The 229249-nt window shown below is 72.0% G+C and carries 200 protein-coding genes, 2 tRNA genes and 1 pseudogene (2 of these 203 running past the window's edge); 102 read left to right on the top strand and 101 right to left on the bottom strand.

Features of this window, described 5'->3' with window-relative positions:
• The 6 genes in view from OG866_RS05480 to OG866_RS05505 are tightly spaced (at most 59 nt apart) and all read right to left on the bottom strand, a layout consistent with a single transcriptional unit that may run on beyond the window.
• Positions 1-849, bottom strand: partial view of a DegT/DnrJ/EryC1/StrS family aminotransferase gene (locus OG866_RS05480; protein ID WP_329332284.1) — the 5' portion only. The gene continues 273 nt to the left of window position 1, outside the view; 849 of the gene's 1122 nt are visible here — the first part of the coding sequence; it begins with the start codon at positions 847-849; the stop codon falls past the left edge of the window.
• Positions 846-1535 carry an acetyltransferase gene (locus tag OG866_RS05485; protein WP_329332285.1) on the bottom strand — a complete coding sequence of 230 codons (690 nt, stop codon included), beginning with the start codon at positions 1533-1535 and terminating at the stop codon, positions 846-848. Before OG866_RS05485 ends, OG866_RS05480 begins: the two co-directional genes overlap by 4 nt.
• Entirely contained in the window at positions 1532-2671 is a 1140-nt protein-coding gene (locus OG866_RS05490; protein WP_329332286.1) for a DegT/DnrJ/EryC1/StrS family aminotransferase, read from the bottom strand. Before OG866_RS05490 ends, OG866_RS05485 begins: the two co-directional genes overlap by 4 nt.
• Positions 2668-3654 (bottom strand): SDR family NAD(P)-dependent oxidoreductase, encoded by a 987-nt coding sequence (locus OG866_RS05495; protein ID WP_329332287.1) that lies wholly within the window; start codon positions 3652-3654, stop codon positions 2668-2670. Before OG866_RS05495 ends, OG866_RS05490 begins: the two co-directional genes overlap by 4 nt.
• Before the next feature lie 32 nt (positions 3655-3686).
• Positions 3687-4736, bottom strand: coding sequence for a Gfo/Idh/MocA family protein (locus OG866_RS05500; protein WP_329332288.1), 1050 nt, complete (start codon positions 4734-4736; stop codon positions 3687-3689).
• 59 nt (positions 4737-4795) lie between these two features.
• Positions 4796-6235, bottom strand: coding sequence for a sugar transferase (locus OG866_RS05505; RefSeq protein WP_329332289.1), 1440 nt, complete (start codon positions 6233-6235; stop codon positions 4796-4798).
• A gap of 366 nt (positions 6236-6601) precedes the next feature.
• On the opposite strand from OG866_RS05505, the gene OG866_RS05510 reads away from it, so the two are divergent.
• The 3 genes from OG866_RS05510 to OG866_RS05520 are packed head-to-tail and all read left to right on the top strand — an operon-like array spanning position 6602 to position 9841.
• Positions 6602-7450, top strand: a complete 849-nt coding sequence (locus OG866_RS05510) for a glycosyltransferase (protein WP_329332290.1) — start codon at positions 6602-6604, stop codon at positions 7448-7450.
• Positions 7451-7499: 49 nt separating this feature from the next.
• Positions 7500-8765, top strand: a complete 1266-nt coding sequence (locus OG866_RS05515) for an MFS transporter (protein ID WP_329332291.1) — start codon at positions 7500-7502, stop codon at positions 8763-8765.
• Between the two features lie 53 nt (positions 8766-8818).
• The gene (locus OG866_RS05520; RefSeq protein WP_329332292.1) at positions 8819-9841 is read left to right on the top strand and encodes a TolB-like translocation protein; all 1023 of its coding nucleotides are present in this window, start codon (positions 8819-8821) and stop codon (positions 9839-9841) included.
• A 6-nt stretch (positions 9842-9847) separates the two neighbouring features.
• On the opposite strand, the gene OG866_RS05525 is transcribed toward OG866_RS05520, so the two are convergent.
• A complete protein-coding gene (locus OG866_RS05525) occupies positions 9848-10792 on the bottom strand; it encodes an LLM class F420-dependent oxidoreductase (RefSeq protein WP_329332293.1) in 945 nt (314 codons plus the stop codon).
• Positions 10792-11574 (bottom strand): ABC transporter ATP-binding protein, encoded by a 783-nt coding sequence (locus OG866_RS05530; protein ID WP_329332294.1) that lies wholly within the window; start codon positions 11572-11574, stop codon positions 10792-10794. Before OG866_RS05530 ends, OG866_RS05525 begins: the two co-directional genes overlap by 1 nt.
• Before the next feature lie 115 nt (positions 11575-11689).
• Between OG866_RS05530 and OG866_RS05535 the strand changes: the two genes are divergently transcribed.
• The 3 genes from OG866_RS05535 to OG866_RS05545 all read left to right on the top strand — a co-directional run bounded on the left by OG866_RS05535 (position 11690) and on the right by OG866_RS05545 (position 15044).
• Positions 11690-12724: an ABC transporter substrate-binding protein gene (locus OG866_RS05535; RefSeq protein ID WP_329332295.1), complete on the top strand. Its 1035-nt coding sequence runs from the start codon at positions 11690-11692 to the stop codon at positions 12722-12724.
• Positions 12725-12755: 31 nt separating this feature from the next.
• The gene (locus OG866_RS05540; protein WP_329332296.1) at positions 12756-13505 is read left to right on the top strand and encodes an ABC transporter permease; all 750 of its coding nucleotides are present in this window, start codon (positions 12756-12758) and stop codon (positions 13503-13505) included.
• Between the two features lie 144 nt (positions 13506-13649).
• Entirely contained in the window at positions 13650-15044 is a 1395-nt protein-coding gene (locus OG866_RS05545) for an MFS transporter (protein ID WP_329332297.1), read from the top strand.
• A 43-nt stretch (positions 15045-15087) separates the two neighbouring features.
• On the opposite strand, the gene OG866_RS05550 is transcribed toward OG866_RS05545, so the two are convergent.
• From OG866_RS05550 to lnt, 4 genes are all read right to left on the bottom strand, one after another.
• Positions 15088-17013 (bottom strand): helix-turn-helix domain-containing protein, encoded by a 1926-nt coding sequence (locus tag OG866_RS05550; protein WP_329332298.1) that lies wholly within the window; start codon positions 17011-17013, stop codon positions 15088-15090.
• Positions 17014-17080: 67 nt separating this feature from the next.
• Positions 17081-17881 carry a 3-hydroxybutyrate dehydrogenase gene (locus tag OG866_RS05555; RefSeq protein ID WP_329332299.1) on the bottom strand — a complete coding sequence of 267 codons (801 nt, stop codon included), beginning with the start codon at positions 17879-17881 and terminating at the stop codon, positions 17081-17083.
• Positions 17882-17935: 54 nt separating this feature from the next.
• Positions 17936-18415, bottom strand: a complete 480-nt coding sequence (locus tag OG866_RS05560) for an NUDIX hydrolase (RefSeq protein ID WP_329332300.1) — start codon at positions 18413-18415, stop codon at positions 17936-17938.
• Positions 18416-18424: 9 nt separating this feature from the next.
• On the bottom strand, positions 18425-20047 hold the full coding sequence (lnt, locus tag OG866_RS05565) for an apolipoprotein N-acyltransferase (protein ID WP_329332301.1): 1623 nt from the start codon (positions 20045-20047) through the stop codon (positions 18425-18427).
• Positions 20048-20386: 339 nt separating this feature from the next.
• Here lnt and OG866_RS05570 point away from each other — a divergent pair, with 339 nt between their 5' ends.
• Entirely contained in the window at positions 20387-21391 is a 1005-nt protein-coding gene (locus OG866_RS05570; RefSeq protein ID WP_329332302.1) for an O-antigen ligase family protein, read from the top strand.
• A 7-nt stretch (positions 21392-21398) separates the two neighbouring features.
• Here OG866_RS05570 and OG866_RS05575 read toward each other — a convergent pair whose 3' ends face one another.
• On the bottom strand, positions 21399-21941 hold the full coding sequence (locus OG866_RS05575; protein WP_329332303.1) for a hypothetical protein: 543 nt from the start codon (positions 21939-21941) through the stop codon (positions 21399-21401).
• Positions 21942-22025: 84 nt separating this feature from the next.
• Positions 22026-22811, bottom strand: coding sequence for a glutamate racemase (locus OG866_RS05580; protein WP_329332304.1), 786 nt, complete (start codon positions 22809-22811; stop codon positions 22026-22028).
• A 39-nt stretch (positions 22812-22850) separates the two neighbouring features.
• Here OG866_RS05580 and OG866_RS05585 point away from each other — a divergent pair, with 39 nt between their 5' ends.
• Positions 22851-24044, top strand: coding sequence for a glycosyltransferase (locus tag OG866_RS05585; RefSeq protein WP_329332305.1), 1194 nt, complete (start codon positions 22851-22853; stop codon positions 24042-24044).
• 7 nt (positions 24045-24051) lie between these two features.
• On the opposite strand, the gene OG866_RS05590 is transcribed toward OG866_RS05585, so the two are convergent.
• Complete coding sequence (locus tag OG866_RS05590; protein ID WP_329332306.1) at positions 24052-25350, bottom strand: TerD family protein; 1299 nt, start codon at positions 25348-25350, stop codon at positions 24052-24054.
• A gap of 296 nt (positions 25351-25646) precedes the next feature.
• Here OG866_RS05590 and OG866_RS05595 point away from each other — a divergent pair, with 296 nt between their 5' ends.
• From OG866_RS05595 to OG866_RS05610, 4 genes are all read left to right on the top strand, one after another.
• The gene (locus OG866_RS05595; protein WP_329332307.1) at positions 25647-26078 is read left to right on the top strand and encodes a DUF6643 family protein; all 432 of its coding nucleotides are present in this window, start codon (positions 25647-25649) and stop codon (positions 26076-26078) included.
• A gap of 42 nt (positions 26079-26120) precedes the next feature.
• The gene (locus OG866_RS05600) at positions 26121-26948 is read left to right on the top strand and encodes an MOSC domain-containing protein (protein WP_329332308.1); all 828 of its coding nucleotides are present in this window, start codon (positions 26121-26123) and stop codon (positions 26946-26948) included.
• Positions 26949-27122: 174 nt separating this feature from the next.
• The gene (locus OG866_RS05605) at positions 27123-27728 is read left to right on the top strand and encodes an Rv1733c family protein (RefSeq protein WP_329332309.1); all 606 of its coding nucleotides are present in this window, start codon (positions 27123-27125) and stop codon (positions 27726-27728) included.
• A 108-nt stretch (positions 27729-27836) separates the two neighbouring features.
• A complete protein-coding gene (locus OG866_RS05610; RefSeq protein ID WP_329332310.1) occupies positions 27837-30275 on the top strand; it encodes a right-handed parallel beta-helix repeat-containing protein in 2439 nt (812 codons plus the stop codon).
• Between the two features lie 44 nt (positions 30276-30319).
• On the opposite strand, the gene OG866_RS05615 is transcribed toward OG866_RS05610, so the two are convergent.
• Positions 30320-32605, bottom strand: a complete 2286-nt coding sequence (locus tag OG866_RS05615; RefSeq protein WP_329332311.1) for a hypothetical protein — start codon at positions 32603-32605, stop codon at positions 30320-30322.
• Between the two features lie 269 nt (positions 32606-32874).
• On the opposite strand from OG866_RS05615, the gene OG866_RS05620 reads away from it, so the two are divergent.
• Both OG866_RS05620 and OG866_RS05625 read left to right on the top strand, forming a co-directional pair.
• On the top strand, positions 32875-33687 hold the full coding sequence (locus tag OG866_RS05620; protein WP_329332312.1) for a DeoR/GlpR family DNA-binding transcription regulator: 813 nt from the start codon (positions 32875-32877) through the stop codon (positions 33685-33687).
• 83 nt (positions 33688-33770) lie between these two features.
• A complete protein-coding gene (locus tag OG866_RS05625) occupies positions 33771-34241 on the top strand; it encodes an SRPBCC family protein (RefSeq protein ID WP_329332313.1) in 471 nt (156 codons plus the stop codon).
• A gap of 13 nt (positions 34242-34254) precedes the next feature.
• On the opposite strand, the gene OG866_RS05630 is transcribed toward OG866_RS05625, so the two are convergent.
• Entirely contained in the window at positions 34255-35388 is a 1134-nt protein-coding gene (locus tag OG866_RS05630) for a PLP-dependent cysteine synthase family protein (RefSeq protein WP_329332314.1), read from the bottom strand.
• A gap of 349 nt (positions 35389-35737) precedes the next feature.
• On the opposite strand from OG866_RS05630, the gene OG866_RS05635 reads away from it, so the two are divergent.
• Both OG866_RS05635 and OG866_RS05640 read left to right on the top strand, forming a co-directional pair.
• Positions 35738-36061 carry a hypothetical protein gene (locus tag OG866_RS05635; protein ID WP_329332315.1) on the top strand — a complete coding sequence of 108 codons (324 nt, stop codon included), beginning with the start codon at positions 35738-35740 and terminating at the stop codon, positions 36059-36061.
• A gap of 189 nt (positions 36062-36250) precedes the next feature.
• A complete protein-coding gene (locus OG866_RS05640; RefSeq protein WP_329332316.1) occupies positions 36251-36793 on the top strand; it encodes an ATP-binding protein in 543 nt (180 codons plus the stop codon).
• A 45-nt stretch (positions 36794-36838) separates the two neighbouring features.
• Here OG866_RS05640 and OG866_RS05645 read toward each other — a convergent pair whose 3' ends face one another.
• The 3 genes from OG866_RS05645 to OG866_RS05655 are packed head-to-tail and all read right to left on the bottom strand — an operon-like array spanning position 36839 to position 40448.
• Positions 36839-39400 (bottom strand): ABC transporter permease, encoded by a 2562-nt coding sequence (locus OG866_RS05645; RefSeq protein ID WP_329332317.1) that lies wholly within the window; start codon positions 39398-39400, stop codon positions 36839-36841.
• Positions 39397-40173, bottom strand: a complete 777-nt coding sequence (locus OG866_RS05650; protein ID WP_329332318.1) for an ABC transporter ATP-binding protein — start codon at positions 40171-40173, stop codon at positions 39397-39399. The genes OG866_RS05645 and OG866_RS05650 overlap by 4 nt, the downstream gene beginning before the upstream one ends.
• Entirely contained in the window at positions 40170-40448 is a 279-nt protein-coding gene (locus tag OG866_RS05655; RefSeq protein WP_329332319.1) for an SHOCT domain-containing protein, read from the bottom strand. Before OG866_RS05655 ends, OG866_RS05650 begins: the two co-directional genes overlap by 4 nt.
• 163 nt (positions 40449-40611) lie before the next feature.
• On the opposite strand from OG866_RS05655, the gene OG866_RS05660 reads away from it, so the two are divergent.
• The 5 genes from OG866_RS05660 to OG866_RS05680 all read left to right on the top strand — a co-directional run bounded on the left by OG866_RS05660 (position 40612) and on the right by OG866_RS05680 (position 43391).
• Positions 40612-41184, top strand: coding sequence for a TetR/AcrR family transcriptional regulator (locus tag OG866_RS05660; protein WP_329332320.1), 573 nt, complete (start codon positions 40612-40614; stop codon positions 41182-41184).
• A gap of 16 nt (positions 41185-41200) precedes the next feature.
• Positions 41201-41785: a DUF4865 family protein gene (locus OG866_RS05665; protein WP_329332321.1), complete on the top strand. Its 585-nt coding sequence runs from the start codon at positions 41201-41203 to the stop codon at positions 41783-41785.
• Positions 41782-42693, top strand: a complete 912-nt coding sequence (locus OG866_RS05670; protein ID WP_329332322.1) for a phosphotriesterase family protein — start codon at positions 41782-41784, stop codon at positions 42691-42693. The genes OG866_RS05665 and OG866_RS05670 overlap by 4 nt, the downstream gene beginning before the upstream one ends.
• Positions 42694-42793: 100 nt before the next feature.
• The gene (locus tag OG866_RS05675) at positions 42794-42985 is read left to right on the top strand and encodes a DUF1272 domain-containing protein (protein WP_329332323.1); all 192 of its coding nucleotides are present in this window, start codon (positions 42794-42796) and stop codon (positions 42983-42985) included.
• Position 42986: 1 nt separating this feature from the next.
• Positions 42987-43391, top strand: a complete 405-nt coding sequence (locus OG866_RS05680) for a tautomerase family protein (protein ID WP_329332324.1) — start codon at positions 42987-42989, stop codon at positions 43389-43391.
• Here OG866_RS05680 and OG866_RS05685 read toward each other — a convergent pair.
• Positions 43388-44863 carry a ketol-acid reductoisomerase gene (locus tag OG866_RS05685; RefSeq protein WP_329332325.1) on the bottom strand — a complete coding sequence of 492 codons (1476 nt, stop codon included), beginning with the start codon at positions 44861-44863 and terminating at the stop codon, positions 43388-43390. The genes OG866_RS05680 and OG866_RS05685 overlap by 4 nt on opposite strands.
• Before the next feature lie 88 nt (positions 44864-44951).
• Here OG866_RS05685 and ilvY point away from each other — a divergent pair, with 88 nt between their 5' ends.
• On the top strand, positions 44952-45803 hold the full coding sequence (gene ilvY, locus OG866_RS05690; protein WP_329332326.1) for an HTH-type transcriptional activator IlvY: 852 nt from the start codon (positions 44952-44954) through the stop codon (positions 45801-45803).
• A 3-nt stretch (positions 45804-45806) separates the two neighbouring features.
• On the opposite strand, the gene OG866_RS05695 is transcribed toward ilvY, so the two are convergent.
• Together OG866_RS05695 and OG866_RS05700 are read right to left on the bottom strand one after the other, a co-directional pair.
• Positions 45807-46256, bottom strand: coding sequence for an RpiB/LacA/LacB family sugar-phosphate isomerase (locus tag OG866_RS05695; RefSeq protein ID WP_329332327.1), 450 nt, complete (start codon positions 46254-46256; stop codon positions 45807-45809).
• 49 nt (positions 46257-46305) lie between these two features.
• On the bottom strand, positions 46306-47013 hold the full coding sequence (locus tag OG866_RS05700) for an SDR family oxidoreductase (protein WP_329332328.1): 708 nt from the start codon (positions 47011-47013) through the stop codon (positions 46306-46308).
• A gap of 101 nt (positions 47014-47114) precedes the next feature.
• On the opposite strand from OG866_RS05700, the gene OG866_RS05705 reads away from it, so the two are divergent.
• Positions 47115-47954, top strand: a complete 840-nt coding sequence (locus OG866_RS05705) for a helix-turn-helix transcriptional regulator (RefSeq protein ID WP_329332329.1) — start codon at positions 47115-47117, stop codon at positions 47952-47954.
• Between the two features lie 121 nt (positions 47955-48075).
• On the opposite strand, the gene OG866_RS05710 is transcribed toward OG866_RS05705, so the two are convergent.
• Together OG866_RS05710 and OG866_RS05715 are read right to left on the bottom strand one after the other, a co-directional pair.
• On the bottom strand, positions 48076-49326 hold the full coding sequence (locus tag OG866_RS05710; RefSeq protein WP_329332330.1) for an ROK family protein: 1251 nt from the start codon (positions 49324-49326) through the stop codon (positions 48076-48078).
• A gap of 36 nt (positions 49327-49362) precedes the next feature.
• Positions 49363-50062: pseudogene (locus OG866_RS05715) on the bottom strand (alpha-ketoglutarate-dependent dioxygenase AlkB family protein).
• A 67-nt stretch (positions 50063-50129) separates the two neighbouring features.
• Between OG866_RS05715 and OG866_RS05720 the strand changes: the two are divergent.
• On the top strand, positions 50130-51257 hold the full coding sequence (locus OG866_RS05720) for a methyltransferase (protein WP_329332331.1): 1128 nt from the start codon (positions 50130-50132) through the stop codon (positions 51255-51257).
• 16 nt (positions 51258-51273) lie between these two features.
• Here OG866_RS05720 and OG866_RS05725 read toward each other — a convergent pair whose 3' ends face one another.
• Together OG866_RS05725 and OG866_RS05730 are read right to left on the bottom strand one after the other, a co-directional pair.
• Entirely contained in the window at positions 51274-52125 is an 852-nt protein-coding gene (locus tag OG866_RS05725) for a class II fructose-bisphosphate aldolase (protein ID WP_329332332.1), read from the bottom strand.
• 8 nt (positions 52126-52133) lie between these two features.
• On the bottom strand, positions 52134-53018 hold the full coding sequence (locus tag OG866_RS05730; RefSeq protein WP_329343929.1) for an SIS domain-containing protein: 885 nt from the start codon (positions 53016-53018) through the stop codon (positions 52134-52136).
• A 136-nt stretch (positions 53019-53154) separates the two neighbouring features.
• Here OG866_RS05730 and OG866_RS05735 point away from each other — a divergent pair, with 136 nt between their 5' ends.
• On the top strand, positions 53155-53934 hold the full coding sequence (locus tag OG866_RS05735) for a DeoR/GlpR family DNA-binding transcription regulator (protein ID WP_329332333.1): 780 nt from the start codon (positions 53155-53157) through the stop codon (positions 53932-53934).
• A gap of 57 nt (positions 53935-53991) precedes the next feature.
• Positions 53992-55809, top strand: a complete 1818-nt coding sequence (locus tag OG866_RS05740) for a glycoside hydrolase family 15 protein (protein WP_329332334.1) — start codon at positions 53992-53994, stop codon at positions 55807-55809.
• Here the strand turns inward: OG866_RS05740 and OG866_RS05745 are convergent.
• Positions 55784-56002, bottom strand: a complete 219-nt coding sequence (locus OG866_RS05745; RefSeq protein WP_329332335.1) for an MbtH family protein — start codon at positions 56000-56002, stop codon at positions 55784-55786. The two genes, OG866_RS05740 and OG866_RS05745, sit on opposite strands and share 26 nt — an antisense overlap.
• Positions 56003-56095: 93 nt before the next feature.
• Between OG866_RS05745 and OG866_RS05750 the strand changes: the two genes are divergently transcribed.
• Positions 56096-57184, top strand: a complete 1089-nt coding sequence (locus OG866_RS05750; protein ID WP_329332336.1) for an alpha/beta hydrolase-fold protein — start codon at positions 56096-56098, stop codon at positions 57182-57184.
• Positions 57185-57235: 51 nt separating this feature from the next.
• Here OG866_RS05750 and OG866_RS05755 read toward each other — a convergent pair whose 3' ends face one another.
• The 8 genes from OG866_RS05755 to OG866_RS05790 all read right to left on the bottom strand — a co-directional run bounded on the left by OG866_RS05755 (position 57236) and on the right by OG866_RS05790 (position 77271).
• On the bottom strand, positions 57236-58933 hold the full coding sequence (locus OG866_RS05755; protein ID WP_329332337.1) for an ABC transporter ATP-binding protein: 1698 nt from the start codon (positions 58931-58933) through the stop codon (positions 57236-57238).
• Positions 58920-69812 carry a non-ribosomal peptide synthetase gene (locus tag OG866_RS05760; protein ID WP_329332338.1) on the bottom strand — a complete coding sequence of 3631 codons (10893 nt, stop codon included), beginning with the start codon at positions 69810-69812 and terminating at the stop codon, positions 58920-58922. The genes OG866_RS05755 and OG866_RS05760 overlap by 14 nt, the downstream gene beginning before the upstream one ends.
• Positions 69813-69865: 53 nt before the next feature.
• Positions 69866-71563, bottom strand: a complete 1698-nt coding sequence (locus tag OG866_RS05765) for an ABC transporter ATP-binding protein (protein ID WP_329343931.1) — start codon at positions 71561-71563, stop codon at positions 69866-69868.
• A 128-nt stretch (positions 71564-71691) separates the two neighbouring features.
• Entirely contained in the window at positions 71692-72750 is a 1059-nt protein-coding gene (locus OG866_RS05770; protein ID WP_329332339.1) for an iron-siderophore ABC transporter substrate-binding protein, read from the bottom strand.
• A gap of 96 nt (positions 72751-72846) precedes the next feature.
• Entirely contained in the window at positions 72847-73707 is an 861-nt protein-coding gene (locus tag OG866_RS05775) for an ABC transporter ATP-binding protein (protein WP_443063499.1), read from the bottom strand.
• A gap of 40 nt (positions 73708-73747) precedes the next feature.
• Positions 73748-74806 (bottom strand): FecCD family ABC transporter permease, encoded by a 1059-nt coding sequence (locus tag OG866_RS05780; RefSeq protein ID WP_329343935.1) that lies wholly within the window; start codon positions 74804-74806, stop codon positions 73748-73750.
• Between the two features lie 14 nt (positions 74807-74820).
• Positions 74821-75879: a FecCD family ABC transporter permease gene (locus OG866_RS05785; protein ID WP_329343937.1), complete on the bottom strand. Its 1059-nt coding sequence runs from the start codon at positions 75877-75879 to the stop codon at positions 74821-74823.
• 45 nt (positions 75880-75924) lie between these two features.
• Complete coding sequence (locus tag OG866_RS05790; RefSeq protein WP_329332340.1) at positions 75925-77271, bottom strand: lysine N(6)-hydroxylase/L-ornithine N(5)-oxygenase family protein; 1347 nt, start codon at positions 77269-77271, stop codon at positions 75925-75927.
• Between the two features lie 169 nt (positions 77272-77440).
• Between OG866_RS05790 and OG866_RS05795 the strand changes: the two genes are divergently transcribed.
• The gene (locus OG866_RS05795; RefSeq protein ID WP_329332341.1) at positions 77441-78388 is read left to right on the top strand and encodes a methionyl-tRNA formyltransferase; all 948 of its coding nucleotides are present in this window, start codon (positions 77441-77443) and stop codon (positions 78386-78388) included.
• 63 nt (positions 78389-78451) lie between these two features.
• Here the strand turns inward: OG866_RS05795 and OG866_RS05800 are convergent, their stop codons facing one another.
• Positions 78452-79354, bottom strand: a complete 903-nt coding sequence (locus OG866_RS05800) for a hypothetical protein (RefSeq protein ID WP_329332342.1) — start codon at positions 79352-79354, stop codon at positions 78452-78454.
• Between the two features lie 185 nt (positions 79355-79539).
• Between OG866_RS05800 and OG866_RS05805 the strand changes: the two genes are divergently transcribed.
• On the top strand, positions 79540-81807 hold the full coding sequence (locus tag OG866_RS05805) for a heavy metal translocating P-type ATPase (protein WP_329332343.1): 2268 nt from the start codon (positions 79540-79542) through the stop codon (positions 81805-81807).
• 79 nt (positions 81808-81886) lie between these two features.
• Here the strand turns inward: OG866_RS05805 and OG866_RS05810 are convergent, their stop codons facing one another.
• Positions 81887-82582, bottom strand: coding sequence for a type 1 glutamine amidotransferase domain-containing protein (locus OG866_RS05810; RefSeq protein WP_329332344.1), 696 nt, complete (start codon positions 82580-82582; stop codon positions 81887-81889).
• Between the two features lie 50 nt (positions 82583-82632).
• On the opposite strand from OG866_RS05810, the gene OG866_RS05815 reads away from it, so the two are divergent.
• Complete coding sequence (locus OG866_RS05815) at positions 82633-83562, top strand: LysR family transcriptional regulator (RefSeq protein ID WP_329332345.1); 930 nt, start codon at positions 82633-82635, stop codon at positions 83560-83562.
• Here OG866_RS05815 and OG866_RS05820 read toward each other — a convergent pair.
• Complete coding sequence (locus OG866_RS05820; protein ID WP_329332346.1) at positions 83559-84521, bottom strand: zinc metalloprotease; 963 nt, start codon at positions 84519-84521, stop codon at positions 83559-83561. The two genes, OG866_RS05815 and OG866_RS05820, sit on opposite strands and share 4 nt — an antisense overlap.
• Before the next feature lie 198 nt (positions 84522-84719).
• On the opposite strand from OG866_RS05820, the gene OG866_RS05825 reads away from it, so the two are divergent.
• The 9 genes from OG866_RS05825 (at position 84720) to OG866_RS05865 (ending at position 92409) form a co-directional block, all read left to right on the top strand.
• Positions 84720-85013, top strand: a complete 294-nt coding sequence (locus OG866_RS05825) for a hypothetical protein (protein WP_329332347.1) — start codon at positions 84720-84722, stop codon at positions 85011-85013.
• Entirely contained in the window at positions 85003-85497 is a 495-nt protein-coding gene (locus tag OG866_RS05830) for a hypothetical protein (RefSeq protein WP_329332348.1), read from the top strand. The genes OG866_RS05825 and OG866_RS05830 overlap by 11 nt, the downstream gene beginning before the upstream one ends.
• A gap of 81 nt (positions 85498-85578) precedes the next feature.
• Positions 85579-86127 carry a DUF2269 family protein gene (locus OG866_RS05835; RefSeq protein WP_329332349.1) on the top strand — a complete coding sequence of 183 codons (549 nt, stop codon included), beginning with the start codon at positions 85579-85581 and terminating at the stop codon, positions 86125-86127.
• Between the two features lie 30 nt (positions 86128-86157).
• A complete protein-coding gene (locus tag OG866_RS05840; protein ID WP_329332350.1) occupies positions 86158-87330 on the top strand; it encodes a flavin-dependent monooxygenase in 1173 nt (390 codons plus the stop codon).
• Between the two features lie 126 nt (positions 87331-87456).
• Positions 87457-88155, top strand: coding sequence for a response regulator transcription factor (locus tag OG866_RS05845; protein WP_329332351.1), 699 nt, complete (start codon positions 87457-87459; stop codon positions 88153-88155).
• Between the two features lie 80 nt (positions 88156-88235).
• Positions 88236-89321, top strand: a complete 1086-nt coding sequence (locus OG866_RS05850) for an acyltransferase family protein (RefSeq protein ID WP_329332352.1) — start codon at positions 88236-88238, stop codon at positions 89319-89321.
• A gap of 295 nt (positions 89322-89616) precedes the next feature.
• Complete coding sequence (locus OG866_RS05855; protein ID WP_329332353.1) at positions 89617-90672, top strand: FecCD family ABC transporter permease; 1056 nt, start codon at positions 89617-89619, stop codon at positions 90670-90672.
• A 1-nt stretch (position 90673) separates the two neighbouring features.
• Positions 90674-91426 (top strand): ABC transporter ATP-binding protein, encoded by a 753-nt coding sequence (locus OG866_RS05860; protein ID WP_329332354.1) that lies wholly within the window; start codon positions 90674-90676, stop codon positions 91424-91426.
• An 8-nt stretch (positions 91427-91434) separates the two neighbouring features.
• Positions 91435-92409, top strand: a complete 975-nt coding sequence (locus tag OG866_RS05865; RefSeq protein ID WP_329332355.1) for an ABC transporter substrate-binding protein — start codon at positions 91435-91437, stop codon at positions 92407-92409.
• 9 nt (positions 92410-92418) lie between these two features.
• On the opposite strand, the gene OG866_RS05870 is transcribed toward OG866_RS05865, so the two are convergent.
• The gene (locus tag OG866_RS05870) at positions 92419-92913 is read right to left on the bottom strand and encodes a GNAT family N-acetyltransferase (protein ID WP_329332356.1); all 495 of its coding nucleotides are present in this window, start codon (positions 92911-92913) and stop codon (positions 92419-92421) included.
• A 26-nt stretch (positions 92914-92939) separates the two neighbouring features.
• On the opposite strand from OG866_RS05870, the gene OG866_RS05875 reads away from it, so the two are divergent.
• A complete protein-coding gene (locus tag OG866_RS05875; protein ID WP_329332357.1) occupies positions 92940-93470 on the top strand; it encodes a CGNR zinc finger domain-containing protein in 531 nt (176 codons plus the stop codon).
• A 24-nt stretch (positions 93471-93494) separates the two neighbouring features.
• Here OG866_RS05875 and OG866_RS05880 read toward each other — a convergent pair whose 3' ends face one another.
• Positions 93495-94550, bottom strand: coding sequence for a glycoside hydrolase family 5 protein (locus tag OG866_RS05880; protein ID WP_329332358.1), 1056 nt, complete (start codon positions 94548-94550; stop codon positions 93495-93497).
• Between the two features lie 146 nt (positions 94551-94696).
• Here OG866_RS05880 and OG866_RS05885 point away from each other — a divergent pair, with 146 nt between their 5' ends.
• On the top strand, positions 94697-95776 hold the full coding sequence (locus OG866_RS05885; RefSeq protein WP_329332359.1) for a LacI family DNA-binding transcriptional regulator: 1080 nt from the start codon (positions 94697-94699) through the stop codon (positions 95774-95776).
• 311 nt (positions 95777-96087) lie between these two features.
• Here the strand turns inward: OG866_RS05885 and OG866_RS05890 are convergent, their stop codons facing one another.
• The gene (locus tag OG866_RS05890; RefSeq protein ID WP_329332360.1) at positions 96088-97242 is read right to left on the bottom strand and encodes a S1 family peptidase; all 1155 of its coding nucleotides are present in this window, start codon (positions 97240-97242) and stop codon (positions 96088-96090) included.
• Between the two features lie 254 nt (positions 97243-97496).
• On the opposite strand from OG866_RS05890, the gene OG866_RS05895 reads away from it, so the two are divergent.
• The 3 genes from OG866_RS05895 (at position 97497) to OG866_RS05905 (ending at position 107925) form a co-directional block, all read left to right on the top strand.
• Entirely contained in the window at positions 97497-105131 is a 7635-nt protein-coding gene (locus OG866_RS05895) for a type I polyketide synthase (RefSeq protein ID WP_329332361.1), read from the top strand.
• Positions 105132-105168: 37 nt separating this feature from the next.
• Positions 105169-106626: a tryptophan 7-halogenase gene (locus tag OG866_RS05900; protein ID WP_329332362.1), complete on the top strand. Its 1458-nt coding sequence runs from the start codon at positions 105169-105171 to the stop codon at positions 106624-106626.
• Positions 106627-106710: 84 nt separating this feature from the next.
• Complete coding sequence (locus tag OG866_RS05905; RefSeq protein WP_329332363.1) at positions 106711-107925, top strand: MFS transporter; 1215 nt, start codon at positions 106711-106713, stop codon at positions 107923-107925.
• Positions 107926-107930: 5 nt separating this feature from the next.
• Here OG866_RS05905 and OG866_RS05910 read toward each other — a convergent pair whose 3' ends face one another.
• The 3 genes from OG866_RS05910 to OG866_RS05920 form a co-directional block, all read right to left on the bottom strand.
• Positions 107931-108842, bottom strand: a complete 912-nt coding sequence (locus tag OG866_RS05910; protein WP_329332364.1) for a YceI family protein — start codon at positions 108840-108842, stop codon at positions 107931-107933.
• A 120-nt stretch (positions 108843-108962) separates the two neighbouring features.
• Complete coding sequence (locus OG866_RS05915) at positions 108963-109118, bottom strand: hypothetical protein (protein ID WP_329332365.1); 156 nt, start codon at positions 109116-109118, stop codon at positions 108963-108965.
• Entirely contained in the window at positions 109111-110877 is a 1767-nt protein-coding gene (locus tag OG866_RS05920) for an FAD-dependent oxidoreductase (RefSeq protein ID WP_329332366.1), read from the bottom strand. Before OG866_RS05920 ends, OG866_RS05915 begins: the two co-directional genes overlap by 8 nt.
• A gap of 169 nt (positions 110878-111046) precedes the next feature.
• Here OG866_RS05920 and OG866_RS05925 point away from each other — a divergent pair, with 169 nt between their 5' ends.
• The 5 genes from OG866_RS05925 to OG866_RS05945 all read left to right on the top strand — a co-directional run bounded on the left by OG866_RS05925 (position 111047) and on the right by OG866_RS05945 (position 116786).
• Positions 111047-112891: a sigma-54-dependent Fis family transcriptional regulator gene (locus OG866_RS05925; protein WP_329332367.1), complete on the top strand. Its 1845-nt coding sequence runs from the start codon at positions 111047-111049 to the stop codon at positions 112889-112891.
• Between the two features lie 230 nt (positions 112892-113121).
• The gene (locus tag OG866_RS05930; protein ID WP_329332368.1) at positions 113122-113400 is read left to right on the top strand and encodes a polyprenyl synthetase; all 279 of its coding nucleotides are present in this window, start codon (positions 113122-113124) and stop codon (positions 113398-113400) included.
• On the top strand, positions 113393-114445 hold the full coding sequence (locus OG866_RS05935) for a polyprenyl synthetase family protein (RefSeq protein WP_329332369.1): 1053 nt from the start codon (positions 113393-113395) through the stop codon (positions 114443-114445). Before OG866_RS05930 ends, OG866_RS05935 begins: the two co-directional genes overlap by 8 nt.
• 76 nt (positions 114446-114521) lie before the next feature.
• On the top strand, positions 114522-115685 hold the full coding sequence (locus OG866_RS05940) for an oxygenase MpaB family protein (RefSeq protein WP_329332370.1): 1164 nt from the start codon (positions 114522-114524) through the stop codon (positions 115683-115685).
• Positions 115686-115778: 93 nt separating this feature from the next.
• Complete coding sequence (locus OG866_RS05945; protein WP_329332371.1) at positions 115779-116786, top strand: DUF4232 domain-containing protein; 1008 nt, start codon at positions 115779-115781, stop codon at positions 116784-116786.
• A gap of 100 nt (positions 116787-116886) precedes the next feature.
• Here OG866_RS05945 and OG866_RS05950 read toward each other — a convergent pair whose 3' ends face one another.
• Positions 116887-117699, bottom strand: coding sequence for an SAM-dependent methyltransferase (locus OG866_RS05950; RefSeq protein ID WP_329343939.1), 813 nt, complete (start codon positions 117697-117699; stop codon positions 116887-116889).
• Between the two features lie 248 nt (positions 117700-117947).
• On the opposite strand from OG866_RS05950, the gene OG866_RS05955 reads away from it, so the two are divergent.
• Together OG866_RS05955 and OG866_RS05960 are read left to right on the top strand one after the other, a co-directional pair.
• Positions 117948-119126: an MFS transporter gene (locus OG866_RS05955; protein ID WP_329332372.1), complete on the top strand. Its 1179-nt coding sequence runs from the start codon at positions 117948-117950 to the stop codon at positions 119124-119126.
• 145 nt (positions 119127-119271) lie between these two features.
• The gene (locus OG866_RS05960; RefSeq protein ID WP_329332373.1) at positions 119272-120750 is read left to right on the top strand and encodes an MFS transporter; all 1479 of its coding nucleotides are present in this window, start codon (positions 119272-119274) and stop codon (positions 120748-120750) included.
• A gap of 72 nt (positions 120751-120822) precedes the next feature.
• Here the strand turns inward: OG866_RS05960 and OG866_RS05965 are convergent, their stop codons facing one another.
• The 3 genes from OG866_RS05965 to OG866_RS05975 form a co-directional block, all read right to left on the bottom strand.
• Entirely contained in the window at positions 120823-121872 is a 1050-nt protein-coding gene (locus tag OG866_RS05965) for a maleylacetate reductase (RefSeq protein WP_329343941.1), read from the bottom strand.
• A 35-nt stretch (positions 121873-121907) separates the two neighbouring features.
• Positions 121908-122759 carry an intradiol ring-cleavage dioxygenase gene (locus OG866_RS05970; RefSeq protein ID WP_329332374.1) on the bottom strand — a complete coding sequence of 284 codons (852 nt, stop codon included), beginning with the start codon at positions 122757-122759 and terminating at the stop codon, positions 121908-121910.
• 65 nt (positions 122760-122824) lie between these two features.
• Positions 122825-123352: a hypothetical protein gene (locus OG866_RS05975; protein WP_329332375.1), complete on the bottom strand. Its 528-nt coding sequence runs from the start codon at positions 123350-123352 to the stop codon at positions 122825-122827.
• A 122-nt stretch (positions 123353-123474) separates the two neighbouring features.
• On the opposite strand from OG866_RS05975, the gene OG866_RS05980 reads away from it, so the two are divergent.
• The gene (locus OG866_RS05980) at positions 123475-123861 is read left to right on the top strand and encodes a cupin domain-containing protein (protein ID WP_329332376.1); all 387 of its coding nucleotides are present in this window, start codon (positions 123475-123477) and stop codon (positions 123859-123861) included.
• Positions 123862-123889: 28 nt separating this feature from the next.
• On the opposite strand, the gene OG866_RS05985 is transcribed toward OG866_RS05980, so the two are convergent.
• Positions 123890-124909: a LacI family DNA-binding transcriptional regulator gene (locus OG866_RS05985; protein ID WP_329332377.1), complete on the bottom strand. Its 1020-nt coding sequence runs from the start codon at positions 124907-124909 to the stop codon at positions 123890-123892.
• A 129-nt stretch (positions 124910-125038) separates the two neighbouring features.
• Between OG866_RS05985 and OG866_RS05990 the strand changes: the two genes are divergently transcribed.
• From OG866_RS05990 to OG866_RS06010, 5 genes are read left to right on the top strand one after another with little or no spacing between them, the layout of a single operon-like run.
• Positions 125039-126205, top strand: coding sequence for a phytanoyl-CoA dioxygenase family protein (locus OG866_RS05990; protein ID WP_329332378.1), 1167 nt, complete (start codon positions 125039-125041; stop codon positions 126203-126205).
• Between the two features lie 15 nt (positions 126206-126220).
• Complete coding sequence (locus tag OG866_RS05995; protein WP_329332379.1) at positions 126221-127015, top strand: SDR family oxidoreductase; 795 nt, start codon at positions 126221-126223, stop codon at positions 127013-127015.
• 46 nt (positions 127016-127061) lie between these two features.
• Positions 127062-128066 (top strand): Gfo/Idh/MocA family protein, encoded by a 1005-nt coding sequence (locus tag OG866_RS06000; RefSeq protein WP_329332380.1) that lies wholly within the window; start codon positions 127062-127064, stop codon positions 128064-128066.
• On the top strand, positions 128063-129085 hold the full coding sequence (locus OG866_RS06005) for a Gfo/Idh/MocA family protein (RefSeq protein WP_329332381.1): 1023 nt from the start codon (positions 128063-128065) through the stop codon (positions 129083-129085). Before OG866_RS06000 ends, OG866_RS06005 begins: the two co-directional genes overlap by 4 nt.
• Before the next feature lie 29 nt (positions 129086-129114).
• Positions 129115-129567 (top strand): GNAT family N-acetyltransferase, encoded by a 453-nt coding sequence (locus OG866_RS06010; RefSeq protein WP_329332382.1) that lies wholly within the window; start codon positions 129115-129117, stop codon positions 129565-129567.
• Here the strand turns inward: OG866_RS06010 and OG866_RS06015 are convergent.
• From OG866_RS06015 to OG866_RS06040, 6 genes are read right to left on the bottom strand one after another with little or no spacing between them, the layout of a single operon-like run.
• Positions 129539-130363 (bottom strand): PhzF family phenazine biosynthesis protein, encoded by an 825-nt coding sequence (locus tag OG866_RS06015; protein ID WP_329343943.1) that lies wholly within the window; start codon positions 130361-130363, stop codon positions 129539-129541. The two genes, OG866_RS06010 and OG866_RS06015, sit on opposite strands and share 29 nt — an antisense overlap.
• Positions 130364-130423: 60 nt before the next feature.
• Positions 130424-131443, bottom strand: coding sequence for a Gfo/Idh/MocA family protein (locus OG866_RS06020; RefSeq protein ID WP_329332383.1), 1020 nt, complete (start codon positions 131441-131443; stop codon positions 130424-130426).
• Between the two features lie 14 nt (positions 131444-131457).
• Positions 131458-132357, bottom strand: coding sequence for a sugar phosphate isomerase/epimerase family protein (locus OG866_RS06025; RefSeq protein ID WP_329332384.1), 900 nt, complete (start codon positions 132355-132357; stop codon positions 131458-131460).
• Positions 132354-133262, bottom strand: a complete 909-nt coding sequence (locus OG866_RS06030) for an ATP-binding cassette domain-containing protein (protein ID WP_329332385.1) — start codon at positions 133260-133262, stop codon at positions 132354-132356. The genes OG866_RS06025 and OG866_RS06030 overlap by 4 nt, the downstream gene beginning before the upstream one ends.
• A 4-nt stretch (positions 133263-133266) precedes the next feature.
• On the bottom strand, positions 133267-134343 hold the full coding sequence (locus OG866_RS06035) for an ABC transporter permease (protein ID WP_329343945.1): 1077 nt from the start codon (positions 134341-134343) through the stop codon (positions 133267-133269).
• Complete coding sequence (locus OG866_RS06040; RefSeq protein ID WP_329332386.1) at positions 134343-135362, bottom strand: sugar ABC transporter substrate-binding protein; 1020 nt, start codon at positions 135360-135362, stop codon at positions 134343-134345. The genes OG866_RS06035 and OG866_RS06040 overlap by 1 nt, the downstream gene beginning before the upstream one ends.
• Before the next feature lie 289 nt (positions 135363-135651).
• Here OG866_RS06040 and iolC point away from each other — a divergent pair, with 289 nt between their 5' ends.
• The 3 genes from iolC (at position 135652) to OG866_RS06055 (ending at position 139443) form a co-directional block, all read left to right on the top strand.
• The gene (gene iolC, locus OG866_RS06045; protein WP_329332387.1) at positions 135652-136614 is read left to right on the top strand and encodes a 5-dehydro-2-deoxygluconokinase; all 963 of its coding nucleotides are present in this window, start codon (positions 135652-135654) and stop codon (positions 136612-136614) included.
• 124 nt (positions 136615-136738) lie between these two features.
• Positions 136739-138616: a 3D-(3,5/4)-trihydroxycyclohexane-1,2-dione acylhydrolase (decyclizing) gene (iolD, locus tag OG866_RS06050; protein ID WP_329332388.1), complete on the top strand. Its 1878-nt coding sequence runs from the start codon at positions 136739-136741 to the stop codon at positions 138614-138616.
• Between the two features lie 35 nt (positions 138617-138651).
• On the top strand, positions 138652-139443 hold the full coding sequence (locus OG866_RS06055) for a GntR family transcriptional regulator (protein ID WP_329332389.1): 792 nt from the start codon (positions 138652-138654) through the stop codon (positions 139441-139443).
• Between the two features lie 16 nt (positions 139444-139459).
• Here OG866_RS06055 and OG866_RS06060 read toward each other — a convergent pair whose 3' ends face one another.
• On the bottom strand, positions 139460-140443 hold the full coding sequence (locus OG866_RS06060; protein WP_329332390.1) for an aldo/keto reductase: 984 nt from the start codon (positions 140441-140443) through the stop codon (positions 139460-139462).
• A gap of 93 nt (positions 140444-140536) precedes the next feature.
• Positions 140537-141202, bottom strand: a complete 666-nt coding sequence (locus tag OG866_RS06065; RefSeq protein WP_329332391.1) for an NUDIX domain-containing protein — start codon at positions 141200-141202, stop codon at positions 140537-140539.
• A gap of 382 nt (positions 141203-141584) precedes the next feature.
• On the opposite strand from OG866_RS06065, the gene OG866_RS06070 reads away from it, so the two are divergent.
• The 3 genes from OG866_RS06070 to OG866_RS06080 all read left to right on the top strand — a co-directional run bounded on the left by OG866_RS06070 (position 141585) and on the right by OG866_RS06080 (position 143953).
• Entirely contained in the window at positions 141585-141788 is a 204-nt protein-coding gene (locus tag OG866_RS06070) for a cold-shock protein (protein ID WP_007502648.1), read from the top strand.
• A gap of 88 nt (positions 141789-141876) precedes the next feature.
• Positions 141877-143478 carry a DEAD/DEAH box helicase gene (locus tag OG866_RS06075; RefSeq protein WP_329332392.1) on the top strand — a complete coding sequence of 534 codons (1602 nt, stop codon included), beginning with the start codon at positions 141877-141879 and terminating at the stop codon, positions 143476-143478.
• Between the two features lie 172 nt (positions 143479-143650).
• Positions 143651-143953 carry a hypothetical protein gene (locus OG866_RS06080; RefSeq protein ID WP_329332393.1) on the top strand — a complete coding sequence of 101 codons (303 nt, stop codon included), beginning with the start codon at positions 143651-143653 and terminating at the stop codon, positions 143951-143953.
• A 134-nt stretch (positions 143954-144087) separates the two neighbouring features.
• On the opposite strand, the gene OG866_RS06085 is transcribed toward OG866_RS06080, so the two are convergent.
• A tRNA-Pro gene (locus OG866_RS06085) sits at positions 144088-144161 on the bottom strand.
• Between the two features lie 112 nt (positions 144162-144273).
• Here OG866_RS06085 and OG866_RS06090 point away from each other — a divergent pair.
• The 4 genes from OG866_RS06090 to OG866_RS06105 are packed head-to-tail and all read left to right on the top strand — an operon-like array spanning position 144274 to position 148204.
• Positions 144274-144789: a DUF309 domain-containing protein gene (locus OG866_RS06090; RefSeq protein WP_329332394.1), complete on the top strand. Its 516-nt coding sequence runs from the start codon at positions 144274-144276 to the stop codon at positions 144787-144789.
• A 49-nt stretch (positions 144790-144838) separates the two neighbouring features.
• Entirely contained in the window at positions 144839-145612 is a 774-nt protein-coding gene (gene cobF / locus OG866_RS06095; protein ID WP_329332395.1) for a precorrin-6A synthase (deacetylating), read from the top strand.
• Positions 145613-145671: 59 nt separating this feature from the next.
• Positions 145672-147744 (top strand): MDR family MFS transporter, encoded by a 2073-nt coding sequence (locus OG866_RS06100; RefSeq protein WP_329332396.1) that lies wholly within the window; start codon positions 145672-145674, stop codon positions 147742-147744.
• Between the two features lie 43 nt (positions 147745-147787).
• On the top strand, positions 147788-148204 hold the full coding sequence (locus OG866_RS06105; protein ID WP_329332397.1) for a hypothetical protein: 417 nt from the start codon (positions 147788-147790) through the stop codon (positions 148202-148204).
• Here OG866_RS06105 and OG866_RS06110 read toward each other — a convergent pair.
• Positions 148191-148937 carry a cobalt-precorrin-6A reductase gene (locus OG866_RS06110; protein ID WP_329332398.1) on the bottom strand — a complete coding sequence of 249 codons (747 nt, stop codon included), beginning with the start codon at positions 148935-148937 and terminating at the stop codon, positions 148191-148193. The two genes, OG866_RS06105 and OG866_RS06110, sit on opposite strands and share 14 nt — an antisense overlap.
• 50 nt (positions 148938-148987) lie before the next feature.
• Between OG866_RS06110 and OG866_RS06115 the strand changes: the two genes are divergently transcribed.
• Positions 148988-149779, top strand: a complete 792-nt coding sequence (locus tag OG866_RS06115) for a TIGR01458 family HAD-type hydrolase (RefSeq protein ID WP_329332399.1) — start codon at positions 148988-148990, stop codon at positions 149777-149779.
• Positions 149780-149800: 21 nt separating this feature from the next.
• Here the strand turns inward: OG866_RS06115 and OG866_RS06120 are convergent, their stop codons facing one another.
• From OG866_RS06120 to OG866_RS06130, 3 genes are all read right to left on the bottom strand, one after another.
• Complete coding sequence (locus tag OG866_RS06120; protein ID WP_329332400.1) at positions 149801-150574, bottom strand: sulfite exporter TauE/SafE family protein; 774 nt, start codon at positions 150572-150574, stop codon at positions 149801-149803.
• A gap of 81 nt (positions 150575-150655) precedes the next feature.
• A complete protein-coding gene (locus OG866_RS06125) occupies positions 150656-152173 on the bottom strand; it encodes a long-chain-fatty-acid--CoA ligase (RefSeq protein WP_329332401.1) in 1518 nt (505 codons plus the stop codon).
• 84 nt (positions 152174-152257) lie between these two features.
• The gene (locus tag OG866_RS06130; RefSeq protein ID WP_329332402.1) at positions 152258-153445 is read right to left on the bottom strand and encodes a thiolase family protein; all 1188 of its coding nucleotides are present in this window, start codon (positions 153443-153445) and stop codon (positions 152258-152260) included.
• A gap of 124 nt (positions 153446-153569) precedes the next feature.
• Here OG866_RS06130 and OG866_RS06135 point away from each other — a divergent pair, with 124 nt between their 5' ends.
• From OG866_RS06135 to OG866_RS06150, 4 genes are all read left to right on the top strand, one after another.
• Positions 153570-154367: an alpha/beta hydrolase gene (locus OG866_RS06135; protein ID WP_329332403.1), complete on the top strand. Its 798-nt coding sequence runs from the start codon at positions 153570-153572 to the stop codon at positions 154365-154367.
• A gap of 182 nt (positions 154368-154549) precedes the next feature.
• Positions 154550-155029: a Dps family protein gene (locus OG866_RS06140; RefSeq protein WP_329332404.1), complete on the top strand. Its 480-nt coding sequence runs from the start codon at positions 154550-154552 to the stop codon at positions 155027-155029.
• Positions 155030-155078: 49 nt separating this feature from the next.
• On the top strand, positions 155079-155411 hold the full coding sequence (locus OG866_RS06145; protein ID WP_329332405.1) for a DUF3140 domain-containing protein: 333 nt from the start codon (positions 155079-155081) through the stop codon (positions 155409-155411).
• Between the two features lie 117 nt (positions 155412-155528).
• Positions 155529-156341, top strand: coding sequence for an SAM-dependent methyltransferase (locus OG866_RS06150; protein WP_329332406.1), 813 nt, complete (start codon positions 155529-155531; stop codon positions 156339-156341).
• A gap of 99 nt (positions 156342-156440) precedes the next feature.
• On the opposite strand, the gene OG866_RS06155 is transcribed toward OG866_RS06150, so the two are convergent.
• The 8 genes from OG866_RS06155 to OG866_RS06190 form a co-directional block, all read right to left on the bottom strand.
• Positions 156441-157685, bottom strand: coding sequence for an amidohydrolase (locus OG866_RS06155; protein ID WP_329332407.1), 1245 nt, complete (start codon positions 157683-157685; stop codon positions 156441-156443).
• Positions 157686-157748: 63 nt separating this feature from the next.
• A complete protein-coding gene (locus tag OG866_RS06160; protein WP_329332408.1) occupies positions 157749-158438 on the bottom strand; it encodes an SDR family oxidoreductase in 690 nt (229 codons plus the stop codon).
• Entirely contained in the window at positions 158435-159304 is an 870-nt protein-coding gene (locus OG866_RS06165) for a cupin domain-containing protein (protein WP_329332409.1), read from the bottom strand. Before OG866_RS06165 ends, OG866_RS06160 begins: the two co-directional genes overlap by 4 nt.
• Positions 159301-160644, bottom strand: coding sequence for an amidohydrolase family protein (locus OG866_RS06170; RefSeq protein ID WP_329332410.1), 1344 nt, complete (start codon positions 160642-160644; stop codon positions 159301-159303). Before OG866_RS06170 ends, OG866_RS06165 begins: the two co-directional genes overlap by 4 nt.
• 22 nt (positions 160645-160666) lie before the next feature.
• Positions 160667-161647, bottom strand: a complete 981-nt coding sequence (locus OG866_RS06175; RefSeq protein ID WP_329332411.1) for an alpha-ketoacid dehydrogenase subunit beta — start codon at positions 161645-161647, stop codon at positions 160667-160669.
• The gene (locus OG866_RS06180) at positions 161635-162612 is read right to left on the bottom strand and encodes a thiamine pyrophosphate-dependent dehydrogenase E1 component subunit alpha (protein ID WP_329332412.1); all 978 of its coding nucleotides are present in this window, start codon (positions 162610-162612) and stop codon (positions 161635-161637) included. The genes OG866_RS06175 and OG866_RS06180 overlap by 13 nt, the downstream gene beginning before the upstream one ends.
• Positions 162599-163936, bottom strand: a complete 1338-nt coding sequence (locus OG866_RS06185; protein ID WP_329332413.1) for a M24 family metallopeptidase — start codon at positions 163934-163936, stop codon at positions 162599-162601. Before OG866_RS06185 ends, OG866_RS06180 begins: the two co-directional genes overlap by 14 nt.
• A gap of 52 nt (positions 163937-163988) precedes the next feature.
• Positions 163989-164621 (bottom strand): helix-turn-helix domain-containing protein, encoded by a 633-nt coding sequence (locus OG866_RS06190; RefSeq protein WP_329332414.1) that lies wholly within the window; start codon positions 164619-164621, stop codon positions 163989-163991.
• Between the two features lie 189 nt (positions 164622-164810).
• Here OG866_RS06190 and OG866_RS06195 point away from each other — a divergent pair, with 189 nt between their 5' ends.
• From OG866_RS06195 to OG866_RS06210, 4 genes are read left to right on the top strand one after another with little or no spacing between them, the layout of a single operon-like run.
• Positions 164811-165182 (top strand): DUF4333 domain-containing protein, encoded by a 372-nt coding sequence (locus tag OG866_RS06195; RefSeq protein WP_329332415.1) that lies wholly within the window; start codon positions 164811-164813, stop codon positions 165180-165182.
• A gap of 5 nt (positions 165183-165187) precedes the next feature.
• Positions 165188-165874, top strand: a complete 687-nt coding sequence (locus OG866_RS06200; RefSeq protein ID WP_329332416.1) for an ABC transporter ATP-binding protein — start codon at positions 165188-165190, stop codon at positions 165872-165874.
• A 10-nt stretch (positions 165875-165884) separates the two neighbouring features.
• Positions 165885-167894 (top strand): FtsX-like permease family protein, encoded by a 2010-nt coding sequence (locus OG866_RS06205; RefSeq protein ID WP_329332417.1) that lies wholly within the window; start codon positions 165885-165887, stop codon positions 167892-167894.
• A gap of 46 nt (positions 167895-167940) precedes the next feature.
• Positions 167941-168639, top strand: coding sequence for a response regulator transcription factor (locus OG866_RS06210; protein WP_329332418.1), 699 nt, complete (start codon positions 167941-167943; stop codon positions 168637-168639).
• Between the two features lie 7 nt (positions 168640-168646).
• On the opposite strand, the gene OG866_RS06215 is transcribed toward OG866_RS06210, so the two are convergent.
• Both OG866_RS06215 and OG866_RS06220 read right to left on the bottom strand, forming a co-directional pair.
• The gene (locus OG866_RS06215; protein WP_329332419.1) at positions 168647-170056 is read right to left on the bottom strand and encodes a cytochrome; all 1410 of its coding nucleotides are present in this window, start codon (positions 170054-170056) and stop codon (positions 168647-168649) included.
• 87 nt (positions 170057-170143) lie between these two features.
• Positions 170144-170620: a potassium channel family protein gene (locus tag OG866_RS06220; RefSeq protein ID WP_329332420.1), complete on the bottom strand. Its 477-nt coding sequence runs from the start codon at positions 170618-170620 to the stop codon at positions 170144-170146.
• Positions 170621-170682: 62 nt separating this feature from the next.
• Between OG866_RS06220 and OG866_RS06225 the strand changes: the two genes are divergently transcribed.
• From OG866_RS06225 to galE, 7 genes are all read left to right on the top strand, one after another.
• Positions 170683-170997 carry a hypothetical protein gene (locus OG866_RS06225; RefSeq protein ID WP_329332421.1) on the top strand — a complete coding sequence of 105 codons (315 nt, stop codon included), beginning with the start codon at positions 170683-170685 and terminating at the stop codon, positions 170995-170997.
• Between the two features lie 285 nt (positions 170998-171282).
• Complete coding sequence (locus OG866_RS06230) at positions 171283-171732, top strand: hypothetical protein (RefSeq protein ID WP_329332422.1); 450 nt, start codon at positions 171283-171285, stop codon at positions 171730-171732.
• Positions 171672-172535 carry an SAM-dependent methyltransferase gene (locus OG866_RS06235; protein WP_329332423.1) on the top strand — a complete coding sequence of 288 codons (864 nt, stop codon included), beginning with the start codon at positions 171672-171674 and terminating at the stop codon, positions 172533-172535. Before OG866_RS06230 ends, OG866_RS06235 begins: the two co-directional genes overlap by 61 nt.
• Before the next feature lie 39 nt (positions 172536-172574).
• Positions 172575-173978, top strand: coding sequence for a glutamine synthetase family protein (locus OG866_RS06240; protein ID WP_329332424.1), 1404 nt, complete (start codon positions 172575-172577; stop codon positions 173976-173978).
• Between the two features lies 1 nt (position 173979).
• The gene (locus OG866_RS06245) at positions 173980-175086 is read left to right on the top strand and encodes an amidohydrolase family protein (protein WP_329332425.1); all 1107 of its coding nucleotides are present in this window, start codon (positions 173980-173982) and stop codon (positions 175084-175086) included.
• A 24-nt stretch (positions 175087-175110) separates the two neighbouring features.
• Entirely contained in the window at positions 175111-175638 is a 528-nt protein-coding gene (locus tag OG866_RS06250) for an NUDIX hydrolase family protein (protein ID WP_329343947.1), read from the top strand.
• Positions 175639-175744: 106 nt separating this feature from the next.
• Positions 175745-176815 (top strand): UDP-glucose 4-epimerase GalE, encoded by a 1071-nt coding sequence (gene galE / locus OG866_RS06255; protein ID WP_329332426.1) that lies wholly within the window; start codon positions 175745-175747, stop codon positions 176813-176815.
• On the opposite strand, the gene OG866_RS06260 is transcribed toward galE, so the two are convergent.
• Together OG866_RS06260 and OG866_RS06265 are read right to left on the bottom strand one after the other, a co-directional pair.
• Entirely contained in the window at positions 176763-178586 is a 1824-nt protein-coding gene (locus tag OG866_RS06260) for a glycoside hydrolase family 15 protein (protein ID WP_329332427.1), read from the bottom strand. The genes galE and OG866_RS06260 overlap by 53 nt on opposite strands.
• A 192-nt stretch (positions 178587-178778) precedes the next feature.
• Positions 178779-179633, bottom strand: coding sequence for a hypothetical protein (locus tag OG866_RS06265; RefSeq protein ID WP_329332428.1), 855 nt, complete (start codon positions 179631-179633; stop codon positions 178779-178781).
• 87 nt (positions 179634-179720) lie between these two features.
• Here OG866_RS06265 and OG866_RS06270 point away from each other — a divergent pair, with 87 nt between their 5' ends.
• From OG866_RS06270 to OG866_RS06315, 10 genes are read left to right on the top strand one after another with little or no spacing between them, the layout of a single operon-like run.
• A complete protein-coding gene (locus OG866_RS06270; RefSeq protein WP_329332429.1) occupies positions 179721-181064 on the top strand; it encodes a hypothetical protein in 1344 nt (447 codons plus the stop codon).
• A complete protein-coding gene (locus OG866_RS06275) occupies positions 181049-182098 on the top strand; it encodes a hypothetical protein (RefSeq protein WP_329332430.1) in 1050 nt (349 codons plus the stop codon). Before OG866_RS06270 ends, OG866_RS06275 begins: the two co-directional genes overlap by 16 nt.
• Positions 182095-183216 carry a glycosyltransferase gene (locus tag OG866_RS06280; protein WP_329332431.1) on the top strand — a complete coding sequence of 374 codons (1122 nt, stop codon included), beginning with the start codon at positions 182095-182097 and terminating at the stop codon, positions 183214-183216. Before OG866_RS06275 ends, OG866_RS06280 begins: the two co-directional genes overlap by 4 nt.
• A gap of 16 nt (positions 183217-183232) precedes the next feature.
• On the top strand, positions 183233-184672 hold the full coding sequence (locus OG866_RS06285) for an RtcB family protein (protein WP_329332432.1): 1440 nt from the start codon (positions 183233-183235) through the stop codon (positions 184670-184672).
• Positions 184669-185913 (top strand): phosphotransferase family protein, encoded by a 1245-nt coding sequence (locus OG866_RS06290; RefSeq protein ID WP_329332433.1) that lies wholly within the window; start codon positions 184669-184671, stop codon positions 185911-185913. Before OG866_RS06285 ends, OG866_RS06290 begins: the two co-directional genes overlap by 4 nt.
• The gene (locus OG866_RS06295) at positions 185910-187202 is read left to right on the top strand and encodes an O-antigen ligase family protein (protein ID WP_329332434.1); all 1293 of its coding nucleotides are present in this window, start codon (positions 185910-185912) and stop codon (positions 187200-187202) included. Before OG866_RS06290 ends, OG866_RS06295 begins: the two co-directional genes overlap by 4 nt.
• 59 nt (positions 187203-187261) lie before the next feature.
• Entirely contained in the window at positions 187262-188635 is a 1374-nt protein-coding gene (locus OG866_RS06300) for an oligosaccharide flippase family protein (protein ID WP_329332435.1), read from the top strand.
• The gene (locus OG866_RS06305; protein ID WP_329332436.1) at positions 188556-189530 is read left to right on the top strand and encodes a methionyl-tRNA formyltransferase; all 975 of its coding nucleotides are present in this window, start codon (positions 188556-188558) and stop codon (positions 189528-189530) included. The genes OG866_RS06300 and OG866_RS06305 overlap by 80 nt, the downstream gene beginning before the upstream one ends.
• Positions 189527-190189 (top strand): PIG-L deacetylase family protein, encoded by a 663-nt coding sequence (locus OG866_RS06310; RefSeq protein ID WP_329332437.1) that lies wholly within the window; start codon positions 189527-189529, stop codon positions 190187-190189. Before OG866_RS06305 ends, OG866_RS06310 begins: the two co-directional genes overlap by 4 nt.
• A gap of 2 nt (positions 190190-190191) precedes the next feature.
• Complete coding sequence (locus tag OG866_RS06315) at positions 190192-190878, top strand: sugar transferase (RefSeq protein WP_329332438.1); 687 nt, start codon at positions 190192-190194, stop codon at positions 190876-190878.
• On the opposite strand, the gene OG866_RS06320 is transcribed toward OG866_RS06315, so the two are convergent.
• Both OG866_RS06320 and OG866_RS06325 read right to left on the bottom strand, forming a co-directional pair.
• On the bottom strand, positions 190793-191830 hold the full coding sequence (locus OG866_RS06320) for an LCP family protein (protein ID WP_329332439.1): 1038 nt from the start codon (positions 191828-191830) through the stop codon (positions 190793-190795). The genes OG866_RS06315 and OG866_RS06320 overlap by 86 nt on opposite strands.
• Positions 191830-194568, bottom strand: a complete 2739-nt coding sequence (locus OG866_RS06325; RefSeq protein WP_329332440.1) for a DegT/DnrJ/EryC1/StrS family aminotransferase — start codon at positions 194566-194568, stop codon at positions 191830-191832. The genes OG866_RS06320 and OG866_RS06325 overlap by 1 nt, the downstream gene beginning before the upstream one ends.
• A 144-nt stretch (positions 194569-194712) precedes the next feature.
• On the opposite strand from OG866_RS06325, the gene OG866_RS06330 reads away from it, so the two are divergent.
• Both OG866_RS06330 and OG866_RS06335 read left to right on the top strand, forming a co-directional pair.
• Positions 194713-195447: a TetR/AcrR family transcriptional regulator gene (locus tag OG866_RS06330; RefSeq protein WP_329332441.1), complete on the top strand. Its 735-nt coding sequence runs from the start codon at positions 194713-194715 to the stop codon at positions 195445-195447.
• 176 nt (positions 195448-195623) lie between these two features.
• Entirely contained in the window at positions 195624-196919 is a 1296-nt protein-coding gene (locus tag OG866_RS06335) for a hypothetical protein (protein ID WP_329332442.1), read from the top strand.
• A 143-nt stretch (positions 196920-197062) separates the two neighbouring features.
• Here OG866_RS06335 and OG866_RS06340 read toward each other — a convergent pair whose 3' ends face one another.
• On the bottom strand, positions 197063-197944 hold the full coding sequence (locus OG866_RS06340) for an EamA family transporter (RefSeq protein WP_329332443.1): 882 nt from the start codon (positions 197942-197944) through the stop codon (positions 197063-197065).
• 69 nt (positions 197945-198013) lie between these two features.
• On the opposite strand from OG866_RS06340, the gene OG866_RS06345 reads away from it, so the two are divergent.
• Both OG866_RS06345 and OG866_RS06350 read left to right on the top strand, forming a co-directional pair.
• Positions 198014-198877 (top strand): LysR family transcriptional regulator, encoded by an 864-nt coding sequence (locus tag OG866_RS06345; RefSeq protein ID WP_329332444.1) that lies wholly within the window; start codon positions 198014-198016, stop codon positions 198875-198877.
• Between the two features lie 56 nt (positions 198878-198933).
• A complete protein-coding gene (locus OG866_RS06350; RefSeq protein ID WP_329343949.1) occupies positions 198934-199935 on the top strand; it encodes a glycoside hydrolase family 43 protein in 1002 nt (333 codons plus the stop codon).
• Between the two features lie 4 nt (positions 199936-199939).
• On the opposite strand, the gene OG866_RS06355 is transcribed toward OG866_RS06350, so the two are convergent.
• Positions 199940-200941 carry a LacI family DNA-binding transcriptional regulator gene (locus tag OG866_RS06355; protein WP_329332445.1) on the bottom strand — a complete coding sequence of 334 codons (1002 nt, stop codon included), beginning with the start codon at positions 200939-200941 and terminating at the stop codon, positions 199940-199942.
• A 123-nt stretch (positions 200942-201064) separates the two neighbouring features.
• On the opposite strand from OG866_RS06355, the gene OG866_RS06360 reads away from it, so the two are divergent.
• Positions 201065-202219: a Gfo/Idh/MocA family protein gene (locus OG866_RS06360; protein ID WP_329343951.1), complete on the top strand. Its 1155-nt coding sequence runs from the start codon at positions 201065-201067 to the stop codon at positions 202217-202219.
• A gap of 155 nt (positions 202220-202374) precedes the next feature.
• On the opposite strand, the gene OG866_RS06365 is transcribed toward OG866_RS06360, so the two are convergent.
• From OG866_RS06365 to tdh, 8 genes are all read right to left on the bottom strand, one after another.
• Positions 202375-202448 (bottom strand) — tRNA-Pro (locus OG866_RS06365).
• Positions 202449-202510: 62 nt separating this feature from the next.
• Positions 202511-203839 carry an MFS transporter gene (locus OG866_RS06370; protein WP_329332446.1) on the bottom strand — a complete coding sequence of 443 codons (1329 nt, stop codon included), beginning with the start codon at positions 203837-203839 and terminating at the stop codon, positions 202511-202513.
• 95 nt (positions 203840-203934) lie between these two features.
• Positions 203935-204294, bottom strand: coding sequence for an MmcQ/YjbR family DNA-binding protein (locus tag OG866_RS06375; RefSeq protein WP_329332447.1), 360 nt, complete (start codon positions 204292-204294; stop codon positions 203935-203937).
• A 30-nt stretch (positions 204295-204324) separates the two neighbouring features.
• Complete coding sequence (locus tag OG866_RS06380) at positions 204325-204885, bottom strand: GNAT family N-acetyltransferase (RefSeq protein ID WP_329332448.1); 561 nt, start codon at positions 204883-204885, stop codon at positions 204325-204327.
• On the bottom strand, positions 204882-205469 hold the full coding sequence (locus OG866_RS06385) for a helix-turn-helix domain-containing protein (protein ID WP_329332449.1): 588 nt from the start codon (positions 205467-205469) through the stop codon (positions 204882-204884). Before OG866_RS06385 ends, OG866_RS06380 begins: the two co-directional genes overlap by 4 nt.
• A gap of 35 nt (positions 205470-205504) precedes the next feature.
• Positions 205505-206413, bottom strand: coding sequence for a LysR family transcriptional regulator (locus OG866_RS06390; protein WP_329332450.1), 909 nt, complete (start codon positions 206411-206413; stop codon positions 205505-205507).
• 37 nt (positions 206414-206450) lie between these two features.
• On the bottom strand, positions 206451-207668 hold the full coding sequence (locus tag OG866_RS06395; protein ID WP_329332451.1) for a glycine C-acetyltransferase: 1218 nt from the start codon (positions 207666-207668) through the stop codon (positions 206451-206453).
• 28 nt (positions 207669-207696) lie between these two features.
• On the bottom strand, positions 207697-208725 hold the full coding sequence (gene tdh, locus OG866_RS06400) for an L-threonine 3-dehydrogenase (protein WP_329332452.1): 1029 nt from the start codon (positions 208723-208725) through the stop codon (positions 207697-207699).
• 232 nt (positions 208726-208957) lie between these two features.
• Between tdh and OG866_RS06405 the strand changes: the two genes are divergently transcribed.
• Positions 208958-209566: a GPP34 family phosphoprotein gene (locus tag OG866_RS06405; protein ID WP_329332453.1), complete on the top strand. Its 609-nt coding sequence runs from the start codon at positions 208958-208960 to the stop codon at positions 209564-209566.
• Positions 209567-209628: 62 nt separating this feature from the next.
• Here OG866_RS06405 and OG866_RS06410 read toward each other — a convergent pair whose 3' ends face one another.
• The 5 genes from OG866_RS06410 to OG866_RS06430 all read right to left on the bottom strand — a co-directional run bounded on the left by OG866_RS06410 (position 209629) and on the right by OG866_RS06430 (position 214038).
• Positions 209629-210207: a GAF domain-containing protein gene (locus OG866_RS06410; protein WP_329332454.1), complete on the bottom strand. Its 579-nt coding sequence runs from the start codon at positions 210205-210207 to the stop codon at positions 209629-209631.
• Between the two features lie 73 nt (positions 210208-210280).
• Complete coding sequence (locus OG866_RS06415; protein ID WP_329332455.1) at positions 210281-210880, bottom strand: GTP-binding protein; 600 nt, start codon at positions 210878-210880, stop codon at positions 210281-210283.
• On the bottom strand, positions 210858-211229 hold the full coding sequence (locus tag OG866_RS06420; protein WP_329332456.1) for a DUF742 domain-containing protein: 372 nt from the start codon (positions 211227-211229) through the stop codon (positions 210858-210860). Before OG866_RS06420 ends, OG866_RS06415 begins: the two co-directional genes overlap by 23 nt.
• Positions 211230-211231: 2 nt before the next feature.
• Positions 211232-211675: a roadblock/LC7 domain-containing protein gene (locus tag OG866_RS06425; RefSeq protein ID WP_329332457.1), complete on the bottom strand. Its 444-nt coding sequence runs from the start codon at positions 211673-211675 to the stop codon at positions 211232-211234.
• Between the two features lie 122 nt (positions 211676-211797).
• Complete coding sequence (locus tag OG866_RS06430) at positions 211798-214038, bottom strand: sensor histidine kinase (RefSeq protein ID WP_329332458.1); 2241 nt, start codon at positions 214036-214038, stop codon at positions 211798-211800.
• Positions 214039-215068: 1030 nt separating this feature from the next.
• On the opposite strand from OG866_RS06430, the gene OG866_RS06435 reads away from it, so the two are divergent.
• Entirely contained in the window at positions 215069-215779 is a 711-nt protein-coding gene (locus OG866_RS06435; protein WP_329332459.1) for a histidine phosphatase family protein, read from the top strand.
• 40 nt (positions 215780-215819) lie between these two features.
• Here the strand turns inward: OG866_RS06435 and OG866_RS06440 are convergent, their stop codons facing one another.
• Positions 215820-217085 (bottom strand): MBL fold metallo-hydrolase, encoded by a 1266-nt coding sequence (locus tag OG866_RS06440; protein ID WP_329332460.1) that lies wholly within the window; start codon positions 217083-217085, stop codon positions 215820-215822.
• A gap of 126 nt (positions 217086-217211) precedes the next feature.
• Positions 217212-218051, bottom strand: a complete 840-nt coding sequence (locus OG866_RS06445; protein ID WP_329332461.1) for an MOSC domain-containing protein — start codon at positions 218049-218051, stop codon at positions 217212-217214.
• A gap of 183 nt (positions 218052-218234) precedes the next feature.
• Here OG866_RS06445 and OG866_RS06450 point away from each other — a divergent pair, with 183 nt between their 5' ends.
• Together OG866_RS06450 and OG866_RS06455 are read left to right on the top strand one after the other, a co-directional pair.
• Positions 218235-219413 (top strand): glutamate dehydrogenase, encoded by a 1179-nt coding sequence (locus OG866_RS06450; protein ID WP_329332462.1) that lies wholly within the window; start codon positions 218235-218237, stop codon positions 219411-219413.
• 77 nt (positions 219414-219490) lie between these two features.
• A complete protein-coding gene (locus tag OG866_RS06455) occupies positions 219491-220111 on the top strand; it encodes a TetR family transcriptional regulator C-terminal domain-containing protein (protein WP_329332463.1) in 621 nt (206 codons plus the stop codon).
• A gap of 134 nt (positions 220112-220245) precedes the next feature.
• Here the strand turns inward: OG866_RS06455 and OG866_RS06460 are convergent, their stop codons facing one another.
• The 7 genes from OG866_RS06460 to OG866_RS06490 all read right to left on the bottom strand — a co-directional run.
• Positions 220246-220797 carry an SIMPL domain-containing protein gene (locus OG866_RS06460; RefSeq protein ID WP_329332464.1) on the bottom strand — a complete coding sequence of 184 codons (552 nt, stop codon included), beginning with the start codon at positions 220795-220797 and terminating at the stop codon, positions 220246-220248.
• A 194-nt stretch (positions 220798-220991) separates the two neighbouring features.
• A complete protein-coding gene (locus OG866_RS06465; RefSeq protein WP_329343953.1) occupies positions 220992-221777 on the bottom strand; it encodes an SGNH/GDSL hydrolase family protein in 786 nt (261 codons plus the stop codon).
• 145 nt (positions 221778-221922) lie between these two features.
• Positions 221923-222639 carry a DUF6250 domain-containing protein gene (locus OG866_RS06470; protein ID WP_329332465.1) on the bottom strand — a complete coding sequence of 239 codons (717 nt, stop codon included), beginning with the start codon at positions 222637-222639 and terminating at the stop codon, positions 221923-221925.
• On the bottom strand, positions 222623-224530 hold the full coding sequence (locus tag OG866_RS06475; protein ID WP_329332466.1) for a rhamnogalacturonan lyase family protein: 1908 nt from the start codon (positions 224528-224530) through the stop codon (positions 222623-222625). The genes OG866_RS06470 and OG866_RS06475 overlap by 17 nt, the downstream gene beginning before the upstream one ends.
• Positions 224530-225561, bottom strand: a complete 1032-nt coding sequence (locus OG866_RS06480) for a GDSL-type esterase/lipase family protein (RefSeq protein ID WP_329332467.1) — start codon at positions 225559-225561, stop codon at positions 224530-224532. Before OG866_RS06480 ends, OG866_RS06475 begins: the two co-directional genes overlap by 1 nt.
• Positions 225558-228281 carry an exo-rhamnogalacturonan lyase family protein gene (locus OG866_RS06485; protein ID WP_329332468.1) on the bottom strand — a complete coding sequence of 908 codons (2724 nt, stop codon included), beginning with the start codon at positions 228279-228281 and terminating at the stop codon, positions 225558-225560. Before OG866_RS06485 ends, OG866_RS06480 begins: the two co-directional genes overlap by 4 nt.
• A 219-nt stretch (positions 228282-228500) precedes the next feature.
• On the bottom strand, positions 228501-229249 hold the 3' portion of the coding sequence (locus OG866_RS06490; protein WP_329332469.1) for a M23 family metallopeptidase. The gene runs 208 nt beyond the window's last position; only the last 749 of its 957 coding nucleotides appear in the window; its start codon lies off the right edge, out of view — the gene reads right to left on this strand; its stop codon occupies positions 228501-228503.

Below are 229249 nucleotides of genomic sequence, written 5' to 3' on the forward strand. Positions count from 1 at the left end.
GACGTTGCCGGCGGCCGTCACCGGCAGCACGATCCGGCCGGTGTCCGCGAGGGAGGCGAGCAGGTCGTCGTAGCGCGCGGCCGCCGCCCGCCGGGCCGCGTTGCCGTCCGCCAGCCGCTTGAGCTTGGCCCGCAGGACAACCGCCTGGAGTCCGTCGAGCCGGCTGTTGAACCCGGGCACGTCGTGCCGGTACTTGGCGACGCCACCGTGGTTGGCGAGGGCGCGCACCAGGTCGGCCGCCGACTCGTCGTCGGTCAGCACGGCGCCGGCGTCGCCGTAGGCGCCCAGGTTCTTGCCGGGGTAGAAGCTGGTCGCCGCGATGCCGGCGGTGCCGGGCGTACGGCCGTCGCGGGTCGCGCCCTGGCACTGGGCCGCGTCCTCCACGACCCGTACACGGTCGGGCAGTTGCCTTGCGAGTGCGTTCACCTCGGCCATCTGGCCGTACAGGTGCACCGGCACCACGGCCCGGGTCTTCGGGCCCACCGCGGCCAACGCGGCCCGGGGGTCGAGGAGATGGCTGTCGGGCAGGCAGTCCGCGAGGACGGGACGGGCGCCGATCCGGGCCACCGCTCCGGCGGTGGCGATGAAGGTGTTGGCGGGTACGACGACCTCGTCACCGGGGCCCACGCCGCTCACGCGCAGGGCGAGTTCGACGGCGTCGGTGCCGTTGGCGACGCCCACGACATGCGCGACCTCGCCGAAGTCGGCGTACTCCCGCTCGAACTGGCGCACCTCGTCGCCGCCGACGAAGGCGGTGTGGGCGAGGACCCGTTCGAAGCCGGCCCGCACCTCCTCGGCGACCTCCTCGTGGGCCGCCTTCAGGTCCACGAGCGGTATCTGGTTGTTCACGTGGCCGGTCCCCCCATAGTTCGTGTCACAAGTTCCGCCAGCGCCGCGGCGCCCGCCTCGCGCAGCCGCCGGGCCGGGCTCCCCACCCAGACCTCGCCCGGCGGTACGTCGCCGAGCACACCGCTGCCCATGCCGATCTGCGACCAGGCGCCGATCGTGGTGCCTTCCCTGACCAGGGCGCCGGAGCCGACGTAGGCCCCCCGCTCCAGCCGTACTCCCCCGCCCAGCCGGACGCCCGCGGTGAGTGTCGCGAAGTCCTCGATCACGTCGTCGTGGGTGAGGACGACGTGCGGCATCACCGCGACATGCGCGCCGACGCGCACCGCGGCGGTGAGCACGCAGTGCGCGAGCAGCACCGAGCCGGGGCCGATCACCGAGGTGCCGGACACCACGGCCGTCGGGTGGACGACGGTGGCGTACCGCTCCTCGGGCAGAGCGAACCGGCGGACCAGCCGGGCGCGGGCCGCGTAGTCCCGCGGATTGCCGACGCACACCACGACCTGGGCCTCGGGCAGTTCGTGCACCAGGTCGCCGCCGCCCAGCACGGGGACACCGTCCACCTCGGTGCCGTGCAGGGCGGGGTTGTCGTCGAGGTGTCCGAGCAGCGTGAACTCGCCCGCGTCCCGCACGGCCTGTGCGGTCTCCCGGGCGAAGCCACCGGCGCCGACGATCACAAGTCCGGTCATCCACGGGCCTGTTCGCGCAGAGCGGCCACGACGCGGTCCTGCTGGGCCTCGGTCATCGTGTGGAACAGCGGCAGGATCAGCGAGTCCCGGGTGATTCGCTCGGTGACGGGCAGCGGGGTGTGCGGGTGGTCCGCGTAGGCGGGTTCGAGGTGTGCGGCCATGATCCCGCGCCGGGCGGAGACCCCGGCGTCGGCGAGCGCGCCGAGCAGTTCGTCGCGGCCGACGGGGAAGTCCTCGTCCAGCAGCACCCAGTAGGACTGGAAGTTGGACTGGCCGTGCGCGGGATCGCGTACGGCGGTCAGGCCGGGGACGTCGTGCAGCAACGCGTCGTAGCGGGCGGCCAGTTCTCGGCGGCGGGCGATCATGGCGTCGAGCTTGCCGAGCTGGACCAGGCCGATCGCGGCCTGGACGTCGGTCATCCGGTAGTTGAAGCCGACTTCCAGGTAGCTCTCCATCACCGGCTTGTTGCTGGCGTGGCGTTCGGCCGCCGAGGCGTTCATGCCGTGCTCGCGCAGCCGGCGCAGCCTCGCGGCCCACTCGGCGTCGTCCGTGGTGAGCATCCCGCCCTCGCCGGCGGTGACGAGCTTGCGGGGGTGGAAGGACCAGGCGGCCAGCAGCGCCCCGTGTCCGACGGGCTTGCCGCCGACCGTGGAGCCGATGGCGCAGGCCGCGTCCTCGACCAGGGGCAGGTCCCAGTCGGCGCAGACGGACCGCAGCGCGGTCACGTCGGCCGGGACGCCGCCCTGGTGAACGGCCAGTACCGCCTTGGTCCTTGCCGTCCGGACCGCGTCCACGGTGGCCGGGGTCAGATTGCCGGTGGCGAGGTCGACGTCGGCGAACACCGGCTCGGCGCCGACGTACCGTACGGCGTTGGCGGTCGCGATGAAGGACAGCGAGGGCACCACGACCTCGTCGCCGGGCCCGAGACCGAGGGCGACGAGGGACAGGTGCAGGGCGGTGGTGCAGGAGCTGACGGCGATGCCGTGCTCGGCGCCGACCCGTTCGGCGAAGGCCTTCTCGAAGGCGGCGACGCGGGGGCCCTGGGCGACCCAGCCCGACAGCACGGCGTCGGAGGCGGCCTTGGCCTCCTCCTCGCCGAGCCACGGGATCATCACCGGGATGCGGTCGGCGCTCACTTGGCGGACTCCTTGGCGGCGGAGCGCTCCGCGCGCCACCACTCGACGAGGTCCTTGAGACCGGTACGCAGATCGATCTGTGCCGTGAACCCGAGCCGCTCGGCCGCCTGCGAGGTGTCGGCGAGCCGCCGGCTCACGCCGTTGACCGCGCGGGCGGGACCGTGCACCGGCTCCAGCCCTTCGGCGCCCATCGCCTCCAGCAGGCCGTCGGCGAGTTCGCGCAGCGAAGTCTCCGTGCCGCTGGCGACGTTGAACACCTCGTCGGTGATCTCCGACTCGGCGGCCAGCACATTGGCCCTCGCGATGTCACGGACGTCGACGAAGTCCATCGTCTGGGTGCCGTCGCCGAGGATCAGCGGCGGCTCGCCCGCCTCGATGCGCTCCATCCAGCGGATGAGGACCTCGGTGTAGAGGCCGTGGATGTCCATCCGGGGGCCGTAGACGTTGAAGTAGCGCAGTGCCACGTAGTCCAGGTCGTACATGGCGTGGAAACTGCGCAGCATGCCCTCGTTGAAGGCCTTCGCGGCGCCGTAGAAGGTGTCGTTGTTGTACGGGTGGTGCCGCTCGGTCGTCGGGAAGTCCTCGGCCATGCCGTAGACGGACGCCGAGGACGAGGCGATCACCTTGGCAACGCCGGCCGCTGCCGCCGCCTCCAGGACGTTGAACGTCCCGTCGACCAGCACCTCGTTGGCGAGCCGGGGCTCCTCCGCGCACTGGGTGATGCGGATCGCGGCGAGGTGGAACACCAGGTCGGCGCCCTCGGTCACCTTCTTCACGGTGTCGATGTCACGGACATCGCCCTCGACGACCTCCACCACACCGCTCGGCAGGGCCTGGGCGAGGTTGGCGCGCCGCCCGCGCACAAAGTTGTCGAGTACGACGATCTCGCGGGCGCCGCCTTCGGCGAGGAGGTCGACGAGGTTGGAGCCGATGGTGCCGGCGCCCCCGGTGACCAGGATCTTCTTGCCACGAACGCTGCTCAACTGCTGTGCCCTCTCACGTGTGTTGACTTGGCTCAACGCCCGGCGCGCAGGCCGACGACCGCGCCCTTGAACTCCAGGCTCCGGGAGGCCGCCTCCAGAATGTCCAGCACGCGCAGGCCCGCCCGGCCGTCGGTCAGCGGCGCCCGGCGCTCGCGGATCGCGTCGCCGAACTCGTCGACCATGCTGCGCAGCGCCTCCTTCTCGCCGAGGGCGGGCGCGACCATGTCGCCGGAGCGGTACGAGACGAGCATGTCCCGGCGTTCGTCCGCGCCGATCTCCTGCGGCGAGGCCAGGTCCACGCCACGGTCGTAGACAGCCACCCGCTGAAGGGGGTTGAGGTCGTCCCAGACCAGGGTGCGCTTGGCGCCGCCGACCATCGTGGTCCGCACCTTGGTCGGGGAGAGCCAGTTGACGTGCACGTGGGCGATGGCCCCGGTGTTGAGCGTGAGCGTCAGATAGGCCACGCAGGCCTGTCCGGCCCCGATCGGGTCGGCCCCGTGGGCGGCGACGGCGACCGGTTCGACGCCGGCGGGGAGGATGAAGTCCAGGATCGACAGGTCGTGCGGGGCCAGGTCCCACATGACGTCGATGTCCTTCTGGACCAGCCCGAGGTTGATGCGGACGGAGTCGACGAAGTGGATCTCGCCGAGTTCCCCGGAGTGGACCATGTCCCTGATCCGGCCCACGGCGGGTGTGTAGCAGTAGGTGTGGTCGCACATCAGGGTGAGCCCGCGTTCCTCCGCCTCGGTCACCAGGCGCATCCCGTCGGCGTAGGTCGCCGCGAGCGGCTTCTCGACGAGGACGTGCTTTCCGGCGCGCAGGGCGGCCAGGGCGATGTCGAGGTGGGTGCCGGCGGGGGTGGCCACGGCGACGGCGGCCACCTCGGGGTCGGCGAGGACGGCCGCGTAGTCCGCGGTGGCCTGGACGGTGGAGTAGGCGCCGAGGACCCGCTGGGCCCGGTCCACGTCGAGGTCGCACAGCCGGCGCAGCCGGAAGCGGTCGCTGGCCTGGAAGTTGCGTACGAGGTTGGGACCCCAGTAACCGGCCCCGACGACCGCGACCCCCAACGGCTCCTGCGTCACAGCGCTCCTCTTTCCTCGGTTCTTCGGTAGGTCCCGGTTCTTCGGTAGGTCCCGGCTCATCAGTAGGCCCCCGTTCCACGCACCACCGCGGACCCGGTGCGCAGCAGAATGGTCAGGTCGAGGCCCATCGACCAGTTGTCCACGTAGCCGAGATCGAGCCGGACCGCCTCGTCCCAGGGCAGGTCGGAACGGCCGCTGACCTGCCACAGTCCGGTGAGCCCTGGCTTGACGAGCAGCCGGCGCTTGATGTCGGAGGTGTACTCCTCGACCTCTTCGGGCAGCGGAGGACGCGGCCCCACGAGCGACATGTCGCCCCGCACCACGTTGAGCAGCTGCGGCAGTTCGTCGAGGGAGCTGCGGCGCAGGAACGCGCCGACGCGGGTGACGCGCGGGTCCTGCTTCATCTTGAACAGCAGGCCGTCGCTGTTCTCGTTGAGGTGCGCCAGCTCCGCCTTGAGGGCCTCGGAATCGGTCCGCATCGTACGGAACTTGAGCATGGTGAAGTGGTCGCCGTACCGGCCCACCCGCTGTTGGCGGAAGAGCGCCGGTCCTGAGCTGTCGAGCCGCACGACCAGGGCGACGAGGAGCATGGGCAGCGCGAGGAAAAGCAGCAGTACAGCCGCGAGGGAACGATCCAGCAGTTGCTTGGGCAGCCGCGCGAACCGGGAGAGGTTCGGCGCCTGGATCCGCACCAGCGGCACCCCGTTGGTGGGCCGGACCGCGAGCCGCGGCGCGGACACGTCGGCCAGCATCGGGGCCAGCAGGAAGTCGACGCCCTGGGCGGCGGCCATCCAGGACATCCGGCGCAGGACGGAGGCGTCGAGCTCGGGCGCCGGGAGCACCACCATGGCGCTGACTCCCATGACCCGCACGACGTCGTTCATGTCGTCGACACCGCCGAGGACGGGGATCCCCAACTTGCGGATCTCCGTGGCGTTCTCGGGGTCGGTCAGACACACCCCGGCGAGCTGGAGCTCCTGCGCCCCGCCGCGGCGCAGTACGGCGACCAGTTCCAGGATGCCGTGCGCCGGACCGACCAGCAGGGTCGAGCTCCGGTCCCGGCCGCGCGCCCAGCGCCGGAGCAGTCCGCGGCGCAGCAGGTAGCGGACGGGCAGGGCGATCACGACAGCGGGTACCGCGGCCATGGTCATGTCATGGAAGAGGTCCGAGTCGTGCGCGAACAGCCAGTACGCGACCGCGGCCAAGGCCGGCAGTGCGACGGCTCCGCGCAGCACCCTTCGGTACTCCTCGGTCCCCTGTCCCAGGGCACCGCGGTCGTAGGTGCGATGGGCGAGCATCGCCAGGATCCAGGTCGGCGGCAGCACCAGGGCCACCGCCCAGCGGCCGTATGCGCCGTGGATCATCAATGCCGCGACAACGGCCGCGAGGCCGTCCGCGACGAGCAGAACGGTCCGGTACTTCCGGTCCCAGGGTCTTCGGCGAGCTGCCGGACGTCTAAGTTCCACATCCAATTGCTCATGCGTGACCTCAATGGTCATGGCCCCCCACCACAGGCGCAGCTACCCCTGGCCGCAAGAGATCAGGACATACCGTCGCACGTCCGCGGCAGGGCTGGATCAGTGCCGATGTGTCTCCTCCACACAGCGACACCGGAATCAAGAAAGCAGAGCCGGAAAGCAATCAAAAAGGCCCGCGACGGTTCCCCAACCGCCCCATGACCTTTGCAAGTTGGTCAATGAGAGTTTCCCATCCGGTTACCAAGGCGGCGCCTTGGCGTGCCTTCAGAGGTAAGTTCCCCTCCCCCACCGGCCCGGCGGACCTCAATCTAGAGCATTGAACGCAGTCACGGGAACAGTTGGACGAAACACACATCGCAATCGCGACACCGACGTCATACTGCCCAGGTGACGAGCATCGTGATCCCGGCGCACAACGAGGCGCGCGTCATCGGCCGGCTCCTCGACTCGCTGCTGGAGGACCCCGCGGACGAGCGGACGGACATCGTGGTTGTGTGCAATGGCTGCACCGACGACACCGCCCGGATCGCGGCCCAACGCGGCCCCCGCGTACGGGTGGTGGAGATCCCCGTGCCCTCCAAACACGCCGCGCTGCGGGCGGGCGACGACCACGCGCTCGGCTTCCCCCGGATCTACGTGGACGCCGACGTCGTCCTCTCGGGAGCGGATGCGCGGACCCTGGCCGAGCCCCTGGCGGACGACACCTCGGGCATCCTCGCCACCGCCCCCGAACGGCACCTTCCGCTGGCCGGCTGCGCCTGGCGGGTACGGGCGTATTACCGGGTGTGGCAACGCCTTCCGGCGGTGCGGGAGGGCCTGTTCGGCCGGGGTGTGATCGCGGTGTCCGAGGAAGGCCACGCCCGTATCGCGGCGCTGCCTCCGCTGATGGCGGACGACCTGGCCGCGTCCCTGGCGTTCACCGCCGGGGAACGGCGGGTGGTCGACGCGGCGCGGGTCGTGGTCCATCCGCCGCGCACCTGGGGGGACTTGATCAAACGCCGGATCCGGGCCATGGTCTCCACCGCGCAGGTCGAACAGCACCGGGACCCGGCGGAGGCCTCCGCGCGCACGAGCGTGGCCGACCTCAAGGGCCTGCTCCGCAAGGAGCCGAGGCTCCTCGCGGCGGTCGTCGTGTTCGTCGGCGCGGCGGTCGTCTCCCGGCGCCGGGCCCAGAAGGCCATCCGGGCCCGGGACTTCGACACCTGGCTGCGGGACGACAGCAGTCGGCAGAACTGATCGCACCGCGATCGGCACGCATGGGCACACCGCACCTGGAGTCCTGATCATGTACCTCACCGACCGCTCCGCCACCCCGGAGGCGGACACCGCGCCGGGCCGAAGACGCGGCCCGGGGTCCAGGGTCGCCCCGGTCGTGCTCGTACTGGGCACGGTCAGTCTGATCACCGACATCTCGTCGGAGATGGTCACCGCCGTCCTCCCCCTCTATCTCGTCACCACCCTCGGCTTCAGCCCCCTCGGCTTCGGCGCCCTCGACGGCGTCTACAACGGCGTCAGCGCACTGGTGCAGCTCACCGGCGGCCATCTCGCCGACCGGATCCGCAACCACAAGCTGCTCGCCGGGCTCGGCTACGGCCTGTCCGCGCTGTGCAAGCCGCTGCTCCTGCTCGCCGGCAGCATCGGCGCCCTCGGCACCGTTCTCGCCCTGGACCGGACCGGAAAGGGCCTGCGCACCGCCCCGCGCGACGCGATGATCTCCCTCTCCACACCGGTCGAGCGGCAGGGCCGCGCCTTCGGTGTGCACCGGGCGATGGACACCACCGGCGCGATGCTCGGCCCGCTGGCCGCCTTCTTCATCCTGCGCGCCGCGGCCGACGGCTACGACGCCGTGTTCGGCGTGAGCGCGTGCGTCGCCGTGCTCGGTGTGGTCGTACTCCTGCTGTTCGTGCCCGGCAAGCGACGCGACACACCGGACGAGGCCGGGGCCGAACCGAGGCCGCCCGTCCGGGTCGGGGAGGCGCTGGCGCTGCTGCGGGTGCCGCGGCTGCGGGCGCTCGCCGGGTGTGCCGCGCTGCTCGGTCTGACCACCGTCAGCGACGCGTTCGTCTATCTGCTGCTCCAGCGCCGGGCGGGGGTCGGCGAGGAGTGGTTCACGCTGCTGCCGCTGGGCACCGCCGTGGTGTTCCTGCTGCTGGCCGTGCCGCTCGGCGCGCTGGCCGACCGGATCGGGCGGCGCACGGTGTTCCTCGCCGGCCACGTCGGCCTGCTCACCGCGTACGCCCTGCTGCTGTGGGCCCCGGACACCCCGCTGCTCGTGCCTGCCGTGCTCGCCCTGCACGGCGTGTTCTACGCGGCCACCGACGGGGTGCTGCCGGCCGCGCTGGCCGCGGTCGTGCCCGAGCGTCTGCGCGCCAGCGGCCTCGCCATCGTCGGCACCAGCCAGGCGCTGGCCCGCTTCTGCTGTTCGCTTGCCTTCGGCGCCGCCTGGACCCTGTGGGGCGACGGTCCGGCCCTGGCCGGCTCGGCGGTGGGCCTGCTGTGCTGTGCAGCGGTCGCGGGTGTGGTGCTGCGGCCGTCCGGCGGGTCACGATGACCGCCGCGCCTCCCGGCATCACCACGGAACCGACAACCGCCTCAAGGATCCCCATGACCTCGCTCCGCCGCCGCCTGCTCATCCTCGTCGCGGCGGTCGTGCTGCTGGCCGGTCTGGCCACCGGCATGGTCCTGCACGCCGCCGACCGCGCGGACCGGGCCAACCAGCCACAGGCCGGCGGACCCGCCGTCAGTTCGGGCAAGTTGACGCTCGACCGCAAGAACCTGCTGACCTTCGTCAACGCGGCCGCGGGCCCGCACCGCACCGCCGTCGCCGCGGTACCGTCCGCCGACCCCGGCGCCGGGCGGACCGCGTCGGACCTGAAGTGCGCCCGCTTCTACGCGGCGGCGGGAACGGGCGTCTGCCTCCAGTCCGACACCGGCGTCCTCAAGCAGAGCAACCGCGCCCTGCTCCTGGACGCCGACCTGCGCACCGTACGCACCTTCCCGCTCGCGGGCATCCCCAGCCGGGCCCGGGTCTCGCCCAGCGGCCGCTTCGTCGCCTGGACGGTCTTCGTGTCCGGCGAGTCCTACGCGTCCGCCTTCTTCTCCACCCGCACCTCGATCCTCGACACCCGTACGATGAAGCTGATCCCCAGCCTGGAGACGTTCTCGATCAAGCTGGACGGGAAGGCGTACAACGCGGCGGACATCAACTTCTGGGGCGTCACCTTCGCCACCGACGACGACACCTTCTACGCGACCCTGAACACCGCCAACAAGACGTACCTGGTGCGGGGTTCGCTCTCCGGGCAGTCGGTGACCACGCTGGTCGAGAACGTGGAGTGCCCCTCCCTCTCCCCCGACGGGAGCCGCGTCGCCTTCAAGAAGCGGGTGCTGTCACGCACCGACCTCTGGCGCGAATACGTCCTCGATCTGCGCACCCTGCGCGAGACCCCGCTCGCCGAACGGCACAGCGTCGACGACCAGGCCACCTGGCTGGACGACGACACCGTCGCCTACGCCCTCCCCGCCGAGGGCAAGGTCGGCACCACCGATCTGTGGAGCGTGCCCGCCGACGGCAAGGGCACGCCGCACCTGTTGATCGCGGGCGCGTCGTCCCCGGCACCCCTGTAGGCGCTGCTACAGCTGCGGGAGCACGTCCCCGGCGATGAGTTCCAGGTGGTCGAGGTCGTGGAGGTCGATCAGCCTCAGATGGACGCGGCTCGCTCCGATCGCGGCGAACTCACCCAGCCGCCGCACGAGTTGGGCCGGGGATCCGATCACCGGATCCTCCGGCGGCAGCGCGCTCTTGACGTGCAGCGGGGCGGCCCGCCGTCGCGCCTGCGCGTCGGTACGGCCGATGGCCACCACGACCCCGGCCGAGAGCACCAGGGGTGACCGGCCGCTGTCGGCCCGCCCGGTCCGCTCGCACGCCTCGGCGACCCGCCGGTACGCCCGGGCGGTCTCCGCCACCGACGTGAACGGCATGTTGAACTCGTCGGCGTACCGGGCCGCCAGCTCCGGGGTCCGCTTCGGCCCGCGCCCGCCCACGATGATCGGCGGCCCGGGCACTTGCACCGGCTTCGGCAGAGCGGGCGCGTCGACCAGCCGGTAGTGCTCGCCGAGATGGCTGAAACGCTCGCCGACCGGGGTCCGCCACAGCCCGGTGAGCACCGCCAGTTGCTCCGCGAGCCGGTCGAAGCGCTCCGGGGCGGGCGGGAACGGGATGCCGTACGAGGTGTGCTCACGTGTGAACCAGCCCGCCCCGAGCCCGAGTTCGACCCGACCCCCGCTCATCCGGTCGGCCTGCGCCACCGTCACGGCGAGCGGGCCGGGGAGCCTGAAGGTGGCCGGGGTGACCAGGGTGCCGAGGCGGATCCGGGAGGTCTCCCGGGCGAGCGTGCCGAGCGTCAGCCAGGCGTCGGTGGGACCGGGCAGACCGGGATCGTCCCCCATGGCCTGATAGTGGTCGGCCCGGAAGAAGCCCTCGAATCCGCAGTCCTCGACGCGTTGTGCGAAGCGCAGCTGGTCCTCGTAGTCGGCGCCGCGGTGCGGCTCGGTGAAGACACAGACCCGCAAACTCATCACCCCTCCGTCTCGGCCGGTGCGGACTGGTCCCGTTCCATGAGCAGTTCGTGCAGATCGGCGCTGCACCGGGCGACTTCGCCGAGATGTTCGGTGCGGCCCAGGGTCCTCGGCCGGGGTATGCGGATGTCGACGATCTTGCGGATCCGGCCGGGGCGCGGGGTGAGCACCACGACCCGGTCGGCGAGCAGCACGGCCTCGTCGATGGAGTGGGTGACGAACACGACGGTGGACGCGTTCTCGGCGTGGATGCGCTGGAGTTCCACCGCGAGATCGGCGCGGGTGAGCGCGTCGAGTGCGGAGAAGGGCTCGTCCATGAGCAGCACCCGCGGTTCGCCCATCAGCGACCGGCACAGGGCGACACGCTGCTGCATTCCGCCGGACAGCTCGTGCGGCCGGTGCTTCTCGAAGCCGCTCAGCCCGGCCGTCGCCAGCAGTTGGTGCGCCCGCTCGCGGTGCCGGGCCTTGTTCCAGCCGAAGATCTCCACAGGCAGCAGGACGTTGTCGAGGACGGACCGCCAGGGCAGCAGGGCCGGCCGCTGGAACAGCAGGGCGACGTCCCGCCGGGCCCCGGCGACCCGCTCGCCGCCGATGGTGATCTCGCCGGTGGTGGCCGACAGCAGCCCGGCGATCAGCCGGAGCAGGGTGGACTTGCCGCACCCGGAGCGGCCCACCACGGCCACGAACTCGCCCTCGGCGATGTGCAGGCCGATGTCCTGGAGCGCCACCGTGGAGCCGGACCGGCCGGCGAAGCTCCGCGACACACCGGTCAGTCCGATCATCCGGCGTCCCCTTCCCCGCACCTGGCTCACAACTGCCCGTTTCTCGTACGCTGTTGACCGCATCAAGTGTCATGCCCTCGACGGTTCCGTCCTACCGTTCGGAAAGGACAACACTGTGCGCAAGTTCAGGTTCGCCCGTACGCTCGCCGCGGCAACCCTGGCCACGGGGCTGGCGCTGACGGCGGGGTGCGGCGGCTCGGATTCCGACGCGGACGCCGGTGACGACGCCAAGGCCCTCAAGAAGGTCACTTATCTGACCTCCTTCGGCAACTTCGGCCGGGACGCGTACGCCTGGGTCGCGAAGGACAAGGGGTTCTTCAAGGAGGCCGGCTTCGACGTGACGATCCGGCCGGGGCAGGGCACCGGCGGCGTGATTCCGGCCGTCGTGAGCGGCCAGGCGCAGTTCGGCCCCATCGATCTGACGGGCGGTCTGCTGTCCCTGGGCAACGGTCAGGCGAAGGACTTCGTCGCGGTGGCCGCCGTCCAGCAGCACACCATGGCGGCGATCGCCACCACCGAGGGCAGCGGCATCGCGAAGCCGAAGGACCTCGAGGGCAAGCGGCTCGCCGACACGCCGGGCTCCGTCGTACGCAACCTCTTCCCGACGTACGCCCGCCTCGCCGGCGTGGACGCCGCCAAGGTGACCTGGGTGAACGGCGAGGCGCAGACCCTGATGGGGACGCTGGCCGGTGGCTCGGTCGACGGCATCGGCCAGTTCGTCGTGGGCAAGCCGACCATCGAGGCGGTGACGAAGAAGAAGGCGGTGCTGCTGCCGTACAGCGACGTGATCCCCGACCTGTACGGAAACGTGCTGATCACGTCCAAGAAGATCGCCGAGCAGGATCCGGAGATGGTGCGGCGCTTCACGGCCGCGCTCCTCAAGGGCCTGGAGTACAGCCTCGCCCACTCCCAGGAGGCCGCCGGGATCCTCCAGCGGAACGTGGACGTCACGAATCCCGCTTCCGCGGCGGCCGAGTTGGAGTTGATGGCCGGGTACGTCACGCTGAAGGACGGCTCCGGCGCGGTGATCGGGTCGCTGGACTCGGGGCGGGTGGCGAAGAGCATCAAGATCCTTGAGGACGCGGGCACGCTCCCGAAGGGAATGACCCCTGACCAGATCATCGACTTCGACCTGGTTCCGAAGGCCTGATCGCACCGCGCGCCGGACGGGCATCGGCATCGTGCTGCTGCCCCTGGCCGGACTGCTGGTCGCGCTGACCGGGTGGTGGCTTCTCACCTCAGGCCTGGCGGCGATCCACCCGGCGGTGCTGCCTCCGCCGGGTGCCGTGCGCTCGGCGTTCACCGCGCACCCGGCCCGGTTCCTCGAACACACCGGCGACACCACGGTGGAGACGGTCGTCGGGTTCGTCCTCTCCAGCGTCTGCGGCGTCCTGATCGGCCTGTCGCTGGCCGCCTCGCGCGTCCTGGAGCGGATGTTCACGCCCCTGCTGGTCGCCGTCAACGCGGTCCCGAAGATCGCGCTCGGACCGCTGCTGGTGGGCGCGCTGGGCTGGGGGCAGAAGCCGGTCCTGACCATGGTCTTCCTGCTCTGCTTCTTCCCGATCGTACTGTCCACCGCGACCGGCCTCACCTCGACCCCGGCGGATCTGGCCGAGTTGGCGCGTTCACTGGACGCCTCGCGCTGGCAGGCGTTCCGCAAGGTGCGGCTCCCCGCCGCGCTGCCGCAGATCTTCGTCGGACTGAAGGTGGCCATGCCGCTCGCCGCGATCGGCGCGGTCATCGGCGAGTTCCAGGCCGGTGAGTCGGGGCTCGGCTATCTGATCGTGCAGGCCGGCGGGGTGGGCGACACCGCCACCGCCTGGGCCGCGATCATCCTGATCGGGTTGATGAGCATCGTCCTCTACTTCGCCCTGGTACTGCTGGAACGCAGGGCGCTCCCCTGGGTCAGGGACACCACCTCGTCCCGCTGACCCGCCGCTCCGCGCCCAAGCATGGTGGCCTGACGCACAACAGCGCCCCGAACTATGTTGTCCCACCACATGTGCCCCTGACCTGCACCTTCCTACGGTGTGCGACACGTACCCGTCCCCACCGCACACGAGGAAGTGGCGCTCATGGCCTCCGCAGCATCCGCTCCGCCCACGCCCGCAACACCGGGCAACCTGAAGCGCATCGTCGCCGCCAGCCTCATCGGCACGACCATCGAGTGGTACGACTTCTTCCTCTACGGCTCCGCCGCCGCCCTCGTCTTCAACAAGCTGTTCTTCCCCGACTCCGACCCGCTCGTCGGCACCCTCTTGTCGTTCCTGACGTACGCCGTCGGATTCGCAGCCCGGCCGCTCGGCGCGCTGGTCTTCGGGCACTACGGCGACCGGCTCGGCCGCAAGAAACTGCTGGTGCTGAGCCTGCTGCTGATGGGCGGGGCGACCTTCGCGATCGGGCTGCTGCCCACGCACGCGACGGTCGGCTCGGCCGCGCCCGTGCTGCTGACCGCGCTGCGTCTGGTGCAGGGCTTCGCGCTCGGCGGTGAGTGGGGCGGGGCCGTGCTGCTGGTGTCCGAGCACGGGGACGCCAGGCGACGCGGCTTCTGGGCCTCCTGGCCGCAGACCGGCGCGCCCGCGGGGCAACTGCTGGCCACGGGTGTGCTGTCCCTGCTCACCGCGGTCCTCTCGGACAGCGCCTTCACCAGCTGGGGCTGGCGGATTCCGTTCCTGCTCTCCGGTGTGCTGGTGATGGTCGGTCTGTGGATTCGTCTGTCTGTCGATGAATCGCCGGTCTTCAAGCAGGCGTTGGCGCAGGCGGAGGCCCGCAAGGCGGAGCGGGGTGCGGACGCGGAGAAGCTGCCGATCGTCTCCGTGCTGCGCCATCACTGGCGGGACGTGCTCATCGCGATGGGCGCCCGGATGGCCGAGAACATCAGCTACTACGTCATCACCGCGTTCATCCTCGTCTACGCGACCACCGCCGCCGACGTCTCCAAGCAGACCGCGCTCAACGCGGTGCTGATCGCCTCGGCCGTGCACTTCGCGGTGATCCCGCTGTGGGGCGCGCTGTCGGACCGGATCGGCCGGCGTCCGGTGTATCTGCTGGGCGCGGCCGGCATCGGCCTGTGGATGTTCCCGTTCTTCTCCCTCATCGACACGGGCAGCTTCGGCAACCTGATCCTCGCCATCACCGTGGGTCTGGTGCTGCACGGTGCGATGTACGCGCCCCAGGCCGCCTTCTTCGCCGAGATGTTCGCGACCCGGATGCGCTACTCCGGTGCCTCGATCGGCGCCCAGTTCGCCTCGGTCGCGGCGGGCGCGCCGGCCCCGCTCATCGCCACCGCGCTGCTGGACGACTACGACAGCTCCACGCCGATCGCCCTGTACGTCATCGCCGCGGCGGTGCTGACGCTGATCGCGGTGGGCGTGGCCAAGGAGACCCGCGACCGGGACCTGGCGGACGTGGACTCCGCGGCCGACGCGGCGCCCGTGACGACGGAGACCGCGGACGCCCGCACCGTCTGACCTCCCGTATGGCCGGCCCCCGTACGCGACCCGCGTACGGGGGTCAGTGCTGTGTGGGCGCGGAGAGTATGTGCAGACGCAGGGCGAGCTGGACCTCCAGGGCGCGGGCGGGGCTCTGCCAGTCGTCGCCGAGAAGGCGGCCGATGCGTTCCAGGCGCTGGGCGACCGTGTTCACATGGACGTGCAGTTCGTCCTTGGTGCGGGCCGGGCTCATGCCGCAGGCGAAGTAGGCGTCGAGGGTGCGCAGCAGGTCGGTGCCGCGCCGCTCGTCGTACGAGACGACCTGGCCGATCGTGCGGTCGACGAACCCGGTGATGTCCCGGTCGCCGGCCAGGAGCAGGCCGAGGAAGCCGAAGTCCTCGGCCGCCGCCCCGTCTCCGGTGCGGCCGAGGAGCCGCAGCGCGTCGAGGCAGCGCCGGCCCTCCTCGTAGGCGGCCGTCACGCCGTCCGCTCTCGTGGCCAGGTCCGCCACGGGGGCCGAGGCGCCGACGGTGACCGCCTCGTGGACAGCCGTGCCCAGGTGGCGGGCGGTGCGGCGGGCCAGGGCGGTCGCGGTGTCGCCGGGTTTCAGAGGCAGCAGCAGAACGGTGCCGCCGTCGCGGGCCGCGGCCAGGCCGTGCCGGGTGGCGGCGAGGTGGGAGGCGGCCGACCACAGGCGTCTGCGGGCGTCGGCCTCCTGCTCGGCGTCGGCGGTGGTGCCGTCGAGGCGGGCGGCGAGGACCACATGGGTGGCGTCGAGGTCGGCGTGGAGGCGGGCGGCGCGCTCGCGCAGGAGGCGGGGGTCGCGGTCGCGGGCGTCGAGGAGGTCGTCGAGGAGCTCGCCGCGGACGCGCTGTTCGGCCTCGGCGGCGGAGCGTCGGGCGAGCAGCAGCAGCGAGGTGACCATCGCCGCGCGCTCCAGCGTGAGCTGGTCGACGGGGTCCAGGCCGGGGTGGCCGCGCAGGACGAGCGCGCCGAGCAGTTCGCCGCCGGCGGCCACGGCCGCGACCCAGTCGTCCCCATGCCTGACCGCGTGTCCTTCGGCGCGGGAGGCCTCCAGGGCCTCGGCCGGAGCGGCGGCGGCCTCCAGGAACTCGACCGTGCCGTCGAGGACCTCGGCGACGGCGGCCGCCACGTCGTGCACCCCGCCGCCGCGCAGGACGAGTTCGGCGAGCCGGTCGTGGACGTCGGAGGCACGCTCGATGACACCGCTGCGGTCGCGGATGATCTCGTTGGCCCGCTCCAGGTCGGCGAGGGCCGAGCGGGTCTCGGTGAGGAGGTTCGCGGTGTCGATGGCGGCCGCGGCCAGCGCGGCGAAGGAGCCGAGCAGGGCGATCTGCTCCCGCTCGAAGACCCGGGCGCGCCGGTCGGCGGCGAACAGCACCCCGATGACGTGGTGCCCCAGCGTCAGCGGCACACCGAGGATGGCGACCAGGCCCTCGTCCCGTACGCCGTTGTCGATGCTGCGGGTGTGCTGGAAGCGGTCGTCCTTGAAGTAGTCGTCGGTGACATAGGGGCGGGCGGTCTGGGCGACGAGGCCGCCGAGCCCCTCTCCCATGCCGAGCCGCAGCTGCTGGAAGCGGGCGGCGACGGAGCCCTCGGTGACCCGCATGTATGTGTCGCCCCGGGCGGGGTCGTTGAGGCTGAGGTAGGCGACGTCCGTGCCCAGCAGCGACCGGGCGCGCTGGACGATGGCCCGCAGGACGGCGTCCAGGTCGCGCAGTCCCGCCAGGTCGTGCGCGGTCTCGAAGAGCGCGGACAGCTCGGCCTCGCGGCGGCGCCGGCCCTCCAGCTCCGAGCGCACGCGCAGCGCGATCAGCTTGGCCTCCTCCAGCGCGGCGACACGCTCGGCAGGCCGTCCCTCGGCGCGGGCGACCAGCACCGGCTGCTCGTAGGCGTCGGCGGACGCGCCGCGGGCCAGCAGTTCGAGGAACGGGGCCTCGGTGCTGCCGGTGGGGCGTTCGGCGGACTGCACGTGATCGCGGGACATGTTCACAGGATTCCTCATCGCGCACTCACCTCGTCAGCCCTGTGGAAAACCCCGGCGGCACCACGGTTCAGTGCGCCGTCCAGCCCCCGTCGAGCACCAGGGACGTACCGGTCACGAAGGAGGCCTGCGGGCTGCACAGATAGGCGACGGCCTCGGCGACCTCCTCCGGTTCGATGAGCCGCTTGACCGCGCTGTCCTGGAGGAGCACCTCGGTCAGGACGCGCTCCTCGGGGATGCCGTGCGCCCGCGCCTGGTCGACGAGCTGCTTCTCGACGAGGGGGGTGCGGACATAGGCGGGGTTCACGCAGTTCGAGGTGACGCCGTGCGGGGCGCCCTCCAGGGCCGCCGTCTTGGACAGGCCCTCCAGGCCGTGCTTGGCGGCCACGTACGCCGACTTGAAGGGGGAGGCGCGCAGCCCGTGCACCGAGGAGACATTGACGATACGGCCCCACCCCTGCCCGTACATGTGCGGCAGGGCGCCCCGCACGAGGCGGAACGGGGCCTCCAGCATGACGGTGAGGACCGTGTGGAAGACGTCGGGCGGGAACTCCTCGATGGGGCGCACCAGTTGCAGCCCGGCGTTGTTGACCAGGATGTCGGTCCCGGCGGCGGAGAGTTCCGCGGCGTCCAGGTCGGTGAGGTCCAGGACGTGCGGTTCGACCGCGCCCGCGAGGTCCCGGGCCGCGTCGACGAGCTCCTCCAGCCCGGCGGCGTCCCGGTCCACCGCTCTGACCTTGGCCCCGGCCGCGGCGAGCCGCAGCACGCAGGCGCGCCCGATGCCGCCGGCGGCGCCGGTGACGAGGGCGGTGCGGCCGCCGAGGTCGAGCGTGGGGGCGTGGGGGGCCGGGAGGGCGCGAGCAGCTGTCATGGCACGACCCTAGGCAGCCACCGCACCTCACCCCATGTGGCCGTAACCCATACTTCAGCCGGATCCAGTGGGGTCGAACCATGTGGGTGCGTCCGCCAGGGCCTGCTTGATCCGGAACTTCCCGAACTCGTTCAGGTCCGGCAGGGAGTCCACGGCGAACCAGCCCACCTCCAGCGACTCGTCGTCGTTGACCTCGGCCTCGCCGCCGACGGCCCGGCAGCGCACGGTGATGTCCATGTACTGGCAGACGTCACCATTGGGGTAGGTGACCGGCTCCAGGGCCTGGACGAGGACGACGCGCTCGGCGACGCAGTGCACCGCCGTCTCCTCGAACACCTCGCGCACGGCGCAGGCGGCGGGCTGCTCTCCCGGCTCCGGGATACCTCCGATCAGCGACCACCGACGGGTGTCGGAGCGACGGTTCAGCAGCACCCTGCCCTCGTCGTCGAAGACGACGGCGGCGACTCCGGGGAGCCACAGCAGCTGATGGCCGACGGAGGCACGGAGATCACGGATGAAGTCGGGAGTAGCCATGTCCCGACCCTAGGGCCTGCCCGGACCGGCCGCTCCCGCCCGCCTGTTGCGCACGCGCGCGGAGATCGCCCAGCCCAGTCCGCCCGCGGCGATCACCACCAGGGCCATCTCGGGCAGGATGCCGAGCTTCGTGGCCGGCGTCTCCGAGGACCGCAGCGGCACCTTCTGGACCAGGGAGTCGGCGACGAACATGCCGGTCTTCTGGGTGATCCTCCCGTCCGGCATGATGATCGCGCTGACGCCGCTGGTGACCGGGACCGTCACGGTCCGGCTGTGCTCGACGGCACGGACCCGGGACATGGCGAGCTGCTGGTAGGTCATCTCGCTGCGGTCGAAGGTGGCGTTGTTGCTGGGCACGGAGATCAGCTGGGCGCCGTCGGTGACCTCGGAGCGCACGGCCCAGTCGAAGGCCGCCTCGTAGCAGGTGACCAGGCCGACCTTGGCGCCGGCCATGGTGAAGACGCCCGGTTCGGTGCCGCGGCTGAAGTCCTGGCGGACCATCGAGGTCCAGTCGCTGTTGATCGCCCCGATGAGCGAGCGCAGCGGGAGGTACTCGCCGAAGGGCTGGATCTGCCGCTTGTCGTAGGTGTCGGTCGGACCCTTCTTCGGGTCCCACAGGATCTGCTCGTTGTAGAGCTTGCCGCCGCGCTCGACGACGCCGCCGACCGAGATCGGCACGCCGATCGCCTTGGCGGCACCGTCGATGACGGCGCGCGCGTCGGCGTTGGCGAACGGGTCGACGTCCGAGGAGTTCTCGGGCCACAGCACGAAGTCGGGCTTGGCGACCTTGCCGGCCCTGACCTTCTCGGCCAGCCGCTCGGTCTCGCGCGCGTGGTAGTCGAGGACGGCACGCCGCTGGGCGTTGAAGTCGAGGCCCGCGCGCGGCACGTTGCCCTGGATGACGGCGACGGTCACCGTGCCGTTCTCGGCCTTGTCGCTGACCAGCGGGCGGGCGGCCAGCGCCCCGATGACCGGGACGACGAGGCTCAGCAGGGCGACCGCGGCGGCGGACCGCCGTATGTCCTGGCCACGGCGCTTGGCGACGAGGACGCGGACGACGTCGTACAGGCCGAAACCGCACAGGACGACCGCGAAGCCGAGCACCGGTGTGCCGCCCACGGCGGCCAGCGGCAGGAAGACGCCGTCGGCCTGGCCGAACGCGATCTTGCCCCAGGGGAAGCCGTTGAAGGGCGCACGCGCGCGTGCCGCCTCACCGGCGATCCACAGGGCGGCCGACCACAGGGGGGCGCCGGGCAGCTTCGACACCGTGGCGATGCCCGCGCCGACCAGCGCGACGAAGATCGCCTCGATCGCCACCAGCGCGATCCACGGCCCGGGGCCGACCTCCACGCCCGTCCACACCAGCAGCGGCAGCAGGAAGCCGAGGCCGAAGAGGTAGCCGAGGCCCAGGCCCGCCTTCCAGCCGCGCCCGCGCAGCACCCAGCCGAAGACGGCGAAGGCCGGAAGCGCGAGCCACCACAGGGTGCGGGGCGGGAAGCTGACGTAGAGCAGCACTCCGGAGAGCGTGGCGGCGAGGGCCGGGACGAAGCGCACGAGGCGTGCTCCGCGCGAGGCGGCGCCGAGCGGCTGAGCCCGGTCCGACTCGTCCACGGATGTTGCGGTGACGGTCACTCCGGGAGTGTACGGCGGGTGACCTGGGCACCGACAGCGCGGTCCGGAGGGCGGCACCGTCCCGCCCCCGCTCCCCCGCCCGTCCGCCGGGCCGGCACCGACCGCCCGGGACCACCCGTACCGCATCCGTCCTGCGCAACTCGTCCACAAACCGTCCATCAGCCGTTACGGTGTGCCGGAGCCTTTGTCGTGCGGCCGGTCAGGCGGCCGTGCGAGCGGGCCCGGCACAGGTCGGGGGGAGACCGGTTCGGGGGGTCGGTGGGGTCGACGGGGATCACGTCTGCGTCCGGTCCTGGAGAGGACGGCGACAGACGAAACGTTTCTGACGCGGCGGGTGTCGTGGTGCTCGGGGCCTGTGCCGTATGGGCCCTGATCACGGCGGCCGTGCACGAGGGCCGCCCCGAGGGCGTGCTGCTGGCGGTCCTCGCGGTGGCCGCCGGTTACGCGGCGGGGCGGATCTGCGGAGCGCTCCTGCCGGTCGCGCCCCTGTGCGCGGCGGCGCTGACCGGGGTCGGTCTGGTGGCGGCGGCCCCACGTCTCTCCCCCGGCCCGGAGATCGTCGCGCCGCTCGGTCACGCGGGCGGCGCCGCGGCGGTGCTGACCCTGTCCACGGGCGCCGCGTGCTGCGCCGCGTGGGCCGCACGCGCCCCGGTACCGCGGCTCATGCTGCGGGCCCTGGCCGCCGGGATCGTGGTGACGGCCGGATTCCTCGGTTCGGCCGGCGGCTGTGTCGCGAGCGGCGCGGTCCTGCTGGCCTCGCTCGCCGCCGGCCGGATGCGCGGCCACCGCGGTGCGGGCTTCGCCGGGCTGGCCCTCGCGGCGGCCCTGACCACCGGGCTGCCCTGGGCGGTCGCCGGCCGGGCGCTGCCGGAGGGGCTCACGGAGTCACTGGAGGGCCGGCTGACCCGGCACCGGATCGACCTGTGGCACGACGCGCTGCACATGGCGCACCGGGACGCGGGCCTGGGCGTGGGCCCCGGACGCTTCGGCGAACTCAGCACGACGGCGGCCCAGAGCCTGCTGTCCGACGGCAAACCGCACTCGGCGCCGCTCCAGCAGGCCGCCGAACAGGGAGTCGTCGGCGTACTGCTGCTCGCCGCGGTCTTCTGCTGGATGCTCTCCACACTGTGGCGCTCCCCGCGCCCCACACCGGTCGCCCTCACCGCGGGAGCGGCGCTGACCGCGCTGGCGGCGATCGCCTCGGTGGGCAACGCCCTCAGCTTCACGACGGTGTCGGTGGGCGCCGGACTGCTGGCGGGGCTGGCCGCGGCCCGCCCCCTGGCGGACGAATCGTCACGCCATCAGCTGGAGGTACGCCCCGCGGGCGACCGACTGGCTCCGTGAGACGCGCTCAGTGCGCCGCACCGTGCGTATGCGGCCGCAGCCGGTCCCGGATGATCTGTACGGCGGCCTCGGCGTCGTCCACGGTGATCGTGAACGTGTGCCCGTCCCACAGGCTCAGCCGCACGCCCTCACCACGGCGTACGACGACGGCGGTGCCCTTCTCCGGCCGCCAGCGGTAGCCCCAGCCACCCCAGTGCCTCGGCGTGACGTGCGCGACCTCGGCGCCGGCCACCAGGGAGAGGGGGATACGGCGGCGCGGCAGGCCCATGTGGCCGCAGCGCACCTCCAGGTGCTCCTCGTCGACCTTCAGCGCGACGTGCACGAACGCCAGTGTGCCGAACAGGACCAGCAGCCCGGCCGCGATACAGCCGACGACGGCCATGGCGAGCGGGGCGATACCGGAGGTCCATGCCGAGTCGACCGCGAGCTCGATGCCGAGCGCCAGACAGGCGGCACCCACGAGCGCCAGCAGCCACTGGTACCGGTTGGTGGCCCGTCCGGTCCAGACGTCGTCATGCGGCGCGCTCGCGCCCTGGGGGTGGTCCCTCATGCCAACGAGATTACTCAGGTTTCGCCGCGTGGGTAGCGCGTGGCGGAGAGTGACCGGGCCGGAAAGGGCCTTTCCCGCCTTCGGTCAGCGGGCGTGGGTGACCGCCTGGAGGAGCCTTCCTTCCTCGTACGTCAGGGCGGTCTCCGGCAGGGCTTCCTGCCGCCCGCTGAGCAGCACCGTGAGCGTGCCGTCCGCGGCGGCGTCGGGCGCGGGGGCCGCACCGATGCGGCGCAGCGCCTGGGCCGCCACGGCGCCGGCGGTGCCGTGCAGGATCAGCGGCGCCCGGCCGGGCCGCTGGACGGCCGCCCGGATGGGCTCGGCGACCAGTTCGTAGTTGGTGCAGCCCAGGACGACGGTCGTCACGTCCTCGGGCGTGCGGGCCGCGGCGGCGGCGACGGCGACCGCGACGGCCGCCTCGTCCGCGTGGTGCACGGCGTCAGCGAGCCCGGGGCAGGGCACCTCGGTGACGTCCACGCCGATGGCGAACTGCTCGATCAGGCCGCGCTGGTAGGCGCTGCCGGTCGTGGCGGGGGTGGCCCAGATGGCGACGGGTCCGCCGCCGGCCGCGGCCGGCTTGATCGCCGGGACGGTACCGATGATCGGCAGACCCGGTTCGAAGCGGGCCCGCAGTGCGGGCAGGGAGTGCACGGACGCGGTGTTGCAGGCGACGATCAGGACGTCGGGGTCGTGCTCGGCGGCGGCGCCGGCGACGGCCAGGGCCCGCTCGGTGATGTCCTCGGGGGTGCGCGGTCCCCACGGCATGCCGTCGGGGTCCCAGGACAGGACGAGATCCGCGTCGGGCCGCAGCCGGCGTACCGCGGCGGCGGCGGGGAGGAGGCCGAGTCCGGAGTCCATGAGCGCGATCTTCACCCGGCCACGATAGACGATGAGCCCTTCCCGGCCGGTCCGGTGGGGCAGACTGCGCCCGTGAGCGCCATCGCGTGGACCGCCGCCGTATCCCTCACCGCCTGGCTGTGGCTGTTGCTCTGCCAGGGCTTCTTCTGGCGCACGGACGTCAGACTTCCCGAGCGGCGCGAGCCGGACGACTGGCCGTCGGTCTGTGTCGTCGTTCCCGCGCGCGACGAGGCCGAGGTGCTGCCCGCGAGCCTGCCCTCGCTGCTCGCCCAGGACTATCCGGGACGGGCCGAGATCTTCCTCGTCGACGACGGCAGCACGGACGGCACGGGAGAGCTGGCCCGGGAACTGGCCCGGCTCCACGGCGGCCTTCCCCTCACCGTCGGCTCGCCGGGTGAGCCGCCCGCGGGCTGGACCGGCAAGCTCTGGGCGGTGCGCCACGGCATCGGCCTGGCACGCGCGCGTGACCCCGAGTACCTGCTCCTGACGGACGCCGACATCGCCCACGCCCCCGACAGCCTGCGCGGGCTGGTCGCGGCGGCGCGCACCGGCGGCTTCGACGTCGTCTCCCAGATGGCCCGGCTGCGGGTGGAGAGCCTGTGGGAACGTCTGGTGGTACCGGCCTTCGTCTACTTCTTCGCGCAGTTGTATCCGTTCCGCCGGATCGGGCGGAAGGGGTCGCGTACGGCGGCCACGGCGGGCGGCTGTGTGCTGCTGCGCACGGACGCCGCCGCGCGGGCGCGGATCCCGGACGCGATCCGGCACGCCGTCATCGACGACGTGGCACTCGCGCGCGCGGTCAAGGGCGGCGGCGGGCACATCTGGCTGGGGCTGGCGGAGCGGGTGGACAGCGTGCGTCCCTATCCGCGGCTGCACGACCTGTGGCGCATGGTCTCGCGCAGCGCGTACGCGCAGTTGCGGCACAGTCTCCTGCTGCTGACCGGCACGGTGGCGGGGCTCGCGCTGGTGTATCTGGTGCCGCCCGTGGCGCTGGGCGCGGGGCTCGCCGTGGGCGATGCGCGGGCCGTGCTGCTCGGTGGCGCGGCGTGGCTGGTGATGACGGGGACGTACGTCCCGATGCTCCGCTACTACCGGCAGCCGCTGTGGCTCGCTCCGCTGCTGCCGTTCACGGCGTTCCTCTATCTGCTGATGACGGTCGACTCCGCGGTGCAGCACTACCGGGGGCGCGGTGCGGCCTGGAAGGGCCGCACCTACGCACGTCCGGACACGGTCCCCGAGGAGGGGTGACCGTGGGCTACTTGCGGCCGGGGGTCCAGTTCATGCCCCAGCCGTAGGCGTAGTCGACGGTCCGCTGCGGGCTCACGCCACGCTCGGGCACCAGGTAGCGGGCCTCGCGCTGGACGACGAGGTCGGAGCCGGTGTTGGTGATGAGGGCGAGCGCGCACACCGTCGAGGGGACGGTGCACTCGTCGAGGGAGAAGTCGATCGGGGCACCGTACTGCGGCTGAAGGGTCACGGTGGCGTGCAGGTCGGCGAAGGAGCGCGCGCCCTCGTAGATCGTGACGAAGACCAGGATGCGGCGGAAGAGCTGCTTGTGGTCGAGGTTGACGGTGAGGTTCTCGCCGCTCGCGACGGCGCCGGTGCGGTCGTCGCCGTCGAGGTGGATGAACGGCGGCTGGTGCAGGGAGCCGAAAGCGTTGCCGAGGGCCTGGACGACGCCCTTGCTGCCGTCGGTGAGTTCGTACAGGGCGCACAGGTCGAGGTCGAGGTCGTTGTGATGCGCGACCGGGCGGCCCAGCTTGCTGCCCCACCCCGAGAACTGCTTGCGCACCTCCCAGTTGAGGTTGACCCGCATCGCGCCGGAGGTGCCGCCCTGCTTGGTCAGCGACACCGAGGGGGAGGCCTTGGTGAGCGTGACCTTGGTGAGGCGGACCGGCTGAGCGGCCGGCGCCGGGGAAGCGGGGGGCGCGGCGGGTGGCGGCGGCATGGTCACCGGGGGCATGGGCGGGGGCGCGGTGACCGGGGGCGCCATGGGGGCGCGCGGCGCTGTCGGCGCCGGGGCAGCGGCCTGCTGGGGTTCGTCGACCGTGATGCCGAAGTCGGTGGCCAGGCCCTCGAGTCCGCTGCTGTAGCCCTGGCCGACGGCACGGAACTTCCAGGAGCCCTGGCGGCGATAGAACTCGCCGAGCACGAAAGCGGTTTCGACGGTCGCGCCGGTGCTGTCGAAGCGGGCGACGGAGGTCCCCTGGGCGGCGTCCTTGACCTCGATGTGCAGACCCGGCACCTGTCCGAACGCGCCGCCGTCAGAGGAGGCGGCCAGGACGATCGTCTCGATCGTGGGCTCCACGCGCGCGAGGTCGACGAGCAGACTGTCGACCACCTGGCCGCCGAGGTTGCGCTTGCCCTCGTGCCGGACCGCGCCGGAGGAGTGCACCGGCTGGTTGTAGAAGACGAAGTCGCCGTCGGAACGGACCTTCCCGCCGACCAGGAGCAGCGCCGACGCGTCGGCGTCGGGCACCCCCGGTCCGGTGTTCCAGCCCAATTCGACCCTCAGCGCCGTGGTCGGCACCGGAGTATTGGATCCTTTCGACATTGACATGTCCGCCCCCATCACGTGTCACCGCGCCAGGCATGTCCCGGCAGCCCATTGGTTCTCTACAGGGTCAACCTATTCCCCGCGACAGCGAACTCCCATGAGGTGCACAGGAAGATCACTGTCCAACCGCGGGTAACCCGCCCGGAACTCGGCCTTTACAGGATCCGAACGCAGGTAGAGGTCCCTTTTTGCCGAGTTCGCTCGCATTGGGGATCCCACGTCACTGCCGACACGGAAAACAACCCTCTTATCGGTCTCCCCAACCAGCACATCGTGGGCTTAACTTATGTGCCATGACCTCCCCCCGCTCCACTTATGGCGGCGGCTACTACTCCGCCTCTTTCCCGGACACTCCGATCTACGACTCGCTCGTGGCCGAGCGGGGCACCCCGCAGATCGCCCCGATCCGGGTGCCGGCGGAGTACGCCATGCCGAGCAGCAGCAACCTGCCCGCGCTGCCGTCCGCGCTGCCCGCCCTCCCGGCGGGACCGTCCCAGCCCTCCTACGGCTATCCGCAGGCGCAGCAGCCCTCGCCGCTGCAACAGGCGCCCGCCGCCTACATCCCGCAGCAGGCCTCCGCGCCTCGCGGTTACCCCGGGCCGCAGCAGCAGCCGCGTCCGATGAACCAGGGCATGGGCTACGAGGCCATGCGCCCCGCGGCTCCCCGGCCCGCTCCGGCGCCGTATCAGGACCCGTACAACAACCAGCAGTACCGCGGCTACTGAGCCGACCCCCGGACTGTCCGTGCCTGCTGGCACGATGGATCCATGGGCAATGCGCAGCTGCGGTCGATTCACGTACATCCGGTCAAGGCGTTCCGGGGCCAGGCGCCCCGGGAGGCCGTCGTGGAGCCCTGGGGGCTGGCCGGAGACCGGCGCTGGGCGCTGATCGACGACGGGGGAAAGGTCGTCACACAACGCCAGCAACCGCGCATCGCGCTCGCCGCCGCCGAGCTTCTGCCCGGCGGCGGCGTCCGCTTGTCCGCACCCGGGACGCGGCCGCTGACGGTGCCCGTACCGCGACCGGTCGACACCGTTCCGGTGCAGATCTTCCGCGACAAGGTGGAGGCGGTCCCCGCGGAGGACCCTGCCGTGCACGCCTGGTGCAGCGCCTATCTGGGCGCCGAGGTCCGTCTCGTGCACATGGACGACCCCGCGACGCGCCGGCCCGTCGACCCCGAGTACGCGCGCGAGGGCGAGACCGTCTCCTTCGCCGACGGCTACCCCCTGCTGGTCACCACGACCGCCTCGCTCGACGCCCTCAACTCCCTCATCGCACAGGGTGACCACCCGGCAGAGGGCCCACTGCCCATGAACCGGTTCCGGCCCAACGTGGTCGTGTCCGGGACCGCCCCCTGGGCCGAGGACGACTGGTCGCGGCTCACGATCGGCGAGGTCGGGTTCCGCGTCGCCAAGACGTGCGGCCGGTGCGTGGTGACCACCACGGACCAGGACAGCGCCGTGCGCGGCCGGGAGCCCCTGCACACGCTGGGGCGCCACCGCAGACTCCAGGGCAAGCTGGTCTTCGGGCAGAACCTCGTCCCCCTGTCCCCCGGTGTGATCCGGGTCGGCGATCCGGTCACGGTCCTGGACTAGCCGAGATCCGTTCGAGGACGGCTCGCGGGAACTCGCCCCCGGGGGCCTGGCGTTGGCATGTTGGAGAAGTTCGTGGGCCGACCCGGAGCAGGTGATTTCGCTCTCTCTTCGACCGGTCCCGCGGGTGAAATGCCGTACCGAGGGTTATCACGGAGCGGGAAGGGGGTGCGGACGGTGCGAGCGATCAGCGGACTCTGGCGCTGGCGGCACAATCCGCTGCGCCGTGCGACCGACCTCGCCGAGGCCTGGGTCGCCCTCGCGGCCCTGCTGCTCATCCTGGTCGTCACGCCGCTGGCCGGCGCGGTCGTCGGCGGTGTCGCCCAGGACGCGCTCCAGGAGTCCGTGCGCCAGCAGCAGAAGTCCCGCCACCTGGTCACCGCCACCGTGGCCCGCGCCCTGGACCGCTCGCCGCTGGACGCCGATCCCGAGACGACCACCGGGCGGGACCTGCGCAGCCGCGTCGTCGCCGACTGGACCGCGCCGGACGGCACCACCCAGCACGGCCCGGCCATGGCGAACCTCAAACACCCGCACAGCGGCGACCACTTCACGATGTGGACGGACGCCCACGGCCGCATAGTGGCCCGCCCGCTGGACTCCGCGACCGCGACCACCCACGCCGTCCTCGCCGGAGTCGGCGCGGCCCTGCTCGGCATCGGTCTCGTCGAGGGCGGCAGACGGCTGATCGTCTGGCGCATGGTCCGCCGCCGGTACGCCCGTTGGGACCAGGCCTGGGCCGAGGCGGGCCCGGACTGGGGCAGGACCGGGACCGGCAGCTGACCGCCTTCCCACTCTGGTCAACCCACCGCGTGCGCGCACGCTACGGTGGACCGGCCGAGGCATTCGGCATCCAACCCGCGTACCACGAGGTGGGGGCACAGCAACGCCATGGCACAGGGCACGGTCCAGGTGACGCACACCGGCACTTCGAGGTGGCGGCGCCGCACGGGTGAGTACGCGTCGCTCGCCGCCGCCCTGGAGGCCGCGGCCGACGGCGACGTCCTCACCGTCGCCCCCGGCACCTACCGCGAGAACCTCGTGGTGCAGCGGGCGGTGACCCTGCGCGGCCCCGAGGGCTCCCCCGGTTCGGTGCGCATCGCCCCCCTGGACGGGGTGCCGCTCACGGTGCGGGCCTCGGCCGTGGTGCAGGACCTGCATGTGGAGGGCCAGGACGCGGCGGCCCCGGCGCTGCTGGTCGAGGAGGGCACCCCGGAGCTGACGGACATCCGGATCGTCACCCGGTCCGCGGCCGGCATCGAGGTGCGCGGCGGCGCCCGCCCCACCGTGCGGCGGTGCACGGTCGACAATCCCGCCGGCATCGGCATCGCCGTGGTCGACGGCGGGGGCGGCGTGTTCGAGGAGTGCGAGGTCGTCGCGGCCGGGCAGGCCGGTGTCGCGGTCCGCGGCGGCGCCCACCCCCGTCTGGAGCGCTGCCGGGTGCACCACGCCTCGGGCCCGGGCCTGACGGCGACCGGGGAGAACTCCGCGCTGGAAGCGGTCGGTTGCGAGATCTACGAGGTCCGCGGCAGCGGCGTCCAGATCACCGGCCGGGCCAGCGCGCACCTCACCGACTGCGATGTGCACCGCACCACCGCCGACGGGGTCACGCTCGACACGGACGCGGTGCTGACGCTGGCCGACTGCCGGATCCACGACATCCCGGAGAACGCGGTGGACCTGCGTTCCCGCTCCGTCCTGACCCTGACCCGCACGACGGTGCGTCAGTTCGGGCGCAACGGCCTGTCGGTGTGGGACCCGGGCACGCGCGTGGACGCCAACCAGTGCGAGATCTTCGACAGCACCGGCGACTATCCCGCGGTGTGGGTCAGCGACGGCGCGACCGCGGTCCTCGACTCCTGCCGGGTGCACGACGTGCCGGACGCGCTGTTCGTCCTCGACCGCGGCTCCCGCGCGGACGTCGTCGACAGCGATCTCTCCCAGGTGCGCAACACGGCTGTGTCGGTGAGCGACGGCGCCACCGCCCAGCTCGACGACTGCCGCATCCGCGACGCGGCGACCGGCGCCTGGTTCCGCGACCACGGCAGCGGCGGCACCCTCAACAACTGCACCGTGGACGGCACCCAGACCGGCGTGATCGTCACCAAGGGCGCCGACCCCACCATCGAGCGCTGCACCGTCGACTCCCCCGCCGAGGCCGGTTTCTACGTCTCCGCGGGCGGCCGGGGCAGCTTCCTCAACTGCCGGGTCACGGGCAGCTCCGGGTACGGCTTCCATGTCATAGACGGCTGCCGTACGACGCTGCGCAAGTGCCGCACGGAGCGGTGTGCGCGCGGCGGGTACGAGTTCGCCGACGCGGGCCCCGACGCCGGGTCCGGCACCGGTCCGGTCGTGGAGGACTGCACGAGCGACGAGAGCGCGGGCCTGACGCCCCCCGCCGCACAGGTGACCGCCGTACAGACGACGAGCCTCTCCCCCGGTCTGCTCGGCGCCATCCCCGGGCAGCGCGCCACCGAACAGGAACCGCAGGTCACCCCCGCCGAGCCGGAACAGCCCTCGCGCACCTCGAAGGCCGTGCTCGGTGAACTCGACGCCCTGGTCGGCCTCGACAGCGTCAAGCGCGAGGTACGCGCCCTCACCGACATGATCGAGGTCGGCCGCCGCCGCCGGGAGGCCGGTCTGAAGGCGGCGTCCGTCAAGCGTCACCTGGTCTTCACCGGCTCCCCGGGCACCGGCAAGACGACGGTGGCCCGGCTCTACGGCGAGATCCTCGCCTCCCTCGGTGTGCTGGAGAAGGGCCATCTCGTCGAGGTGTCCCGTGTCGACCTGGTCGGCGAGCACATCGGCTCGACGGCCATCCGCACCCAGGAGGCCTTCGACAGGGCGCGGGGCGGGGTGCTGTTCATCGACGAGGCGTACGCGCTGTCGCCGGAGGACTCGGGCCGTGACTTCGGCAAGGAGGCCATCGACACGCTGGTGAAGCTGATGGAGGACCACCGGGACGCGGTCGTGGTGATCGTCGCGGGCTACACGGCCGAGATGGAGCGCTTCCTGTCGGTCAACCCCGGTGTGGCGTCCCGCTTCTCACGGACCATCACCTTCGGTGACTACTCCCCGGACGAGCTGCTGCGGATCGTGGAGCAGCAGGCCGACGAGCACGAGTACCGGCTGGCGCCGGGCGCGCCGGAGGCCCTGCTGAAGTACTTGACGGCGATCCCGAAGGGCCCCGCCTTCGGCAACGGCCGCACCGCCCGCCAGACCTTCGAGGCGATGGTGGAGCGGCACGCGAGCCGGGTCGCCCAGGTCGCGGAACCGAGCACGGACGACCTGACCCTGCTGTTCCCGGAGGACCTGCCGGAACTCCCCTGACCAGGTGCCGGCACCGCGCCGGCACCTCCGCACCCGTGCGACGGCTAGCGCTGCGCCGGCACGTCCGGTCGCAGTCTGGCCAGCAGTTTCGCCCGCTCTCGCGCGAACGCCGGGTCCGCCTGGTAGTCGGAGTGGCCCAGGATCGGTGCGGGCAGCGGATGCCGGTCGGTGCGGCCGTAGGCCAGCGGGTCCGGGAGGGGTTCGTGGTCGACCTCGGGGCCGCATTCGCCGGACAGGCGCATGGGGCCGCCGATCGGGTCGGTCGGCCGGTACAGATTGCGCCAGCAGGCGACGTCGTGGTGCAGGGCGCTCAGCGCCGCCGGTCCGAAGTGCGCCGGGAACCAGCGGCCGTAAAGGCGCTCCAGCGGTGAGCCGTAGGTGAGCAGGGCGACCCGTCTGCGGTCGGCGGGGGTCAGCTGCCAGGCCGCCGCGGCGGCGAGGACGCTGCCCTGGGAGTGTCCGGAGATCACCAGCCGGCCGCCGGTGGCCCGCGTCCAGGTGGCCATCCGCCAGGTCAGGTCGGGCACGGCGCGCTCGGCGTAGCAGGGCGGGGCGAAAGGGTGGGCGGCGCGCGGCCAGAAGGTGCCGACGTCCCACAGGATGCCGATGGTGCGGCGCGCGGAGGGGTCCTTGTAGGCGCGTCTGCCCCAGGTGACGAAGAGTATGAAGCCGAACCCGATCAGCCAGGAGCCGAGCGCCTGCGCGGTGTCGGCGGCGCCCTGGAGGACGGCGTACGAGTCTCCCGCCGCCTCGGCCGGTACCTGCTCCGTCGTCATGGCGCCGACCAGGGCGCCGGCGCCCAGGAGCAGGGTGGTGGCGGAGGTGACGGCGAGGATGCGCGGGGCGCGGTCGGTGAGGGTGGCCAGGGCACGGGCGGTGGCGATGCTCCGGGTGCGGGCCCGGTCCTTGGGTTCGTCCGGGTAGTCGGTGTCGATGGCGGTCAGCTCGGCCCGGCGCAGCAGCCAGGCGCGCCGGCCCAGCCAGCCGCCCAGCACGAGCAGGACGACGAGCAGCGGCGGGATCACGGACGCCTGCCAGGTCAGCAGGACCGGCGGACCCGGGATCGAGGCCCCGGTGCCGTCCAGCCAGTCGGCGACCCGCTGGGAGACGCCGCCGGACATCACCCCGCCGAGCGCACAGGCCAGCATGGCGACCGCGGGGCCGCCGAGGCCGCGCATCGCGGCGCGCGGGTCGGGATGCGTGCGGTGCAGGGCCTGGGCGACGACGGCCATGACGATCACGATCAACCCCTGGGCGAGGGCGAGGGCGCCGAAGGTGGTGTCCCCCGGCAGCCGCCCCCGCGACTCCCATCCCGGCCGGTCCCAACCGGCGTACACCAGGGTGAGCAGGAGCAGGGCGAGCGCGGCGAGCGGCAGACGTCGTACGAGACGTTCGTCGAGCTCGCGGTCGAGACGGTTCTCGCTGCGGCCGCGGCGGCAGACCACCCCCACCACGACGACCGCGCCGACGGCGATCGCCCCGAGCAGGAGCAGCCCGAGGATGTCGAGCGGGGCGGGTCCGCCCGCGCGCCGGTCGAAGCGGGCCGCCGCGGAGGCGACGGCCGCGGCGACCGTGAGCAGGGCCGCGGCGGTGTGGGCGGCGCGCAGCCGGGCCACCAGCCGGCGGCCGTACCAGAAGCCGGGGCGGCCCAGCGCGGTGCGGGCGGTGTCCTCGTCGTGCTCGGCCGGGCGGGTCAGGGGCTGCTGGGACTCGTACGCGTTCCAGGTGCGGTGGGACAGGTACCAGAGCAGGGCGGTCAGCGCGGCGGGCAGCAGGGCGGCGAGCGCGAGGCGGCGGCCGGGGCCGCTCCACCAGCCGCCGTCGGAGACGGTCGGTGACAGGAAGCCGAGCCAGGAGTGGCGGTCGGCGCACGCGCGCGTGCCCGCGCACTGCCAGGCGGCGAGGTCGAGCGCGACCTCGCAGACGGCCGCGACCAGCAGCACGGTCAGGGTGAGGGCGGTGAGCCGCACCAGCAGCCCGTACAGGCGGACCGTGCGGGTGCGGCCGCGGGCGGCGGGGCGCATCCAGTGGGCGAGGTTGACCACCATGAAGGGCAGCAGCAACAGCCACAGCGCGCGGGAGGAGTTGCCGGAGGTCAGATTGCACCAGACGTAGGCCTCGGGCACCGGCTCCTGGCGCGGGTCCTTCGGCTGTCCGGTGTCGGCGTCGACGTCCTCGGCGCGCCGGAACACGGCCGCCGTGTCGTCGCCGGTGATCCGCACGGTCCGCGGATCGTCGAGCATCTTCTCGGGCGTCGTACCGCCCACCCCGTGGACCAGCAGCTCCAGGGCGGAGCCGGTCGTCGAGGCACGTTCCTGCGCACGTTCCACTGTTCGCACTTCCCCCGTGACGCGCCGTCGGCATGTGTCGGTGCGGGCTCAAGGATCTCCGCTGGGGCGGCCTCGTACACCCCTCGTCACGGAATCTCCCCGATCCGTGTGACGGGCGGGAGAACGATGGGGTGAAGGTGACATGCGCGCGTCGTGACAGTCGGTGCCGCGACCCGTACGGTGACGTGCGAGGATGAGACGTCCGCGGGCTGGTGGGAGCAGGTCGCCGGGCGTGTCGAACGGATTGCGGCGAAAGGACCGGAGCGTACGTGAGTGAGAATCAGAACCTCCTCGCGGAGCAGCGGCGCGCCCTCATCCTGGACGAGGTGCGGCGGCGCGGCGGTGTCCGGGTCAACGAGCTGACGCGCAAGCTCGGCGTGTCGGACATGACGGTGCGCCGCGACCTCGACGCGCTGGCCCGCCAGGGTGTCCTGGAGAAGGTGCACGGCGGCGCGGTGCCGGTGGTCGAGGCGAGCACGCACGAGCCGGGTTTCGAGGCCAAGTCGGGCCTGGAGCTGACGGCCAAGGAGGACATCGCGCGCGCGGCGGCCGAACTGGTCGCGCCGGGCAGCGCGATCGCCCTGTCGGGCGGTACGACGACGTACGCGCTGGCCCATCATCTGCTGGACGTCGCCGATCTCACGGTCGTCACCAACTCGGTGCGGGTGGCCGACGTGTTCCACGCGGCCCAGCGCACCTCGGGTCCGCGGCAGGGGGCGGCCACGGTCGTGCTGACCGGCGGTGTGCGCACCCCGTCCGACTCGCTGGTGGGCCCGGTCGCCGACCAGGCCATCGCGGCGCTCCACTTCGATGTGCTCTTCCTCGGTGTCCACGGCATATCGGTCGAGGCCGGCCTGTCCACGCCGAACCTCGCGGAGGCGGAGACCAACCGCCGGCTGGTGCAGTCGGCGCGCCGGGTCGTGGTGGTCGCCGACCACACCAAGTGGGGCACGGTGGGCCTGAGTTCGTTCGCGGCGCTGGAGCAGGTCGACACGCTGGTGACGGACGCGGGGCTGCCGGCCGCGGCGCGCGAGGAGGTCGCCGAGCATCTGCGGCGGCTGGTGGTGGCGGGCGAGGGCTGAGGCGCTACAGACAGTTGATGGTGCGTCAACTACGGTGACACCCTCCGTTGGTCATGATGTCCGGCACGAGGAGGGTGTGGTCCATGGCGCACCAACTGCGCGAGGTGGGGCTCGACTTCGTCGAGTCGGCGCCCGTACGGCTGGTCTTCGCACGGGAGATGTCCGCGCCTCCGGAGCAGGTCTTCCGGGCGCTCGCCGATGATGTGCCGGGGTGGACCGAGTGGTTCGCCGCGGTGACGCTGGCCCGGCCCACCGGCGACGGCACCACGCGCGAGATACACCTCAAGGGCGGCGGGCGTTTCCAGGAGACGATCATCGCGGCCAAGGAGCCGGAGGTGTACGCCTACCGCGTCGACGTCGGCAATGTGCCCGGCGTCCGGGCCCTCGTCGAGGAGTGGCGGCTCGCCCCCTCGGGCACCGGCACCCATGTGCGCTGGACGTTCGCCACGGACGGCACGGCCGCCTACCGCTTCGCCGCGAGGCTCGCGGCGCCCGGCGTGGGGCGCGCGTTCCGGGACGCGGCCGCCGCACTGGACCGGCGGCTGACCGCATAGGGACCGGCGGTTCTCAGCAGGGCCAGACGCCCGTCTCCAGCAGCGAGTCGATCGCCGCGCTGTACGGCGTGATGTCCAGGCCCTGTTCGGCCAGCCATGTGTCCGAGTAGTACTTGTCGAGGTAGCGGTCGCCCGGGTCGCACAGCAGGGTCACCACGCTCCCCTGCCGTCCTTCGGCCACCATCTCGGCGACGATCTTCAGCGCGCTCCACAGCCCGGTCCCGGTCGAACCGCCCGCCTTGCGGCCGATGGCCCGCTCCAGGGCGCGTACGGCGGCGACGCTGGCCGCGTCCGGGACCTTCATCATCCGGTCGACGGCACCGGGCACGAAGCTCGGTTCCATGCGCGGCCGGCCGATGCCCTCGATACGCGAGCCGCAGTCACAGGTGACGTCCGGATCGCCGGTGGTCCAGCCCTCGAAGAAACAGGAGTTCTCCGGGTCGGCGACACAGATGCGGGTGTCCCGCTGGGTGTAGTGGACGTAGCGGGCGATGGTCGCCGAGGTACCGCCGGTGCCGGCCGTGGCGACGATCCACGCGGGCTCCGGGAACCGCTCCAACTCCAGTTGCCGGAAGACGGATTCGGCGATGTTGTTGTTGCCGCGCCAGTCCGTGGCCCGTTCCGCGTAGGTGAACTGGTCCATGTAGTGGCCGCCGGTGTCGACCGCGAGGCGGGCCGACTCCTCGTACATCTTGCGTGGGTCGTCCACGAAGTGGCACTGCCCGCCGTGGAACTCGATCAGTCGGATCTTCTCGGCGCTCGTCGTGCGCGGCATGACGGCGATGAAGGGCACGCCGATCAGCCCGGCGAAGTAGGCCTCGGAGACCGCCGTCGAGCCGCTGGACGCCTCGATCACCGGGCGGTCCGGACGGATCCAGCCATTGCACAGGCCGTAGAGGAAGAGGGAGCGGGCCAGTCGGTGCTTGAGGCTGCCGGTGGGGTGGGTCGACTCGTCCTTCAGGTACAGGTCGATGCCCCACCGCTCCGGCAGCGGGAAGCGCAGGAGATGCGTGTCGGCCGAGCGGTTGGCGTCGGCCTGGACCTTTCGGACGGCCTCTTTCAGCCAGCCGCGGTACGCGGCGTCGCTGCGGTCGATGTCGAGGGTGTCGAGGGTCTCGCCCGTCCGGGTCTGCTGGGGAGTGCTCACAGCGGGTCTCCTAAGAGGTGGCGTCGACGGCGGGTCGCGCTGTCGACGCATCGATCATAAGCACCTTCCGCACGCTTCTCACCTGCATAAACACACCTTTGAGCACCCCAAAGACCTCCCTGGGGGACGCGCCTCTCGGTGTCATGGGGGCGCATTCGGACGAGTGCTCCGGGCGCTCGGTCCGAGCCCGTCATGCGTACTGGTGCTCGACGCCGGGTGCGGGCAGACTTCACCGGACGGGACGTGGGTCCCCGACGGGGGCGCACACTGGATCACACAGACAGCCGGTTCAGGACCCACGCAGGATCGCGAGCCGGCCCGACGAGGGCGCACTAGGGGGCGGGGAGGCATGGCGGAACCGGAGTTCACGGCCACGGGCGTGCGGATCGGGAAGCGGCTGCGCTCCCTCACCCGGGCCGGACAGGTGCGGATCAGCGACGGCAGACTGGAACTGCTCACCAGCTACGGCAGCGAGATCGACAGCGCGCCGGTGCAGGCGGTGCGCGCCTCCAAGCCCTGGTTCGCCGCCGACGACAGGGCGCTGGCCGACCTCAACGGCAAGCGGTACCTGCTGACGCTCGGCGACCACGACCCCGCTCCGGGCGAGCCGGGGCCGCCGGCGGCACGCCGGTTCATCGAGGCGGTACGGAAGGCCGCGGGACGCCCGGGGTGAGTCACCGCGAGTTGCGGTACCTGACCCCCTGAGTCACGCTGTTCACACGTCACTCTGGGTTTACCGGCGATAACGCTGCGAACCAGCCCGCCGGGCACGACGGCAGGCGGCCGATCTCCACGCGGGGCCCCTGTTGGATCGATCCGAACTCCGTGTTCTTCCGGACCTCTCAGTCGGGGAGTCGCAGCCGTGATCAGTCACCCAAGCAGGCATTGCACGGTAGAGCTTCAGGCTCTGCCGTCGCGGATCGGCCAGGTCCGCAGAATCGTCTCTGCGCAGTTGCGCTACTGGCATCTGGACCCACTCATAGACCGGGCGGCGCTCGGTGTGACAGAGCTTTTGACCAACGTCCACCGCCACGCCCAGCCCGACAAGATGTGCACCGTGGAGATCGAGCTGCTGCTCGACCGGCTCACGGTCTCGGTGCACGACCACGACCCGCGTCTGCCGGCCGTGGACACCATGACGGACGACGACTCGCTCGCCACGTGTGGACGTGGACTGGCGATGGTGGCCGCCGTCAGTGAGAGCTGGGGAGTGCGGGCGGAGGGGGACGAGGGCAAGGTCGTGTGGTTCGCGCTCTCCGCGCCCGCCGTCGTGGGCGCCGGTACCTCGCGGCCGTCTCGGCGGACCGGTGGGGAGAAGACCGAGCGGGTGTTCGCCGAGTTCGAGCACTCCGTCGACGGCCACAGGGCCGCACATGCTCCCGCCCGGTCGGCCGTTGTCGGCTGACCGGGCGGTGACGACCTTCTTGTGGATCGCTTGCCGTTCGAGGTCTCAGTCGGTGGCTATGGCCCGCAGGACGTTCAGGCGGGCCGCCCGGGTCGCCGGCCGCCAGCCGGCCAGGGCGCCCGCGGCGAGGCCCACCAGGGCGACCACGGCGAGCCGGCCCGGTGGGACGGCGAAGGCGAACGCGGTGTCGCTCGCGCCGTCGGAGGCCTTGACCAGGACCCAGCCCAGGAAGGCGCCCAGGGCCAGGCCGCCCACCGTGCCGAAGGCCGCCACCAGGACCGACTCCCAGCGGACCATCGCGCGCAGTTGGGCGCGAGTCTGGCCCACCGCCCTGAGCAGGCCCAGTTCGCGGGTGCGCTCGTGGATCGCGAGGGTGAGGGTGTTGGCGATGCCCAGCAGTGCGATCAGCACCGCGAGGGCCAGCAGGGCGTAGACGAGGGTGAGCATCATGTCGATCCCTCCGGCCGAGGACTGGGCGTACTCGTCGCGGGTCTGGACGCTCGGGTCGCCGTACTGTGCGGCCACCTTCGCCACGGCCGCCTTGCCCTCGGCGGTGCTCACACCGTCCTTGAAGGCGACCGCCACCAAGGTGTCGGTGTCCTGGGTGCGGTGCGGTTGCCAGGCGGCCCGCGTGATGACGTAGTCGCCCGCCAGTTCGGACCGGCCGTAGACGGCGCGGACCGTGAAGCTCTTGGACGTGCCGTCCGTGAAGGTGAGTCGTGTCGTGTCACCGGTCGTGAGGCCCTGCTTCGCGGCCTCCCCCGCGGTGACGGCGAGGCCGTCGGTGCCCAGGCCGGTCAGGGTGCCCTTGATCCCGCCCAGGTCGAAGGTGCGTTGCAGGGCGAGGGGGTCGGTGACGGTCAGGGCCCTTCCCCTGCCGTCGACCTCGGCGACTCCGCGGCCGAGGCCGACCGCGGTGTCCACCTCGGGCAGCCGGGACACGGCGCCCGCGAGGCGGGGGCTCAGGCCGCTGCCGCCCGCGCCGAAACCGGGGGTGCTGATGGCCACGTCACCGGCGAAGGAGCGGGAGACGGTCTGGTCCATCGTCGCCTTGAGGGAGGCCGCGAAGACCGTGAAGAGGGAGACGACGGCCACGCCGATCATCAGCGCGCCGGCCGTGGCCGCCGTGCGCCGGGGACTGCGCAGGGCGTTGCGGCGCGCCAGGCCGCCCGTGACTCCACGCAGCCGGTCCAGGGGGCTCCCCAGGACGCGGACGGCCGTGGTGGCGGCGGTCGGGCCGAGAACGACGAACGCGGCGAGGGCGAGGACGGCGCCGGTGCCCGCGAGCCAGAGGGACGGGGAGAGCAGGACGCCGCTGATCGTCGTTCCCAGGGCCAGGGCGGCCAGTCCCAGGCCGGTGACGGTCCGGGCGCGGGAGGCGCCGGAGGTGTCGACGGCCGTTTCGCGCAGCGCTGCCATCGGGGCGGTGCGGCCCGCCCGTACGGCGGGCATGAGCGCGGAGCCCAGGCAGACCACGACGCCCACGGCGAGCGGTAGCAGCATCGACAGCCCGCTCACCACCAGGTCGCCCTCGGGGAAGGGGAATCCGATCGCCGGGAACAGGGCCTGGAGGCCCGCGGCGACGCCCACGCCGCCCGCGAGGCCCGCCAGGGAGGCGGTCACCGCAACGGCGGTGGCTTCCACCAGCGTTGACGCGGTGAGCTGACGGCGGGAGGCGCCCAGGGCGCGCAACAGGGCGTTCTCGCGGGTGCGTTGGGCGACGACGATCGCGAAGGTGTTGTGGATGGAGAACGTGGCGACCAGGAGGGCCACGCCGGAGAAGACGAGGAGGAAAAGGGTGAAGACGGTCAGGAACTGGCTGGAGATCATCTCGGTGTTCTCCTCGGCCGACTCCTGGCCGGTGATGGCCTCGACTCCCTTGGGGAGTACGGACGTCAGTCGGTCGACGAGCTGCTCCTGACCGATGCCGGGAGCGGCCCGGACCTGGATGGTCGACGCCTCGCCCGGGCGGGCCGTCAGGTATTTCTCGGCGTCCGCCTGGGTCATACCGGTGAAGGTCACCTGGGCCATGCCGTCCTCGCCGCCGAAGGTCGCGAGGCCGACGACGGTCACCTTCACGGGGTCGGGGGTGCGCAGGACCGTCGTGTCGCCGAGGTGCAGGCCGCCCCGCCCGGCCGTGCCGCGGTCGATGACGACCTCGCCCGACCTGGCCGGGGCGCGTCCCTCGGCGAGTTGGTAGGCGTTGAGCTCGGGGTCGGCGATCCAGTTGCCGGCGAGGGTGGGCGGGCCCTGGCCGCCGATGGGGTCGCCGTCGGCGCCGACGAGCTGCCCGGCGCCCTGGATGCTGGGGGCCGCCGCGGCCACGCCGGGGACCTTCTCGACGGCGTTCACCAGGTCCACGGGGACCGGCTGCCGGACGCCCTGGCTCTCGCCGGGGGTGGTGATGGCGTCGGCGCTGCGGACCACGGCGTCCGTGCCGCTGGTGGCCCGCCCGAACATCGTGTCGAAGCTGGCACGCAGCGTGTCCCCCATGACGAGGGTGCCGGCCAGGAACGCCACGCCGAGGAACACGGCCAGGAAGGTTCCGGCGAACCGCCGCTTGTGGGCACGCAGGGACGACACGCTCAGGCGTACGGCGGCGTTCATGACGGCACCTCCGAGACCGGGGAGCCGGTCCCCGTGTCGAAGGCCTTCATGCGGTCCAGGACCCGTTCGGCGGTCGGTGCGGTCATCCGGTCCACCAGGCGCCCGTCCGCGAGGAACACGACCTCGTCCGCGTGGGCGGCGGCCACGGGGTCGTGGGTGACCATGACGACCGTACGGGCCGTGTGGCGCACCGTGCGGCCGAGGAGGCCGAGGACCTCCCCGCCGGAGCGGGAGTCGAGGTTGCCGGTCGGCTCGTCGGCGAACACGACGTCCGGCCGCCCGGCGAACGCCCGTGCCACGGCCACGCGTTGCTGCTGGCCGCCGGAGAGCTCGGAGGGACGGTGGTGCAGCCGGTCACGGAGGCCGACGACGTCGATCAGGGCGTCGATCCACTCCTGGTCGCCCTTGCCGCCGGCCAGGTCGAGGGGAAGGGTGATGTTCTCCCGGACGGTCAGCGTCGGCACCAGGTTGAACGCCTGGAAGACGAAACCGACCCGGTCGCGGCGCAGCAGGGTGAGGCGGCGGTCGTCCAAGGAGCCCAGTTCGGTGTCGCCGATGTACGCGGCGCCCGCGCTGAGCGTGTCGAGGCCCGCCGCGCAGTGCATGAGGGTGGACTTGCCGGAGCCGGACGGTCCCATGATCGCGGTGAAGCGGCCGGCCGGGAAGGCGATGCTCACGCCGTCCAGGGCGCGTACGGCGGTGTCGCCACCGCCGTACACCTTGACCGCGTCGACGACGCGTGCGGCGGTGCGCACCTCGGTCGTGACGGTCATGCCGCACCACCCTTGCCCGTCCGGCGGCCGAACTGCTCGTCCAGGACGGAGAGCCGGCGCCAGTACTCGTCCTCGTCGATCTCGCCGGAGGCGAAGCGGTGGCCGAGCACGGTCAGGGGCGAGTGGTCGTCGACGGCGAACCGGCGGGGACCGCGGCCACGCCACACCGTGCGGCGCAGGACGGTGACGGCGCCGACGACGACGGCCGCCCAGATCAGCGGGAAGAGAAGGATCCACGGGCCGGGCCCGCCGTCCCAGTGCGCCAGGGTCTGCATCTCGGGTCATCTCCCTAGTGAGGTGTTCCGGTGATGTCTCGAGAGTGGCTTCGGCCGGGGGTCCGAGTCGTCGTACAGCCAGCGGCAGTGCGGGTACCTCCCGGGGAGTACAAGAGATGCACGGGACTGCTTCCCACGCCCCTGGCCTTCTGTAACTACTAGTATGTACAGTGGACTCATGAGCACCCCGGAGCGACTGATCGAGTCCACCCGCGAGCTGCTGTGGGAGCGCGGTTACGTCGGGATGAGCCCCAAGGCCATCCTGGAGCGGTCCGGCGCCGGGCAGGGCAGCATGTACCACCACTTCAAGGGCAAGCCCGATCTCGCGCTGGCCGCGATCCGGCGGACGGCCGAGGAGATGCGGGCCACCGCGGAGGGAGTACTGGGCGGGCCGGGGACGCCGTACGAGCGCATCGAGGCGTATCTGCTGCGTGAGCGTGATGTGCTGCGCGGCTGCCCGATCGGCCGACTGACCATGGATCCGGACGTCATCGCGAGCGACGAGCTGCGCGCGCCGGTCGACGAGACCCTCGACTGGCTTCGGGAACGGATCGCCGGGATCGTCGAAGAGGGCAGGGAACAGGGGCAGTTCGCGCCCTCGTTGGACGGCGAGGCCATCGCGGCGACGGTCGTCGCCACCGTCCAGGGCGGTTACGTCCTGGCCCGCGCGTCCGGGTCGCCGGCCGCGTTCGACGCGGGCGTCAGGGGGCTGCTGGCGCTCCTCGCACCTCGATAGCCGGGAGGCATTGTTCATGCACGCCATGCAGTACGAGCTGACGCTGCCCGCGAGTTACGACATGGGCATCATCCGCGCCCGTGTCGCCGCCAAAGGACATCTGCTCGACCACTGGGACGGGTTGGGCCTGAAGGCCTATCTGATGCGGGAGCGCGGCGTGGACGCCTCCCCCGTGAACCAGTACGCGCCGTTCTACCTCTGGAACACCGTCGAGGGCATGAACTCCTTCCTCTGGGACGGCGGTTTCCAGGGGGTGAGCAACGACTTCGGGCGGCCGTCGGTGCGGCAGTGGACCGGTCTGGCGTACGAGGAGGGCGGCGCCGCCGGCTCTCCCGCGCGGGTCGCCGTACGGCGACGCCAACCCGTCCCCGACGGCGTCGAGTTGGCCGGGTTCACGGCGGACGCGGCGGATGAGGCGAGGCGGTTGGCGGACACGGACGGGGCGCTGCTCGCGGCGGCCGTCGTCGACACGTCCGGTTGGGAGCTCGTCCACTTCTCGCTGTGGGCGCACGACACCCCCAAGGCCGAGGGCGAGGTCTTCCAGGTACTGCATCTGTCGGCGCCCGGCCTGGGCCTGCTGCCCCGTGGGCGCCAGTGGTGAGCACGGTCCGTACGGTGCTCGGCGATGTGGACCCCGGCACGCTCGGGGTGTGCGACGCGCACGACCATCTCTTCTTCGGCAGTCCTCAACTCCCGGGCCAGGAGCTGCGGGACGTGTCCGCGGCCCGCGCGGAGCTGGTCGCCTTCCGGGCCCAGGGTGGTGGCGCCGTCGTGCAGTGGACGCCGTACGGCCTGGGGCGACGGGCCGCCGATCTGCCGCCGCTGGCGCGGGAGACGGGGGTCGCCGTCGTCGCCGCGACCGGGCTCCATCAGGCCGCCCACTACGACGACCGTGTCCTCACGGAGCTGCGCGGTGCCCGCCTCGCGCAGGTCTTCGTCGCCGAACTGACCCACGGCATCGGCACATCGGGGGTGCGGGCCGGGCTGATCAAGGTCGCGGGTGGTTTCCACGCCCTCGACGCGCACGCGCGCTGGACGATGACGGCGGCGGCCGAGGCGCACCACGCGACGGGCGCGCCGATCGCGGTGCACCTGGAGCTGGGCACCGGCGCGCTGGACGTACTGGAGCTGCTGTCCGGCGAGTTGGGCGTGCCGCCGCACCGCGTGATCCTGGGGCACCTCAACCGCTCCCCCGACTCCGTGGTCCATCTCCAGGCGGCGGCCTCAGGTTGCTACCTCGCCTTCGACGGGCCGTCCCGCGCCCATCACGCCACGGACTGGCGGATGCCGGACGCGGTACGGGCCCTGGCGGAGGCCGGTTTCGCCGACCGGCTGCTGCTGGGCGGCGACACGACGACCGCCGCGGCCCGCTCGGTGGACGGCGGCCCGGGGATGCCGTATCTGCTGCGGCGGGTGGGGCCCCGGCTGGCGGCGGCCGTCGGTGCGGAGGTGGTGGAGCGGATGCTCACGGTGAATCCCGGCCGTGCCTTCGCCGTCGACTGGCGATGAGCGATGAGCGATGAGCGATGAGCGATGAGCGATGAGCGATGAGCGATCATGACGGTCGACGAAACGATCACGACCGTCAACGATCCGCGAGGAGACGACCATGGCACTGGAGATGCGCGACCGCTGCGAGCGCTGCGAGACGGCCGAGCTGCCGACCGACGCCGCCGCCCGCATCTGCACCTACGAGTGCACCTTCTGCGTGACGTGCAGCGAGGCCATGCACGACATCTGCCCGAACTGCGGCGGCGAACTGGTCCCGAGACCACGCCGCGCCCGAAAGGACGCTGCCTGACATGCCCTTCGTCCGGATCGATGCCCTGAACGCCGCTCCCGACCGGCTCGACGCGCTCGGCCGGGCCGTGCACGACGCCCTGGTGGAGACCCTGGACATCCCGCCCGACGACCATTTCCAGGTGCTGACCGGCCACGACGGGATCAACAGCACGCTGCGCTACGGCGATTACCTCGGGGTCCCCCGCGACGAGGGCATCGTGTACGTCGCGATCACCATGCGCGCCGGGCGCGCCCCGGACCGGAAGCGGGCCCTGTACCGGCGCATCGCCGAACTCGTGCACGCCTACGCGGGCACCGAGCCGCGGAACGTGTTCGTGACCGTGACCGAGAACGCGTCGGTCGACTGGTCGCTCGGTCACGGTGTGGCGCAGTACGCGCCCGGGGGCCGCACCCCGGGTGACTAGGCCACCGAGATGTCCACCGACGGACGCAGTTTCGCCGCCGCGGCCAGGGCCTCATGGGCGGGGTGGGTGTCGAAGGCGCTCAACAGGGCCCTGTCCGCCGGGTGTCCGGCGGCGGGGTAGGCGATCTGCTCGTACGCGGCCTGGAAGCGTGGGCCCCAGCGGCGGGCGCCGAGGCGGGCCGTGCGGGAGCAGTTGTCGACCATGTGGGCCACGTCGCGGGCGTGCATGTAGGGCAGCAGGGAGTCGACGGCCTCGATGACGGACTCGTTGACGATCTCGGACCAGGGGTGGCCGCGGTCGACGAACTCGTCGATCTGGGCCGTCATCGTGGCGACGAAGACCCCGGCCGTGAACGGGTCCACGGGGAGGTCGCGTGCACCGCGCCGGGCGTGCGCCGCGTCGGCGGCCCGCCACATCGGTGAGCCGCCGGTCTCGCTCATCGGGCGGGCGCCGAGGCGCCGTTCGGCGAGGATGACGCTGCGCAGTTCGGTGCCGTCGGCGACCTCGTCGTAGATCTCCGCGACGATCTCGCGGGCGGGGCCGTATGTCGCCGTGTACGCACGGTCGAAGACGTCCCGGGCGGACCCGTCGAGGCCCTCGCGGACCGCCCTCAGGCCGGCCCGGGAGATCGTGCGGGCGATCGGGCCGGTCACGTTCTCGCAGGAGCGTTCGTACGCCGTCACCTCGTCGTCCCCGGCCAGTCGGTAGCGCGTGCAGAGGCTCTCGACGATGCCGTGGACGGCGCCGAGGAGGATGGCGCGCTCGCCGACGATGTCCGAGCGGTACTCGCTGTCGAGGGTGGTGCGGAAGGTGTACGGCGAGCCGATCGCGACCGACCAGCCGAGCGCGAGGTCGACGGCCCGGCCGTCCGGGTCGGCGTGGACGGCGTAACTGCTGTTGATCCCGGCGCCGTTGATCTGCGCGCCCTGCTGGTACAGCCGCCGCACGGAGTCGCCCATGCCCTTGGGGCAGACGGCGAGCACCGGATGTCCGGGTGGGAAGTCGCCGCCGGTCTCATGGAGATGGCCGAGCAGGAAGCCGTGGGAGAGGCCGATGGCGGCGCCCGGCTTCAGGGCGGCGAAGATCTCCGTGTGGTGGGCGGCCAGCGCCGCGTCCGCGATCAGCAGGATCACCAGGTCGCTGTCGGCGGCGACGGCGAGCCAGTCGCCGAGGGTGCCGTCCTCCTCGGTGAAGCCGTGGGCGCGGGCGTCGACGGCCGAGGCCGATCCGGGGCGCAGTCCGACGGCCACCGCGATGTCGGTGCCGGTGAGGGAGTCGCGCAGGTTGAGGGCCTGGGCGCGGCCCTGCGGGCCCCAGCCGAGGACGCCGATGCGGCGCACCCCGGCGAACGCCTGGGGCAGCAGCGGGAAGAGGTGCCGGCCGCCGCGCAGGATGGTCTCCGTGCCGCCGGGCACGTCCATCGTCTCCAGGGCGAAGACACGGGACGTGGAGGTGTGCGTGGTCGAGGTCATGGGTGAGTTGTAGGCTCGCGGCCAGCGTTGCGGCAAGCGCAACATGTGCAGCGCACTGTTGCAGCAGATGAAAGGTGCAGGTGGGCGGGTGCGGGACGATCATCGGGAGCTGCGTCTGTTTCTGCATCTGGCGCAGTCGCTGAACTTCGGGCGGACGAGTCTCGACTGCCATGTGAGCCCGGCGACGCTGACGCGGACCGTGCAGCGGCTGGAGGCGGACCTGGGGCACCGGCTGTTCGACCGGGGGCCGCGCGGGGTGTCACTGACGGCCGAGGGGCATCGGTTCCGTGAATACGCCGTCGAGGCACTGGAGTTGTGGCGGTCCTACCGTGAGGCGCATCCCGATCCGGCCGAACTGACCGGCCGGCTGGCCGTGTTCGCCACGGTGACCGCCTGCCAGGCCCTGCTGCCCGACCTGTTGGCCCCGTTCCGCGCCGCGCACCCCCAGGTCCGCCTCGACCTGCGGACCGGCGACGCGGCGGCGGCCCTGGCCCGGCTGGACGAGGGCGAGGTCGATGTGGCGGTGGCGGGCATCCCGGCGCGGCTGCCGGAGCCGTTGGTGGGGCGGACCGTCGCGGTGACCGGGCTGGTCCCGGTCACGGCCCGGGACCGCCCCGACCCCGACCTCGAAGGCCCCTTCGTCCTCCCCCACCGCGGGCTCGTCCGTGACGCCGCCGACCGTTGGTTCCGCGCCCGTGGCACGACGCCCGAGGTGGCCTGTGAACCGGACGGCCACGAAGGGCTGTTGACGCTGGTCGCCCTCGGCTGCGGTACGGGGGTGGTGCCGCGGCTGGTGCTGGAGCACAGCGCGGTGCGCGAGCGGCTGGCGGTGGTCCCGGCCGATCCGCCGCCCGAGCCGTTCCCGATCGGCTTGTGCGTACGCCGGGCCGACCTGCGCAGACCGCTGGTGGCGGCCCTGTGGAGCCTCACGGCTCCCTGAGGTTCACCGGCCCTCGACGTCCAGGCGCCCGACGCGCTCCACGTTCGCCCGGTCCTCGGCGTCCTCGCTCGCCTCCGCGGCGAACCAGGCGTCGAGAATCTCCTTCATCAGGGGCTCGGAGGTGAGGCGCAGGCCGAGGGCGAGGACGTTCGCGTCGTTCCAGCGGCGGGCGCCGTCCGCGGTGTAGGCGTCGGTGCACAGGGCGGCCCGGATACCGGGGACCTTGTTCGCGGCGATCGACGCTCCTGTGCCGGTCCAGCAGCACACGACCGCCTGGTCCGCCGTCCCGGCGGCGACGTCCCGGGCCGCCGCCTCCGAGCAGGCGGCCCACTGGGGGTCGGCGCCGGGTTCGAGGGCCCCGTGGGTGGTCACCTCGTGGCCGCGTTCGCGCAGGTCGGCGACAAGGGCGCGGGCGACGGGTTCGTCCATGTCGGAGGAGACTGAGATCCGCATGCCGGTGACCCTACGCGCCGGTCCGTGGACACGGCCCCCTGGATGCCGGCTACCAGGGGATGGGGCCGTGGACGTCGAAGTAGCCGCCGGTCGGCCCGTCCGGCCCGGTCCGCGCCATGCGCACGATGATCTCGGCGCCCTGTTCGACGGTCTGGGTTCCGGTGCCGCCGTTGAGGTCGGTGCCGGTGAAGCCGGGCTCGACTGCGTTGACGCGGATCGCGGGGAACGCCTTCGCGTACTGCACGGTGATCATGTTGACCGCGGTCTTGGACGACGGGTAGGCGACGGCCGGGTAGAAGTGCGCCGGGGAGTCCGGGTCGGACAGCCGGGTCAGGGAGCCCAGACCGCTGCTGACGTTCACCACGACGGGCGCGGCGGACTTCTGGAGCAGCGGCAGGAAGGCGTGCAGGACGCGGACGACACCGAAGACGTTCGTCTCGAACACCGTCCGCATCTCGTCGGCGGTGGTGTCGGCGGCGCCGGGGATGCCGTTGTCCTCGCCCCGCACCTCGATGCCCGCGTTGTTGATCAGGACGTCGAGGCCGCCCTCGGCCTCGACGGTCTTGGCGGCCGCGGCGACGGACGCGTCGTCGGTGACGTCGACGAGGACGAACCGGGCGCCCAGCTGCTCGGCGGCACGGCGTCCGCGCTCCTCGTCGCGGGCGCCGACGTAGACGGTGTGACCTGCTTCGACGAGTCGGCGGGCGGTCTCGAAGCCCAGTCCCTTGTTCGCTCCGGTGATCAGTGTGGTGGTCATGGCTCCACGGTCCCGCCGGGCCGGGCGGACAGCCAGACGACTCTTCTTCCTGGGACTACCAGTACCAGGCACCCGCCCGGCCGACGCGGTTGACTGGAGGCATGACGACGACGGATCTGGGGCAGGCGCTGCGCCGCTGGCGGGACCGGGTCGCGCCGGAGACCGCGGGGCTGCCCGTCGGGGGTCAGCGGCGCGCGGCGGGACTGCGGCGCGAGGAACTGGCGCTGCTGGCGGGGATCTCGGTCGACTACGTGACCCGGCTCGAACAGGGCAGGGCGGCCCGTCCGTCGGGGCAGGTCGTGGAGGCGTTGGCGCGGGCGCTCCGGCTGTCGGGGGACGAGCGGGCGTATCTGTTCCGGCTGGCGGGGCTGGTGCCGCCGGGGCCGGAGACGGTGCCCGCGTATCTCACGCCGAGCGTGCAGCGGCTGCTGGACCGGCTGGTGGACACGCCGGTCGGGGTGTCCGACGCGGCGATGACGCTGCTGGTCGCCAATCCGATGTACGCGGCGCTGATGGGTGATCCGTCGGGTTGGAGCGGCTTCGAGCGCAACGGGGTGTGGCGCAACTTCCTGGGTGCGCCGACCCGGGTGCGGCACACTCCCGAGGAGCGGCGCGCGTTCGAGGCCGGCATGGTGGCGGAGCTGCGGGCCACGGTCGGCCGTTATCCCGCCGACCGGCAACTGCGGCGGCTGGTCGCGGAGTTGCGGGCGGGCAGTGAGCGGTTCGCCGAGCTGTGGGACGCGGGGGTCGTGGGCCGGCTCCAGGCCTCCCGCAAGACGATCGAGCACCCCCAGGTGGGCCCGCTGACGCTGGACTGCGATCTGCTGCGGGTGGAGGGCAACGACCTGCACATCCTGGTGTATTCGGCGGAGCCGGGCACCGAGGCGGCGGAGAAGCTCGCGCTCGTCTCCGTCCTCGGTACGCAGTCACTCGTGGGTTAGGGCCCGTCCTTCCGGACCGTCCGGGGCCGCGGGCCTAGCCGACCGCCTCGGCTTGTCCTTCCGGACCGTCCGGGGCCTTCCGGACCGCCCGGAGCCTTCCGGACCGTCCGGGGCCGCGGGCCTAGCCGACCGCCTCGGCCAGTGCCCTCAGCGGGTCGTCCAGCACCGGCTGCCACGCCAACTCGGCCGCTCCGACCAGGCTGTTGTGGTCCAGCGTGCAGGCGAGGATCGGGACGCCGCCGCTCTGCCCCCACAGGCTGCGGTCGGCGACGACCGCGCGCAGCCGGTCGGGGGCGGCGGCGAGCAGGGTGCGGTGCAGGCCGCCGAGGATGATCCGGTCGGGGTTGAGGATGTTCACCAGTCCCGCGAGGCCCAGGCCGAGGCGGTCGACGAGGGTCTCGGCGGCGGTGCGGACGGCCGGGTCGTCGTAGTGGTCGCGGATCAGTTCGTTGGCCTGCTGGAGCAGCGACACCACCGGGCCGGGCTCGCGCCCCGCGGCCGTGAGGAGGGCCAGCGGGTCGGCCTCGACGTCGAGGCAGCCGCGGCTGCCGCAGTGGCAGGGGCGGCCCTCGGGGTTGACGGTGAGGTGGCCGACTTCGAGGGCCAGGCCCGAACTGCCCGTGTGCAGACGGCCGTCGAGGACGAGCGCGCCACCGACGCCCCGGTGTCCGGTGGCCACGCAGAGCAGGTCGCGGGCGCCGCGGCCCGCGCCGTGCCGGTGCTCGGCGAGTGCGGCGAGGTTGACGTCGTTGCCCGCGAACGCCGGCCCGGTGATGCCGGCCGCGCGCACGCACTCCGCGAAGATCCGCCGGACGGGCGCGCCCACGGGCCAGGCCAGGTGGAGCGGGTTGAGCGCGGTGCCGTCGGGTTCGGCGACCGCGGACGGCACGGCGAGACCGGCGCCGACGCAGCGCAGGCCGGTGGTGCGCAGCAGGTCGGCGCCGGCCTCGACGACCGAGCCGATGATCTTCGCCGGGTCGGCGTCGACGGTCTCGCGGGCGGGCGCGGTGGCGGCGATCCGGCCGCCGAGACCGACCAGTGCCGCCCGGAATCCGTCGGCGTGCACCTGGGCGGCGAGAACGACGGGGCCGTCCTCGGCGACCGCGAGCCGGTGCGAGGGCCGGCCCTGGGAACCCGCGGCGGCGCCGGGCCGGGCGTCGACCCTGATCAGCCCGAGCGCCTCCAGCTCGGCGGCGACCGCTCCGGCGGTGGCGCGCGTCACGCCGAGTTCGGCGGTGAGCACGGCCCGGGTCGGGGCGCGTCCGGTGTGCACGAGCTCCAGTGCGGGCCCGAGCGCACCGCGCCCCCGGTCCAACCGCGTCCTCGAGGTGGTCCCTTCCCCCGCCGGCCGGGGGTCCGCGTCGCCGCTCATGAGGGCGAGTCTCCCATGATCCGCGGCACGGCAGATCTACAGGCCGCTGACTCTGAGCGTGATGTTCAGCCGCCCGGTCAGCCCCAACTCCGGCGGCGCCGTGCCCGGGTACACCTTGGGCACCCCGTGGTACGCGAGCCGCGAGGGCCCGCCGAACACGAAGAGGTCACCGCTGCGCAGCTCCACGTCCGTGTAGGGCCGGGTCCGGGTCTCGGGGTTGCCGAAGCGGAAGAGACAGCTGTCACCGAGGCTGAAGGACACGACCGGCTCGTCCGACTTCTCGTCACTGTCGCGGTGCATGCCCATGCGGGCGTCGCCGTCGTAGAAATTGATCAGTGCGATGTCGTACGACGGGGGTGTCGCCCCCAGTGCCTCCCGCACCGCACGCGCGCCCAGCTCCCCCAGCCACGCGGGGAGCGGCTTCACCGGGGAACCGTCCCCGTCGACGACCGTGCGGGCGTAGCCGTACGGGTACCAGTGCCAGCCCAGACACACCTGCCGTGCGGTCATCGTGCCGCCCCCGGGTGTGCGCACCGTCCGCAGCCCGGCCGGCGGACGGGCCCAGTCCCGGCAGGCCCCCGGGTGTGCGCACCGTCCGCAGCCCGGCCGGCGGACGGGCCCAGTCCCGGCAGGCCTCCAGCAGCTCACGCTGCCGCCCGGCGTCGAGCCAGTCGGGTACGTGCACCGCGCCCGGCGCAACCTCCGTACGGGACCTGGGGAACAGCTCGCCATCCATGAGCCCATCTTCCCGGAGAAGCCCTGAGCTGCGGCTCCGCTAGCCTGGACGCACGATGAACGACCGTATGGCAACACCCTGGGGCGAGCTCGCGCTGGCCCGATTCCCCGAGGACCCGCGTGACCGGCTGCGTGCCTGGGACGCCGCGGACGACTATCTGCTGCGGCACCTCCAGGGGGTCGACCTGTCCGGCACGGTCGTGGTGCTGGGCGACCGGTGGGGTGCGCTGGTCACCGCGCTGGCGGCGCACGGGCCGACGCAGATCACGGATTCTTATCTGAGCCAGGAGGCGACCCGGGCCAATCTCGCCCGCAACGGTGTCGGGACCGGCACGGTGCGGCTGCTGACGACACAGGACCCGCCGCCGGGGCGGATCGACGTCCTGCTGGTCCGGGTGCCGAAGAGCCTGGCCCTGCTGGAGGACCAGTTGCTGCGCCTCGCGCCCGGGGTGCACGAGGGCACGGTCGTCGTCGGCGCCGGCATGGTGAAGGAGATCCACACCTCCACGCTCAGGCTCTTCGAGCGGATCATCGGACCGACCCGCACCTCGCTGGCCGAGAAGAAGGCGCGGCTGATCTTCAGCACCCCGGAGGCGCCCGGCAAGGACACCGCCACCCCTTGGCCGTACCGGTATGCGCTGCCCGAGGACATCGGGCCGGTCTCGGGGCGGACCGTCGTCAACCACGCGGGGGTCTTCTGCGCCGACCGCCTCGACATCGGCACCCGGTTCTTCCTCCAGCATCTGCCGGACACGCGCGGGGCGGCGCGCGTGGTCGACCTGGGCTGCGGCAACGGGGTCGTGGGGACGGCGGTGGCGCTGGCCGATCCCGGGGCCGAGGTGCTGTTCGTCGACGAGTCGTTCCAGGCGGTGGCCTCGGCCGAGGCGACGTACAAGGCGAACGGTGTGCCGGGGCACGCCGAGTTCCGGGTCGGGGACGGGCTGACCGGGGTGCCGGAGGGGAGTGTGGACCTCGTCCTCAACAACCCGCCGTTCCACTCCCATCAGGCGACGACCGACGCCACCGCGCACCGTATGTTCGCCGACGCCCGGCGCGCGTTGCGGCCGGGCGGGGAGCTGTGGGTGGTGGGGAACCGTCATCTGGGGTACCACGTGACGCTGCGGCGGCTGTTCGGCAACAGCCGGCTCGTCGCGAGCGACCCGAAGTTCGTGGTGCTCAAAGCCGTCAAGCGGTAGTCCCGGAGGGCCCAGGTCAGCGGGTGAGCACGCGGATGATCCGGGCCACCTCCCGCGCCATCGCTTCCCGTCCGACCCCCAGGTACTTGCGCGAGTCGACGGCCTCGGGGTGGGCGGTGAGGAACTCCCGTACGGCGCCGGTCAGGGCGAGGTTGAGGGCGGTGCCGACGTTGACCTTGGCGATGCCGCCGGTGACGGCCGCGGCGAGGTCGTCGTCGGGTACGCCGGACGAGCCGTGCAGGACGAGGGGCACGTCGAGGACTGCGGCCAGGCGGGTGATGAGGTCGTGGTCGAGGGTGGCGGTGCGGGTGGTCATGGCGTGGGAACTGCCGACGGCGACGGCCAGGGCGTCCACGCCGGAGTCCGCCACGAAGGCGCGGGCCTCGGCGGGGTCGGTGCGGGCGCCGGGGTCGTGGGCGTCCAGCGGCGGTTCGCCGTTCTTTCCGCCGATCTGCCCCAACTCGGCTTCGATCCACAGGCCTTGGGCGTGGGCCCAGTCGGCCGCGGCGCGGGTGGCGGCGAGGTTCTCGGCGTAGGGCAGCCGGGCGGCGTCGTACATCACGGAGCTGAACCCGGCGTCCGCGGCCTGTCGCAGCAGGGCGTCGCTCTGGACGTGGTCGAGGTGCAACGCGACGGGTACGGCGGCGCGTTCGGCGGCGGCGACGGTGGCACGGGCGAGGGGTTGCAGTCGTCCCAGCCGGAACTTGACGGCGTTCTCGCTGACTTGGAGGACGACGGGGGTGTCCGCCGACTCGGCGCCGGTGACGACCGCCTCGACGTGTTCGAGGGTGACGACGTTGAAGGCGGCGACGGCGGAGCCCGCGGCGGTGGCGGCGGCGACCAGTTCGCCGGTGGTGACGAGAGGCACGACCGCTCCTATGAATCGGCGAGGACGACCGAGCGGGTGAGGTGGCGCGGCTGGTCCGGGTCGAGGCCCCGGGCCGCCGCGACGGCCACGGCGAGGCGCTGGGCGCGGACGAGTTCGGCGAGCGGGTCGAGGCCGCCGTCGATCCAGCGTGCGCCGGTGCCGCGGACCTGTTCGGCCAGGCCCTCGGGGGCCGCGCCGAGCATCCAGGTCGCGGTGCCGTGCGTGCTGACGCTGATGGGGCCGTGCCGGTACTCCATCGCCGGGTAGGCCTCGGTCCAGGACAGTGCGGCCTCGCGCATCTTCAGCCCGGCCTCGTTGGCGAGGCCCACGGTCCAGCCGCGGCCGAGGAAGGTGAACTGCGTGCAGTCCACGAGGCCTTCGGGCAGCGGTTCGGCGAGCGCGGTGCGGGCGTCGGTGACGACGGCCTTCGTGTGCAGTCCGAGGTGGGCGCGGAGCAGGGTCAGGGCGGTGGTCGCGAACCGGGTCTGCACGACGGAGCGTTCGTCCGCGTAGTCGAGGACGACGACGTCGTCGGCGACCTCCATGACGGGCGTGCGCGGGTCGGCGGTGATCGCCGTGGTGGGTATGCGCCCCTTCAACTGAGCGAGCAGGTCCAGGACTTCGGTGGTGGTGCCGGACCGGGTCAGGGCGACGACACGGTCGTACGAGCGTTGCCGCGGGAACTCCGACGCGGCGAAGGCGTCCGTCTCGCCCTGGCCCGCTCCTTCGCGCAGCGCGGCCACGGACTGCGCCATGAAGTACGAGGTGCCGCACCCCACGAGCGCGATCCGCTCCCCCGCCACCGGCAGCGCCCCACGGTGCCCTTCCGCCTCGGCCGCCGCGCGGGTCCAGCACTCGGGCTGGCCGGTCAGCTCGCTCTCGACGTGCGTCATGCCGTGCGCCATGCGTCACCCCTCCCCATCGGTGATTGTTCGTGCAAGATATAGCGAGGTTTCGAGCAGAATCAAGCATTCGAGCGGGCATGGGGTGCGCTAGGGTCGCCGGGTGATCGAGGATGGGAGGGTGCGGATGTCCCGCGACGCCCGCTGGAAGTCGCTGCTGGAGCTGCTCGTCGAGCGCGGCCGGCTGGACGTCGAGGAGGCCGCCGCCGAGCTGGAGGTCTCGGCGGCGACGATCCGGCGCGACTTCGACCAGCTGGCCGAGCAGCAGATGCTCGTGCGCACGCGGGGCGGGGCGGTTGTGCACGGGGTGTCGTACGAGCTGCCGCTGCGCTACAAGACGGCCCGGCACGCCTCCGAGAAGCAGCGCATCGCCAAGGCGGTCGCGGATCTGCTCGCGCCCGGCGAGGCGGTGGGGCTGACCGGCGGCACGACCACCACGGAGGTGGCACGCGCCCTGGCCGTACGCAGCGACCTCGCGTCCGGCTCGCCCGCCCTGACGGTCGTCACCAACGCGCTCAACATCGCCAACGAGCTGGCCGTCCGCCCCCAGTTCAAGATCGTGGTGACCGGTGGGGTCGCGCGGGCGCAGTCGTACGAGCTCATCGGGCCGCTCGCGGACGGGGTGCTGAGCCAGATCACCCTCGATGTGGCGGTGCTCGGTGTGGTCGCCTTCGACGTCACGCACGGTGCCGCCGCGGCCGACGAGGCGGAGGCGGCGATCAACCGGCTGCTGTGCGAGCGGGCCGAGCGGGTGGTCGTGGCGGCCGACTCCAGCAAGCTGGGGCAGCGCGCGTTCGCCCGGATCTGCGCGGCGGAGGCGGTGGACACGCTGGTCACCGACACGGCCGTGGGCGCGGACATGGTGCGGCGCTTCGAGGAGGCGGGGGTCCGGGTGGTCGCCGTCTGACCCCGTTCCCGCACCCGGCCGCCCGGATCGACCTAGGCTGGGGGCAGGGAGGCTGCGATGAGCGGAACACCGACGTCTGCGTCGTATCTGCCGATCGCCGAGCACGGGCTGATCGGGGATCTGCGCAGCGTGGCCCTGGTGGGCACGGACGGCACCATCGACTGGTACTGCTGCCCGTCCTTCGACGCGCCCAGCGTCTTCGCGGCGATCCTGGACGCGGAGCGGGGCGGGTCCTTCGAGCTCGCGGCGTCGGTGCCGGCCCGGACCAAGCAGTTCTACTTCCCCGACACCAACGTCCTGATCACGCGGTTCTACACCGAGGACGGCGTCGGCGAGGTCCAGGACTTCATGCCCGTCGACGGTGCGGCGGCCGAGATCGAGCGGCACCGGCTGATCCGGCGAGTGGTGTGCGTACGGGGTTCGATCCCGTTCCGGACCCGGGTCGCCCCGCGCTTCGACTACGGCCGCCAGTCGCACCGGCTGCGCATGGTCGGCGATGTCGCGCTCTTCGAGTCCGAGAAGCTGTCGCTGGGCCTGACCGCGACCGTGCCGCTGGAGACGGACGGCCTGGACGCGCGCGCCGACTTCAAGCTCGCCGAGGGCGAGTCGGCGGTGTTCGCGCTGGACCAGGTCGGCGGTGAGGTGTCGCCGCGCCGGTGTGCGCGGACCGAGGCGGAGGAGCAGTTCGCGACGACGGTGGCGTACTGGCGGCGCTGGCTGTCCCAGTCCAAGTACCGGGGCCGCTGGCGGGAGATGGTGCACCGCTCGGCGCTCACCCTCAAGCTGCTCACCTACGCGCCCACCGGCGCCATCGTCGCCGCGCCGACCACGAGCCTGCCCGAGCAGCTCGGCGGCGAACGCAACTGGGACTACCGGTACGTGTGGGTGCGCGACGCCGCCTTCTGTGTCTACGCGCTGCTGCGGCTCGGCTTCACCGAAGAGGCCGAGGCGTTCATGAACTTCGTGACCAAACACATCAGTCCGGGCGACGGCAAACCGTCCGGCCCGCTCCAGATCATGTACGGCATCGACGGCCGCACCGACCTCCCCGAGTCCGAACTCCCGCATCTGGAGGGGCATCAGGGCTCCGCGCCGGTCCGGGTCGGCAACGCGGCCTCCGATCAGCTCCAACTCGACATCTACGGCGCCCTGATCGACTCGATCTATCTCTACGACAAGTGGGCCAAGCCCGTCTCCAGCGCCCAGTGGGACGATGTGTGCGCCCTGGTGGAGTGGGTGTGCGCGCACTGGGACCAGCCCGACGAGGGCATCTGGGAGACCCGCGGCGGCCGGAAGAACTTCCTGTACTCACGTCTGATGTGCTGGGTGGCGATCGAGCGGGCGATCCGCATGGCCAACCGGCGTGGCCTGCCCGCCGATCTGCCCCGCTGGCGGGAGTGCCGGGACACCATCTACCGGCGGATCATGAGCCGGGGCTGGTCGCAGACACGCCAGGCGTTCGTGCAGCACGAGGACGGCGACGTCCTGGACGCGGCCGTGCTGATGATGCCGCTGTCGAAGTTCATCGCGCCGACCGACCCCAAGTGGCTGTCCACCCTGGACGCGTTGACGCAGGAGCTGGTCTCGGACTCGCTGGTCTACCGCTACGACCCGCTGGCCAGCCCGGACGGACTGCGCGGCGACGAGGGCACCTTCTCGATCTGCTCGTTCTGGTACGTCGAGGCCATGGTGCACGCCGGACGGGTCGACGAGGCGCGGCTCGCCTTCGAGAAGATGCTGACGTACGCCAACCATCTCGGCCTGTACGCCGAGGAGATCAGCCACACGGGTGAGCAACAGGGCAACTTCCCGCAGGCGTTCACGCATCTCGCGCTGATCAGCGCGGCGTTCAACCTGGACCGGGCGCTGGGCTGAACAGGGACCTGGGACGCAGGTCCGTCCAGTTGGTCTCGACGTAGGCCAGACAGGCGTCCCGGGTGTTCTCCTCGAAGGCGACCGTCCAGCCGCCCGGGACTCCGGCGAAGGCGGGCCACAGCGAGTGCTGGCCCTCGTCGTTCACCAGGACCAGGAAGCGGCCTTCGGCGTCGTCGAAGGGGTTGGTGCTCATGTCGAGTACCTCCTGGAGGCATCATTCTTAGGTTAGGCTCGCCTAATTGGATCGAGCCTAGCTTTTCGCCTTCGCTCCCACAAGGAGATGCCCATGGCCCAAAGCGCCCTCGGCTTCGGCGAGTTCGGGTTGTCGGCCGAGCCCGGCTCCGACGCGTTCTGGGCGACGGCGGGCGGGCCGCTCTCGGTTCGTGCCGACGACGGTGGCTGGATGACCCTGTTCCTGTGGCGCGGGACCGAGGCGCGCATCGGCTTCGAGAGCTGGTCCGACGAGGTGCCGCTGCGCCGCTGGGGCGCCACGGACTGCTGGTACGCCCAGGTGCGGATGCCCCAACGGCTGCGGGTCACCTATCAGTTCCTCGCCGACGGCCAGGCGTACGCCGATCCGTTCAACCCGGCCGGCGCGGGCGGCGACCGGTCCATCGCCGCCACGCCGGACGCCCCGCCACAGCCGCACTGGCCCCTGGTCGGCGCCGACGACGTACTGCCGCTCCCCCGTACCCGGCTCCGCTGGGCCTCCGAGCGGCTCGGTGGGCGTCGTACCGTACGCGTTCATCCGGTGGGCGGCGGTGGGCCGTTGGTGCTGCTCCTGGACGGGGACGACTGGCTGTATCTGCATCCGGCCATGACCGCCTTCGACGCGGCGGTCGCCGCCGGTGACGTACCGCCCGTCACCCTCGTCTTCCTTCCGGCCAAGGACCGGCGGACCGAGTACGCGGGCCGGCCCGAGGTGTGGCGGGCGGTGCGCGACGAACTGCTGCCGCTCGTCGCGGAGTCGGGCGTGCCGGGCGACCCGGACCGGCTGGTGGTCGCCGGACAGAGCCTCGGCGGGCTGAGCGCGCTGTACGCGGCGCTGGAGTTCCCCGAGCTGGTGTCGCGTGTCGCCTGTCAGTCGGGGTCGTTCTGGTGGACGCCGGGGGCGATGGAGTCGGCGGATCCGTTCGGCGGTCCGGTGGGTGGCGCCCTCGCCGAGCGTCTGCGGGAGCTGCCCGATCTGTCCGGGCTGCGGGTCGCCTTCGACGTGGGGGAGCACGAGACGCCGATGCTGCCCCACTGCGGGCGGGTCGAGGCGCTGGCGGAGCGGTGCGGTGCCGCCGTACGGGTGTCCCGGTCGGCATCGGAGCACGACCGGGCGGGGTGGCGGCACGCGCTGCTCAGGGATGTGGCCTGGGTGCTGCGCTGAGACTGCGTGCGCCGGCCGAGGCCCCGGGCGCTCCGCCGACGGGCCGCCGGGTCAGCGGGCCACCGCCGCGCCGTAGCCCGCGTCCGTGGCCAGCAGGTTGCGGTGGGTGTCCTCGGCCGTGACGGCGCCGTCGTCGAGGACGAGGACGCGGTCGGCGGCGTCCAGCAGGGCCGGGCTGCTGGTGAGGACGACGGTGGTGCGGCCTCGGCGGAGCCCCGCGAGGTTGCGGGCGATGAGCTGCTCGGTGACCGCGTCGACGGCGGTCGTCGGGTCGTGCAGCACCAGGATGTCGGTGTCGGCGGCCAACGCGCGGGCCAGCGACAGGCGTTGGCGCTGCCCGCCGGAGAGGTTGGCGCCCCGGTCGCGGACGGCGTGGTCGAGGCCCTCGCGGTGCAGGGCGACGACGTCGGTGAGCAGGGACGCCTCCACGGCCTCGGGGACGGAGCGGCTGGTGCCCGAGGGATCGATGTTGGTGCGCAGGGTGCCGGCGAAGATCTCGCCGTCGTACGGGTTCACGAGCAGCAGCTCCCGGACCGCCTCGACGGACAGCTCCGCCAGCTCCCGTCCGCCGAGCCGGACCGCCCCCTCGTACGCCTCGGGCGGCACGCGCAGGGCGAGGACCGCGGCGAGGTCGGCCGCGGCGCGCGGCTGGTAGGCGGCGATCGCCACGAACTCACCGGCGGCGACCCGGAACTTGAGCTCGCGCAGAGTGCCGTACCGGACGCCGTCGATGTCCAAGTCGCCGCCGACCGGACGTTCGACGCCTGGGGTGCTCACCGGCGGCGCCGTCAGCACGAGTGCCATGCGTTCCGCGGAGGCGCGCGCGATCATCACGTACTTGGGCATCTCGGAGAAGAGTTTGAGGGGTTCGATGATGAACTGGGCGAGCCCCACGGCCATGACGAGCTCACCGATGGTGATGCGGCCCTCGAAGGCCAGCCACCCCGCCGTCAGGGTCACGGCGGCGGCGAGGAGCGCGTTGAGGGCGAGTGCGGCACCCGCGTAGGCGCCGTTGACCTTGGCGACGGTGACCGCCTGATGCCTGGCCTCCGTGCTGACCTGGCGGTACGACCGGAACGCCGCGTGGTTGCCGCCGAAGCCGTGCAGCGGGCGCAGGCCGGTGATCAGATCGGCGACCTTCGCGCCGGCCCGCGCGACCCGGGCCTGCTGTTCCTGGGTGCTGTCGCCGATGCGTCGGGACAGCACGCTCAGGATCGACAGGATCGCGACGGTGCCCACGATCACCAGCAGGCCGAGCCTGAGGTCGGCCAGGCCCAGCGCGACGGCGGCGACCAGGACCGCGACCAGCGAGCTGATCAGCAGCGGCACCACCTCGATGATGTCGGCGGTCTGGTCGGCGTCCTCGGTGGCGATGGTCAGCACCTCGCCGGACTTGAGGTCGACGTCCCGGGCCACCGGCTGGAGTCCGCAGGCGGCGACCCGGACCCGCCAGCGGTGGGCCTCGCTCGTGTTGGCCTTCTGCAGGACGCGCATCCCGTACCGCCACGACAGCGACACGGTCGTGACGATCACCGCAAGCGCGGCGATCGCCAGCCCGAGCGCGCCGGGACTTCGATGCCGCAGGGCGTGCTCGACGATCAGGCCCAGCGCGATCGGGAACGCCGTCTCACCGGCCTGGTACAGGCCCATGAGGAGGGTGCCCCGGGTCATGGCGCCGACGTTGCGGCGCAGGGCGATGCGGAGGATGTCGGCCCCCGAGCGGGGCGCCTGGGTGTCAGGACCGGTCATCGAGGTGGCGGGCAATCGCTTCGGGGGTGCGCAGGGTGAACAGGTCTCGGATGGTGATCACCGGGCCGAACTCCCGGCGGAGCAGCCCGATCAGCCGTACCGCCAGCATGGAGTGTCCGCCCAGGGACACGAAGTCTCCCACCGCGCTCACCTCGTCGTCGTCCAGGTCCAGTGCCTCGGCGAAGTACGCGCACACCACGCTCTCGGTCTCGGTCTCGGGTCCCCGCTCCCCCGCCGTGGTCAGCGCGCCCAGCGGCTTGGCCTCCGGGAGCGCCTTGGTGTCGGCCTTCCCGTTGACGGTGAGCGGGATGCTGTCGACCTGGGCGTAGTGGGTCGGGCGCAGGAAGTCCGGCAGGCCCGCGCCCACTTCGGCGGCGACCGTCGCCAACTCGGCGCCCTCCAGGACCAGGTAGGCGGCCAGCCGGTGGGCGCCGTCGACCTGCGGGTCGGCCTGGGCGACGGCGGCGACGAAGCGCACCGCCGGGTGGGCCGCGAACACGGCCTCCACCTCGCCCGGTTCGACGCGATGGCCGCGGATCTTGACCTGCTGGTCGGTGCGGCCCAGGTACATCAGGTTTCCGTCGGGCCGCCGGACGACCAGGTCCCCGGTGCGGTACATGCGCTCGCCGGGTTCGCCGAACGGGCAGGCCACGAAGCGGTGTGCGGTCTCGGCCGGCCGGCCGAGGTAGCCGCGGGCGATGCCGATGCCCGCCACGTACAGCTCGCCGGGGACCCCGTCGGGCAGGGGCCGCAGCCAGGGGTCGAGGACGTGGACGTCGGTGTTGTCGATGGCGACGCCCACCACCGGGTCCTGGCACTCGAAGGTGCCGACGCCGAGGGTGTTGATGGTGTACTCGGTGGGCCCGTACAGGTTGTAGCCGACGGTGCCCTCGGTGTCGGCGAGCCGCTGCCACAGCGTGGGGGTGACGGCCTCGCCGCCCAGCAGCACCAGCGGGGGCCGCCGGTCCGGGTCGTCCAACAGGCCCTCGGTGACGAGCTGTTGCGCGTAGGTCGGGGTCACGTTGATGACATCGATGGCGTGCTCCAGGCAGTACGCGACGAGCCGGGGCGCGTCGCGGCGCAACTCCTCGTCGCAGATGTGCACTTCATGGCCGTCGGCGAGCCACAGCAGCTCCTCCCACGACATGTCGAACGCGAACGACACGGTGTGCGCGATCCGGAAGGCGCGGTGGCCGTGCTCGGCCAGCACCGGTTCGAAGATGCGGCGCTGATGGTTGATCAGCATATTGGTGAGCCCGGCGTACTCGGTCACCACTCCCTTGGGCTTCCCGGTGGAACCGGAGGTGTAGATCGTGTACGCGGGATGCCGCAGCCGGTCGGGATCGTCGGGGGCGAACGTCACGAACGGCTCGGCCACCGGCAGCGGACGGTCCAGCTCGATGAGGTCACCGGTCAGCCGGGGCGCCACCGTGCTCACGGTGAGGATGACGTCCGGGCGGGCGTCCTCGACGATCGCCGCGATCCGTTCGTCCGGGTGGTCCAGCTCCAGCGGCACATAGGCGGCACCGGTGCGCAGTACCGCGAACAGGGCCACGAGCGAGTCGAGGGAGCGCGGGATCGCGAGCCCCACGGTCGTCTCCGGACCGATGCCTCGCCCGGCGAGCACCCCGGCCACGGCACGGCTGCGGTCCCGCAGCTCGGCGAAGGTCATCCGCGCTCCGTGGGCGACGAGCGCCACCCGCTCCGGTGCGCGGTCCGCCGCCCGGTCGAACCGGTCGACGACCGTGTCCGTGCCGACGTCGGTACGTTCCCCGGGCACGGGGACCGGTCCCAGTCCCGGCAACGCCCCGACCGGCCCGGTCGAGCGGGCCACGTCCTCCAGCACCCGCAGATAGTCGTCGAGCAGCCGTCGCGCACCTGCGGTGTCCTCGTCGCGGTGCTCCAGCTTGACCGTGAGCCGGTCGCCGGGCGTGACGACCCAGGTGAACGGGTAGTGCGTGGAGTCGTCGGCCCGCACCGAGGTGATCCCGTGCCGGGCGTTCATCTCGGCGAAGGCGTTCAGGTCCAGGAAGTTCTGTAGCACGAACAGGTTGTCGAACAGGGTGTCGTGGCCACTGGCCCGCTGGATCTCGCCAAGGCCGAGGTGCTCGTGCTCCATCGCCGCGACCCGGGCCTCCTGCACGCCCGCCAGGTACGCCCGGACCGTGTCGTCGGGCCGCGCCCGCGTCCACATCGGCACGGTGTTGAGGAGCACGCCGACGATGTCCTCCAGCCCCTCCCCCTCACGCCCGGAGACGGTCACCCCGAACACGGCGTCGGCACGGCCCGTGCGGGCACCCAGCAGCAGCCCGAACGCCCCGGTCAGCACCGAGTTCAGCGTGACGCCGTGTGTCCTCGCCGCCTCCCGCAACAGCTCCGACAGCTCGGCGGAGACCGTGTGCACGAGGGTGCCCGGCGGCTCGTCCGAGAGGACCGGGGCCACCCCGGCGAGCAGCGTGGGACCGGACAGTCCCGCCAGGTGCCCGGCCCAGAAGCGTTCGGATACGGCGGTGTCCTTGGCGTCGAGCGCCCGCGCATGGTCCTCGAAGCCGGGCACGGCAGCGATCGGGGCGGTCAACTCACCGAGGAGTACGGCCTGATAGGCGCCGAAGAGGTCGCGCAGCACGATCTCGCGGGACCAGCCGTCCCACAGCAGGAGGTGATAGCTGAGGAGCAGCCCGTCCCGCCCGTCGGGCAGCCGCACCACGGTCAGCCGGATCAGCGGTGGCTCTCCGGGGTCGAAGCCCGTGTCCCGGTCGCGCGCCCGCAGGGCGTCCACCTCGGCGTCCGTGGCCGGTTCGACCGTCCGTACAGGGACCCGGCGGCCCGCCTTGAGGACCTGGACCGGGTTGCCGTCGTCGTCGGTGGTGAAACCGGCGCCCACGACCGGGTGGCGTGCGATGACATGTGCCATCGCCTCGGCCAGCGCGTCGGTGTCCAGGCGCCGGTCGAAGGTGAACCAGCTCTGGGCGACGTAGTGTCCGGCCGGGCCCGCCAACTGGGCCTGGAAGAACAGGCCGCGTTGCAGCGGGGTGACGGGGGCGGTGCGCTCGGCTGTCGCCGACGCCTCGGCGATGGCCTCCAGGGCGTCCAGCCAGTGGCCGACGATGTCGTCGCAGACGCCCTCGGCGAGGGTGAACTTCGCGCGCAGACTGCCGGTGGCCTCGTCCAGCCAGGCGTTGACCTCGACCGCGTAGGGGCTGCCCCGGCCGCCGCCCGTGAGGTGCAGTGCCTGTGACTCGCTGCCGCGGCCGAGGTAGTTGAACAGCACCTGCGGGCGGCCGGTCAGCAGTGGGGCCGACTGCGGGTTGAGGTAACGGAGTTGGCCGTAGGCGATGTGCGCCTGCTCGTCCGGCTGACGTGCGGCCACCTCGTGGGCCGCCGCGACCGGGTCGGTGTGCGCGGTGAGCCGCACCGGGGCGATGGACGTGAACCAGCCGACCGTACGGCTGTAGTCGTGGTGCTCCTGAGCCGGGACCCGGCCGTGCCGTTCCAGGTCGATCGCGAGATCGGTCGGGGTCGGCTGGACGCGGGTGAGCGCCGCGCGCAGGGCGCCGCACAGCAACTCGGTGAGACCGACGCCGAGGGCCGTGGGAGCGGTACGGATGACGACGTCGCTCGCCTCGGGGGCGAGGACGACGGTGGTTTCGCGGTGGCCGCCGACCTCGGGCAGCAGGGCGGGGGCCTGGAGCGTGGTGAGCCAGTGCCCGAGGCCGTCGACCGCGTGGGCGGACCCCAGCGCCAGGGCCTCGGCGTACTCGGCGTACGAGGTGGTGGGCGGTGCCAGGGGCTCCCCGCGCAGGGTGGTCGCCAGGTCGTCCAGCAGGATCAGCCAGGACACGGCGTCGACGGCGAGGTGGTGCGCGGTGATCACCAGGGTGCGGGCCTGCTCCAGCCACGCGAACGCGATGACCTCCCCGGACGCGGGGTCGAGGCGCCCGGCGGCCTCGTGCGCCACGGTGGTCGTGTCGGCAGCGGTCGTGTCAGGTCCTGCGACGGTGATCTCGCGGTCGGGCTCGGTGCCGAGCGTCCAGACACCGTGCTCGGCGCGGAGCCGCAGCCGCAGCGTCGGATGGGCGGCCACGAGGGTGTGCGCGGCGCGTTCGATGTCGGCGTGTCCGACGCCCTCGGGGACGAGCAGGGTGCGGGCCTGCGCGAACCGAGCGAGGGAGCCGCCCAGTTCGCGTTGGCGCAGGATGATCGGCGTCGCCGGGAACGGGCCGTCGTCGCGGCGGACGGGTACGGGTCGCTCCTGTGCGGCGCGGGTACCGAGATGCTCGGCGAGGGCGCGCGGCGTCCGGAGCAGGAACACGTCCCGGGGTGCGATCGGCAGGCCCAGCGCCCGGGCGCGGTTGATCACGGTGATGGCGACGATGCTGTCCCCGCCGGCCCTGAAGAAGTCGGTGTCACCGTCGACTTGGGCGCCGGGCAGGGTCGCGGCGAAGATGTCGGTCAGCGCGCTGAGCGCCGAGTCACTCACGACCGTCGGGGTGTCCTGCGTGGACGCCGCCCGCTCGGTCAGGGCCCTGCGGTCCAGCTTGCCGTTGACCGTAAGGGGCAGCGCGTCGACCGGCAGCACCCGGCCAGGCACCATGTGCGCGGGCAGTTTCGCGGCCAGCAGGGTGGTGAGGTCCCCGGGGCTCCGGCCCACGAGGTGCGCGACCAGGTGATCGCCGGAGGGGGCCACGGTGACGGCCGCGTCGGTCACGCCGTCGAACTCCCGGATCACTGTCTCCACCTCGCCCAACTCCACGCGGAAGCCCTTGAGTTGGACCTGGTCGTCGGCGCGGCCGACGAACTCCAGCTCGCCGTCGAGGGTACGGAGGGCGAGGTCGCCCGTGTGGTACATGCGGGAGCCGTCGCCCGCGAACGGGTCCGCCACGAACCGTCCCGCCGTGAGCCCGGGCCTGCCCAGATAGCCGAGCGACACCTGGTCGCCGGCGACGTAGATGGCGCCCACCCGGCCGGGCGGCACCGGCCGGAGCCGCTCGTCGAGGAGGTAAGTGGTGAGGCCAGGGAGGGGGCCGCCGATGGGGCTGGCACCGGCGCCGGGCCGGAAGTCGTCGTCGGTCAGCACCCGATGGGTGACATGGACCGTGGTCTCGGTGATGCCGTACATGTTGACCAGTTCGGGCGAGCCGGTGCCGTGCCGGTCGACCCAGCCGCGCAGCCGTTTGAGGTCGAGCGCCTCGCCGCCGAAAACGATCCGGCGCAGGGCGGGGAGCGGTGCGTCGGCCTGCCGGTCGGCCTCGATGAACTGGTAGAAGGCCGAGGGGGTTTGGTTGAGCACGGTGACCCCGCGCTCGCGGACCAGCCGGTGGAAGTCGACCGGTGAGCGGGTCAGGCCGTACTCCGGCACGAGCAGCTCACCGCCGTGCGCCAGCGCACCCCACAGCTCCCAGACCGCGAAGTCGAAGGAGCAGGAGTGGAACTGGACCCACACGTCGTCCGGGCCGAAGCCCATGCCGGGCCGGGTGTGCGCGAGGAGGGTCACCACGCCGGAGTGCGGGACGACGACACCCTTGGGCCTGCCGGTCGAGCCGGACGTGTAGATCACGTAGGCGGGATCGTTCCGGCCCGCCTCGGACTCGACGGCTGCTCGCGGCAGTTCGTCGCCCTGGACCAGTACCCGGGCTCGCACTCCCGCCCGTTCCACCAGTTCTGCGAAGCGGTCCCGCTGCCCCTCCTCCACCAGGACGACCTGCGGGGCGGCGTCGGCGAGGATGTATTCCAGGCGTTCGTCGGGATACGCCAGGTCCAGCGGCACATAGGCGCCGCCCGCGCTGACGATGGCGACCAGGGCCACGACCTGTTCCAGCGAGCGCGGCACGGCGACGGCGACCCTTTTGCCCGGACCGACCCCGGCGGCGGCCAGCGCGGACGTCAACTCGCTTTTCTGACTGGTGAGTTCGCCGTAGCTCAGGGAGCGGGTGCCGCCGTCGAGGGCGCACTGGGTGACGGCGGTGGCGGCCGGGTCGCGCCGGGCGGCAGCGTCGAAGAGGGCGCCCAGGGTGGCCGGGGTGGCCGGGGTGACGGGGGCAGGGCTGCTCTGCGCGGCGAGGTCGCCGATCAGTGCGTCCGGTCGGGTGAGCAGGCCGGTGAGGGCCGTCTCGAAGGTGCGCAGGATCGTCCGGGCACCGGTCCCGTTCAGGACATCGCTGTCGTGGATCAGGTTGAAGCGGGGGCGGCCGTCGAGGGTGCGCTCCACGACCAGGGTCAACGGGTAGTGCGGGGCGCCCTCGTTGACGATCTCGGTGACGGTCAGCTGGTCGGCGGGGCCGCGCAGGGCGTCCAGGTCGGTTGCCACGTCGAAGACCACCAGGGTGTCGAACAGGGGGCCGGCCCCCGCCTCCCGCCCGATCCTCGCGAGCGAGACGTGCTGGTGCGGGAGCACGGTGCTCTGGTGTTCGCGGACCGAGGCGAGCAGCTCGCGTGCGGTGGTCGTGGTGGTCCAACGGGCGCGGACCGCAATGGTGTTGATGAACAGGCCCACCATGTTCTCGATGCCGGGCACGTCGATGTCGCGCCCGGACACGGTGGAGCCGAACACCACGTCCGTGCCGTGCAGGATGCCGCCGAGGGTCACCGCCCAGGCGCTGTGCACGGCCACGCTGAGCGGGACGCCCGCCGACCGGGCGGCGGTGTCGATGTCCTCGGCCGGTGTACGGGTGGTGTCGGCGAAGCGGTCGGACGGGGTGTGGCCCTCGGCGACGAGGGAGGGGCCGGGCAGCTCGGCGAGCTGGGCGCGCCACACCCGGTCGCTCTCCTCCTCGTCCTGCTCGGCGAGCCTGCGCACATAGTCGGGGAAGCCGCCGAGCGGGTAGGTCGTCCCCGGCGCGTGGTACTCGGCGAGCAGGGCGCGGAGCATCGGCGGTACCGACCAGCCGTCGGCGACGATGTGGTGCACGGTCTGCACCAGAACGCTGCGACCGGCCCCCGCCCGGATGAGCGTGTACCGCATGAGCGGTCCGCCGGACAGGTCGAACCCGGCGCGCCGGTCGCGCTCGGCGTACGCGCGGATCTCGTCGTCGGTGATGCCGGGGCGGTCCAGCGTGGTGAACGGCGCCTCGACGCCGCCTTCCAGTACGGAGACCACCCGGCCGTCGGCGAGGGACACGAACCGCGCGGCCAGGTTGGGGTAGAGGGCGAGCAGCCGGGTGGCCGCCGCCGCGAGCCGGTCGGTGTCCACCTCGCCGTCCAGGGTGAGGAGTTGCTGCTCGACGTAGGTGCCCGCCGCGTCGTCGTCGAAGACCGAGTGGAAGTACAGGCCTTCCTGCAACGGGGTGAGCGGCAGGATGTCCCGCAGGGCGGGGCCGTCGAGGGCGTCGACGTCGGCCTGGGTGAGCGGCACCAGGTCGAAGTCGCTGGGTGAGTGGCCGCCGTGGTCGAGCGCCGCGAGTCCGGCGAGGGCCGTACGGAAGTAGGCGCCGATCGTCGTGATGTCCTCGTCGGTGAACATGCCGTCGGGCCAGGAGAGGGTGGTGACCAGTTCGTACGCGCCGCCGGCCGGGGCGGGTTCGGCGATCGCGTTGAACTCCAGGGCGCGTGGGAGGCGCATGGCGGGGTCGCGCCGTTCGCCCAACTGGCCGGTGGTGCCGGAGAGTTGCCAGTCGCCGGTCGCGCCCGCGTCGAAGCGGCCCAGGTAGTTGAAGAGGACCTGGGGTGCGGGGGTGTCGAACTCGGTGTGGGTCAGATAGCGCAGGGCGCCGTAGGAGACGCCGTTGTCCGGTACCCGGGCGAGGTCTTCCTTGACCGCCTTGAGGGCGGTGGCCAGGTAGTCGGGGGCGGTGAAGTCGGTGGTGCCGCCGGGGTCGACGAGCACCGGGAACAGGGTGGTGAACCAGCCGACGGTGCGGGCCAGTTCGGGCTCGAACCCGGCCGTGGCCGCCACGAAGTGGCTTTCCCGGCCGTGGCCCTCCAGCTCGATGTGTGCGAACGTCTGGTCCTGGCCCCGGTCGTGGCGCCATCGGGCGAGGGTGACCGCGAGGGCGGTCAGGAGGACGTCGTTGACTCCGGCGTGGAACTTGGCGGGGATCTCGCCGAGCAGGGCGGCGGTGATCTCGGGGCCCACGGAGAAGGTGTGCAGCCGTTCACCGGCGACCGTGTCGGTCGGCGACAGGGCGCGCTTGCCCAGCGGTTGGTCGTCCCCCGGCAGTGGACGCCAGTAGTAAGAGCTGTCGGCGTCGAAAACCGCGCGCTCCAGCAGCTGGGTCCAGCGCCGGAACGACGTGCCCGTCGGGGGCAGTTCGATCGGGGTGCCGGAGGCGAGCTGCCGCCATGCCGTGGCCAGGTCCTCCATGAGGACGCGCCAGGAGACGCCGTCGACCACGGTGTGGTGGGCGGCGAGGACCAACTGCCGTGCGGGGCGACGCCATACGGCCCGCAGCATGACGCCGTGGTCGGGGTCGAGTCCCGCCGCGGCGAGGGCGACGCACTCCTCCAGCGGGCGGTCGCTCTCCAGCCGGTCCACGCCGGCCTGCTCCGGCCCGGGGATGTCGAAGCTCCAGCGGTCACCGCGCACCAGCCGGGCGCGCAGCATGGGGTGGTGCCGTACGACGGCGGTGAGCAGTTCGTCGAGGGCGTCGGCGGTGAGGTCGGCCGGGGTGTTGAGGACCACCGACTGCACGAAGCCGTCGATCGCGTCCGTGGTCTCCGCGAGCCACTGCACGACGGGCGAGCCCACGACGGTGCCGGTGGGGACGTCGCGGTGGTCGACGGTGGTGACGGTCTCGCGGCCGGCCACGGCCGCCAGTGCCCGCACGGTGCTGTGGGTGAAGATCTGCCGGGGCGTGACATGGAGGCCCTCGGCGCGCAGCGCGCTCAGCAGGGAGATCGCCAGGATGCTGTCTCCGCCGAGCTGGAAGAAGTCCTGGTCGGCGCCGATGTCGTCCAGGCGCAGCACGGCGGCGACGGCCTGGGCGACCAGGCGTTCCTCGTCGGTGGCGGGTGGGACGAGCGGGCCGGTCACGGTCTCCGGTTCCGGCAGGGCGTTGCGGTCGAGCTTGCCGTTGGCCGTCAGCGGGAACTCCCGCAGCACCACGATGTGGGCGGGCACCATGTACGCGACCATGTGTGCGGCGGCCCAGGCCCTGACCTCGTCGGCCCGCAGCTCCTCACGGCCGGCGGCCGGGATGACGTACCCCACGAGATAGGTGCCGCCCACGGTGTTCTTCCTGGCGACGACGCAGGTGTGCCGTACGCCCGGGTGTTCGGCGAGGCCGATCTCGACGTCCTCGATCTCCAGGCGCATGCCGCGGATCTTGATCTGGTTGTCGGCGCGGCCGAGGAAGTCCAGTGATCCGTCGGGGGCATAACGGGCGAGGTCGCCGGTGCGGTAGAGGCGGGAGCCGTCAGTGGCGAAGGGGTTGGCGACGAACCGGGAGGCTGTGAGGCCGGGCGCGTTCACGTAGCCGCGGCCCAGGAGGAAGCCGCCGACGTAGAGTTCGCCGCCGACTCCTACGGGCACGGGGCGCAGTTCGTCGTCGAGGACGTACAACTGGGTGTTGGGGTTGGCCTTGCCGATGGAGGTCGACAGGCGTTCGGCGGCACCGCGGTAGATGACGTGGGAGACGCCGATGGTCGTCTCGGCCGGTCCGTAGCCGTGGTACATGGGGATGTCGAGCTGGGTGCGGAACCGCTCGTACAGCTCCGGGGTGAGCACCTCTCCGCCGCACCAGACATGGCGCAGGCTGTCCAACTGCCCGGAGTCGCCCGCGATGTCGAGGAGGACGTCCAGCATGGACGAGACCAAGTAGGTGAAGGTGACCCGGTGTTCGGCGATGACGCTCAGCAGGTGGTGCGGGTCGCGTTCACCGCCGGGGCGCAGGACCACCAGCCGGGCGCCGGACACCAGCGGCAGGAAGATCTCGTTGATGGAGATGTCGAAGGAGAGCGGTGCCTTGAACAGCGAGGCGTCGTCGTGGCCGAAGCCCAGGACCTGGTGGACCTGCCACAACAGGCGTTCGCTGATGGCCTCGTGGCGGATCATCGCGCCCTTGGGGCGGCCGGTGGAGCCCGAGGTGAAGATCACGTAGGCCAGCGCGGTGCCGGGGACGGTGATCCCGGGGCCTTCGATGGGGTAGCCGCCGAAGCGCCAGTCGCCGAGGTCGACGGGTACGGCTTCCGGTTCGCCCGGGGCGTGTTCGCCGGGGGCGTTGAGCTGTAGGACGACGCCGGCGTCCTCGATGACGACGGCCCGGCGTGCGGCGGGCCACTGCGGGTCGAGCGGCACGAACGCGCATCCGGCCTGGAGCACGCCGAGGAGCCCGATCACCATGTCGGCGGAACGGCCCAGGGAGATCCCGACGAGCTGCTCGGCGGTCAGGCCGCGTTCGATCAGATGGTGAGCCAACTGACTGGAAAGTTCGGCTGCCTGACGGTAGGTCAGGGTGCGGTGTTCGTCGACGACGGCGACGGCGTCCGGCCTGGCGCGGGCCTGTTCGTGGAACATCTCCACCAGGGTCGGCCGGTCCCGGTCGGCGTTGGTCGCGTTCCAGTCGGCCAGTGCCACGCGCCGTGCCGCCTCGCTGGAGGGGCCGACGGTGCCGAGGGAGCGGTCCGGGAAGTCGACCAGGTCGTCCAGGGCGAGCCGGGCGTCGGCGACCTCGACGCCGTGCGGGACAGCGATGTCCCAGGCGCCGTCGGCGGCCTCCCGACACCGCTGCTCGGCCGTGCCGTTGTCGGCCCAGCCGATGACATCGGCGAACAGGGTGGCTTCGGTGAGGTCGATGCCGTCGGGGCTCCGGCCGGCCGCCCAGTACGCCAGCGCGAGTGCGCAGGCCTCGGCGAGGGTCCGGTCAGAGTGGTCGCCGGTGCGTCGGCGCAACTCGGTCAGTCGGTCGAAGGACAGCGGTACGAGACGAGCACGCGGTTCCACCATCGAGGACTCAGCACCCTTCCACCACATGAAAGTTAGGCCAGCCTAAGCTACGTTCACCAACTGCTTTCTCGCCAGGCCTGCCACAGCCGTGCGTACCTGCCGTCCAGAGCCACAAGTTCCTCGTGGGTCCCCTGCTCGACCACGCGTCCCGCGTCCAGCACGGCGATCCGGTCGGCCGCCATCGCCTGGGTGAGCCGGTGGGCCACGAACAGCGTGGTCCGCCCCGCGCACGCGGCCAGCACGGCCCGCTCCAGCTCGGCGGCGCCCTCACTGCCGGCCTCGGCGGTCGACTCGTCCAGCACCACCACGGGCGCACGGCCCAACACCAGCCGCGCCAGGGCGATCTGCGTGACCTTGGTGACGTCGAGCCGCTCACCGCCCTCGCCGACCGGCGTGCTCAGCCCCTCGGGGAGCGCCTCGACCCACCCCGCCGCACCGACCGTACGCAGCGCGTCGGTCAGTTCCGCGTCGCTCGCCCGCGGCGCGGCCAGCCGCAGATCCTCGGCCAGCGGACCGGAGAACACATGGGTCTCCTGCGTCAGCAGGCTCACCAGGGCCCGCGCCCCGGCCTCGTCCAGGCCCGCCAGGTCGGTCGGCCCGATGCGCACCGTCCCGGCCTGCGGGGTGCCGATACCCGCGACGAGCGCGGCCAGCGTCGTCTTGCCCGCGCCGGTGGCCCCCACCAGCGCGAGCGAACTCCCGGCCGGAATGGACAGGTCGACGTCCCTGAGGACCGGATCCTCGGTGCCGGGATAGGCGAAGGTCACGCCCTCCACGGTCACCGCGTACGACGCGGAGCCCGCCGGTGCCACGGCCTCGTCGCCCGCCAGCCGTTCCTCCGCCTCCTCCCCCAGCACCCCGACCAGCCGGGTCAGGCTCGCGCCCGACTTCTGCGCCTCGTCGAAGGTGAACATGATCATGCCGAGCGGCACGAACAGCCGGTGGAACAGCAGCGGGGCCGCCGACACCTCGCCCAGGCTGGCGGCGTCAGCCTCCAGGAGGGCGTATCCGACACCGAGGATGAGGGTGAGTCCGATGAACTCGGCGCGGTTCTCGCGGCCGACGAACCGGCCGAAGAAGTGGAACACCTCGATGCCCAGGTCGCGCACCCGCCGCGACTCCTCGGTGACCTTCTCGCGGAAGGCCTCTTCGAGGCGGTACGCGCGGACCGTGTCGATCCCGTTCAGACCGCTGATCAGCGCCTGGGCGCGGTCGGCCTGGGCCGCGCGCTGTATGCGGTAGAGCGGGGCGGAGCGCGGGAGATACCAGCGCAGGGCCAGGGCGTACGCGGGCAGGGCGCCGGCCCCCGCCAGCCCGAGCCGCCAGTCGAGGCCGAACATGCCGGCCGTGGCGATGACGACCAGCACACCCGCCGAGAACACCGTGGGCACGGCCATCCGGATGCCCCGGGAGAGCACGGCGACGTCGTCGCCGACCCGGGACAGCACATCGCCCCGGCCGACCTGTTCGATCCGTGCGCTCGGCATCCCGAGCACCGCGCGCACCGCGGACTCCCGCAGCGTGGCGAGCAGGTCCGCGCCCAGCCGTCCGATCAGATACGTCGAGGCCGCGGTGGCCACGGCGCCGAGCAGGGCTGCGGCCACCATCACCCCACCGATCCTGACCAGGACCGAGCGGGACTCCCCCGCCACGACCCCGTCGACCACCTGGCCGAGCAGCAGCACCGGGAGCACCTGGAGCGCCGCTCCGGCCACCGAGGCGATCACGGTGGCGGCCGTCAGCCAGGGCATCTCGCGGCAGTGGGCCGCGACCCAGCGGGTGGCCTCGCGGCCGGTGGTGGTCCGCAGCGCCGCCGGTGCGGCGCGCGTGTCATCGGTGGCGCGCGTACCGGTGTCGTGCGTCTCGGTGGCGCTCACACCTACCCGGCCGCCGACTTGACGAGTTCGTCGATGGCGTACGGCATCGACAGCAGGGTGCCCTGCGAGATGGCCGCGCCGACCGCCGGGCCCTCGCTGTCCAGCAGGTAGGACACGTTGCCCTTCTTCACGGCGTCGAGGTTGGCGAAGAGCTTGAACTTCTTCAGCGCCTCGGTGTCGGCCTTGTCGTTGATGACGAAGATGTGGTCGACGTCGACGAGGTCGATGCGTTCCGGGGAGAGCTTGGTGTAGAAGCTGCCGCCCGCGACCTTGTCGATCTCCGTCTGGTACGTGAAGCCGATGCCGGACACGAGGCGGCCACGGACGTCGGTGGAGGTGAAGGGCGCGACCGAGTCCTCGTACCAGGACAGCGCGACGGCGGTCTGGCCGGCGAACTCGGGGTGTTCCTTCTTGGCGGTGCCGAGCCGGCCCTGAATGTCCTGGACCATCTTCTCGCCCTCCTCGGCCTTGCCGAGCGCCTTCGCGATGTGCAGGGCGTTGTCCTGCCAGGGCGCGCTGAAGGGTTCCTTCTCGGCCTTGGTGCGGCCGACCGTCGGCGCGACCCTGGAGAGCTTGTCGTAGGCGGCCTGGTCGATCTCGGAGTAGACCGCGATGATCAGGTCCGGGCGCAGGGCGGCGATCTTCTCGTAGTTGGGGCCGGAGTCACCGTTGTTCATGATGACCTCGGGCTTGGTGTCGCCCCACTTGTCCTTCACCCAGGGCCACTGGGTGTTGATGTCGGGGCTCTGCCCCGGCGGGTTCGGGTACTGGTCGACCATGCCGACGGGCTTGATGCCGAAGGCCAGGACGGTCTGGTCGTCGGTGTAGCCGACGGAGACGACCCGCTGCGGGGCCTTGGTGATCTCGGTGGTGCCGAAGGCGTGCTCCACCGTGACCGGGAAGGCGCCCGCGGCGGCGGTGGCCGAGGCGTTGTCGTCGGTCGACTCGTCGGAGGAGTCGGAGCCGCATCCCGCGAGGAGGCCGACGGTCAGGCCCAGGGCGGACACCGTGGTCGCCAGCCGCCGCCAGGGCCTGGTGAGCGTCGTTCTACGGAGGAGCATCAGCCATCCCTTGCTCGCACGGTCACTGCGCCACGCCCCCATGGCCACGTTCTAAGGGCAGGCAAACCTTACCCATAAAAATGAGGTTAGCCTAGCCTAACTACTGTTCTTTCCCTGGTAGTTGGGCTGGACCTGTGTGCGACCGATCGGCACGATGAGCGGACGGTCCCCCACCGGGTCGTCGATGACCATGGCGCGCAGTCCGAACGCCTCGTGCAGCAGTTCTGCGGTGATGACGTCCCGCGGGTGCCCCTGCGCCAGGATGGCGCCCTCCTTCATCACCACGAGGTTGTCGCTGTAGCGGGTGGCCAGGTTGAGGTCGTGGAGCACCATGACGACGGTGCGGCCCGACTCGTGCAGATCGTCGACCAGGTCGAGGACCTCGATCGCGTGCGCCAGATCGAGGTAGGTGGTCGGCTCGTCCAGCAGCAGCAGATCGGTGCCCTGGGCCAGGGTCATCGAGATCCAGACGCGCTGCCGCTGTCCGCCGGACAAGGTGTCGACAGGCCGGTCGGCGAGGTCCGAGACGCCGGTCATGGCCAACGCCCGTTCCACCACGGCGGCGTCGTCCGAGGACCACTGCCGCAGCCAGCTCTGATGCGGATGCCGGCCCCTGGCGACCAGGTCGGCCACGGTGAGCCCCTCGGGCGCGACCGGCGTCTGCGGCAGCAGGCCGAGCTTCTTCGCCACGTCCCGGGTCCTGAGCCGGGCGATGTCGTCACCGTCGAGCAGGACCGTGCCCCGGGTCGGCTTCAGCAGCCTCGACAGGGTCCTCAACAGGGTTGATTTGCCACAGCCGTTGGGGCCGATGATGGTGGTGATCACTCCGGGCGGCACGGTCACGTCGAGCCCGTCGAGGACGGTCCGGCCGCCGTATCCGACGGTGACGTCCTCAGCCGTCAGCCGTGCGACCTGCCCGACGGCGGACGTGACCCGGATGATGTCCTGAGCGACCACAAGGCCCCCTACGTTTAGGCTTACCTGACTCTCGCATCATCTACCGGACGTTGGCCCGCACCAGCAGATAGACGAGGAAGGGCCCCCCGATCGCGGCGGTCACCACGCCGACCGGCAGGCTCACCGGCAGCGCGGTACGGGCGACCAGGTCGGCGCCGGTCAGCAGCAGCGCCCCGACCAGCCCCGAGGCCGTCAACGGAGGCGTCGGGCAGCGGGTCAGACGCAGCGCCACCTGCGGCGCGACCAGCGCGACGAACGGGACCGGGCCCGCCGCGCTCACCGCCGCGCCGGCCAGCAGGACCGCGCACAGCAGCATGACCGCCCGCACGCGCGTGTACCGGACGCCCAGGCCCGCGGCGACCTCGTCGCCGAAGTGCAGCGGCTTGAACGGGAAGGCCACGCACGACACGACGGCGAGCAGGACGAGCGTGCACCACAGGGCCGTCCACACCTCGTCCCAGCCCCGGTCGTCCAGCGAGCCCACCAGCCACGTCTGCGCCCTTGCCACGTCCCTGATGTCGGCCGTGGCCAGCAGCCAGGTGGTGATCGCCTCCATCACGGCGGTCACGGAGATGCCGATGAGGATGAGCCGGAAGCCGTCGAGGCCGCGCCGCCACGCCAGGAAGTACACCAGCAGCCCGGTGCCGAGGCCGCCGCCGAGCGCCGCCGCCGACAGTCCGACGGAGTTCACGATCGCCGCGGCGGTGCCGCCCGACACCGTCACCAGGAACACGGCGACCGCGCCGGCGCCCGAGGTGATCCCGAGGACGTCCGGGCTGGCCAGCGGATTGCGCGCGAGGGACTGGGTGATGGCGCCGGACACCCCGAGGGCGACCCCGACGACGAGTCCGGCCAGGGCCCGGGGCAGCCGCAGGTCCATGATGACGAACTCGTCGACCGGCTCGCCGTGGCCGAAGATCGTGGCGATCACCTGGGGCAGCCCGATGGGGAAGTCGCCGATGCCGATGGAGAGACAGAACAGCAGAAAGGTCATGGCCGCCAGCAGCAGCGTGACGGCCAGGAGCCAGGGCCGCCACACGAACGACACCCGGCCCAGCCGTACGCCCGGCAGCACCGCCGCCTTCGGGCCCGCGCTCATCAACTCCGCCCCGTTCACGTGTTCTTGACCTTTCCGAGCCACACCAGCGCCGCGAAGAACGGCGCGCCCAGGAGGGCGACGACGACCCCGGCGTCCAGTTCACCCGGCCGGACCACAAGGCGCCCCACGATGTCGCACACCAGCAGCACGATCGCGCCCAGCAGTCCGGCGTACGGCACCAGCCAGCGGTAGTCGGGGCCGGTCAGGTACCGGGCCACGTGGGCGACCATCAGCCCGAGGAAGGCGATGGGGCCGCACGCCGCCGTCGCCGCGCCCGCGAGGAGGGTGATGGCGAGGATGCCGACGGTCCGGCTCAGCGCGATGTTCACGCCGAGCCCCCGGGCCACGTCGTCACCGAGGTTGAGGAGGTTGATGGCGGGCAGGGTGCTGAGCGCCAGGACCAGGCCGACGGTGATGAACGCGGTCACCGGCCAGATGACACCGAAGCCGACCCCCGCCACGGACCCGGCGTTCCAGAACCGCAGCGCGTTCAGCGCCGCCTGGTCGGTCAGCGCGATCGCCGTGGTCATCGCGGCGAGGAACACCGCGACGCCCTGTCCGGCCAGGGCGAGCGTCAGCGGGTTGCCGGCGCCCCGGCCCAAGCTGGAGAGGCCGAAGACCACGACACCCGCGACCGCCGCGCCCAGGAAGGCGAACCAGACGTACTGGAAGGGGTTGGTGAGCCCGAACAGGGTGATCGCCGAGACCACCGCGAAGGACGCGCCCGCGTTCACCCCCAACAGACCGGTGTCGGCGATCGGGTTGCGGGTGTAGCCCTGGATCAGCGCCCCGCCCACGCCCAGGGCGATGCCCGCCACCACGGCGAGCACCGTCCGGGGCACCCGGACCGTCCGGACGATGAGTCGGATCTCGGTGAGCCGCTGGTCGGCCTCCGGCGCCGCGAACAGCCCGTGCCACACCTCGCCGGGACTCAACGCGCGCGCACCGACGGCCAGGGACACCGCTCCGGTGATCACGAGGACCACCACCAGCACACCCAGACCCGCAACTCGCCTCCTGCGGGCGGGAGTTGAGTCTCGGGGCGCGGCGCGCTCGACTGCGGTCATGCCCATGTGGACGTACGTCATCCCTTTGATCGAACCAGTGGGCGGCTGTTGTCAGCGGGCGGCGGAGCTGCCGATCCCGTCGACGATCGGACGGGCCTCGTCGGAGGCGGTCTTGAGGACGGAGTCGAGGATCTCGCCGACCCTGATGGCGGTGTTGGAGAGCAGGGACGAGGTGATGCCGTGCGTGTGCTCGGTGCCGCCCTGGAGGTAGATACCGCAGCGGAGTTCGGGGCGGGTGGCGATGCGGTAGTCGCGTTCGACGCGCAGCCGGCCCTCGTCGTCGCGCAGACAGAGGTCGGCGACCTCCCCGAGGAGGCCCTGGGGGTCGGCGGGGCTGTAGCCGGTGGCGAAGACCACGACGTCGGCGTCCAGCGGGGTTTCCTCGCCGGTGACAAGGGACTTGACGGTGGTTCGCACCCCGTCGGGCCGCTCCTCGACGCCGACGAGGCGGGAGACGTTGAGGAAGCGCAGCCGCTCGGTGCCGAGGACTTTCTCCTGGTACATCTGCCGGTACAGGTCGTCGATCAGATCAATGTCCACCACGGAGTAGTTGGTGTTGCCGTGGTAGCCCATGAGCTGCCGTTTGACGTCGTCGGGGGCGGCGAAGTACGTGTCGACCGCGTCGGGGTCGAAGATCCGGTTGGCGAAGCCGCTGTCGTCGGCGGGGCTGTAGCCGTAGCGGGAGAAGACGGCGCAGACCTCGGCCTCGGGGAAGCGGCGGTGCAGATAGGCGACGTTCTCGGCGGCGCTCTGTCCGGCGCCGACGACGACGAACCGGGACGGGGAGAGGCCGTCTAACTCCTCGACCTTGCCGAGGAGTTCGGCGTTGTGCCAGACGCGGTCGGTGCGCTCGACACCCTCCGGCATGAGGGGGCGCAGGCCGGTGCCGATGACGAGGTTGCGGGCCCGGTGCAGGGCAAGCCCCTCGGCGGAGCGGACCGTCACCTCCAGATGGTCGACGACGCCGTCACGGACGACCGGGGAGACGGCGACGACCTCGTGGCCGTACGAGATCATGGCGTCGACCTGGGCGGCGGCCCACTCGAAGTAGTCGTGGAACTCCACCCGCAGCGGGAACAGGTTCTTGTGGTTGATGAAGTCGATCAGCCGCCCCTTGCTCTTCAGATAGCAGAGGAAGCTGTACTCGCTGGCCGGGTTCCGGAGCGTCACCAGGTCCTTGAGGAAGGACACCTGCATGGTCGCGTCGTCGATCAGCATCCCGCGGTGCCAGCCGAAGCTCGGCTGCTGCTCGAAGAAGTGAGCGCTGACCCCCTCCTGCCGGTCGACGCGCGCGTTGTGCTCGCTCAGTGCGATCGCCATGGCCACGTTGGAGGGGCCGAAGCCCACGCCTATGAGGTCGTGGATCAGTGATGCGTCGTCAGGAAGAGTCTGTGCCATGTCACTCCCATCCTGCGGGTGGATGGGCACGCCTACGGAGGGGCGGCCCAAAACTTAGGTAAGGCTAAGCTCATCCTGTGGAACTGTCGATAGGCAGTGCACCGTTGTGCACTTAGGTAAGCCTTGCTTTACTGACGCCTGGTCAGTCCCTGCTCCGAGGAGGAACCGCATGCGGGTCGTCATGTTCGGCTATCAGACCTGGGGGCACCGGACCCTCCGCGCCCTGCTGGACTCCGAGCACGACGTGGTCCTGGTGGTGACCCACCCCAAGAGCGAGCACGCCTACGAGAAGATCTGGAGCGACTCGGTCGCCGACCTCGCCGAGGAGCACGGCGTGCCGGTCGTGATCCGCAACCGCCCTGACGACGACGAGCTGTTCGCGCGCCTCAAGGAGGCCGACCCGGACATCATCGTGGCCAACAACTGGCGTACCTGGATCCCCCCGCGCATCTTCGGCCTGCCCCGGCACGGCACCCTGAACGTGCACGACGCGCTGCTGCCGAAGTACGCCGGGTTCTCCCCGCTGATCTGGGCCCTGATCAACGGCGAGTCCGAAGTCGGCGTCACCGCGCACCTGATGAACGACGAACTCGACGCCGGTGACATCGTGCGCCAGGAGGCGGTGCCGGTCGGGCCGACGGACACCGCGACCGACCTCTTCCACCGGACCGTCGACCTCATCGCCCCGGTCACCCTCGGCGCGCTCGCTCATATCGCTTCCGGGCAGACGGAGTTCACCCGGCAGGACCGCTCGCAGGCCAGCTTCTTCCACAAGCGCTCCATCGAGGACAGCCGCATCGACTGGACCTGGCCGGCGGAGGACCTCGAACGCCTGGTCCGCGCCCAGTCGGAGCCGTACCCGAGCGCGTTCACCTTCCACAAGGGCCGGCGGATCGAAGTCCTCGCCTCGGTCGTCTCCGAGGGCCGGTACGGCGGGACGCCCGGCCGTATCTTCTATCGCGAGGGCGAGGGTGTCGTCATCGTCGCCGGGGCCGACGCGCGCACGGGCCGCAACCATGGGCTGGCCATCACCCGCGTACGCACCGAGGACGGCCGCGAGCTGCCCGCGACCGAGTACTTCACCAGCATGGGCGGCTATCTCACCAACCAGCCCTGAGACGTAGTCGGCATGAAGTGACCCGCCACTGCCCGTGCAGCGGCGGGTCGCCGTATGTCCGGGTCAGTGACCGTGACCGCCCTCGGCCTCCCCGTGCCCCGCACCGGTCGTCACCGTGAACGCCGCCGTGTGGACCTGGCCCGCGTGCTTGAAGTCCAGGAACAGGCGGTACGTTCCGCCGCTGGGGGCGGTGGCCATGAAGGAGACGTCCGGGCCGGAGCCGGTCCCGGCGTTGGGGTGGACGTGGAGATAGGCGAGGTCGCCGGAGCGCAGGGCCACCAGGTGGCCGTAGGCGCCGAGATAGGGCTGGAGGTCGGTGACGGGGCGGCCGGCGCGGGAGACCTTGAGCTTGAGTTCCGTCGCGGTGTTCGGGGTGAGGCCGCCGGTCAGCTCGACCTTGTAGCCATCGACGGTGGCGGTGCCGCTCGGAGCCGGGAACTTCTGGGGCGCGTAGGCACCCGAGGCGGCCAGGTCCGCGCCGAGGACGAGGTTCTCGGCACCCTTCTTCGCCGGGGTGAAGTCGGCGAAGACGCGGTAGCCGCCCGCGCGGGGCAGGGACACGGGGATGCTCCAGGTGCCGTCGGCGGCGCGGGTGGGGTGCAGATGACGGTAGGTGACGAGGTCGCGTGAGGCGACGATGAGGTGGAGTTCCTTGTCGTGCTCGCGCTGGTACGCGGTGACGGCACGGCCCGCCGCGTCCCGTACGGCGAACCGCAGCTCGGAGCGCTGCCCGGCCGTGACGCTCGGGGTGCTCAGGTCGAGGGTGTAGCCGCCCTCGGAGATCTGGAGCCCGCCGGCCGGGCTCTCCTCGTGCCCCGCCTCCTCACCCCCTCCTTCGTGACGGTCATGGGAAGCGGGCGCACTCTCCGTGACGACCGGGTCGATGCCCTTGCCCACCCCATAAGCGGTTCCGAAAGTCGCGGCGAGCGCGGCGGCGAACGCGGAGATCTTGAGTCCTGCATGCATGGCCAGCTCCTCGGTGATCACGGCCGCCGAACGTCGGTCGCGGGGCCTCAACGCAGTCGACAATACCCCCAGGGGGTATAAAGTCAACCGCTGGGACCGCTTGCGCTGGGTACCCCCCATGGGTATACCGTGAGTCACGGCGAAGATACCCCCGCCCCCTATCCAGCCCACGAGGAGCAGCAGCGATGACCACCACCGCGACCGGAGCCCCCTCCGAGGCCGCCTCTTCCGAGGTCGAGCTCGCCATCGGCGGCATGACCTGCGCCTCCTGCGCCGCCCGCATCGAGAAGAAGCTCAACCGCATGGACGGGGTCACCGCCACGGTCAACTACGCGACCGAGAAGGCGAAGGTCAGCTATGCCGGTGACGTCTCCGTGCGGGACCTGATAGCGACCGTCGAGAAGACCGGGTACACGGCACAGGAGCCGTCACCGCCGAAGGAACCCGGGGGCGACGAGCCGGTGGACGACGAACTGCGCACGCTGCGGCAGCGGTTGACCACCGCGGCACTGCTCGCCCTGCCCGTCGTCGCGATGGCGATGATTCCGGCCCTCCAGTTCGAGTACTGGCAGTGGCTGTCGCTCACGCTGGCGGCACCGGTCGTCACGTACGCCGCATGGCCCTTCCACAAGGCGGCGTTCACCAACGCGCGGCACGGCGCCGCGACCATGGACACGCTGATCTCGGTGGGCACGCTGGCCGCGTTCGGCTGGTCGCTGTGGGCGCTGTTCTTCGGGACGGCCGGCACACCGGGCATGAAGCACCCCTTCGAGCTGACGGTCGCCCGCGGTGACGGCGCCGGCAACATCTATCTGGAGGCCGCCGCCGGTGTCACCGCCTTCATCCTGGCCGGGCGGTACTTCGAGGCGCGCTCCAAGCGCAAGGCGGGTGCCGCCCTGCGGGCGCTGCTGGAGCTGGGCGCCAAGGACGTGACCGTGATCGGGTCCGACGGGCGTGAACGGACGGTGCCCGTGGGTGAGTTGAAGGTCGGCGAGCGGTTCCTGGTGCGGCCCGGCGAGAAGATCGCCACCGACGGGACGGTGGTCGAGGGCTCCTCGGCCGTGGACGCCTCGATGCTGACCGGCGAGTCCGTGCCGGTGGAGGTCGCCCAGGGGGACGCGGTCATCGGTGCCACGGTCAACGCCGGCGGACGGCTCGTCGTCGAGGCCACGCGGGTCGGCGCCGACACCCAACTCGCCCGTATGGCACGGCTGGTGGAGGACGCGCAGAACGGGAAGGCGGCGGCGCAGCGGCTCGCGGACCGGATCTCCGCGGTGTTCGTCCCGATCGTGATCGCCCTCGCGCTCGGCACCCTCGGTTTCTGGCTGGGCAACGGCGCCGGACTGACGGCCGCGTTCACCGCCGCGGTCGCCGTGCTGATCATCGCCTGCCCGTGCGCCCTGGGTCTCGCGACGCCGACCGCGCTGCTGGTCGGTACCGGGCGCGGCGCGCAGCTCGGCATCCTCATCAAGGGCCCTGAGGTCCTGGAGTCCACGCGCAGGGTCGACACGATCGTCCTCGACAAGACCGGCACGGTCACCACGGGCCGGATGACGCTGCTGGCCGTCCACACCGCCGAGGGCACGAACGAGGCCGAAGTCCTGCGCCTGGCGGGCGCGTTGGAACACGCCTCCGAGCATCCGGTCGCCCGCGCCGTGGCCGACGGGGCACTGGAGAAGCTCGGCTCGCTGCCGACACCCGAGGACTTCGCCAACGTCCCGGGACTGGGCGTGCAGGGGATCGTCGACGGGCACGCGGTGCTGGTGGGCCGGGAGCGGCTGCTCGAAGAGTGGGCGATCGCGCTTCCGGGGACACTGGCCCTGGTGAAGGCGGAGGCCGAGGCGTCCGGTCGTACGGCGATCGCGGTCGCCTGGGACGGCGAGGCACGGGCCGTGCTGGAGGTCGCTGACGCGGTCAAGGAGACCAGCGCCGAGGCGATCACCCGGCTGCGGGCGCTGGATCTGACGCCGATCCTGCTGACCGGCGACAACGAGGCGGTGGCGCGGGCCGTCGCCCGCGAGGTCGGCATCGCGCCCGAGGACGTCATCGCCGAGGTGCTGCCGCAGGACAAGGTCGATGTCGTCAAGCGCCTTCAGGGCGAGGGGCGTTCGGTGGCGATGGTCGGCGACGGCGTCAACGACGCGGCCGCACTGGCCCAGGCCGACCTCGGTCTCGCCATGGGGACGGGCACGGACGCCGCGATCGAGGCCGGTGACCTGACCCTCGTACGCGGAGACCTGCGCGCGGCGGCGGACGCCATCCGGCTGGCCCGGCGGACCCTCGGCACCATCCGGTCCAACCTGTTCTGGGCGTTCGCCTACAACGTGGCCGCCCTGCCGCTCGCCGCGGCCGGACTGCTCAACCCGATGCTCGCCGGGGCGGCCATGGCCTTCTCGTCGGTGTTCGTGGTGGGGAACTCGCTACGGCTGCGGTCGTTCAAGGCGGCGAACTGAACGATCCGTACCGGGGAAGAGCACGGCGCCCGCCGGACGACACCGGCGGGCGCTGTGCTCTTTGCGCTGTGCGCTGTGATCAGCCCAGCTTCTTCAGCAGCTCGCCCGCGAGCGGGGCGGAGGAGGCCGGGTTCTGACCGGTGACGAGGTTGCGGTCGACGACGACCTTCGGGGCCCACGGCTCGCCCACCTGGACCTGTACGCCCGCCTCGGTGAGCCGGTCCTGGAGCAGCCACTTGGCCTTGTCGGCGAGGCCGCCCTGGATCTCCTCGTCGTTGGTGAACGCGGCCACCTGGTAGCCGGCGAAGGCGTTGGTGCCGTCGTCCTTCACCGCGGCGAGCAGCGCGGCCGGGCCGTGGCAGACCACGCCGAGGGGCTTCCCGGACTCCAGGGCGAGGGTCAGCAGCTCGCCGGAGCCGGCGTCGACGGCCAGGTCCTCCATGGGACCGTGGCCGCCGGGGTAGAAGACGGCGGCGTAGTCGTCGAGGTCGACGTCCGCCAGCTTGACCGGCTGCCGCAGCTCGGTCATCGCGGCGAGCGCGGCGGCGGTGCGGTCGGCGCCCTCCTGACCGCCGTTGTACTCGGGCGCGAGGCTGCCCTTGTCGACGGTGGGGACGACCCCGCCGGGGGTGGCGACGACGATCTCGTGCCCCGCGGCCTTGAAGGCCTGGTACGGGGCGACGGCTTCCTCGGCCCAGAAGCCGGTGGGGTGCAGGGTGCCGTCGGCGAGCGTCCAGTGGTCGGCGCCGGTCATCACGAAGAGGATCTTTGACATGCTTCGAACGTAGGCCACCCCACCCATAGAAATCCAATAGGCTCACATATATGAGAGATAGGGAATCCAATGACCACCCGGCCGGAGGCCCCCTGGACCTGAACCTGCTGCGCACCTTCCTGACCGTGTACCGCACCGGCTCCTTCACCGCCGCCGCCCGTCTGCTGGGCCTGTCGCAGCCCACGGTGACCACCCAGATCCGCGCCCTGGAGCGGCAGCTGGACCGTGAGCTCTTCGAGCGCCTCGCCCGCGGGGTGGCGCCCGCACCCTACGCCGACGAACTGGCCGCGCGGGTCGTCGAACCGCTGGACGCGCTCGCCACGGTGGCCCAGCCGGAGGACACCCCGGCCGAGCCGGTGCACCTGGCCGGCCCCGCCGAGTTCCTGACCCGTTCCGTGCTGCCGGGCATCGCACCGCTCGTGGAGAGGGGCGTACGACTGCGTGTCACGCCCGGACTGACCGAGCCGCTCCTCGACGACCTGCGCGCGGGCCGGCACGACCTGGTGATCGCCACCTTCCGCCCCCGCGGCCGGACCCTGGCCTCGGTGCCGCTGAACGACGAGGAGTTCGTGCTGGTCACCGGGGCCGCCTGGGCGGAACGGATCGGCGGCCCGGGGCGCGTCGCGACGGAGGGGGCCGCCGCGCTGCACGGCGTCCCCCTGGTCGCGTACGCCGAGGACCTGCCGATCGTCCGCCGCTACTGGCGGCATGTGTTCGGCAAGCGCCTGGTCTGCCCGCCCTCGGTGACGATGCCCGACCTGAACGGGGTCAGGGCGGCGGTCGTGGGCGGTACGGGGTTCTCGGTCCTGCCCCGCTATCTCTGTGCCGACGAGCTGGCGTCCGGTGCGCTGGTCCTGCTGCACGACCCGGATGACCCGCCCATCAACACCGGCTTCCTGGTGCAGCGCCCCGGCGTCTCGGGCAACCCGCACGTGGCCGTCGTACGCGACCATCTGCTGCGCGCCGCCCGCGAACGCTAGGGCTTGAGGAAGGAGGACCGGGCACCTTCGAGGGTCGCGTCCATCCGGGCCGCCTGCCCCTGGGTGAACATGAACATCCCCACGTCGTCCGTGTAGTCCATGTAGTTGACGAACATGTCCCCGTCGGGTGCGTTGTTGCAGGTCACGTGCGGGAAGGTGGGGGTGCCGAAGTTGGGGCCGCCCGCGTTGGGGGTGTCCTCGACGAAGTCGCTGCCGCTGCACCCCTGGCCGTCGTCGCCCCAGATGTGGAACAGGTTGAGCCAGTGGCCCACCTCGTGGGTGGCGGTCCGGCCGAGGTCGAACGGCGCCCGGGCCGTCCCCGTCGTACCGAGGTAGCTGTGGCCGATGACGACGCCGTCGGTCTCGGCCGGGCCGCCGGGGAACTGGGCGTAGCCGAGGATCTCCCCGGCCTGCGGCTCTTCGAGGCGAGGGGCCACCCAGAGGTTGAGGTACTGGTCGGCGGGCCAGGCGTCACGGCCGCCGCTGGACGTGAACTTGATGGTGTCGTCCGTGCGGAAGCTGTCCGTCGCCGTCTCGGTGCGGGTGATGCCGCTGGTGGGCGCGCCGAAGGGGTCCTGGGTGGCGAGCGCGAACTCGATCCGGCAGTCGGCGGTGAGCGACTGCCAGACCGCGGGGACGTCCGAGACGTCCGGGTTGAGCATCCGGTAGTCCTGGTTCAGGACCTCGATCTGGCTGAGGATCTGCTCGTCGGCGATGTCCTGCTCGGGTGTGTGGTGGACGATGTGCACGACCACCGGGATGACCGTCACCCCGATGCGGGCCGAACTCTCCAGGCCCGTCTCGAAGGCGAAGGCCCGGTTCTCCACCGCCTCCCGGGCGACGGCGTAGGCGGGGTTCTCGGTCAGCAGCCGCCGGTGGACCGGCATCGTGCCGCAGACGCGGCGGGCGGGGGCGGGGGTGGTCTGGTCGATCTCGTTCTCGTTCTCGTTCTCGGGCACGCTGCACCGCCTGACGAAGGCCACGTCTGCACGACGCGGAGGTGAGGGTGGAACGGGCCCGTTGAGGTTTACGGTAGGGCGACCGCACGGGCGCGGACAGCGGATTCGCGAAATCGGCGGTAAGTACGTCGTTGCCTTCCGTATCGGGTCAACTGGACAGTTTCCGGCTCAACTTGCATGGGAGAGGAGGTGCCCGCGATGAGCGGCCCACCACCGGAGCTGATCGGAACATGGGTCCACTCCTACGAGGAGGACTCCCCCGGCGTCACCGTGTACCGCCCCGCCGGCTATCCCTTCCCTCCCGCGCGGGGCCGCCGGGGGCTGGAGTTCGCGGCGGACGGCACGTTCAGGGAGCGTCCCCTCGGCCGCGGTGACGCGGCGGGCTGCCTCTTGGAGGAACGCCGGTTGCGGGAAAGCCAGTTGGAGATCCTCTATGTCGACGAGCAGATCCTCAAGGTGCGCACACCGGAAGGCGGGCCGCGTGTTCCGTAGAAGTGCCGTCGCGCTGGCGGTCGTTGGCGCGCTCGCCGTGGCCGGTTGCGGCGCCGAGGGCAGCGGCGGTTCTGCCGCTGATCCATCGCGGGTGACCGTCGACACCGCCACTCCGACACCCTCCCCCACGCCGACGCCGGTCACCAGCTCCGGCCAGCAGCTCGTGGCCATGAACATCAGCGGCGGTTTCGCCGGCGTCTCCCAGCAGGTGGTCCTGCGCGGCGACGGCACCGTGCACGCTCGCGACAGCAGTAGGTCCGCGGTGCGCCGTGCCAGCGGGGCCGAGTTCGAGGAACTGCGGACGCTGCTCGGCGACCCGGCGCTGGACGAGGTCCCCGACGTCACGGTCAACACTGGCGCCGCCGACCTGTTCCGGTACGAACTCCGTTTCGACGGCCGCACGGTCACGACCGACCGCTCCACGCGGCACCCAGCCCTCGACCACCTCATCGACGCCCTGAGCGAGTTCCTGCCGAAGGGGTGACGGCGTACTCCCCCCTCAGTACACCGGATTACTCCCCCTGTCAGACGCCCTCGCCCCACCCGCCCGGGCACCGTAGGTCCCATGAAACTCAGCCGCCCGGCCCGCAAGGGCTCCCTCGTGGTCCATGTCGTCGCCTCGGCCGGCTGGCTCGGGCTCACCTTCGGCCTGCTCGCACTCGGGATCACCGCGGCCACCACCGGCGACCCGGTGACCGTGGAGTCCTCGGTCCGGGCCATGAAGGTGTTCGCCGACTGGCTGCTTCTCCCCCTCGCGCTCCTCACCTTCGTCAGCGGCCTGCTGCTGTCGCTGGGCACGCCGTGGGGACTCGCGCGGCATCGCTGGGTCGTCACGAAGTTCTGGCTGACCCTCGCCACGCTCACCGCCACGGCGTTCGTCCTGCGCCCGGCCGTGAACTCCGCGGTCGCCGCCGTGGCCGCGGGGCATCCGCTGCCGGACACCGGTGACGTCCTGTTCGGGCCGATCGTCTCGTCGAGCGCGTACGTCTTCATGACCGTGATCTCGGTGCTCAAGCCGTGGGGACGGACACGGCGCGGACGCACGCAGCGGCCGACTTCAACTGTCTCCGTACGAGGGGGGATTGACGTCCCGGTCCGCGCCGCGTCACGGTGATGACCCGTCAGACGATCCCGGAGGGCGTCCATGACATCAGCGCCGGAACCCCGCTCCGACTCCGAACTCGTCCAACGTGTACGGGACATCAGGCCGCTGATCGCCGAGCACGCGCTGCGGACCGAGCAGGAGAGGCGGGTGACGGGCGAGGTCGTCGCGGCGCTCACCGAGGCCGGGGTCTACCGGATGAACGTCCCCCGGCGGTACGGCGGTTACCAGTCACGGCCGCGTACCCAGGTCGACGCGCTGGCCGAGGTCGCCGGGGCGTGTGGCTCCGCCGGGTTCATGGCCCTGATCCAGGCGGGTTGCGCGTTCATCGCGGCGCTCTTCCCCGACGAGGCGCAGGACGAGATCTTCACCGGCCCCGACGTCCGGGTCGGCGGCACGCTCATCCCGGGCCCCACCGCCGTCGCGGTGGACGGCGGCTATCTCGTCAACGGCACCTCGGGCTTCGCCACCGGCTGCCAGGACGCCGACTGGCATCTGCTGACGGTCCGGGTCGAGTCCGGCGACGGGCCGCCCGAGGTGCTGTGGACGGCCGTGCCGATGGCCGAGCTGGAGATCCTGGACGACTGGCACGTCTCCGGGCTGGCCGGTTCCGGCAGCAACAGCGTGGTCGCCCATGACGTCCTCGTCCCCGCGCACCGCGTCCTGCCCGTCGGCCCGCTGCTGGCGGGCGAGTTCCCGTCGAAGGCGAACGCCGACGACCCCTTCTACCGGATGCCGGTCCTGCTGATGTTCTGCGTCTGGACGGCCCCGCACGCGCTCGGTCTGGCGCGGGCGTCCCTGGCGGAGTTCACCGAACGCATCCACCGGCGGGGCATCACGTACACGTTCCACGAGCGGCAGCACGAGGCGACCGTGACGCATCTCCAGGCAGCCGAGGCGGCGATGAAGATCTCCTGTGCCGAGCTGCTGACGGACGACATCGTGGCGCGCGTCGAGGCCGGGGAGCCGTACACCCGGGAGGAGCGCGCGAGAATCCGGGCGCAGAGCGGGTACGTGGCGCGGCTGTGCAAGGAGGCGGTCGATCTGATCGCCTCCGCGTCCGGCGCGTCCTCGCTGCACCGGGAGGTGCCCGTGCAGCGGGCGGTACGCGATCTGCACGCCCTCAACCTGCACTCCTTCGTCAATCCGGCGACCAATCTGGAGCTGTACGGGCGGGTCCTGTCCGGGCTCGATCCAGGGACGCTCTTCCTCTGAGCCAGGCACGCTCGCCGCCGGCCGGAGAGGTGATCCAGACCACGAGGAGAACGATGTCGTTTCTCTGGTGGCGGGGCTATGCTGAGGCTCAAGCGAACGAAACCGTTTCGTTCAGGAGGGTCGCCCATGACCTCTGTCCTCATCGTCAGCACCCAGTCGCTCCAGCGGCTCGGCCTGCGCATGCTCCTGACGGACCAGACCGACCTGACCGTCGCCGGCGAGGCGACCACCGGCGCCGAGGCGGTCCGGATGAGCGCCGTGCTCCGCCCCGACGTCGTCCTGCTGGACGGCCGCGTCCAGGACACCGACGGCATCGATGTCATCCGCCGGATCACGCACCCTCCGGCCTTCGCCGCCGCCCCCGGTCTCGCCGAAGCCGCGACCCGGCCGCCGCGGGTCCTCGTCCTCATCCCCGACACCCACGAGCAGTACGCCTCCGCCGCCCTGCGGGCCGGAGCCGGCGGCTTCGTGCTGGAGAACGCCGCCCCCGAGGAACTGATCGCGGCGATCCGGGTCGTGGGCGTCGGGGACGCCGTCATCACCCCCAATCTCACCCGCGCCCTCATCGACACCGTCCGGCAGCAGCAGCCGGTCCGCCCCGCCGCGAACGGGGTCGGTCTGCACACGCTCACCGAGCGGGAACGCGACGTCCTCACCGCCATCGCCGCCGGCTGGTCCAACGCCGAGATCGCGGCCCGGCTGAACATCGCCCCGACGACCGTGAAGTCCCACGTCAGCCACATCCTCGCCAAGATCGGGGCACGCGCCCGCGTCCACGCGGTGGTCTTCGCCTACGAGACGGGCCTGGTGCGGCCCGCCGCCTGAGGTGACCGCCCACCGGCGAGGCGCCACGAAGCACCCTGCCGTGGACGTTTGAGGCGCCCCGAAGTGGTCAGGCGCGGGGGATGTCCCCGCTTCCCGCCACCGTGGTCCCGTCGACCCCACCCGAGCCCGGCCGCCCCACCGCGGAACGTGACGCGTTCTTCGACAACGCCAAGTACCTGGCGATCCTCCTGGTCGCGACCGGGCACGCGTGGGAGCCGCTGCGGGACGGCAGCCGGACGGTCAGCGCGCTCTACATGCTCGTGTACGCCTTCCACATGCCGGCGTTCATCGTCGTCGCCGGCTACTTCTCCCGGTCCTTCGACGCGAGCCCGCGGCGGCTGAGACGGCTGGTGACGGGGGTCGCCCTCCCCTACGTCGTCTTCGAGACGGCGTACACCCTCTGGACGAGGTGGACCGACGGCGCCCCGGACCGGCCGGTCAGCCTCCTGGAACCGCTGTATCTGACCTGGTTCCTGGCCGCGTTGTTCATCTGGCGGCTGACGACCCCGGTGTGGCGGTCGGTGCGGTGGCCGCTGCCGCTCGCCCTCGGTGTGGCCGTGGCCGCGAGCATGACGCCGTCGATCGGCGAGGACCTCGATCTCCAGCGCACACTCCAGTTCCTGCCGTACTTCGTCCTGGGCCTCTGCCTGAGGCCGGAGCATCTCCGGCTGGTGCGCCGCCGCTCGGCGCGTGTGCTGGCGGTGCCGGTGTTCGTGGGCGCGCTGGGTGTCGCGTACTGGGCGGTGCCGCGGATGAGCGGGGCCTGGTTCTACCACCGGGACAGCGTCCAGGAACTCGGCGCGCCGGGCTGGTCAGGCCTGTTGATGACACCGGTGGTCTTCGGCTGCTCGACGCTGCTGGTCGCGTGCTTCCTCGCCTGGGTGCCCGGGCGCCGGACGTGGTTCACCACGCTGGGCGCGGGCACGCTGTACGGCTATCTGCTGCACGGGTTCGTCGCGCGGGGCTCCGAGCCCTGGGGCTGGTACGACCCCGCCTGGGTCCACGAGCCCCTCGGGGCGGTCGCCGTGACGGCCGTCGCCGCGACGGTCGTCACCCTGCTGTGCACCCCGCCTGTGCGCCGCCTGTTCCGCTGCGTCATGGAACCGGACCTGACCTGGGCCTTCCGCCGCAACGAGCCCCGCGAACGCGTGGCCACGGCCGCCTGAGCGGGCGTGCGGCACGAAGCCGGCCGACGCCCGGCCCGCTGAACTCCGGTACCCCATACGTTTGCTACGCTCCCGGAGCCTCCCGCGGGGGAAGTCCGGTGAGAGTCCGGCGCTGACCCGCAACGGTGTGCGCGACGCCCTACCTCCGTCGCGTGAGCCCGATCGCCTGTGGGTGGTGCGACCCGTTGACTGCTCGCCGTGGACTGCGAGAGGGGACCGCACGGCATGGCTGTCGTACGGGCCGCCTCCCTGACCGAGTTCCGCAGGCGGCCCCAGGCGAAGGACCGCCCCGACCGTGCGCCGAAGTCCCACCCCCAGCCGCATACCCCTGCCACCGCTCGTCGCCGGGCTCGTACTGCTTCTCGCCGCGTCCCTCGTCGGCGGCGTGGGACTGGGCGCGGCCGGGATCGGGTGGGCGGACGTCCTCCGGTTCCTGTGGGCCGGCCTGACCGGTGGGACCGTGCACGCGGACGACGCCGCCGCCTACACCATCGTCTGGGAGATCCGCTTGCCCCGGGTGGTGCTCGGCGCGGTCGTCGGCGCGGGGCTGGCGGCCGTCGGGGTCGCCGTCCAGGCGATGGTGCGCAACGCCCTCGCCGATCCGTTCGTGCTCGGCATCTCCTCGGGCGCTGCGGTGGGCGCCAACGCGGTCATCCTGCTGGGGGCGTTCGCGGAGCTCGGCGTGTGGGCGCTGTCGGTGTCGGCGTTCCTGTCCGCGCTGGCGGCCATGGTGCTGGTGTACGCGGTGGCCCGTTCACCGCACGGGCTGACTCCGTTGCGGCTGGTCCTGACCGGTACCGCACTGGCGTACGGCTTCGAGGCGGTCACCACCGTGATGGTGTTCGGGGCGGCGCGCGGCGAGGCGGCCCGGTCGGCGCTGATGTGGCTGCTGGGCAGTCTGGGCGGGGCGACCTGGACCCAGGTGCCGCTGGTCGCGGTGACCGTGGCGGCGGGGTGGGCGTGGCTGCGGTGGCGGGCGGAGTCGCTGAACGCGCTGGCGATGGGCGACGAGACCTCGGCCGCGCTCGGGGTCCGGGCGGCCCTGCTGCGGCGCGAGTTGTTCCTCGTCACCGCCGCCGTGACCGGGACCGTGGTCGCGGTGAGCGGGGCCATCGGGTTCGTCGGGCTGATGGTGCCGCACGTCGTACGGATGCTGGTCGGCGCCGACCACCGGCGGGTGCTGGCCGTGGCCCCGCTCGCCGGGGCCGTCCTGCTGGTGTGGGCCGATGTGCTGTCCCGGCTGCTGCTCGCCCCCGCCGAACTGCCGGTCGGGGTGATCACCGCCGTGGTCGGGGTGCCCGCCTTCCTCCTTCTCATGCGGCGCGGCGGCTACGCGTTCGGAGGTCGCTGACATGCGGCTCGACATCGAGGACGTGAGTGTCGCCGGGATTCTCGACGGGGTTCGACTCGCCGTGGACAGCGGGGCGTTCGTCGGGCTCGTCGGCCCCAACGGCAGCGGCAAGTCGACGCTGCTGCGCTGTGTGTACCGGGCGCTGCGGCCGACCACCGGTGTGGTGCGGCTGGCCGGGGACGACGTGCACGCGCTGCCGTCAAGGGCCGCCGCGCGCTCATTGGCCGCGCTGCCGCAGGAGTCGGCGGCCGAGTTCGACTTCACGGTCGCCGAGGTGGTGGCCATGGGACGGCTGCCGCACCGGGAGCGTACGGCGGCGTCCGACGCGGAGATCTGCGCGCGGGCCATGGCACGCACCGGCGTCGCCCACCTCGCCGACCGGGGGTTCCTTTCCCTGTCGGGTGGTGAGAAACAGCGGGTGCTGATCGCCCGCGCGCTCGCCCAGCAGCCGCGGGTGCTGGTCCTGGACGAGCCGACCAACCACCTCGACATCGCCCACCAGTTGGAGGTGCTGCGGCTGGTCCGGGACAGCGGCGTGACCGCGCTCGCCGCCCTGCACGACCTCAACCTGGCCGCCGCGCACTGCGATCTTCTGTACGTGATCGCGGACGGCCGGATCGTCGCCTCGGGTCCCCCGCACGACGTGCTCCGACCCACGCTGCTGGCCGAGGTGTTCGGCGTCCGCGGCCATCCCGTACGGCATCCCGAGACCGGGGTCACTCAGCTCCTCTTCGACCTCCTGCCCGCCGACTAAGGACTCCCATGCGCAAGTTGCTCGCCGCCACCCTCTGCCTCGCCGCCACCGCCACCGGATGCGGAGCGTCGGTGGAGTCGGCGAAGGACGCGAAGTCCACCGCCGTCACTCTCACCAACTGCGGCCACAAGGTGACCTACGACAAGGTTCCCGAACGGGTGGTGACCAACGACGTCGGTATCACCGAGCTGATGTTCGCGCTCGGCCTGGAGGACCGGATGGCCGGGTTCGCCATGCCCGACGACAAGGGCGATCTCACCGGCGTGCCCTGGAAGGACGGCTACGACAGGGTGAAGTGGCTGTCCAAGGACCAGCTCACCAAGGAGAACGTCCTCGACGCCCGCGGTGACTTCGTCCTCGCCGGCTGGAACTACGGTTTCCGCGAGGACGCCGGCTTCACCCCGGACGCCCTGAAGAAGCTCGGCATCCCCTCGTACGTCCTCACCGAGTCCTGCCGCAACGGCCGTACCGAGACCGCGCGCGGCATCATGCCGCCCCTGGACGCCCTGTACACCGATCTCACCAACCTCGGAAAGCTGTTCGGTGTCGAGAAGCGGGCGGCGACACTGATCGCCGGCTTCAGGAAGCAGGTGGCCGACGTCCACGCGAAGGCCCCGGCCAAGCGCCCCAAGGTCTTCCTCTACGACAGCGGCCAGGACCAGCCCTTCACCTCGGGCCGCTACGCCGCCCCCGACCAGATCATCAGCGAGGCCGGCGGCGTCAACGTCATGCACGACGTCCAGGACTCCTGGACCACCGTCGGCTGGGAGAGCGTCGTGGAGCGCGACCCCGACGTCATCGTCATCTGCGACTACGGGGACGTGAGCGCCGAACAGAAGAAGAAGTTCCTGCTGTCGTACGCCCCGCTGCGCCATGTCTCCGCCGTCAAGCACCGGCGGATCTTCGTCCTCGACTACGTGGACCTGGTCGAGAGCCCGCGCAACCCGTCGGCGATCGCCAGGCTGGGGGCGTACCTGCGGTGAACCCGCGTCTCAGGGGCGCCAGTACAGCGAGGGATCGGGATGGTCGGTGAACCCCAGGTCACGGTAGAGAGGTTCACCCTCGGCGGAGGCGTAGAGGTCCACCCGGGCCACCTCGCGCTCCCGGAACCAGTCGAGCAGCCCCCGCATGATCGCGCGGCTGTGCCCGCGCCGCCGCTGCGCGGGGTCGGTGACGACGCCGATGACCTGACCGATCCGGCCGTTGACGAGGTGCGGGCCGGGCAGCCGCTGTTCGACGACACCGATCCCGCAGGCGGCGAGCCGCCCGCCGTCGCCGTCCACGACGAGGACGCGCACGGTGTCCGCGGTCAGCTGCTCCCGCAGGACCACGGCCAAGGCGTCCAGCCATCCCTCGTCCCCGGACGCGGAGTTGAAGAAGGAGTCGTCGAGACCGTCGAACAACAGGGCCCGCAGGCGCAGCAGTTCGACGAGGTCGTACTCGCCCGCCTGACGGACTGCGGAGCGGATCGCGGTGCGTTGTCCCATGCCGACGAGCCTGCTGTAATGACCTTGTGCACCTCAACCCTTACGGCACGGATGCCGTGAACCTCGCCGCCGACCTGGTCAACCGCCGCCCGGCCGACGTCCGGGAGCTCGCGGAGCGCTGCCGGGCCGCCGGGGTCGCGGTGGAGGGGCCGGTCACGCCGGAGGACCTCGATCGCGTCGGGGCGACGCTCGACGCGTGGGAGAAGGTCGTCGAAGCGAGCGAGGAGCGCGAACGCGCCGCGCTGGTCAACGAGATGCTGGCCGCGGCGGCGGCCCACCCCCGCATGACCAATCACGTCGGCAGCGGCTGGCATCTGCACTACCGCGACGACCGCCAGCCGCTCGGCGAGGTCCTCTCGTCACTCATCTCGGTCGGCACGGCACTGCACTTGGCGGGCCGCGGCATGCACCGCCTCAGCCGCTGCGCGGTCACCGAGTGCACCACGGTCTTCGCCGACACCTCCCGCACCGGACGGCAGCGCTACTGCTCCCAGCGCTGCGCCAACCGCGACGCGGTCCGCCGCCACCGGGCCCGGGGCGTGCCGTCCGCCGGCTGACGGACGGCACCCCGCCGGATCAGCTCACTCGCCGACCGGCTTGCCGCGCTGCCAGGCCCAGGCCAGCCGGTCCGCGCCGGACTGGTTGGTGGTCTTCAGCGAGGGCTTGGCCAGGTCGCCGGTCAGCTCCTGTATCGAGTAGATGTCGTCGGTGCGCAGGCCCGGCCAGTACACCGAGCCCATCTTCAGCTCGCGGAAGGTGTCGGTGACGGCCTGGATGTAGTTGACGAAGTTGTCGTCCGGCGTCTTCACGTTGTAGTTCAGGCCCGTGGTCATCGGCGCGCCGAACTCGTCGGCGACGGTCCGGTTGGCGCAGTCGCCGATGCGCACCTTGAGGTCGGCGACCCACTCGTCGTAGGTGGCGTACGACTTCCAGAAGCCGTAGTGGTGCAGGGAGAGGTACGTGCCCTTCAGGCGCGGGTCGGCGCAGACGGACGTGACGTGGTCGTTGTAGCCGGCGCCGCTGACGAAGACGCGGTTGCGCGGCACGGACTTGTAGGTGTCCAGCCACTTGGCCGCGATGTCGGCCCACTCAGTGTCGGTGTAGCCGTGGGGCTCGTTCATCGGCTCGAAGTAGACCTTCGAGTTGCCCTTGTAGGCCTTGACGACCGTGTTCCACATCGGCCAGTAGGTGGCCTCGTCGTCGATGTAGCCGTCCTTGCGGTCACCCGTGCCCTCCCAGTAGGACACGATCACCTTGAAGCCGTGGGCCGTCGCGGCGTCGATGACCCCACGGTAGGACTTCCAGTAGGAGCCGTTGACCGTGTACGGGTTGATCGGCAGCCGGACCGTGTTGGCGCCGAGGTTGGCGCGGAACCCGGAGATGATCCGGCTGGCCTTGGCATAGGTCTGGGCGTAGGTGTCGCTGGTCGACAGGCCGGACAGCTGGAGCAGGTCGTCGGCGAAGTTGTCGCGCGGGTCGGCCCAGTTGACCCCCTTGAACTGGGTGGTGTCGATGCTCGGCGCGGCGGAGGCGGGGCTGCCCGCGAGGCCGGCGCCGGTGACGGCGGCGATCGCGACGGCGGCGAGGGCGGCCCGTGTACGGGGCTTGAGGCGGGTGCTGACTGGGGTCTTGCGCATCGACGTACCCTTCCGGGGGGACAGGATGTTTACGTAAACATCACGGCGCCGGAATCGTGGCATCCGCCCCGACGACCGTCAAGGTTTCCCACACGTAACATCCCTTGCGACAGGGACGGGGTCCATGACGGCCGAGGGAGGCACCAGTGGTGGAGCGAGGCGGTTCCGGGGTGCCCGGCGGGCGCCGCAGACAGCGGGTGTCCATGGCCGACGTGGCCCAGCTCGCGGGGGTGTCGTCGCAGACCGTGTCGCGGGTCTCCAACGGCCACCCCGGGGTGATCGAGTCGACGCGGGAGCAGGTCCTCGCGGCGATGCGGGAGCTCGGCTACCGTCCCAACAGCGCGGCCCGCGCCCTGCGTTACGGCCAGTTCAACACCATCGGCGTGATCCTCTTCGACCTGGCCTCGACCGGCAACAGCCGCACCGTGGAGGCGATCGCCACGCACGCCGCGGCCGAGGGGTACGCGATCACCCTGATCCCGATCGACGTGCCGACCCAGGACAACGTGCTGGGCGCCTTCACCCGCATGGGCGAGCTGGCGGTCGACGCCGTCATCGTCATCATGGAGGTCCATCTGCTGGACACCGGCACGGTCCAGCTCCCGCCGGGGGCGCATGTCGTCGTCGTGGACTCCGACGCCGGCGACCGCTACAGCGTGGTCGACACCGACCAGGCCGACGGCGCCCGCAAGGCCGTACGGCATCTGCTGGACCTGGGCCACCGCACCGTGTGGCATCTGACCGGCCCCGAGGCCTCCTTCGCCGGGCAGCGCCGGACGCAGGCATGGCGCGCGGTGCTGGAGGAGGCGGAGTGTCCGGTGCCGGAGCCGCTGCACGGGGACTGGACGGCGGCGTCCGGGTACGCGGCCGGGCTCGCGCTGGCCGACGAGCCCGACTGCACGGCGGTGTTCGCGGCCAACGACCAGATGGCGCTGGGCCTGCTGCGGGCCTTCCACGAGCGCGGGGTCTCGGTGCCCGGCGAGGTCAGTGTCGTCGGCTTCGACGACATCCCGGACGCCGCCTACTTCGTGCCGCCGCTGACCACCGTCCACCAGGACTTCACCGAGGTGGGCCGCCGTTGTGTGCGGACGGCGCTCCAGCAGATCCGCACCCCGGGCGGCGTCCGCCCGGGCAACGACCTGGTCCCGACACAGCTGGCGCTGCGGGCGAGCACGGCGCCGCCGCGGGCACGACTCGGGAAGGGCGCCGCGCGCCCACGCGGCTGACCTTCCGGCCGCCGCCGACGGGAGGCCCGCCGAGGAGAGCGCCGGGAGAGCACCGCACCCACGCGCGACTGAACCATCGTGCCGACGCTGCCGCGCCCGCGCTGAGCCGACGGCGACCCGGGCCTCCCAGGAGCCTCTCGTCCAGGAGCACGCCGCACCCCGCGGAGCTGCGGGTCACTCGTCCGTGGGGCGCAAGGGCAGTTCCGGCGGGCCGGACGGGCTGCTCTGTCTCCTGCTGTCGGCCGCCGGCACGGCAGGGGCGGTGTGTGAAGCGTGGGCCCGACCCCAAGTGTGGCCGAGCCCACGCGGGTTCAGGCGGTGTGGAGGGTCAGGCCGTACCGGTTGAGGATCTCGTTGACGGGCTGGAACCAGGTCTCGCCCCCGCCGGAGCAGTTGCCCCAGCCGCCGGAGGTGACGCCCTGGGCCTGGTCGCCGCTGATGAACGAGCCGCCGGAGTCACCGGGTTCGGCGCAGACGCTGGTCTTGGTCATCTGACGCACCGCGCCCTGGCTGTAGTTGACGGTCTCGTTCATGGCGAGGACCGTGCCGCAGTGCCAGTGCGTGGTCGAACCCGAGCGGCAGACGGACGAGCCGACGGGCGCCACGTTGGACCCGCGCACGAGCTGGTCGGAGACGGTGCCCCAGCCGAGCACGACCGGCACCGTCCACCAGCCGCTGCCCACGTTGACCCAGGCGTAGTCGTTGTCCGGGAACGACGAGCCCTGGAAGTTGCCGATGTAGCTGCGGTCCCAGCCGTAGACGGCGCCGGTGTGCTGGTCGCAGTGCCCGGCGGTGATGAACCCGCCGTACACCGAGAAGCCTATGGAGCAGCGGACGTTGCCGGTGTAGAAGGGGTCGCCGCCGACGGTTCCGGCGGCGAAGGTCCGCGGCGCGGTGGCGATGTGCCGGACGGTGACGGGGCCGGCGCGGTGGGCCCGGTCCACGAAGCGCCGGACATCGTTGTCGGCCTTCTCACTCGCGACGACGTTGACGACGATCGTGCTCGCCCGTGGGTCGACATGCCAACTCGCCACGCCCGCCGGGGCGGTGAGCCGGTCGAGGCGGTCCTGGGTGGCGGCGAGTTCACGGGCCGTGTGAGCGACGGTGCGGACGTCGGCGCCGGTGGCTCGTACCGCTCGGACGGTCGCTCGCGTCGCGTCCGGGGTGAGGCCCACGGTCAGGGTCGCGGCGTCGGCGTCGTACCAGGTGCCGCCGAGTGAACTCCCGGCGGCCCGGCGGGCCTTGGGTTCGGCGGCCGTGGCCCGCCGCTCGGCGGCGAGCCGCTTCTCGGCCTGGGCCCTGGTGAGGTGCAGGTCGCTCTGCATCGCGGTGAGGAGACCGGCGGACGCGGGCGCCTTCGCCGTGCGGGCGCCGTCGGCGGAAGCGGGCGTGCCGCCGGCGGCGACACCGGCGCCGAGCGTGAGCAGCACGGCCAGGACGGCGTGCGTAAGTCTGGTGCGTCTCATGGGGGTTGCCCTTCGTCGTTCCAGTGGAGTGGGGATGGAACAGCGGGGAACAGCAGATGCTGAGAGCGCTCTCAGGAGGGTGGCCGGGCCGAGCCTAGCGACCGATCGCGGCCAGGTCCATACCAATTCGGTCACTCTCTCGAACAGCTCGCGCCCCGGCTCAACTGGCCACGCTCCGGCGCGTCGTTGGAGCGCAGCGACATAGGCTGCTCCAAGATCCGCAGCGGAGCGGACTCCCCTCGACAGGAGGCCCGATGGGTGTGGCGGATGCGATCAGGGTCCGGCCGGTGCCGGAACTGCTCGCGGAGAACGCCGTACGGTACGGCGACAAGCTCGCGTTCGCCGACGACCGGCGCGCGGTGAGCTGGGCCGAACTGGAGCGCAGGACGGCCAGGTTGGCGGCCGGACTAGGGGTCGAGCGCGGCACCACAGTGGCGTTCTGCCTGGACAACGGCGTCGAGCTGGTCGAGGGGCTGCTGGCCACCGTGCGGGCCGCGGCCGTCGGGGTGCCGCTGCCGCCGCGGGCCACCCATACCGAGCTGGTGCAGCTGCTGGCCGACTGCGATCCCGCCGTCGTCGTCACCGACCAGCGGCGGCTGCCGCGGATCGCGGGGATGGTCGCGGGGCGGCCGGTGCGGCTGGTGGTGATCGGGGAAGGAGCCGTACCGGAGGGCGCCGCGCACTTCGAGGACCTCCTCGCGGAAGACCGGGCCGCGCCCCGCGACGACCTCGGACTGGACGAACCCGCCTGGCTGCTCTACACCTCCGGTACCTCCGGCACCCCCACGGCGGCCGTGTCGAGTCAGCGCTCCGCGCTCTGGTCGTCGTTCGCCTGCTATCTGCCGCGCCTCGGACTCACCGCCACGGACCGGGTGCTCTGGCCCCTGCCCCTCGCCCACACCTACGCCCACTCGCTGTGCGTGCTCGGCACGACGGTGGCCGGGGCGAGCGCGCGTATCACCTCGGGGCCCGACCCCGCCCATCTCACCCGGCTGATCGGCGAGTTCGAGCCGACCGTGCTCGGCGGGGTGCCGCTCACCTTCCGGCAGCTCCTCGACAGCGGCGTCGGCGCGGTGCCCTCGCTGCGCGTGTGTGTCACCGCGGGCGCGCCGAGCGACCCGGAGCTGCGGGAGCAGGTGGAACGGCGGCTCGGGGCGCCGCTGCTCGACGGGTACGGCTCCACCGAGACCTGCGGCAAGATCGCCATGGAATCGGTCGACGGGCCGCGGGTGCCGGGGAGCAGCGGAACGCCGGTGCCCGGCATGGACGTCCGGCTGGTCGATCCGGACAGCGGCCTGGACGTCGTGGGTGGCCAGGGCGAGATCTGGGTGCGCGGCCCCGGTGTCATGCTCGGCTACCACAACCGGCCCGAGGCGGACGCCGACGCCGTGCGCGAGGGCTGGTACCGCACGGGTGACCTGGGGCGACTCGGTGCGGACGGCTGTCTGACCGTCACCGGGCGGCTCAACGACCGGATCGTGCGGGGCGGTGAGAACGTCGACCCGGCCGAGGTCGAGCGGGTGCTGCGCGCACTGCCCGGGGTGCGGGACGCGGCCGTGGTCGCGCGGGCGCATCCGCTGCTGGGCGAGGTCCCGGTGGCGTTCGTGGTGCCGGCGGAGCAGTCGCTGGACCCCGCCGGTCTGTTGCGGGGGTGCGCCGCGGTGCTGTCGGCGCACAAGGTGCCCGAGGAGGTGCTGTTCACGCCGGCCGTGCCGCGTACGGCGGCGGGCAAGCCACGGCGGGCGGTACTGCGCGAGACGCTCGCCGAGCGGCCCCCGGCACCCGACCTGGCGGGACTGGCCGCTTTAACGGCCGGCGAACGGCGCTTGGCGCTCACGGAGTTGGTGTGCCGGGAGGCCGAGGTGATCCGGGGCGCGGTGGCCGATCCCGCCACCGCGTTCGCCGATCTCGGGCTGACCTCGATGGACGCCATGACCCTGTGGCACCGGCTCAGCCTGCGCACCGGACTGCGGCTGCCGGCGACCCTGGTCTGGGACCACCCGAACCCGGCCGCGGTCGCCGCCTTCCTGGACACCCGGATGAGCGGCGAGGCGCCGGCGCCGGTCCCGCCGCCGCGTGGTCCGGAGGCCGAGCCGATCGCGATCGTGGCCGTCGGCTGCCGCTACCCGGGCGGGGTGAGCTCCCCGGAGGACCTGTGGCGGCTGGTGTCCGACGGGGTGGACGCCACCGGTGACTTCCCCGCCGACCGCGGCTGGGACGTCGACGCCCTGCACGATCCGGACCCCGACCGGCTCGGGACGACGTACACCCGACGCGGCGGATTCCTCGACTCGGCGGCCGACTTCGACCCGCTGTTCTTCGGGATCTCCCCGCGCGAGGCGCTGGCGATGGACCCGCAGCACCGGCTGCTGCTCGAGGTCGCGTGGGAGACGCTGGAGCGCGCCGGCATCCCCGCGCCGTCGCTGCGCGGCAGCGGCACCGGGGTGTTCGTGGGCCTGATGCACGCCGGGTACGGCACCGGGCTCTCGCCGCACGAGCTGGAGTCGCACATCGGCATCGGCTCGTCGGGCAGTGTGGCCTCGGGGCGGATCTCGTACGTCCTCGGGCTGCGCGGCCCGACGATGACCGTGGACACGGCGTGTTCGTCCTCGCTGGTCGCGATGGACCTGGCCGCGAAGGCCCTGCGGGCGGGCGAGTGCGCACTCGCCCTGGCCGGCGGGGCGACGGTGCTGTCGAGCCCGCAGCCGTTCATCGCTTTCAGCAGACAGCGCGGGCTGTCGCCGGACGGCCGCTGCCGGTCGTTCGCGGCGGGCGCGGAGGGCACCGCATGGGCCGAGGGCGTGGGCCTGGTGCTGCTGGAGAAGCTGTCGGACGCCCGGCGCAACAGCCATCCGGTGCTGGCGGTGCTGCGCGGCTCCGCGGTGAACTCCGACGGCGCGTCCAACGGCCTGACCGCCCCCAACGGCGAGGCACAGCGCGCGCTGATCCGCCTGGCGCTGGCCGACGCGGGCCTGGGCCCGGCCGACGTCGACGTGATCGAGGGCCACGGCACGGGCACCGCGCTGGGCGACCCGATCGAGGCGGGCGCCCTGCTGGCCACCTACGGCCAGGACCGCGACCCGGCCGACCCGGTGTGGCTGGGCTCGGTCAAGTCCAACCTCGGACACCCGCAGGCCGCCGCCGGGGTGGCCGGCGTCATCAAGATGATCGAGGCGATGCGCCACGCCGAACTGCCCCGCTCCCTCTACGCCGAGGAGCCGTCGCCGCACGTGGACTGGTCGGAGGGGGCGGTACGGCTCCTCGACCGCCCGCGACCATGGCCGCACCGCGACCGGCCGCGCCGGGCGGCGGTCTCGTCGTTCGGCATCGGCGGCACCAACGCCCATCTGATCATCGAGGAACCCCCGGCGGAGACCGCGGGCCACGCCGAGAGCAACCGTCGGATGCCGATCACCCCTTGGCTGGTCAGCGGCAGCGACGAGGCCGGACTGCGGGCCCACGCCGGGAAGTTGGCGGCGGCACTGGCGGATGTCACGGACGAGAACGCACTGGAGGTGGCCCACGCACTGGCGACCACACGGACGCCACTCCCCCACCGGGCGGCCGTACTCGGCGACGACGCCTCCGAACTCCTCGCCGGGATGCTCCGGTTGGCCGCCGGTGACGACACTCCCGCGCTGCTCAAAGGCACCGTGCGCGGCAGCCCGAAGCTGGCGCTCCTCTGCGCCGGACAGGGCACGCAGCGCACGGGTATGGGCCGTGAACTCGCCGCCGCCTTCCCGGTGTTCGACGCCTCCTTCAGCGAAGTGTGCGAGCTGTTCGGCCCGTTGCTGGACCGCCCGCTGCGCGAGGTGATCGACGACCCCGACGGCGGCCTGCTGGACCGCACGGACTACGCGCAGCCCGCGTTGTTCGCCTTCGAGGTCGCCCTGCACCGGCTGCTCGCCGAGTGGGGTGTGCGCCCTGACTACCTGGTCGGCCACTCGGCCGGCGAACTGGCCGCCGCCCACCTGGCGGGCGTGTTCTCCCTTGCCGACGCGGTACGGCTGGTGGCCGCACGGGGCCGGCTCATGGCCGCGCTGCCCGCGGGCGGCGCGATGATCGCTGTCCAGGCACCGGAGGCCGAGGTCGCGCGCCGGCTCGCCGAGACGCCCGGCCGCGTGGCGATCGCGGCCGTCAACGGGCCGGCGTCGGTCGTGGTGTCCGGCGACGAGGACGCGGTGACCGCGTTGGCCGCCTCGGTCGGCGGGCGGAGCACCCGGCTGCGGGTGAGCCACGCCTTCCACTCGCCGCTGCTCGACCCGATGCTCGCAGAGTTCCGCGCGGTCGCCGAGACCGTGACGTACCGGCGGCCGTCCGTGCCCGTGGTGTCCACGGTCACCGGGCGCCCCGAGCCGGACGCGCCGGCCACCGCCGACCACTGGGTGCGGCAGGTGCGCGAGACCGTCCGGTTCGCGGATGCGGTGAACTGGCTGGCGGAGGCGGGCGTGACGGCGTTCGTCGAGGCCGGTCCCGCCGCCGCGCTGACCGTGGCGGCCGAAGGGTGTGTCGCGCCGGACGCGGGCGCGGTGTTCGCGCCGTGCGCCGACGCCCGGGGAGCGCTCGCGGCCCTCGCCGCCCTGCATGTGCGCGGCGTGCCGGTGGACTGGCGGTCGGTGTACGCCGGCAGCGGGGCCCGTCCGCGCGCCCTGCCGACGTACCCGTTCCAGCGGCAGCGCTACTGGCTGCACGCGGTACGGCATCCGGTCGCGGCCGGGCATCCGCTGCTCGGCGAGCCCCAGCCGGACGCCGACGGGCCCGGCGTACGGCACACCGGGGAGCTGTCCCCCGTACGGCAGTCCTGGCTCGCCGACCATGTGATCGGCGGCCGGGTCCTGCTGCCCGCGGCGGCCTTCGCCGAGCTGGCCTGCCATGCTGCTGGGGCCTCCGGGCGGGTCCGGCTGGCGGAGCTCACCTTCCGTGAGCCGCTGGTGCTGCCCGCCTCGGAGCCGGTGCGCGTCCAGGTCGTCACCGGTGGCCCGGACGGGGCGGGGAACCGGCCGGTCGCCGTATGGGCGCGGGCCGGTGAGACATGGACGCGGCACGCCACGGCGACGATCGCACCGGTCGGCGCCGCGCCCGTCGTACCACTCCGGGTGTGGCCGCCCACCGGTGCCGAACCGCTCCCGGTCGACTACGACCGCCTCGCCGCCCACGGCCACACCTATGGGCCCGCCTTCCGTGCCGTCACCGCGTTGTGGCGCCGTGGGGACTCCCTGTACGCCGACCTGGCCCTGCCCGCACGGGAGGCGGCGACCGCCGCTTCCTACACCCTGCACCCGGCGCTGCTCGACGCGGCCCTGCACGCCGCGCTCCTGGCCGAGGGGCCCGGCGCGGCACGCGTCCCGCTCACCTGCGCCGGGCTCACGGTGTACGCGACGGGTGCCACGGCCGCACGCGCCCATCTCGAACGGCTCGGCCCGGACGAGTTCCGGGTGACGCTCACCGACCCGGCCGGGCAGCCGCTCGCCGCGGTCGAGTCGATGGTCACGCGGGTGCTGCCCGTCCAACGACCGCTTGTGCGGGCGCAGTTGTACGCGGTGTCATGGCGATCGGCGGCAGCCGACGGGAACGCCGATCCGCGCCACGAGCTGTTCGACGTGGCCAGTCTCGCCGTGGGCACGGACATGCCCGACCGCGTACGGGGTCTGCTCGACGCCACGCTGGAGCGGGTGCGGGAGTGGGTCGCCGACGCCCGCCCGGGCAGGCTGCTGATCCTCACCGACAACGCCACCGGCGACGATCCCGACCCGGCCGAGGCGGCGGTGGCCGGGCTCGTGCGCAGCGCGCAGTCCGAGCACCCGGGCCGGATGGTGCTGGTCGACCGACGCGGGGGCACCTCGTCACCGGCGGAGCTGGAAGCTGCGCTGCGCACGGGCGAACCGCAGGTCGCCCTGCACGAGGGTGCCGTTCTCGTGCCCCGGCTGACCGTGCCGGAGGAGAACCCCGGGTCGGAGGCTCCCGCCCTCGGTCCCGACGACACCGTGCTGATCACCGGCGGCACCGGGGCGCTCGGGGCGAGCCTCGCCCGGTACCTGGTCACCGAACGCGGGGTGCGCCGACTGGTGTTGGCCGGGCGCAGCGGTTGTACACCGGCGTGGGTCGGTGAACTCGACGCGATGGTACGGGTGGTGGCCTGCGACGTGAGCGACCGCGCCGCCGTCGACGCCCTCGTGGCGTCCTGCGGGGCGTCGCTGGCCGCGGTGTTCCATCTCTCCGGCGTCGTGGACGACGGCGTGGTGGACGGCCTGACCCCGGAGCGGCTGGCGGCCGTGCTGACGCCGAAGGCGGACGGGGCCTGGCAGCTGCACGAGGCCACGAAGGATCTCGGACTGTCCGCGTTCGTGCTCTACTCCTCGGCCGCGGGGGTGCTGGGCCGCCCGGGCCAGGCCAACTACGCGGCGGCCAACGGATTCCTGGACGCGCTGGCCCGCCACCGGAGCGCCCGGGGCCTGCCCGCGCAGTCCCTGGCCTGGGGGCCGTGGACCACGGCCGGCGAGGACGGCATGGCCGCCCAGGTCGCACCGCACCGGCTCGCCGACGGCGGAGTGCTGTCGGTCGGCGAGGAGGAGAGCGTCGGCCTCCTCGACCGGGCCCTGCGCACCACCGAGCCGGTGCTCGTGCCGATGGCGCTGGATCTGACGGCACTGAACGGGCCGACCGCACCGCCGGTCCTCGCGGACCTGCTGCCGCGACGTCCGGCCGCCGCCTCCGTCACCACCGCTCCGGCGCAGGCACCCGGCGCGTGGCGTGAGCGGCTCGCGTCCGTGCCGGTGGCCGAACGCCCGGACGTGCTCCGCGAGTTGATCCGCGCCGAACTGGCCTTGGTGCTGGGCTTCCCGGACGCGGCGGCGTTCCCCGCCGAGCGGGCCTTCACCGAGCTCGGGTTCGACTCGCTGACGGCGGTGCAGTTCCGCAACCGGCTCAGCGCGTTCACCCGGGTGCGGTTGGCGTCGTCGGTCGTGTTCGACCATCCGACGCTGCCCGAGCTGACCGCACATGTGCATGAGGCGCTGCGTCAGGTGCTGCCGGACGCCGACGTCGAGGGCGCGGACGTGGCGGACGCGGCGGCCTCCTACCGTTTCGGCCCCCTGTACCACCAAGTCCTGCGCGAGCGCGGCCCCTTCGAGGCGATGGGCCTGCGCTTCCTCGCCTCCCACGCCCTCCCCGCGTTCTCCGTCGCCGACCGGAGCCGGCACACGGTGGCGCCGGTACGGCTGGCCCAGGGCGCCGGGACACCGCTGGTGTACATCCCGGACTACCTCACGCCGTACCACCGCGTCCCGGCCGGTCTGGCGAAGCAGTTCGACGGCGAGCGCGACCTGTTCCTGCTGGAGCACCCGGGGTTGGGCGCCCGGCGGGCGGTGCCGGAGGGGCTGGACGCGATCGTGCGCACGCATGTCGACTCCGTCCAGGCGTTGTCGGCGACCGGTCAGGTCGTCCTCGTCGGCTACTGCGCGGGCGGTGCGATCGCGCATGCCGTGGCCGGGGAACTCGCCGAGTCCGGCGTCCCGCCGGCCGGGCTGATCCTGCTCGACGCGCACGCGGGTGTGCTGCGCCGCGACGACGAGCGGGCGCTGGCGCTGATGGCGGCCGGTGCGGAGCTGCCGGACGACGTCGTCGCCGAGTTCGACGACTCGCTGCTCATCGCGGGCGGGGGCTACGCGCGCGTACTGGAGAACTGGGCACCGGAGCCCTCACCTGTCCCGACCCTGCTGGTACGGGGCCGGCCGACCCCGCAGATGCTCCGCATCGACCCGAACAGCGACTGGCGGCCCCGCTGGCCGCTCCCCCACGAGGCCGTCGACGTCCCCGGCGACCACTACACCCTCGTCCACCACGACGCCGACACCACGGCCGCGGCGATGCGCGCCTGGCTGACGGCATGAGCGAGCCGAACAGCCACCGCACCAAGGGAGTTGACGCATGACCCAGGAGTACGACCTGATCGTCGTCGGCGGCGGACCGGCCGGCTCGACGGCCGCGACCGCCGTGGCCCTGCGCGGGCACCGGGTCCTGCTGCTGGAGCGCGAGACCTTCCCGCGCTACCAGATCGGCGAGTCGCTGCTGCCCGCCACCGTGCACGGTCTGTGCCGGATCCTCGGCGTCGCCGACGAGGTCCAGCAGGCCGGCTTCACCCTCAAGCGCGGCGGCACCCTGCGCTGGGGCCGTGATCCGGAGCCGTGGCAGTTCTCCTTCGCCATGACACCGCGTGTGCCCGAACCCACCGCGACCGCCTTCCAGGTGGAGCGCTCGCGCTTCGACGAGATCCTGCTGCGGGGCGCCCGGCGGGCCGGTGCCGATGTGCGCGAGGGCAGCACGGTGCGGCGCGTCGTCGCCGACGACGAGCGGGTGCGGGGCGTCGAGTTCACCGACGCGGACGGCAACTCCCGTACGGCGTACGGCAAGTACGTCATCGACGCGTCCGGCAACACCAGCCGGATCCACTCCGGTGTCGGCGGGAGCCGCGTCTACTCCGACTTCTTCCGCAACCTCGCCGTGTTCGGCTACTTCGCGGGCGGGGCCCGGCTGCCCGAGCCGAACAGCGGCAACATCTTCTGCGCCGCGTTCGACGCGGGCTGGCTCTGGTACATCCCGCTGCGCGACGATCTGACGAGCGTCGGCGCGGTGATCTCACCCGAGCACACGGCGGCCGTGCAGCGGGACGCGCGGGGCGCCTGGCGGGACATGATCGAGGCGTGCCCGGAGGTGAGCCGGCTGGTGGCGGGCGTACCGGTCGCGACCGAGGCGCCGTACGACCAGGTGCGGGTGCGCCGGGACTGGTCGTACTGGAAACGGTCCCTCTGGAAGCCGGGCATGGCGCTGGTCGGCGACGCCGCCTGCTTCGTGGACCCGGTGCTGTCCTCCGGCGTCCATCTGGCCACGTACGGGGCCCTGTTGGCGGCCCGCTCGGTGAACGCGGCCCTGGACGGCAGCGTGCCCGAGGAGCGGGGCTTCGCCGAGTTCGAGGCGCGCTACCGCCGCGAGTACCGCGTGTTCTACGAGTTCCTCATCGCCTTCTACGACATGGAGCGCAACGAGGACTCGTACTTCTGGTCGGCGAAGAAGATCACCAACGTGGACCTCGGCGAGGCGGCGGCGTTCGCCGAGCTGGCGGGCGGGCTGGTCTCCCGCGACTCCGCGGTGGTCCGCACGGACTGGCAGACGTCCGCCGCACAACTGGACGGTGCGGTAGCCGAGTTGACGGTCTCGGACGGCCGCATGAACCCTCTCCTGTCCGCCCCGGTCGTCGGCGAGACCTTCCGCACCGGCAACGACCTTCAGGAACAGGCCCTTTACGGCGGCCCGCTCGACGACCAAGGACCGGCCTCCCCCGACGGCCTCGCGGTCACCCCGGACGGCCTGTCCTGGACGAAGGCCTGACCCTCCGCCGTCCGTTGCCCCGTTGACCTTGCCCGAAGGGGAACCCGCAGCATCGGCGTACCGATGTCTGCGTAAGGAGCGAGGGTGCGCCGGGTACTGATCGACGTCCGGCCGTTGCGGCGGGCCGCGTTCCGGCGGCTGTGGGCGTGCGGCCTGGTGACCACGCTGGGCGCCCAACTGACCGCGCTGGCCGTGCCGATGCAGTTGTACGACCTCACCGGCTCCTCGGCGTACGTCGGGCTGGCGGGGTTCGTGGGATTCGCGCCGATGGCGCTCGCGGCGCTGTGGGGCGGCACGCTGGCGGACGTGCGGGACCGGCGGCGGGTGCTCCTCGCGACCACGGCCGGGATCGGGCTGACGTCCCTGCTGCTGTGGGCGCAGGCGTGGGCGCGGCTGGAGTCGGCGGGGGTGCTGCTGGCGCTCGTCGGGGTGCAGCAGGCGCTCTTCGGTGCCAACGCGGCGGTGAGCGGGGCGGTCGTGCCCCGGCTGGTGCCGCGCGAGCTGCTGCCCGCCGCGAACGCTTTGCAGTCGCTGGTCTCCTGGTCGGCCGGGATCGCCGGACCGCTGCTGGGCGGCGGGCTGCTGCCGGTGATCGGGGCGCAGGCGCTGTATCTCGCCGACGCGGCGACGCTCGGCGTCCCGCTGTGGGCCGTGTGGCGGCTGCCGCCCCTGCCACCCACCAGCGCCGCCGAACGGGGCGCGGGCCCATGGCAGTTCGCGGCGGGCTTCCGGCTGCTGGCGAGCCGGCAGGTCCTGCTGGTCGTCTATCTCGCCGACTTCGCGGCGCTCTTCCTGGGCATGCCGGCCGCGCTGTTCCCGCAGCTGGCGCGGGAGACGTACCCGGGGGCGAACGTCGGCGTGCTGTACGCGGCGATCTCCGCCGGGGGTGTGCTCGCGGCGCTGTTCTCCGGCGGCCTCACCCGCACCTCCCGCCACGGTGTCGCGGTCGCGCTGTCGGTGTGCGTGTGGGGGTTCGCGCTGGCCGCGTTCGGACTGGTGAACTCGCTCGCGGTGGCGGCGGGTTGGCTCGTGGTGGCGGGCGGGGCACTGCTGACGCTCGGGGTGTTCCGCAAATCCGTCCTCCAGTCCGCGGTACCGGACGAAATGCGGGGCCGCCTCCAGGGAGTCGACACCGTGATCGCGGCGGGCGGCCCCCGGCTCGGCGACCTCGCGCACGGCGTCGCCGGGGCGTCCTTCGGGGCGACCTGGGCCATCACCGGCGGCGGGATACTGACGGCGGCGACCGCACTGGCGCTGCTGCTGTGCTTCCCGGGGTTCAGGCGACACCGGGGCACCTGAGGGGGTTACTCCGGCGGCGTGGGGGTGTCGTGGGTGCGGTACATCGCCTGAACGTCCAACTCCAGCTGGACCGTGGGGCCGACGACCGCGATGCCGCGGGCCAGCATGGAACGCCAGTTGAGGGTGTAGTCCTCGCGGTGCAGCTCCGCCTTCGCGAGGGCGGCGCAGCGCAGTTCCTCGCCGTAGCCGCCGTTGACCATGCCCAGGTACGTCGTGTCCAGCGACACCGAGCGGCTCACGCCGTGCATGGTCAGGGAGCCCAGCAGCGACCACTTGCTGCCGCCCCGGTAGGCGAAGCGGGTGCTCCGGAAGTCGATGTACGGGAAGTGCTCGACGTCGAGGAAGTCCGCCGAACGCAGGTGGGCGTCCCGGGTGTTGTTGCCGGTGGTGATGCTGGAGGCGTCGATGCGGACATGGACGCGGGAGTCGGCGACTTCCTGGGTGACCTGGATACCGCCCTCGAAGCGTTCGAAACGGCCGTGCACATGGGCCATGCCGACGTGCTTGGCGATGAAACGGATCGCGGTGTGCGGCGGGTCGAAGAGCCAGGTGCCGGGGACCGGGAGTTCGGCCTGCCGTGCGGGCTGGAGCCAGACCCGCTCCGAGGACAGGCCCGCGTCGGCGACGACCTCGACGGTCTCGCGGTGCGGCTCCAGCCCCTCCGCCACGATCATCAGGCTGTAGCTCGCGGGCGGCAGCACGGCCAGGAACAGACCGTACGGGTCCGTGGTGCCGCGTGCCACGACCTGGTGGCCGCGGAGTTCGGTCACCGTCACGTCGACGCCGCCCAGCGGCTGGTTCACCGGGTCGAGGACCTCACGGACCACGGCACCGGCACCGGCCGGAACCGGCAGCGTGTGGCCCGCGGCGCCTCCGGGGGCATTCCTGAAGCGCCGCCGGAGCAGTCCGAGGGGCATGGGTCTCACCTTTCAGTGGGGGTTCATGGGGGGGCAGGGGGTTGAGGGGGTTGGTTCAGGGCTGGACGCCGTCATACGCGGCGCTGAGCACGTCGAGCACGCCCTCCGCGGTGACCTCCGTCAAGTCGGCCTGCGAGGGCGTTGTGGGCGAGGACCGGTGACTCCGGCGTGGAGGTGGCGGGTGCGGGCGGTGGGCAGCGCGCGCAGGCGGGGGTCGGTCGTGGTGCCGAGGCTGTCTACGACGGCTTCGGTGAGATTCCGGGTGCCGTCACGCATGTCCCAGAATCCTCCGAACCGCCTCGGTGAGCCTGCGCTCGGCGTCCTCCGCGGAGTCCGCCGCAGTCGCGTGCCGGAACGCGACATGACCGTCCGGCCGTACGAGGAGCGCGCCGCCGTCGGCCACCTCGCTCAGCCGTGCCCAGTCGCCGTAGGGGTCCTCGTACTCCTGCCCCGGCCCGATGACGACGGTGGCGATCTCCAGTTCCTGGGCGGTGGCCGCGCGCAGCCACGCGGCGCCGCCGATGCCGGTGATGAGGGTGAAGCGGCCCTGTCCGACGGTGTCGAGGGTGGAGAGCGTGCGGGTGCCGGAGGTGATCCAGGCATGCGGAAGCTTGGCGCCGGGTCGGGACGTGGGCTGGTGGTACAGCTCGGGATCGCGGTCGAAGCCGGGGTCGTCGGTGCCGTCGGGGACGATGGCGGCGGAGGTGTAGCGCTGGTTGAGGTCGACGCCGTGGGCGTTGAACTCGTAGGCCTTGAAGGCGATGGCCTCCCGGAGCCTGGCGCGCTGCTTCTCCGCGGCCTCCCCGGTCTCCTTGCGGGCGGCGATGTTGGCCCACAGCTGCTCGGGGGTCTGCGGGGAGAGGCCGTCGAGCGCCTCGAAGATCGGGGCGGTCTCGCCGATGGACTTGTTGGCGCGGGTGACGATCTGGCGGCCGATCGGGGCGCGTTCGGCGGTGTAGGTGTCCAGCAGCCTCGGGGCGGCGGTGCCGTCGAGGACGAGCTTGAGCTTCCAGGCCAGGTTGTAGGAGTCCTGGACGGAGGTGTTGGAGCCGAGGCCGTTGGACGGCGGGTGGCGGTGTGTGGCGTCGCCGGCGCAGAAGACGCGGCCGTTCGCGTAGGTCTCGGCGTACATCTCGTTGACGGTCCAGGCCGAGGACGACTTGACGGTCACCGGGATGTCGTCGTCGCCGACCAGTTGGCGGACGATCGACTCGGCGTACTCGGTGGTCAGGTCGGGGGCGCCGGCGGTGACGTCGTACCCCCACACGATCAGCCACTCCTTCCAGGGCCGGACGCAGCGCACCAGGCCCGCGCCGATGCCGCCGACGGTGGCGCCGGGAGCGAGCACCCAGTAGAGGGTGGAGGGCCGGTGGGCGGTGTACTTGCTCAGGTCCGCGTCGAAGACGATGTTGATGCTGCCGGCCACGCCCATCTGGCCGCCCATCGGCAGCCCGGCGTCCTCGGCGACCTGGCTGCGGCCGCCGTCGGCGCCGATGAGGTACTTGGCGCGGATGGTGTACTCGTCGCCGCGCAGCCGGTCCTCGACCGTGACTGTCACGCCGTCGTCGTCCTGGACGAAGGACTTGTAGACGGTGGAGAAACGCAGCCGCGTGCCGCGTGCGACGGCCGCGTCCATGAGCACCGGTTCCATGAGGTGCTGGGGCAGATCGCACATGCGGGTGGGGCTGGCGAGTTCGTGGGCGGCCTGGACCAGCGGGTCGTTGCCCCAGGAGCGCACCCGGCCGAGCTCCTCGCCGGCCAGGCTGGTGCAGAACGTCGTGTTGCCCATCAGGTGCTGCGGGGTCGCCTTCGCGACGACCTCGTCCTCGACGCCGAGGTCGCGCAGCACTTCCATGGTGCGCTGGTTGGTGATGTGCGCCCGGGGCGTGTCGGCGAGGCTCGCGTAGCGGGTGACGACGACGTTGGGTACGCCGTAGGTACTGAGGGCGAGCGCGGCGGAGGCGCCCGCGGGGCCGCTGCCGACGATGAGTACATCGGTCACGACATCGGGCTCGGCGGTGGGGACGCGGGACACGGGGACGCTCCAGGGAATGAGAACAGGCACCGGCTCTTCAAGATCATGAAGGGAGCGGCCGGAACGCGGGTGTCTCAATACGAGACAGACGGGATACGGGACAGACGGGCTACGAGACAGACGGGTGGTTGTTTCACGTTCAACCGTTCCCCGTAGGGTGGGTGTCGCCATGACCACCGCAGAGCGCCCCACCGCCCTCACGTCGCTGCGCCACGCCCGCGAGCTGTTCCTGCGCGGCCGGCAATCGCCGGACGGGGTGCCGGACGACGTGCTCGCCGCATGGAAGCGTGCCCGGTTCTTCGGCGTACGACACGACGTACGTCCCACCGTCGCGGACACGTCCGAGACCGCGCCCTCGCCCACACCCGCCGAGTCCCCCCTGCTCGCCGCGGCCCGCCCGGTGCTCGACCGGATCAGCGAGTCGCTGGTCACCGCGGAGGCGTGCCTCGTGCTCACCGACGCCCGGCTGCGGGTGCTGTGGGCGAGCGGGTGCGCGCCGGTCCACCTCTGCCGGGACCTCTCCGAGGAGCGGGTCGGCCACAACAGCGCGGCCCTCGCCCTGCACACGCACCGACGAGCCGAGGTGCACGGGCCCGAGCACTACCTCGACCGATGGCAGGACGTCTCGGCGGTCAGCGTGCCGGTGCGGGCGCCGGAGACGGGACAGCCGCTCGGCACGGTGACGGTGGCCTCGGGGCTGTGCGGCGGACGGGTGACCGGGGCCGAGTGCGGGCCGCATCCCGGCGCCCCGCTCGCCGAGGCGGTGGCGACCGCTGTCGAGACCGAGCTGCTCGCCCGCTCCCGGGCCGCCGAACGGGTGCTGCTGGACGCGTACTTGCGTACGGCGGGTGAGCGGGGGCGCCCGGTCGTCGCCCTCGACGGCCGCAACCGGCTCGTGAGCGAGGCAGCCGGGCGCCTGCTGTCGCCGGAGGGGCTGGAAGAACTGGAGCGGAGAGTGGTCGCACTGATGCGGGAGGCGGCGCGGGCGGAGCCTGGGACAGGCGGAGGCAGCGGATCCGTCACCGGCCAGCCGGCCCTCACCCTCCCGGACGACACAGACGGAACCGCACGCCTCACCCTCCCGGACGACACAGACGGAACCGCACGCCTCACCCTCCCGGACGAGACAGACGGAACCGCACGCCTCACTCCCGTCACCCACCTGGGTTCCGTCGTCGGCGCGGTCGCGGTGCTGGAGCCGTCGGGGCGTCCGGTCGTGGCCGCGCCCGGAAAGCGTGACGTGGGCCTGGCCGGGAGTTCGGTGCCGTGGCGGCACGCGGTCGGCCGAGCGCTGGAGCTGGCCACGTCCGGCGAACCCCTGCTGCTGATCGGCGAGCGCGGGACCGGCAAGAGCGCCCTGGCCCGGGAACTCACTGAAATGCCGTTGCTCATGGACGCGGCGGAGACCGGACTCGGCACCCGTACCGACGTGTTGCGCACCGGGCGCCCACTCATCGTCCGGCACGTCGAACGGCTGGCGGCGCCCGACACGGCGGCCCTCAACTCACTCCTGGCCACACGCCCGGACGTCCCGCTCCTCGTCACCTACACCCCCGGAGCCCCACCGAGCCCCTGCCTCCAACGCCTCCTGGACACCCTCGCGGCCCGCTCGGTGACCCTGCCCGCGCTCCGCGAACGCCCCGAGGACATCCGGGAGTTGCTGACCGCGCTGGCCCCGGACCCCACACCGGGACGGCCTCCGCTGACCTGGGCCCTGGACGCGCTGCGCGCCCTGGAACGGCATCCCTGGCCCGGCAACGTCACCGAACTCGCCCACCTGGTAAGGACGTTGGCGGACCATCGGCGGACGACCGGCCCGGTCCGCCGTACCGAACTCCCGGACCCCGTGCGTGAGGGCCCCGCGCCCCGGCCGCTCACCCCCATGCAGCTCGCCGAACGGTCCGCCATCCTGGACGCCCTCCGCCTCCACGGCGGCAACAAGGCCAGAGCGGCGGCGTCCCTGGGCATCGCCCGCGCAACGCTGTACCGGAAGCTGCGGGGATACCGGGGCTGACCGGACGCCGCCCCGCCGCACGCGCCATCCGCGCGGCAGATTCAGCAGGTGGGGCGCGGCTTCGGCAGGTAGGCCGGGGCTTCGGCGGGTGGGCCGGGGCGGTGATCCGTACGGTCGAGCGAGATGATCACCCGATCGTGAGTTCTCCGGAACCGGCACCGGCGGTGCGGCGATGCTCGAAGGGACGGCGCATGACCGGCGCCGCCGAACGTGCTGCGGGTGGGGACGAGATGACACGAGAAGCGGGACGCCGCGAAGGCCTGGACGAGCAGGCGTTACTGCTGGTGGCCGGGTTGGCCGACCTCGCGGTGAGCACCCTGGGATCGGCCGTGGGCACGGTGCGGGGTCTGTTGCGCCGCTCGGACGCCGCGGAACTCGCGGCGCAGGCCGAGCAGGATCTCGTCGCACGGGGCCGCCTCGCCCTGGACCGGTGTGCGGCCGTACCACCCGCACACCTGGAGGTCCTCGCCCGGCACGCCCAGGCGCGCAGGAGCGCCGTCGATGACTGACCGGTGGGAACCGGCCGCGTTCAAGGTCCGCGTGGACGAGGTGCTCGGCCGGTTCGTCGCCGAGGAGGCCGACCGGTTCGCCGCGATCGATCCCCTGCTCTCCCCCGTGGCGGAACAGCTGGAGCGGTCGGTCGCGGAGGGTAAACGGCTGCGCGCGGCCTTCTGTTACTGGGGCTGGCGCGCGGTCGGGCAGCCGGACAGCGACGCTCTGGTGCGGGCGGCGGCGTCGATGGAGCTGGTGCACGCCGCCGCGGTCGTGCACGACGACCTCATCGACGACAGCCCGCTGCGGCACGGCCGCCCCACGGCACATGTCGCCCTGTGCGAGGCCGTAGGGCACCGTGCGGGCGGCACGGCGGCGGCGAGGTCGTTGGCGATGCTGGTCGGCGATCTGCTGATGGCGCTGGCCGGAGAGCTGTTCGCCACCAGCGGTCTGCCGACCGCGTACCTGGCCCGGGCCCGCCCACTGTGGTCGGTGATGGCCCGCGAACTGATCGCGGGCGAGTGTCTGGAGATCCTCCGGACCGGAGCCGGCCCGGACACCGCCGCGTCGTTGAAGGTGATCCGCTACAAGACCGCCAAGTACACCGTCGAACAGCCCCTGTTGATCGGCGGCGCCCTGGCCGGGGCCGGCCCGCGGCTGCGCGAGGGCTACTCGTCGTACGGGCTGCCGCTGGGCGAGGCGTTCCAGCTCCGGGACGATCTGCTCGGTCTGTTCGGGGACCCGTCGCACACCGGCAAGGCCAACGCCGACGACGTGGCGGGCCATCGGCCCACAGCCCTGCTGGCGGAGACCTGGCGGCTGGCCGGGGACGCCGACCGGCAGCGGCTGAGCGCCCTGCTGGGCCGGCCCGCCCTCGACGAGGACGCCCTGGACACCGTGCGCGGGGTGATGCGCGCCCTGAGGACGCCCGAGCGTATCGAGGACATGATCGGCGCCCGGGTCGAGGAGGCGCTCGGCGCGCTGGACGAGCTGACTCTGCCCACGCCCGCGGCCAACGCCCTGACCGCGCTGGCGCGTTCGGCGACGGACCGCCCGAAGTGAACCGTCCCCGCCCGTCCTGAACCGTCCCCGAACGAACCCTCCGCGGACGACCCCGTAAGAGACGAGGAGCCCCGCCATGGCATCCCCCACCGAGGCATCACTGGACCTCCTGCGGCAGGCCGGTGACGAACTCGCCGACGCCACCGTCGCCACGCTCTTCGAGCGCGGCCAGGTGGGCACGTTCAACTCCCTGATGCGCTACGTCTCCACGGCCGGCGCGCCCCTCCCGGACGGGCTGCCCGAGGTGGCACGGGAGTACCTGGAGGCCACCCGGGTCCCGCCGGCCTGGGTGGACTGGGCGGAAATGGAGAAGGCCCGGCTGTTCTTCATCGACAACAACGTGCACATCTCCACCGCGCTCTCCTTCGCCTCCATGCCCGCCTGTTACGTCGTCCCGCACGTGGCCAAGCTGCTGTCGGCCACCCATGGACTGAAGTACCCGGCCAAACGGATGGCGGAGACCGGCCAGTTCACCGTCCATCTGATGCAGCCCGACGCCTTCGAGGCGGGCAGCCGCTTCATCCCGGCCGCCCAGAAGGTACGTCTCCTGCACGCCTCCATCCGCCATCACCTCACGCGCGAGAACCGCTGGGACACCGCCGCACTGGGGGTGCCGATCTGTCAGGAGGACATGATCGGCGGGCAGATGTTCTTCTCGCTGCTCGTACTGGACAGTCTGCACCGCCTCGGCATCCACATGTCGCGGGAGGGCGCGGAGGCCTATTACTACGCGTGGCGGGTCGTGGGAGCCATGCTGGGCGTCGATCAGGACGCGGTCCCCAAGACCCTCGACGAGGCCCGCCGGTTCCTCGACCTGTACATGGTCCGGCACATGGGGCCGTCCGCCGAGGGCGCCCATCTGACCCGGCAACTCATCGACCTGTACGAGGAGATCGTGCCCGGCACCTTCTTCGACCCGATCGTCTCCGCCCTGATCCGCCACCTCGTCGGCGACACCTGCGCCGACTGGCTCGACGTGCCGCACACCCCGTGGGACACCGTCGTCAAGGCCGTACCCCACCTGCTCGGCGTACTGGAGACCATCGAGGACCGCTCCCCGCTCGGGGCCTGGGCCCTGGACCGCCTGGGCCACCTCACCACCGTCCTCGAACTGTCGTCCCTCACCCGCGGACGCGTCATGCACTACGCCATCCCCGAACACCTGAAGAAGGACTACGGCGTCTCCGACCCGGTCCGCCGGACCCGCCGATGGACTCCACCGGCGGCCACGGTCTCGTGACTCCTCGGGCACGGCGTCATCTGTGACACCGCTGTGACCGGAGGTGTGGGTTCCGCCACAGCCCTTGGGCCGGGCCCCTGGTGAGGTGGGCGGATGCCGATCCCCCAGCGCACCGCTCCCGCCGTCCTCGCGGCGACCTTGCTGCTCGCCGCCTGCGGCACCGAGGGCGCCTCACCGGGGGGCGGCGACGGCCCGGTCCGGGCCGAGGCGCTGTGCCCGTCGGACGAGGCGCGGTACGGCAGCCAGCAGACCCCAGCGCCCTCCGCCCGCCCCTCCGGCAGGCCGACCGAGCTGCCGCTGCCCTCCGTCGGCGCCACGGCCGAGGACGGTGTCAGGATCACCGCGCTGTACGCCTGGGGCCCGGAGAGCGGCTGCGCGGGCGTCGACTACAGCGCGGACTTCGAGCTGACCAACCAGCAGAAGGAGACCGCCACTTACACCCTCACCCTCGGGTTCCTCGCGGCGTCCGGCGGCGCGGTCGACAACGGGGAGCGGACCGTCGAGGCGGTCGGGCCGGGCCGGACCGTCAAGGGCACCGTCGTCATGGGGCAGTCGGTAGGGAACGCACCCCAGGTGACGGGCGTGCAGGTGACGAAGGTGCGCAGCGTCCCCGCGGCCGAGGCATCGTCCACCGGGGGCACCTGCCCGAAGTCGGGCACGCACCTCTACGCGGACCAGGGCGACGCGGCGATGGGGCTGCGCGTCGTCGGCCTGCACGTGGTCAACTGCGGCACCCGGCCCTACACGCTCGACGGCTACCCGAAGCTAGAGATCCAGGACGAGGACCACGACACCGTGAGCGGCGTACGGATCCTCCAGGGGACCGATCAGATCGGCACCGGTATCGAGGAGGACGAGAGCCCGCAGCAGGTCGTCCTGCGGCCGGGCGAGGCCGCGGTGGCCAGGCTGGCCTGGCGCAACACCACCCAGGCGGGGGAACCGGTGAACGCGCCGTATCTCCGCGTATGGGCCAGGCCCGGAGCCGACCCCGTGATGGTCGTACCGGAACTCGACCTCGGCACAACCGGAAAGCTCGGCGCAGGCCCCTGGCGGAAGGACGAAACGTACCGCCCCCCGACCCCCTCCACCGCCCGCCCGTAACGTCGAAGCCCACTCGACCGGCAGACTCCCCGGCGCACCATGCCCGTCGAAGCCCGCTCGATGGCAGACTCCCGGCACACCATGACCGTCGAACCTCGCCCTATCGACGGACCGCCGAGATCAGTCCACCCGGCCGCTCCTCCCGCCGCGGCGGGCTACTCATCGGACGGCCATAAGCGGCGGCGCGCTCGCGCAGGGTGTGGCTGTCGGCCTCCCACCCGTGCCCGGCCAGCCAGGCCACCGGGTCGTCCGGCATCTCCGAGACCCACAGAGACGCCGCCGATCCCGGCGCGGCGTCCGCGCCGAAGCGTTCGATCACCCCCCGCGAGCCCAGGGTCAGCCCCATCCAACTGCCCACCGCCGACCGCGCGCCGACCCGGGCCAGCAGCAAGTCCACCGCGTCCTGGGGCAGATAGATAAGCAGCCCCTCGGCGATCCACACGGTCGGCGCCGCCGGGTCGTGCCCCGCGGCGGCCAGCGCACCCGGCCAGTCCTCCCGCAGATCCACCGCGACCGGGATCCGCTCACAACGCGCGACGGCCCGCTCCTGGCGCAGCACCGACGCCTTGAAATCCAGCGGGGCGGCGGTGTCGACCTCGAACAGCCGAGTGCCCGCAGGCCATTCCATCCGGAAGGCCCGACTGTCCATACCGGCGCCGAGCAGCACGACCTGCCGAACCCCGGACGCGGCCGCCTGCCACAACAAGTCGTCGAGGAACCTCGTCCTGATGACGATGGAGAACGACACCGCCAGCCGACGGCGTCGCGCGGCCTCGTCACCGGGTGACGGAGAGGAGGGCCAGAGGCCCGCCGCGGCGGCGAAGGCCCGTGCCAGCGGGTCGCGGAACAACGCGTCCTCCCGCTCGGACTCCAACGCCCGCACCCTGGCCACCCCCACCGCAGTGGCCCACACCCCGGACGGCCGCACCCACTCCCGCGCATCAGTCACCGAGCCAGCCTAGATGGCCGATACAAGGAGCGGCCCGCCGGGAGTTTTCTCACCCACCCAGCACCACCGAGCCGCCGTACTGCACTCCCCCTCTCCCCCTCCCACACCCACACCCCCACCGCGCCGCTCACCCGAACACCCTTGCCCACAACCGAGCGCACCCCTACCCTGACTTTGTGCCGCCAATAAACAAACCCCGTCAGCACACCGCCGTGCCCGACACCCGCACCGACCTCGCCCGTCTCCGCGTCGCCCTCACCGTCTTCTTCGCCCTCGACGGCTTCCTCTTCGCCGGCTGGGTCGTCCGGATTCCCGCGATCAAGGAACAGACGAACGCCTCCGCCACCACCCTCGGCCTCGCCCTCCTCGGCGTCTCCGCCGGCGCCGTCGTCACGATGACGCTCACCGGCCGCCTCTGCCGCCGCTACGGCAACCACCAGGTCACCGTCGCCTGCGCCGTCCTGCTCTGCCTCAGCGTCACGCTCCCCCCGCTCACCCACTCCGCGCTCACCCTGGGCGCCGTCCTGCTGATCTTCGGCAGCGCGTACGGCGGCATCAACGTCGCCTTCAACAGCGCCGCCGTCGATCTGGTGCGCACCCTGCGACGCCCGATCATGCCCAGCTTCCACGCCGCCTTCAGCCTCGGCGGCATGACCGGTGCCGGCCTCGGCGCGCTGCTGGCCGGTGCGCTGTCCGCCACGCAACACCTGGCCGGTCTCGCCCTGTTCGGACTGCTCGTCACCCTGCCGACCGGCCGCGCCCTCCTGCGCATCCCACCGCCGATCCCGCCGACCCCGCCGAACACCGCGGCACGGACGACGGCCCGACCCGGTCGGCCGAGGGCCCGCACCCGCGCTCTCGTCATCACCTTCGGCCTGATCGCCCTGTGCACCGCCTACGGCGAGGGCGCACTGGCCGACTGGAGCGCACTGCACCTCGAACAGGACCTGCACACCACGCCAGGCGTGGCCGCCGCCGGATACTCCTGCTTCGCGCTCGCCATGACGATCGGCCGTCTGACCGGCACGCGTCTGCTCGAACGGCTCGGCCAGACCCGCACCCTGGTGGCCGGCGGGACGACCGCCGCCCTCGGCATGCTCCTCGGCGCCCTCGCCCCGGCCCTGTGGGTCGCCCTGCTCGGCTTCGTGATCACCGGACTCGGGCTCGCCAACCTCTTCCCCGTCGCCATCGAACGCGCCGGCACCCTCGCCGGACCCGACGGTGTCGCCATCGCCTCCACTCTCGGTTACGGCGGCATGCTCCTCGGCCCGCCCGCGATCGGGTTCATGGCCGACTGGTTCTCCCTGCCCGCCGCCCTCACCAGCGTGGCCGCACTGGCCGCGACGGCGGCCGCCATCGTGCTCGTCACGCGAGGCGCGGCAGAGCGCTGACCTCGCCCTCCCGACCAGGGCCCGACCAGGGCCCGACCGCAGACCCGCCCACAGGCCCGCGACGATCCGCATCCGCTTGCTTAAGTCAAGCAATGCAATTATGGTTGAGTAACTCAAGCAATACCGCTCTTCGTGGAGGCCTGCCATGTCCGACGCCCTTGCCCCTCCCGCCTCGGCGGGGACGTCCTCCCCGCCCAGGTCGAGTGCTGTGGTGGCGGTACTGGCCATGGCCGGAATCGTCGTCTCACTCATGCAGACGCTGATCATCCCGATCGTGCCCGAGCTGCCGACGTTCCTGGACGCCCCCGCGTCCGACGCCGCCTGGGCCGTCACCGCGACCCTCCTGGCCGCGGCCGTCGCCACCCCCACGGTCGGCAAGCTCGGCGACATGTTCGGCAAGCGGCGGATGCTGCTGGCCAGCATCGGACTGCTGATCGCCGGTTCCCTGGTCTGCGCCCTCTCCGACTCCCTCGTACCGATGATCATCGGCCGGGTGCTCCAGGGCCTGTCCGCCGCGGTGGTGCCGCTCGGCATCAGCATCCTGCGGGACACGGTGCCCGCCGAGAAGCTCGCCGGTTCCACGGCCGTGATGAGCGCCTCGCTCGGTGTCGGCGGCGCGATCGGGCTGCCGGCCGCCGCGTTCATCGCCGACAACTGGGACTGGCACGTCCTGTTCTGGATCGCCGCCGGCCTCGGCGTCGCCTCCCTGCTCCTCGTCCTGTTCTTCGTCCCGGAGGCCGGCGACCGCGCCGGCGGGCGCTTCGACCTGGTCGGCTCGCTCGGCCTGTCGGCCGGTCTGGTCACCCTGCTCCTCGCCGTGTCCAAGGGCGGTGACTGGGGCTGGACCTCCGCGACGACCCTGGGTCTGGCCGCCGCCTCCGTGATCGTCCTGCTGAGCTGGGGCTGGTGGGAGCTGAGGTCCAAGGAGCCGCTGGTCGACCTGCGCACCACGGCCAAGGCCCAGGTCCTGTTCACCAACCTCGCCTCGATCGCCCTCGGCTTCTCGATGTTCGCCACGTCCCTGGTCCTGCCGCAGCTGATGCAGCTGCCGAAGGAGACCGGCTACGGACTCGGCGAGTCCATGCTCACCGTGGGCCTGGTGCTGGCCCCGCAGGGCTTCGTGATGATGATCATGTCCGCCCTGTCCGCCAAGCTCACCGCGGCCAAGGGCCCGAAGATCACGCTGATGGTCGGCACGCTGATCGTCGCCTCCGGCTACGGCCTGAACATCCTGTTCATGAGCGAGCTCTGGCACATGGTCCTGGTGTCCTGTGTCATCGGCGCCGGCATCGGCTTCACCTACGGCGCCCTGCCCGCCCTGATCATGGGTGCCGTCGCCCCCTCCCAGAGCGGTGCGGCCAACAGCCTCAACACGCTGATGCGGTCGCTCGGCACATCCTTCGCCAGCGCCCTCACCGGTGTGCTCCTCGCCCAGCTGACCACCGACTTCGGCGGCCACGCCCTCCCGTCGGAGAGCGGCTTCAAGGTCGTCATGGCCATCGGCGCCGGAGCGGCGGTCCTCGCCTTCTTCCTCGCCTCCTTCATCCCGAGGAAGCGGCCCGCGGCGACCGTGGGTGCCGACAGCCCGGCCCAGACCGCGGAGGTCGCCGGCGCGAAGGCCTGACACAACCGCCGACCCGGCCGACCGAGCCCTCGGAGCCCTCCGCTCCGGGGGCTCGGTCGTGCCCTACGACGCCTACGACCGACTCGGCGGCCCGCCCTCGTACGCCGCCCGCAGCAGCACCAGCACCCCGTCCTCCGTGACGTCCCTGGGGTTGGGATACGCCCGCCCGGCCGCCTGCCCCGCCGCCTGAGCGGCCGCGACCGCCAAGTCGGGCTCCTTCAGGCCGAGTTCGGCGAGGGAACGGGGTGCGCTCAGGTCCCCGGCCAGCCGCCACAGGGCGGTCGGGGCCTCGGTCGCGTCCAGGGCACGGGCGACGGCGGACGCCGCCTCGGGGGCCGCGGGGGCGTTGTACGCGAGGACGTACGGCAGGACCACGGTGTGGGTCTCGGCGTGGGGCAGACCGAAGGTGCCGCCGAGGACATGGCACAGCTTGTGGTGCAGGCCCATCGTGGTGGCGCCCAGGCAGGAGCCGCAGAGCCAGGCGCCGCGGAGGGCACGGCCGCGGGCGTCCAGGTCCCGGGGGTCCGCGGCCAGCCGGGGCAGCGCGCCCGCCATGGCCCGTACGCCCTCCTCCGCGGTCAGCGCGATCAGGGGCGAGGTGTCGGGGGCGTACAGGGCCTCGACGGCGTGGGCGATCGCGTTGACGCCGCTGGTGACGGAGAGCGGGACGGGGAGGGAGAGGGTCAGCTCGGGGTCGTAGACGATGCTGCGGGGCAGGACGGAGGGGTCGCGGCCGGTGCGTTTGGCGCCGTGTTCGGTCAGGCCCCACACCGGGGTCGCCTCGGAGCCGGAGTAGGTGGTGGGCACCGCGATCAGCGGCAGTCCGGTGCGCAGCGCGACCGCCTTGCCGAGTCCGATCGCCGATCCGCCGCCGACCGCCACACAGCCGTCCGCGCCCGCCGCCCGGGCCACCTCCACGGCCCGGTCGGCGACTTCGACGGGGACATGCATCCTGGCCCCGGTGTGCAGGCCCGCGCAGGCTGGGCCGAGGGAGTCGGCGACCGTCTGCGCTACATCGGCGCCGTGGGTGCCGGAGACCACCAACAGCCGCCGCAGGCCGAGCCGTTGAGCCTCCTCCGCGGTCGCCGTCGTCGCGGCGCCGGGACGGAAGACGACCCGCATGGGCGGCGTCTGGTGGGTGAAGGACGCCAAGTGGTTCACGCGCGCTCCAGTACGAGGTCGATCCGCGCGTGCCGGAAGGGGTTCGGCAGGCCCGACTCCCGGGCCAGGGCCGGGTCGTCGGTCGGGGTGAAGTCGCGCACGAGGCTCTGCTTGACGGCGAACACCGCGTCCGAGTCCAGGTACGGGTCGCCCGCGACGAAGATGTGCGTGGTGACCGGGGTGTGGTCCGGGGCGGAGGCGATGAAGTGGATGTGTGCGGGGCGGTAGGGGTGCCTGCCGGTGGCCCGCAGGAGGTCGCCCACCGGGCCGTCCGTGGGGATCGGGTACGAGCTCGGCACACAGGTGCGGAACCGGAAGCGGCCCTCGGTGTCCGTGGTGAACAGGCCGCGGCCGTTGCCCGCCGGCTGGACGTCCGGTTGCTGGACGTCGTAGTAGCCGTTGCCGTCGGCCTGCCAGACGTCCAGGGTCGCGCCGGGCAGCGGGGTGCCGTCCGCGGACAGGACGCGACCGCTGACCAGGCAGGGCTCGCCCGCCCCGACGAGGTCGATGGTCGCGCCGAGCGGGCGGGCCGGGGACTCGGTCATGTGGAAGGGGCCGAGGACGGTCGACTCGGTGGCGTCGGGGCCGTGTCCGCCGTTCAGTGTCTCCAGCAGCATCGACAGGCCGAGCACGTCCGACAGGAGGATGAACTCCTGCCGGGTGTCCGTGCAGGTCTGTCCCGTCGCGGTGAGGAAGCGGATCGCCGCCTCCCACTCCTGCTGCGTCAGTCGGGTCTCGCGGGCGAAGTCGTGCAGGTGCCGGACGAGGGCGGTGAGCAGGTCGCGCAGACGGGGGTCGGCGGTGGCGTGCAGGCTCTGGATCGCCTCGTCGGTGACGTCGGTGGTCATGTGGACTCCCTTCCCCGGCCGGCCCCGACCCTACGCTGCGTCACTTCCGGTTCCCTGCCTCGCGGTCACTTGATGACGGCGTTGGCCACCACCACACCCACGCCCAGCAGCGCGTCCACCGCGCCGGTCAGCAGGGCGGTGGCCCACGATCGGTGCGCCCAGCGCGCGGTCACCAGCCCGAGGCCGAACAGCAGCGTGATGTTCAGGGCGAACGCCGGGTACTCCACCCCCTTCGCCGGCCACCAGCCCCACCCCGCGCCCGCCAGCACCGCGACGGTGGGCAGGACGGCCGCGATCAGGGGCCACTCGTTGACCAGCGTGCGCAGGGCGTCGCCGCGGCGGTGCGGGGTGCGTTCGGCGATGTAGTGGGCGTAGCCGTGGGCGAGGGCCGAGGCAAGGGCCGTGACCACGAGCCACAGGGCGTCGTAGCGGCGGCTGTCCTGGGAGGTGTGGCCGTACTGGGTGAGCGCGGCGACCATTGAGCAGGCCAGGACGGCGCCGTAGACGCCGCCGAACAGGACGGCCTCGCGTGTGTCGTGCGGGTGCGGTTCCCCGGCGGTCCGTGCCGGGGCCGGTGCCATGTCCTCCGCCATGCCCTCCACGATCACGCGCATCGGGCCGGGCCGCCAGTCGCGACGAAGTGTCCTCCCACCTGGGGCGATACCGCACACCCTGTCCACGGCCGAGGGGCGCGCGGGGTGACTAGGGTCGTTCCATGAGTTCCATGAGTCCCCTGAGCCACAGTTCCAGCCACAGTTTCGTGGTCCACATCCCCGACGCCGAGCTCGAACCCGAGCCGCTCGACCCGGCGCAGATCGTGTCCGGGACGCCCGAGGTGACCGGGAAGGTGGTCTGGGAGTCGGCGGACGGCAGGCAGCTCCGCGGCATCTGGCAGATCACGCCGGGCGTCGTCACCGACACCGAGGCGGACGAGCTGTTCGTGGTGATCAGCGGCTCGGCCACCGTCGAGGTGGCGGGCGGGCCGACGCTGAGGGTCGGGCCCGGCGACATGGCGGTGCTGCGCGAGGGCGACCGTACGACGTGGACGGTGCACGAGACGCTGCGCAAGGCGTACGCCATCAATCTCGGCCAGGCCACCTGAACCGACGGCAGGAACGGTCGAGCCGGCCTCAGCCGGGCATGTTGTACGGGGTCACGACCTGGATCGCGGACGGCAGCGTGGGTCCCGCCGGGGGCAGCGCGCCGTGCGCCCGCATGACGAGGTGGCAGGCCTCCCGCAGGTCCTGACGCAGATCGTGGTGGAGGACCGCGGAGAGGCGGTGCTCGCTCAGCAGCCGGGTGTTGTCGTGATCGAGGTCATGGGCGACGAAGACCGCGCAGGCGCGGCTCAGGTCCTCGAAGGCGCGCAGGGTCGCGATGTTGCCGCCGCCGATGGAGTAGACGGCGCGGATGTCCGGGTCCCGGGTGAGGGCGGCGCGGACGAGGTCGTACTGGGTGGCGTCCAGGCCCTGGCCCTCGGCGATCTCGACCAGGGTGCGATCCGGGTGGTGGGCCCGCATGGCGCTGCGGAAGCCCATCTCGCGCTCCTCCTCGTTGCGGAAGAACCCGCTGCTGAGGCTGGTGAGGACATTGCCGGGCCGGTCGCCCAGCCACTGGCCCATCAGGTACGCCGCCGTCGCCCCGGCCGCCCGGTTGTCGATGCCGACGTAGCCGAGGCGGGCGCTGGTGGGCAGGTCGGTGACCAGGGTGACGACCGGGATGCCGGCGGCGACCAGGCGTCCGACGGCCGCGGTGACCTCGGGGACGTCCGGCGCCTTGAGGATCACGCCCTGGGAGCCACGCCGGGCTATCCGGTCAAGGGTGCGGACCTGCTCCTCGACCGGGCCGGTCTCCCGGAAGTGGAAGCGGGAGCGTACGACCGCCGGATGCAGGGCGGGCAGTTCCGCCTCCAGCGCGGCACGGACGGCGGTGCTGAACCGCTCGGGCGTCTGCATCACTATGTCGATCATGAACGTACGGCCGACGAGCCGGACCTGGGTGCGCTGCCGGTCCAGGTCCGCGATGGCCTGCCGGACCTCACGCGCGGTGCTCTCCCGGACGCCGCCCCTGCCGTTCAGCACCCGGTCCACGGTGGCCTCGCTGAGCCCTGCCTGACGTGCGATTTCCCGGATGGGGAAGGGGTGACCCATGCGCGGGCTCCTTGAGGGGTTTTTGATGGCTCCGTGCCGGTTGTTCGACGGGTTTGTACTGACAAGAATGACAGCGCTGCGTCGCCCCTGTCACCGAAGCGCTGTCGCCCTGCCACCGAGAGGACGTCGATGTCCTTCACCGCCGTACACCGCCGTGCCTGGCTCTCCGAGCAGGACTGTGACCTCGCCGCCCTGCGCCCGCTCGTCGAGCGGACCACCGACCCCGCCGACTACCCGTACGCCACGTCCGTGGAGCGGAACGTCCTGCTCTACGACAGTGCGGGCATCCATGCCGCCGAGAACCGCCGGGACGTCCAGGAGGAGCTCGTGCGGGCCCTCACCGACGGGCCCGGAGTCGTGGTCTTCCGCGGCGCGTTCCCCGATGCGGCGGTCGTCGACCGGGCGAGCGCGGTCTTCGAGGCGCTGATCCGCGAGCAGGACGCGGCGGGCGCCACCGCCGGCGACCACTTCGCGACGCCCGGAACCAACGAACGGGTGTGGAACGCGCTGGAGAAGGCCGCCCTGTACGACCCGACGGCGTTCGCCGACTACTACGCCAACCCCGTCCTCGCCCTGGTCGCCAAGGCCTGGCTCGGCCCCGGCTATCAGGTCACCTCCCAGGTCAACGTGGTCAACCCCGGCGGCCTGGCCCAGACCGCGCACCGCGACTACCACCTCGGCTTCCTCTCCGACGAGGTGGCCGCCGCCTACCCGTCGCATGTGCACCGCCTCTCCCCCGTGCTCACGCTCCAGGGCGCCGTCGCGCACTGCGACATGCCGGTGGAGTCCGGGCCGACGCTGTACCTGCCGTACTCCCAGACCTTCGAGCCGGGTTATCTGGCCTGGCGGCGGCCGGAGTTCCAGGCGTACTTCAAGGAACACCACGTCCAGCTGCCGCTGGCCAAGGGCGACGCCGTCTTCTTCAACCCGGCGCTGTTCCACGCGGCCGGCACCAACCGCACCACGGATGTGCGGCGGGTCGCCAATCTGCTCCAGGTGTCCTCGGCGTTCGGGCGGGCCATGGAGACCGTGGACCGGGAGACGATGGCGAACGCCGTCTACCCCGTGCTGCTGCGCCGCGCCACGGAGGGCGCGAGCCAGGAGTGGCTGGCGAACGTCATCGCCGCCAGCGCCGAGGGCTACCCCTTCCCCACCAACCTCGACAGCGATCCCCCGCTGGACGGTCTGGCTCCGCCCTCGCAGGCGGATCTGGTCCGGCGTGCGCTCAGTGAGCGGTGGACGCCGCGGACACTGCGGGACGAGCTGCGGGCGCGCGCCGAGCGGCGCGAGAGCTGAAAGGAACACATCCCCATGGGACTTCAAGGACCGCGAGGACTCCTCGCGGACAAGGTCGTCCTCGTCAACGGCGGCAGCCAGGGCGTGGGTGCCGCGATCGCCCTGGCCGCCGTCCGCGAGGGCGCGACCGTGGCCGTGTCCGGGCGCCGCCCGGAACCGGGCGAGGCGCTGGTGGCCGAGCTGACGGCCGCGGGCGGCAAGGCGATGTTCGTGCGCGCCGACCTCGCGGACGCCGAGCAGGCGAAGCGGTCGGTGGCCGAGGTCGTCGCCGCGTACGGCCGGATCGACTGCCTGGTGAACTCGGCGGGTTTGACCTCCCGGGGCACGCTGCTCGACACCACGCCCGAGCTGTTCGACCAGCACATCGCGATCAACCTCAAGGCGCCGTTCTTCGCGATGCAGGCCGCGGTCGCCGACATGGTGGGCCGGGGCGCGCCCGGCACGGTCGTCAACATCATCACGTCGTCCGCGCACGGCGGACAGCCGTTCCTCGCGCCCTACGTCGCCGCGAAGGCCGGGCTGATCGGCCTCACCCGCAACGCGGCACACGCGCACCGCTGGGACCGGGTGCGGATCAACGGCCTGAACATCGGCTGGACGGCGACCGAGGGCGAGGACGCCACCCAGAAGACCTTCCACGGCGCCGCGGACGACTGGCGTGAGCAGGCCGCCGCGAAGCTGCCGATGGGCAAGCTCGGCCAGCCGGACGAGATCGCCGACTTCGTGGTCCTGCTGCTGTCCGACCGGTCCGGCGTGGTCACCGGATCGGTGATCGACTGGGACCAGAACGTGCTCGGCGGACTCGACTAGCACCACCGTTGTGTCGTAAGAAACCCCTCAAGGAGCTGCAACCCCCATGCGCATCGGAATCCTCGGCCTCGGCCGTATCGGCGCCTTCCACGCCGAGACCCTCTCCGGACTCGACGCGGTCGAGTCGCTCGTGCTCACCGACCCGTTCGCGGACGCCGCCAAGGCCGCCGCGGAGAAGTTCGGCGGCGAGGTCGTGGACTCGCCCGAGGCCCTGCTGGCCGCCGGCGTGGACGGCATCGTCGTGGCCGCCGCGACGGACGCCCACCCGGCGCTGATCCTGGCCGGTGTCGAGGCCGGCATCCCGGTCTTCTGCGAGAAGCCCGTCGCCAAGCACATGAGCGAGGGCGTCGAGGTCCTCAAGGCGATCCAGGGCACGGACGTGCCGATCCAGATCGGCTACAACCGGCGCTTCGACACCGGATTCGTGGCGGCCCGCGCCGCGGTGCAGAGCGGTGAGCTCGGCAAGCTGCACACCGTGCGCTCGACGACCCTGGACCCGGCGCCGCCGCCCGCCTCGTACGTCGCCGCCTCCGGGGGCATCTTCCGTGACTGCTCGGTGCACGACTTCGACATCATCCGCTGGGTGACCGGCCGCGAGGTCGTCGAGGTGTACGCCGTCGGCGGCAACCGGGGCGCCGACTACATCAAGGCGGCGGGCGACGCCGACACCACCGGCGCGATCCTCACGCTCGACGACGGCACGATCGCGGTGATCTCCAACTCCCGCCACAACAAGCGGGGTTACGACGTCCGTATGGAGCTGCACGGCTTCGAGGACTCCATCGCGGTCGGCCTGGAGGACAAGCTGCCGCTGCGCTCGGTCGAGCCCGGGGTGACCTTCCCGGCCGGGACCCCGCACGACTTCTTCATGGACCGCTTCACCGCGGCCTACCGTGCCGAACTCACCGCGTTCACCGAGGTCGTGGCGGGCAAGCGGCCCTCCCCGTGCACGGTGGAGGACGCCCTGGAGGCGGGCTGGATCGCCGAGGCGTGCACACTGTCCCTGCACGAGCACCGCCCCGTGACCATCGAGGAGGTACGGCAGGCATGAGCGAGCCGGGCCGGGAACCACTGCGTATCGGAGTACTGGGAGCCGCACGGATCACCACCAACTCCCTGATCGGACCGGCCCGTTCGACCGGCCACCGCGTCGTCGCGGTGGCCGCCCGCGACCGCTTGCGCGCCGAGGAGTTCGCGCGCGAACACGGCGTGGAACGGGTCGTGGACTCCTACGCCGACCTGATCGCGGACCCCGAGGTCGAGGTCGTCTACAACCCCCTCGCGAACGGTCTGCACGGGCCGTGGAACCTGGCCGCCCTCGCGGCCGGCAAGCACGTGCTCTCCGAGAAGCCGTCGGCGAGCAACGCCGAGGAGGCCGCCGAGGTGCGGGAGGCGGCGGCGAAGTCCGGGACCGTCTTCATGGAGGCCTTCCACTACCTCTTCCACCCGGTCACCCGGCGTCTGCACGAGCTGCTGGAGAGCGGTGAACTCGGTGAGCTCCGGCGGGTGGAGACGATGGTCGCGATCGCCGCGCCACCGGACACCGACCCGCGCTGGTCGCTGCCGCTGGCCGGCGGTGCCGTGATGGACCTGGGCTGCTACAGCGTGCACGCCGTGCGCATGCTGGCCCCGTTCGGCGGCGGCGCGCCACGGCTCGTCTCCGCGCGCGGCGGCGAGCGGGCGGGGGCGCCGGGCGTGGACGAATGGCTGGACGCGGAGCTGGAGTTCCCGAGCGGGGCCACCGCTTCGGCGCGCTGTCACATGGCGTACGACGGTCTGGACATGAGCTGCCGGATCGTCGGCAGCCGGGGTGAGGCGACGGCGACGAACTTCGTGCTGCCGCACCTCGACGACCGGGTCGTGGTGCGCACGGCGGACGGCGAGCGCACGGAACGCCTCGGCACCAGGTCGTCGTACACCTACCAGCTGGACGCGTTCGCGGCCCGGGTCCGCGAGGGTACGCCGCTGCCGCTCGACGCGGACGACGCGGTGGCGACGATGGAACTGATCGACGCGAGCTACCGCGCGGCGGGCTTCGAGCCACGGCCTCGGTCGGTCGTCGGCCGCTAGGGGCCTGCTGCCGCTGGCATGATCGAGGCATGACCGCGCACATCGTCCCCGCTCACGTCACCGACATCCAGCAGGTTCTCGCGGACCACGCCCGCTACTGGGGGGACCGGGACCTCCGGTCCCTCCATCTCCTGGCCCTGGTACAGGAGTTCGGGTCGACGTGCCTGGTCGCACGCGCCGACAACGAGATCCACGGCTATCTGATCGGGTTCGTCACGCCCGACGGCACCGGGTACGTCCATCTGGTCGCCACCCGCGACGACACCCGCGGCACCGGCCTCGGACGGCGGCTGTACGGCGCCTTCACCGAGGCGGCCCGGAAGCAGGGCGCGGTCCGCCTCAAGGCCATCACCTCCGTGACCAACACGGGATCGGTAGCCTTCCATCGCGGCCTGGGCTTCGACGCCCGTGTTGAGGAGGACTACAACGGGCCGGGCCAGGCGATGGTGGTCTTCACACGAGCGCTCCCTGAAGCACGGTGACGGCGTCCCCGGTGAGGTGGACACGGTCACCGTGCACGGCCGTGCGGACGATCCCGGTGCGCTCGGACACCTGAAGGCCGACCAGCCGCTCCCGGCCCAGGCGTCCGGCCCAGTAGGGCGCGAGGGCGGTGTGGGCGCTGCCGGTGACCGGGTCCTCGGGGAGACCGCGGGCGGGCGCGAAGAAGCGCGAGACGAAGTCGTACGACGCCCCCGCACCGTCCGCCGCCGCCGTGACGATGACGCCGCGCAGTCCCTCGCGGTCCGTCAGCGCGGCCAGCGCGGTGAGGTCCGGGGTCAGGGTCCGCACGGTGGCTTCGTCGGGCAGGACGGTCAGGAGGTCCCCGAGCCCTTGGGTGCGGTAGGTCGCGCGGGGTGCCACGGTCAGGGCGTCGGCCAGCCCGGCCGGGACCGGGACCTCGGTGCCGGGTGCGGCGGGGAAGTCCAGGGTGATGCCGGCCGTGTCGTCGAGGTGCGCGACGAGGGTGCCGTACAGGCGACTGCGGAAGCGGACGCTGCCCTTGAGGCCGTGTTCGGTGCGCAGGACGTGGGCGGCGGCCAGGGTGGCGTGGCCGCACAGCTTGGACTCGACCTTGGGCGTGAACCAGCGGATCGCCCAGTCCGCCTCGGCGTCATCGGGCAGCGGCAGGGCGAACGCCGTTTCGGAGTGCCGGAGTTCGGCCGCGAGCTGTTGCATCCAGCGCTCGTCCGGCCAGTCCCCGGCGGGCAGGAGGCACACGGCCGCCGGGTTGCCGGCGAAGCGGCGGTCGGTGAAGGCGTCGACGAGGTGAATACGCAGCATGGGCCGACCGTAGTCACCCGGATTCTTCACGGCCCGGTCCACTTGGGAAGAACTGGATCAGGCGTACAGCTCCGGCCGTTCCACCAGTTCCACCTCCACCCGCCCGCCGTCCGTCAGCGACCGCACCCCCGCCTCGCACACGGCGGCCGCCGCGTAGCCGTCCCAGACGCTCGGTCCGGTGACCTCGCCCCGGCGGGTGGCGTCCGCCCAGACCTGGAGTTCGCGGTCGTAGGCGTCGGCGAAGCGGTCGGTGAAGTCCTGGGCGATGGTGCCGCCCCAGCGCCCTGCCATGTTGGTGACCATGGCGTGGCCGTCGCCGATGCGGGCGGTGCCGCGTTCGCAGACCACCTCGGCCTGGACCTGGTAGCCGAAGCCGCAGTTGACGAAGATCTCCACGTCGACGACCGCGCCGCCGTCCGTCTCGAACACCACGAACTGCGGGTCCTGCAAGGCGTCCGGGGCGTTCACCGAGGGCCTCGGCCGCAGCACGGTGACGGCGGTGATCTCCTGGCCGAGCAGCCAGCGGGTCACGTCCGTCTCGTGCGCCACCGAGTCGCTGATGAGCATCTCGCTGGTGAAGAAGGGCGGGCTGGCCGCGTTGCGATGCCGGTTGTGCAGCATCAGCGCGCGGCCCAACTGCCCTGTGTTCAAAAGGGCCTTGAGGCGCGCGTACTCGGGGTCGTAGCGCCGCATGAAGCCGACCTGGATCCGGCGGCGGCCCCGTTTCCGCTCGGCCTCCAGGACGCGCAGGGCCGAGGCCGCGTCGGGGGTGAGCGGCTTCTCGCACAGCACCGGGAGGTCGCGTTCGAGGGCGGCCAGCAGCGCCGGCTCGTGCGCGGGGCCCGGTGAGGCGATCAGCAGGGCGTCGACGTCGTCCGCGTCCATCGCGGACACCGGGTCGGTGTACGCGGTGCAGCCGGCGACGCGGGCCGCGACGGCCTTGGCCCGCTCCGCGTCGACGTCCACGACGGCGCTCACCCGCGCCCCGCTGATGACCTCCGTCAGGCGCCGCACATGGTCGGTACCCATCTTTCCCGTGCCGATGACGGCGACTCGTAGCGTGTCGCTCCGTGTCATGGGCGTCGCCCCCTTCAGGCTCCGCAGGACCTCAGGAACGTGCGGGTGCGCGCCGCGATCGGCAGTGGCCTGTCCGGCGCGCACGGGTACATGTCCTGCTCGACGATCGCGAACAGTTCCACACCCAGTTTCTGTGCCGCCACCAGCACCGGCTCCAACTCCGGTATTCCGGTGGGCGGTTCGCACATCACTCCGCGCTGCACGGCCGGGCCGAACGGCACCTCGTTCGCCACCACGTCGGCGAGGATCGCCGGGTCCACCTGCTTGAGGTGCAGATAGCCGATGCGTTCGCCGTACGTCTCGATCAGCTTGACGCTGTCGCCGCCGCAGTAGGCGTAATGCCCGGTGTCCAGGCAGAGGTTGACGAGTTCGGAGTCGGTCGAGTCGAGGAAGTGCTCGACGTGGTCCTCGGTGTCGAGGTGGGTGTCGGCGTGCGGGTGGACGACGATGTCCAGGCCGTACGTCTCCTTGACCTCGTACCCGAGCCGCTCCATGCCCTTGGTGAGATGGGCCCACTGCTCGTGGGTCAGCTCCGGGGGTTCGAGCAGCTCGGCGGTCTTGTCGTCCCGCCAGAACGACGGGATGACGACGAGGTGCCTGGCGCCCATGGCCTGGGTGAGGGCGGCGACCTGGCTGACGTGCTCCCAGGTCGACTCCCACACCGAGGGGCCGCGGTGCAGCCCGGTGAAGACCGTGCCGGCCGACACCTTGAGGTCGCGCTTGGCCACCTCGTCGGTGAGCCGGGCCGGGTCGGTCGGCAGATAGCCGTACGGACCCAGCTCGATCCACGAGTAGCCCGCCTCGGCGACCTCGTCCAGGAACCGTTCCCAGGGCACCTGTTGAGGATCGTCCGGGAACCAGACGCCCCAGGAGTCGGGGGCGGAACCGACCCGGATGCGGTCCAGGGCGGTCACGACACGTCGTCCTTGGCCGTCACCACCGGCGCCTTGAGATCGCCCGCTTCCGGGAGTTCCTCGACGTCGACCCCGCGGACCTGGGACAACTCGTGCTTGAGCGCGGCGAGTTCGGAGCCGCCGGCCATGTGGTTGGTCAGCTCTTCGAGGCTGACCTCGTCACGGGAGGCGTTCAGCTCCATGGTGCCCAGGCGCAGGACGCTGAAGTGGTCGCCGACCATGTAGGCGTGGTGCGGGTTGTGGGTGATGAAGATGACGCCGAGGCCGCGGTCGCGGGCGGCGGCGATGTACTTCAGCACCACGCCGGACTGCTTGACGCCGAGGGCTGCGGTCGGCTCGTCCAGGATGAGCACCCGGGCGCCGAAGTAGACGGCGCGGGCGATGGCCACACACTGGCGCTGGCCGCCCGAGAGCGTGCCGATGGGCTGTTCCATGTCGTCCAGGACGATGCCCATGTTGCGCAGCTCTTCGTCCGCGGTCTTCTTCATCTTCTCGATGTCGAGACGGCGGATCGGCCAGGGGCCCTTGGTCATCTCGGAGCCGAGGAAGAAGTTGCGCCACACCGGCATCAGCGGGACCACGGCGAGGTCCTGGTAGACGGTGGCGATGCCCTTGTCGAGGGCCTCGCGCGGCGTCGAGAAGCGCACCGCGGCGCCGTCGACGAGGAAATCGCCCTCGGTGTGCTGGTGCAGACCCGAGATGATTTTGATCAGGGTCGACTTGCCGGCGCCGTTGTCGCCCAGCACACAAGAGACCTGGCTGGGATGGACCTTGAGGTCGACACCGTGCAGGGCACGGATGTTGCCGTACGACTTGCCCGCGTTGCGGAGTTCGACGATCGCGCCGTCGCTCCCCTCGGGCACGGTGTCGACGAGGACGGCCCCATGGGTTCCGTTGGATGTCATCACGTCACCTCCGGGTCGCCGTACGGCTGACCCACAGATTGATCAGGACGGCGCCGAGCAGCATCACGCCCAGGAAGGCCTTGAACCAGTCCGGGTTCCAGTTCGCGTACACGATGCCCTGCTGCACCATGCCGAACATGAACGCCCCGAAGACCGGGCCGATCGCGGAGCCGGCACCGCCGGTCAGCAGACAGCCACCGATGACGGCCGCGGAGATGTAGATCAGCTCCTGGCTGACGCCTTCGCCGGACTGCACGGTGTTGAAGGAGAACAGGTTGTGCATGCCGACGAACCAGGCGCCCAACCCGACCAGCATGAACAGCGAGATCTTGGTGAAGGTGACGGGGACACCGACGGCCCGCGCGCTGTCCTTGTTGCCGCCGACGGCGAAGATCCAGTTGCCGTACTTGGTGCGCAGCAGCACCCACGTGGCGATGGCCGCGAAGACCAGCCAGTACACGATCGTGATCTTGATCTGTACGCCGCCGACCTCGAAGGAGGAGGCGAAGACCTTCTTGGCTCCGGCGAAGCCGTCCATGTCGCTGATGTCGTCGGTGGCGACGTTGCCGGTGACGAGCTTGGTGACGGCGAGGTTCACGCCCTGGAGGATCAGGAAGGTGGCCAGGGTGATGAGGAAGCTCGGCAGGCCGGTCTTGACGACGAGCCAGCCGTTGAGGAACCCGATGGCGAGCGACACGACCAGGGCCGCGAACACGCCCACCCACACGTTCAGGGTGAGCTGGTAGGCCAGCATGCTCGCGGTGAGCGCGGAGGTGATGACCGCGACGCCGGACGAGAGGTCGAACTCGCCGCCGATCATCAGCAGCGCCACCGGCAGGGCCATGATCCCGATGGTCGACGACTGGTAGAGGATGTTGGCCATCGAGCTGCCGTCGCGCACCGGCGGGGCCGCGATCAGGAAGAACACGTAGACGGCCACGGCGCCGAGGAACACGCCCACGTCGGGGCGGGCCAACAGCCGCAGTGCCAGGGGACGTTGGGCGGTCCGGCCGTCGGTTTCCTTCGGGCCGGGGGCCGGCGGTGTGGTCACCGCCGGCTCGGCGTGCTGGGTCATACGGATCACCGGGTGCCCTTCGCGGCGTACTGCGCGACCGCGTCGACGTTGGACTTGTCCACGAACGCGGGACCGGTCAGGACCGGCTGCTCGCCGCCGCCCATGTAGTTGCCGTTGTTCTTGTAGAGCCACAGCGAGTCGACCGCCAGGTAGCCCTGGAGGTACGGCTGCTGGTCGACGGCGAAGGCGATGGTGCCCTTGCTGATGGCGCCGGTCAGGTCCTTGTTGAGGTCGAAGGTGGCGACCTTCGCCTTGCTGCCGGCGTCGGTCACCGACTGCGCGGCGGTCAGCGCGAAGGGGGCGCCGAGGGCGACGATGTAGTCGATGGACTTGTCCTGGCTGAGCTTGGCGGTGATCGTCGACTTCACGGACGGCATGTCGGTGCCGTTGACATTCAGCGTCTGGAGCTTGCCGTCGAAGGTCTTCTCCACGCCGTCGCAGCGCTGGGTCAGGCCGATGTTGCCCTGCTCCTGGATGACACAGACGGCGTTCTTCGCGCCCTCGTCGTTGAGGCGCTTGCCGAGGGCCTCACCGGCGACGGTCTCGTCCTGGCCGAAGAACTCCAGCAGGCCGAGCTTCTGCCATTCGCTGACACCGGAGTTGAGGCCGACGACGGGTATGTTCGCGGCCTTCGCCTTGGCGACGACGTCCTTCATGGCGTCCGGCTTGGCGAGGGTGATCGCGATCCCGTCGACCTTCTGGTCGATGGCGTTCTGCACCAGGTTGGCCTGGGCGCCCGCGCTCGGGTCGTTCGAGTAGATGAGCTTGACGTTGTCCTTGGCGGCGGCGGCCTCGGCACCCTTGCGGACGATGTCCCAGAAGGTGTCACCGGCCGACTGGTGGGTGACCAGGGCGACCGTCATGCGGGGGGTGGTCGCCTTGCCGGCGGAGGCGCCGTCCGCGCTCTCCTCCGACTTCTTGCCCCCGGAGCTGCTGGAGCAGCCGGCGAGGGTCAGGGCAGCCGCCGCGGCGAGCGCCACAACTGGGGCGAATCGGCGGGACTGGGAGCGAGAAGAGCGGTCCATCTTTCCTGCACCTCACTGTGCTTGCGGGGGAAAGGAAGAGAGATCTCGGAGATCCGAGGCCCGGGATCTTGGCATGTCCGGGTCGCGAGCCGCAAATACTGCGGTTGTACTGGGACGGAATCCAATCCCTGGTCACGCCCGCTGTCAATACTTTGTTAAGACATCATTTCACGTACAGGTCCGAATGTAAGTACAAACCATTGACAGCATCGCCTCCTGCGGCCTACACCTGAGAGTCGCAGGCCCCCGCGGGGCCCGCACGTCCAGCGGAGTCCGAGGAGCGTCGCGCATGACCGAGTCAGCCCAGCCCTTCGACTTGATCACGATCGGTCGCATAGGTGTCGATCTTTACCCATTGCAGTCGGGCGTGCCGTTGAGCGATGTGCAGACCTTCGGGAAGTTCCTGGGCGGTTCTGCGGCGAACGTCGCCGTAGCGGCCGCCCGGCTGGGCCGCTCCAGCGCCGTCATCACCCGCACCGGCGACGATCCCTTCGGCACCTATCTGCATCAGGCGCTCAAGGAGTTCGGCGTCGACGACCGCTGGGTGACCCCGGTCGCCGGCCACCCCACGCCCCTGACCTTCTGCGAGATCTTCCCGCCGGACGACTTCCCGCTCTACTTCTACCGTCGGCCCAAGGCCCCCGACCTGGTCATCCACACCGACGAGCTGGACTACTTCGCCGTCCGCTCGGCCCGGATCTTCTGGATCACCGGCACCGGTCTGAGCGAGGAGCCGAGCCGCTCCGCGACCCTCGCCGCCCTCAAGGCCCGCGCGAAGGCGGGCACCACGGTCTTCGACCTCGACTGGCGACCGATGTTCTGGCAGGACCCCGAGGAAGCGCGCCCCTACTACGCGGAGGCCCTGCGCCACGTGACCGTCGCCGTCGGCAACCTCGACGAGTGCGAGATCGCCACCGGGGTCCGCGAACCCCGCGCCTGCGCCGAGGCGTTGCTGGCGGCCGGCGTCGAACTGGCCGTGGTCAAGCAGGGCCCCAAGGGGGTCCTCGCGCTGCACCGCGACGGCGGCTTCGCCGAGGTCCCGCCGGTGACCGTCGAGGTCGTCAACGGCCTCGGCGCGGGCGACGCGTTCGGCGGCGCGCTCTGCCACGGCCTGCTGTCCGGCTGGGAGCTGGACCGCACCGTGCGGTACGCCAACGCGGCCGGCGCCCTCGTCGCCTCCCGGCTCGCCTGCTCCGCCGCGATGCCGACCCGGACGGAGGTCGAGGACCTGCTGAGCGGAGCGCCGTCGTGAGCGCCGAGGCCCACGCATGTCCTGCTGAGCGGAGCGCCGTCGTGAACGCCAAGGCCGCCCCCATGAACTGTCCCCACCCCCGCCTCACCCGCCTCCCCCTCCACACACCCCCGGAGAAGTCCTGATGAGCACCCCCACCCGCCGCCTGACCGTCGCGCAGGCCCTGGTGCGTTTCCTGTCCGTCCAGTACACCGAGCGCGACGGCGTACGGCACCGGCTGATCGCCGGTACCTGGGGCATCTTCGGGCACGGCAACGTGGCGGGCGTGGGCCAGGCGCTCCTGGAGGCGGGCGAGGACGCGATGCCGTACCACCAGGGCCGCAACGAACAGGCCATGGTGCACGCGGCCGTCGGCTACGCCCGCCAGCTCGACCGGCTCTCCGCACAGGCCGTGACGACGTCCATCGGTCCCGGCGCCACCAATCTGGTCACCGGCGCCGCCCTCGCCACCATCAACCGCCTCCCGGTCCTCCTGCTGCCCGGCGACTACTTCGCCTCGCACGCCCCCGACCCGCTGCTCCAGCAGCTGGAGCACCCCACCGAGGCGGACGTGTCGGTCAACGACACCCTGCGCCCCGTCTCCCGCTACTTCGACCGGATCACCCGCCCCGAGGCCCTGATCCCGTCCGCCCTGAACGCCATGCGGGTCCTCGCCGACCCCGCCGAGACCGGCGCCGTCACCCTGGCGCTCCCGCAGGACGTGCAGGCCGAGGCGTACGACTGGCCCGAGGAGTTCTTCGCCGAGCGCGTGTGGCACGTACGGCGTCCCGCTGCCGACCCGTACGAGCTGGCGGAGGCGGTGGCGGCGATCCGGGCCGCCGAGCGTCCGCTGATCGTCGCGGGCGGCGGGGTGCACCACAGCGGGGCCGAGGAGGCGCTGAGGGCGTTCGTGGACGCCACCGGTGTCCCGGTCGCCTCCACGCAGGCCGGCAAGGGCTCCCTGCGCCACGACCACCCGGCCGACCTGGGCGGCATCGGCCACACCGGCACGGCCGTCAGCGACGACCTCGCCCGTACCGCGGACCTGGTGATCGGCGTCGGCACCCGGTACACGGACTTCACCACCGCCTCCGGCACCCTCTTCCTGAACCCGGACGTCCGGTTCGTCAACCTCAACATCACCGCGTTCGACGCCCACAAGCTGGCGGCGCGGACGCTGGTGTGCGACGCCCGGGCGGGACTCACCGCGTTGACCGAGGCGTTGACCGATCACCGCGTGAACTCGGTTTACGAGGACGAGTACCGCGCCGGCAAGGACCGCTGGGACACGGTCGTCGACGCCGCTTTCACCGCCGCCGACGAGAACGCCGTACCGACCCAGACCCAGGTGCTCGGCGCGCTGGACGCGGTCGTCGGAGACGACGACGTCGTGATCAACGCGGCCGGCTCGCTCCCCGGCGATCTGCACAAGCTGTGGCGCGCCCGCAGCCGGCGCCAGTACCACCTGGAGTACGGCTACTCCTGCATGGGCTACGAGATCCCCGCCGCCATCGGCGTCCAGCACGCCACCCCCGACACCCCGGTGTGGGCGCTGGTCGGCGACGGCACCTATCTGATGATGCCGACCGAGATCGTCACGGCCGTCCAGGAGGGCCTGCCGATCAACCTCCTCCTCATCCAGAACCACGGCTACGCCTCCATCGGCGGCCTGTCCGAGTCGGTCGGCGGCGAGCGCTTCGGCACCGCCTACCGCTACCGCGCCGTCGACGGCACCTTCTCCGGCGCCCCGCTCCCCGTCGACCTGGCCGCCAACGCGGGCAGCCTCGGCATGGACGTACTGCGCGCCAAGACGGTCCGTGAGCTGCGGGACGCGCTCGCCGCGGCCCGCGCCTCCGACCGCCCGACCTGCGTCTACGTCGAGACGGACACCGCCACCGCGACCGCTCCCCCGGCCGAGGCCTGGTGGGACGTGCCGGTGGCCGAGACCGCGTCCCGCGAGGCCGCCGTACGGGCGAGGGCGGAGTACGACCGCGAGGTCGCCACCCGCCGCCCCCACCTGTGACGCCCCGCACCCGCACCACCCAGGGAGGTACCCCCATGGCGAAGACCGGCGGTCATCCGCGCACCGCTGCCGCTGCCGCCCCCGCCCTCGACTCCCTGGACTTCGCCCTGGACCGGGGCAGTCCGGTGCCGCTCTACTACCAGCTCGCCCAGCAGCTGGAGGCGGCGATCGAGCACGGGGTCCTCGCCCCGGGGAACCTCCTGGGCAACGAGATCGACCTCTCCGTACGCCTCGGCCTGTCCCGTCCGACCGTCCGCCAGGCCATCCAGACCCTGGTCGACAAGGGGCTGCTGGTGCGACGGCGCGGTGTGGGCACGCAGGTGGTGCACAGCCAGGTCAAGCGCGGCCTCGAACTCAGCAGTCTCTACGACGACCTGGAGGCGGCCGGACAGGGGCCGACCACGACGGTGCTGCGCAACGAGCACGTCCCGGCGTCCGCCGACGTCGCCGCCGCCCTCGGTATCGCGGAGGGCGGCGACGTGGTGGTGCTGGAGCGACTGCGCTCCACACACGGCCAGCCGGTCGCGTTCCTGTGCAACTACCTGCCCGCGACCCTCCTCGAACTCGACACCGCCAGGCTGGAGTCGACGGGCCTGTACCGGATGATGCGCTCGGCGGGCATCACCCTGCACAGCGCCCGCCAGACCGTCGGCGCCCGCTGCGCCACGGCCGAGGAGGCGGCCCGCCTCGACGAACGGGAGGGCGCCGCGCTGCTGACGATGCAGCGCACGGCGTACGACGACACCGGCCGGCCCGTGGAGTACGGCACCCACATCTACCGAGCGTCCCGCTACGCCTTCGACTTCCAGCTGCTCATGAGGCCGTGAGGCACCTGGGCCGGTGCTAGTGGGCTCCGTCCAGGCGGGCCCGCTGGTCCTCGGTCAGTTCCAGGTCGACGGCGGCCAGGTTCTCCTCCAGCTGGGCCAGGGTCGAGACGCCGGCCAGCGGGAGGATCGGCAGGGCGCCGCCGATCTGCCAGGCGAGGACGACCTGGTTGACGGTCGCGCCGGTCTCCTGGGCCACCTCCCGCAGGACCGTGAGCCGGGCCGGGGTGCCCGGGTGGTCGAAGTCGGCCGGGAGGCGGTCCGGGTGGGTGTAGGCGCCCTTGAGCAGGGGTGAGTAGGCGACCAGGGTGAGGGCGGGCTCCTCGCGCAGATAGGAGAGGAGCTCGGGGCCCGCGTGGCCGAGGCTGCCGTCGGGCCAGAAGTCGTCCGGCACGTCGAGGCGGGGCCGCAGATGGCTGTGGGCGTACTGGAGCACCTCGTAGCCCGGCAGTCCCGCCGCGGCGGCGATCGCGCGGGCCCGCTCCACCCGCCACATGGCGTGGTTGCTGACGCCGAGCAGTCCGACCGTGCCCTCGGCGACGAGTTCGGCGAAGCCCTCGACGGTCTCCCGCAGGGGTACGTCGTAGTCCTCGATGTGCGCGTAGAGCAGGTCCAGCTTGTCCACGCCCAGCCGCTCCCGGCTGCGCTCGGCGGACTCGCGGATCACCTTCGCCGAGAGGCCCTCGCCGTTGTCGACGTAGCTGGTGCCCGGTGCCAGGGGGCGGGCGCCGAGCTTGGTCGCGATGAAGATCTCCTCGCCGATGCCGCGGCTGCGCCGCCAGCGGCCGAGGAGTTCCTCGCTCTGGCCGCCCTGGCCGCCGTCGACCCAGAAGGCGTAGTTGTCGGACGTGTCGATGAAGTTGCCGCCCGCCTCGACATAGCGGTCGAGGAGAGCGAAGGACGTCGCCTCGTCCGTACGCGAGCCGAACAGCATGGCGCCGAGGGCGAGGACGCTGACCTCGCGGCGGTTCTTCGGATCGGTGCCGATGGTGCGGTACTTCATGGGTCCCCTCCCGTTGGCGCGGCCCCGGACGGGGTGCGCGAACTGGAGTCTTCTTGCTGGAGCGCACTTCAAGTCAAGAGGTCGCGTCGCCCGTCAGGAGCGTGCGAACGGCCCTTCCAGCGCCGCCCATTGCAGCAGCATGATCGTCTTGGCGTCGGCGATCTCGCCGGTGCGGATCATCTCCAAGGCCCTGCGGAAGGGCAGTTCGAGGATCTCGATGTCCTCACCCTCCTCGTCGAGGCCCCCGCCCTCGTGGGTGCGGGTGGAGGAGCCGTAGGAGGCGGCGTAGAAGCTGACGCGCTCGGTGACCGAGCCGGGGCTCATATAGACGTCGAAGACGTGCCGGACCTCGCCGATGGTGTGCCCGGTCTCCTCGACCACCTCACGGCGCACCGCGATCTCCGGGTGCTCGTCCTCGTCGTCGAGCAGCCCGCCCGGGGTCTCGACGAGCATGCCGTCGGGGTGGCCGTTGACGTATACGGGGAACCGGAACTGCCGGGTGAGCAGGACGGTTTCACGTTCGGCGTCGTAGAGCAGCATGGTGGCGCCGTTGCCGCGGTCGTGCGTCTCGCGCTGCTGGGTGCTCCAACTGCCGTCGCCATGCTGGAAGTCGAAGGTGGTGGCCCGCTCGACGTACCAGTGGCTGGAGAGCAGCTTCACGTCACGGACCTTGACCCGGGGGTTGCCGGTCAGGTCGAGTCCGGTGCGGTCGAGTCCGGTGCGGCCCCGGCCGTCGGGGGTGTCGGCACCCGCGGTCATCGGACACCGTCCGGAGGGGAGAGGAAGAGCGAGTTGGTCATGAACGCCTTCTATCATCCCCCGGCGCTGGAGTTCGCGGGCCCGGACCCTGATCGACGGCGGGACGCCGCCGGCGCTCTCCAGCGACACTCCTTACGGTCCGGCCGGGCTGGTGACCGCGACCTGGATCGACGGGTCCGAGGTGTGGGACGCGAACGGCGGAAAGTGGCGTGGTCGCGAGCACGGAGGGTCGCGCTGTGTTACGCTCACAGAGTTGCAGTTGTGGTACCCATGAACCTATGTGCGCCTGACGGGAATGTTTCTCCTTCAGGCGCATTAGTTGTTTTACCGGCATTTCCGGATGGGGCCTCTGCTTATAGATTGCCTACTGAAGGAGATAGTCATGGCACAGGGAACCGTGAAGTGGTTCAACTCGGAAAAGGGCTTCGGCTTCATCGAGCAGGACGGCGGCGGCCCGGACGTCTTCGCCCACTACTCGAACATCGCCACCCAGGGCTTCCGTGAGCTCCAGGAGGGCCAGCGGGTCTCCTTCGACGTCACGCAGGGCCAGAAGGGCCCGCAGGCGGAGAACATCGTCCCCGCCTGATCGCCGGACGCGTATTCCGCTCACCGGGGTCCGCACCGTCTTGGTGCGGACCTCGGTTTGTGCTGTTTCCAGGAAGGCAGACCCCCGCATGTCCCGCAGGCCCCAGAAGTCGAATCGGCGCGCCTCGTCCCCCTCATCCCCCGTGTCGCCGTCGCAGGAGTTCCGGCTGCCGGAAAACACGACACCCGCACTTCCCGCCGTCGAGGACTTCGCCGACCTGGACATGCCCGCGGGGCTGCTCAAGACGCTCACCGCGCAGGGTGTGACCACCCCGTTCCCCATCCAGGGCGCCACCCTGCCGAACTCACTCGCGGGCCGCGACCTGCTGGGACGCGGACGGACCGGCTCCGGCAAGACCCTCGCGTTCGGCCTCGCGCTCCTGGCCCGTACGGCCGGACAGCGCTCGCAGCCCAAGGCACCCCTGGCCCTTGTGCTGGTGCCCACCCGGGAACTGGCCCAGCAGGTGACGGACGCGCTGTCGCCGTACGCGACGGCGGTCAACCTCCGGCTGGCCACCGTGGTCGGCGGACTCTCCCTCACCAAGCAGGCCGCCACACTCCGGCGCGGCGCCGAGGTGCTGGTGGCGACCCCGGGCCGGCTCAACGACCTCGTGGAGCGCGGCGACTGCGTGCTCGACCAGGTCGGCATCACGGTGCTGGACGAGGCCGACCAGATGACCGACATGGGCTTCCTGCCGCAGATCACCAAGCTGATCCAGCAGGTCAGACCCGACGGACAGCGCATGCTGTTCTCGGCCACGCTGGACCGCAACATCGACCGTCTCGTGCAGCGGTTCCTGACCGACCCGGTGGTGCACTCGGTGGACCCGTCCGCGGGCGCGGTGACCACCATGGAGCACCACGTGCTCCATGTCCTGGACGAGACCGACAAGAAGGCCGTCACCACGCGTATCGCGGCCCGTGACGGGCGGGTCATCCTCTTCCTCGACACCAAGAGGTCCGCGGACCGGCTCGCCAAGCGGCTGCTGTCCGTGGGCGTGCGCGCGGCGGCCCTGCACGGCGGGCGCTCCCAGCCGCAGCGCAACCGCACCCTGGAGCAGTTCAAGAGCGGCGACGTCACCGCCCTGGTGGCGACCAACGTCGCGGCCCGGGGCATACACGTCGACGACCTCGACCTCGTGGTGAACGTCGATCCCCCGACCGACCACAAGGACTACCTCCACCGGGGCGGCCGCACGGCCCGCGCCGGCGGTTCCGGCAGTGTGGTCACACTGGTCCTGCCCGACCAGAAGCGGGACGTCACCCGGCTCATGTCGGACGCCGGCATCCGCCCCCGGACGGCCCGCGTCACCTCCAGCGACGCCGCGCTGACCACGATCACCGGCGCCCGCGAGCCCTCCGGGGTGGCCGTCACCATCGAGGTTCCGCAGCCGACGGCGCCATCGGCGTCCCGCCCGGCCCGGAAGCCTGCCGGCAAGTCCGGTGCCAAGCCCGCCGCCAAGTCCGGCACGAGGTCCGGCACCAGGGCCGGCGCCAAGCCGGAGGGGCGGCCCGACCGGCGTCGCCGTAACAGCGGCGAGGCCCCCGCATCGTCGGGCGGTACCGGCCGGACGGGCGGCGAGGGTGCCGGCCGCCGCTCCGCACCTGCGGCGAAGACCTCCGGCCAGCCGGCCCGCGCGTCCGGCGGTCGCCGCAGGGCGACCCGCAGGGCCACGGGTGGCGCTGCCTAGAACCGCCCAGGACAGCACTGGAGCCTCGCGGAAGCGCGAGGCTCCAGTGCGCTCGGCGGTACCCGCGCCTCACTACACGCGTCTTCGATATGTGACCTACGTCACCACATGCAAGACTTGAAGCAGCGGGCCGCATCTCTCGGGGAATCAGCGTTCAAGCGCTGGAGGACCCATGTTGAGCAAGGACAAGAAGAAGGTCCAGACAACTCGCGCCTGGACCGGCCTGCTCGTCGTAGTCGTCGGCGATATCGGCGTGGCACTGGCCGCGATACTCGTCGCACTGCACCTCAAGGACGGCCCTCAGTCGGTCGCCATTCTCACCAGCGCGTTCACCGCGATAACGGCGATATCCACCGCCTACTTCGGCATTCGAGCAGCGGCGAACGCGGCCCAGAGCGCTGTCGACGCGGCCGGCGGCGGGGAGGACAAGACGGAGCACACGGGCGGTGACGGCCAGAAAAAAGTGGCGGGGTAGCCTTCACCACCCTCGTCGCCTTCCTTCTCCTCCTGAACGGCTTCCGTCAGCGCAGGCGAGCCAGAAATGATCGAGGGCCTCGGCTCACCTGAGTGATCCAAGGCCCTGATCTGCGACTACGGAGAAGACTCCGGTCGGGACGACAGGATTTGAACCTGCGACCCCTTGACCCCCAGTCAAGTGCGCTACCAAGCTGCGCCACGTCCCGGTGATGCGCGGCGGAACCGCGTGATCACGCGTTGAGTACTTTACCCCACGCCGGGGACCACTTCGCAGAGGGCCCTGCGAGAAGGGCTCGGTGCGCGCGGGAGAATCGGCGTATGGGCAGCACATCCTCAGGACGACCGACCGGGGCACGGGACCGCGACGACGAGGGGCGGGCGCGCAACGCCCGGCCCCGGGACGGGCTCGGGCGGCCCCTGCCGTACGGCGCGGACGGGGTGGCGCGTCAGCCCGAGGGGGTGATCCGTACGCCGGAGCAGAGCGTCGTGGAGGCTCAGGAGCTGCTGGACGCTGGGAGGCCCTTCCACGCGCACGAGGTGTTCGAGGACGCCTGGAAGTCCGGGCCCGAGGAGGAACGGGAGTTGTGGCGGGGACTCGCCCAGCTCGCGGTGGGGCTCACACACGCGGCGCGCGGCAACGTCACGGGCGGCGCGCGGCTGCTGCGGCGTGGGGCCGGGGCGGTGGAGACCTGGGGGTCGCAGGCGGCGCGGACGCGGCCCCACGGCATGGATCTCGCCGGTCTCGCCGGGTGGGCGCGGGAGCTGGCCCAGGACGTCGAGCGGGACGGGGGGACCGTGGACGCGGGGGCCCGGGCGCCCCGGTTGCGGGCATGACCTGGGACTCGGTGCCGTCACTGTCAGTGGCGTACGGCAGACTCGGGGCGTGCGAAAGATTCATGTCATCGGTATCGGCGCGGGCGACCCCGAGCAGCTGACCCTCCAGGCGGTCAGGGCGCTGCGGGACACGGACGTGTTCTTCGTCCTCGACAAGGGCGAGGTGAAGAGCGACCTCACGGACCTGCGCCGGGACATGCTGCACACGCACATACCGGAGGGGACGTACCGCGTCGTCGAGGCGCGCGACCCCGACCGCGACCGGACCGCGGGCGGCACCGCCTACTCCCCCGCCGTCGGGGACTGGCGCAGCGCCCGCGCCGCTCTCTACGAGCGGCTGATCGCCGAGGAGCTGGGCGAGGACGAGAGCGGCGCGTTCCTGGTGTGGGGCGATCCGGCACTGTACGACAGCACGCTGGGCATCCTGGAGGAGATCCTGGAGCGCGGCGCGGTGGCGTTCGAGTACGACGTCATACCGGGCATCAGCAGCGTCTCGGCGCTCGTGGCCCGGCACCGGACGGGGCTGAACCGGATCGCGCGGCCGGTGCAGATCACCACGGGGCGGCGGCTCGCCGAGGGCTTCCCGGAGGGGGTGGACGACGTGGTGGTGATGCTGGACGCGCACCAGACCTTCCGGCAGTACGCGGGCGAGGACATCGACATCTACTGGGGCGCCTACATCGGCACCCCGGACGAGATCCTCGCCTCGGGGCCGATCGCCGAGGCCGGGCCACGGATCGAGCGGCTGCGGGCCGAGGCGCGGGAGCGCAAGGGCTGGATCATGGACACGTATCTGCTGCGCCGCAACCCCGGGCAGGCGTAGGGCACCCGAGCGGGCCCGTCCCGCATGCGCGACTGGGCCACCGGTGTGATCGTGACCTCGTGACGATCACCGAGGAAACCGCGCCGCCCGCCGCAGAACCGCCGGTGCTGGACAAGCGTCAGCGGAACGTCGTCTTCGTGACGATCATGCTGGGGATGCTGCTGGCGGCGCTGGACCAGACGATCGTGGGCACCGCGCTGCCGACCATCGTGTCGGACCTCGGTGGCGCCGCGCACATGTCGTGGGTGGTCACCGCCTATCTGCTCGCGGAGACCGTGTCCACCGTCCTGGTGGGCAAGTTCGGCGACCTGTTCGGCCGCAAAGTGGTCTTCCAGGTCTCGGCGATCGTGTTCATCACCGGCTCGTTCCTGTGCGGTCTCGCGGGGAACATGACGCTGCTGATCGCGTGGCGGGCCGTGCAGGGCATCGGCGCGGGCGGCCTCATGGTGACGGCGATGGCGCTCATCGCCGACGTCATCCCGCTGCGCGAGCGCGGCAAGTACCAGGGCGCGATCGGCGCCGTGTTCGGGGTGGCCACCGTCATCGGGCCGCTGCTGGGCGGGCTGTTCACCGACCATCTGACCTGGCGCTGGGCGTTCTACGTCAACGTCCCGATCGCGATCGTCGTCGTGATCGCCGCGGCCCGCACCATCCCCGTGGTGAAGTCGGCGTCCCGGCCGGTCATCGACTACCTGGGCATCGCGCTGGTCGCGGCGGGCGCCAGCGCGCTGATCCTGGCGACGAGTTGGGGCGGCAACGAGTACGCGTGGGGCTCGGGCGTCATCATCGGCCTGTTCGTCGGCGGCGTCATCGCGCTCGGTCTGTTCTGCTGGGTCGAGACGCGGGCGAAGGAACCGATGCTGCCGATGCGGCTCTTCACCAACCCGGTGTTCACGGTCTGCTCGATCCTCAGCTTCATCGTCGGCTTCGCCATGCTCGGCGCGATGACGTATCTGCCGAGCTATCTCCAGTACGTCGACGGCGACTCGGCCACGGTCTCCGGTGTCCGCACCCTGCCCATGGTCATCGGCCTGCTCATCGCGTCCATCATCAGCGGCAACGTGGTCAGCAAGACCGGGCAGTACCGGCTCTTCCCGATCGCCGGCTCGCTGGTGATGGGGCTCGGGCTGTATCTGATGTCGCTGATGGGGCCGGGCACCGGGGCGTGGCTGGAGTCGCTGTACATGTTCGTGCTGGGCAGCGGCATCGGGCTGTGCATGCAGGTGCTGACGATCGCCGTGCAGAACACCGTCGAGTACGCCGACCTCGGCACCGCGACCTCCGGAGTCACCTTCTTCCGCACGCTGGGCAGCTCCTTCGGCACCGCCGTCTTCGGCACGATCTACGCCAACTCCCTCGCCCCGAACCTCAAGGACGCCGTCGCGGAGGCCGCGCGGACGGGCAGTGGCGTCGCCCCGTCGGCCATCGCCAAGGCGGCCACCAGCCCGGAGGGCGTGCACCAGCTGCCGTCGGCCGCGGCCTCCCCGATCATCGACGCCTACGCCGACACCATCCAGACCGTCTTCCTGTGGACCGTGCCGGTCGCGGCCCTCGGCTTCGTCGTCGCCCTGTTCCTCAAGCAGGTGCAACTGCGCGACAGTGCCCGGGCGGGTTCCACCGACATGGGCGAGGGCTTCGGGCAGCCGTCCGGAGCGAACTCGCAACGGGTCCTCGAGGCGGCCGTCGGGAAGATCATCGGCGGTACCGATCTGAACACCGCCCGCCGGATCATGGCCGACTCCGACACCCGCCTCGACATCGCGGGCGCCTGGGCCGTGATGCAGGTCGAGCTGTTCACGCGGATGGTGGGCCACTCCAGCCTCGGGCTGATCGCCGCCCGCCGTCACATGCCGCCCGAGGTGCTGCTGCCGGTCTTCGACCGGATGGTCGAGGAGGGATATCTGAGCCGTGCGGGCTCCCTGTTCTCGCACACCGAGGCGGGTGCCCGCGAGGCCCGGGTCATCGGGCAGGCCTGGGCGACCTGGCTGGAGGAGCGGGTGCAGCAGGACATCGGGCGCCCGGCGGGCACGGACCTGCGGGCGGCGGTGGACACGATCTCCAAGCGACTGCTGGTGGAGGACCTCAGCACCGGACTGCCGCAGAGACAGCCGGAGTTGGCGGCCAGCCACTGAAAACCACGTGCCGGGCGGGCACGTCGGTGGTCATACTCCCGGCATGCCTCCCGTCCGTTTCCACGATCCCGGCCTGCCTTACCACCACTTCGCCGACTCGGTGCTGGTCCGCTGTCCGCGCTGCGACCGGGTAGCCCACTACGAGCGGCACACCGGTCCCGAGGCCCGGGTGGTCTGCCGGTCCTGCGGACTGGGCCGGACCACCAGCTGCCGCTGCCGGCCGCCGCTGTGGCTGCGGTCCCGGACCAGGCACGGCGAGATCTGGGCGTACAACCTCGAACACCTCGACCTGGTACGGCGGTTCGTGGCGGCGGACCTGCGGGAGCGGGACCCCTGGTACGAGCACGGGCGCAAGATGACCTGCGTCGGACGGCTGCCCGCCTGGATCAAGAGCGCCAACAACCGCGCCGAGGTGCTGCGCGCGATCGACCGGATGCGGGCCTCGGTCATCGCGGGCTGAGGCCGAGCCGTTCCAGGACCGCGGGTACATCGGGCACGGCCGTCACGTCCGGGGGCAGCGCGGGACGTCGTACGACCACGACCGGGAGGGCGAGCCGGCGGGCGGCCGTGAGTTTGGCGGCCGTCGCCTCTCCCCCGCTGTCCTTGGTCACCACGACGTCGATGCAGTGGGTGGCGAGCAGGTTCGTCTCGTCGTCGACGGTGAACGGGCCGCGGGCCAGGAGGACTTCGGTGTGCGGCGGCATGGGCGGGTCGGGCAACTCCACGGAGCGTACGACGAAGTGAAGTTCCGTCAGATGTGCGAAGGCCGACAGGCCCAGGCGTCCGGTGGTGAGGAACACCCGGGGGCCGAGCAGGGGGAGCAGGCCGGCGGCCTCGGGCAGGGAGCCGACCGGGTACCAGCGGTCCTGGGGGCCCGGTCGCCAGCCCGGGCGGCGCAGCACCACCGCCGGGACGCCGGTGGTCGCGGCGGCCCGGGCCGCGTTGGCGGTGATCGTCTCGGCGAAGGGGTGCGTGGCGTCGACGAGGGCGTCCACGCGCTGTTCCCGCAGCCATGCGGCGAGCCCGTCCGCGCCGCCGAAGCCGCCGATGCGTATGTCCCCGGTGACCGTGCCCGGTCGGGTCACGCGGCCCGCGAGCGAGGTGGTGACACGGACGCCGGGCAGCGCGGTGAGCGCGGCGGCGAGTTCCCGGGCCTCGGTGGTGCCGCCGAGGATGAGCACGTGGGGAGACATGGGGCAGAGCCTACGGTGGCCGCCCCGGGCACTCTCGCTATGGTCCGGGCATGACGTCTGTGCGTGCTGTGCTCATCGACATCGACGGTGTCCTCACCGTCTCCTGGGAGCCGCTGCCCGGCGCGGTCGAGGCCTTGCGGGAGATCCGCGCGGCCGGGCTGGGCGTCGCGCTGGTGACCAACACGACCTCGCGGACCCGGGCGTCGATCGCCGGGGCGCTCGCGGGGGCCGGGTTCCCGGTGGACGCGGAGGACATCCTGACGGCGCCGGCGGTGACGGCCGCGTATCTCGCCGAGCACTTTCCGGGGGCGCGGTGTGCGCTGCTCAACAGCGGGGAGGTGCGGGAGGACCTGGCGGGTGTCAGCCTGGTCGACGACGATGACCCCGACGTCGTGATTGTGGGTGGTGCCGGGGAGGAGTTCGGGTACGCGGCGCTGAACCGGGCGTTCGGGCAGTTGCAGCGCGGGGCGCGGCTGGTGGCGATGCACCGGAACCTGTACTGGCGTACCGGGGACGGGTTGCAGTTGGACGCGGGGGCGTTCCTGGCCGGTCTCGAACGGGCGGCCCATACCGAGGCCGTGGTGACGGGTAAGCCGTCGCGGGCGTTCTTCGCCGCCGCGCTCGGCCGGCTGGGGGTGGGTGCGGACGACGCGGTGATGGTCGGTGACGACGTCGAGTCGGACGTGCTGGCGGCACAGGCCGCGGGGGTCACCGGGGTGCTGGTGCGGACGGGCAAGTTCCAGCCGGAGACGCTGCGGGACGCGAGCGGGGTGCCCGACCACGTGGTGGACTCGTTCGCCGATCTGCCGGCGCTGTTGCGGGCATGGGCCGCTCGGGAGTAGGCGTCAGCGCGGGAGCAGGCCTCAGCGCAGGAGCAGTTGCAGGCCGCCGACGATCGTCGCCGCGATCACGAGTTGTTCGAAGAGGCGCTGGTTGATCCTGTTCACAGCCCATTTGCCGATGAACGCGCCGGGCACGACGAAGGCCACGAGTGCGGCGTCGAGGAGCAGCGAGTTCCCGTCGATCAGGCCGAGCCCCACACTGAAGGGCACCTTGGACGTGTTGACGATGAGGAAGAAGAAGGCGGAGGTGCCCAGGAAGCCGAGCTTCCGGAAGCCCGCCGACAGCAGGTACATCGACATGACCGGGCCGCCCGCGTTCGCGACCATGGTGGTGAAGCCGCCGAGGACGCCGTAGGAGCGGGCCTTGACGCGGCCCGCCCGGGTGGTGACCCCGTCGGGGTCGTCGTCCGCATCGGCGGTGCGGCGGCGCCAGATCGTCACCGCCGCCATCAGTAGAAGGATCGCTCCGATCGAGGTCCGGACGATCGCGTCGTCCGCCCACATCAGGAAGAGCGTGCCGACCACCACGCCCGCCGCGACGGCCGGGAACAGCCGCCACAGGGTGGGCCAGTGGGCGTGCCGCCGGTAGGTGAGGACGGCGAGCACGTCCCCGGCGATCAAGATCGGCAGCAGCACGCCGGTGGAGGCGCGGGCCGGCAGGACCGCCGCGAACACGGCGAGACTGACCGTGTTGGCCCCGCTCACGGCGGTCTTGGAGAAGCCGACGAGCAGCGCCGCGAAGGCGAGTGCGGCGAACCCCCAGCCGGAGATGCCCCAGAGTGTCATCGTGTCCATGCGGAGACCGATGCTATGCGCACGTATCCGGCCACCGTAAGGAGCGTCTCGCTGGTTGGTCCTACTCGGCGGTATCGGGCTTCATGGCCGATCCGCCGCGTACGTCGCCCTCAGCTCCCGCTTCAGCACCTTCATGCTCGGCCCCAGCGGCAGCGCGTCCGTGAACTCCACGCGCCGCGGGTACTTGTGCCGGCCCAGGTGTTCCTTGGACCACTCGGTGATGTCGGCCGCGTCCGTCTCCGTGCCCGGCGCCCGGACCACGACCGCGCACACCTCCTCGCCGTGCAGATCGTCCGGGAGGCCGATCACGGCGACCTGGGCGACACCGGGGTGGCGCATCAGCACCTCCTCGACCTCCCTCGGGTAGACGTTGTAGCCGCCCCGGATGATGACGTCCTTCTTGCGGTCGACGATCCTGAGGAACCCCTCGCCGTCCTTGGTGCCGAGGTCGCCGGTGCGGAACCAGCCGTCGACGAGCGCCTCCGCGGTGGCCTCGGGGCGGCCGAGGTAGCCGGAGAAGACGTTGTGGCCGCGGATGACGACCTCGCCGAGTTCGCCCGGCGGCAGCAGTTCGATGTGGCCCTCGACCTCGGCACGGGCGATCTCGGCGTCCACGCCCCACAGAGGGTGCCCGATGGTGCCGACGCGGGTGCCGAACACCGGCTGGTTCACGGTCGCCGTCGGCGAGGTCTCCGACAGGCCGTACCCCTCGTAGATCTTCGCCCCGAAGGCCGCCTCGAACCGCTCCAGCACGGCCAGCGGCAGCGAGGCGCCGCCGGAGATGCAGACCCGTAGCTCGGGGAGGGTGTCGGTCACTGCCGCGGCGGCCGTCAGGGAGACGTACATCGTCGGCACCCCGTGGAAGATGTTGACCCGCTCCTTCACCATCAGCTCGATCGCGCGGGCCGCGTCGAAGCGGGGCAGCAGGACGAGCGTGGCGCCCGCCCGCCAGGTGGAGTTGAGGGACACCGTCTGCCCGAAGGCGTGGAAGAGGGGCAGGGCGCCGAGGGCGATGTCGTCGGGGCGGATGTCGTTGGCGTCGAAGGCGTTGACCGTCGCGTTCATCACCAGGTTGAAGTGGCTGAGGACCGCGCCCTTGGGCACGCCGGTCGTGCCGCTCGTGTAGAAGACGACGGCCGGGTCGTCGGCGGCACGGGTGACGTACGACGTCAGTGGCTCGGCGTCCGCCGCGAGCTTCTCGAACTCACCGCCCAGGGTGACGACTTGGGCGCCGGCGGCTCGCGCGGCGGCCGTGCCGGTCTCGGCCTGCGCCGGGTGACACAGCAGGAGTGCCGCGCCGCTGTCCTTCAGGACGTGCTCGACCTCGGACGCCGACAGCAGCAGATGGACGGGGACGACGACTGCTCCGGCCGCCGCGATCGCGTAGTACGCCACCGGGAACTCGGCGGTGTTGGGTGCCATCAGCGCGACCCGGTCGCCCGGCCGTACGCCCAACCCGACCAGGGCGCCGGCCTGGGCGCGGGCCCGTCGCCACACCTCGGCGAAGCTCAGCCGCAGTTCGCCTTCGACGAGGGCGGTCTTGTCGGGGCGGCGCCGGGCGTTCTCGGCGAGGATGGTGGCGAGGGACAGGGTGGCCATGGGGGACTTGCTCCGTTTCCTTGCGGCTCTGCTGACGAACTCCCTTACCGGGAGCCCCCGTTGACGGTTCGAAAGAGCGGTGGGCTAATGGCGCTCCACCAGCACCGCGCTCCCCTGCCCCACCCCCACACACATCGTCGCCAGCCCGCGCTCCGCTCCCGTGCGGCGCATCCGGTGGAGCAGGGTCGTCAGGATGCGGGCGCCGGAGCAGCCCAGCGGATGGCCGAGGGCGATCGCGCCGCCGCTCGGGTTGACCAGCTCGGGGTCGATGCCCAGCCGGTCCACGCAGGCCAACGCCTGGGCGGCGAACGCCTCGTTGAACTCGGCCTCCTGGAGGTCACCGACGCTCCAGTCGGCGCGGGCCAGCACCTTCTGCGTGGCGGGGACCGGCCCGATGCCCATGACGTCCGGGTGGACGCCCGCGGAGGCTCCGGCGACATAGCGGCCGAGCGACTCCAGGCCCAGGTCGTTCAGGGCCTCCTCGCTGACCAGCAGGAGACCCGCGGCGCCGTCGTTCATGGGCGAGGCGTTGCCCGCCGTGACCGTTCCGTTCTGCCGGAAGACCGGCTTGAGGCGCGCGAGTTTCTCCACCGAGGTGTCCTCGCGGATGCATTCGTCGGCGTCGACGACGACGCCGTCGGGGCCTTCCACGGGCAGGAGTTCGTCGTCGAAGTGGCCGTTCTTGCGGGCCTGGGCGGCGAGTTGGTGGCTGCGCAGGGCGAACTCGTCCTGCCGGTCGCGGGAGACGCCGTAGCGGGAGGCGACCTCCTCGGCGGTCTCGCCCATGGAGAGCAGGCCGTGGAGTTCCCTCATCGCCGGGTTGACCAGCCGCCAGCCGAGGCGGGTGTCGACGGTCTCGATGCGGTGCGGGAGGGCCTCGTCGGGGCGGGGCAGTACGAAGGGGGCGCGGCTCATCGACTCGGAGCCGCCGGCGAGCACGATGTCGGCCTCGCCGGCGGCGATGGCGCGGGCGGCGGTCGTGACGGCTTCGAGGCCGGAGGCGCACAGCCGGTTCACCGTGGCGCCGGGCACGGAGTCGGGCAGCCCGGCGAGGAGCGCGGCCATGCGGGCGACGTTGCGGTTGTCCTCGCCGGCCTGGTTGGCGGCGCCCCAGTAGACGTCGTCGATGCGCGCCGGGTCGAGGGCGGGCACGTCGGCGACGAGGCCGCGGATGACGGTGGCGGCGAGATCGTCGGGACGTACGCGCGACAGGGCTCCGCGCAGTTTGCCGAGGGGGGTGCGGCGGGCTGCCGCGAAGTGGACGGGGCGCACGACGGGACTCCCAAGTGGTTCGGCACCGAACAATTAATTAGCACTGCTAGTTTTTGACTATAGACCGCCCGCCGGGCGACTGGGAAGATCTCCCGGGACCTTCACCGACGCAGCTGGAGGAGACATGGCCGAGGCCCGCGAGCACGCACTCCCGGGAATCGTCGTACGGGAATGGCCCCACCCGGCGCCCCGCTACCTCGCCCTGGTGGTGCACGGCTACGGAGAGCACATCGGCCGGTACGAGGAGCTCGCCGACGTCCTCGTGACGGACGGCGCGGCCGTCTTCGGGCCCGATCACCGGGGCCACGGGAAGTCCGCGGGCGAGCGGGTGCTGATCGAGGACTTCGAGGACGTGGTCACCGAGGTGCACGAGGTGGCCGACCTGGCCCGCGCCACTCGTCCGGGTGTACCGCTGGTCCTCATCGGCCACTCCATGGGGGGCCTGATCGCGGCCCGCTACGCCCAGCGGTACGGCGCCGAGCTGACCGCGCTCGTCCTGTCGGGGCCGGTCATCGGCGACTGGTACCTGCCCCGGCGGCTGCTCGCCCTCGACGAGATCCCGGACACGCCCATCAGCACGGCCTCGCTCTCCCGGGACCCTGCGGTGGGGGCGGCGTACGCGGCGGATCCGCTGGTGTGGCACGGGCCGATGAAGCGGCCGACGGTGGAGTCGTTCGTCCGGACGCTGGAGACCGTGGCCAAGGGGGGTGACGTGGGCCGGCTGCCGCTGCTGTGGCTGCACGGCGAGGACGACCGGCTGGTGCCGCTGGCGGGCAGCCGTGCCGGGGTGGAGCGGCTGAGCGGGGGCGTGCTGACCGAGCGGATCTGTCCGGGTGCCCGGCACGAGGTCTTCAACGAGACGAACCGGGCCGAGGTCTTCGCGGAGCTGACGCGCTTCCTGAACGGCGTGCTTCCCGCCTGATCACCGCCACGTTTGCACCGGTACGCCCTGGGCACCCGCGCCGCAAGGAGCGGCTGCGGTGTGCGGCCCGCGCGGGAGAGGACTCCGAGCTGTTCTTTCCCGCGGGCACGCGAGGCCCGCGCCGCGCGGCGCCGCGCGCTGCTCCGTACCGGCACGAACCACGCCAGAAGGAGAAGCACCGTATGACTGTGGTGAAGAGCACCCTTCCCGACGCGGCCCGCGAGGTGGCCGGAGAGGCGTTGCAGAGCACCCTCGTGGATCTGCTCGGGATCTCACTGGTCGGCAAGCAGGCGCACTGGAACATCGTGGGCCCGCGGTTCCGGTCCATCCACCTCCAGCTGGACGAGGTGGTCGCGACGGCCCGCACGTACTCCGACACGGTGGCGGAGCGCGCCGCCGCGCTCGGCGTGCCGCCGGACGGCCGGCCCGAGACGATCGCCGCCGCCTACGCGCTGCCCGGCGCTAAGGAGGGCTGGCTGCGCGACGACGAGGTGGTCCGGCTGATGGTCGAGACGCTGGAGTCGGCGATCGGCCGGCTGCGCGAGCGCATCGACGCCACCGACAAGGCCGACCCGGTCACCCAGGATCTGCTGATCGGCATCACCGCCGAACTCGAGAAGCAGCGCTGGATGTTCGAGGCCGAGAACTGGCCTCGGGACTGACCGCGTCGTACGCAAGCGGAAGTCGTACGCAAGCGGAAGGAGTCCCGCGATGACGGACGCCCTCGAACTCGACGCGCTGTGGGAGGACTTCCACCGCGCCGTCAACATGACCTCGCAGGAACTGGCCGCCTGGCTGCGTGTCAGCGACGCCGACGAGACCAGCGAGCCCCTGCCGGAGCACGCCGGCACCCCCACCGGGCAGCATGTCCTCGCGATCCTGCAGAAACGGCGCACGGACCTCACCGACGACGACATCGAGGTGATGTACGAGGTGGTGGACGCCGTCGGCGCCCAGGCGGACGTGGAGAACGAGCCCGAGGCCGAGGAGACCCGGCGGCGGCACCAGCTGATGACGCTGGGGCATGACCCGCTGCGGCCGTAACCCCCTTGCCGGTCAGCCCTGTTGACCGGAAAGAGGTGGCCGAAGACCGACTCCGTCCCGCACAGATGATCGTGAAACACTGCTCGCAGTCTTGGCGAGCGAGCAGAGGAGTCACACGTGACCGGGACCGAGCCGGCCGCCCCGCGGATCGACACGACCAGGCCCCACCCGGCCCGTGTGTACGACTGGTATCTCGGCGGCAAGGACAACTACCCGGTCGACGAGGAACTCGGCCGCCGGATCGCCTCGTTGAACGGCGACGCCCCGCGGGCCGCGCGGGCCAACCGCTGGTTCATGCACCGGGCCACACGAGAGGTGGCGGGCTCGGCGGGGATCCGCCAGTTCCTCGACATCGGCACCGGGATACCCACCGAGCCCAATCTGCACCAGATCGCCCAGCGGGTCGCGCCGGACGCCCGCGTCGTCTACGTCGACAACGACCCGATCGTCCTCGCCCACGCCGGCGCCCTGCTGCGCGGTACGGACGAGGGAGTCACGGAGTACGTGCAGGCCGACGCCCGTGACCCGGAGCAGATCCTCCGGCAGGCGGGCAAGATCCTCGACTTCGAGCGGCCCGTCGCCCTCTCGCTGATCGCCCTGATGCACTTCATCGCGGACGAGGACGGCGCCCATGACCTCGTCGGCACCCTGGTCGACGCGTTGGCCCCCGGCAGTTGCCTGGTGCTGTCCTGCATGACGGCCGACTTCGAGCCGGAGCAGGTGCATGAGGGCATCGCCGCGTACAAGGCGTCCGGCGTCACCCTCGTCGCCCGCGACCAGGCCGAAGTGGGCCGCTTCTTCAAGGGACTCGACCTCCTGGAGCCCGGGATCGTCTCCGTGCGGGACTGGCGTCCCGAGCTCGCGGAGGGCGAGTCCGACATCGGCCCGGACCCGGTGTCGCTGTACGGCGGAGTCGCCCTCAAGCGATAGGCCGTGAGAATGCTCAAGCGGTAGAGGCCGTGAGGTTGTTGCTCAAGCGGCAGGCGCCACGAGATTCCTCACGCGGTAGGCCGCGAGATTGCTCGGCCTCTAGGCCGTGAGACGGCTCAACGCGGCCGACACCAGCGTCCGCACGCCCGGCGCCAGCACCGACAGGTCGGGGGCGAAGAGCGGGCTGTGGTTGTCGGGTACGTTCCCGAACCGCTCCTCGTCCGTCTCTCCCGGCGCCGCCTGCCACACCGCGTCCGGTGTCGCCGTCACGTACCAGTAGTCGTACGGCACCCCCGGGGGCGCGAGCAGGGAGAAGTCCTCGCTGCCCATCTCCGGGCCGAAGTCGAACACCGAGGCGGCGCCGAAGAGTTCGCGGTGCACGGCCGCGATCTCCCCGTCGAGGGCGGCGTCGTTGACGGTGTTCGGATAGCCGGGGACGACGGTGATCCCGGGCGGCACCGGGCAGCCGGCCGCCAGGCACTCGCCCTCGACGATCCGCCGCACCGCGCCGAGAATCCGCTCGCGCACCCGGTCGTCCTGGCTGCGCACGTTCAGCGCGAGCCGTGCCTCGGCGGGGATGATGTTGCTCTTCGTCCCGGCGTGGAACTGCCCCACGGTCACCACCGCGGAGTCCTTCGCGGCGACCTCCCGCGCGACCACGGTCTGGAGGCGGGTGACGATGTGCGCGGCGGTCACCACGGGGTCGACCGTCGACTCGGGGCGCGAGCCGTGGCCGCCGACGCCGGTCACGACGACCTCGACGCCGTCGGAGGCGGACATGATCAGGCCCGGGGTGTGCGAAAAACAGCCGGTGCGCCCGGGGACGACATGCTGGCCGAAGACCACGTCCGGGTACGGGAAGCGCACATGCACCCCGTCCACGGCCATCGCCCCCGCTCCCCCGCCGGCCTCCTCCGCGGGCTGGCCGACGACCACGACCGTCCCGGACCAGGCCGCACGCCCGGCGGCGAGCGCCTCGGCGGCGCCCATGAGCCAGGTGACGTGGCAGTCGTGCCCGCAGGCGTGCATCACGCCCTCGACGGTCGAGGCGTAGGGCAGCCCGGTCGCCTCCCGCACCGGCAGCGCGTCCATGTCGCCGCGCAGCCACACCACGGGCCCGTCCCCGTTGGCCAGCACGCCGACCACGCCAGTGCGGCCGACGCCCTCGATCACCTCGTACCCGGCCCCGCGCAGCCGTGCCGCGAGGCGGGCGGCGGTGCGGTGCTCCTGGAAGGACAGCTCCGGGTGGCGGTGCAGATCGCGGTAGAAGTCCTCCAGGTCGCCGGTCTTCAGCCCGGCGGTCAGGTCCTCGGTGAGCCGGGCTACGGCGGCGGGATCGGTCATGGCGCTCCCTTTCTCCTCGAAAGCGGGGGATGGCCCTGTCGGCCCCTGCCCGAAGAGTGCCCCTCAGCCCAGCAGCCACCCCCCGTCCACGGCCAGCCCGACCGCGTTCACGGACCGGTTGCGCAACAGGAAGTCCACGGCGTCCACGACATCGGTCATCGCCGCGAGCCGCCCGGCCGGGGTCCGGGCCCGCAGGCCCGCCAGCACCTCGTCCGGCTTGTCCCGCCAGTAGGGGCTGTCCCCGACCACCCCCGGGTGGATGGCGTTGACGCGGACGGGCGCCAGCTCGACGGCGAGGGTGTGGACGAGGCCGGTCACCCCCGCGTTGACGGTCGCCACGGTCGTCGCACCCGGATACGGCCGCTCCTTGGCCTGTCCGCCGAAGAGGACGATCGCGCTGTCCTCGTGCAGGCCGGGCCGCAGGGCGTGGACGGTCTCGGTGTAGCCGACGAGCTTGAGCGTGACGAGGTGGACGGCGGCGTCGATGTCGTAGGCGGCCACCCGGTTGTCGTCGCGGGAGACGCCGGCCAGCACCAGCTGGTCGACGCGCCCCACGCCGGCCAGCGCGGCGCCGATCTCGTGGGGGCGGGAGAGGTCCAGGGCGAGGCCGCGGGCGCCGATCTCCTTGGCGGCGGTGTCGGTGCGGTGGGCGTCGCGCCCGGTGATCAGTACCTCGTCGCCGCGTCCCGCACGCATCCGGGCGAACTCCCGGCCGATGCCGGAGGTGCCGCCGACGACCACGACACGGTTCATCGCACGCCCCTCAGATAGTCCCAGTCCCGGGTGAACCGGTAGGAGTGCCGGGACGGCGGCTGCGGCGCCTGTGTCTCCAGCCAACGCACCGGCCCGGCACCGGCGTTGGTGAAGCCGTGCACACAACCGGCGCCCGCCCAGGCGAGATCGCCGGGCCCGAGGTGGTACCGGGCGTCGTCGAAGGTCGCCTCCACCACCCCTTCGAGGATCAAGTACGTTTCCTCGAAGGGGTGGTCATGCGTGCCCGCGACGCCGTCGACGGCGTACTGGACCATGAACATGGTCGAGGCGACCGCGCCCAGGTCGGCGTCGACCATCATCTTGACCGTGATCCCGCTGTAGACGAGCAGCGCGGTCCGCATGCTCGCCGAGACCGCCAGAAGGTCCTGGGACTGTTTGCCGGGGTCCATCTGCGCGGGCTCGAAGTGGCCGAAGGAGCGGGTGCGGGGGTCGCGGACGTCGATACGGACGGGGTCACGGACGGGCAGGTCGGGCACGGGGAGGGTGTCGTACCCGTAGCGGGCGCGCGGCACCGGCGCGAGCATGTCCGCCCAGCGCGCGCCGGTGGCACCCACTCCCCGCCAGGCGTGCGGGACACCGGTCGGCAGCAGGCCGTAGTCGCCCTCTTCGAGGAGGTACGACCCCTCGGGCACGTCGAGGATCACGGCCCCGTCGAGGAGGTGGAAGCTCTCCTCGTACGAGTGGACATGGGCGCCGACCCTGCCGTCCGGCCGTATCTCGCAGACACCGAAACCGGTGTGCGCGCTCCCGTCCCCTTCACCGACCAACTCCTCGCGCCGGTGGCCGTGTTCGTCGTACTGCGGGGTCGGGGCGTCGGCGGCGCGACGGACCAGGTGCGCGGTCACCGGGCCGCCTTCGCCGCCAGGAGCCGGTCGCGGGACTCCTCGACGAGGCGCCGGGCGCGGGCCACGTCGGCCGTCAACCTGCCGTCCCGCTTGCGGATCACGCCGTCGACGATGACGGTGTCCACGTTGGAGACGTCGGCGGACAGGGTGACGGCGGCAGCGGCGTCGTGCACGGGCGCGACGTTGAGGGCGGTGGCGTCGATCGCGACGATGTCGGCGCGCTTGCCGGGGGTCAGGGAGCCGGTGCGGTCCTCCAGGCCGGCCACGTGGGCGCCGTTGCGGGTGGCGATCTCCAGCATCCGACGTGCCGTCAACATGGTGTCGGGGACCGGCATGTTGGCCTGCCAGCAGTCCGCGTTGAGCCGGGCGCGCTCGGCGCCGAAGGCCGCGCGGATCTGGGTGAACATGTCGCCGGGGACGGTGGTGACGACGTCGATGCTGAGCGAGGGGCGCAGTCCGTGCTCGATCGCCTTCATCACCGGCGGCCAGCCGTGCCCCATCTGTGTCTCGACCTGCGGCGCGACGGACACCGTACCGCCGCTGTCGGCGACCATCCGCCACTCCTCCTCGCTGAGGTAGCAGCAGTGGACGTAGGTGGTGTCCGGGCCGAGGAGCCCGAGGTCGTGGAGCTGCTTCACCATGCCGTAGCGGCCCGCGAGGCGGCCCATGGCGACGTGCACGGTGATCGGGATGTCCAAGTCGCGGGCGAGGGCCCACTCCGCGGTGACGACGTCGTTCACGCAGAAGCCGGGGCCGCGGGTGGCGAGGGCCAGGGTGAGCAGGCCGGCGTCGGAGGCGAAGTACTCGGTGCGGATGCGGCGGACGTCGTCGCCCGGTATCGCGATCTTGCTCTCGAACCAGTAGTCGGCGAGGGAGGTGTTGGCGCTGCCGTACGCGTACTGCGCCCGGATGCCGGACTCGGTGAGGGCCTGGATGGCGGCGTCGGGGTGGGCGGGGGTGTTGTTGATGTGGGACCAGTCGACGAGCGTGGTGATGCCGGCGTTGAGGCACTCCAGGGCGCCGGCGAGGTTGGCCGCGTACACGTCCTCGGGGGTGTAGAGCGGGGCGAAGGTGTCGAGGATGTCCGTGAAGTAGTCGTCGAGGGTGGCGTCGGGGGCGATCCCGCGGATGGACGCCTCCCAGGTGTGGCGGTGGGTGTCGACGAAGCCGGGGATCACGATGTGCCCGCGCATGTCGAGGACTTCGGCGTCCGCGCTGATCTCCGGCTCGACGGCAGCGATCCGCCCGTCCTCGATGAGGACGTCCCCCTGGGGCAGGTCCCCGATGTCGGGGTCCATGGAGATCACCTGACCTGCGCGCAGGAGTGTCCGAACGGTCATCGCCCTTCCTCCTTCGTGGTGTTCAGTACGCGGTGAGGTCGCGGACGGCCGCCACGACCTTGTCGACGGTGGGGATGACCCGCTCCTCCAGGACGTCGGCGAACGGCAGCGGCACGCACTCCCCCGCCACCCGGCGCACGGGCGCGTCCAGCAGCCCGAACCCCTCGTCGGCGACGACCGAGACGAGGGTGGCGCCCCAGCCGCCCTGGTACGGGTTCTCCTCGACGGTGACGAGCCGCGAGGTCCGGGCGAGCGAGGCGAGGACGGTGCTCATGTCCAGCGGCACCAGACAGCGCAGGTCGACGACCTCGGCCTCGATGCCCTCCGCGGCGAGCAGCGCGGCGGCCCGCAGGGCCAGCGGGACCATCGCGGCGAGGGCCACCAGGGTCACGTCGGCGCCCTCCCGCACGACGGCCGCACGGCCCAGCTCGACCACATGGTCCGGCGGCACAGGCGCGCCCTTGGACGCCAGCAGTCCCTTGTGCTCGAAGAACACCACCGGGTCGTCGCTGCGGATCGCCGCCGCCATCATGCCGATCACGTCGGCGGGCGTGGCGGGCGCGGCGATCTTCAGCCCGGGGACGGTCAGCGCCCAGTTCTCGGTGGCCTGCGAGTGCTGGGCGCCGAAACCGAGCCCGCCGCCGTTGGCGGTGCGAACGACGAGGGGCACGGTGACCTGACCACCCGTCATGTAACGCACCTTGGGTATCTCGTTGGCGAGGTAATCCCAACAACAGGCCAAAAAGTCCGAGAACATGATCTCCGCGACCGGCCGCATCCCGGTCATCGCGGCGCCCATCGCCGCGCCCACGATGGCCTGTTCGGAGATCGGCGTGTCCCACACCCGCTCCGGCCCGAACTCCTTGAACAGCCCGGCGGTCGTCTTGAACACCCCGCCCGCCGCACCGATGTCCTCCCCGAGACAGACCACGGCCGGGTCCCGGCGCATCTCGCGCGCGATGCCCTCGGCGACGGCCTCCCGGTAGGTGATCACGTCCGCCATGCGGCCCCTCCGTCCGCCCATACGTCGGTCAGCGCGTCGCGCGGATCGGGCGGGGGCGCGTTCCGCGCCGCGTCGACCGCCTGTCGTACGGTCTCCTGTGCGCGCTCGTCGGCCGCGGTGACCGTCTCCTCGGGCACGCCCAGCTCGGTCAGCCGGCCGCGTGCGAGGTCCAACGGGTCGTGCTTGAGCCAGCGTTCGACCTCCTCGGCCGGGCGGTAGGCGGCCGGGTCGGACCTGCTGTGCCCGAAGTGCCGGTAGGTGGCGGCCTCCAGCAGAGCGGGCCCGTCTCCTGCCCGGGCCCGTTCCGCGAGCCGGGCCACGCTCTCGCGTACGGCCACGACGTCGTTGCCGTCGACGCTCTCGCCCGGGATGCCGTACGCGGGCGCCCGGTCGGCCGCCGGGCGGGCCACCGCGGTGACGTCGGCGATCCGCGTGTATTCCATGTAGAGGTTGTTCTCGCAGACGAACAGCACCGGCAGTTTCCATACGGCGGCCAGGTTCAACGCCTCGTGGAAGGCGCCGATGTTGGTCGCGCCGTCCCCGAAGAAGGCGACCGCGATCTGACCGGTGCCGCGCAGCCGGGCCGACCACGCGGCACCGGCCGCCATCGGGAGGTGGGCGCCGACGATCGCGTACGAGCCGAGCATGCCGGTGGCCGCCTTGGTGAGGTGCATGGAGCCACCCTTGGCACCGCACAACCCCGTTGCCCTGCTCATGAGTTCGGCGAGGCACTCCTCGGGGGTGGCGCCGCGGGCCAGCGCGTGGTGGTGGCCGCGGTAGGTGGCGAAGACATAGTCGTCGGCGCGCAGGGCGGCGCTCGCGCCGACGGCGATCGCCTCGTGCCCTGCGGCGAGGTGGGTGGTGCCCTTGACCAGACCCTGGAGGAAGAGATCGTGGGCGGCCTTCTCGGTGCGGCGGATCAGGGCCATCCGCTCGTACATCGCGAGGAGTTCACCGGTGTCCATCGGCGGTCCCCGTGTTGAGGTGGGACTGCGACTCACGGCGGGTGTTCAGTTCGCCGCCCACGGTCCAGTACTTGCGGCCCGCGACGAGGAGTTCCTCGGCCGGGAACTTGGTGATGACCTCGCAGCCGTCCGCGGTGACGACCAGTTCCTCCTCGATGCGGGCCGCGGACCAGCCGTCGGCGGCGGGCCAGTAGGTCTCCAGGGCGAACACCATGCCCTCTTCGAGGACTTCGGGGTGGTCGAGGGAGACCAGACGGCTGAAGATGGGCTTCTCCCAGATGGACAGGCCGACGCCGTGGCCGTACTGCAACGCGAAGGCGGCGGTCTCGTCGGCGAAGCCGAACTCCTCGGCGCGCGGCCAGACCTGGACGATGTCGGCGGTGGTGGCGCCGGGGCGGACGAGGGCGATCGCCTGGTCCATGTACTCGCGGCAGCGCACATAGGCGTCCCGTTGGGCACCGGACGCACTGCCGACGACGAAGGTGCGGTAGTAGCAGGTGCGGTAGCCGAGGTGGCTGTGCAGGATGTCGAAGAAGGCGGGGTCGCCGGGGCGGACCAGCCGGTCGCTGTAGACGTGCGGGTGGGGTGAACAGCGTTCCCCGGAGATGGCGTTGACGCCCTCGACGTACTCGCTGCCGAGGTCGTACAGCACCTTGCTGACCAGTCCGACGCACTCGTTCTCGCGCACGCCCGGACGTAGAAAGCCGTAGAGCTCCTCGTAGGCCGCGTCGACCATGGCGCAGGCCTGGGTGAGCAGGGAGATCTCGTCGCGGGTCTTGGTGCGGCGGGCCTCCAGGAAGACCTGCTGGCCGTCGACGACGTCGATGCCCTCGGCGCGCAGCGCGGCCAGGACCGGCATCTCGGCGACGTCGATGCCCAACGGCTCGTCGGCGAGGCCGTGTTCGCGCAGTTCGGCGGCGATCTTGCGGGCCACGTCCTCGGCGATCCCCGCGTCGGGGTGGAAGGCGCCGCGCAGGGTGGAGATGCCGGCGCGGGCCCCGGTGGGCGGGCCCTCCTTGCCGTCGCTGTAGTCCAGCCAGGGGTTGTACAGCTGGTGGTGGCGGGCCGCCGAGCCGAAGTCCCAGACGACCGGGTCGCCGCCGCGCACCAGCAGGGCGAAGCGGATCAGCTTGTCCATCGCCCAGGTGCCGATGTGCGTGGCGGTCATGTAGCGGATGTTGGCGAAGTCGAAGCTGAGCACCGCGCCCAGCGAGGAGCGGTTCAGGGACTCGTGGAGCCGGGCCAGCCGCTGTCGGCGCAGCCGGTCGAGGTCGATGCGCTCTTCCCAGTCGACGGCGTTGGGCCCGAATGTGCGGATCGCCATGGCGACCACCCCCACTGCGGAGTCAACGACCGCACAGGGAGAGTGTCAAGTGTCACTGAACACTTTGGCCGGAGACGAACCAGACGCCCACGGCCGGTTCCGTGCCGTCGTTGCGGTAGCGGTGCGGGGTCGTGGACTCGAAGCAGACGGCGTCGCCGGGCCGCAGGACGGACTTGTCGAAGCCGAGCGTGAGGACCAGCTCGCCGGAGAGGAGATAGCCGTACTCCGTGCCGGTGTGCCGCATCAGGGCGCCCGAGCCGGAGGAGGAGCCGCCGGGCCGGTACGTCACGAGCAGGAAGTCGACGTCCGTCCCGGGGACATGCCCGAGCCGCTCCCACACCACCCCCGAGTCCAGCTCCAGGACGTCCCGTTCACCCGGGGTGATCAGGGGCCCGAGGCGGCCGACGGGATCGGCGGCGAAGGCGGCGAGGGCGTGCGCCACCGTCGTTCCGCCCGCCGCCACGGCGGCTTCACCCGGCTCGAAGAGCGACTCCACGGAGATGCCCAGGGCGGTCGTGAGGGCGTACAGCGTGCTCACCGACGGCTGGCTCTTGCCGGTCTCGATCTGGGAGACCAGGCTCGCGGAGACACCGACCTCGCGGGCCAGGGCGCGCAGGCTCACGCCGCGTTCCTGACGCGCCTGCCGGATGCGCGCGCCGACGGGCGGCACGTCGGCAGGGGGCACGGGCGGCTCCTCTCACGAACGGTCATGTGCAGTGTCATTGAACAGCCGCCGCGGGCCGTCGCACCAGGGATCGGCCGAAGGGAGGAGAGCGGGCCGCGCCGGTCATGGCCATCCGGCCGAGGTGCGCGCGGGGGTCGGCGGGCGAGGGTGGAGCCACTTCCCCAGCCGGTCCCTCAGCAGGAGTTCACGATGCAGCGCAACAAGTTCCTGGTCGGAGTCGTCGGCGGGGCGGCCGCCACCCTCGCCCTCGGCGGTCTCGGTACCCATCTGCTCTCCGGCACCGAGTCGACGAGCCACCTCGACGAGTACAGCACCGCCTCCGTGGACGGCCACAAGGCGCTCAAGAGCACCGTCGTCGCGGGCCGCACCCAGAGCAAGTACCACCCGCTGCCCTGGGTCGGCGACAAGATCCACGATGTCTCCTGCCCGACCGGGCTGAAGGCCGTCGCCGGGGCGTCCGTCACCTGCACCGGCAAGAAGGGCGACGGCTCGACCGTCGACATCCCCGTCACGGTGGTCAAGGCCACCGCCTCCTCCGTCACCTGGAAGTTCGAGCGCTGACCGACATGACGAACCCCGTTCTGGCCGGTCTCGGCCTCGTGAAGAAGTACGGCTCCACCGTCGCCCTCGACGGCGTGGACGTCTCGGTCGGCGAGCGCGACTCGCTGGCGATCATGGGCCCGTCCGGGTCCGGCAAGTCGACCCTGCTGCACACCCTCGCCGGGATCGTGCGCCCCGACAGCGGCACCGTGCTGCTGCGCGGGAAGGGCATCGAGAAGCTCAGCGAGGAGAAGCTCAGTGCCCTGCGCCGCAAACGGTTCGGGTTCGTGTTCCAGTTCGGCCAGCTGCTGCCCGAGCTGCCCGCCGAGGAGAACGTGGCGCTGCCGCTGATGCTGGAGGGCGTCCCGCGCCGGCAGGCGGTGGATCGGGCCCGGCGCTGGTTCGCGCCGCTCGGCCTGGACGGTCTCGAACACCGCCGCCCGGGCCAGCTGTCCGGCGGGCAGGCCCAGCGCGTGGCGATCGCCCGTGCCCTCGCCGTCGAGCCGGACGTGGTCTTCGCCGACGAGCCGACCGGCGCCCTCGACCGGACGACCAGCACCGAGGTCGTCCGCCTGCTGACCTCCGTCACCCGCGAGCAGGGCGCCACGCTCGTCATGGTCACCCATGACGCCGACGTGGCCGCCCACTGCGACCGGGTCCTCCAGGTCCGGGACGGCCGGATCAGCAACCACACCCGGTTCACGGTCGCCTAGGAGCCCTGACGTGCCTTCCCCCGTCCTGCCTCTGACCTGGCACCTCACCCGGGCGTCCGGCCGCCGCGGCGTGCAGAGCCAACTGCTGGCGGCCGGTGCCGCCGCCGTCGGCGCGTTCGTGATGCTGGTGATGATCTCCGCGACCGTGGGCGCCGGCGTCCGCGCCGACCGCACCGCCTGGCGCACCCCCGAGCCCGCGCGGCACGGCACCGCCGTCCAGGCCCTCGCCACCACCTACGTCCGCGGTGAGCCCCTCACCGTCGTCTCCCTCGCCCACCTGCCCGGCCGCGCGGCGACCCCCGCCCCGCCCGGCCTCGACACGTTCCCGAAGCAGGGCGAGGTGTACGTCTCCCCCGCCCTGGCGGAACTCCTGCACAAGCTCCCCCCGGGCCAACTGGCCGACCGTTTCCCGAAGGTGACGTCGTACGGCACCCTGGGCGAGGCCGGTCTCGCCTCCCCCGAGGAACTCGTCGCGGTCGTGGGCCGTTCGGTGACCGACCCCGCCATGTCCGAGCCCGCGGCGACCGGCGCGAGCTACTTCGACCAGGACCAGGCCGCGCGGGCCGTCGTCGCCGGGTTCTCCGGCACGACACAGAGCCTGTTCACCTACGGCGACCAGGGGGCGGCGCTGCTCGGTGTGGTGCTGCTGGCGATGCCGGTGGTCGTGCTGTCCTCCGCCGCCGGACGGCTCGGGGCGGCCCGGCGCGAGCAGCGGCTCGCCGCGCTGCGCCTTGCGGGCGCGACACCCCGGCAGGTCCTCGGGATGACGGCGCTGGAGGCGTCGGCGGTGGGCGCGGCCGGTGCCCTGACGGGCGCCCTCGCCTACGTGGCCGCGCTGCCGGCGCTGGCCGAGGTGCCGTACGGCATCGGCACCTGGTATCCGGGCCGGCTCTGGGTGGGCCTGCCCTGGTTGGCCGCGGTGGTCCTCGCGGTCACGGCGCTCATCACCGTCAGCGCGGTCTCGACGCTGCGCCAGGTGGTCAGCTCTCCCCTCGGCGTCGCCCAGCAGGCGAACCCGCGCCGGACCAGGATGATCCGGCTGGTGCTGTTCCTCGCGGCGCTCGCCCACATCTGGCAGTCCACGGGCAGCGGCCACTTGAAGGGCCGGGACTACGTCGTGCTGCTGCTGATGTTCTACGGCGCGTTCTGGCTGGTCGGGCCCTGGGTCGTCGACCGGCTGGGGCGGATCGCGGCCCGCTTCGCCCGCCGCCCGGCGACCCTGCTCGCCGCACGCCGGCTCAGCGACGATCCGCGCGGTGCCTGGCGCACGGTCAGCGGACTGGTGCTGGCGGGGTTCGCGGCCGGGTTCTTCTCCGTGAGCATGCTGGGCACGGACGTCCCGCAGTACCGCGACCAGGTCGCCGTAGTCACCGCGAACGCCACCGACGCCCGGCGCGCGGCGGCCGAGGCCCGCACCCTGCTGGACCGCGCGGACGTCGAGGCCGAGATCAGCGTCGTACCGGCGGACGACTACGACAGTCTGCTGGGCGGCAGCCCGGGCATCGTCGCCAAGGTCTCCGGCGGACCGGCGCGGCTCGACACCGCCGTCACCGCCCTCGCCTCCGTCGGCTCGGGCCATCCGCCCTACACCCAGGAGTACGCGACCGCGGGCGACCGCGGCATCGTCGAGCGCGTCGCCGACGTCAGCACCGCGACCCTGGCGCTGAGCTTCGTGGTGGCGACCGCCTCCGCCGGGCTCACGGCGGCGGCGAACGTCCTGGACCGGCGGCGCGTCTACGGTCTGCTGCGGCTGGCGGGCACTCCACTGAGGGTGCTGGACCGGGCCCGGGTGCGCGAGACGGTCCTGCCGCTGGTCGTCCTCGCCGGAGGGACCATCGCGACGGGGGTCTACGGCTCGTACAAGTTCAACCACGCCTTCGGCGCCGGCCTCGACGTCTCCGGCGCGCTCGAACTGGGCGTGTGCGTGCTGGTGGGAGCCCTGGCGATGTTCGCGGCGATCAGCGGCAGCCGCCCGCTGCTGCGGAAGGTCACCGCGGACCCGGCCCAGGCACCGGACTGACGCGTGAGCGAGCCTGTCGGAGGGGCCGATGCACGATGATCGAGCCATGACGAGCCCCACCCCGCCCAAAACCGCCCCGATCCGGGTCCTCATCGCCGACGACCAGGACATGGTCCGCACCGGATTCCGCTTCTTCCTGGACGCGCAGCCCGACATCACGGTGGTCGCCGAGGCGGCGGACGGCGAGGAGGCGGTGGCGCTGGCCCGCGAGGTGCGGCCGGACGTGTGTCTGCTGGACATCCGGATGCCGAAGCTGGACGGCCTGGCGGCCACCCGGCTGCTGGCCGGGCCGGAGGTCGCCGACCCGCTGCGGGTCGTCGTGGTCACCACCTTCGACCTCGACGAGTACGTGTACGGGGCGCTGCGCGGCGGTGCCTGCGGGTTCCTGCTCAAGGACTCCGGGCCCGCCCTGCTCGCGGAGGCGGTCCGGGCCGCCGCGGCCGGCGACTCGCTGGTCTCCCCCTCGGTCACCGTCCGGCTGCTGAAGCACGTCACGGGGGCTCCGGAGAAGGCCGCCCCGGCCCGCCCCGCCCCGCTCACCGGGTCCCTGACGGAGCGCGAGCTGGACGTGGTCCGGCTGGTCGCACTCGGCCGTACCAACGCCGAGATCGCCGCCGAGCTGTACGTCTCCCTGTCGACGGTCAAGACGCATCTTTCCAGCGTCCAGCTGAAGCTGGCGGCACGGAACCGGGTGGAGATCGCCGCGTGGGCCTGGCAGAACGGGCATGCGCAGCCGGGCGCTTGACGGGTCGTCAGCCCCCGGAGCGGATGAGCCCGGTCAGATACCGCCACAGCGAGGACCGCCGCTTGACGGACTCGACCGGTTCCTCCGGTACGGCCGTGTCGGGTTCCGGCGTGACCGGCACAAGGGGCTCGACCGGCCCGGTCAGCTCGTAGCGCACCGGGAGCGAGCGCAGCCCGCGCATGAACGGCGAGGAGCGCCACGGCAGTTGGTCGACGGGGAGGGCGAGTTCCAGGTGCCCGAACCGTTCGAAGAGCCGGCTCACCCCCGCCGAGGCGATCGTCGAGGCCAGCTCCCTGGCCGGGCACTGGCGGGGCCCCGCGCCCCACGACAGATGGGCCCGGCTGCTGATGGTGGAGGAGCCCGGTGCCATCTGCGCGGCGAAGAGCGGGTCGGCGTGGGCGGCGGCGGAGGAGACCCATACCGGGTCGCCGGCCCGGATCGTGTAGGTGCCGAGGGGGGTGTCCGCGGCGGCGAATCTCGGCACGAAGTTGACCAGCGGCGGCTTGCGCATGACGACCCGGTTCATGGTCTCCCGGACCATCCCGGCGGACAGCGTGGTGCGCACGCCGCCCTCGCTGTCTCCGCAGATCACCTCGACGACGGTGTTGGAGATGAGGATGCCGACATGATCGGAGACCATGCCGAGCAGCATGAACAGCTCCCGGGCCAGCTCGTCGACCGTCAGGTCCGGGTGGGCGGCGATCAGGTGGGAGGGGAAGTCGTCGCCCGGCTTCTCCATCTTGGCGGCGGCGAGTTCACTGAGCGTCACCAGCAGCCGGGCCAGGGCGGGTTCGGCGTCCGGTCCGGCGTCGAGGACCCGCCACATGTCCATCAGGGCGTCGTCGCCCTGGGAGCCGGGGAAGCCGAGGAGATGGCTGGCCGCCATCAGCGGCAACGGCCGGGAGAACTGCGCCGACAGGTCGGCGAGGCCGGTGCGGCCGCCCTGCCCGAGCAGGCTGATCAGCTCGTCGGCGTACCCCGTGACGGCCGCCTTGAGCCGCTTGGCCGCCGGATTGCGCGGGTCCTGGAAGGGCCGCAGGGCGACGTCCCAGGCCGCGCGCAGGGAGCGGTAGCCGTCGCCGCCCTGGATGAGGACGTGGTTGACCTCCAGGGAGGGCCCGAGCGGCCAGTCCGCGGGCACCCGGCCCTCGGTCCGGGCCCGCCAGTTCTCCAGCCCCTTGGGCCAGCCGGCGTCGTCCTGCAACACCTGGAGCGACTCGCGGTAGCCGAGGACGAGCCAGGCGGGCACGCCCAGCAGATCGACCGGCGCGACCGGGCCGTGCCGCTCGCGCAGCCGCTCGTAGACGAGCGCGGGGCGGGTCTCGTAGTCCCGGGTCAGCAGCGGCTCCGGGGCGAGCTCTTCCAGCCGGGTGCCGTCCGGCACCGGCTCCGTCTCCTCGACCACGTGCATTCCCATGGTGCAGCCGCCCCCTTCGACACCCGCCCGTACCGAACCGGACGGGACCCTACCTGAGGCGTCAGGTGCACCGCTGCCCCGGGGTACTCACCGGTAGCCGCCGGACTCGCCCTTCCCGTTCACCAACCGCTCCAGCCGGTCGAACCGCTCGTGCAGGGCGCGCACCGTCTCCTCGCCCAACTCATGGGCGCCGTGGGCGAGATGGTGCCGCCGCTTCTGTTCCCGGCCCACGAACCAGGTGGCGAGCGCGGCCGTGACCATGCCGTACGTGGTGATGCCGACGACCATCACCACCGCGCCGATCACCCGGCCCCACGGGGTCACCGGGTAGAAGTCGCCGTACCCGACCGTGGTCGCGGTCTCGATCGACCACCACAGGGCCTTCGGATACGACGTCAGATTGGCGCCCCGTGCTCCCTGTTCGGCGCCGGTCACGGCCCACGAACCGGCGAGCATCACCACGACCAGTACCGCCGTCGCCGCCCCCGCAGCCTTCAGATGCAACGAGCGCCCCTCCCGGCCGAGCAGCAACTCGACCGCCCTGGCGAGGAATCCGGGCAGCATGACGACTCCTTGGGACGCGGGCGGACCATGGGTCCAGTGTCGACGCCGGCAGGGCGACGGGCATGCGGGGCGAGGCGTTCGAGTTGCCGTACGGCGGCCACCGAGGTGGGCTGAACGGCATCCCCGACCCCACCGGAGAGTCCATGGCGGCCGTGCCCCGATCCGTACCGGAGACCTTCGCGTTCGCCTGCGGCGACTGCGGCCACACCTGGGAGGCCACGTTCCAGCTCATGTTCTTCACGGACCCGCTGGACGCCTCGGGCCTGACCACCCAGGAGTACGTCGACGAGGCGGGCCGGGCCGTCAGGTCGCCGCTCGCCGACGCGGTCTGCCCGAGGTGCGGCAGCCGGCGGGTCTCACTCGAACGGCCCGAGTGAGCTGGTGGGCGGCCCGCACCGGTGATCCGCTGAGGCCCCACCCACGCCCTCAGGAGGCATCCGCGACGGTCTGTCGTCCCGCACGTTTTTGACGCCGCAGCGCTCACCGCGACTGCGCTGCTGACGACCGCGGCCTGCTCGGACGACGACGCGGACGCGGACACCTCGGACATCGGGCCCACCCCCCTCGCCGCCGACTCCCCGAGCACGGCGCCCCGGCTCACCGCGGCGAAGGCGCGTCAGGCGCTGATCACCGAGGACGATCTGGAGGACGACTGGACCCAGGTGAAGGACGCGGCGACCTGGCGGGACAGTCTGCTGATCGGCAAGGTCGACGCCGCCGACTTCCTCACCGCGAAGGCCGACGCCGCCGACTGCCAGAAGCTGCTCGACGGCCGCTACAGCGACGAGTTTCTGGGCGAGCCGTCGGGGGCATCCGCGCTCACCGCGACCGACTCGGCGGGCGACCGGCGCACGGTCCAGGTGACGGAGACCTCCGTCCCGGACGAAGGCGACGCCCGGCAGGGACTGCGCGTCACCGTCCAGGGCACCAGCTCGGGGACCCCCGCCGCCCTCACCCTTGAAGGGCACCCAGCGACTGAAGGACGCGCCGGCCCAGAGCTGATCCCTCCCCTGTGCCGATTCCCGGGACATCGTGATCATCGGGCGGCACAATGGCCCCTGCGGTCGGCCGTACCTCGATCGCAGGGGCGAGGAGAGGACGGGACGACGTGAGTGACACCCCCACGAGCGGGTCGTCGAGGCTCAACACCGGCGTCGCGCACAACGCACGCGTGTGGAACTACTGGATCGGCGGCAAGGACAACTACGAGGTCGACCAGCAGGTCGGCGAGCAGGTCGCCACGATGTTCCCGATCATCCGGGACATCGCCCGCGCCGACCGCGACTTCCTCGGCCGCGCGGTGAGCCATCTGGCCGCCGACCGTGGGGTACGGCAGTTCCTGGACATCGGCACCGGTCTGCCGACGGTCGACAACACCCACGAGATCGCCCAGCGCATCGCTCCGGACGCGCGGATCGTGTACGTCGACAACGACCCCGTCGTCCTCGCCCACGCCCGCACCCTGCTCACCAGCACCCACGACGGCGTCACCGACTACATCGACGCCGACGTCCACGACCCGGCCGCGATCCTCGAACGCGCGGGCCGGACCCTGGACTTCACCCGTCCCGTGGCTGTGATGATGCTGGGCATCCTCAACTTCGTCCTCGACTACGACAAGGCCCGGGACATCGTCCGCCAGGTGCTGGCCGAAGTCCCGTCCGGCAGCTACCTCGTGCTCACGCACCCCACCTTCGACAACGAGCTCGGCGGCGCGGGCCAGATCCCGGCCATGAAGTTCTGGAACGAGAACGCCACCCCGCCGATCACCGCCCGCAGCGGCACGGACATCGCCGCGTTCTTCGAGGGCCTCGACCTCCTCGAGCCGGGCCTGGTGTCGTGCTCGCGGTGGCGTGCCGACGCGAACTCGCCTGTCGTGGTGCCGCAGTTCGGCGCGGTGGCCGTGAAACCCTGACGCGGGACCCGTACCGGCCGACCCCGTCGTGGAGGACGTATGACCACCCTTGCCGACCCCGTACCCGGTGGACGTCCCGGTGACGTCGACCGGGCCAACGCGCTGAGCGGCGAGCTGTCCGGCAGAGGTGTGCACGGCGTGGTCCTGGGTTACGTCGACACCGCGGGCGTCGGCCGGGTGAAGACGATCCCCACGGCGAGGCTCGCCTCGGCGGCGGCCTGGGGTGTCGGCATGTCCCCGGTGTTCGACACGTTCCTCGCGAACGACTCCGTCGTGACGACCGACGTCCTCGGCTCCCCCGACGGCGACCTGCGTCTCTACCCCGACCTCGACCACCTGGTGGTGCTGGCCGCGCAGCCCGGCTGGGCGTGGGCGCCGGTCGACCGGATCACACAGGAGGGCGAGCGGCACCCCGGCTGCACCCGCACGCTCCTGCGCCGGATCGTCACCGACGCGCAGCAGCGGCACGGCCTGACCTTCAAGGCGGCCGTCGAGGTCGAGTGGGCGGTGGGCCAAGGCCCGTCGGCCGAGGGCGACTTCGTGCCCGCGCTGTCGGGTCCGGCGTACGGGGCGATCCGGCAGGTCGAGTTGAGCGACTACACGGCCGATCTGCTGGCGGCGCTCGCGGCGCAGGGCGTGGACGTCGACCAGCTCCACCCCGAGTACGCGGCGGGGCAGTTCGAGGTCTCGGTGGGCGCCCTGGACCCGGTGGCGGCGGCCGACCGGAGCGTGCTGGTGCGACAGACGATCCGCGCGGTGGCCGGGCGGCACGGCCTGGTCGTCTCGTTCGCCCCGGCCGTCTTCGCCGAGGGCGTCGGCAACGGCGGCCACCTCCACCTCTCCGCCTGGCGCGAGGGCGTCAACCTGCATACGGGCGGCGGGGGTCGGTACGGCATGACGGCGGACGCGGAGGCGTTCGCGGCCGGCGTCCTGGCCCACCTCCCCGCGCTCACGGCGGTCACCGCCCCGAGCCCGGCGAGCTATCTGCGCCTCAAACCCTCCCAGTGGGCAGGGGTGTTCACCGCCTGGGGCCGCGAGACCCGCGAGGCCGCGGTCCGTGTCGTCACCGGCACCCTGGGCCTGCGTGACCAGGCCGCCAACCTGGAGGTCAAGCCGGTCGACCTGGCGGCGAACCCGTATCTGGCCCTGGGCTCCGTCATCGCGGCGGGCCTCGACGGCATCTCCTCGGCCGCCGTACTGCCCGAGGAGATCACCGGCGACCCGGCCCGCCTCGACGCGGAACAGGCTGCGGCCCGGGGTGTGCGCCGGCTGCCGACCTCGCTCGCCGAGGCGGTGGCCGAGTTCCGCAAGGACGAGTGTCTGCGCGGTGCCCTCGGGCCGGTCCTCGCCGACGCGGTGACCGCCGTACGGGAAGGCGAGACCGCCTCCGTGGCCGGGCTGGACGACGCCGGGATCGCGGCGGCGTACCGCTGGAAGTACTGACATGACCGCGGTCCACGAGGCGCTCGCGGAACTGAGCCTGGTCGACCACCACTGCCACGGCGTGGTCACCGACGACCTCGACCGGGACGGCTTCGAGGCCCTCCTCACCGAGGGTGGCCGGTGGCCCGGCAGCGGCATCTCGCCCTTCGACACCCCGGTCGGCGTCTCGGTGCGCCGCCACTGCGCGCCCCTGCTGGACCTGGACCGGCACGCCCCGCCGGAGGAGTACCTGGCCCGCCGGGCGGAGCTGGGCGCGCGGGAGGTGAACCGGCGCTTCCTCGCCGCGGCGGGCACCGGCACCTACTGCCTGGACACCGGTTTCGGGCCGGCCGAACTGGCCGCGGACGACGTGTACGAGGTCGTACGGCTGGAGAGCGTGGAGGAGGCGCTGGTGGCGGCCGGGGTCGAGCCCGGCGACTACGCCGACGCCTTTCGCACCGCCGCTCACCAGGCCGTCCGGCGCCCGGGGGTGGTGGCGGTGAAGTCCGTGGCGGCCTACCGCACGGGGTTCGACCTGGACCCGGCCCGTCCGTCACCCGCGGAGGTGGAACGGGCGGCACGGCGGCGACTGGCGGCGGGAGGACGGCTGGCGGACCCGGTCCTCGTACGGCACCTGCTATGGACCGCCGTCGACCTGGGGCTGCCGCTCCAGCTGCACACGGGCTTCGGCGACAACGACATCCGGCTGCACCGGGTGGACCCCACCCATCTCACGGACTGGCTGCACCTGACCGCCGGCACGATCCCGGTGCTGCTGCTGCACTGCTGGCCCTACCAGCGGCAGGCCGGCTATCTGGCCGCGGTGTTCGAGCAGGTCTACCTGGACGTCGGCCTCACCCTCCACCACGTCGGCCCGGCGCGCGCCCGGGCCGTACTGGAGGAGGCACTGGAGATCACACCGTTCCGCAAACTGCTGTACAGCTCCGACGCCTACGGTCTGGCCGAGTTCTACCGGCTCGGCGCGCTGGCGTTCCGCCGGGGACTGGGCGAACTGCTCCAGGACCGGGTGGACGGCGACGAGCTGAGTCCGTCCGACGCGGTGCGGCTCGCAGAGTGGGCGGGAGCACACAATGCGCATCGGGTCTACCGCCTTTCCGGCCCCTCCTGAAAGTATGATCAAGCAATGTCTGACATGACCGAAACCACGCCCGGCTGGCTGACGACCGACGACCTCGAGCAGGCGCGCGCCCGGATGCCGATCCTGTACGTCGAGGCCGTGCCCGTGCGCGTCGACGACAGCGGCGAAGTCACCAGCGTCGGCCTGCTGCTGCGCATCGGCCCCGACGGGACGGTCAGCCGGACGCTGGTCTCCGGACGCGTGCTGCACCACGAGCGCGTCCGCGACGCCCTCATGCGGAACCTGGAGAAGGACCTCGGGCCGGTGGCGCTGCCCCGCATCCCGACCGCCCCGCAGCCCTTCACGGTCGCCGAGTACTTCCCGACCCAGGGCATCACGCCGTACCACGACCCCCGTCAGCACGCGGTGTCGCTGGCCTATGTCGTCCCGGTCACCGGTGACTGCCGGCCCCGCCAGGACGCCCTCGACCTGGTCTGGTTCAGCCCGCAGGACGCGGTGTCGGAGGCGGTGCAGAGCGAGATGCCGGGCGGGCACGGGGTGCTGCTGAAGCAGGCGCTGGCGCATGTGGGGTGCGTGATCTGACCTCCGGCGGCGCCGGGCCTTGACGCCCCCCGCCCATTGGAGAGAGAGTCGTACATATACGCCGTAAACATACGACGTCCTGTCCGGTAGTCGGGAGCGTCATGCCATGACGCGCAGCGGCCCCGGCCCCCCGTCCACGGTCCTGGTGACGGGCGGAGCCGGATTCATCGGCTCTCATGCCTGCGTCGAGCTGCTCGACCACGGCTACGAGCTGATCGTGGTCGACGACTACTCCAACAGCACGCCCGAGGTCCTCACCCGCGTGGAACGGATCGCCGGCCGTTTCGTCGGCGCCGTCTACGAACTCGACGTCCGGGACCGGCGCGCTCTGTCGGCCGTCTTCGACCGGCACGCCGTCGACGCCGTGGTGCACTTCGCCGCGCTCAAGTCCGTCGGCGCCTCGACGCGGCGGCCCTCCGAGTACTACGACACGAACGTCGGCGGCACGACCGCGCTGCTGCGCACCATGCACGACCACGGTGTGCACCGGCTGGTGTTCTCCTCCTCCTGCTCGCTCTACGGCGACGCCGGGCACGGCTCCCTCGCCGAGTCCGTCCCCGCCCGCCCCTCCAACCCTTACGCCGCCTCGAAGTGGCTCTGTGAGCAGATCCTCGCCGACGTCTGTCGCCGGTGCCCCGAGTACACGGTGCTGAGCCTGCGCTACTTCAACCCGGCCGGCGCCCACCCCAGCGGGCTGCTCGGCCAGGACCCCCGCGGCGAGCCCGACAACCTGATGCCCTACGTCGCCCAGGTCGCCGCCGGCCGCCGGAAACTGCTCCGGGTCTTCGGCGGCGACTACCCCACGCGTGACGGCACCGCGGTCCGCGACTACCTCCACGTCATGGACACCGTCGAGGCGCACCGGGTGGCGCTGGACCATCTGGCCGACATGCCCGGTATGCATGTGTTCAACCTCGGTGTCGGCAGGGGCAGTTCGGTGCTGGACGTCGTCGCCGCGTACGGGCACGCGGCAGGGCGTGAGGTGCCGTACGAGATCGTGGGCCGACGTCCCGGTGACGTGGCCGAGCTGGTGGCCGACGTGTCAGCGGTGCGCCGGGCCTGGGGCTGGCGGCCCACCAGGGACCTGGCCGACATGTGCCGGGACTCGTGGCGGTTCCAGCAGCTCAACCCGCAGGGATACGCGGGATCCGCGCGGCATCCGAACGGGAAGCGGTGAGCGCGAACGCCGTCTCCACCAGGGCGATGTGGCTGAACGCCTGGGGAGTGTTGCCCAGTTGGCGCCCCGCGTCCGGGTCCCACTGCTCGGACAGCAGGCCCACGTCGTTGCGGACGGCGAGGACCCGCTCGAACTCCTCCCGGGCACGGGCCGGTTGTCCGGTCGCTGCGAGGGCGTCGGCGTACCAGAGGGTGCAGGCGACGAAGGCTCCCTCGGCGCCGCGCGCGCCGTCGACCGCGTGGGCGCCGGGGCCGTCCGGTACGTACCGCCGGACGAAGCCGCCGTGGGCGAGACCCCGCATCGCGCGGACCGTGGCGCGCACCCGTTCGTCCCCGGCGGGCAGGAAGCCCAGGCGCGGGATCAGCAGCGCCGAGGCGTCCAGGGCCGGGGAGCCGTAGGACTGGACGAAGGAACGCCGGCGTGGGTCCCAGCCCTGCCGGCACACCTGCCGGTGCACCTCCTCACGCATCGCCCGCCAGCCGTCCGCGTTGCCGTTCCGGCCGAGGAGCGCGCCCATCCTGAGGGCCCGGTCGGCGGCCACCCACACCATGACCTTGGAGTGCACGAACTGCCGTGCCGGGCCCCGCACTTGCCACAGACCCTGGTCGGGTTCGCGCCAGTGGCGCTGGAGATGGGCCATGAGCGCCTCCACCAGGTCCCAGAGATGGGCGGGCAGGGGGATGCCCGCCCGCAGCGAGAGGTGGAGGGTGTCCAGGACCTCGCCGTACACGTCGAGTTGGAACTGGTTCACGGCCGCGTTGCCGAAGCGGACCGGGCGCGAGCCCTCGTAGCCGGGCAGCCAGGGCGCCTCGGTCTCGGGCAGCAGCCGCTGGCCGCCGACGCCGTACACGGTCTGGAGATCGGCCGGATCTCCGGCGATGGCCCGCACCAGCCAGTCCAGCCAGGCCGTCGCCTCCTCCCGGTAGCCGCTGCGCAGCAGACAGGACAGGGTGAGGGTGGAGTCGCGCAGCCAGCAGTAGCGGTGGTCCCAGTTGCGGTCGCCTCCGACGCGGCCGGGCAGCGAGGTGGTGGGGGCGGCGACGACACCGCCGGTAGGGGCGTAGGTGAGGGCCTTGAGGGTGATGAGGGACCGCAGCACCGCCTCGCGATAGGGCCCCTCGTAGCGGCAACGGGCGGTCCAGCGGCGCCAGAAGTCGCAGGTCTCCTTCAGGACCGTCTCGGCGGGCACGTAGAGCGGGGCGGGTGATTCCGGCAGATGCGACGGCGACCAGGCGAGCGTGAACGCGAGCCGCCGTCCGGCCGGGACGGTGAACTCGTGGACCGTGCTGCCCTCACCCGGCACGGCATGGACCCGTCCGTCGGTGTGCAGCCAGACGGCGTCCGGGCCGGCGACGGCCACCGCGCACTGGTCGACGGCCCGGATCCAGGGCGTGACGCGGCCCTGGTGGAAGCGCAGCCGCAACTCGCTGCGCAGCCGGACGGTGCCCGACAGCCCCTCGACGATCCTTACGAGGCACGGCAGTTGGGCCCGGGGCGGCATGAAGTCGGTGACCCGGACCGCTCCGGTCGGGGTCTCCCAGCGCGAATCAAGGACCAGGGTGTCCTGCCGGTACGCCCGGTGCGCGCAGGTGCCGCCGCCGACGGGGGCGACCCGCCAGAGGCCGTTGTCCGGCGTCCCCAGCAGGGCGGCCAGACAAGCGGGTGAGTCGAAGCGGGGCAGGCACAGCCAGTCGACGGAACCGTCCCTGCCGATCATGGCGGCGGTCTCCAGGTCGCTGAGGAGGGCGTAGTCCTCGATGGGTGCGTTCATGATCGGGCCCGTCAGCGGTCGTACCGCTCTCCAACCCACCCCGTATCACGCTGTCGTTGAAGCCGTATATTTACGGTGTATATCTACACAGTGCTACCCGAATGGGACGCGAGTCAAGCCCCCGTTCAGCACCTCTTGACGCGGCACCCAAATCGGATGAAAGTGTATATATACACCGTAAACGTGCACGCCCTACGCAGGCTCGCCCGAGGGAAGTGGAAACAGCTCATGCGGCGCGTCATTGAGCCTCTTCAGCACTCGGAGCAGCTCCGGATGGTCGGTCAGCTCGCCACCCTTGTACTCCCAGGAGAACGTCAACTGGCCGAGCCAGTCGGAACGCTGCCACTGCGCGATCATGCCGGTCAGCTCATCGGCAGTGGGCCAGCGCCACTGCTCGAACGAGAACGCCTGGATCATGCCCATGTAGCGGGTGACCCCGGACTTGCGGAGACTTTCGAGCGTGCGTGGAATCTTCGTCCAGTCGCACGGCTCACCGACCAGACAGGGGTAGACGTTGACGCTCATCACGTCCGTCGTGCCCCGGAACGCCGCGAAGTGGTCGGGCCGGTCGACATTGACCACCGTGAAGCGGCTCCTGTCCGGGTCGAGCGAACGCACCAGCGCCGCCCGCGCCCGGACATCGGCGGCCGCCCCGGGGCAGTTGAGGTCGGTGTTGGGCTCGTCCGCGATGAAGTAGCCGGCGATCCGGGGGGCATCGGCCAGGCCGTAGTGGGCGAAGCGGCGGCCGACCTCCGCGTCGGTCCAGTTCCAGCGACAGCGCTTCTTGTCGTATCCGCCGAGCCACACCAGGGCGCGCTGACCCGCGACAACGCCAGCGACTCCATCAGGCGTGACGTCGACCAGCGAGTAGCCGTAACGCCTGGTCGCCGGATTCGTGGTGTTGAGCGCCACGGAAAGGAACTCTCCCGGCACCGGCGCGTAGCTGGTGCGCTCGGACGGGGCCCCCTCGGGGGCACACGAGCCGACGAGCAGCAGTCCGGCCGCCACCAGCGCGACGGCCCCGTACCCGGCCCGGAGGTGAGCCATCGGCATGCCTCCCCTGCGCCGCAGGCCACATCAGCCAATCCGGCGAATCGGACAAAACTCGCCTTCTGATCCTACTGAGGATGCGCGATGGAATTCAATGAAGCCCTGCGCCGCACCATCGGTGGACACTGGCGCCTGCTCGTGCTGTTCGTCGTACTGCCGATGATCGTGATGACCGCCATCGGACTGTCCGGATCCTCGGCGTATGCCTCGAAGGCACGCGTTCAGGCCTCCGCGACGCTCCCCACGACCGACGTCCAGGCCAACGCCATGCTGAGCCGCGTCAGGGCGGTCGTCACCAGCGGTGCCGTCGTGAACACGGCCCTGCGCAAGGCGGACATCACCGACCGCAGCGCGGCCGACGTCGCCCACCGGACCAAGGTCTCGCGGCTCGGCGGATCCGCCGTCTTCACCATCAAGGTCACCGACCGTGACCCGCGGACCGCGGAGAAGCTCGCCGGTGCCCTGTCCGAACAGCTCGTGGCGTTCTTCAACGGCTCGGGCAACCTCCTGATCACGGAGCTGATGGACCGTCAGGCCAAGCTCCAGGACGAGCGGGTGCGTGTCGCCGGGCAGCTCCCGGACGCCGACAGCGCGGCGGAGTCCGGGCGGCTCACCGCCAAGCTCGGCGCCCTGGACCAGCAGCTCCTCGACGTCCAGGCGGCCATGCGCGCGGCGCAGGCCGACGGCTTGGGCGACCGGACGGCCTCGCTTCTCTCCTCGGCGGGCGACGCCGTGGCCGTGCCCCTGCTCACCGGAGTCGACTTGGCACTCGCCGGGGCGATCGGACTGCTGACCGGACTCCTCGCGGTGACACTGCTGGAGGTGTTCCGGCCGCATGTCGCGGGCCGCTACGCCTTCGGCAGGGAGCTCTCGGCCCCTGTGCTGGGCCGCCTCCCCAAGGCACTGCGCGACTCGGCGGACCCGCCTGCGGTCGACGCCGAGACGATCGTCGCCCTGCGCCGCGCCGTCGCCAAAGACGGGGCCGGGACCGCGGTGCTGACCGGGCCCGCCCCCGACGACCGGCTCGCCGCACTCGCCGAGGAGCTCGAGGACCGAATGGCCGCGCTCGGCTCACCGGCCCATGCCCCGGCCGTAGAGGTGCACAACGGCCAGCACGCCGACGGCAACGGCGCCGGCGGGCGGGTACGGACGCTGACCCGGGAACGGGTACGGCAGGCCGTGACCGCCCCCGCCACCCTTGCCTCCCCCGGCCCGGGGTCAACGGTCCGGGTCCGTGCGCTGCATCAGGTCGACAGCGTCTCCGACCAGGCTCGGCATGCCCTCGTCGCCGTGGAACCGGAGCTTGTGCCCTACGCCGAACTGCGCCGGGTGCAGAACCTGGTGGCCACGACCGGCTGGCCGGCGATCGGCGTCCTCGGCGACGGCGCCCGTCACTCCCGCACGGTCGGCCGATGGGAGCGTGGCTGATGCGCGGCGTGCTGATCCAGGCGGGGCAGCGGCTCCTGGTCGACTGCCGGTGGGCTCCGCTGTCACCGCTGCTGACCGAAGCGGCCGCCGACGCCTGGCAGGCCGCCGGGCAGAGCAGGGCTGACGTCTGCCTTGAGGTGCAGGCACGGCACAAGCCGTTCGACGTACGGGGCTGGGAGACCCTCGCCCGGGGCGCCTTCGTCCGGGACGGCGTCGTGGTGTTGCGCAACGCCTGCGGCAGCGGGTTCGACCTGCTGCTGGCCGTGGACGGCGACGGACTGCGGGTCGTGGCGCGCTGGTGGCCACCGGTACGGGAGCGAGCGGCCGCGCACCTGCTGCGGTCCCGCTTCCATCTGCTGGTCAGGGCCACGCTCTTGCAGTACCCGGCGTTGTGGTGGGCCGGGTGCAGGGGACTGGTGCCGGTGCACGCCTCGGCTTTGACGATCGCACCGGCGGGCAAGGGCGGCACGAGTACCCGGGGCTCGCCCCTGCTGTTGGCCGGGCCCGGCGGGACGGGGCGGTCCACCCTGCTGCTGGGCGCTGTCGCGGAAGGCGGCCGCGCCTGCTCGGACAACCTGTGTGTGACGGACGGCCGAGTCGTACACGGTCTGATCGAACCGATGCGAGTGCAGGGAGGCGGCGGTCGGCGCATGGCGCACGGGCGGACCGAGCGACCGTTGCCGGGGCGCGTCGACGCCCTGTGTCCGGACCGGCTCGTCGTCCTTCGCCGGGCCTGCTCGGGCCGCCCCGAGATACATGCCCTCGACGCGGAGCAGGCCGCGCGGAGCCTGATCGCCGGCACGTACGCGGCCGGGGAACTGCGTCGCTACTGGCCCTTCGCCGCTGTCATGGCGCTGGGCACCGGCCTCGGACCGCCTCACCCCCCGATAGCGGAAAGCGCGTCGCAGATCGCGGCCCGACTGCCGGCGCACGAACTGGTGCTCGGCGACCGGCCCGACGAAGGGCTCGCCGCGCTCCACAGCCTGGCCGCGCCGGAGCGCGAGCACCGCGAACACATGGAGGCGCTGCCATGACCAGACTGAACGTGGCCACGGTGATCACCCGCTTCGAAGCCGGGGCCGGCATCGTCGCACTGCGCGGGGCCCAGGCACTGGACCCGGCCGGATACCGGACCACCGTCATCACCGGCCAGGGCAGCCGACTCCTGGGCCTCGCCGCCGACCACGGCATCGAGGTTCTCGTGGAGCCCACGTTGCGCTCCCCGATCTCACCCGGAGACGACCTGCGTGCCTTGCACCGACTGACCAGGCTCTTCGGCCAGTCGCAGTTCGACGTCGTACACACGCACAGCGCCAAGGCCGGCACGCTCGGACGGCTGGCAGCGCACCGCGCCGGGGTGCCACGCATCGTGCACACCTTCCACGGGTTGCCGTACCACGAGTTCCAGTCCGCGCCACGTCGTGGCGCGTACATCGCGATCGAACGACAGGTCGGTCGGTTCACCGACGTGGCGCTGTGCGTGGGCACGGCCGTCGCCGTCGAGGTGGTCCGGCGGGAGCTGGTGTCGCCCGAGCGGGTCCGCACCATCGGCGTGCCGGTCGACCTCGACGCACCGGCCCGCACGCCCGCTGCCCGGTCCAGGGCCCGCGCGGAACTCGGTCTGCACAGGCCAGGCCCGGTGGTGGGAGCGGTGGGACGGCTCGCCTACCAGAAGAACCCCGAGACCTTCGTGCGAGCCCTGGCCGCACTCGGCCGAGCCGACGTGACCGGTGTGTGGGTCGGCGACGGAGAACTGGCCTCGCGGGTGCGCGAGTCGGCGGCGCGGGAGCGGGCGCCGGTGATCCTCGCCGGAGAGCGCACGAACGTACCCGCCCTCCTGCCCGCGTTCGACGTGTTCGCGCTGCCGAGCCGGTACGAGGGGCTCCCGGTCGCCGTCGTCGAGGCGATGGTGGCGGGGATCCCGGTGGTCGCCACCGCCGTCAACTCGGTGCCGGACGTAGTGGTCCCGGGCCGGACGGGACTGCTGGTGCCCCCACAGCGCCCGGAACTGCTCGCCCGCGCGATCGCCCGTCTGCTGGACCACCCGCGGGAGGCGGCTCGTATGGCCGCCGAGGCCCGCACACGGATCGGTGACGCCTTCGGCGCCAAGGCGCTGGGCGAAGAACTGACCGCCGCCTACGCAACTCCCTGAGTCCGAGGAGCCTCCCGTGCGTGTCGACATCATCAGCGGTCCGGACAGCGGTCCACGGACCGGGCTCACCGTGTTCGACAGTGACGCGGCGCCGGCCGATCCGGTGCTGCTCGGCCGGGTCCGGCGAGGTGTCGAGACAGCCGATCTGGCCGCGCCGCCGGTGGTGTTGCCGGACTTCTGTCACAAGGGCAAGTCGGAGCTGCCGTCGAGCATCGCTGTAGCCACCCGGGGTGCCATCCGGCCGACCCTCACCGACGCCGCTCTCAACTGCGGCATGGCGCTGGCCGTGTTGGACGTGCCGCGGCCGTCACCCGCCGCCGTGGAGGAGTTCTACCGCAGGGTGCGGCAGCGCTATCCCGACCCGCCCCGCTGGGCTTTCGAACTGACGCGCGACGAGGTACTGCGCGCGGCCGTCGAGGGCGCCCTGTTCTCCGCAGAGCGGTTCGGCGTGGACGCCGCGGACCTCGACCGCGTCGAGGAGTTCGGGCACCTCCCGGTCGAGGAGTACGGCGGGGCCCGCCGCGCCCGCAGGGAACTGCCCTGGGTCTGTGTGCAGTTGGCCCGGTTGAGGTTCGGCGGCATCGGGCCCAGTACCCATTTCCTGGAACTGCAGGAGGTCGAGGAGGTGCTGGAGCCGGACACGGCCCGTCGTCTCGGACTGCACCAAGGGCAGGTGACGGTGCAGTTCCACAACGGCGGCGGCGTGTTGACCGGCCAGATCGGCGCGCTGTACGCCCGCCGTCAGGCCGCGTCCCGGCTGCTGCGCGCGGAGATGGCCGTGCAGAGGCCGGTGTCACACCTGCTGCGGGGAGGCCGGCCGGCCGAACTGCGACAGAGGTACGGGACGTACTTCCACCGCGGATGCCCCTCGGTGCCGATCGAGGGGGACGAGGGACGGCGGGTGCTGCTGGCACAGCGGCTTGCCATGAATTACGGGTTCGCGTACCGGCTGGCCACCTTCGCCGCACTGCGGACCTTCGTCCGTGCGGCCTTCGGCGCCTCGTTGCGGCTGGTGGTGGACTCGCCGCACAACTCCGTCTACGAAGAACTCGTGGACGGCGCGCCGGCGTTCGTGCACCGGCACAACGCGGCCCGCGCCTGGACCCCGGAGCTCATGGCCGGCCACCCGGCCTTCGCGCACACCGGCCAGCCGCTGCTGGTCCCCGGCACCAACCGCACCTCGTCGTTCCTGTGCGTACCGGCCTCCGGGGCCGGGCGCAGCCTCTATACGGCGTGCCACGGCACCGGCAGCATCATCAGCGCGTTCGAGCGCAGCGGCCGCAGCGGGCCGGACCCCCGGCACCGGCACACCCAGTCCTTCTCCTACGGCCGGGCCACGCACCGCTCCGTCCCCCAGCTCGACGACGCGGGGGTCGACGCGGCGCTCGCCATCCTGTCGGGCAACGGCCTGGTCAGGCCGGTCGTCCGGCTCCGGCCGTTCGCGGTGCTGTCATGAGGACCGCGGCTGCGCCACTGGCAGCAGCACGGGCCGGGGTTCTCCCGCCCGAGCGCCGCTACCTGGCTCTGCCCTCGCGCCGGCGTCCGATCGTCGTGGCCGAGGACCGGCCACAGGTGCTTGCCTATCTGCGCCGGTGCCTGCTCGCGGTGCCGCCCACACAACCGGTGTGGCTGTATCCCGCAGCCCGGACGGCACTGGCGGTACCGGTGGTGCACCGGTACGTTCCGGGGCTCAGGATGCCCCCGAAGCGGCACTCCGAACCTGCGAGCCCGGTCGCCGAACTGCTCGCCGGGGCCGGGCCACTGCTGATGCTCGATCACAGCCACGACCCGGACGCCTGTCTCGTCGTACTCGTGTTCCCTCTGCACACCCCGCTGCCCGCGCTGGCACTGAAGGTCCCGACGGGGCCTGGCGCCGTACCGGGGATCCTGCGTGAGGCCGACCGGCTGACGGCGGTGGCCGCGCTGCCCCTGGGCCCCGTCCGGCGGACCGTGCCCGAAGTCCTGGGCCTGCCACGGCACACGGCTTTCCCCACGCTGCTCACCACCGCCCTTCCCGGCACATCGATGCTGGCCGCCTACCACCGGCCCGGCCATCACACGCGGCCCGCACCCGTGCACCGGGACTTCACCGCGGCAGCCCACTGGCTGGCGGCCCTTCAGTCGGCCACCTACGCGGGGACCGCGCCGCTCGACCTGGCGCCGCAGGTCTTCGACACTCTGGACGAGCGGCTGGCCGGGGACCACGCCCGCGCGGAACTGCGGGCTCTGCGCCGTCGGTTGCGTAGGCGCACGGCACCGCTGACCACCGCGCACGGCGACTTCTGGCCGGGCAACATCCTGGTGCGCGGCGACCGCGTCACCGGCGTGGTCGACTGGGAGAACGCCCGCGCCGTAGCGAGCCCGCTCGCCGATCCCGCCCGGTTCGTGATCGCCTACTGCGAGTATCTGGACCGCCGTGTCCGGCCCGGACACCATGTGCCCGGCCATCCGGGCCTCGTCGCCGGGCGACCAGGTGCCGCTCTGGCACTGGCCCTGGACGGCACGGGCTGGTATCCGCGGCTGGTCCGGCGTTTCCTGGCGGGGACCCTGCGACGCCTGGGCCTGCCCGCCGAGTGCGGCCGCGACGCCGTACTGGCGGAGCTGGCTGCGGTCGCGGCCGAGGCGACGGATCCGCGTTTCGCGGAAGCGCAGGCCCGGGCCTTCACCCACCTGGTGTCTTCGCGGGAGGCGTCATGACCACCCTGCCGACGACAGTCACCACCACCGTGCCGTACGACGCCCTGGGGCGGACCACAGCCGTCGCCGCCTGCATCGCGATGGTGCTCCAGCCGATGCTGCGCCCCACCGGGCCCGGCAACAGCGCGCCGGTGGACGTGTTCACGGTGGCCACCGTGGTGCTGAGCGTGCTGTGGGCGGCGACCTGCGGCCGACGACTCGGTGTGCCGTACGGCCTCGCCGGCACTCTGTTGCTGCTGAGCGGCGCCCTCGCGGGCCTGGCCGGACCGCTGCCCGGCGTGTCACTCATGAACCTGGCCAGGGAGGTGCTGCTGCTGACCTGGTGCGTCGCGCTGTTCAACATCGCGCGTCAGCCCGGAGTTCTGCGTCTGCTCACCGCCTCCTTCGCCTACGCGGGCGTGGTCTGGGCATCCGTCCTGGTCGCTGCCGACCAGCTGGGCATCACCGCGATCCAGGGTGTCTCGCCCACTGAGGGCGACCGGAAGCTGTTCACTCTCGGCGACCCCAACTACGCGGCCACGTACTGGGTGGTGTCGCTGTTCATGGTGTACGCGTCCCAGCGCCCGCGAACTCCCCTGGTGCGCTGGTACGGCTACACGGTGCTGATCTGGGCCCTGCTGCTCAGTCAGTCCAACGGCGGGGTCCTGGAACTCTGCGTCGGCCTGCTCCTCCTGGCCGTTCACAAGGTGTACCGGGCGCACCCGCGCAGCGGTCCTGTCGCGGCGGGCGCACTGGTGCTCGCGGTGGTCCTCGCGGCTGGTGCCTCGGTCGCCACCGCGCCCCTGGCACAGGTCCAGGACTGGGCCCGGCTGTCCGACCGCACGGAACTGGTGAACACGCTCGGCCGCAGTGGCACGAGCGCCGAACAGCGCAGCACACTGGTGCGCGAGAGCCTGGAACTGTACGAGCCGCACTGGCCGACCGGATCGGGTCCGGGTACGACCAAACAACTGCTCCAGGACAAGCAGTTCCCGTACGCCAAGGAAGTGCACGACGACTATCTGGCGGCTCTCGTCGAGCGCGGCCCCCTGGGCGTCGTCGCGCTGCTGGCCCTGTTGTCCGGCACGGCCTGGCGCTGTTCCCGAGTCCTGCGGGCGCCGCCCGGCAGCGGCTTCGCCGCCCAGGTGCCCCGGCCCGCGGGCCTGGTCGCGGCACTGGCGGGGCTGGCCGTGGCCGGCGCCTACTACGAGGTGCTGCACTTCCGGTTCCTGTGGGTACTGCTGGCACTCGTGGCCGTTCTGGCCTCCCCCGTCGACGACCCGACCACGAACCGCGCGGGCCCGCCATGACCGGCGCCGGGCCACCCGGCCCCCCTACCGACGGCACCGCCGACCTGGGGCGCCGCAGCATGATCGGGAACCTCGCGGCGCAGGCCACCGCCGTCGGCGTGGTCTTCGTCGCGAGTCTGCTGGTCGCGCGCCTGGCGGGCCCCGTGGTACTCGGCGAGTACGCGCTGCTGCGGATGCTGCCCTGGCTGACCGGTGTCGTGGTCAGCGGTGGACTGCCGGTCGCCAGTGCCTACTTCCTCGCGGGCGAGCGGCGGCACGATCGCGCGCTGCGGCCCACGCTGGCGCTGCTGGCCGGCGCCGGAGCTGTCGTCGGCGCGCTGCTCTGGGTGGCCTTTGTGCCCCTGCTGGACGCCCTGTTCCCCACCGTGCCGCGCGCGCAGCTCGTGCTGGTGGCGGTGACCGTGGTCACCCAGCTGCTCACGGTGTGGGGCAAGGCCTGCTGCCAGGGCCGGGCCGACATGCACGGCGCCGGCCTTGTCATCGTCGTCGAGGAGCTGCTCTTCCTGCCCGCCTACGCGCTCTCCCTGGCAACGGGGTTGAGTGGTTCCGACGCGGTGATCGGCGGCTTGCTCGGCGGTGGGATCGCCGCCACCGCGGTCTCGCTCGGCCGGCTGGCACGCACCGGGTTCGTACGAGAATGGGGGCGGCCGTCGGCCGCGCTCGGCGGCGAGGTGCTGCGCTACGGGGTGCGTGGCCAGCTCGGCAACCTGTTGATGCTGGTCAATCTGCGGTTGGACTTCATTCTCGTGGGCACGCTGTCGGGCCCCGCCGTGCTCGGTGTGTACGCCGTCGCCTCGAAGTTCGCCGAGGTGATGCGGCTGCCCGCCGTGGCCATGCAGTACGTGCTGTATCCGCGGTTCGCCCGCTGCGGTCTTCGCGTCGCGAGTGAGGAGCTGCGCCGGCTGCTGCCTCGGGCCCTGGTTCTGACGGCGGCGCTGGCACCCCCGATGGCCGGCGCGTCGGTGTTCGTACTGCCGCTGCTGTACGGCACGGACTTCACGGACGCGGTCGTCCCGGCCTGCATCCTGCTGGGCGGGCTGGCCGCCGAGGGCGCGACGGCCGTGTCCAGCGCCTATCTGTTCGGCGTCGGCCGCCCCGGAATCACCTCTTGGGGAATGGGCTGCGGCGTCGCCATGACCGTGGCCCTGGACGTGCTGCTGATCCCAGCGTTCGGAGCAGTCGGAGCGGCCTTGGCGTCCGGCTCCGCATATCTGGTCACCGCCGCGGTGCTGGTGACCCTGGCGCGTGTCGTGGCCGCACGCGGCACGCGACTCGGAAGGAACCGTCATGTGCAGCGCACCCGTTCGCTCCGCCACCCCGTCCCGGCCCGGCCGCGTGGTCCTGGTCGGCGCCGTGCACGAGGCACAGGCGGCCCTGGCCGCCCTGCTCGACTGTCCGACGGCCCGGCTCACCGCGGTGATCACGCCGCCTGACGCGGACAGGCGGGGGTTGTCGGGCGCCACCGACCTGACCCGCTCCGCACGTTCCGCCGGGGTTCCGGTGTTCTACGAGAGCGACCTCAACGTGCCCGGGGCGGCTGCGCTGATCCGTACCCTGGCCCCGGACCTCATGGTGGTCGTCGGCTGGACCCGGCTGCTCGGCCCCGGCGTGCTGTCCGTGCCCCGCCAAGGCTGCGTCGGCTTCCACGCCTCGTTGTTGCCCCGTCACCGCGGCCGCGCACCGGTCAACTGGGCGATCCTGCGCGGCGAGCGGGTCACCGGCAACACCATGCTGTTGCTCGACCCGGGCGCGGACACCGGCGACATCGTCGACCAGGTCCGCATCCCCATCGGGCCGGACGACACCTGCGGCACGGTGTACGAACGCGTGGCCCGGGCCGGTGCCGACATGCTGCGCAGCAACCTGCCGGCCCTGCTCACCGGCACCGCCCCGCGTCACCCGCAGAACCCCGCCGAAGGAGATGTGCTGCCCCGCCGCACGCCCGGCATGGGCGTGATCGACTGGGATCGCCCGGCGTCCGCGGTGCATGACTGGGTGCGCGCGCTGACCACTCCGTATCCTGGCGCGTTCGGTGTGCTGGGGGGTGAACGGGTGATGGTCTGGCGCACCCGCCCGCCGAACGGCGACGAGCCCGGTGGGCCGCCCGGCTCCGTGCTGGCTGTCGGGCCCGAGGGCGTTCGAGTGGCGACGCATGCGGAAAGCGTCCTGATCACGGCCATGAGCGGCCCGGACGAGTCTCCGCAGCCCGCGGCGCACTGGGCCCGCCGGGCCGGGGTGCGGCCGGGCGCGCAGTTCGCGGCGGTCCCGCCCGCGGTGGCCCGCTGGGTGCTGGGCGAGGGTCCACGGCCCGAAGGAGTGGCGCGATGAGTACCGTTCTCGTTCTGGCGGCGCATCCCGACGACGAGCTGCTCGGCGTGGGCGGCACCCTGGCCCGGCACGTCCACGGTGGCGACGCGGTGCATGCCGTCGTGCTCGCCGAGGGGGCGTCGAGCCGATACCGGTCGGGACTGGCTGAGGACCTCGCCAAGTCGGCGCAACGCGCCGCCGAGGTGCTGCGACTGTCCTCACTGGCGCTGTGGGACCTGCCCGACCAGCGCCTGGACACCCTTCCGCTGATCGACGTGGTTCAGCGGGTGGAGGCCGTGGTGGACGAGTTGCGCCCCGACCTGGTCTACACCCACTTCCCCGGTGACGTGAACGCCGACCACGAAGTGGTGGCCCGCGCCGCCTGGACCGCCTGCCGACCCTATGTCCTGCCGCGACTGCGCCGGTTCGCGGTGTTCGAGACGCCGTCGTCGACGGAGTGGGGGTGGTCGGCCGGCTCTCCCTTCACACCGTCCCTCTATGTCGACGTCACCGGCACACTCGACGCCAAGCTGGAGGCGATGGCCTGCTACGAGACGGAACTGCGCCTGCCTCCGCACCCTCGGTCGCTCGGCGCCCTGCGCGAGCGGGCCGCCTACTGGGGCAGCCGGGTCGGGCGGCAGTCGGTGGAGCCGTTCCAGGTGCTGCGGGAGGTGTGCTGACCATGGCGGCCCTGCGGCAGGACAGCGGACTGCGTCGCTCGGCGGACATCGCCGTCGCGCTGGTGCTTCTCACCGTGTTGTTGGTGCCCTTGGTACTGCTCGCCGTCCTGGTGCGGTGCACCAGCCGGGGTCCGGCCGTGTACCGGCAGTGGCGGGCGGGCCGTGGCATGCGGCCGTTCTCCATCCTCAAGTTCCGTTCGATGACGGTCGGCTCCGACCGGGCAGGGCCCGCGGTCAGCGGGTCCGGCGACCCCCGGGTCACGCGGGTCGGCCGCTGGCTGCGGCACACCCGGCTCGACGAACTCCCGCAACTGGTCAACCTTCTGCGGGGCGACATGACCCTCGTCGGGCCGCGCCCCGAAGTCGAACGCTTCCTTCCGTACTACACACGGCGCGAACTGCGGCTGCTGGACGTGCGGCCCGGAATCATCGGTCCCGGCGCGCTGTACGTGGTCGACCGGGGCAGCGAGCTGGCTGATCCGGACCGCGCCGAGGAGCGGTATGTGGAACTGCAGTTGCACCCGAAGCTGGCGCTGGATCTGGACTACCTCCACGACCGGCGGCTCGCCGTCGACGTGCGGCTGGTGGCGTCCGCGGTGTCCGTCAGCTGGCTTCACCCGTCTCGACCGCCTGCCACCGCTGCCGCAGTTCGTCCTCGTCCAGGATCAGGGCGTACTGACCCCGGATGATCCGCGAGCGGACGATCGGGGCCGTGCTGAAGGAGGCGTCCGAGGCGTCCTGATGCCGTAGGCCCAGGACCAGGTCACGCAGGTCGCTGTTGGACATGTGGTCGTCGACGCTCACGGTGCGCGTCACGGCGTCGAGCATCCGCGCGGTGCCCAGCGGATCGGTGAGGCTGACCTCGGCGCGGATCTCGGTGACCAGACTGCGCAGAAACTGCTGTTGGTGCTTGATGCGGTCCAGCTCACCGCCGGGCACACCGTGGCGCTGCCGGACGTAGGCCAGCGCCTCCTCGCCGTCCATGACGTGAGTGCCGGCGCTGAAGTGCTGCTCCAGCACCGGATCGTAGGAGTCCTGGGGGACGGTGATGGGGACGCCTCCGACGGCGTCGGTGAGGGCCTTGAAACCGTGCCAGTCGATGACGCCGAAGTGATCGACCCGGGTCCCGGTGAGCCGTTCCACCGTCTCGATCATGAGAGGCGGACCACCCCACGAGAACGCGGCGTTGATCTTCGCGGTCCCGTGGCCCGGGATGCCCACCCAGCTGTCCCTCGGGATGGACATGACGTCGGCACGGTGGTCGCCGACACTCAGGTGCACGAGCATCAGGGTGTCACTGCGCTGTGCGCCGTACCTCCACAGACGGGTCGTGGCGTCACTGCCGGTGGTGGGCTTGCTGGAACGGCTGTCGACGCCGGCCAGCAGAAAGGTCGTGCCGCCGTCATGGGCAGCGGGTCTGGGCGGCCGCGGTCCGGTGGGGAACGCGTCGGGGATGCGGGTGACCTGGTCGCCGTAGTGGCTGGTACCCCACCAGACGGCGCCCGCGCCGAGGGCGACGAGGGCGAGGACGGCCGCCAGGCCGGACAGCAGCAGGGCGCGCAGGACGTGGCGGCGTCGACGAAGGCGGTGTCTGGGCTGCCACGTCGGCCATGCGGGCCGCCTCGGTGCACGCGCGCCCATCAGAAGTCGTCCGGGTAGGGGTCCGCCAGGGCCGCGTGCGCCAGCTGGGCGGGTTCGTCCGCGGGGAACCCCTGGAGGAGTCCGGCGAGGACGCGGCGCACCTCGGCGGCGTCGTTGCGCTCGGCCGCGGCATAGAGGTCGGGGAGCCGCTCGGGCAAGGGGCTTTCACCGGCTGTGGGCAGCGCGGCGAGGATCCGCGGATGGGCCGTGCGTGCGTGCTGTTCGTCTGTCGAGAAGAGGGTCTCGTTGAGCTTTTCGCCGGGCCTGAGACCGGTGAAACGGATGTCGACGTCCGGAACGTGGACGGAGCGGGCGAACTTGCGGACGAGGTCGACGATCCGCACCGGGCTGCTCATGTCAAGGACGAACACCTCCCCGCCCTCGGCCATCCGAGCCGCCTCCAGGACCAGGCCGACGGCCTCTTCGACGGTCATGAAGAACCGGGTCACATCGGGGTGGGTGACGGTCACCGGGGACCCGGCGCCGATCTGCTGAGCGAGGACCGACAGCAGCGAGCCACGGCTGCCGAGGACGTTGCCGAAGCGGACGGCGGTGAAGACGCTCCCCGGCGGAGCGGCGTCCTGGGCACGCCGGACCAGGAGTTCGGCCAGGCGCTTGGTGGCGCCGAGGACCGACACCGGGTCTGCGGCCTTGTCCGTGGAGATCAGCACGAAGCGCTCCGTCCCGGCGGCAGCCGCGGCGCGTAGCAGGTTCTCGGTGCCGCGCACATTGGACTTCACGCCCTCGCACGGATGCAGTTCCAGCAGGGGCAGGTGCTTGTGGGCGGCGGCATGGAAGACCACTTCTGGGCGGAACTCGCGGAACACCTGGTCGACGCGGGGCCGATCGCGGATGTCCGAGATGACGATGTCGTCGCTGCGCAGGGCGTCGCCGTAGAGCTCGAGTTGGAGGCGGTGCAGATTGGACTCGTCGTGGTCGAGCAGGAAGAGCCGACTGGGGCCGAAGGCACGCACCTGGTGGCAGAGTTCGCTGCCGATGGAGCCCCCGGCGCCGGTGACGAGCACGCGGCGCCCGGCTACGACGGCCCGCGCGTCGGGGCTGACCACATGTATCTCGGCGCGGCCGATCAACTCGCTCACATCCAGTTCCCGCATGTCGCTGCCGACCACGTCACGACGGAGCGCGGCAATGAACGACGGCAGGTAGCGCACACTCGCCCCGGCGGCCTCGGCGGCGTGTGCCACCCGGCGGAAGCGGTCCGCGGCGAGTCCGGGGATGGCCACGACGACCGCTTCGATCCCCTGGTCGAGGACCGTGGTGCGGGTGGCGTCCAGCTCGCCCAGTACAGGTAGCTCGGCCGCGGCGCCGCCGAGCCGTTTGACGGGGTCGTCGTCGAGGAAGCCGACGGGTTCCAGCCCGAACTCCGGGGCTCGCCCCAGGTCCCGGGCCAGCGCCCGCCCGGCCTCCCCCGCACCGATCACCAAGGTACGCAGGGCGGCCGGTCGCGGAGCCCTGGTCCGTCGGTCGTCGCCGAGCCCGGCCAGCTCGGAGCAGACGCGATCCACGGCCCGTTCCCCGAGGTCGGGATGCAGGGGAAGCGAGAGCAGCTGCGGGAAGAGTTCGTCGGCGCCGGGGAGCCCGCCGTGCGGCACGAGTGCCGTGGCGTGGAAGTACGACAGGTGATGCAGCGGGACAAAGTGCACGGATGTTCCGATACCGCCGTCCGAGAGCCGCACGGCGAGTTCGTCACGGGTCATGCCGTACTCCTCCAGCACGCGCACCACGTAGAGGTGCCGGGCGTGCCGCCCCGGGCCAGCGGTCCGCAGTGGCTCGATGCCGGGTACGGCCCGCAGCGCGGCGTCGTACCGGTCGGCCGCCTCGTGGCGGCGCTCCTGCCAGGCCTCGAGGTGATGCAGCTGGGCGCGCCCGATGGCGGCCTGGACGTCGGTCATGTTGGCCTTGAGGCCGGCTTCCTCCACGGTGTACTGCCAGCTGCCACCCGGCAGATGGCGCCGCCACGCGTCGGTGGACATGCCGTGCAGCCGAGCCCGCCGGATCCACTCGGCCAGGGCGGGATCGTCGGTGGTGACCATGCCGCCCTCGCCGATGGGCAGGTTCTTGGTGGCGTAGAAGCTGAAGCAGGCAGCCCGCGACAGCGAGCCGACCGGGCGGTCACCCACCGTGGCTCCCAGAGCGTGCGCGGCGTCCTCGATCACGTGGGTCAGGGGCAGCCGTGCGGCCTCGGCGAGCTCGGCGACGGGTGCGGGGGCCCCCGCGTAGTGCAGGACCATCATCGCGTGCGGGCACCCGCAAGCCCGGGCCGCGCGGGCGACGGTGGCCGGCGTCGGCATGGCGGTACGTGGATCGACGTCGACGAGCACGGGACGCAGCCCGGCGTGCATCACCGCCTGGGCCGCGCCGCAGAAGGTGATCGCGGGCACCAGGACGCCGGCACCGGGTGGCAGCCGCAGCGCGCGCAACGTCAGTTCCAGCGCCGCGGTGCACGAGCTCACCGCGACGGCGTGGGCGGCGCCGACATAGTCGGCGAACTCGCGCTCGAACAGCTCAGTCTCCGGCCCCATCGTCACCCAGCCGGACGCCAGGACCCGCTGGGCGGCCCGACGCGCCTCGAGGGTGATCCGGGGTGCGGCGAAGGGTACAGCGCGCTGTTCCTCCGGCTGGTGTGCCGGACCAACACCGGCCTGGGCCACGCCGTTGAGAGATGGCTGAGCGTATTCGGCCCGCTCCTGCCGATGCCGCAACCGGTGGACTGTCATTTCTCGCTCCCCGGTTCTGACGCCTCGTGGGGATGACGGCGACCATTGCTGAAATGTCGTATATTTACGCTGTATACGTACACCCTGCCCTCAGAGGGGCCTAGAGTCAACAGAGGGGACGCAATCGACAAGCCGAGGAGAGCCATGGCCGGAAATCAGGCAAGGACCCGGAGGAATGCCGACGCCCTCACGCAGGCGCGCCGCGCCAGCGACCGCGGCCGTTACGGCCGCCTCAGCCGCGAGCGCGTCCTCGCCAGCGCCCTGGAGCTGGTCGACCGCGACGGCCTCTCCGCGCTGAGCATGCGCCGCCTCGGCGCGGAGCTCGGCGTCGAGGCGATGGCCCTCTACCGGTACGCGGCAGGCAAGGACGCCCTCCTCGACGGCCTGGTCGAGGCGCTCCACCTGGAGCTGGAGGAACGGCTGGCCGCCGACACCGCCGCCGTGGACGACTGGCGGGCCGAGCTGGGGCGGATCGCGCGGGCGACGTACGACGTCTGCCTCGCCCACCCGCAGGTCGTGCCCCTCCTCTCCACCCGCATGCTCGCCGTCCCCCTCGCCCGTCGACCGCTCGCGACCCTGCGGCACCACGAGCGCGTCATCGCCCTGCTGGAGGAGGCCGGGCTGGACGCGGACCGTTCCGCCACCGTGTTCCGCGCCTTCACCGCCTGGGTGCTGGGCTATGTCTCCGTCGAGCTCCAGGCCATGGTCGACAACCCCGAGGAGCCCGACCCCGCCTTCCGGCTCGGCCTGCACCACATGCCGCCCCAAGAACTGCCCCGGCTGCGCGCGACCGCCCCCGCCCTCGCCGAACCGGGGGGCCCGGAGGGGCTGGTGGCGGGGCTGGACGCACTGCTCGACCGTTTCACCGGAGACGCGTGAACGGAGACGTGAACTCCGGTCGTCCCAGGGGCAAGCCGGTTGCGTCGGCGGGTGTGAAAGGCGGGCCAGGAGCGCCGTACAACCGTTCGGCGCCCGCGGACGTCTGATCTTCGGGAACGCGTTCCCCGAGGTTCATCCGTCCGTCACTGTCCCCCCACCGCCCCGAAGGACCTTTCATGCGCCACGCCGCACCCGGCACCCGTACGCTCCGACAGGCCACCGGCGCCCTCGGCGCCGTCGCACTGATGGCCCTGGGTGCCTCGCCCGCAGTCGCCGCCGACTCCACGCCCGAGCCCCAACTGGTGCTGGGCGAGATGGCGTCCACGGTCGACGGTCTGAAGCCGGGCAGCACCTACGACGTCCCGGTCAGCTTCACCAACACCGGTACCGAGGCGCTCGACAAGGTCTACGTGCAGTACTCCGTCACCCACGGCCTGAGCCACACCGAACTGCCCTCCAACTGCGGCCTCTACGACGTCGGTTCCTACGACGAGATACCCGACGAGTCCTACGCGATCTGCGCGTTCGACCAGACCGTCGAGCCCGGTGTCGTCTACGCCCCCGAGAAGGCCCTGACGCTGAACGTGCTCGGCCACGCGCTGCACGACGAACTCCGCGTCGTGGTCGACACCGACGGCTCGCTCCCCGGCGACAGCGGCGGGCAGCCGGTGCCCGGTACCGGTCCCGCCGTGAAGCTCGTCGAGCGGCCCGACGCGACCCCGGCCGCCCCGGGCAGCGGCGAACACGAGGGCTGGGACGACGCCAACATCTCCGTGAACGCGGTGAATACCGCCGACCTCCAGGTGTCCGGCTCGGACCTCAGCGGCGAGGTCGGCGACACCGTGCCGCTGGACGTGAAGCTCACCAACGCCGGCCCCGGCTGGGTCCTCGGCAAGCTGGACACCTCGGTCACCAAGGTCCGCGTCACGATCCCGGCGGGTACGACCGTCACCAAGAACCCCTGCACCAAGGTCGCCACCGGGGTCTACGAGTGCGGCACCGCCCAGCGCTGGCTCAACGAGGGCTCTGTGGAGACCCGTTCCTTCAAGCTGCGGATCGACAAGGCGGTCACGGGCGCCAAGGCCACCCTCAAGCTGACGGGACAGGCCCGGCCGTACGACAAGAACCCCGAGAACGACACCGCCCAGATCCCGCTCGACGTCACCGGCGGCTCGTCCGGCAACGGCGGCGGGTCGTCGAGCGGCTCCGGTGACGGCGGCTCCACGTCGTCCACGGGCGGCGACTCCGGGACCTCCACCGGCGGCTCCGGCTCCGGCTCCAGCGGCGGCTCGACCACGTCCGGCGGCTCCTCGGCCTCCGGCGCCTCCGGGTCCGTCACGACCGCCGACGGCGACCTGGCCAGCACCGGTTCCGGCGCGACGCTGCCCCTCGCGGGCGCGGCGGCAGCGGCGGTCGCCGTGGGCGCGGGCGCCGTCATCGTCGTACGGCGACGCAGGGCGGCCCAGCAGTAACCTCCACCAGCCCGAAAGAGAGGGAGCCCCCCCCCGCAGGGGCTCCCTCAGCGGCCTCCCACAGCCCTCCCCCAGCGACCCGCGGGGCTCCCCCTCAGCAGCCTCCCGCGGGGCTCCCCAGCGACCTCCCGCAGCGCCCCCCATCAACCCCCCGCCCGCACCGCCCCCACACTCGCGACCACCACCAACCCGATCGCCCCGCACTGCGGCAGCGACAACCCCTGGCCCAGCACCAGCCAGCCCGCCGTCGCCGCGAGCGCCGGCGCCAGGCTCATCAAGACCGCGAAGGTCGCCGCGGACAGTCGGCGCAGGGCGAGCAGTTCGAGGGTGTACGGCACTCCGGAGCTCAGCACCGCGATGGCGAGGCCGAGGCCCAGCACGCCCGGCTCCAGCAGTGCCGCTCCCGACGCGGCGACCCCGAGCGGCAGGCTGACGAGCGCGGCGACGCACATCGCGATCGCAAGACCGTCCAGACGCGGAAAGCGGGCGCCCGCACGGGCGTTGAGCAGGATGTACGCCGCCCACATCGCCCCGGCGCCCAGCGCGAAGGCCACTCCGCCGGCGTCGAGGCTCCCCAGGTCGCCGCCGCTCAGCAGACAGACCCCGGCGAGCGCGAGCGCGGCCCAGAGGAAGCTCGCCGCGCGCCGCAAGACCAGCACCGACAGCAGGAGCGGGCCGAGGACCTCCAGGGTGACGGCCGCGCCCAGCGGGATGCGGGCGATGGCCTGGTAGAAGAGCAGGTTCATGCCGCCGAGGGCCAGGCCGAAGCCGGTGACGACGGCCCAGTCGGTGCGGGCGTGGCCGCGCAGCCGGGGCCGGGTGACGGCGAGGAGCAGCAGCGCGGCGAAGGCGATCCGCAGACCGACCGTGCCGAGCGCCCCGGCGCGCGGGAACAGCAGCGCGGCGCAGGCCGATCCGAACTGCACGGACACCGCGCCGGAGAGCACGAGGCCGACGCCGCCGAGACTTCCGCGCCCCGCCGGGTGCCGTACGAGCGTGGGCGAGCTGGTCACCGTAGAGGTCATGGCGTTCACGCTAGGCAGCCGGCCGCTCCCCGTGAAATGCCGATTTCCCTGCGGTTATGCTCTGGAAGCATGACCGTGGAACTGCGCCACCTGCGGGCCTTCCTCGTCATCGCCGAGGAGGGCAACATCACCCGTGCCGCCTCCCTGCTCCATGTGAGTCAGCCCGCGTTGTCGCGCACGCTGCGCCGGCTGGAGGACCATCTGGGCGCCCGTCTCGTCGACCGGTCCACCCATCATCTGGAGCTGACCACGCAGGGCCGGGTCTTCCGCGACAAGGCCGCCGCCGCACTGTCCGCCGTCGACACCGCCCTCGACCCGGGCGGGCTGCGGAGCTGGCCGCTCCGTCTCGGGCACCCCTGGGCGGCGCTCGGCGACCACACCGTCGCGCTGCTCCGCCGCTGGGACGAGACACACCCCGACACCCGGCTCGAACTGCTCCGCGTCGACGACCGCACGGCGGGCCTCACGCAGGGCAGGGTCGACGCGGCCCTGCTGCGCGGTGCGGTCACCTCGCCCGGGCTCCGCACCGAGCTGCTGACCTGGGAGGAACGGGTCGTCGTCCTCCCGGCCGACAGCCCGCTGACGGACCTCCCCCGGGTCACCCTGGCCGACCTGGTCGACCGTCCGATCGCCGTCAATGTCGTGGCCGGTACGACGACGATGGACCTGTGGCCGCCGACCGCCCGCCCCTCCGCGACCATCGAGGTGACCAACACCGACGAGTGGCTCATGGCCATCGCGGCGGGGCGCGCCGTGGGTATCTCCACGACGGCCACCCCGAGCAACCACGCCCACCCGTCGTTGGTCTACCGCCCCCTCACGGACGCCCCGCCCGTCCCGCTCGTCCTCGCCTGGCGCGAGGGGGTCGGGCACCCGGCCATCCCGGACCTGGTCACGCTCGCTCATGAGGTCCTGGCCGCCCGACGGCCCTGACCTCACAGGTCACACCACACCGCCGTATCGTTCGGGGCGTGGTGGAGAAAGCACTGATGCGGCTGCCCGACATGCCGCTGCACGATCCGTTCGTCGTCGCCGACGAAGAGACCCGCACCTACTACCTCTACACCTCCAACGACCCGTCCGTGTCGCGTGTGGAGGGCACCGGCACGATGGTCTACCGCAGCCGCGACCTGCGGGACTGGACCCGTCCGGTGCCGGTCTTCCTGACCGCCGACCAGGAGAACATCTGGGCCACGGACGGCGGTTGGGCACCGGAGGTGCACAAGTGGGCGGGCAGGTACTACCTGTTCACCACCCTGCACGACGTAGGCCGGCCCCTGCCCGTTCCACCGTCCAACCAATGGGGCACCCCCTTCCAGCTCAGGAACCATCTGCGCGGCACCGTCACCGCCGTGTCCGACTCCCTGCTGGGCCCGTTCACCGTCGTCGACCCCGAACGCCCCACCCCTCCCCCGCAGTTGATGACCCTCGACGGAACGCTCCACGTCGACCGGGAGGGGCAGCCCTGGATGGTCTACGCGCACGAGTGGTTGCAGACCATCGACGGCACCATGGAGGCGATCCGGCTGGCCCCGGACCTGACGCGGACTGTCGGCGACCCGGTGTTCCTCTTCAAGGCGTCCGACGCGCCCTGGCTGGGCGAGCAGATCCCGGCCGGCGTCCCGGCCCAGCTCCCGCCGTACATCACCGACGGCCCCCAGCTGTACCCCGCCCCGGACGGCTCGCTGCTCATGCTGTGGTCGACCTACGAGAAGAACACCGTCGGCCCGGACGGCAACATCAGCGGCGGCTACGTCCAGACGTACGCCGTCTCCGAATCCGGCGACCTCGTGGGCCCTTGGCGTCAGCAGCGCCCGTTGGTCCGCGACGACAGCGGGCACGGCATGCTGTTCCGCACCTTCGAGGGCCGGTTGACGATGATCCTGCACCGGCCGTTCGAGAACGCCCGGGGCAAGCTGTACGAGATGGAGCTCGACGGCCATGAGCTGCGCGTGGTCCGCCAGTGCACGGAGCTCGACGGCGGCGGCTGACCGGCTACGGTGGGGGCGGCGCCGTGCTGCCGCGCACCTCCAGGACGGGCGTGGCGAGTTCGACCTCGCGCGGCCGGTCCGGGTCCTCGATCCGGTCCAGGAGCCGCTGGGCCGCGCGCCGGCCCACGTCGCGGCCGGCGTTGTCCACCGTGGTCAGCCACAGGTGGCGCAGCCGGGACAGGTAGGTGTTGTCGTAGCCGACGAGCGACAGGTCCCGCGGTACCCGCAGCCCGCTCTCCTCGGCCGCGGACAGCGCCCCGACACAGGTCATGTCGTTGGCGGTGAAGATCGCGGTGGGCCGCCGCGGGCGGCTGAGCAGTCGTACGGCGGCCCGGTAGCCGCCCTCCTCGGTCAGGTCGCCCTGTTCCGTGACCGCCGTCCCGGCCAGCCCGTGCTCCCGCATCACCGCCTCGAAGCTGCGCCGGCGCAGCTCACCCACGGCCCCCTGGGCGGCGATGTGCGCGATGTGCCGGTGACCGAGCCCGATGAGATGCTCGGTGGCCAGTCGGGCGCCCTGTTCGTCGTCGTTGGCGACGACGTCCACGCCCGGCAGCTCCGGTTCCCGGGCGCCCGCGACGACGGTCGGGACCTGTCCGGCGGCGGTGCGCAGGGCCTCGGGGTCCTGGAGGGTGCCGACCGCGATCAGGCCGTCGACGCGCAGTTCGGTGAAGGTGCGGGTGAGGTCCTCGCCGAGGCGGCGGTTGAGGTGCCCGTCGGCGAGCAGCATGTGCAGGCCGCTGTCGTAGAGCCGGGAGTTGAGTCCGTCGAGGAGCTCCACGAACCAGGGGTTGCGCAGGTCGTTCAGGAGTACGCCGACCGTCCGGGTGCGGCGTTCGCTGAGGCTGCGGGCGGCGGCGTTGGGCCGGTAGCCGAGTTCCTCGACGGCGGCGAGTACGGCCGCGCGCTTCTCCGGACGTACGCCCTTGGAGCCCCGCAGCACCAGCGACACCAGCGACTTGGACACACCGGCGCGCTCGGCGACGTCACGGATGGTCGGGGTCCTCATCCCATGGACCGTTCCATACATGTTCCTCGCCCTGCAAGACCTTGACACCTGCTGTTGTCCGTCTCATCGTAGGCCATCAAGGCTTTGGAACGGTCCAAAGGCAGGGTCCGACGAAGGGCGGTCATCGTGGACAGGCTCGGCATCGCCGTGGTGGGTTTCGGCTGGATGGGGCGGGTGCACACCCAGGCCTACGCCCGGCTGCCGCACCACTTCCCGCAGCTGCCACTGCGGCCGGAACTGGTGACGGTCGCCGACGAGGTGCCCGGCCGGGCCGAGCAGGCGGCTGAGCAGTACGGCTTCGGGTCCGCGACCCGGGACTGGCGCGAGGTGGCCGCCGATCCGCGCGTGCGGGCCGTGAGCATCACCGCCCCGAACTTCCTGCACCGTGAGATCGGCGTCGCGATGGCCGAGGCGGGCAAGCACATCTGGATCGAGAAGCCGGTCGGTCTGACCGCCCAGGACGCGGGCGCGGTCGCCGACGCGGTCACCAAGGCCGGTGTGCAGGGCACGGTCGGCTTCAACTACCGCAACGCCCCCGCCGTCCAGGCCGCCCGGGAACTGATCGCCGCCGGCGAGATCGGCACCGTCACCCATGTCCGCATCCGCCTCTTCAGCGACTACGCCGCCCATCCCGAGGGCGCCCTGACCTGGCGGTACGAGCTGGAGCGCGGCGGCAGCGGCGTCCTGGGCGACCTCGCCTCGCACGGCGTCGACCTCGCCCGCCATCTCCTCGGCGACATCGAGTCGCTGACCGCCGACACCGCGATCTTCGTTCCCGAGCGCGCCCGCCCCACCGGTGCCACCGCGGGCCACACCCGCGCGACGGGCGGCGAACTGGGCCCGGTGGAGAACGACGACTACGTCAACTGTCTCCTGCGTTTCTCGTCCGGCGCCCGGGGCGTCCTGGAGGCCTGCCGGGTCTCGGTCGGCGAGCAGAACAACTACGGCTTCGAGATCCACGGCACGACGGGCGCGGTCTTCTGGGACTACCGGCGCATGGGCGAGCTGGGCGTCAGCCGCGGCACGGCCTACCAGGACCAGCCCGTCAGCACGGTGTACGTCGGCCCGGGCGCGGGCGAGTTCGGCGCGTTCCAGCCGGGCTCGGCCAACACCATGGGCTACGACGACCTGAAGGTCATCGAGGCGTACGGGTTCCTCCGGTCGGTGGCCGAGGGGACGCCGTACGGCGCGACGCTCGACGACGCCGTGGCGAGCGCGGCGGCGCTGGACGCGATGAGCCGTTCCGCGGAGCGGCGGACATGGGTGGATCTCGCGTGAGCGCGGGGAGTGAGGGGTGGGCTGTCGCGGTGGCCGCCGAGGTGGGTGCTCGTGGTACCGCCGCCCCCCATGCCCTCGTCACTGACCTGGGAACGAAGTGACGGCACAAGAAAAGGCCCTCACAGGTTGTCGCCTGTGAAGGCCTCTCCGCACCGTCGGGACGACAGGATTTGAACCTGCGACCCCTTGACCCCCAGTCAAGTGCGCTACCAAGCTGCGCCACGTCCCGGTGTCCGTCTGACCTGGGGTTTCCCCCGGCCGAACGTGCAGGGAAACAATACCGCACTCGGGTCAGTGGTCGCGCACCCGTTTGTCGAGAGCCCCGGCGTCATCGGCGCGCACCAGGTTGCGTATCGGTGCTGTCGCGAGCAGGGCGCCGCAGACGACCAGGCTCATCACCCCGGCGACGAGAAGAACGTGGTCGGCGCCGAGGGCAGCGGCGGACGGGCCCGCGAGCGCCTGGCCGACCGGCATCAGCGCGAGGGAGCCCGCGACGTCGTAGGCGTGGATGCGGTTGAGGGCGTCGGGCGGGACCTGGGTCTGGATGCTGGTCGCCCACATCACGCTCCAGAAGGCCATGCCGGTCCCGGCGACGGCGGCCCCGGCCATCATGGCGGGCACGCCGAGGCCCGCGCCGACGGCCGCCGGGAAGGCGCCGAAGCCGACCAGGGCGATCGATCCGGCGCGCAGCATCCGGCGGGGGCGCAGCCGCAGGGCGAGGAGTCCGCCGACGACGGTTCCGGCACCGAGGGCGGAGTTCACCAGGCCGTAGGCGCGCGGTCCGTGGTCCTGGACGACCTCGGTGGCGACCAGCGGGACGGTCGGGCCCGAGACGGCGATCATGTAGAGACCCCAGATGGCGATCACGCCCCACAGCCAGCTGCGCGCTCTGAACTCCCGCCAGCCGGTGACCAGATCGGCCCGGAAGGTGCCGGCCCGGTGCGGTGTCGGCCCGTCGTCCGGGGCTCGCGGCGGCAGCCGGAGAAGTACCAGACACAGGGCACTGACCGCGTACATGGCGGCGTCCACGGCGAAGACGCCGCCCGCCGAGGCGAAGCCGACGAGCAGCCCGGCGCACACGGGTCCGGCGAGCTGGGCGCCCGCCTCGGCGATGCGTATCGCGCCGTTCGCGCCCTGGACGTCGGTGGCGAGCCGGGGGACGGTGCTGGCGACTCCGGGCTGGAACAGGGCGCCCGCCAGGCCGTTGACGAAGCCGATGACGCAGATCTGCCAGAGCACCACGTGCCCGGAGAAGAAGAGCGCGGCGGCGAGCGTCTGGGTGGCGAGGCGCACCAGGTCCGCGCCGATCATCACCTTGCGGGTGTCGAAGCGGTCGGCGACCACACCGCCGAACACCACGAACCCGGCGAAGGAGGCGGCGGAGGCGGCCATCGCGAGGCCGACCGCGCCCGCTCCGTACCCGTGCTGGAGCAGGCCCGTGGCGAGGGCGACGGGGAGGATGGTGTGGCCGAGGGCGGCGACGGCGCGGGCGACGAAGAACAGGGCGAAGTCGCGGGACCAGACAGCGGGCGCCGGTGTCCCGCTGCGCGGACGGTCGGCGACGTCGTCGGCGGGTGCGCGATGCGCGTCCCTCCGCCCCTTCGACGACACCTCGGTCATCCCTCACCCCGTCTCCCGAGCACCACCCCCGCCGGCGGCCACCTCCGCCACGCCGTCGGATCATGCCACGGGGCACTGACAGCCCCCGGGGAATTTCACTCCCCGACCGGCCGCCCCAACTCCGGGTAGCTGTCGAGGAGTCGGGGCGGTGCCGCCTGGCGCCAGGAGTCGGCCAGGATGTCCCGCAGTTCGTCCTCGTCCTCCAGGGCGGCGAGGCGGGCCCGCACCCAGGCGAACTGCGCCTCGTGGTCGGCGATCCAGAACTTCTCCGGCTCGGCCAGGACCAGTTCGTCCCGCTCCTCCGTCGGGCAGCGCACCGCGAGGGAGGTCTCCTCCTCGGGCAGGGTGGCGAACATCTTCCCCGCGACCCGGAACGTGGGCATGCTCCAGGCGATCTTCTCCGTCGTCTCCGGCAGGGACAGGGCGATACGGCGTACGTCTTCGGCATCCGGCATGGGACGCACCGTAGCGGCTGCCACTGACAATCACCTGGTGGGAGCGGTTGTCCCCGGATGCTCGCCATGACCGGCCGCTCCCAGGTTCTTGTAGTAGAGGGTGGTCCCCCTGAGCACCCCGCCCGGGTCCGCCGCGTAGTCGGGGATCACGCCGACCCTGGTCCAGCCCGCCGAGGTGTAGAGGCGCTCGGCCGGGCTGTCGGTCTCGGTGTCGAGGTGGAGCAGGGTGAGGCCGGCGTCGGCGGCGGCCTGTTCGGCGGTCGCCAGAAGGCGGCGTCCCAGACCTCGCCCTCGTGCGTCCCGGTGCACCATCAGCTTGACCAGTTCGGCGCGGTGGCGGCTGTTGGGCTTGTCGGGGAAGGCGAGCGTGACGGTCCCGAGCGTCCGGTCGTCGCCGCGGACGACCCAGACGGCGAGCTGTCCGGCCGCCACGCCGCCGGCCCGTTCCTTCCACCAGGCGACGGCCGCCGCACGGTCGAGGGGGGCGAGGAAGCCGATCGAGGCGCCGCCGTCGACGGTGTCGACCATCAGGTCGGCCAACTCCTCGACATACCGGCACACTTGATCCGCGTCGAGTCGGATGACGGTCACGGCAGCACCACCGCCAGCACATACCGCACCGGCTCGTCCCCCACGCACCGGAACCGGGTCGCCCCCCGCACCCGCAGCCGCAGACAGTCGCCGGCGTCGAGGTGGTGCTCGACGTCCTGCGCGGTCATGGCGAGGGCACCTTCCAGCACCCAGATGTGCTGTTCGAGGCCGGGTACGGGCGGCCTGTCGTAGGCGATGTCGGAGCCCGGGGCGAGCCGTCCCTCGACGAGTTCGCCGCGCAGCCCGGTGTGCGGCGGTGACACGGAGCGGCGTACGAAACCGGAGGCTCTGTCCTGCCACACGGGCTGCTCGGCGGCCCGTACGAGGAGCGGGGGTTCGGTCTCGACCTCGCTGAGGAGCTGGGACATGGTCCGTCCGTAGACCGCGCACAGGCGGTTCAGCAGCGAGGCGGTGGGGCTGGTCTCCGCGCGCTCGGCCCGGGACAGGGTCGACTTGCTCACTCCGGTGCGGGCCGCCAACTCGCCCAGGGACCAGCCGCGTTCGGCACGCAGTTCGGTCAGCCGGGTGCCCAGGCGGGCGTCGACGGGGTCCGGACCGGCCTCTCCGGCCTCAGCTTGTCTCATATTCGGGACGGTATCCCAGATATGAAACAGCCGGGTTACGTCCCGCTCTCAGCCGCCTCCGCGAGCGCCTCCACCACCGGACGGATCAGCGGATGCCCCTCCGCTCCCCGGCGCACCGCCGCGAACACCCGGCGGGTGGGCGCGACGCCGTCGACCGGCCGGACGACCACGCCCGTGTGGTCCATGCCGATCAGCGCCGAGCGCGGTACGAGGGCCACTCCCGCCCCGGCCGAGGCCAGGGCGACGACCGCGCGGAAGTCGTCCGAGGAGTGTTCGAGGCTGGGCTGGAAGCCCGCGTTCTCGCAGGCCAGGACGACGACCTCGTGACAGGGGTTGCCCGGGTAGGGGCCGATCCAGGGGTCCTTGGCGAGCTCCGCCAGGGGTACCTCGCCGGCCTCGGCCAGCCGGTGGCTCACCGGGACGACCGCGTCGAAGGGCTCGGCGTACAGGGAGACATGCGTCAGACGGGGGTCGTCGGCGGGGGGCGCCCCGCGGTACTCGACGGCGACCGCGACATCGACCTGCCGGTCCAGGACCATCGGCAGGCTGGCGTCGCCCTCGGCGTCCTGGACGCGGATCCGGATGCCGGGGGCGGTCACGGCGAGCCGCGCCACCGCGGGCGCCACGACCAGGGCGATGCCGGTGGCGAAGGAGGCGACGGTGACCGTGCCCGCCTCGCCCGAGCCGTACGCGGCCAGCTCGGCCTCCGCGCGCTCCAGCTGGGCGAGGACGGCGTTGGCGTGGCTGAGCAGGATCTCGCCGGCCGCGGTCAGCCGTACGCCCTTCGCGCCGCGCTCGACCAGTCGGTGGCCGGTCTCCTGCTCCAGGGCCGTGAGCTGCTGGGACACCGCCGAGGGGGTGAGATACAGCGCGGCGGCAGCCGCCGTCACCGTACGGTGGTCGGCCACCGCCCGGAGGATGTGCAGCCGCCGCGCTTCGATCATGAGATCGATTGTCTCAAATGCCCCCGTGTGCTCCGGCTCAGCCCACCGACTCCGTGGAGGCCTCCGCTTCCAGCTCGGCTCGGGCCGCGACGAAGGCGTCCACCGCGCGGTTCACGTCCTCCGTGGAGTGCGCCGCCGACAGCTGGACGCGGATACGGGCCTGGCCCTGCGGCACCACCGGGTAGGAGAAGCCGATCACGTAAACCCCGCGCTCCAGGAGCAGCTCCGCGAGGCGGCCCGCCTTCGCCGCGTCGCCGATCATCACGGGGGCGATGGCGTGGTCGCCGGGGAGGATCTCGAAGCCCTCCTCGGTCATCCGGCGGCGGAACAGGGCCGTGTTCTCGTTCAGCCGGACCCGCAGGTCGTCCGCCGACTCCAGCAGGTCGAGGACCTTGAGGGAGGCCGCGGCGATCACCGGGGCGAGCGTGTTGGAGAACAGGTACGGGCGCGAACGCTGGCGCAGCAGGGCGACGATCTCCGCGCGGGCGGCCACATAGCCGCCGGACGCACCGCCGAGCGCCTTGCCGAGGGTGCCGGTGATGATGTCGACGCGGTCCATCACGCCGTGCAGTTCGGGGGTGCCACGGCCGCCGGGGCCGACGAAGCCGACGGCGTGCGAGTCGTCGACCATGACCATGGCGTCGTACCGGTCGGCGAGGTCGCAGATCTCGCTCAGGGGCGCTACATAACCGTCCATGGAGAACACTCCGTCGGTGACGATCAGGCGACGGCGCGCGTCGGAGGCGTCCTTCAACTGCCGTTCCAGGTCGGCCATGTCGCGGTTGGCGTAGCGGAAGCGGCGGGCCTTGGACAGACGGATGCCGTCGATGATCGACGCGTGGTTGAGGGCGTCGGAGATGACCGCGTCCTCGGGGCCGAGGAGGGTCTCGAAGACACCGCCGTTGGCGTCGAAGCAGGAGGAGTAGAGGATCGTGTCCTCCTGGCCGAGGAACGCCGACAGGCGGGCCTCCAGTTCCTTGTGCACCTCCTGCGTACCGCAGATGAAGCGCACGGACGCCATGCCGTAGCCCCAGCGGTCGAGCGCCTCGTGGGCGGCGGCGACGACCTCGGGGTGGTCGGCGAGACCAAGGTAGTTGTTGGCGCAGAAGTTGAGGACCTCGCCGGGGCGGCCGCCCGCGGTGACGGCGACGGTCGCGGACTGCGGGGTGCCGATGACGCGCTCGGGCTTGTGCAGACCGGCGGCGCGGATCTCGTCGAGGGTGGCGCGCAGGTCGTCGCGCACGGAGTCGAACATGGGAGAACTCCTAAGGAATGCAGGTGACTTACGCGGTCCAGTCGAGGATGACCTTGCCGCCGCGGCCACTGGCGGCGTCCGCGAACGCCGCCTCGTGGTCGCGGTAGCCGTAGCGGCCGGTGATCACGGGGGCGAGGTCGAGGCCGCCCTCCAGGAGGACCGACATCGCGTACCAGGTCTCGAACATCTCACGGCCGTAGATGCCCTTGATGGTGATCATCGAGGTGACGATCCGCGCCCAGTCGACCGGGAACTCCTGGGCGGGCAGGCCGAGCATGGCGATCCGGCCACCGTGGGTCATGTTGGCGATCATGTCGCGCATCGCGGTGGCGTTGCCGGACATCTCCAGGCCGATGTCGAAGCCCTCGCGCAGCCCGAGCGTGCGCTGGCCCTCGGCGATGGAGGACTCGGCGACGTTCAGGGCGAGGCTGACGCCGATCTTGCGGGCGAGGTCGAGGCGCTCCTCGCTGACGTCGGTGATCACGACGTTGCGCGCGCCCGCGTGCCTGGCGACGGCGGCGGCCATCAGACCGATCGGCCCGGCACCGGTGATGAGCACGTCCTCGCCGACCAGCGGGAAGGACAGCGCGGTGTGCACGGCGTTGCCGAACGGGTCGAAGATCGCGGCCACATCGAGGTCCACGGGCACGCGGTGCACCCACACGTTGGCGGCGGGCAGGGCGACGTACTCCGCGAAGGCACCGTCCCGTCCGACCCCCAGGCCGACCGTGGCCCGGCACAGGTGGCGGCGGCCGGCGAGACAGTTGCGGCACTTGCCGCAGACGAGGTGCCCCTCACCGCTGACCCGGTCGCCGACGGCGATGTCCGCCACGTCACGGCCGGTCTCCACGACCTCGCCGACGAACTCGTGGCCGAGCACCAGCGGCGTACGGATCGCCTGCTGCGCCCAGCCGTCCCAGGACCGGATGTGCAGATCGGTGCCGCAGATGCCGGTGCGCAGCACCTTGATCAGTACGTCGCCGGGTCCCACGGCGGGCTCGGGCACGTCCGCGAGCCACAGCCCGGGCTCCGCCTTCTCCTTGACCAGTGCCTTCACCGCTACGGCTCCTGTGGGTGCGTTCCCGTACGCGAGCACGCCGAAGAGGCCCGCAGCCGGGAAGAGGGAGGGAATCGCGTAGCAATCTGCCGTACGACGCGCCCTCAGGTCCATCGAGGTTTTCTTAAGCGCCGCCGCAGATCTTCTTCACGCCGCCCTTGAGTGGGGAACACCGCCGCCCACCTGCCCGTTGAGATGGCCGAGGACGCCCGCGACCGATCTGGAGCCGCTGATGAACACCGCACGTGATCTCGCGATCGTCGCCCTGGAGGCGAGCCCGGACAGATCCGTGGAACAGGGCGAGCTGTCGCTGGCGCTCGCGGCGTCCGAGCTGCTCGACCTCGTGGCGGCGGGCGCGCTCGGGGTGGACGGCGACCTGGTCGTGCCCGGCGGGCAGTCGGCGCCGGTCGACCGCCTGCTCACGGAGGCCGCCGCCACCGTCGTACGACAGGAGCCGTACGAGTCGGTCGAGGACTGGCTGTGGCGTCGGGGCCGCGGGCTGTCCTCGGCGTACGACTCCGCCCTGGAGCAGGAGGGGCTGACGAGCCTCCCGCGGGGGCTGCGGATCGCGCGGCGCTCCGGGCACGCCGAGCTGGTGGAGTCGCCGGAGCGGCGGCGTGCCGAGGCGCGCCGGGACTCGGGCGAGCCGGTGTTCGCCGCCCTGGCCGCCGCGGCCGGCATCCAGGACGAACCGGACGGGGACGCGGCGGACCTCACCGACGACACGATCACTACGGTGCTGGCGGCCGTCGGAAACGCGGTGATGGAACTGGAGGCGGTCAGGCAGCGGCGGGCGATCGAGAACGCCGCGTTCGACAACATCTGGCGGGGCGGGGTGTGAGGGAGGCGTTGGGCGACGCGAAGTCGGCGTCGCCGCACGCGTGTTCATAGGAGCACACAAGTTCAGAGAGGCAGGCCGTCCGCCTCCATCTGCTCCACGCGGGCGACCAGTTCCGCCGCGGCCGACTTGATGGTCTCCAGACCGGTCCGGCCCCATTGCCGCGGCTCCACGTCCACGACACACACCGTGCCGAGAACCATCCCGCCTCGGTCGACGAGCGGTGCGCCCAGATAGGAGCGGATGCCGAACTCGTCGACGACGGGATTGCCGGCGAACCGCGGGTAGTCGCTCACGTCCTCCAGAACCAGCGCCTTGCGCCGGACCACCACATGCGGGCAGAAGCCGTGGTCGCGCGCCAGTTGGCGGCCGAGCCGCGGCTTGGTCTCGTCCGCGTCGGTGAGCACCGGTCGGACGTCGGGGAGGTGCAGTCCGGCGAAGAACTGCCGGTTCTCGTCGATGAAGTTGACCATGGCGTACGGCGCCCCGGTCACCTCGGCGAGCCGGGCCGCGAACACGTCGAGCGCGGGCTCCGGGCGCTCCCCCAGCCCCAGCCCGTGCAGTCGGCGGGCCCGCGCGGGGGCCTCCTTGTCCTCGGGGGTGAGCAGCAGACGACCGGCGGGACGCACCGGGTCGTAGCTCATGGGCGGGTTCCGTCGCGGTGGGCGAAGGTCATATGCGGCTCCGGGGAGTTGCGGGCGGGGACAGGGCGGGTGATCACATGTGGGCGCCATGGCTCGGCGCGGGTGCCGGGGCATGGGCGATGAGATGGCGGACGAGGGTCAGCAGGGTCTGCACGCCCGAACTGGAGATCCGGGCGTCACAGCGGACGATGGGGACCTCCGGGGCGAGGTCGATGGCGGCGCGGACCTCCTCGGGGTCGTAGCGGTACGAGCCGTCGAACTCGTTGATCGCGACGATGAAGCCGAGGCCACGCTGTTCGAAGAAGTCGACGGCGGCGAAGCAGTCCTCCAGCCTGCGGGTGTCGGCGAGGATGACCGCGCCGAGCGCACCCTCGGAGAGCTCGTCCCACATGAACCAGAACCGCTCCTGGCCGGGCGTGCCGAACAGGTACAGCACATGTTGCGGATCGAGGGTGATGCGGCCGAAGTCCATGGCAACGGTCGTCTCGACCTTGTTCTCGATGCCGTCGAGGTTGTCGGTCGCGGCGCTGACCGTGGTGAGCAGTTCCTCCGTACTGAGCGGGGCGATCTCGCTGACCGCGCCCACGAAGGTCGTCTTGCCTACTCCGAAGCCTCCCGCCACCAGGATCTTGAGTGCGGTGGGGAAGGGGTCAGAGCTGTCGTCGTAGTCCATCGAGCACTGCCTCCAGAAGGGCCCGGTCAGTCGGGTTGTGGTGGAACTCGGGGGGCTTGGTGGTGAGCGCCCCGCAGTCGACGAGGTCCGACAGCAGCACCTTGGTGACGGCGGCCGGCAGCTTCAGATGCGCGGCGGCCTCGGCGACCGAGACAGGCGCGCGGCACAGGTCGAGTGCCTGCGTGTGCTCGGGACCGAGGTAGCCGAGGGGGGTGGCTCCGGTGGCCATCACCTGTGACAGCAGGTCGAGCGCGACGGTGGGCCGAGTACGGCCGTTGCTGACCGTGAAGGGGCGCACCAGGCGTCCGGCCGCGTCGTCGAGCCAGGGCCCGTCGCCGGCCGCCGCCACGCTCAAGGCCTCATCACCGGGGACGCCGGGGATTCGACGGCGTGCTGCCGGGGCGCGGTCACCAGGTAGGGGCGGACGCTCTTGACCAGCATCGCCATCTCGTAGCCGAGGACGGCCGCGTCGGCCTCGCGGCCGGCGAGCACGGCGAGACAGGTGCCGGAGCCGGCGGTGGTCACGAACAGCAGCGTCGCGTCGAGTTCGACGACCACCTGGCGGACGTCCCCGCCGTCACCGAAGCGGACGCCGGCGCTGCGGCCGAGCGAGTACAGGCCGGAGGCCAGGGCGGCCATGTGGTCGGCGCTGTCGGTGTCGAGGCCGTGGACCGACTTCACGAGCCCGTCGCAGGACAGGAGGACCGCGCTGGTGGTGTGCGGGACGCGCTGCACGAGGCCGCTCATCAGCCAGTCGAGATCGGATACATGGCCGGTCGGCGCTTCGCTCGCCATGGTGGATCGACTCCTTGAGGTACGAAGGTCTGCGGGAGCGCTGGGTGTGCGGGGGAGGGTGAGAGTGGGGGTGCGAGTGGGGGTGGGGGTGACGCCGGGGGCGGGGGTGGTGGCAGGGGTGGTCATCCGGCTGATGCGCTCCCGTCGTGCCGGGTGGGGGTGTGGTCGGGTCGGGCCGGGGACATGTGGTCGTGGGACTCGGGGGCGGGGCGTGCCTCGGTGGTCCGGGCCGGGTCGAGGGGGGCCAGGGGGCCCAGAGGGTCCAGGGGGGCCAAGGGGGCCTGGGGGGCCTGGGGGGCCTGGGGGGCCTGGGGGGCCTGGGGGTAAGTCGGGCTTGGGCGGCCGGAGTTCATGTGACTCAGGTCTGTGTAGGTCTGGTCGGTGGCCAAGGGCGGGTCCGCGTGCATGTGCAGTGCATCCATGTGGGACGCGTCCGTGTGCAGTGCATCCATGTGGGACGGGTCCGTGTGGGCCGGGTCCATGTGGGCGGCGCCCGTGTGCGTGGGCCCCAGGGAATAGGCGCTGAAGTCCCCGTCCCCGGTGGTCTCCGCCTCCATGTGCTGCTGTGCCTCGGCGAGGCCGATGCCGCGTTGGAAGGCCGCCATCAGTCCCGGGTCGTGCCCGGCGGGGTACTCCGTGTCCGGTCGCGGTGCCGCCGGGCCGTCGCGGAGCTGGGGTGCGATGTGCTCCTGGGCGCGGCGCCGGGGCAGTTGGGGCTTGCCCATGGTGCCGCGGACGGTGCCGGTGCGCGGGGTGGGCGGCGCCGTGGAGGTCTCCGCGACGAGCCGCCGGTCGTCCGGCCGGATGCCCGGGACGGCCTCGGCCGGGTTGGGCCGCTCCTGCTGACTGCCACGCACGGGCAGCGGTACTGCGGGGGGTGCGGGTGCTGCGGGTGCCGCGGCGGGCACGACCCTCTGCGGCCCGGTGTCACCGAGGCCCCCCGCCCCCGATCCCCCGGTACTCCCCGGCACGGCGTGCGGATACTGCTGCGGCGGCACGGCGGCACCCGGCATGCCGGGTGCCGATGCGGACGGCCGCGCCTGTGACACCGTACCGCCACCGACCGAACCGCCACCCGCTCCCCCGTCACCGCCACCGGGCCCGGCGATTCCCATGCTGTCGGAGGTCCCCGGTACGACACTTCCGGGCGCACCCGGCTCCGCGCCCAACAGGCCTTGCGGTACGACGAGTACGGCCTGGACCCCGCCGTAGATGTTGGTCTGAAGCCGGACGTTGATGCCGTGCCGTCGGGCGAGCTGCGAGACCACGAACAGCCCGATACGGCCGTCCGCCAGCAGGCTCCCCACATTGACCTGGTCGGGGTCGGTGAGCAGGGCGTTCATCTTGTTCTGCTCGGCGACGGGCATACCGAGGCCGCGGTCCTCCACCTCGACGGCCAGCCCCGAGGTGACGAGGTTGGCGCGCAGCAGCACCTGGGTGTGCGGGGCGGAGAACACCGTGGCGTTCTCGACGAGTTCGGCGAGCAGATGGATGACGTCGGCGACGGCGTGCCCGCGCAGGGTGCCGTCGATGGGCGGGACGAGTTTGACGCGCGAGTACTGCTCGACCTCGGCGATGGCCGAGCGCAGCACCTCGGTCATGGGGACGGGGTGGCTCCACTGCCGACGTGAGACGGCGCCGCCGAGCACGGCGAGGTTCTCGGCGTGACGCCGGATGCGGGTGGCGAGGTGGTCGACGTGGAAGAGGCCCTTGAGGAGGTCGGGGTCCTCGATCTCGTTCTCCAGCTCGTCGAGGATGGAGATCTCCCGGTGCACCAGCGACTGGAGACGCCGGGCGAGGTTGAGGAAGACCTCCAGCTTCTGCTCGCTGCCCGCCTGGCTGGACAGTTGGGTGGCCTGGACCACGGCGGTGACGGCACCGTCGTGGGCGCGGGCCAGGTCGGCGGCGAGCAGCTCGAAGTCGTCGGCGCCGTCCGGAGGTCCGCCGGGCGGTGTGCGTCGGGGCGGCCCGTCACCACGCCGCAACGCCTCGACGAGGGCCCGCAGATCAGCTTCGCCCCGGGCACTGCTGCGGCGCAGGGCACCGATGCGGTCGCTCACCGACTTGGCGAAGCGGTCGGCGGCGACGGCGGCGATGAGGATGCCGGCGAGGGCCACCGAGACCGCGCCGGCGAGTACGCCCCAGAAGGTGAGGCCGGGCCGGGCGCCGGTGGAACGGACGGTGAAGAGGACGGCCGCCGAGGCGGCGAGGGCGACCGCGACGGGCGGCAGCACGGCGAGCCGCAGCAGCTGGGGCCGTATGTGGGTCTCGGGCAACGCGGCCACGGGCCGGGTGGCCGGCCTGCCGTGCCGGCCGCCCTCACGGCGGTCTGCGTGAGCTGCCGGTGCGCGGAGCTGAGACATCGGTGTCCTCGTACTGGTCCGTGTACTGGCCCGCCGGGCCTGGTCGCCGGGCGGACTCACCTGCCCACGGCCGGGCTGGTTCGGCTGTCCCGGACCGGGCTGGTTCGGCTGTCGGGGACCGGGCTGGTTCGGCTGTCGGAGAGCGGGAGGGCTCGGCTGTCGGGTGCCGGGCGGGTTCGACTGTCCACGACCGGGCTGCCGGCCACCTCCGCCAAGACCGTGCCGGCTCGACTGCCCACGGCCGGGCTGGCCGCCTCGGCCGGGGTCGGCAGGATTCCCTTGACCGGGGCCGACTGGATTCCCTTGGCCGGGGCCGGTTGGGCTCCCTTGACCTCCGCCGGCCTGGCTCCCGAGTCCACGGCCGGGCTCCCGGGGCCCGCTGCGCGCTCCCGCCGATTCCCCGGTGCGCTCGCCACGGGCGGCACGCACTCCCACGCGGTCGTCGGTCACCGGCTTCCCCCGTCTCCCGGTCGCGGTCGAGCTGGGGGGATCCCCATCGCGTCGACTCCCTCCTCCGGTCTGGTCCTCACGACACGGTGTCGGTCGAGAGCGCCGGGATTTCGGCCCTGCGTCGCCCGACGGACACTCACAGTAGTCGGCAACGCATCATGTGCGGTGGGCAGTTGACAAACTCGTACGGAGAGCGTCCCGCTCTGGTATGAGGCTTCGTACGACAGCCCGATAAGCCCGCTGGCGGCCCGTACAGTTCACTTCAGGCATCGATCAACGCTGGTCAGGGACGGTCACAAAACAAAACGGCCGGGCAGACCGCCCGGGACACTCGCCACCGCTCCGGGCGACGGAAGCGCCGCCCGCAGACAGCGCCGCGCCGCGACAAGCACACCTTGACCGCCCACCAAGCACCTCTACGAGCTTCACTCTCCGTAGCGCCCCGGAGGGCACACAGACCGTCAGAGGTGACCAGGGAGACGGAGGTAGGGACACTGGCTCGCCCGGGCCGGCCCGTCGCCGCCGGTTCCGGAAGCTACGATCTGCCGATCGGGACGATCCTCACTGGTGAGGGGAAATAATGAGTGACCGTGCAGGACCGACTCACGCGACCGATCAACCCACCCCTCCCGCAGAACGGCGCACCCGAGTGCTGTTCCTCAGGCACTGCCAGTCCGTGGACAACGCCGCCGGAGTCCTGTCGAGCGAGCCGCCCGGCGCCGGGCTCACCGACCTGGGACGGGAGCAGGCCGAAGCCGCGCTCGCGGCCTTGAGATCCGAGCCCGTCGCCGCCGTCTACACCAGCACGGCCAGACGCGCGGTCGAGACGGCCGACATCATCGCGAAGGGCTTCGACCTCGACCTGCCCGTGCGACGCGACCACGATCTGATCGAGTACGGGGTCGGCGTTCTTGAGAGGTCCTCGGGCAGTGCGGCCGGCCGCGAATCCCAGGACGTCCTTCGTCGGTGGATCGTGGACGGCGACCTTGACGCGAAACTACCGCTGGGCGAAACGGGCGGGTCGGTCATCGCCCGTTTCCGAGCCTCGATGGAACGCATCATCGGGACCCACGCCGGGGGAACGGTCCTTGTGGTCACCCACGTCGGCACGTTGACGATCGGCTTGGTCTCCCTTTGCGCCGACCTCTCGGCGCAGCGGGTGTGGGGTCGTCCCCTGCCCCATGGAACCTCGGTCGAGGCCACCGTGACCGCAGGTGAATGGTCGTGCCGGTTCTGGCCCACCGAGGATCAGAATTCAGCAAGTCGGCTCTCTTGGCGCGGAATTCCATGAGGAAGCGGAAATCCTTGAGGACGCGGAATTCCTCAAGGCATCAGCCCGCCGGAACCGCCTCCGGCTCCCCGCTCCCCTCAGTCTTTCCCTCACCCTCCGAACCGGCCGCGTCCTCCTGGGCCCGCGCCGCCGCCCCGGACGTCATCCCGATCGCGGCCTCGGTCGCCAACTCAGCCGCCGGCCAGCCGCCGGAGGGCGCCGCGGCGACCCCGCGCCACCACGGCTCGACCGGCACGCTCTCGCCCGTCGGCTCGAACGGCTCGCCCGGCCGGGGCAGGGCGATGCGCGTGCCTTCCGTACGGGCCGCGGCCAGGGTCCCCTCCCCCGGCTCCGCCCACGCGTGCGTGGCCAGGTTGAAGGTGGCCCAGTGGATCGGCAGCATCGGACCGGCCGACGGGCCGCCCTGGAGGTCGAGGTGGGCGCGCATGCCCTGCTGCGGCGTCATGTGGATGTCCGGCCAGAAGTCGCTGTACGCGCCGATCTGGATCATCGTGGCGTCGAACGGACCGTGTTCGGCGCCGATCTCCTTGAAACCGTCGAAGTAGCCGGTGTCGCCGCTGTGGTAGACCCGGTGTTCGTCACCGGCGACGACCCAGGACGCCCAGAGGGTGTGCTGGGTGTTGCGCAGGCCTCGGCCGCAGAAGTGGCGGGCCGGGGTGGCGGTGAGGGTGAGGCCGCCGACCTTGGTCGCCTCGTGCCAGTCCAGTTCGCGCAGCCGGTCGGCGGAGACACCCCAGTGTTCGAGGTGGGCGCCGACGCCGAGCGGCACGGCGAACAGGGTGTCCGTGTCGGCCAGTGCCTTGATCGTGGGCATGTCCAGATGGTCGTAGTGGTCGTGGGAGATGACGACCACGTCGACCGGGCCGAGCGCGGCCAGCGGCAGGGGCACCGGGTGGAGGCGCTTGGGTCCCGCGAAGGGGAACGGGGAGCAGCGCTCGCCCCACACCGGGTCGAAGAGGACCCGGTGTCCGTCGATCTCGGCGAGCACGCTGGAGTGGCCCATCCAGGTCAGCCGCAGCCCCGTGACCGGCGGCTTGGCGATGTCGGCGAGGGTGGTGGGGTGCACCGGGATCGTGCCCTTGGGAGCGCGGCGCGGGCGCTCCTCCTTGTCGAAGAAGACCTTCGCGAACTCCAGCGTCGAGCCGGAGGGACGGGTCCGGGCCTCGCCCCCGGGGTTCTGGAAGACGCCGTCCTTGAAGTGGGGTGATCTGCGGATACGGGCGAGGCGCTCACCGCTCGGGTCCACGCCGAAGGCCTCGGGTTGCAGGCCGCTGAGCCCGGAGCTCAGGGAACCGAAAACGGACACGGTACCTCCTGGTGGAGTCGGTGAGGTCTTCCATTATGGTCGGCCTCTCCGACAATCCCCGGATCACCCTGGTCACGGCTGCGTGAACGGCACCTCGGAGATCCCGGAGATCCCCGCACCGCCCGCTCACCCCTGCGCGACCGGTACCTCGGACGCGCCCCACGCCATGACGTCCACCTCGTCGCCGACCGCCACCTTCCCCTCTCTCAGCACGGAGAACTTCGCGCCGAACACCGTGCCGCCGGCTCCGCGCCGGTATCCGGCCAGCGTGCGGATGGGTTCGGGGCCGCCCTTGGCGCCGCGCTCCTGGTCGACCAGGGTGACGGCGCAGCGGACGGCGAGCTTCGCGTACGCCAGTTCGGTGGCGCCGATCCGTATGCGGTGGGCCCGGTCCTCGGTGTGCGGGACGTCCCAGCCGCCGATCACGAGGTTGGGGCGGAAGCGGTTCATCGGCAGGGGTTCCGCGCCGCGTTCGGCGAGCCTCTCGTTCAGCAGGTCGAGACTGGACCGTGACAGCACGTGCAGCGCACCGCTGTCGGCCCAGCCGGCGGTGCCCGGCGTCCTGCCGTCGGTCACCCGGTCGTGCTCCGGCGGCACCCGCACCAGCCTGCTCGGGGTCGCGAGCACGTCGGAGAGCCACTGCGCGACGGTGTCGCCCTGGTCGATGCCCCGGTACGGCGTCCCGAACAGCTCGACCGGTCGTCGTACGCCGATGGTGTCGACGTCGACGGCCACCTCGCCGTGGTCCGGCGCCCGCAGGGTGAGCCGCTCCCCGGCGGCGTCGATGCCGGGCCGGATCAGCGCGAGCCGTGGGTCGCGCCGCTGCGTCCGGAACCGCCCCTCCGCGCCGACGACCATGAAGGAGCGGTCGTGGGCGAGTCCGGCCGGCGTCACCATCGCCTCGCTCGCCGGGATCCCGGCGCATCCCTTCACCGGGTAGTACGTCAACTCCACGACCTCGACCATGCCCGCCCCCTCCGACGATCAGTACGTTCCCAAAAGGAACCTACCGAGGCCGACCTGCGCCCTGTCAATCGCGTTCCGCCCGAATCGACCTCGAATTGACAGCGCCTGGACCTCGAATTGACAGCGACCGAGGCATGTCAAGAAGATACTGACTCGCTATTCAGTAACCGCCCAGGAGCCCCCATGACCACCCCCCTGCTGTCGCTCACCTGGACAGACCACGTCACCGGCCGCCAGGGCTTCCTGGTCGTCGACCGGCTGGTGCGCGGCGTGTCCAGCGGCGGGCTGCGGATGCGCGAGGGCTGCACCCTGGACGAGGTCACCGGGCTGGCCCGCGGGATGACCATGAAGGAGGCGCTGCACTACGACCCCGAGCGCCGCTACGTCCCGCTGGGCGGTGCCAAGGGCGGCATCGACTGCGACCCCCGGGACCCGGCGGCGTACGCACTGCTCGTGCGCTTCCTGCGCGCGATGCGACCGTACGTCGAGAGCGTCTGGACCACGGGCGAGGACCTCGGCCTGACCCAGGACCTGGTGGACCGGGCGGCGGCCGAGGCGGGGCTCGTGTCCTCGATCCAGGCCGTCTATCCGCTGCTGGACGACGAGGCGTCGGCCCGCAAGCGCCTCGCGGACGCGTTCGCGGTCGAGGTGGACGGCATCGGGCTCGACGAACTCGTCGGCGGCTGCGGAGTCGCCGAGTCGGTGCTCACCGCCCTGGACCGGGCTGGGGTGCCATACGCCGGGACGCGGGTCGCGGTGCAGGGGCTCGGCACGATGGGCGGGGCCACGGCGCGGTTCCTCGCGCGCGCGGGTCTGCGGGTCGTCGCCGTCGCCGACGTCAAGGGCACGATCGCCCACCCCGAAGGGCTGGACGTCGAGGCGCTGCTGGCCGCGCGGGACGCCTACGGCACCGTGGACCGTGCCGCGCTCCGCCCCGGCGACCGTGAACTGCCGGGCGACGCCTGGCTGTCCACCGACGCGGAGGTGCTGGTGCCGGCCGCGGTGTCGTACGCGATCGACGCCACGAACCAGGAGCGGATCACCGCCCGTTGGATCGTCGAGGCGGCCAACATGCCGGTCCTGCCCGCGGCTGAGGCGCTGCTGGCCGGGCGGGCCGTCACGGTGCTGCCGGACGTGGTCGTGAACTCCGGTACCAACGCCTGGTGGTGGTGGACGCTCTTCGGCGACATCGGCGCCGACGCGGACGAGGCGTTCACCCACACCCGCCGCTCGATGCGCGCCCTGGTCGAGCAGATGCTGGCTCGCGCGGAGGCCGACGGGACGTCGCCGCGGGCCGCCGCGCACGCGATCGTCGCGGACCGGCTGCCGGTGATCGCCGAGCGGTTCGGGTGGTACCGGTGACACCGGGCCGCCGCACGCGTGACGCCCGGACCGGCGGTCGCGTCTCGCCACTCAGGGTGACGGATTAGGGTGACCGCGTGGCGAGAGTGCGGTTGAGCGTGGCCGAGCGGCGCGAGGAGTTGCTGCGGGCCGCCATCGGGCAGATCGAGGCGCGGGGTGTGGCGGCGGTCAGGATCGCCGACGTGGCCTCGGTGCTCGGGGTGAGCAACGCGCTGGTGCTGTACCACTTCTCGACCAAGGAGAAGCTGGTCGCCGCCGCGTTCGCGTACGCGGCCGAGGACGACCTCGCCCAGCTGCGCAAGCTCCTCGGCCGCCGGACGACGGCGCTACGACGGCTGCGGTCGGCCGTGCGCTGGTACGCGCCCACGGGTCAGGCCAAGGGCTGGCGGCTGTGGATCGAGGGCTGGGCGGTGGCGCTGCGCGAACCCGCGCTCCAAGAGGTCACCCGCGACCTCGACAAGCGGTGGAAGGCGGCGCTCGCCGAGGTCGTCGCGGAGGGCGTGGCCGCGGGCGAGTTCCGGTGCCCGGACCCGGCCGCGACCGCCCTGCGACTGACCGCCCTGCTCGACGGACTCGCCGTCCAGCTGACGTCGTACCCGGGAGCGGTGTCCCGCGCGCGTGCCCAGGAGTGGGTGGATGAGGCGCTGGCCCGGGAACTCGGGCTGGAGGCCGACACGTTGAGCGCCCAGAAGCGCTGAAGGCCCGGCCCGGCCCGGCCGGGGAGAGCGACCCCTCAGTCGGCTCGTACACCTCGGCCCCGCACCGTAAAGACGGACCCCCCAGGCCGGCTCGTACACCTCGGCCCGCCGCAAAGACGGACCCCTCAGGCCAGCTAGTACACCGCCGTGACCGTCGCCGTCGCCTTGATCTCCCCCGGCGCCACCGGTGCGCCGACGAAGCCGCCGGCGGGCGCGTGCGCGGCGACCGGCGCGGCCGGGGCGAGATAGCCGGTGCCGCCCTCGCTGAGCGAGACGAGGCGGCCGAGGTGGAGGCCGCTGAGGCGGGCGTACTGGGCGGCCTTGGCGTGGGCGTCGTCGTGCGCGGCCTTGCGGGCGCGGGCCTGAAGCGGGCGCCGGTCGTCGAGGTCGAGGTCGAGGACGACGGAGTTGATGCGGCCCGCGTCGTCGGTGGCGTCGGTGATCGCCTGGAGGAGCGCGCCCGTGGCGGCCGGTTCGCGGACCTTGATCGCGAAGGACTGGGCGGCCCGGTAGCCCTTCGGCGTGGACGTGCCGTCGGTGTAGTCGTGGACCGGGCTGAGGGAGACGTTCTCGGTACGGACGTCCCGGTCGGCGATCCCCTGGGCGTGCACCGCCTTCACCAGGGCGGCGGAGGCCGTGTTCTGCGCCTTCAGCGCGGCCCGCGTCGTCTTGGCGACGGCCTCCACCCCGGTGCCACGACGGTGGGCAGAACCAGGGCCAGGAGGGTCGCGGCGATCGCCGCGACCGGCGTACGGGGAACGGGCATGCGGGTCCGGTCCTTCCGAGGTGGGGTGACGGTGCGGTCATCCCAACATCACGTCATGGACCGGACCGCACACCACTCCCGCGCGGTCACCTCACTGGTGGATCACGTGCCCGGTCAGGCCACCTTGCCGATCCGCAGCTTGATGTCGTCCGGCGACAGCGCGCCCTTGGCCGTCACATGGTCGCCCGAGGACTCGCCGCGCAGCCGCCGCCCGATCCACGGCACCAGGTACTCCCGCGCCCAGTGGACGTCGTCACGTCGCACGTCGAGCGTGCCGCGGGGCGGCAACGGCGGCCACGGCTGGTCGGGGTCGGCGGGAACCTCGAGGCCGAGCACCTGGCCCGCGCGCAGCGCCACGCGCGTGTGCCCCTCGGGAGAGAGGTGGAGCCGGTCGCCGTCCCAGGCCCGGCGGTCCTGGACGGTCTTCAGGGACCACAGGTCGAGCACCGGACAGCCGTACCGGTCGGCGATGGCCCGCACATGTCCGTTGTACGTGGCGATCTTGCCGCGCAGATGCTTGAGCACGGGTACGCCACGGGTGTCGAAGCCGGTCGTCACCAGGACGGTGCCGGCGACGGAGGTGAGCCGGCCGATCGCCCGCTCGAAGCGCTCGGCGACCTCGTCGGGGTCGGTGCCGGGCCGGATGATGTCGTTGCCGCCCGCGCAGAAGGAGACCAGGTCGGGGGCGAGTTCCACGGCCTTGGGAAGCTGGTCCTCGACGATCTGGTCGAGGAGCTTCCCGCGCACGGCGAGGTTGGTGTACCTGAAGTCGCCCTCGGGCCGCCGGTCCGCGAGAAGTACCGCGAACCGGTCGGCCCAGCCGACGAACGCCCCGTCCGGGCCGGGATCGCCCACGCCCTCGGTGAAGCTGTCCCCCACCGCAACGTACGACCCGATCACTGCTCTGCTGTCACTCTTCGAATCGTCTGCCACATCGACCCATGATTCCCCTTCGAATGTGACCTACGCGACCGTAAGGAAGGGTTGACGTGCGGTGAGATAAGCCACTCCTAAAGTGTTGGCCAAGCCCGGAATACACCTTGGATCAGCGATGTTGTGGGCTCAACCGCCACACCCTGAAGTCGCTGAAGCGGAAGTGGCTCCAGGTGGTGCGGAAGGCGAAGTGCCCACTGGTGTACGGCTCCGGGTCGGTGTAGTCGAAGACGAGCTGCCCGTTGACCCACCACCGCTGGGTGGAGCCGTCGGAGACGATCCGCACCCGGTGTGGTTCGTTCGCGGTGAGCAGCGGCTGTGTGTAGTCGTAGATCAGTGGGCGTACTCCGGGCTCGCCGGCGTACCGGCGCAGCCGCGAGGTGGTGTTGGTGTTGGCGCCGAAACCGACGTAGTAGGTCTTGAGGTAGTCGTACTCGGCCAGGGCCCCGCCGCGCTGGGTGGCGAAGAGGTCGTCGGGGGATCGTACGTCGGTGGCGTTCCAGAAGTTGTTGAGGTCGGAGACGCGGTCGTTGACGCCGCCCTCGGACACGGGGATCGCCGTGTACTCGACGACGTACGGGCCTTCGAGGCGTTGCTTGAACCAGATCGTCGCGCCGGCGGGCACATCGGACTCCAGAACGCCGCGGGCGGCGGTGACGGAGCCGCCCTTCTCCAGCTCCACGGCCCACTGACCGAGGCCGTGCCGGAAGTCGTCGTGGGCGATGAGGCGGCGGTGCCGGGGCGTCGCGCTCGCGCTGGTGGCGGGGGCGAGGGCCGCGAGGGCGGCTCCTGCGGCAAGGGCTCCGAATGCTCTACGCGTGGCGGTCACGGGAGACGGCTCCTTCGGGAAGGGTGAGGGCGGGCTTCGGCACCCGACGGGTCTCGGTGCCGAGGTAGTAGTCGGTGTAGGTGGACTGGAGATAGCCGCGCACGGTCCAGCCGAGCCGGTACTCGGGGTTCTGGGCGAGCGTGTAGATGCGCGTCCTTGTCGGCTCGGTGGTGGTATAGAGGCGCAGCGCGGTGTGGTCGGCGGTCTCGGCGAGGATCTCCTCGCGCCAGTCGCCGAGGAGGTCGCCGTAGAACGGGGTCGCGTTGCGGGCGCCGGAGACGACTCCGGACGGCGCGAAGATCTTCGCGCTGGTCTCGGTCGCCGGGTCCCATTTCTCGACGTGGGTGTAGTCGAGGTTCTCGGAGGCCTTGTCGCCGTCCCACCAGATGCGGAAGTTGACGCTCGGCGTCGTCGTGGAGACCTTCCCGTCCTGCACGTTGCGCACGCCCGCGCCGGGCGCGGTGACGTCGGCGGTGGAGGTCCAGTACTCGTAGCCGGGGTGGTTCGGGTCGATGTCGCCGGTGCTGCCGCGGCCGACGTCGATATCGGTGTCGTTGACCCAGTCGGCGGGGTGCTGTCCGGTGACGAGACGTTCACCGGTGTCGGCGTCGTAGTAGTACCAGGGGAAGTCGGGGACGACACCCAACTCGGCCTGCTGGATGGCGAATCCCTCCAAGCCCGGCCGGTCGGGGTCGAGGTCGGCGATGTGGAAGCGGTCGCCGTGCCCTGCGCCGTCGACGACGTAGCGCAGGGTGCCGTCGCTGTTGACGACGTAGTTGCCGTCGGCGATCTCGTCCTTGCCGTCGAGGTCGACGTCGACGGTTCGGATCTGGTGGAAGCTGGTCGCGCCGCTGTCGGCCGGCACGACGTACTTCCAACGCGGCGTCAGGTCGGTGCCGTTGAAGTCCCAGGTCTGGAAGAGGATGCGGAAGGCGCCGCGCTTGGCGCCGACGCGGGTGACCAACTTGGTGACCAGGCTGGGGTGTTCGCCGTCCAGGTAGGCGATGCCGAAGTGACCGCCGGAGGGCCCGTCGGCGACGAGGTCGTCCGGGACCGGCTGCCGGGTGCGCTCGACACCGGTCGCGCCGTCGATGACCGAGACGAACTGGTTCGCCGGTGAGGCCGCGGTGACCCGGGCGCCGTCGGCGAAGGTGGTGCCGGCGGCCGTGTGCACCAGCACCTCGGCCCTGCCGTCGCCGTCCAGGTCGAACACCGTGACGTTGTCGTCGTTGCGGTAGCCGCCGATCGCCGTGGAACCGCTGATCGCGGCGGGCGCAGGGTCGTTGGCGCCGTTCCCGCCCACCTGCGTGTACGAGCCCGGGCCCTGGTCGACGCGCCACAGCCGCTCGCCGGTCAGCGTGTACGCCTCCAGCAGGTCGGGCTTGTCCCGGGTCCCGGAGAGCCTGCTGACGACAAGCTCGTAGCGTCCGTCACCGTCGAGATCGCCGGGCCAGGCGTGCTGCACGGTGTACCCGTCGGCGGCAGCGAGCGGGATCTCGGCATAGCCGTCCGTGAAGTCGAGGGCGGACGAACTCGACCGCAGCTCATGCCCGTTGACGACGGCTCGGACGGTGTACGTACCGTTGCCGGGCGAGTCGTCCTGGTACGTCGTGGACTGGATGACCGGCGTACGGTTCAGCCGTCGCCCGTTCTTGTAGACGTTGAAGGCGATGGAGTTGCCGTACCGGGCGTACTCGGTGCCGAGCAGGCGCCAGCTCAGGAAGGTGCCGTCCCCGGACGGTACGGCGACCAGCCCGCGGTCGAGGTTCTCGACGACCCGGCGCGGGGTTTCCCCGGCGCGTGCGGCAGGCGCGGCTGGTGCGGCGGGCGCGGAGAACAACCCGGCCAGCAGGGCCGCCGCCGCGACGGCGACGGTTCTTCGGCGGTGCACTAGTGCTCCTTTGCGAGAAGGTCGATGAGGCGGTCGGCCACCTTGCGATGACCTTGCGCACTGGGGTGGACGGTCCCGTTGAAGTCCCCGTCCGCCGGGGAGAGCCAGTCGGTGGTGTCGACGAACTCGACGCGGTCGTCGGCGAGTTCGTCGACGACGGCCGCGATGTCGTCGGCATGCGCGCCGTTGAAGGGCCGCAGGGCGAGAAGGCGGGCGTGCGGCGCGGCGGCCCGCAGCTGGTCGAGATAGGCGCGGTAGGCGGCACGGAACTCCGCCGAGCCCCACGCGGTGTCATTGGTGCCCTGGTTCACCACGATCACATCGGCGCGACGATCCGCGTCCGCCCTGGAACCGGCGTAGTTCCAGCCGTATGCGTCCGACGCCGCGGGCACTCCCCCGTTGCCGGTCTGGATCACGCCCTGCCGTCCGAAGCCGACCTGGGTGAGGGAGGCGTGCAGGGCGTCGGCGACCAGGGTCGGGTAGGCGGCGGTGCCGTCGGCGCAGTCGGAGGTGTTCACCTCGCACAGGGCCATGACGCCCTGCGTGATGGAGTCACCGTAGAAGGCGAACTGCCGTTGCGGCACCGGTCGTTGCGGCAGCAGTCGGCCGCGCACCCCGGTCAGGACCACGCCGGTCTCCAGAGGCGGTGTCCACCGGTTCGCGCGGGAGAACACGTCCTTCACGGCCAGTTCGACCCGGTGCGGGCCACGCCCGGCCGCGCGGATCTCGATGTCCTCGCGGTCGACGGCGTACCGCCGCTTAGGGCCGCCGTCGACGGACACATAGATCTGTGCGGGCACGGTGATCGACGAGATGTCGAAGAGGGCGTGGGCGCTGTCGCCGGTGAAGCGAAAGCTCAGCCGGGAACCGGAGTTGACGGTGACCGCCGCCTCCGCGGTACGCCCCCAGTGGCCCTCGTACACGAGCCGCCGGTCGTCCGGCCGTACGACGTCCTCGGAGGCCGCCACCGGCCGTACCGCACCCATCACCAACCCGACGGTCACCGCCGCGATCAAGCTGGCACGTCTCATGACGGGATCCGGTCTCCGATCAGGGCCAGGTTCTGTATCGCGGCAAGCGCCCACTGGGCGGACGAGTTGGTGGAGATCCACGGGATCTCCTCGGTCGTCCGGAGCACGGCCGGCGTCTTGATCGTCACGGGGTTCCAGTCGTTGGACGGGAAGTAGGTGTCGCTGCCGGTGAAGAACTCGTTCCACGCGCGGGTGGCGAGCGTCGGATCGTTCTTGCGCTGTGCCGCGTAGGCGGTGATCCGTGAGTGCGCGGCGGGCAGCGCCGACTTCCAGGTGGAGCCGGTGAGTTGCTTCTTCTGGGCGTCGGTGGCGTTGTAGTACTGCGCGTAGTTCAGCCAGGCGGTACGGAACTCGGGCTCCTCGTCGCCGAACAGCGACACGAGTTCGCTGTTGGTCTCGACGAGGCCGAAGACGGCACTCAGGTGGGACACGCTCACGGCCGTGCTCGTGGTGATCGCGAACTTGCCGGTGTCCGCGTCGAGCAGACCGGCGCCGGTGAAGAACCCGTTGGGCTGCGCGGCGATCGTCCGCAGCGAGTTGACCAGCTTGGCCTTCGCCTTCTCGGCGTTCGGGCCCCGTCGCTCCCACTCGGTGAGCCAGGCCGCCGAGATCCCGCCCCAGTCCGTGCCGAAGCCGACCGAGAGGGCGTGCCGGTCGCCGGGTGTGTAGCCGTCGGTGCGGACCTTGCGCTGCGGGTCGACCTCCAGGAACGTCCGCTCCACGTCCACGAGTTCGCTCAGCAGGTCACCGGTGCGCTCGTCGCCGGTGAGGAAGTAGAAGAAGCGGCGGTTGGCGGCCGTGGAGATACGGACCTGCTTGGCGCTGTCCGCCCAGTGCTGCACTCCGTGCCGGGTGCCGAGTCCCGCCCACTTGCCGAGGTGGTAGACGTCGACCTCGCCGGTGTGCCGGGTCATGGCCTCCGCGAACCGGAAGACCTCGGCGGAGCCGGTGCGCAGGAAGTGGTACCAGAGCCAGAGGTCGGTCCCCAACTCCGAGTTGTCCCATGCGTAGCCGCCGACGTCGTACCGCCAGACGTGCCGGTCGTTGTCGTAGGTGTGCTGGACGTCGCCGTAGTCCAGGAACCCGTACCAGCGGTGCTGTTCGCGCTGGTCGCGGTAGTAGGCGAACAGGTCGTCGAGGTGGTCCTCGACGGCCGTCCGCGCCTTGTCGGACCGGTCGACCGGCGCCCAGTCGCCGAACACCCCGGCAGCGTGCAGCCGTTGGGGCGTGGCGGTGAGCAGCGGCGGGGTCGCGGTGGCGGCGGCCTGCGCGGCGAGCGCGGTGGCCGTCGGTGTCTTCTCCAGTGCCCAGAAGGTCAGTTCGCTGGTGCGGGCGATGCCGTACGGGGTGCCGAAGCCGGGTTCGTAGTCCTCGTACGTGATCTCCAGACCGCCGTCGGACTGCTCGTCGTACGTGTCCTGCCCCAGGCCGTCGTGGTAGAAGCGCAGGTCGAGCGGCTGGGCCTCCGGCGAGTACAGCCATACGGTGGCCTCGGCGGCGTCTCCCGCGGCTCCGCGTACGTCCAGCTGGGCCGGGTGGCGCTGCCAGAAGTCCCGTAGGCCGAAGGAGAGTCCGCCGCTCGCGCCGCCGACGTAACCGAAGCCTCCGGCGCGGCGGCCGGCCGCGGCGTGGATCCAGCCGTAGCCGGCCTTGGTGCGTTTACGGACGCTGTAGCCGTCGGCGTTGGGCTGGGTGAGGGTGTAGTCGCCCCAGGTGGGGATGTAGGCGAGGCGACTGGCGACTCGGGTGTCCCAGGTCGAGGTGTCGGGCAGCCGCTCACCGGCGGTCTGGGCCGCGCGGACCGCCGCCCCGGGGTCGCGGCGCAGCCCGGTGATGCCCTGGACGGCCTCGCTGAACAGGCCGCCGTCGGAGTCGGCGAACCGCACATGGCGGTCGTAGGGCTGATCGCTCAGCGGCACGGTGAAGCGCACGCCGAGACCGCGCAGGAAGTCGCCCTCGTCGGAGCCGGGCGTCTGCTCGCCGTCCCAGACGAAGGTGTGGACGAGCCGGAAGGACTCGGCTCCCGCGAAGAAGGCGAACCGCAGGACGAACGGCAGCCAGTCGCGGCCGCCGTGCCGGTGCCGGCCCTCGACCCGGACGACGGCCCGGACCGGTCCGTCCTGCTCCACCTCGACCTTCTCGATCCGGCCCAGGAAGCGCGCGACGTCCGCCCCGTCCCGTACGGACTCCTGCCGCAGCGCGACCAGCTTTCCGTCCCGGGCGATCTCGGCCGAGCCCCGCCGCACGCTCCGTACGACGGTGTCGGACCCCTTCGCGCCGAACACGGCCGTGATCACACCGGTCGACACCTCCACGCGGCCCGCGGAGCGGGTGACCGTGACCTTCCGTTCCGGCGCGGCCGGGGTGCCCGCCGCCAGCTTGTAGGCGGAGGCCTTCGGCGCGCCGGGCGCGAGGGCGTGGGCCGTCCACTTCACCGAGCCGTCGGGCCAGTAGCCGGTGACCCAGCTCTGGACGGGAACGTCGTCACCGGCGGCGGTCGTCAGCCGGAACGGCTGCTCCGGCCGGTACGCCCCGCGCGCCCAGGGCACGCCCCAGGTGGCACCGGCGTGGACGTCGGGGGCCGAGCCCTCCAGCCAGCGCAGTTCGGTGTCGTCGGCGTCCGCCGCGGTGGCGGTGCGGGACAGGGCCCAGGAGAACTGGGCCGCGGCGGCCGCGGCTGCGGCGCCTTTGATGACGGTGCGTCGGTCGACGCCGGGCACGGGGACCTCCGGATGCGGGTGCGGATGCGGACGCGGATGTGCGTAGAAAGCGCTTGCATCGCTTCGGAGATCACTGTGGTCCCACCCTCCCCTCCCTGTCGACGGTTTGGACAGCCGCGCCACAAGACCGCAATGAAGCGATCATGAAACGGCAAGACCCAACACCGAAGGCCGGACCCGGGGATCGGGGTCCGGCCTTCGGTGGCATCGGGGGGAGCGTCAGCCGACGGCGACACCCTTCGAGCGGAGGTACGCGACCGGGTCCACGTCCGAGCCGTAGTCCGGCGTGGTGCGGATCTCGAAGTGGAGGTGCGGTCCGGTGACGTTGCCGGTGGCGCCGGAGAGGCCGATCTGCTGGCCCTCGGTGACGGTCTGTCCGGACGAGACCGAGAGCGCGGACAGGTGGGCGTACTGCGCGTAGTAGCCGTCGGCCAGCTTGATGACGACCTGGTTGCCGTACGCGCCGCCCCAGCCGGCGGAGACGACGGTGCCCGCGGCCACGGCCTTCAGCGAGGTGCCGGTCGGGACGACGAAGTCGGTGCCCGTGTGGTAGCCGCTGGACCACATGCTGCCCGCCGTGTGGTAGGCGGTGCCGACGGTGGCGCCGACCACGGGGAGGGTGTAGCCGCTGGAGCCGGCGGTGCTGGTCGACTCGCTGCTCCGGGTGGCCGTCGTCGTGTCCGAGGAGGACGAGGACTTCTCGGCACTCGTGGACTTGTCGGAGCTCGCGGACTTCTCCGCGCTCGCCGACTTGTCCGTGCTCGCCGCCGCCTTCTTGCCCAGCGTGAGCTTCAGGCCCGGGTGGATGAGCGACGGGTCGGACCCGACGGCCTCGCGGTTGTCCGAGTACAGCTTCTTCCAGCCGCCGGTGACGTTCTGCTCGTCGGCGATCTTCGAGAGGTAGTCGCCCGCCCGCACCGAATAGGTGCGCACGGTCGCGGTGTTCGCGGCACCCTTCTTCTGCGCGG

This window comes from Streptomyces sp. NBC_00663 (genome assembly GCF_036226885.1).
In the GTDB taxonomy this organism is placed as follows: Bacteria; Actinomycetota; Actinomycetes; order Streptomycetales; family Streptomycetaceae; genus Streptomyces.

Excerpts from the sequence above, each read along its gene's own strand:
- OG866_RS05485 (WP_329332285.1), bottom strand. The coding sequence starts at position 1,535 with ATGACCGGACTTGTGATCGTCGGCGCCGGTGGCTTCGCCCGGGAGACC.
- OG866_RS05505 (WP_329332289.1), bottom strand. The coding sequence starts at position 6,235 with ATGACCATTGAGGTCACGCATGAGCAATTGGATGTGGAACTTAGACGT.
- OG866_RS05515 (WP_329332291.1), top strand. The coding sequence starts at position 7,500 with ATGTACCTCACCGACCGCTCCGCCACCCCGGAGGCGGACACCGCGCCG.
- OG866_RS05520 (WP_329332292.1), top strand. The coding sequence starts at position 8,819 with ATGACCTCGCTCCGCCGCCGCCTGCTCATCCTCGTCGCGGCGGTCGTG.
- OG866_RS05525 (WP_329332293.1), bottom strand. The coding sequence starts at position 10,792 with ATGAGTTTGCGGGTCTGTGTCTTCACCGAGCCGCACCGCGGCGCCGAC.
- OG866_RS05530 (WP_329332294.1), bottom strand. The coding sequence starts at position 11,574 with ATGATCGGACTGACCGGTGTGTCGCGGAGCTTCGCCGGCCGGTCCGGC.
- OG866_RS05545 (WP_329332297.1), top strand. The coding sequence starts at position 13,650 with ATGGCCTCCGCAGCATCCGCTCCGCCCACGCCCGCAACACCGGGCAAC.
- OG866_RS05550 (WP_329332298.1), bottom strand. The coding sequence starts at position 17,013 with ATGTCCCGCGATCACGTGCAGTCCGCCGAACGCCCCACCGGCAGCACC.
- OG866_RS05555 (WP_329332299.1), bottom strand. The coding sequence starts at position 17,881 with ATGACAGCTGCTCGCGCCCTCCCGGCCCCCCACGCCCCCACGCTCGAC.
- OG866_RS05560 (WP_329332300.1), bottom strand. The coding sequence starts at position 18,415 with ATGGCTACTCCCGACTTCATCCGTGATCTCCGTGCCTCCGTCGGCCAT.
- OG866_RS05575 (WP_329332303.1), bottom strand. The coding sequence starts at position 21,941 with ATGAGGGACCACCCCCAGGGCGCGAGCGCGCCGCATGACGACGTCTGG.
- OG866_RS05590 (WP_329332306.1), bottom strand. The coding sequence starts at position 25,350 with ATGTCGAAAGGATCCAATACTCCGGTGCCGACCACGGCGCTGAGGGTC.
- OG866_RS05595 (WP_329332307.1), top strand. The coding sequence starts at position 25,647 with ATGACCTCCCCCCGCTCCACTTATGGCGGCGGCTACTACTCCGCCTCT.
- OG866_RS05600 (WP_329332308.1), top strand. The coding sequence starts at position 26,121 with ATGGGCAATGCGCAGCTGCGGTCGATTCACGTACATCCGGTCAAGGCG.
- OG866_RS05610 (WP_329332310.1), top strand. The coding sequence starts at position 27,837 with ATGGCACAGGGCACGGTCCAGGTGACGCACACCGGCACTTCGAGGTGG.
- OG866_RS05625 (WP_329332313.1), top strand. The coding sequence starts at position 33,771 with ATGGCGCACCAACTGCGCGAGGTGGGGCTCGACTTCGTCGAGTCGGCG.
- OG866_RS05635 (WP_329332315.1), top strand. The coding sequence starts at position 35,738 with ATGGCGGAACCGGAGTTCACGGCCACGGGCGTGCGGATCGGGAAGCGG.
- OG866_RS05645 (WP_329332317.1), bottom strand. The coding sequence starts at position 39,400 with ATGAACGCCGCCGTACGCCTGAGCGTGTCGTCCCTGCGTGCCCACAAG.
- OG866_RS05650 (WP_329332318.1), bottom strand. The coding sequence starts at position 40,173 with ATGACCGTCACGACCGAGGTGCGCACCGCCGCACGCGTCGTCGACGCG.
- OG866_RS05655 (WP_329332319.1), bottom strand. The coding sequence starts at position 40,448 with ATGCAGACCCTGGCGCACTGGGACGGCGGGCCCGGCCCGTGGATCCTT.
- OG866_RS05660 (WP_329332320.1), top strand. The coding sequence starts at position 40,612 with ATGTACAGTGGACTCATGAGCACCCCGGAGCGACTGATCGAGTCCACC.
- OG866_RS05665 (WP_329332321.1), top strand. The coding sequence starts at position 41,201 with ATGCACGCCATGCAGTACGAGCTGACGCTGCCCGCGAGTTACGACATG.
- OG866_RS05675 (WP_329332323.1), top strand. The coding sequence starts at position 42,794 with ATGGCACTGGAGATGCGCGACCGCTGCGAGCGCTGCGAGACGGCCGAG.
- OG866_RS05680 (WP_329332324.1), top strand. The coding sequence starts at position 42,987 with ATGCCCTTCGTCCGGATCGATGCCCTGAACGCCGCTCCCGACCGGCTC.
- OG866_RS05685 (WP_329332325.1), bottom strand. The coding sequence starts at position 44,863 with ATGACCTCGACCACGCACACCTCCACGTCCCGTGTCTTCGCCCTGGAG.
- OG866_RS05695 (WP_329332327.1), bottom strand. The coding sequence starts at position 46,256 with ATGCGGATCTCAGTCTCCTCCGACATGGACGAACCCGTCGCCCGCGCC.
- OG866_RS05700 (WP_329332328.1), bottom strand. The coding sequence starts at position 47,013 with ATGACCACCACACTGATCACCGGAGCGAACAAGGGACTGGGCTTCGAG.
- OG866_RS05705 (WP_329332329.1), top strand. The coding sequence starts at position 47,115 with ATGACGACGACGGATCTGGGGCAGGCGCTGCGCCGCTGGCGGGACCGG.
- OG866_RS05710 (WP_329332330.1), bottom strand. The coding sequence starts at position 49,326 with ATGAGCGGCGACGCGGACCCCCGGCCGGCGGGGGAAGGGACCACCTCG.
- OG866_RS05720 (WP_329332331.1), top strand. The coding sequence starts at position 50,130 with ATGGCAACACCCTGGGGCGAGCTCGCGCTGGCCCGATTCCCCGAGGAC.
- OG866_RS05730 (WP_329343929.1), bottom strand. The coding sequence starts at position 53,018 with ATGACGCACGTCGAGAGCGAGCTGACCGGCCAGCCCGAGTGCTGGACC.
- OG866_RS05735 (WP_329332333.1), top strand. The coding sequence starts at position 53,155 with ATGTCCCGCGACGCCCGCTGGAAGTCGCTGCTGGAGCTGCTCGTCGAG.
- OG866_RS05740 (WP_329332334.1), top strand. The coding sequence starts at position 53,992 with ATGAGCGGAACACCGACGTCTGCGTCGTATCTGCCGATCGCCGAGCAC.
- OG866_RS05745 (WP_329332335.1), bottom strand. The coding sequence starts at position 56,002 with ATGAGCACCAACCCCTTCGACGACGCCGAAGGCCGCTTCCTGGTCCTG.
- OG866_RS05750 (WP_329332336.1), top strand. The coding sequence starts at position 56,096 with ATGGCCCAAAGCGCCCTCGGCTTCGGCGAGTTCGGGTTGTCGGCCGAG.
- OG866_RS05755 (WP_329332337.1), bottom strand. The coding sequence starts at position 58,933 with ATGACCGGTCCTGACACCCAGGCGCCCCGCTCGGGGGCCGACATCCTC.
- OG866_RS05760 (WP_329332338.1), bottom strand. The coding sequence starts at position 69,812 with ATGGTGGAACCGCGTGCTCGTCTCGTACCGCTGTCCTTCGACCGACTG.
- OG866_RS05765 (WP_329343931.1), bottom strand. The coding sequence starts at position 71,563 with ATGCCCTGGCTGACGGCCGCCACCGTGATCGCCTCGGTGGCCGGAGCG.
- OG866_RS05770 (WP_329332339.1), bottom strand. The coding sequence starts at position 72,750 with ATGCTCCTCCGTAGAACGACGCTCACCAGGCCCTGGCGGCGGCTGGCG.
- OG866_RS05780 (WP_329343935.1), bottom strand. The coding sequence starts at position 74,806 with ATGAGCGCGGGCCCGAAGGCGGCGGTGCTGCCGGGCGTACGGCTGGGC.
- OG866_RS05785 (WP_329343937.1), bottom strand. The coding sequence starts at position 75,879 with ATGGGCATGACCGCAGTCGAGCGCGCCGCGCCCCGAGACTCAACTCCC.
- OG866_RS05790 (WP_329332340.1), bottom strand. The coding sequence starts at position 77,271 with ATGGCACAGACTCTTCCTGACGACGCATCACTGATCCACGACCTCATA.
- OG866_RS05795 (WP_329332341.1), top strand. The coding sequence starts at position 77,441 with ATGCGGGTCGTCATGTTCGGCTATCAGACCTGGGGGCACCGGACCCTC.
- OG866_RS05800 (WP_329332342.1), bottom strand. The coding sequence starts at position 79,354 with ATGCATGCAGGACTCAAGATCTCCGCGTTCGCCGCCGCGCTCGCCGCG.
- OG866_RS05805 (WP_329332343.1), top strand. The coding sequence starts at position 79,540 with ATGACCACCACCGCGACCGGAGCCCCCTCCGAGGCCGCCTCTTCCGAG.
- OG866_RS05810 (WP_329332344.1), bottom strand. The coding sequence starts at position 82,582 with ATGTCAAAGATCCTCTTCGTGATGACCGGCGCCGACCACTGGACGCTC.
- OG866_RS05815 (WP_329332345.1), top strand. The coding sequence starts at position 82,633 with ATGAGAGATAGGGAATCCAATGACCACCCGGCCGGAGGCCCCCTGGAC.
- OG866_RS05825 (WP_329332347.1), top strand. The coding sequence starts at position 84,720 with ATGAGCGGCCCACCACCGGAGCTGATCGGAACATGGGTCCACTCCTAC.
- OG866_RS05835 (WP_329332349.1), top strand. The coding sequence starts at position 85,579 with ATGAAACTCAGCCGCCCGGCCCGCAAGGGCTCCCTCGTGGTCCATGTC.
- OG866_RS05840 (WP_329332350.1), top strand. The coding sequence starts at position 86,158 with ATGACATCAGCGCCGGAACCCCGCTCCGACTCCGAACTCGTCCAACGT.
- OG866_RS05845 (WP_329332351.1), top strand. The coding sequence starts at position 87,457 with ATGACCTCTGTCCTCATCGTCAGCACCCAGTCGCTCCAGCGGCTCGGC.
- OG866_RS05850 (WP_329332352.1), top strand. The coding sequence starts at position 88,236 with ATGTCCCCGCTTCCCGCCACCGTGGTCCCGTCGACCCCACCCGAGCCC.
- OG866_RS05860 (WP_329332354.1), top strand. The coding sequence starts at position 90,674 with ATGCGGCTCGACATCGAGGACGTGAGTGTCGCCGGGATTCTCGACGGG.
- OG866_RS05865 (WP_329332355.1), top strand. The coding sequence starts at position 91,435 with ATGCGCAAGTTGCTCGCCGCCACCCTCTGCCTCGCCGCCACCGCCACC.
- OG866_RS05870 (WP_329332356.1), bottom strand. The coding sequence starts at position 92,913 with ATGGGACAACGCACCGCGATCCGCTCCGCAGTCCGTCAGGCGGGCGAG.
- OG866_RS05880 (WP_329332358.1), bottom strand. The coding sequence starts at position 94,550 with ATGCGCAAGACCCCAGTCAGCACCCGCCTCAAGCCCCGTACACGGGCC.
- OG866_RS05890 (WP_329332360.1), bottom strand. The coding sequence starts at position 97,242 with ATGAGACGCACCAGACTTACGCACGCCGTCCTGGCCGTGCTGCTCACG.
- OG866_RS05895 (WP_329332361.1), top strand. The coding sequence starts at position 97,497 with ATGGGTGTGGCGGATGCGATCAGGGTCCGGCCGGTGCCGGAACTGCTC.
- OG866_RS05900 (WP_329332362.1), top strand. The coding sequence starts at position 105,169 with ATGACCCAGGAGTACGACCTGATCGTCGTCGGCGGCGGACCGGCCGGC.
- OG866_RS05910 (WP_329332364.1), bottom strand. The coding sequence starts at position 108,842 with ATGCCCCTCGGACTGCTCCGGCGGCGCTTCAGGAATGCCCCCGGAGGC.
- OG866_RS05915 (WP_329332365.1), bottom strand. The coding sequence starts at position 109,118 with ATGCGTGACGGCACCCGGAATCTCACCGAAGCCGTCGTAGACAGCCTC.
- OG866_RS05925 (WP_329332367.1), top strand. The coding sequence starts at position 111,047 with ATGACCACCGCAGAGCGCCCCACCGCCCTCACGTCGCTGCGCCACGCC.
- OG866_RS05930 (WP_329332368.1), top strand. The coding sequence starts at position 113,122 with ATGACACGAGAAGCGGGACGCCGCGAAGGCCTGGACGAGCAGGCGTTA.
- OG866_RS05935 (WP_329332369.1), top strand. The coding sequence starts at position 113,393 with ATGACTGACCGGTGGGAACCGGCCGCGTTCAAGGTCCGCGTGGACGAG.
- OG866_RS05940 (WP_329332370.1), top strand. The coding sequence starts at position 114,522 with ATGGCATCCCCCACCGAGGCATCACTGGACCTCCTGCGGCAGGCCGGT.
- OG866_RS05945 (WP_329332371.1), top strand. The coding sequence starts at position 115,779 with ATGCCGATCCCCCAGCGCACCGCTCCCGCCGTCCTCGCGGCGACCTTG.
- OG866_RS05960 (WP_329332373.1), top strand. The coding sequence starts at position 119,272 with ATGTCCGACGCCCTTGCCCCTCCCGCCTCGGCGGGGACGTCCTCCCCG.
- OG866_RS05965 (WP_329343941.1), bottom strand. The coding sequence starts at position 121,872 with ATGCGGGTCGTCTTCCGTCCCGGCGCCGCGACGACGGCGACCGCGGAG.
- OG866_RS05970 (WP_329332374.1), bottom strand. The coding sequence starts at position 122,759 with ATGACCACCGACGTCACCGACGAGGCGATCCAGAGCCTGCACGCCACC.
- OG866_RS05975 (WP_329332375.1), bottom strand. The coding sequence starts at position 123,352 with ATGGCGGAGGACATGGCACCGGCCCCGGCACGGACCGCCGGGGAACCG.
- OG866_RS05980 (WP_329332376.1), top strand. The coding sequence starts at position 123,475 with ATGAGTTCCATGAGTCCCCTGAGCCACAGTTCCAGCCACAGTTTCGTG.
- OG866_RS05985 (WP_329332377.1), bottom strand. The coding sequence starts at position 124,909 with ATGGGTCACCCCTTCCCCATCCGGGAAATCGCACGTCAGGCAGGGCTC.
- OG866_RS05990 (WP_329332378.1), top strand. The coding sequence starts at position 125,039 with ATGTCCTTCACCGCCGTACACCGCCGTGCCTGGCTCTCCGAGCAGGAC.
- OG866_RS05995 (WP_329332379.1), top strand. The coding sequence starts at position 126,221 with ATGGGACTTCAAGGACCGCGAGGACTCCTCGCGGACAAGGTCGTCCTC.
- OG866_RS06000 (WP_329332380.1), top strand. The coding sequence starts at position 127,062 with ATGCGCATCGGAATCCTCGGCCTCGGCCGTATCGGCGCCTTCCACGCC.
- OG866_RS06005 (WP_329332381.1), top strand. The coding sequence starts at position 128,063 with ATGAGCGAGCCGGGCCGGGAACCACTGCGTATCGGAGTACTGGGAGCC.
- OG866_RS06010 (WP_329332382.1), top strand. The coding sequence starts at position 129,115 with ATGACCGCGCACATCGTCCCCGCTCACGTCACCGACATCCAGCAGGTT.
- OG866_RS06020 (WP_329332383.1), bottom strand. The coding sequence starts at position 131,443 with ATGACACGGAGCGACACGCTACGAGTCGCCGTCATCGGCACGGGAAAG.
- OG866_RS06030 (WP_329332385.1), bottom strand. The coding sequence starts at position 133,262 with ATGACATCCAACGGAACCCATGGGGCCGTCCTCGTCGACACCGTGCCC.
- OG866_RS06040 (WP_329332386.1), bottom strand. The coding sequence starts at position 135,362 with ATGGACCGCTCTTCTCGCTCCCAGTCCCGCCGATTCGCCCCAGTTGTG.
- iolC (WP_329332387.1), top strand. The coding sequence starts at position 135,652 with ATGACCGAGTCAGCCCAGCCCTTCGACTTGATCACGATCGGTCGCATA.
- iolD (WP_329332388.1), top strand. The coding sequence starts at position 136,739 with ATGAGCACCCCCACCCGCCGCCTGACCGTCGCGCAGGCCCTGGTGCGT.
- OG866_RS06055 (WP_329332389.1), top strand. The coding sequence starts at position 138,652 with ATGGCGAAGACCGGCGGTCATCCGCGCACCGCTGCCGCTGCCGCCCCC.
- OG866_RS06060 (WP_329332390.1), bottom strand. The coding sequence starts at position 140,443 with ATGAAGTACCGCACCATCGGCACCGATCCGAAGAACCGCCGCGAGGTC.
- OG866_RS06065 (WP_329332391.1), bottom strand. The coding sequence starts at position 141,202 with ATGACCGCGGGTGCCGACACCCCCGACGGCCGGGGCCGCACCGGACTC.
- OG866_RS06070 (WP_007502648.1), top strand. The coding sequence starts at position 141,585 with ATGGCACAGGGAACCGTGAAGTGGTTCAACTCGGAAAAGGGCTTCGGC.
- OG866_RS06075 (WP_329332392.1), top strand. The coding sequence starts at position 141,877 with ATGTCCCGCAGGCCCCAGAAGTCGAATCGGCGCGCCTCGTCCCCCTCA.
- OG866_RS06080 (WP_329332393.1), top strand. The coding sequence starts at position 143,651 with ATGTTGAGCAAGGACAAGAAGAAGGTCCAGACAACTCGCGCCTGGACC.
- OG866_RS06090 (WP_329332394.1), top strand. The coding sequence starts at position 144,274 with ATGGGCAGCACATCCTCAGGACGACCGACCGGGGCACGGGACCGCGAC.
- OG866_RS06105 (WP_329332397.1), top strand. The coding sequence starts at position 147,788 with ATGCCTCCCGTCCGTTTCCACGATCCCGGCCTGCCTTACCACCACTTC.
- OG866_RS06110 (WP_329332398.1), bottom strand. The coding sequence starts at position 148,937 with ATGTCTCCCCACGTGCTCATCCTCGGCGGCACCACCGAGGCCCGGGAA.
- OG866_RS06115 (WP_329332399.1), top strand. The coding sequence starts at position 148,988 with ATGACGTCTGTGCGTGCTGTGCTCATCGACATCGACGGTGTCCTCACC.
- OG866_RS06120 (WP_329332400.1), bottom strand. The coding sequence starts at position 150,574 with ATGGACACGATGACACTCTGGGGCATCTCCGGCTGGGGGTTCGCCGCA.
- OG866_RS06125 (WP_329332401.1), bottom strand. The coding sequence starts at position 152,173 with ATGGCCACCCTGTCCCTCGCCACCATCCTCGCCGAGAACGCCCGGCGC.
- OG866_RS06135 (WP_329332403.1), top strand. The coding sequence starts at position 153,570 with ATGGCCGAGGCCCGCGAGCACGCACTCCCGGGAATCGTCGTACGGGAA.
- OG866_RS06140 (WP_329332404.1), top strand. The coding sequence starts at position 154,550 with ATGACTGTGGTGAAGAGCACCCTTCCCGACGCGGCCCGCGAGGTGGCC.
- OG866_RS06145 (WP_329332405.1), top strand. The coding sequence starts at position 155,079 with ATGACGGACGCCCTCGAACTCGACGCGCTGTGGGAGGACTTCCACCGC.
- OG866_RS06155 (WP_329332407.1), bottom strand. The coding sequence starts at position 157,685 with ATGACCGATCCCGCCGCCGTAGCCCGGCTCACCGAGGACCTGACCGCC.
- OG866_RS06160 (WP_329332408.1), bottom strand. The coding sequence starts at position 158,438 with ATGAACCGTGTCGTGGTCGTCGGCGGCACCTCCGGCATCGGCCGGGAG.
- OG866_RS06170 (WP_329332410.1), bottom strand. The coding sequence starts at position 160,644 with ATGACCGTTCGGACACTCCTGCGCGCAGGTCAGGTGATCTCCATGGAC.
- OG866_RS06175 (WP_329332411.1), bottom strand. The coding sequence starts at position 161,647 with ATGGCGGACGTGATCACCTACCGGGAGGCCGTCGCCGAGGGCATCGCG.
- OG866_RS06180 (WP_329332412.1), bottom strand. The coding sequence starts at position 162,612 with ATGGACACCGGTGAACTCCTCGCGATGTACGAGCGGATGGCCCTGATC.
- OG866_RS06185 (WP_329332413.1), bottom strand. The coding sequence starts at position 163,936 with ATGGCGATCCGCACATTCGGGCCCAACGCCGTCGACTGGGAAGAGCGC.
- OG866_RS06195 (WP_329332415.1), top strand. The coding sequence starts at position 164,811 with ATGCAGCGCAACAAGTTCCTGGTCGGAGTCGTCGGCGGGGCGGCCGCC.
- OG866_RS06200 (WP_329332416.1), top strand. The coding sequence starts at position 165,188 with ATGACGAACCCCGTTCTGGCCGGTCTCGGCCTCGTGAAGAAGTACGGC.
- OG866_RS06210 (WP_329332418.1), top strand. The coding sequence starts at position 167,941 with ATGACGAGCCCCACCCCGCCCAAAACCGCCCCGATCCGGGTCCTCATC.
- OG866_RS06215 (WP_329332419.1), bottom strand. The coding sequence starts at position 170,056 with ATGGGAATGCACGTGGTCGAGGAGACGGAGCCGGTGCCGGACGGCACC.
- OG866_RS06220 (WP_329332420.1), bottom strand. The coding sequence starts at position 170,620 with ATGCTGCCCGGATTCCTCGCCAGGGCGGTCGAGTTGCTGCTCGGCCGG.
- OG866_RS06225 (WP_329332421.1), top strand. The coding sequence starts at position 170,683 with ATGCGGGGCGAGGCGTTCGAGTTGCCGTACGGCGGCCACCGAGGTGGG.
- OG866_RS06235 (WP_329332423.1), top strand. The coding sequence starts at position 171,672 with ATGGCCCCTGCGGTCGGCCGTACCTCGATCGCAGGGGCGAGGAGAGGA.
- OG866_RS06240 (WP_329332424.1), top strand. The coding sequence starts at position 172,575 with ATGACCACCCTTGCCGACCCCGTACCCGGTGGACGTCCCGGTGACGTC.
- OG866_RS06245 (WP_329332425.1), top strand. The coding sequence starts at position 173,980 with ATGACCGCGGTCCACGAGGCGCTCGCGGAACTGAGCCTGGTCGACCAC.
- OG866_RS06250 (WP_329343947.1), top strand. The coding sequence starts at position 175,111 with ATGACCGAAACCACGCCCGGCTGGCTGACGACCGACGACCTCGAGCAG.
- galE (WP_329332426.1), top strand. The coding sequence starts at position 175,745 with ATGACGCGCAGCGGCCCCGGCCCCCCGTCCACGGTCCTGGTGACGGGC.
- OG866_RS06260 (WP_329332427.1), bottom strand. The coding sequence starts at position 178,586 with ATGAACGCACCCATCGAGGACTACGCCCTCCTCAGCGACCTGGAGACC.
- OG866_RS06265 (WP_329332428.1), bottom strand. The coding sequence starts at position 179,633 with ATGGCTCACCTCCGGGCCGGGTACGGGGCCGTCGCGCTGGTGGCGGCC.
- OG866_RS06270 (WP_329332429.1), top strand. The coding sequence starts at position 179,721 with ATGGAATTCAATGAAGCCCTGCGCCGCACCATCGGTGGACACTGGCGC.
- OG866_RS06275 (WP_329332430.1), top strand. The coding sequence starts at position 181,049 with ATGGGAGCGTGGCTGATGCGCGGCGTGCTGATCCAGGCGGGGCAGCGG.
- OG866_RS06280 (WP_329332431.1), top strand. The coding sequence starts at position 182,095 with ATGACCAGACTGAACGTGGCCACGGTGATCACCCGCTTCGAAGCCGGG.
- OG866_RS06290 (WP_329332433.1), top strand. The coding sequence starts at position 184,669 with ATGAGGACCGCGGCTGCGCCACTGGCAGCAGCACGGGCCGGGGTTCTC.
- OG866_RS06295 (WP_329332434.1), top strand. The coding sequence starts at position 185,910 with ATGACCACCCTGCCGACGACAGTCACCACCACCGTGCCGTACGACGCC.
- OG866_RS06300 (WP_329332435.1), top strand. The coding sequence starts at position 187,262 with ATGATCGGGAACCTCGCGGCGCAGGCCACCGCCGTCGGCGTGGTCTTC.
- OG866_RS06310 (WP_329332437.1), top strand. The coding sequence starts at position 189,527 with ATGAGTACCGTTCTCGTTCTGGCGGCGCATCCCGACGACGAGCTGCTC.
- OG866_RS06315 (WP_329332438.1), top strand. The coding sequence starts at position 190,192 with ATGGCGGCCCTGCGGCAGGACAGCGGACTGCGTCGCTCGGCGGACATC.
- OG866_RS06320 (WP_329332439.1), bottom strand. The coding sequence starts at position 191,830 with ATGGGCGCGCGTGCACCGAGGCGGCCCGCATGGCCGACGTGGCAGCCC.
- OG866_RS06325 (WP_329332440.1), bottom strand. The coding sequence starts at position 194,568 with ATGACAGTCCACCGGTTGCGGCATCGGCAGGAGCGGGCCGAATACGCT.
- OG866_RS06330 (WP_329332441.1), top strand. The coding sequence starts at position 194,713 with ATGGCCGGAAATCAGGCAAGGACCCGGAGGAATGCCGACGCCCTCACG.
- OG866_RS06335 (WP_329332442.1), top strand. The coding sequence starts at position 195,624 with ATGCGCCACGCCGCACCCGGCACCCGTACGCTCCGACAGGCCACCGGC.
- OG866_RS06340 (WP_329332443.1), bottom strand. The coding sequence starts at position 197,944 with ATGACCTCTACGGTGACCAGCTCGCCCACGCTCGTACGGCACCCGGCG.
- OG866_RS06345 (WP_329332444.1), top strand. The coding sequence starts at position 198,014 with ATGACCGTGGAACTGCGCCACCTGCGGGCCTTCCTCGTCATCGCCGAG.
- OG866_RS06350 (WP_329343949.1), top strand. The coding sequence starts at position 198,934 with ATGCGGCTGCCCGACATGCCGCTGCACGATCCGTTCGTCGTCGCCGAC.
- OG866_RS06355 (WP_329332445.1), bottom strand. The coding sequence starts at position 200,941 with ATGAGGACCCCGACCATCCGTGACGTCGCCGAGCGCGCCGGTGTGTCC.
- OG866_RS06370 (WP_329332446.1), bottom strand. The coding sequence starts at position 203,839 with ATGACCGAGGTGTCGTCGAAGGGGCGGAGGGACGCGCATCGCGCACCC.
- OG866_RS06375 (WP_329332447.1), bottom strand. The coding sequence starts at position 204,294 with ATGCCGGATGCCGAAGACGTACGCCGTATCGCCCTGTCCCTGCCGGAG.
- OG866_RS06385 (WP_329332449.1), bottom strand. The coding sequence starts at position 205,469 with ATGAGACAAGCTGAGGCCGGAGAGGCCGGTCCGGACCCCGTCGACGCC.
- OG866_RS06390 (WP_329332450.1), bottom strand. The coding sequence starts at position 206,413 with ATGATCGAAGCGCGGCGGCTGCACATCCTCCGGGCGGTGGCCGACCAC.
- OG866_RS06395 (WP_329332451.1), bottom strand. The coding sequence starts at position 207,668 with ATGTTCGACTCCGTGCGCGACGACCTGCGCGCCACCCTCGACGAGATC.
- OG866_RS06405 (WP_329332453.1), top strand. The coding sequence starts at position 208,958 with ATGAACACCGCACGTGATCTCGCGATCGTCGCCCTGGAGGCGAGCCCG.
- OG866_RS06410 (WP_329332454.1), bottom strand. The coding sequence starts at position 210,207 with ATGAGCTACGACCCGGTGCGTCCCGCCGGTCGTCTGCTGCTCACCCCC.
- OG866_RS06415 (WP_329332455.1), bottom strand. The coding sequence starts at position 210,880 with ATGGACTACGACGACAGCTCTGACCCCTTCCCCACCGCACTCAAGATC.
- OG866_RS06425 (WP_329332457.1), bottom strand. The coding sequence starts at position 211,675 with ATGGCGAGCGAAGCGCCGACCGGCCATGTATCCGATCTCGACTGGCTG.
- OG866_RS06430 (WP_329332458.1), bottom strand. The coding sequence starts at position 214,038 with ATGTCTCAGCTCCGCGCACCGGCAGCTCACGCAGACCGCCGTGAGGGC.
- OG866_RS06435 (WP_329332459.1), top strand. The coding sequence starts at position 215,069 with ATGAGTGACCGTGCAGGACCGACTCACGCGACCGATCAACCCACCCCT.
- OG866_RS06445 (WP_329332461.1), bottom strand. The coding sequence starts at position 218,051 with ATGGTCGAGGTCGTGGAGTTGACGTACTACCCGGTGAAGGGATGCGCC.
- OG866_RS06450 (WP_329332462.1), top strand. The coding sequence starts at position 218,235 with ATGACCACCCCCCTGCTGTCGCTCACCTGGACAGACCACGTCACCGGC.
- OG866_RS06480 (WP_329332467.1), bottom strand. The coding sequence starts at position 225,561 with ATGAGACGTGCCAGCTTGATCGCGGCGGTGACCGTCGGGTTGGTGATG.